The organism is Arthrobacter echini (genome assembly GCF_004803505.1).
Taxonomy (GTDB): domain Bacteria; phylum Actinomycetota; class Actinomycetes; order Actinomycetales; family Micrococcaceae; genus Arthrobacter_D; species Arthrobacter_D echini.
Map to the genome: position 1 here is coordinate 157,305 of NZ_SSWH01000002.1, position 210,566 is coordinate 367,870.

The 210,566-nt window shown below is 67.8% G+C and carries 190 protein-coding genes, 2 tRNA genes and 3 pseudogenes (2 of these 195 cut by a window edge); 81 read left to right on the plus strand and 114 right to left on the minus strand.

The features are described 5' to 3' along the window. A pseudogene (locus tag E8P82_RS15480) lies at positions 1 to 5 on the minus strand (PKD domain-containing protein) (its annotated part extends 205 nt beyond the left edge of the window); the annotation flags it as partial. Continuing rightward, positions 1 to 2,784, minus strand: the 5' portion of a protein-coding gene (locus E8P82_RS15240; RefSeq protein ID WP_136453040.1) for a LamG-like jellyroll fold domain-containing protein. The gene continues 99 nt to the left of window position 1, outside the view; the window shows 2,784 of its 2,883 coding nt (coding positions 1–2,784); the start codon lies at positions 2,782 to 2,784; its stop codon lies beyond the left edge, outside the window. The pseudogene E8P82_RS15480 and the gene E8P82_RS15240, both read right to left, overlap by 104 nt. A 2-nt stretch (positions 2,785 to 2,786) precedes the next feature. Continuing rightward, positions 2,787 to 3,296: a hypothetical protein gene (locus E8P82_RS03150; protein WP_136453041.1), complete on the minus strand. Its 510-nt coding sequence runs from the start codon at positions 3,294 to 3,296 to the stop codon at positions 2,787 to 2,789. A 311-nt stretch (positions 3,297 to 3,607) separates the two neighbouring features. Beyond that, positions 3,608 to 4,414: a CDP-alcohol phosphatidyltransferase family protein gene (locus tag E8P82_RS03155; RefSeq protein ID WP_246020918.1), complete on the minus strand. Its 807-nt coding sequence runs from the start codon at positions 4,412 to 4,414 to the stop codon at positions 3,608 to 3,610. Positions 4,415 to 4,446: 32 nt separating this feature from the next. After that, a complete protein-coding gene (locus E8P82_RS03160; protein WP_136453043.1) occupies positions 4,447 to 5,658 on the minus strand; it encodes a DUF1972 domain-containing protein in 1,212 nt (403 codons plus the stop codon). Next, positions 5,658 to 6,116, minus strand: a complete 459-nt coding sequence (locus E8P82_RS03165) for an FAD synthase family protein (protein ID WP_136453044.1) — start codon at positions 6,114 to 6,116, stop codon at positions 5,658 to 5,660. The genes E8P82_RS03160 and E8P82_RS03165 overlap by 1 nt, the downstream gene beginning before the upstream one ends. Positions 6,117 to 6,190: 74 nt before the next feature. Next, positions 6,191 to 7,678 carry a sugar transferase gene (locus tag E8P82_RS03170; RefSeq protein ID WP_136453045.1) on the minus strand — a complete coding sequence of 496 codons (1,488 nt, stop codon included), beginning with the start codon at positions 7,676 to 7,678 and terminating at the stop codon, positions 6,191 to 6,193. A gap of 324 nt (positions 7,679 to 8,002) precedes the next feature. Further along, entirely contained in the window at positions 8,003 to 10,684 is a 2,682-nt protein-coding gene (locus E8P82_RS03175; RefSeq protein ID WP_136453046.1) for a helix-turn-helix transcriptional regulator, read from the minus strand. Next, entirely contained in the window at positions 10,681 to 13,311 is a 2,631-nt protein-coding gene (locus E8P82_RS03180) for a LuxR family transcriptional regulator (protein ID WP_168796475.1), read from the minus strand. Before E8P82_RS03180 ends, E8P82_RS03175 begins: the two co-directional genes overlap by 4 nt. A 176-nt stretch (positions 13,312 to 13,487) precedes the next feature. Continuing rightward, the gene (pth, locus tag E8P82_RS03185) at positions 13,488 to 14,072 is read right to left on the minus strand and encodes an aminoacyl-tRNA hydrolase (RefSeq protein ID WP_136453048.1); all 585 of its coding nucleotides are present in this window, start codon (positions 14,070 to 14,072) and stop codon (positions 13,488 to 13,490) included. A 10-nt stretch (positions 14,073 to 14,082) separates the two neighbouring features. Continuing rightward, the gene (locus tag E8P82_RS03190) at positions 14,083 to 14,742 is read right to left on the minus strand and encodes a 50S ribosomal protein L25/general stress protein Ctc (RefSeq protein WP_136453049.1); all 660 of its coding nucleotides are present in this window, start codon (positions 14,740 to 14,742) and stop codon (positions 14,083 to 14,085) included. A gap of 513 nt (positions 14,743 to 15,255) precedes the next feature. Further along, positions 15,256 to 17,817 carry a LuxR family transcriptional regulator gene (locus E8P82_RS03195; RefSeq protein ID WP_136453050.1) on the minus strand — a complete coding sequence of 854 codons (2,562 nt, stop codon included), beginning with the start codon at positions 17,815 to 17,817 and terminating at the stop codon, positions 15,256 to 15,258. Next, positions 17,814 to 20,531 carry a helix-turn-helix transcriptional regulator gene (locus E8P82_RS03200; RefSeq protein ID WP_136453051.1) on the minus strand — a complete coding sequence of 906 codons (2,718 nt, stop codon included), beginning with the start codon at positions 20,529 to 20,531 and terminating at the stop codon, positions 17,814 to 17,816. The genes E8P82_RS03195 and E8P82_RS03200 overlap by 4 nt, the downstream gene beginning before the upstream one ends. Positions 20,532 to 20,704: 173 nt before the next feature. Next, complete coding sequence (locus E8P82_RS03205; RefSeq protein ID WP_136453052.1) at positions 20,705 to 21,685, minus strand: ribose-phosphate diphosphokinase; 981 nt, start codon at positions 21,683 to 21,685, stop codon at positions 20,705 to 20,707. Further along, a complete protein-coding gene (glmU, locus tag E8P82_RS03210) occupies positions 21,682 to 23,280 on the minus strand; it encodes a bifunctional UDP-N-acetylglucosamine diphosphorylase/glucosamine-1-phosphate N-acetyltransferase GlmU (RefSeq protein WP_136453053.1) in 1,599 nt (532 codons plus the stop codon). The genes E8P82_RS03205 and glmU overlap by 4 nt, the downstream gene beginning before the upstream one ends. Further along, positions 23,271 to 23,342, minus strand: a tRNA-Gln gene (locus E8P82_RS03215). The genes glmU and E8P82_RS03215 overlap by 10 nt, the downstream gene beginning before the upstream one ends. Before the next feature lie 183 nt (positions 23,343 to 23,525). Between E8P82_RS03215 and E8P82_RS03220 the strand changes: the two genes are divergently transcribed. After that, entirely contained in the window at positions 23,526 to 24,071 is a 546-nt protein-coding gene (locus E8P82_RS03220) for a hypothetical protein (RefSeq protein ID WP_136453054.1), read from the plus strand. Here E8P82_RS03220 and E8P82_RS03225 read toward each other — a convergent pair. The 9 genes from E8P82_RS03225 to E8P82_RS03270 all read right to left on the minus strand — a co-directional run bounded on the left by E8P82_RS03225 (position 24,018) and on the right by E8P82_RS03270 (position 38,668). After that, the gene (locus E8P82_RS03225) at positions 24,018 to 25,565 is read right to left on the minus strand and encodes a dynamin family protein (protein WP_136453055.1); all 1,548 of its coding nucleotides are present in this window, start codon (positions 25,563 to 25,565) and stop codon (positions 24,018 to 24,020) included. The two genes, E8P82_RS03220 and E8P82_RS03225, sit on opposite strands and share 54 nt — an antisense overlap. After that, a complete protein-coding gene (locus tag E8P82_RS03230) occupies positions 25,562 to 27,421 on the minus strand; it encodes a dynamin family protein (RefSeq protein ID WP_136453056.1) in 1,860 nt (619 codons plus the stop codon). Before E8P82_RS03230 ends, E8P82_RS03225 begins: the two co-directional genes overlap by 4 nt. A 107-nt stretch (positions 27,422 to 27,528) precedes the next feature. After that, positions 27,529 to 29,184: an IniB N-terminal domain-containing protein gene (locus E8P82_RS15380; RefSeq protein WP_211096785.1), complete on the minus strand. Its 1,656-nt coding sequence runs from the start codon at positions 29,182 to 29,184 to the stop codon at positions 27,529 to 27,531. Between the two features lie 172 nt (positions 29,185 to 29,356). Beyond that, on the minus strand, positions 29,357 to 31,498 hold the full coding sequence (locus E8P82_RS03245; RefSeq protein WP_136453058.1) for a helix-turn-helix domain-containing protein: 2,142 nt from the start codon (positions 31,496 to 31,498) through the stop codon (positions 29,357 to 29,359). Between the two features lie 3 nt (positions 31,499 to 31,501). Then, positions 31,502 to 33,628: an Hsp70 family protein gene (locus tag E8P82_RS03250; RefSeq protein ID WP_136453059.1), complete on the minus strand. Its 2,127-nt coding sequence runs from the start codon at positions 33,626 to 33,628 to the stop codon at positions 31,502 to 31,504. 187 nt (positions 33,629 to 33,815) lie between these two features. After that, positions 33,816 to 35,636, minus strand: a complete 1,821-nt coding sequence (locus E8P82_RS03255; protein WP_136453060.1) for an ABC-F family ATP-binding cassette domain-containing protein — start codon at positions 35,634 to 35,636, stop codon at positions 33,816 to 33,818. Between the two features lie 32 nt (positions 35,637 to 35,668). Beyond that, a complete protein-coding gene (locus tag E8P82_RS03260) occupies positions 35,669 to 36,640 on the minus strand; it encodes a 4-(cytidine 5'-diphospho)-2-C-methyl-D-erythritol kinase (RefSeq protein WP_136453061.1) in 972 nt (323 codons plus the stop codon). Positions 36,641 to 36,663: 23 nt separating this feature from the next. Continuing rightward, positions 36,664 to 37,623: a 16S rRNA (adenine(1518)-N(6)/adenine(1519)-N(6))-dimethyltransferase RsmA gene (gene rsmA, locus E8P82_RS03265; RefSeq protein WP_136453062.1), complete on the minus strand. Its 960-nt coding sequence runs from the start codon at positions 37,621 to 37,623 to the stop codon at positions 36,664 to 36,666. Between the two features lie 52 nt (positions 37,624 to 37,675). Beyond that, positions 37,676 to 38,668, minus strand: coding sequence for a TatD family hydrolase (locus tag E8P82_RS03270; RefSeq protein WP_136453063.1), 993 nt, complete (start codon positions 38,666 to 38,668; stop codon positions 37,676 to 37,678). Positions 38,669 to 38,831: 163 nt separating this feature from the next. On the opposite strand from E8P82_RS03270, the gene E8P82_RS03275 reads away from it, so the two are divergent. The 3 genes from E8P82_RS03275 (at position 38,832) to E8P82_RS03285 (ending at position 43,943) form a co-directional block, all read left to right on the plus strand. Continuing rightward, complete coding sequence (locus E8P82_RS03275; RefSeq protein ID WP_136453064.1) at positions 38,832 to 39,854, plus strand: AAA family ATPase; 1,023 nt, start codon at positions 38,832 to 38,834, stop codon at positions 39,852 to 39,854. A 79-nt stretch (positions 39,855 to 39,933) separates the two neighbouring features. Beyond that, complete coding sequence (locus E8P82_RS03280) at positions 39,934 to 41,514, plus strand: DUF58 domain-containing protein (RefSeq protein ID WP_136453065.1); 1,581 nt, start codon at positions 39,934 to 39,936, stop codon at positions 41,512 to 41,514. Continuing rightward, positions 41,511 to 43,943: a transglutaminase TgpA family protein gene (locus tag E8P82_RS03285; RefSeq protein WP_136453066.1), complete on the plus strand. Its 2,433-nt coding sequence runs from the start codon at positions 41,511 to 41,513 to the stop codon at positions 43,941 to 43,943. Before E8P82_RS03280 ends, E8P82_RS03285 begins: the two co-directional genes overlap by 4 nt. A 26-nt stretch (positions 43,944 to 43,969) precedes the next feature. On the opposite strand, the gene E8P82_RS03290 is transcribed toward E8P82_RS03285, so the two are convergent. Continuing rightward, the gene (locus E8P82_RS03290; RefSeq protein ID WP_136453067.1) at positions 43,970 to 45,451 is read right to left on the minus strand and encodes an NAD-dependent succinate-semialdehyde dehydrogenase; all 1,482 of its coding nucleotides are present in this window, start codon (positions 45,449 to 45,451) and stop codon (positions 43,970 to 43,972) included. A gap of 140 nt (positions 45,452 to 45,591) precedes the next feature. Further along, a complete protein-coding gene (gene rsmI, locus E8P82_RS03295; RefSeq protein WP_136453220.1) occupies positions 45,592 to 46,503 on the minus strand; it encodes a 16S rRNA (cytidine(1402)-2'-O)-methyltransferase in 912 nt (303 codons plus the stop codon). Between the two features lie 133 nt (positions 46,504 to 46,636). Between rsmI and E8P82_RS03300 the strand changes: the two genes are divergently transcribed. Beyond that, a complete protein-coding gene (locus E8P82_RS03300) occupies positions 46,637 to 48,268 on the plus strand; it encodes a dolichyl-phosphate-mannose--protein mannosyltransferase (RefSeq protein WP_425455980.1) in 1,632 nt (543 codons plus the stop codon). A gap of 14 nt (positions 48,269 to 48,282) precedes the next feature. On the opposite strand, the gene E8P82_RS03305 is transcribed toward E8P82_RS03300, so the two are convergent. Both E8P82_RS03305 and E8P82_RS03310 read right to left on the minus strand, forming a co-directional pair. Beyond that, the gene (locus tag E8P82_RS03305) at positions 48,283 to 49,161 is read right to left on the minus strand and encodes a TIGR01906 family membrane protein (RefSeq protein ID WP_136453069.1); all 879 of its coding nucleotides are present in this window, start codon (positions 49,159 to 49,161) and stop codon (positions 48,283 to 48,285) included. 117 nt (positions 49,162 to 49,278) lie between these two features. Continuing rightward, on the minus strand, positions 49,279 to 50,271 hold the full coding sequence (locus E8P82_RS03310) for a stage II sporulation protein M (RefSeq protein ID WP_136453070.1): 993 nt from the start codon (positions 50,269 to 50,271) through the stop codon (positions 49,279 to 49,281). Positions 50,272 to 50,441: 170 nt separating this feature from the next. On the opposite strand from E8P82_RS03310, the gene E8P82_RS03315 reads away from it, so the two are divergent. Continuing rightward, complete coding sequence (locus E8P82_RS03315; protein ID WP_136453071.1) at positions 50,442 to 51,242, plus strand: RDD family protein; 801 nt, start codon at positions 50,442 to 50,444, stop codon at positions 51,240 to 51,242. A 138-nt stretch (positions 51,243 to 51,380) separates the two neighbouring features. Here the strand turns inward: E8P82_RS03315 and E8P82_RS03320 are convergent, their stop codons facing one another. The 4 genes from E8P82_RS03320 to E8P82_RS03335 all read right to left on the minus strand — a co-directional run bounded on the left by E8P82_RS03320 (position 51,381) and on the right by E8P82_RS03335 (position 54,940). Continuing rightward, complete coding sequence (locus tag E8P82_RS03320) at positions 51,381 to 52,466, minus strand: L,D-transpeptidase (protein WP_246020920.1); 1,086 nt, start codon at positions 52,464 to 52,466, stop codon at positions 51,381 to 51,383. 308 nt (positions 52,467 to 52,774) lie between these two features. Continuing rightward, entirely contained in the window at positions 52,775 to 54,274 is a 1,500-nt protein-coding gene (ahcY, locus tag E8P82_RS03325) for an adenosylhomocysteinase (RefSeq protein WP_136453073.1), read from the minus strand. 42 nt (positions 54,275 to 54,316) lie between these two features. Then, positions 54,317 to 54,499: a Trm112 family protein gene (locus E8P82_RS03330; RefSeq protein ID WP_136453074.1), complete on the minus strand. Its 183-nt coding sequence runs from the start codon at positions 54,497 to 54,499 to the stop codon at positions 54,317 to 54,319. 60 nt (positions 54,500 to 54,559) lie between these two features. After that, positions 54,560 to 54,940 (minus strand): DUF3499 domain-containing protein, encoded by a 381-nt coding sequence (locus tag E8P82_RS03335; RefSeq protein ID WP_136453075.1) that lies wholly within the window; start codon positions 54,938 to 54,940, stop codon positions 54,560 to 54,562. Positions 54,941 to 55,053: 113 nt separating this feature from the next. On the opposite strand from E8P82_RS03335, the gene E8P82_RS03340 reads away from it, so the two are divergent. Continuing rightward, positions 55,054 to 55,548, plus strand: a complete 495-nt coding sequence (locus E8P82_RS03340) for a metallopeptidase family protein (protein ID WP_136453076.1) — start codon at positions 55,054 to 55,056, stop codon at positions 55,546 to 55,548. 78 nt (positions 55,549 to 55,626) lie between these two features. Here the strand turns inward: E8P82_RS03340 and E8P82_RS15385 are convergent, their stop codons facing one another. Continuing rightward, the gene (locus E8P82_RS15385) at positions 55,627 to 56,253 is read right to left on the minus strand and encodes a WhiB family transcriptional regulator (protein WP_136453077.1); all 627 of its coding nucleotides are present in this window, start codon (positions 56,251 to 56,253) and stop codon (positions 55,627 to 55,629) included. Positions 56,254 to 56,504: 251 nt separating this feature from the next. Here E8P82_RS15385 and E8P82_RS03350 point away from each other — a divergent pair, with 251 nt between their 5' ends. Continuing rightward, positions 56,505 to 57,287: a TIGR03089 family protein gene (locus E8P82_RS03350; protein ID WP_136453078.1), complete on the plus strand. Its 783-nt coding sequence runs from the start codon at positions 56,505 to 56,507 to the stop codon at positions 57,285 to 57,287. Here the strand turns inward: E8P82_RS03350 and E8P82_RS03355 are convergent. After that, positions 57,271 to 57,834, minus strand: coding sequence for a GtrA family protein (locus tag E8P82_RS03355; RefSeq protein WP_136453221.1), 564 nt, complete (start codon positions 57,832 to 57,834; stop codon positions 57,271 to 57,273). The genes E8P82_RS03350 and E8P82_RS03355 overlap by 17 nt on opposite strands. A 225-nt stretch (positions 57,835 to 58,059) precedes the next feature. Between E8P82_RS03355 and E8P82_RS03360 the strand changes: the two genes are divergently transcribed. Genes E8P82_RS03360 through manA form a run of 4 tightly spaced genes read left to right on the plus strand, consistent with a single transcriptional unit; the run spans position 58,060 to position 62,863 of the window. Further along, complete coding sequence (locus E8P82_RS03360; protein WP_136453079.1) at positions 58,060 to 59,235, plus strand: 5-(carboxyamino)imidazole ribonucleotide synthase; 1,176 nt, start codon at positions 58,060 to 58,062, stop codon at positions 59,233 to 59,235. After that, the gene (purE, locus tag E8P82_RS03365; RefSeq protein ID WP_136453080.1) at positions 59,232 to 59,780 is read left to right on the plus strand and encodes a 5-(carboxyamino)imidazole ribonucleotide mutase; all 549 of its coding nucleotides are present in this window, start codon (positions 59,232 to 59,234) and stop codon (positions 59,778 to 59,780) included. The genes E8P82_RS03360 and purE overlap by 4 nt, the downstream gene beginning before the upstream one ends. Continuing rightward, the gene (locus tag E8P82_RS03370) at positions 59,777 to 61,345 is read left to right on the plus strand and encodes an LCP family protein (protein WP_246020921.1); all 1,569 of its coding nucleotides are present in this window, start codon (positions 59,777 to 59,779) and stop codon (positions 61,343 to 61,345) included. Before purE ends, E8P82_RS03370 begins: the two co-directional genes overlap by 4 nt. Positions 61,346 to 61,405: 60 nt before the next feature. Then, positions 61,406 to 62,863 (plus strand): mannose-6-phosphate isomerase, class I, encoded by a 1,458-nt coding sequence (gene manA / locus E8P82_RS03375; RefSeq protein WP_136453081.1) that lies wholly within the window; start codon positions 61,406 to 61,408, stop codon positions 62,861 to 62,863. Here the strand turns inward: manA and E8P82_RS03380 are convergent. Both E8P82_RS03380 and glpX read right to left on the minus strand, forming a co-directional pair. Continuing rightward, positions 62,860 to 63,915, minus strand: coding sequence for a lipid II:glycine glycyltransferase FemX (locus tag E8P82_RS03380; protein WP_136453082.1), 1,056 nt, complete (start codon positions 63,913 to 63,915; stop codon positions 62,860 to 62,862). The genes manA and E8P82_RS03380 overlap by 4 nt on opposite strands. Before the next feature lie 63 nt (positions 63,916 to 63,978). After that, entirely contained in the window at positions 63,979 to 65,031 is a 1,053-nt protein-coding gene (gene glpX, locus E8P82_RS03385; protein WP_136453083.1) for a class II fructose-bisphosphatase, read from the minus strand. 146 nt (positions 65,032 to 65,177) lie between these two features. Between glpX and E8P82_RS03390 the strand changes: the two genes are divergently transcribed. Genes E8P82_RS03390 through E8P82_RS03400 form a run of 3 tightly spaced genes read left to right on the plus strand, consistent with a single transcriptional unit; the run spans position 65,178 to position 68,061 of the window. Next, the gene (locus E8P82_RS03390; RefSeq protein WP_246020922.1) at positions 65,178 to 65,912 is read left to right on the plus strand and encodes a DUF4245 domain-containing protein; all 735 of its coding nucleotides are present in this window, start codon (positions 65,178 to 65,180) and stop codon (positions 65,910 to 65,912) included. 42 nt (positions 65,913 to 65,954) lie between these two features. Continuing rightward, the gene (locus E8P82_RS03395) at positions 65,955 to 66,575 is read left to right on the plus strand and encodes a carbonic anhydrase (protein WP_136453084.1); all 621 of its coding nucleotides are present in this window, start codon (positions 65,955 to 65,957) and stop codon (positions 66,573 to 66,575) included. 16 nt (positions 66,576 to 66,591) lie between these two features. Then, the gene (locus E8P82_RS03400; RefSeq protein WP_136453085.1) at positions 66,592 to 68,061 is read left to right on the plus strand and encodes a class II fumarate hydratase; all 1,470 of its coding nucleotides are present in this window, start codon (positions 66,592 to 66,594) and stop codon (positions 68,059 to 68,061) included. A gap of 31 nt (positions 68,062 to 68,092) precedes the next feature. On the opposite strand, the gene E8P82_RS03405 is transcribed toward E8P82_RS03400, so the two are convergent. The 6 genes from E8P82_RS03405 to E8P82_RS03430 all read right to left on the minus strand — a co-directional run bounded on the left by E8P82_RS03405 (position 68,093) and on the right by E8P82_RS03430 (position 72,085). Beyond that, entirely contained in the window at positions 68,093 to 68,563 is a 471-nt protein-coding gene (locus E8P82_RS03405; RefSeq protein ID WP_136453086.1) for an NUDIX hydrolase, read from the minus strand. Between the two features lie 5 nt (positions 68,564 to 68,568). After that, the gene (locus E8P82_RS03410; protein WP_136453087.1) at positions 68,569 to 69,075 is read right to left on the minus strand and encodes a prepilin peptidase; all 507 of its coding nucleotides are present in this window, start codon (positions 69,073 to 69,075) and stop codon (positions 68,569 to 68,571) included. Between the two features lie 144 nt (positions 69,076 to 69,219). Continuing rightward, positions 69,220 to 69,687: a DUF4383 domain-containing protein gene (locus E8P82_RS03415; protein ID WP_136453088.1), complete on the minus strand. Its 468-nt coding sequence runs from the start codon at positions 69,685 to 69,687 to the stop codon at positions 69,220 to 69,222. Positions 69,688 to 69,832: 145 nt separating this feature from the next. Beyond that, positions 69,833 to 70,672 (minus strand): cytochrome c oxidase assembly protein, encoded by an 840-nt coding sequence (locus tag E8P82_RS03420; RefSeq protein WP_136453089.1) that lies wholly within the window; start codon positions 70,670 to 70,672, stop codon positions 69,833 to 69,835. After that, a complete protein-coding gene (locus E8P82_RS03425; RefSeq protein WP_211096786.1) occupies positions 70,669 to 71,241 on the minus strand; it encodes a DUF2243 domain-containing protein in 573 nt (190 codons plus the stop codon). The genes E8P82_RS03420 and E8P82_RS03425 overlap by 4 nt, the downstream gene beginning before the upstream one ends. Positions 71,242 to 71,317: 76 nt before the next feature. Continuing rightward, the gene (locus tag E8P82_RS03430) at positions 71,318 to 72,085 is read right to left on the minus strand and encodes an isoprenyl transferase (RefSeq protein ID WP_136453090.1); all 768 of its coding nucleotides are present in this window, start codon (positions 72,083 to 72,085) and stop codon (positions 71,318 to 71,320) included. A 209-nt stretch (positions 72,086 to 72,294) separates the two neighbouring features. On the opposite strand from E8P82_RS03430, the gene trhA reads away from it, so the two are divergent. Next, positions 72,295 to 73,080, plus strand: a complete 786-nt coding sequence (gene trhA / locus E8P82_RS03435) for a PAQR family membrane homeostasis protein TrhA (protein WP_136453091.1) — start codon at positions 72,295 to 72,297, stop codon at positions 73,078 to 73,080. Between the two features lie 90 nt (positions 73,081 to 73,170). Here trhA and E8P82_RS03440 read toward each other — a convergent pair whose 3' ends face one another. Both E8P82_RS03440 and mca read right to left on the minus strand, forming a co-directional pair. After that, the gene (locus E8P82_RS03440) at positions 73,171 to 73,503 is read right to left on the minus strand and encodes a hypothetical protein (RefSeq protein WP_136453092.1); all 333 of its coding nucleotides are present in this window, start codon (positions 73,501 to 73,503) and stop codon (positions 73,171 to 73,173) included. A gap of 88 nt (positions 73,504 to 73,591) precedes the next feature. Beyond that, positions 73,592 to 74,491, minus strand: coding sequence for a mycothiol conjugate amidase Mca (gene mca / locus E8P82_RS03445; protein WP_136453225.1), 900 nt, complete (start codon positions 74,489 to 74,491; stop codon positions 73,592 to 73,594). A gap of 91 nt (positions 74,492 to 74,582) precedes the next feature. Between mca and E8P82_RS03450 the strand changes: the two genes are divergently transcribed. Both E8P82_RS03450 and greA read left to right on the plus strand, forming a co-directional pair. Next, on the plus strand, positions 74,583 to 75,017 hold the full coding sequence (locus E8P82_RS03450; RefSeq protein WP_246020923.1) for a DUF4307 domain-containing protein: 435 nt from the start codon (positions 74,583 to 74,585) through the stop codon (positions 75,015 to 75,017). 190 nt (positions 75,018 to 75,207) lie between these two features. After that, positions 75,208 to 75,699, plus strand: a complete 492-nt coding sequence (gene greA / locus E8P82_RS03455; protein WP_136453093.1) for a transcription elongation factor GreA — start codon at positions 75,208 to 75,210, stop codon at positions 75,697 to 75,699. A gap of 26 nt (positions 75,700 to 75,725) precedes the next feature. Here greA and E8P82_RS03460 read toward each other — a convergent pair whose 3' ends face one another. The 3 genes from E8P82_RS03460 to E8P82_RS03470 form a co-directional block, all read right to left on the minus strand. After that, positions 75,726 to 76,322 carry a rhomboid family intramembrane serine protease gene (locus E8P82_RS03460; protein ID WP_136453094.1) on the minus strand — a complete coding sequence of 199 codons (597 nt, stop codon included), beginning with the start codon at positions 76,320 to 76,322 and terminating at the stop codon, positions 75,726 to 75,728. A gap of 3 nt (positions 76,323 to 76,325) precedes the next feature. Then, complete coding sequence (ilvA, locus tag E8P82_RS03465) at positions 76,326 to 77,561, minus strand: threonine ammonia-lyase (protein ID WP_136453227.1); 1,236 nt, start codon at positions 77,559 to 77,561, stop codon at positions 76,326 to 76,328. Positions 77,562 to 77,831: 270 nt separating this feature from the next. Further along, positions 77,832 to 78,749, minus strand: coding sequence for an aldose 1-epimerase family protein (locus E8P82_RS03470; RefSeq protein WP_136453095.1), 918 nt, complete (start codon positions 78,747 to 78,749; stop codon positions 77,832 to 77,834). A 74-nt stretch (positions 78,750 to 78,823) separates the two neighbouring features. Between E8P82_RS03470 and galT the strand changes: the two genes are divergently transcribed. Both galT and galK read left to right on the plus strand, forming a co-directional pair. Then, positions 78,824 to 79,993, plus strand: a complete 1,170-nt coding sequence (galT, locus tag E8P82_RS03475; RefSeq protein WP_136453096.1) for a galactose-1-phosphate uridylyltransferase — start codon at positions 78,824 to 78,826, stop codon at positions 79,991 to 79,993. Continuing rightward, a complete protein-coding gene (galK, locus tag E8P82_RS03480) occupies positions 79,990 to 81,144 on the plus strand; it encodes a galactokinase (RefSeq protein ID WP_136453097.1) in 1,155 nt (384 codons plus the stop codon). Before galT ends, galK begins: the two co-directional genes overlap by 4 nt. Before the next feature lie 119 nt (positions 81,145 to 81,263). Here galK and E8P82_RS03485 read toward each other — a convergent pair whose 3' ends face one another. Further along, positions 81,264 to 82,142 carry a Bax inhibitor-1/YccA family protein gene (locus E8P82_RS03485; RefSeq protein WP_136453098.1) on the minus strand — a complete coding sequence of 293 codons (879 nt, stop codon included), beginning with the start codon at positions 82,140 to 82,142 and terminating at the stop codon, positions 81,264 to 81,266. Between the two features lie 302 nt (positions 82,143 to 82,444). Between E8P82_RS03485 and E8P82_RS03490 the strand changes: the two genes are divergently transcribed. The 4 genes from E8P82_RS03490 to E8P82_RS03505 are packed head-to-tail and all read left to right on the plus strand — an operon-like array spanning position 82,445 to position 86,612. Further along, on the plus strand, positions 82,445 to 83,788 hold the full coding sequence (locus E8P82_RS03490; RefSeq protein ID WP_425455986.1) for a branched-chain amino acid ABC transporter permease: 1,344 nt from the start codon (positions 82,445 to 82,447) through the stop codon (positions 83,786 to 83,788). A gap of 9 nt (positions 83,789 to 83,797) precedes the next feature. Next, on the plus strand, positions 83,798 to 84,778 hold the full coding sequence (locus E8P82_RS03495; RefSeq protein WP_136453100.1) for a branched-chain amino acid ABC transporter permease: 981 nt from the start codon (positions 83,798 to 83,800) through the stop codon (positions 84,776 to 84,778). Then, positions 84,775 to 85,872 (plus strand): ABC transporter ATP-binding protein, encoded by a 1,098-nt coding sequence (locus tag E8P82_RS03500; RefSeq protein WP_136453101.1) that lies wholly within the window; start codon positions 84,775 to 84,777, stop codon positions 85,870 to 85,872. Before E8P82_RS03495 ends, E8P82_RS03500 begins: the two co-directional genes overlap by 4 nt. Then, the gene (locus E8P82_RS03505) at positions 85,869 to 86,612 is read left to right on the plus strand and encodes an ABC transporter ATP-binding protein (protein ID WP_136453102.1); all 744 of its coding nucleotides are present in this window, start codon (positions 85,869 to 85,871) and stop codon (positions 86,610 to 86,612) included. Before E8P82_RS03500 ends, E8P82_RS03505 begins: the two co-directional genes overlap by 4 nt. A 135-nt stretch (positions 86,613 to 86,747) precedes the next feature. On the opposite strand, the gene E8P82_RS03510 is transcribed toward E8P82_RS03505, so the two are convergent. The 18 genes from E8P82_RS03510 to E8P82_RS03595 all read right to left on the minus strand — a co-directional run bounded on the left by E8P82_RS03510 (position 86,748) and on the right by E8P82_RS03595 (position 107,773). Then, positions 86,748 to 88,181 carry an ABC transporter substrate-binding protein gene (locus E8P82_RS03510; RefSeq protein WP_136453103.1) on the minus strand — a complete coding sequence of 478 codons (1,434 nt, stop codon included), beginning with the start codon at positions 88,179 to 88,181 and terminating at the stop codon, positions 86,748 to 86,750. Between the two features lie 177 nt (positions 88,182 to 88,358). Beyond that, positions 88,359 to 88,431 (minus strand) — tRNA-Leu (locus E8P82_RS03515). A 152-nt stretch (positions 88,432 to 88,583) separates the two neighbouring features. Continuing rightward, on the minus strand, positions 88,584 to 89,987 hold the full coding sequence (locus tag E8P82_RS03520; RefSeq protein ID WP_136453104.1) for an NAD(P)/FAD-dependent oxidoreductase: 1,404 nt from the start codon (positions 89,985 to 89,987) through the stop codon (positions 88,584 to 88,586). Between the two features lie 72 nt (positions 89,988 to 90,059). Then, positions 90,060 to 91,472, minus strand: a complete 1,413-nt coding sequence (locus E8P82_RS03525) for a S8 family serine peptidase (RefSeq protein ID WP_136453105.1) — start codon at positions 91,470 to 91,472, stop codon at positions 90,060 to 90,062. A gap of 4 nt (positions 91,473 to 91,476) precedes the next feature. Next, entirely contained in the window at positions 91,477 to 92,424 is a 948-nt protein-coding gene (locus E8P82_RS03530) for a Ppx/GppA phosphatase family protein (RefSeq protein WP_136453228.1), read from the minus strand. Continuing rightward, positions 92,421 to 93,131 (minus strand): DUF501 domain-containing protein, encoded by a 711-nt coding sequence (locus tag E8P82_RS03535; protein WP_136453106.1) that lies wholly within the window; start codon positions 93,129 to 93,131, stop codon positions 92,421 to 92,423. The genes E8P82_RS03530 and E8P82_RS03535 overlap by 4 nt, the downstream gene beginning before the upstream one ends. A gap of 73 nt (positions 93,132 to 93,204) precedes the next feature. After that, positions 93,205 to 94,083, minus strand: a complete 879-nt coding sequence (locus E8P82_RS03540; protein ID WP_136453107.1) for an FtsB family cell division protein — start codon at positions 94,081 to 94,083, stop codon at positions 93,205 to 93,207. 178 nt (positions 94,084 to 94,261) lie between these two features. Continuing rightward, positions 94,262 to 95,542 (minus strand): phosphopyruvate hydratase, encoded by a 1,281-nt coding sequence (eno, locus tag E8P82_RS03545; protein ID WP_136453108.1) that lies wholly within the window; start codon positions 95,540 to 95,542, stop codon positions 94,262 to 94,264. Between the two features lie 143 nt (positions 95,543 to 95,685). Then, positions 95,686 to 96,480 (minus strand): MazG nucleotide pyrophosphohydrolase domain-containing protein, encoded by a 795-nt coding sequence (locus E8P82_RS03550; RefSeq protein ID WP_136453109.1) that lies wholly within the window; start codon positions 96,478 to 96,480, stop codon positions 95,686 to 95,688. Between the two features lie 13 nt (positions 96,481 to 96,493). Next, complete coding sequence (locus tag E8P82_RS03555) at positions 96,494 to 97,660, minus strand: adenosine deaminase (protein ID WP_136453110.1); 1,167 nt, start codon at positions 97,658 to 97,660, stop codon at positions 96,494 to 96,496. A gap of 16 nt (positions 97,661 to 97,676) precedes the next feature. Next, positions 97,677 to 98,963, minus strand: coding sequence for a thymidine phosphorylase (locus E8P82_RS03560; RefSeq protein WP_136453111.1), 1,287 nt, complete (start codon positions 98,961 to 98,963; stop codon positions 97,677 to 97,679). Positions 98,964 to 99,072: 109 nt separating this feature from the next. Continuing rightward, positions 99,073 to 99,489, minus strand: a complete 417-nt coding sequence (locus tag E8P82_RS03565) for a cytidine deaminase (protein WP_136453229.1) — start codon at positions 99,487 to 99,489, stop codon at positions 99,073 to 99,075. Between the two features lie 17 nt (positions 99,490 to 99,506). Then, positions 99,507 to 100,814 carry an ABC transporter permease gene (locus E8P82_RS03570; protein WP_136453112.1) on the minus strand — a complete coding sequence of 436 codons (1,308 nt, stop codon included), beginning with the start codon at positions 100,812 to 100,814 and terminating at the stop codon, positions 99,507 to 99,509. Beyond that, a complete protein-coding gene (locus E8P82_RS03575) occupies positions 100,811 to 102,235 on the minus strand; it encodes an ABC transporter permease (RefSeq protein ID WP_425455982.1) in 1,425 nt (474 codons plus the stop codon). The genes E8P82_RS03570 and E8P82_RS03575 overlap by 4 nt, the downstream gene beginning before the upstream one ends. Further along, positions 102,232 to 103,776: an ABC transporter ATP-binding protein gene (locus tag E8P82_RS03580; protein ID WP_136453113.1), complete on the minus strand. Its 1,545-nt coding sequence runs from the start codon at positions 103,774 to 103,776 to the stop codon at positions 102,232 to 102,234. The genes E8P82_RS03575 and E8P82_RS03580 overlap by 4 nt, the downstream gene beginning before the upstream one ends. A 173-nt stretch (positions 103,777 to 103,949) precedes the next feature. Further along, positions 103,950 to 105,059, minus strand: coding sequence for a BMP family lipoprotein (locus tag E8P82_RS03585; protein WP_246020925.1), 1,110 nt, complete (start codon positions 105,057 to 105,059; stop codon positions 103,950 to 103,952). A 281-nt stretch (positions 105,060 to 105,340) separates the two neighbouring features. Next, entirely contained in the window at positions 105,341 to 106,546 is a 1,206-nt protein-coding gene (locus E8P82_RS03590; protein ID WP_136453115.1) for an amidohydrolase, read from the minus strand. An 87-nt stretch (positions 106,547 to 106,633) separates the two neighbouring features. Beyond that, on the minus strand, positions 106,634 to 107,773 hold the full coding sequence (locus tag E8P82_RS03595; RefSeq protein WP_136453116.1) for a mannose-1-phosphate guanylyltransferase: 1,140 nt from the start codon (positions 107,771 to 107,773) through the stop codon (positions 106,634 to 106,636). Between the two features lie 225 nt (positions 107,774 to 107,998). Between E8P82_RS03595 and sdhC the strand changes: the two genes are divergently transcribed. The 4 genes from sdhC to E8P82_RS03615 all read left to right on the plus strand — a co-directional run bounded on the left by sdhC (position 107,999) and on the right by E8P82_RS03615 (position 111,511). Continuing rightward, positions 107,999 to 108,382 (plus strand): succinate dehydrogenase, cytochrome b556 subunit, encoded by a 384-nt coding sequence (gene sdhC, locus E8P82_RS03600; protein WP_136453117.1) that lies wholly within the window; start codon positions 107,999 to 108,001, stop codon positions 108,380 to 108,382. A 5-nt stretch (positions 108,383 to 108,387) separates the two neighbouring features. After that, positions 108,388 to 108,855 (plus strand): succinate dehydrogenase hydrophobic membrane anchor subunit, encoded by a 468-nt coding sequence (locus E8P82_RS03605; protein ID WP_136453118.1) that lies wholly within the window; start codon positions 108,388 to 108,390, stop codon positions 108,853 to 108,855. 89 nt (positions 108,856 to 108,944) lie between these two features. Then, on the plus strand, positions 108,945 to 110,723 hold the full coding sequence (gene sdhA / locus E8P82_RS03610) for a succinate dehydrogenase flavoprotein subunit (RefSeq protein WP_136453119.1): 1,779 nt from the start codon (positions 108,945 to 108,947) through the stop codon (positions 110,721 to 110,723). Then, complete coding sequence (locus tag E8P82_RS03615) at positions 110,723 to 111,511, plus strand: succinate dehydrogenase iron-sulfur subunit (protein WP_136453120.1); 789 nt, start codon at positions 110,723 to 110,725, stop codon at positions 111,509 to 111,511. Before sdhA ends, E8P82_RS03615 begins: the two co-directional genes overlap by 1 nt. A gap of 138 nt (positions 111,512 to 111,649) precedes the next feature. Here E8P82_RS03615 and E8P82_RS03620 read toward each other — a convergent pair whose 3' ends face one another. The 5 genes from E8P82_RS03620 to E8P82_RS03640 form a co-directional block, all read right to left on the minus strand. Then, positions 111,650 to 112,603: a YihY/virulence factor BrkB family protein gene (locus E8P82_RS03620; protein WP_136453121.1), complete on the minus strand. Its 954-nt coding sequence runs from the start codon at positions 112,601 to 112,603 to the stop codon at positions 111,650 to 111,652. Positions 112,604 to 112,697: 94 nt separating this feature from the next. Next, on the minus strand, positions 112,698 to 113,306 hold the full coding sequence (locus E8P82_RS03625; protein ID WP_136453122.1) for a 2'-5' RNA ligase family protein: 609 nt from the start codon (positions 113,304 to 113,306) through the stop codon (positions 112,698 to 112,700). Next, on the minus strand, positions 113,303 to 114,346 hold the full coding sequence (gene trpS, locus E8P82_RS03630; protein ID WP_136453123.1) for a tryptophan--tRNA ligase: 1,044 nt from the start codon (positions 114,344 to 114,346) through the stop codon (positions 113,303 to 113,305). Before trpS ends, E8P82_RS03625 begins: the two co-directional genes overlap by 4 nt. A gap of 17 nt (positions 114,347 to 114,363) precedes the next feature. Next, on the minus strand, positions 114,364 to 115,170 hold the full coding sequence (locus E8P82_RS03635; RefSeq protein ID WP_136453231.1) for an exodeoxyribonuclease III: 807 nt from the start codon (positions 115,168 to 115,170) through the stop codon (positions 114,364 to 114,366). Positions 115,171 to 115,242: 72 nt separating this feature from the next. Further along, positions 115,243 to 115,740 carry a hypothetical protein gene (locus E8P82_RS03640; RefSeq protein WP_136453124.1) on the minus strand — a complete coding sequence of 166 codons (498 nt, stop codon included), beginning with the start codon at positions 115,738 to 115,740 and terminating at the stop codon, positions 115,243 to 115,245. Between the two features lie 170 nt (positions 115,741 to 115,910). Here E8P82_RS03640 and E8P82_RS03645 point away from each other — a divergent pair, with 170 nt between their 5' ends. After that, entirely contained in the window at positions 115,911 to 116,684 is a 774-nt protein-coding gene (locus E8P82_RS03645; protein WP_136453125.1) for a hypothetical protein, read from the plus strand. A gap of 42 nt (positions 116,685 to 116,726) precedes the next feature. Then, positions 116,727 to 117,380 (plus strand): class F sortase, encoded by a 654-nt coding sequence (locus E8P82_RS03650; RefSeq protein WP_136453126.1) that lies wholly within the window; start codon positions 116,727 to 116,729, stop codon positions 117,378 to 117,380. Positions 117,381 to 117,389: 9 nt separating this feature from the next. Here E8P82_RS03650 and E8P82_RS03655 read toward each other — a convergent pair whose 3' ends face one another. From E8P82_RS03655 to glyA, 5 genes are all read right to left on the minus strand, one after another. Continuing rightward, positions 117,390 to 118,223, minus strand: coding sequence for an ABC transporter permease (locus E8P82_RS03655; RefSeq protein WP_136453127.1), 834 nt, complete (start codon positions 118,221 to 118,223; stop codon positions 117,390 to 117,392). Then, positions 118,220 to 119,098 carry an ABC transporter permease gene (locus tag E8P82_RS03660; RefSeq protein WP_246020926.1) on the minus strand — a complete coding sequence of 293 codons (879 nt, stop codon included), beginning with the start codon at positions 119,096 to 119,098 and terminating at the stop codon, positions 118,220 to 118,222. Before E8P82_RS03660 ends, E8P82_RS03655 begins: the two co-directional genes overlap by 4 nt. Beyond that, positions 119,091 to 120,026 carry an ABC transporter ATP-binding protein gene (locus E8P82_RS03665; RefSeq protein WP_136453128.1) on the minus strand — a complete coding sequence of 312 codons (936 nt, stop codon included), beginning with the start codon at positions 120,024 to 120,026 and terminating at the stop codon, positions 119,091 to 119,093. The genes E8P82_RS03660 and E8P82_RS03665 overlap by 8 nt, the downstream gene beginning before the upstream one ends. A 79-nt stretch (positions 120,027 to 120,105) precedes the next feature. Continuing rightward, positions 120,106 to 120,999, minus strand: a complete 894-nt coding sequence (locus E8P82_RS03670; RefSeq protein WP_136453129.1) for a bifunctional methylenetetrahydrofolate dehydrogenase/methenyltetrahydrofolate cyclohydrolase — start codon at positions 120,997 to 120,999, stop codon at positions 120,106 to 120,108. A 52-nt stretch (positions 121,000 to 121,051) separates the two neighbouring features. After that, positions 121,052 to 122,365 carry a serine hydroxymethyltransferase gene (gene glyA, locus E8P82_RS03675; RefSeq protein ID WP_136453130.1) on the minus strand — a complete coding sequence of 438 codons (1,314 nt, stop codon included), beginning with the start codon at positions 122,363 to 122,365 and terminating at the stop codon, positions 121,052 to 121,054. A 162-nt stretch (positions 122,366 to 122,527) separates the two neighbouring features. Between glyA and E8P82_RS03680 the strand changes: the two genes are divergently transcribed. Both E8P82_RS03680 and E8P82_RS03685 read left to right on the plus strand, forming a co-directional pair. Continuing rightward, positions 122,528 to 123,049 (plus strand): gamma carbonic anhydrase family protein, encoded by a 522-nt coding sequence (locus E8P82_RS03680; RefSeq protein WP_136453131.1) that lies wholly within the window; start codon positions 122,528 to 122,530, stop codon positions 123,047 to 123,049. Positions 123,050 to 123,120: 71 nt separating this feature from the next. Continuing rightward, positions 123,121 to 124,197 carry a Gfo/Idh/MocA family protein gene (locus E8P82_RS03685; RefSeq protein ID WP_136453132.1) on the plus strand — a complete coding sequence of 359 codons (1,077 nt, stop codon included), beginning with the start codon at positions 123,121 to 123,123 and terminating at the stop codon, positions 124,195 to 124,197. A 60-nt stretch (positions 124,198 to 124,257) separates the two neighbouring features. On the opposite strand, the gene E8P82_RS03690 is transcribed toward E8P82_RS03685, so the two are convergent. From E8P82_RS03690 to E8P82_RS03700, 3 genes are all read right to left on the minus strand, one after another. Continuing rightward, a complete protein-coding gene (locus E8P82_RS03690) occupies positions 124,258 to 126,480 on the minus strand; it encodes an NADP-dependent isocitrate dehydrogenase (RefSeq protein WP_136453233.1) in 2,223 nt (740 codons plus the stop codon). 121 nt (positions 126,481 to 126,601) lie between these two features. Beyond that, positions 126,602 to 128,215 (minus strand): bifunctional phosphoribosylaminoimidazolecarboxamide formyltransferase/IMP cyclohydrolase, encoded by a 1,614-nt coding sequence (gene purH, locus E8P82_RS03695; protein ID WP_136453133.1) that lies wholly within the window; start codon positions 128,213 to 128,215, stop codon positions 126,602 to 126,604. A 117-nt stretch (positions 128,216 to 128,332) separates the two neighbouring features. After that, a complete protein-coding gene (locus tag E8P82_RS03700) occupies positions 128,333 to 129,280 on the minus strand; it encodes a DUF559 domain-containing protein (RefSeq protein WP_136453134.1) in 948 nt (315 codons plus the stop codon). A 193-nt stretch (positions 129,281 to 129,473) separates the two neighbouring features. Here E8P82_RS03700 and E8P82_RS03705 point away from each other — a divergent pair, with 193 nt between their 5' ends. After that, entirely contained in the window at positions 129,474 to 130,826 is a 1,353-nt protein-coding gene (locus E8P82_RS03705) for an MFS transporter (RefSeq protein WP_136453135.1), read from the plus strand. Positions 130,827 to 130,860: 34 nt separating this feature from the next. Here E8P82_RS03705 and corA read toward each other — a convergent pair whose 3' ends face one another. Both corA and purN read right to left on the minus strand, forming a co-directional pair. Continuing rightward, positions 130,861 to 131,877 (minus strand): magnesium/cobalt transporter CorA, encoded by a 1,017-nt coding sequence (gene corA, locus E8P82_RS03710; RefSeq protein WP_136453136.1) that lies wholly within the window; start codon positions 131,875 to 131,877, stop codon positions 130,861 to 130,863. A 1-nt stretch (position 131,878) separates the two neighbouring features. Next, on the minus strand, positions 131,879 to 132,514 hold the full coding sequence (gene purN / locus E8P82_RS03715) for a phosphoribosylglycinamide formyltransferase (RefSeq protein WP_136453137.1): 636 nt from the start codon (positions 132,512 to 132,514) through the stop codon (positions 131,879 to 131,881). 56 nt (positions 132,515 to 132,570) lie between these two features. Between purN and E8P82_RS03720 the strand changes: the two genes are divergently transcribed. Further along, positions 132,571 to 133,008, plus strand: coding sequence for a hypothetical protein (locus tag E8P82_RS03720; protein WP_136453138.1), 438 nt, complete (start codon positions 132,571 to 132,573; stop codon positions 133,006 to 133,008). A gap of 27 nt (positions 133,009 to 133,035) precedes the next feature. On the opposite strand, the gene E8P82_RS03725 is transcribed toward E8P82_RS03720, so the two are convergent. After that, positions 133,036 to 134,298: a cell division protein PerM gene (locus tag E8P82_RS03725; RefSeq protein ID WP_425455983.1), complete on the minus strand. Its 1,263-nt coding sequence runs from the start codon at positions 134,296 to 134,298 to the stop codon at positions 133,036 to 133,038. Positions 134,299 to 134,398: 100 nt separating this feature from the next. After that, a complete protein-coding gene (locus E8P82_RS03730; protein WP_136453140.1) occupies positions 134,399 to 135,151 on the minus strand; it encodes a sulfite exporter TauE/SafE family protein in 753 nt (250 codons plus the stop codon). A 66-nt stretch (positions 135,152 to 135,217) separates the two neighbouring features. Here E8P82_RS03730 and E8P82_RS03735 point away from each other — a divergent pair, with 66 nt between their 5' ends. The 8 genes from E8P82_RS03735 (at position 135,218) to E8P82_RS03770 (ending at position 143,338) form a co-directional block, all read left to right on the plus strand. Further along, a complete protein-coding gene (locus E8P82_RS03735; RefSeq protein WP_136453141.1) occupies positions 135,218 to 135,859 on the plus strand; it encodes a DUF1684 domain-containing protein in 642 nt (213 codons plus the stop codon). Between the two features lie 178 nt (positions 135,860 to 136,037). Then, positions 136,038 to 137,666 (plus strand): stealth family protein, encoded by a 1,629-nt coding sequence (locus E8P82_RS03740; RefSeq protein ID WP_136453142.1) that lies wholly within the window; start codon positions 136,038 to 136,040, stop codon positions 137,664 to 137,666. 95 nt (positions 137,667 to 137,761) lie between these two features. Next, on the plus strand, positions 137,762 to 138,178 hold the full coding sequence (locus E8P82_RS03745; RefSeq protein WP_136453143.1) for a DoxX family membrane protein: 417 nt from the start codon (positions 137,762 to 137,764) through the stop codon (positions 138,176 to 138,178). Positions 138,179 to 138,273: 95 nt separating this feature from the next. After that, the gene (locus E8P82_RS03750) at positions 138,274 to 139,032 is read left to right on the plus strand and encodes an SOS response-associated peptidase (RefSeq protein WP_136453144.1); all 759 of its coding nucleotides are present in this window, start codon (positions 138,274 to 138,276) and stop codon (positions 139,030 to 139,032) included. Continuing rightward, entirely contained in the window at positions 139,029 to 140,444 is a 1,416-nt protein-coding gene (locus E8P82_RS03755) for a glucose-6-phosphate dehydrogenase (RefSeq protein ID WP_136453145.1), read from the plus strand. Before E8P82_RS03750 ends, E8P82_RS03755 begins: the two co-directional genes overlap by 4 nt. A 1-nt stretch (position 140,445) precedes the next feature. Further along, on the plus strand, positions 140,446 to 141,171 hold the full coding sequence (locus E8P82_RS03760; RefSeq protein WP_136453146.1) for a hypothetical protein: 726 nt from the start codon (positions 140,446 to 140,448) through the stop codon (positions 141,169 to 141,171). An 83-nt stretch (positions 141,172 to 141,254) separates the two neighbouring features. Continuing rightward, complete coding sequence (locus E8P82_RS03765; RefSeq protein ID WP_246020927.1) at positions 141,255 to 142,511, plus strand: phospholipase D-like domain-containing protein; 1,257 nt, start codon at positions 141,255 to 141,257, stop codon at positions 142,509 to 142,511. Between the two features lie 83 nt (positions 142,512 to 142,594). Continuing rightward, the gene (locus E8P82_RS03770; protein WP_136453147.1) at positions 142,595 to 143,338 is read left to right on the plus strand and encodes an MBL fold metallo-hydrolase; all 744 of its coding nucleotides are present in this window, start codon (positions 142,595 to 142,597) and stop codon (positions 143,336 to 143,338) included. Positions 143,339 to 143,349: 11 nt separating this feature from the next. Here E8P82_RS03770 and E8P82_RS03775 read toward each other — a convergent pair whose 3' ends face one another. The 6 genes from E8P82_RS03775 to E8P82_RS03800 are packed head-to-tail and all read right to left on the minus strand — an operon-like array spanning position 143,350 to position 151,068. Beyond that, entirely contained in the window at positions 143,350 to 144,096 is a 747-nt protein-coding gene (locus E8P82_RS03775) for a GntR family transcriptional regulator (RefSeq protein WP_136453148.1), read from the minus strand. Continuing rightward, the gene (locus E8P82_RS03780) at positions 144,086 to 145,759 is read right to left on the minus strand and encodes a dipeptide ABC transporter ATP-binding protein (RefSeq protein WP_136453149.1); all 1,674 of its coding nucleotides are present in this window, start codon (positions 145,757 to 145,759) and stop codon (positions 144,086 to 144,088) included. Before E8P82_RS03780 ends, E8P82_RS03775 begins: the two co-directional genes overlap by 11 nt. Beyond that, on the minus strand, positions 145,743 to 147,551 hold the full coding sequence (locus tag E8P82_RS03785; protein WP_136453150.1) for a gamma-glutamyltransferase family protein: 1,809 nt from the start codon (positions 147,549 to 147,551) through the stop codon (positions 145,743 to 145,745). Before E8P82_RS03785 ends, E8P82_RS03780 begins: the two co-directional genes overlap by 17 nt. Before the next feature lie 4 nt (positions 147,552 to 147,555). After that, positions 147,556 to 148,446, minus strand: coding sequence for an ABC transporter permease (locus tag E8P82_RS03790; RefSeq protein WP_136453151.1), 891 nt, complete (start codon positions 148,444 to 148,446; stop codon positions 147,556 to 147,558). Continuing rightward, entirely contained in the window at positions 148,446 to 149,399 is a 954-nt protein-coding gene (locus E8P82_RS03795) for an ABC transporter permease (RefSeq protein WP_136453152.1), read from the minus strand. Before E8P82_RS03795 ends, E8P82_RS03790 begins: the two co-directional genes overlap by 1 nt. 1 nt (position 149,400) lies before the next feature. Continuing rightward, positions 149,401 to 151,068 carry an ABC transporter substrate-binding protein gene (locus tag E8P82_RS03800; protein ID WP_136453153.1) on the minus strand — a complete coding sequence of 556 codons (1,668 nt, stop codon included), beginning with the start codon at positions 151,066 to 151,068 and terminating at the stop codon, positions 149,401 to 149,403. Positions 151,069 to 151,179: 111 nt separating this feature from the next. Between E8P82_RS03800 and E8P82_RS03805 the strand changes: the two genes are divergently transcribed. Further along, positions 151,180 to 151,917, plus strand: coding sequence for a YoaK family protein (locus E8P82_RS03805; protein ID WP_168796476.1), 738 nt, complete (start codon positions 151,180 to 151,182; stop codon positions 151,915 to 151,917). A 5-nt stretch (positions 151,918 to 151,922) separates the two neighbouring features. After that, positions 151,923 to 153,335 carry a CPBP family intramembrane glutamic endopeptidase gene (locus tag E8P82_RS03810; RefSeq protein WP_136453155.1) on the plus strand — a complete coding sequence of 471 codons (1,413 nt, stop codon included), beginning with the start codon at positions 151,923 to 151,925 and terminating at the stop codon, positions 153,333 to 153,335. Between the two features lie 17 nt (positions 153,336 to 153,352). On the opposite strand, the gene E8P82_RS03815 is transcribed toward E8P82_RS03810, so the two are convergent. Together E8P82_RS03815 and E8P82_RS03820 are read right to left on the minus strand one after the other, a co-directional pair. After that, complete coding sequence (locus E8P82_RS03815) at positions 153,353 to 153,946, minus strand: pentapeptide repeat-containing protein (RefSeq protein ID WP_281275770.1); 594 nt, start codon at positions 153,944 to 153,946, stop codon at positions 153,353 to 153,355. A gap of 127 nt (positions 153,947 to 154,073) precedes the next feature. After that, complete coding sequence (locus E8P82_RS03820) at positions 154,074 to 155,168, minus strand: S41 family peptidase (protein ID WP_168796478.1); 1,095 nt, start codon at positions 155,166 to 155,168, stop codon at positions 154,074 to 154,076. 411 nt (positions 155,169 to 155,579) lie between these two features. On the opposite strand from E8P82_RS03820, the gene E8P82_RS03825 reads away from it, so the two are divergent. Continuing rightward, a complete protein-coding gene (locus E8P82_RS03825) occupies positions 155,580 to 156,320 on the plus strand; it encodes a class I SAM-dependent methyltransferase (RefSeq protein ID WP_136453158.1) in 741 nt (246 codons plus the stop codon). A gap of 7 nt (positions 156,321 to 156,327) precedes the next feature. Here E8P82_RS03825 and E8P82_RS03830 read toward each other — a convergent pair whose 3' ends face one another. Both E8P82_RS03830 and E8P82_RS03835 read right to left on the minus strand, forming a co-directional pair. Then, entirely contained in the window at positions 156,328 to 157,878 is a 1,551-nt protein-coding gene (locus tag E8P82_RS03830) for a DUF6297 family protein (protein ID WP_136453159.1), read from the minus strand. Continuing rightward, positions 157,865 to 158,551, minus strand: a complete 687-nt coding sequence (locus E8P82_RS03835) for an ABC transporter ATP-binding protein (RefSeq protein WP_246020928.1) — start codon at positions 158,549 to 158,551, stop codon at positions 157,865 to 157,867. The genes E8P82_RS03830 and E8P82_RS03835 overlap by 14 nt, the downstream gene beginning before the upstream one ends. A 133-nt stretch (positions 158,552 to 158,684) precedes the next feature. On the opposite strand from E8P82_RS03835, the gene glsA reads away from it, so the two are divergent. Next, on the plus strand, positions 158,685 to 160,499 hold the full coding sequence (gene glsA / locus E8P82_RS03840) for a glutaminase A (RefSeq protein ID WP_136453160.1): 1,815 nt from the start codon (positions 158,685 to 158,687) through the stop codon (positions 160,497 to 160,499). A 19-nt stretch (positions 160,500 to 160,518) separates the two neighbouring features. Here the strand turns inward: glsA and E8P82_RS03845 are convergent, their stop codons facing one another. Further along, positions 160,519 to 161,022, minus strand: coding sequence for an SRPBCC family protein (locus E8P82_RS03845; protein WP_136453161.1), 504 nt, complete (start codon positions 161,020 to 161,022; stop codon positions 160,519 to 160,521). A 190-nt stretch (positions 161,023 to 161,212) separates the two neighbouring features. Here E8P82_RS03845 and E8P82_RS03850 point away from each other — a divergent pair, with 190 nt between their 5' ends. The 6 genes and pseudogenes from E8P82_RS03850 (at position 161,213) to E8P82_RS15550 (ending at position 165,440) form a co-directional block, all read left to right on the plus strand. Continuing rightward, entirely contained in the window at positions 161,213 to 162,061 is an 849-nt protein-coding gene (locus tag E8P82_RS03850; RefSeq protein WP_136453162.1) for an NAD-dependent epimerase/dehydratase family protein, read from the plus strand. A gap of 174 nt (positions 162,062 to 162,235) precedes the next feature. Further along, positions 162,236 to 162,853, plus strand: coding sequence for a TetR/AcrR family transcriptional regulator (locus E8P82_RS03855; RefSeq protein WP_136453163.1), 618 nt, complete (start codon positions 162,236 to 162,238; stop codon positions 162,851 to 162,853). Positions 162,854 to 162,915: 62 nt separating this feature from the next. Next, positions 162,916 to 163,821 carry an ABC transporter ATP-binding protein gene (locus tag E8P82_RS03860; protein ID WP_136453164.1) on the plus strand — a complete coding sequence of 302 codons (906 nt, stop codon included), beginning with the start codon at positions 162,916 to 162,918 and terminating at the stop codon, positions 163,819 to 163,821. A gap of 39 nt (positions 163,822 to 163,860) precedes the next feature. Continuing rightward, positions 163,861 to 164,706 carry an ABC transporter permease gene (locus E8P82_RS03865; RefSeq protein WP_136453165.1) on the plus strand — a complete coding sequence of 282 codons (846 nt, stop codon included), beginning with the start codon at positions 163,861 to 163,863 and terminating at the stop codon, positions 164,704 to 164,706. A 55-nt stretch (positions 164,707 to 164,761) separates the two neighbouring features. Continuing rightward, a pseudogene (locus E8P82_RS15545) lies at positions 164,762 to 165,079 on the plus strand (alpha/beta fold hydrolase); the annotation flags it as partial. A gap of 31 nt (positions 165,080 to 165,110) precedes the next feature. Next, positions 165,111 to 165,440: an alpha/beta fold hydrolase gene (locus E8P82_RS15550; protein WP_342773220.1), complete on the plus strand. Its 330-nt coding sequence runs from the start codon at positions 165,111 to 165,113 to the stop codon at positions 165,438 to 165,440. Positions 165,441 to 165,805: 365 nt separating this feature from the next. Here the strand turns inward: E8P82_RS15550 and E8P82_RS03880 are convergent, their stop codons facing one another. Next, a complete protein-coding gene (locus tag E8P82_RS03880) occupies positions 165,806 to 167,158 on the minus strand; it encodes an HNH endonuclease signature motif containing protein (RefSeq protein ID WP_168796479.1) in 1,353 nt (450 codons plus the stop codon). 90 nt (positions 167,159 to 167,248) lie between these two features. Here E8P82_RS03880 and E8P82_RS03885 point away from each other — a divergent pair, with 90 nt between their 5' ends. Both E8P82_RS03885 and E8P82_RS03890 read left to right on the plus strand, forming a co-directional pair. Continuing rightward, the gene (locus E8P82_RS03885; RefSeq protein ID WP_168796467.1) at positions 167,249 to 167,491 is read left to right on the plus strand and encodes an aromatic-ring hydroxylase C-terminal domain-containing protein; all 243 of its coding nucleotides are present in this window, start codon (positions 167,249 to 167,251) and stop codon (positions 167,489 to 167,491) included. Positions 167,492 to 167,616: 125 nt separating this feature from the next. Further along, the gene (locus E8P82_RS03890; RefSeq protein ID WP_136453168.1) at positions 167,617 to 168,003 is read left to right on the plus strand and encodes a YciI family protein; all 387 of its coding nucleotides are present in this window, start codon (positions 167,617 to 167,619) and stop codon (positions 168,001 to 168,003) included. 44 nt (positions 168,004 to 168,047) lie between these two features. Here the strand turns inward: E8P82_RS03890 and E8P82_RS03895 are convergent, their stop codons facing one another. From E8P82_RS03895 to E8P82_RS03915, 5 genes are all read right to left on the minus strand, one after another. Then, positions 168,048 to 168,839 carry an ABC transporter permease subunit gene (locus E8P82_RS03895; RefSeq protein ID WP_136453169.1) on the minus strand — a complete coding sequence of 264 codons (792 nt, stop codon included), beginning with the start codon at positions 168,837 to 168,839 and terminating at the stop codon, positions 168,048 to 168,050. Next, positions 168,839 to 169,759: an ABC transporter ATP-binding protein gene (locus E8P82_RS03900; RefSeq protein ID WP_136453170.1), complete on the minus strand. Its 921-nt coding sequence runs from the start codon at positions 169,757 to 169,759 to the stop codon at positions 168,839 to 168,841. Before E8P82_RS03900 ends, E8P82_RS03895 begins: the two co-directional genes overlap by 1 nt. A gap of 213 nt (positions 169,760 to 169,972) precedes the next feature. Then, the gene (locus tag E8P82_RS03905) at positions 169,973 to 170,947 is read right to left on the minus strand and encodes a D-2-hydroxyacid dehydrogenase (protein WP_136453171.1); all 975 of its coding nucleotides are present in this window, start codon (positions 170,945 to 170,947) and stop codon (positions 169,973 to 169,975) included. Then, complete coding sequence (locus tag E8P82_RS03910) at positions 170,944 to 172,167, minus strand: AI-2E family transporter (RefSeq protein WP_168796480.1); 1,224 nt, start codon at positions 172,165 to 172,167, stop codon at positions 170,944 to 170,946. Before E8P82_RS03910 ends, E8P82_RS03905 begins: the two co-directional genes overlap by 4 nt. A 93-nt stretch (positions 172,168 to 172,260) precedes the next feature. Further along, positions 172,261 to 174,291: a putative bifunctional diguanylate cyclase/phosphodiesterase gene (locus tag E8P82_RS03915; protein ID WP_136453173.1), complete on the minus strand. Its 2,031-nt coding sequence runs from the start codon at positions 174,289 to 174,291 to the stop codon at positions 172,261 to 172,263. A 368-nt stretch (positions 174,292 to 174,659) separates the two neighbouring features. On the opposite strand from E8P82_RS03915, the gene E8P82_RS03920 reads away from it, so the two are divergent. The 6 genes from E8P82_RS03920 (at position 174,660) to E8P82_RS03945 (ending at position 180,299) form a co-directional block, all read left to right on the plus strand. Next, on the plus strand, positions 174,660 to 175,967 hold the full coding sequence (locus E8P82_RS03920; protein WP_136453174.1) for an ABC transporter substrate-binding protein: 1,308 nt from the start codon (positions 174,660 to 174,662) through the stop codon (positions 175,965 to 175,967). Next, positions 175,967 to 176,932: a carbohydrate ABC transporter permease gene (locus E8P82_RS03925; RefSeq protein ID WP_136453175.1), complete on the plus strand. Its 966-nt coding sequence runs from the start codon at positions 175,967 to 175,969 to the stop codon at positions 176,930 to 176,932. The genes E8P82_RS03920 and E8P82_RS03925 overlap by 1 nt, the downstream gene beginning before the upstream one ends. A gap of 18 nt (positions 176,933 to 176,950) precedes the next feature. Then, positions 176,951 to 177,868, plus strand: a complete 918-nt coding sequence (locus E8P82_RS03930; RefSeq protein WP_246020931.1) for a carbohydrate ABC transporter permease — start codon at positions 176,951 to 176,953, stop codon at positions 177,866 to 177,868. A 386-nt stretch (positions 177,869 to 178,254) separates the two neighbouring features. Further along, positions 178,255 to 178,698 carry a hypothetical protein gene (locus E8P82_RS03935; protein ID WP_136453176.1) on the plus strand — a complete coding sequence of 148 codons (444 nt, stop codon included), beginning with the start codon at positions 178,255 to 178,257 and terminating at the stop codon, positions 178,696 to 178,698. 75 nt (positions 178,699 to 178,773) lie between these two features. Beyond that, complete coding sequence (locus E8P82_RS03940; RefSeq protein WP_136453177.1) at positions 178,774 to 179,517, plus strand: DUF429 domain-containing protein; 744 nt, start codon at positions 178,774 to 178,776, stop codon at positions 179,515 to 179,517. 104 nt (positions 179,518 to 179,621) lie between these two features. Beyond that, a complete protein-coding gene (locus tag E8P82_RS03945) occupies positions 179,622 to 180,299 on the plus strand; it encodes an NADPH-dependent F420 reductase (RefSeq protein ID WP_136453178.1) in 678 nt (225 codons plus the stop codon). 28 nt (positions 180,300 to 180,327) lie between these two features. On the opposite strand, the gene E8P82_RS03950 is transcribed toward E8P82_RS03945, so the two are convergent. Next, on the minus strand, positions 180,328 to 180,810 hold the full coding sequence (locus tag E8P82_RS03950; RefSeq protein WP_342773221.1) for a DnaJ family domain-containing protein: 483 nt from the start codon (positions 180,808 to 180,810) through the stop codon (positions 180,328 to 180,330). A 261-nt stretch (positions 180,811 to 181,071) separates the two neighbouring features. After that, entirely contained in the window at positions 181,072 to 182,748 is a 1,677-nt protein-coding gene (locus E8P82_RS03955; protein WP_425455987.1) for a glycoside hydrolase family 13 protein, read from the minus strand. Positions 182,749 to 182,973: 225 nt separating this feature from the next. Between E8P82_RS03955 and E8P82_RS03960 the strand changes: the two genes are divergently transcribed. Further along, positions 182,974 to 183,819, plus strand: coding sequence for an NAD(P)-dependent oxidoreductase (locus tag E8P82_RS03960; RefSeq protein ID WP_136453180.1), 846 nt, complete (start codon positions 182,974 to 182,976; stop codon positions 183,817 to 183,819). Positions 183,820 to 183,905: 86 nt separating this feature from the next. On the opposite strand, the gene E8P82_RS03965 is transcribed toward E8P82_RS03960, so the two are convergent. Continuing rightward, complete coding sequence (locus E8P82_RS03965) at positions 183,906 to 185,390, minus strand: CoA-acylating methylmalonate-semialdehyde dehydrogenase (RefSeq protein WP_136453181.1); 1,485 nt, start codon at positions 185,388 to 185,390, stop codon at positions 183,906 to 183,908. A 27-nt stretch (positions 185,391 to 185,417) separates the two neighbouring features. Next, on the minus strand, positions 185,418 to 186,308 hold the full coding sequence (gene mmsB / locus E8P82_RS03970; RefSeq protein WP_136453182.1) for a 3-hydroxyisobutyrate dehydrogenase: 891 nt from the start codon (positions 186,306 to 186,308) through the stop codon (positions 185,418 to 185,420). Between the two features lie 124 nt (positions 186,309 to 186,432). Here mmsB and E8P82_RS03975 point away from each other — a divergent pair, with 124 nt between their 5' ends. Next, positions 186,433 to 187,338 (plus strand): LysR family transcriptional regulator, encoded by a 906-nt coding sequence (locus E8P82_RS03975; protein ID WP_136453183.1) that lies wholly within the window; start codon positions 186,433 to 186,435, stop codon positions 187,336 to 187,338. 105 nt (positions 187,339 to 187,443) lie between these two features. Here E8P82_RS03975 and E8P82_RS03980 read toward each other — a convergent pair whose 3' ends face one another. Further along, positions 187,444 to 188,826 (minus strand): MFS transporter, encoded by a 1,383-nt coding sequence (locus E8P82_RS03980; protein ID WP_136453184.1) that lies wholly within the window; start codon positions 188,824 to 188,826, stop codon positions 187,444 to 187,446. A 184-nt stretch (positions 188,827 to 189,010) separates the two neighbouring features. Beyond that, positions 189,011 to 189,883 (minus strand): RCC1 domain-containing protein, encoded by an 873-nt coding sequence (locus E8P82_RS03985; RefSeq protein ID WP_136453185.1) that lies wholly within the window; start codon positions 189,881 to 189,883, stop codon positions 189,011 to 189,013. Positions 189,884 to 189,901: 18 nt separating this feature from the next. Here E8P82_RS03985 and E8P82_RS15490 point away from each other — a divergent pair. From E8P82_RS15490 to E8P82_RS04015, 8 genes and pseudogenes are all read left to right on the plus strand, one after another. Next, positions 189,902 to 190,162 (plus strand): annotated as a pseudogene (locus E8P82_RS15490) (NAD-dependent epimerase/dehydratase family protein); the annotation flags it as partial. Between the two features lie 40 nt (positions 190,163 to 190,202). Then, positions 190,203 to 190,337, plus strand: coding sequence for a hypothetical protein (locus E8P82_RS15390; RefSeq protein WP_281275767.1), 135 nt, complete (start codon positions 190,203 to 190,205; stop codon positions 190,335 to 190,337). Between the two features lie 24 nt (positions 190,338 to 190,361). Continuing rightward, positions 190,362 to 190,550, plus strand: a complete 189-nt coding sequence (locus E8P82_RS03990; protein WP_136453186.1) for a hypothetical protein — start codon at positions 190,362 to 190,364, stop codon at positions 190,548 to 190,550. An 88-nt stretch (positions 190,551 to 190,638) separates the two neighbouring features. After that, complete coding sequence (locus E8P82_RS03995) at positions 190,639 to 190,998, plus strand: TA system antitoxin ParD family protein (RefSeq protein WP_136453187.1); 360 nt, start codon at positions 190,639 to 190,641, stop codon at positions 190,996 to 190,998. Further along, positions 190,998 to 191,564 (plus strand): ATPase, encoded by a 567-nt coding sequence (locus E8P82_RS04000; RefSeq protein WP_136453188.1) that lies wholly within the window; start codon positions 190,998 to 191,000, stop codon positions 191,562 to 191,564. The genes E8P82_RS03995 and E8P82_RS04000 overlap by 1 nt, the downstream gene beginning before the upstream one ends. A gap of 122 nt (positions 191,565 to 191,686) precedes the next feature. Beyond that, a complete protein-coding gene (locus E8P82_RS04005) occupies positions 191,687 to 192,739 on the plus strand; it encodes an acyl-CoA dehydrogenase family protein (RefSeq protein ID WP_136453189.1) in 1,053 nt (350 codons plus the stop codon). Continuing rightward, a complete protein-coding gene (locus E8P82_RS04010; RefSeq protein WP_136453190.1) occupies positions 192,733 to 194,100 on the plus strand; it encodes a PIG-L family deacetylase in 1,368 nt (455 codons plus the stop codon). Before E8P82_RS04005 ends, E8P82_RS04010 begins: the two co-directional genes overlap by 7 nt. After that, a complete protein-coding gene (locus E8P82_RS04015; protein ID WP_136453191.1) occupies positions 194,097 to 194,783 on the plus strand; it encodes a glycosyltransferase family 2 protein in 687 nt (228 codons plus the stop codon). The genes E8P82_RS04010 and E8P82_RS04015 overlap by 4 nt, the downstream gene beginning before the upstream one ends. A 1-nt stretch (position 194,784) precedes the next feature. Here E8P82_RS04015 and E8P82_RS04020 read toward each other — a convergent pair whose 3' ends face one another. Genes E8P82_RS04020 through E8P82_RS04030 form a run of 3 tightly spaced genes read right to left on the minus strand, consistent with a single transcriptional unit; the run spans position 194,785 to position 196,475 of the window. Further along, positions 194,785 to 195,537, minus strand: coding sequence for a hypothetical protein (locus E8P82_RS04020; protein ID WP_246020932.1), 753 nt, complete (start codon positions 195,535 to 195,537; stop codon positions 194,785 to 194,787). Further along, positions 195,534 to 196,058, minus strand: a complete 525-nt coding sequence (locus E8P82_RS04025) for a DUF421 domain-containing protein (RefSeq protein ID WP_136453192.1) — start codon at positions 196,056 to 196,058, stop codon at positions 195,534 to 195,536. The genes E8P82_RS04020 and E8P82_RS04025 overlap by 4 nt, the downstream gene beginning before the upstream one ends. A gap of 3 nt (positions 196,059 to 196,061) precedes the next feature. Beyond that, positions 196,062 to 196,475, minus strand: a complete 414-nt coding sequence (locus tag E8P82_RS04030; RefSeq protein WP_136453193.1) for a four-helix bundle copper-binding protein — start codon at positions 196,473 to 196,475, stop codon at positions 196,062 to 196,064. A 198-nt stretch (positions 196,476 to 196,673) separates the two neighbouring features. Here E8P82_RS04030 and E8P82_RS04035 point away from each other — a divergent pair, with 198 nt between their 5' ends. From E8P82_RS04035 to E8P82_RS04050, 4 genes are all read left to right on the plus strand, one after another. After that, the gene (locus E8P82_RS04035; RefSeq protein ID WP_136453194.1) at positions 196,674 to 196,934 is read left to right on the plus strand and encodes a GlsB/YeaQ/YmgE family stress response membrane protein; all 261 of its coding nucleotides are present in this window, start codon (positions 196,674 to 196,676) and stop codon (positions 196,932 to 196,934) included. Positions 196,935 to 197,586: 652 nt separating this feature from the next. Next, positions 197,587 to 198,813 carry a LolA family protein gene (locus tag E8P82_RS04040; RefSeq protein WP_136453195.1) on the plus strand — a complete coding sequence of 409 codons (1,227 nt, stop codon included), beginning with the start codon at positions 197,587 to 197,589 and terminating at the stop codon, positions 198,811 to 198,813. A gap of 53 nt (positions 198,814 to 198,866) precedes the next feature. Then, a complete protein-coding gene (locus E8P82_RS04045; protein WP_136453196.1) occupies positions 198,867 to 199,808 on the plus strand; it encodes an ABC transporter ATP-binding protein in 942 nt (313 codons plus the stop codon). Beyond that, positions 199,798 to 200,661, plus strand: coding sequence for an ABC transporter permease (locus E8P82_RS04050; protein WP_246020933.1), 864 nt, complete (start codon positions 199,798 to 199,800; stop codon positions 200,659 to 200,661). The genes E8P82_RS04045 and E8P82_RS04050 overlap by 11 nt, the downstream gene beginning before the upstream one ends. 26 nt (positions 200,662 to 200,687) lie before the next feature. Here E8P82_RS04050 and E8P82_RS04055 read toward each other — a convergent pair whose 3' ends face one another. Both E8P82_RS04055 and E8P82_RS04060 read right to left on the minus strand, forming a co-directional pair. Next, on the minus strand, positions 200,688 to 201,017 hold the full coding sequence (locus E8P82_RS04055) for a hypothetical protein (protein WP_136453197.1): 330 nt from the start codon (positions 201,015 to 201,017) through the stop codon (positions 200,688 to 200,690). Positions 201,018 to 201,079: 62 nt separating this feature from the next. Next, a complete protein-coding gene (locus tag E8P82_RS04060; RefSeq protein WP_136453198.1) occupies positions 201,080 to 201,355 on the minus strand; it encodes a hypothetical protein in 276 nt (91 codons plus the stop codon). A gap of 368 nt (positions 201,356 to 201,723) precedes the next feature. Between E8P82_RS04060 and E8P82_RS04065 the strand changes: the two genes are divergently transcribed. Both E8P82_RS04065 and E8P82_RS04070 read left to right on the plus strand, forming a co-directional pair. Next, the gene (locus tag E8P82_RS04065; RefSeq protein ID WP_136453199.1) at positions 201,724 to 202,452 is read left to right on the plus strand and encodes a hypothetical protein; all 729 of its coding nucleotides are present in this window, start codon (positions 201,724 to 201,726) and stop codon (positions 202,450 to 202,452) included. Next, complete coding sequence (locus E8P82_RS04070; RefSeq protein WP_136453200.1) at positions 202,449 to 203,234, plus strand: hypothetical protein; 786 nt, start codon at positions 202,449 to 202,451, stop codon at positions 203,232 to 203,234. The genes E8P82_RS04065 and E8P82_RS04070 overlap by 4 nt, the downstream gene beginning before the upstream one ends. 37 nt (positions 203,235 to 203,271) lie before the next feature. Here E8P82_RS04070 and E8P82_RS04075 read toward each other — a convergent pair whose 3' ends face one another. Together E8P82_RS04075 and E8P82_RS04080 are read right to left on the minus strand one after the other, a co-directional pair. Then, complete coding sequence (locus E8P82_RS04075) at positions 203,272 to 204,681, minus strand: amidase (RefSeq protein ID WP_136453201.1); 1,410 nt, start codon at positions 204,679 to 204,681, stop codon at positions 203,272 to 203,274. Further along, a complete protein-coding gene (locus tag E8P82_RS04080) occupies positions 204,678 to 205,913 on the minus strand; it encodes an amidohydrolase (protein WP_136453202.1) in 1,236 nt (411 codons plus the stop codon). Before E8P82_RS04080 ends, E8P82_RS04075 begins: the two co-directional genes overlap by 4 nt. A gap of 203 nt (positions 205,914 to 206,116) precedes the next feature. Here E8P82_RS04080 and E8P82_RS04085 point away from each other — a divergent pair, with 203 nt between their 5' ends. From E8P82_RS04085 to E8P82_RS04105, 5 genes are all read left to right on the plus strand, one after another. Then, positions 206,117 to 206,440, plus strand: a complete 324-nt coding sequence (locus E8P82_RS04085; RefSeq protein ID WP_136453203.1) for a PadR family transcriptional regulator — start codon at positions 206,117 to 206,119, stop codon at positions 206,438 to 206,440. Next, positions 206,437 to 206,961: a DUF2812 domain-containing protein gene (locus E8P82_RS04090; RefSeq protein ID WP_136453204.1), complete on the plus strand. Its 525-nt coding sequence runs from the start codon at positions 206,437 to 206,439 to the stop codon at positions 206,959 to 206,961. The genes E8P82_RS04085 and E8P82_RS04090 overlap by 4 nt, the downstream gene beginning before the upstream one ends. A gap of 61 nt (positions 206,962 to 207,022) precedes the next feature. Further along, positions 207,023 to 207,622 carry an AAA family ATPase gene (locus E8P82_RS04095; protein WP_342773222.1) on the plus strand — a complete coding sequence of 200 codons (600 nt, stop codon included), beginning with the start codon at positions 207,023 to 207,025 and terminating at the stop codon, positions 207,620 to 207,622. A gap of 104 nt (positions 207,623 to 207,726) precedes the next feature. Further along, a complete protein-coding gene (locus tag E8P82_RS04100) occupies positions 207,727 to 208,761 on the plus strand; it encodes a LacI family DNA-binding transcriptional regulator (RefSeq protein WP_211096787.1) in 1,035 nt (344 codons plus the stop codon). Positions 208,762 to 208,808: 47 nt separating this feature from the next. Then, positions 208,809 to 210,446: an alpha-amylase family glycosyl hydrolase gene (locus E8P82_RS04105; RefSeq protein WP_136453205.1), complete on the plus strand. Its 1,638-nt coding sequence runs from the start codon at positions 208,809 to 208,811 to the stop codon at positions 210,444 to 210,446. The last annotated feature ends 120 nt before the right edge of the window (positions 210,447 to 210,566 follow it).

The following is a 210,566-nucleotide window of genomic DNA, read 5'->3' on the forward strand; positions in this document are numbered from 1 at the left end:
CGCATACGACTCGACCGTCCCGTCCGAGTCAGTCGAACCCGACCCGTCCACCGCGACACCCAACCCATCGACCACCGACACGAACCCAGCCACCGGCGGTACATTCGCAGGAGCCTGGACAACTGTCACATCCTTCGACGTACTGTGCGTCGCCCCCTTGTCATCCGTGACGGTCAACCGCACAGGATAAGTCCCGGCAGCAGCATACGTATGCGACGCCTTCACACCAGTCGCCGTCACCCCACCACCGAAGTCCCACGCATACGACTCGACCGTCCCGTCCGAGTCAGTCGAACCCGACCCGTCCACCGCGACACCCAACCCATCGACCACCGACACGAACCGAGCCGCCGGCGGTGCATTCAGAAGCACGCCCGTTGTTCCCGCATCGAAGTGGCGCTTCACCGCCTCGGCGCTGAGCGCCGATGGGTAGATGGCTACCTCGTCCACTGCCCCGGCGAGATACCTGCTTGTCGGCGCGGACGACCACCCACTCAGATTATCGCCTCCGATACGCCAGTACCCGTCGTAGGACTCGCCGGTTGTCGTGTCCGATCGAGTGGCCACGCGTACCCCGTCGACGTAGAGCTGCATGCCCTCGGACCCCAGTGTGGCCACGACGTGATGCCATCGTCCGTCGTTGTAGCTGGCGGCACTGTTGATCGTTCGGCGCACTCCTTTCGGGGCCACCCCGAAATACAGCCGGCCATTGTTGGCCATATAGACGTGACGGTCCACGTCGTCCGACAGCGTCTTAAGGGCGTTGCCGAACCCGATGACCTTGCCACCTTTGGTACTAGTCGTCCGGATCCACGCTTCCGCGCTGAAGACGTTAGGCCTCTTGACACGGGTCGGATCTGAGAGGATTCCGCTCGTCGTCCCGTTCAGTGTTACAGCGGTGTTCGACTCCGCGCTGATCGCTCCTGCCGTGCCGAACGTGACCCCAGCCGATGCCGCCAGGTCGTCAGCGCCAACCTCGTCGAATCCGGTTGGTCCGGTCGCCTCCCCGAGTCGCCAAGCATGCGCCGGTTCGTCGCGTCGGATGGTTTGCTGGTATGCACCGATCGGCGGCGTCTCGGACGCAACGGTCACCAGGACAGTGTCGGACCGGACCTCGTTACCAAGTGGATCAGTGGCGAAGATTCGATAGCCGTACTGACGCCCGGGCACGAGCCCTTCGTCGAGGAACGTCAAACCCGGCCGCTCCCAGAAGGTGGATTCCTGGTCCACGGTCTTGATCACGGCGTTGTCACGACGGACTTGATAGGTCAGGTTCTTGTTGTCCTGGTCCCAGTTGGCCTGCCAGCGTACCCGCACAGCGCCCGCCTCGGGAGATCTGACGGTCGGGTTGAAGTTCGCACCCGTGACCCGAGGACCACGCTTGTTGGGTGCAAGGTCCTTGACGGCGAACCGGACCAAGCCCTGCTGCGCGGTCCCGTTCACCGAAGGGAACTCGCCCCCGTAGGAGAGATACTGCGAATTCCCGGTGACGGACCACGGACCCTGGTTCTGGCCCGTGTACCGTCCGTCCAGAATGCTCGGGAACCAGTTCAGAAGAGTGGGCGAAGGATTTCCTTCGAAATTGGTGTATCCATGCGCCTCGTCTGAGATCTTGCCGGTGGCCGTCCTACTGAAGGCGATGGCCCTGTTGAAGTCCCAGGGTGCTTCCTGGGGGAAGCCACCGATATTTCCGCAGTAGTGCGCGTGTCCAGCAGCGTAGATCACGTCGCCCTGGGCATGCACCGAATACGTGTCGCCGTGACAGTCCTCGAGCCACTCGGTCGAGAGGTCGGACCATTTCACTGAGAAGATCCCTTCGAGTGTGCTGCTACGGCCGAAGGTGTAGCCGGACCCGTAGACGTTCGTGGAATCTGAGGACAGGCTTGTGATCGATCCGTTCGGTCCCCCGTTGCGGACGATGTCATTCACGGGCAAGGGCAGCTGCTGACCGGTCGCCACGTCGAGGGCAGCCAGTCCGTAGCCGGGTCGATTGGAACCGTTGAGCGTCGTGAAGGATCCTCCCACCACCATCTTCGTCCCGTCCGGCGACAGGACAAGATCATTCACCTGTCCGTCGCCGGCCGCCGGCGCCCAGTCGAGCAGCGCTCCGTCGCTCGCACTGAAGGCGGCAAGCCGCGATCGGACCACGGAACCGACGCCGGTGAACACACCGCCGAGATAGACCGTGTCGTTGGTCGCCACGATGGCCCGAACCGATGCATCCATCTTCGGGACGAAATTCGTGAGGAGGCGTCCGGTGGACGGGTCGAGAGCCGCGACGCGCCAGACCGAGGCTCCGTTCACAGAGGTGAATGAACCACCGACATAGATCCGGGAGCCGTCAGGCGATGATGTGATGGCTGTGGCTTGCCCGTTGAGATCCGGGGCGAAGGAGTCGATGAGGGTACCGGTGCGGATGTCATAGGCCAGGATGTTGTTGCGGGACACCGTGTTGACGCCGGCCGGCGCGCCGGCCGGACGGGCCGTCGTGAAACTGCCCGCGACGTACACCGTGTTGCCGAGGACGATCTGCTGCCAGACGACACCGTCGATCTGTACGGTGGGAAGCGCATCGGCGGAGACGGTCGTCGGACTGTCCGGGGCCGACGGATCCATCGGCGATGTATCGGCGACGGAAGCCGGAGCACCGACAAGAGCCACCGATATGCCGATGACGAGCGTGCACATGATGGCGGTGATCCTGCGCAACCCCGCCCCCGGGAGACGGCGGAGAATACCGATCGATGTCAGGGCCCGACCGGAACCCAGCTGGTAAGAGCTCATTGCTATCCTTCTTCGACTGGTGCTGGGCCGTGGAATGCCGCTATCGGGGACGAGGCCTCGATGCTGAGGAGAATCGTCGTTTGGGCGCGCTGATCGACTGGTACGGCGAAGACCATGGTGGCGCTCACCGACTCGTGCGGAGGGACTGAACCCTCGAACGGCTTCGCGCCCGACCCGGTGAGCTGGACCGCCGGCAGTTCGTCGGGCCCGTACTGGACAGTCACTACAGAGTTACCGAGGTCAACCGCACTGTCGGTAGCGTTCTGCACGGTCACGACGAAGCGCAGCGCGGGTCCCGCTATCTCACCGATACCGAATGCTTCAGCCTGTATCGCCTCCAGGGAGCTGACCGTTGCCGTGATCCCGTCGGTCACCTCGGCCGGCTCCTCCAGCTTCACAGCCTTGGATACAGGCTGCTCGATGGTCGCGAGCTCCGCGTCTCCATCGACCTGATGTGCCACCTCCTCGGGTTCCTCCGTGGCGGTCACCTCCTCATCCGGTCCGGCGGACATACCAGGGTCCTTCTGCGCACTCTCGCTCGGCGTCACGGGCTGCGCGGCGGCAGTGGGTGGTAGCCGTGGTCCGCCCGGCGACGTCGTCTCCGACCCAGGGGCTTCGTCAGGTTGGGCAGACGGCATCAGCAGGGAGGACGATGGGGACTGCGACGATCGGCTTGCACTCGGTTCCACCCCGTCCGGTGCTGATGACACGTAGGCGAAGCTGATGACCAGGATGGCGGCGACCACCAGAGTGAGTCCCACTGTCCACCAGCCCTTCCTCCGCGCAGGGGCGTGCTCCGGGGAGCGTGGACTGGGAGGTGTGGTCACGAGTGCTGCCCCCCTGTGACCGGTACCTGATCTGATCGGTCGTCAGTACCACCCCTGGTCGTACTGTTCGTGTCGAGTCGCCCCATGTCCCTGAACCACTTCGCGGATGCGAGGAGGAGATGTCCGAGGTTCGCAACGAATACGAGCGTGTAGAGGATGAAGAAGAAATCGGGAGCCCCAAGCAGCAGAAACAGGAGACATAGGAACCCGTAGTCGGTCGGGAGCAGCAGAAATGACTTGAGCTTGGATCCGGAGCCGCTCAGGAGCACCGTCCCCGTTTTGAGGGAATGGATTTCCTTCAGGTGATCGTTGAGGATCATCGAGAAGAATGACACTGCGGCGACGATGCAGAAGGCCAGGGGAACAAGCATCCATCCCGGGTGCGGCAGATCGAATCCGCGGTATGCGGCAACGAGAACGGCGAGATGGAGGCTTGAAACCTTGGCGCTGTCCACCACGTGATCCAACCACTCGCCGGCCAGTGATCCGCCACCGCGTAATCGCGCCACCTGCCCGTCCGCTGAATCGAAGGCGTAACCCACGGCAAGGCAGAGCCAGACGGCGACGCCGAGGGACCACGACAGATCTCCGAACGCGAGAAACCCTATCCCTGTGAAGGTGAAGGCCGCGCTGATGACACTGACGATATTGGGGTTCAGTCCGGCACTGTGGCAGACTGCAGCCAGATATCGGCCGGCACGGCGGTTGATGTAGATGGAGTAGGGCGGAGCGCCTGGCGCCGCGACCTTCTGGGCACTCGCCAGTGCCTTCACCGTGGTGCGGTAGCCGACAGCATTGGTCACGTCCCGTGACGCATGACCTCCCCCAATGACGTTCATCGCGCCGCCGCCGAGGTGGAGGGTGCCGCGATCGTCGGTGCCGTCACTGCGCGCCTCCGGCCAGGGCGTCGTCCGCGGTCGTGAAGTTCATAGCAGAGCGTTTCGTAGCGCAGCGCGACATCGTCCCAGTCGTAGCGTCCTGCTGCCTCCCTTGCCAGCAAACCTCTGGTCTCGCAATCCTGCCGGTCACGCTCCGCTGCCTCCACGAGGCGCACGACGTCCTCACTCTCGGCGAAGTAGCGGCCAGCGTCACCAAGCACTTCCGAGTTGAAATCGACGTCGAATGCATTCGTCGCTGCACCTGCTCCGATCGCACGGAGAAGCGAAGGGTTCGTTCCGCCGACCGAGTGTCCGTGCCAGTACACCAGTGCGTTAGCATAGAGCTGGTCGAGCAACTTTTGATCCCAGACTCCTCCGAGGAACCGAACCCGGTCGTCAGCGAGCGAGCGAATCTTCTCGATGTATGCGGGCGCGTAGGGCGCCGTACCGACGATCACCAGCGGCAAGCGGGCCGAGCTCCGTCGGTACCCGTCCACGATCAGATGGACGTGATTCTCCGGTTCGAGCCGGGCAACAACGAGGTGGTACTCGCTTGGCTCGAGGCCGATCTCCCTCACCTTCTCGCTCCCTGCGTCGTCGAGAATGGGCGCACCGTACGCCAGGTACTCCGTGGAGGCGTCGAAGCGCTCCCGATAGTAGGCCTGGATACCCTTTGCATCAGCGATCAATGCATCCGACCATCGGACCGCAAGCGCCTCCACGGACCTGTAGTACCTTTTCCCGATCTTGCCCCACTTCGCCCGCTTCCACTCGAGACCGTCGACATGAGTGGCAACGGGAATTCCTGCTGCTCGGATCACCGGGAGCCAGGGGGCATTCGCCGCATTGAAGACGATCGCTACATCGGTACGGTTCCACAGAAGATGGTTGACGGACAAACCAGTGTGGCTCAGTGTCTCGAGGGAGCGTCGTCGGATGGACGGCAGGTGGATCAGGCGCATCCCGAGATACTCGTCGGGGGAAGTCTCCGACGACGAACGGCAGTAGACGGTGACGTCGTGGCCGAGTGAAGCGAGTCGACTGCCGACCTCCTCTACGCAGGTCTCGAAACCGCCGTACTTCGCAGGCACACCGCGGGTGCCGATGAGTGCGATGCGCAATCCGGAGGAACCTACGGCGCCGGCTGGACGTATGCGCGATTCGGGCATCAGACTGTCCCGTTCATCATCGGATCGTGCGTCACACCGCGCCGCAGCGTGTCCAGGGCGAGACGGAGCGCTGTACTCGAGGTATGGACGGTGTACGGGAAGTAGACCACTTCGACGCCTACTCGGGTGAATACCCTTTCGAGTTCATCGCCCTTCGATGATCCCTTCCAGTCGTCGCCCTTGAAGAGCACATTGAAGCCCAGCTCCTCCCACATCTCGAGCTTCGTCGGCATGTCCTCGGGTACCGCCCGATCGACGAATTGCACGCTACTGACGATCTCCAGACGCTCCACGAGCGGTACCACCGGTAGCCGCCCCTTGCTCTCCAGCAACAACTCGTCCGCCACCACTCCCGCGATGAGGAAGTCACACTGGCTCTTGGCATGGCGCAACAGGTTGAGATGGCCGATGTGGAAGAGGTCGAATGCCCCTGCTGCGTAGCCGATCCGAATTCCCATCGGGCCTCCTGGTGTCTTGTTGCCTAGCTCGGACGTCCGGTCCAGCACCGCACGCTTGGAAAATGATGGCCTCATCAGTAGGCTCCGACGGGCTTGAACACGACCTTGATCGTGCGCCACAGAATCATCAGATCTCCCATCACGGACCAGTTCTCCACGTAGTACAGGTCCAGCCGCACGCTCTCGTCCCAATCCAGATCGGAGCGTCCGCTGACCTGCCACAGACCGGTGAGGCCGGGCTTGATGAGCAGGCGGCGATGCGTGTGCTGCTCGTATCCGGACACTTCGCTCAGCAGTGGTGGTCGAGGCCCCACCAGCGACATGTCGCCGCGCAGGACGTTCCAGAACTGGGGCAGCTCATCGAGAGAGTACTTGCGGAGGATATGGCCGAGACGTGTCACGCGGGGGTCGTCCCGCAGCTTGAACAGGACGCCGCTCGCCTGGTTCTGATCCTTGAGCAGTTCCAGCTCATCCTCTGCGCGCGTGACCATGGAGCGGAACTTGAACATCGTGAAACTGGTGAGGTCCTTGCCTGCGCGCTCCTGGGCGAACAATGCGGGTCCGGGACTGTCATGCCGTACCGCAACGGCCAGAAGAAGGAAGAGCGGCGAGAGGATGGCCAGGACGGTGGCGGAGACGACGACGTCCATGGCGCGCTTGAGCACGTGCCGTCCGCCGCTGAAGTGCGGGAGTTCCACGTGCATGAGCGGAAGTCCCTCGACCGGGCGCATCGTGATGCGAGGTCCGGCCACGTTGGTGAGCGAGGACGCCAGCACCAGTTCGGTGTTGGACGCCTCCAGGCGCCAGCCGAGCTGGCGGATGTATGCGCTCCCCTTGCGGAGGTGCCCCGCAACGATCACTGCGTCCGCGCCAATCTCCATGACGAACTCCTCGATCCTGCCGAGGCCACTGACAGCAGGTACGACGCGTTCTCCTGTGCGCAGTTCAGTGCCACCGGACTTTCCCTCGTACACGGCACCGACGACGTCGTAGGCCGCCCCTGACTTCTTCGCCAGTTGAGCTGCCACATAGCGGACATCGGCAGTGCGGCCCACTACCACCACGCGCGACAGATAGTGTCCGAGGCGGCTCTGCCGGATCAGCCATTGGCGCCAGAGCCAACGGCTGCCCAGGAGCAGGAGGGTTCCTGCGGGTAGGGCGAAGACGAGCAGACTGCGGTAGTACTGCAGATCGAGCAGCACCACGACGATCGCCGTTGCGGCAAAGGTGGACACGCTCGCCCTGACGACCTTGCGGTACTCGCCGGCCCCGGTACCGACCATCCGCGAGTCCCGCGTGCGGAACAGTGCCATGGCTGCCATCCAACCGACAGCAATGGCCCCACCCAGTCCGAGAACGTACGTTCTACGCTCAGTACTCGCGTGGAGCGTCACGAGGTTGACGGTCAGCAGCAGGATCCCGAGGATCAGCACGGAGTCGGTGCATGTCAGCGACCTCTGGTAGCGACGCCGCCACGCGGTACCGGATGCGACGACCTGCTGAGCTGCCGAAATCGCCGGGGCGGAGGAGGCAACAGAAGCGGTGGAGTGGGTCTGCGTCATCTCGTACTCGAGCCGCCGCAGGATCGTACGAGTGGCAGTACTGCGTCGGGCCGACGTCGATCTCCATCTTCCGGAAGGATGTTGTGGAGGGTTCTCGCTCGACCAACCCGGAGCTCGTTGCAGGACGAGCTGCCCATGGTCAAGACCCGCTTCTTCACAATCCCCCCGCGCTGTGGAAAAACCCTATACAGCGACCCTAGGAAGCATTCGTCGGCTGCACACGAGTACGGTCTACCCGTTCGACCTGAGGGATCTGTGCGGCAACTACCTGCCGACTACTCGGACCTACTACGCATCAGCTCCTGGACTACTTGCCCGACAGATTCATGGCTCACGCAGGTCCTCGCGACGGTTGACGCCGAACTTGGCGAAAATCCGGTAGAGATGGCCTTCCACGGTACGGACCGACACGCCTTTGGAATCCGCGATATCGCGATTCGAGTAGCCCTCTCTGACGAGATCAACGATGGAGCGCTCTGTGGGAGTCAGGCGGGGTGCCGTCGCCGAGGGATATGCCGAGACGAAGGGCGAAGGCACCGGTCCTTGCCGCTGTTCGCCCAGCATCACGAGACGCCGACGGGTCTCCTGTGCGCGTCTCCTCGAGCCCTGCTCATCGAGACTCTGGTGGGCGAGCGAAAGTGCTGCGAATTCGAGGGCGACGTTGCCGATACCTGCGGCCGCCGATGCCGCTCCCAGCATCGCATCGCCGTCCCTCGCCTTCGCCGCCCTGGCGAACTCCAGGAGTATCCGCGCATCGGCGCCCTCCACGTCGGGCAGCAATGCGACGAGCGGATCAAGAGCATTTGTGTTTCCGATGAGTACCAGGAGCTGGAGGGCAGTGCTCGCCAACGCCTTCATGTGGTCCCTCTCCGCCTGCGCTGCGAGAGTGAGTAGGTCGGCGCCCGTACGGGTCGTGTTCGGTAGCAGGTCCATCGTGGCGGTGGCGTAGATCGCACTCGCTGTCCGCACGGCCTGCGAGGTGCTCGACGGAGAGCGATCGAGCTCCCCGATGAGGGACAAGGCCGAATCGGTCTCGCCGACCAGCGCGCAGGCATAGGCGGCCATTGCTGTCACCAGAGGTACCGACTGAGTGTCACCGCATTCCTTCAGACCCTCACGGGCGAGGAGGAAGCGATCACGCGCTTCCCTGTTGCGGACGGACCGTAGTGCACGAGTACCGTCGACGAAGTCCGTCCACGCTCCGTAGTAGGTGGCGCTGAGCGGGTATGCGCGCAGGCATTCATCGAGCAGAGCGATCGCCTCGTCGAGGCGCCCACTGTTCGTCAGCAGGAGCACATGCCTCTCGACTGCGACCTCCCGGTAGGCGAGCAAGGACGCACCACCGGTCTCGATGTCCTTCAGGGACCGAAGCGTGTAGGTGCTCCCTTCGTCGGTTCGCCCTAGCGTGCCGAGCAGGTCTCCGAGCAGAACCATGCACGCGACTCGCGATTCCGCCGTCCCGTCAGGGTGCGAAAGGAGAGTGCGCAGGTCCTCCTCGAGCTCTTCGAGCTGTCCCTCGAGGAGTCGCACCCGGCACTCGAGGATCGCGCATCCCAGCCGGGCACGCACGTAATCCTCGGGGGTCCGGTCGGTTCTAGGCAGACTCTCGATGGCCGAGATGAGCGACTTCCAGTGCGCGACGTCGCGGCGGAGGTCCTCGTGGGATGACGCCGCCCTCACTCTGAGTTCGAAGGACACGAGAATGCCGTGCTTGGCCACGTGAAGATCGCGGCAGTCACGCAAGGCCTCGTCGACGAGGTCACGGGCGTGCACCGCGTTCTTCCTGCCGAAATGTGCACGAGCAGTTTCGACCAGTGCACGCCCACGCAGCGCGGAAGCCGATACCGCTCGTGCCGCCCGCAGTGCGAGGGTGTGATCGCGCAGACCGTTGGCGATGTCAGCTACACCGAGAAGCGTCCTGTCGTCGGTGGCGGCACCGCCGGCCAGTCTCCAGGAGAACCTCTGCACGGTGCGCTCGGGTGACTCCGGCGCGGGTGGAAGCGCCTCGATGAACGTCCGGCGAAGACTGATGGTGCGCGCTGTCGGTGCTTGGCTGGCCAGCACGTCTGCATACAGCGGTGGATTCACGCTCACCGTGCGATGGGGCTCCTGTCCTACCACGATGAGGCGTTCGTTCAGCAGGTGCGTGAGCACCTCACCGTCGACGTGCCGGGCCAGTACCTCGACCGTCGCCGGCTCCACCAGTGCCACGAACTCCAGCACGGCCTTCTCCATGTCGCTTCGGGAACGCAGACGTGCACCGACCAGATCGACGAGCTGCGGATGGAGCACCGGCGTATCGGAGTTCAGGCGCCACACCTGGGCGACCTGCGTCAAATACCCCTGCGCCTCCCCGTGTCCGAGGACCGTCCGCAGCAGCTTCGGGTTACCACCCGTCGCCACGGCCAGCGTGTGCGCGGTACCCGTGAGCACCGGTCCACCGAGTACTCGTTCGCAAAGCGCTCTCACCTCCTCCAGCTCGAGGGGTGCCAGGTTGAAGCGGGTCAGCAGATTATCGGTGCTGAGGCTCCGGAACTCGGTCGAGGCAGGCGACGAATCCCGCATGATGACGAGAACCCTCGCACGTCGCGCACTGATGAGCTGCGCGAGCAGAGTACTCGAGCTGCCGTCGAGGTCGTGTGCGTCGTCGACGACGATGAGCGGAGGATGCCGCTCACCACGCGTTGCTCGTCCTCGTGCCAGCTGCGCCATCACGGCGCGAAGCACTGCGACGGGTGAGTCGTCCTCGCCCGGCGAGAGGTTTCGAAGATACGGCGCGAACGCACCATAGGGGACGCTGCGCAGAGCGGAGTCTCCCCTGAGCGGAAGGACCGGCGCGCTCCAGTCGAGCTGCTCGAGAACTGCACGTGCCACGGCGGTCTTTCCCACCCCCGCTTCCCCGACGAGTAGTGCACCGAAGCCGCTCGTATCCCTGAGTGCGACGATGATCTCACTGACCAGGCCAGCTCTTCCGACAAGATCTTCGCCGAATGCTGGGGCGATCATTGCTGTCGCCTGAAGATGAGCGACAGCTGTTTTCGGCTGGAGAGTCCGAGCTTGGACATGATCTGGTGTACGTGACCCTCGACGGTACGCGGTGAGATGTGTTCCTGTTGCGCTATTTCCTTGTTCGGTACGCCCTGGGCTACTTTCCGGGCAATTGCGCGTTCCCTCTCGCTGAGCAGCTTTCGCCGCTGGTGCCGGCGCGCTGGGATAGCGGTCCTTCTCAGGATCTGCTCGGCCTGCACACGGATCATCGGATCGTCCGTCTCGACGAGGTGATCGATGCTCAGCGCCGCGAGATCACCGGCAAGATTGGCGTTCCCCAGCTCAAGGGCCTCGAGCGCCACCTGTTTCAGCGCACCGGGGTCACGCGAGGACAATGCCTTGGCCAATTCCTCCGTCAGCCGGGAGAACCGTCCCTCGTTCGCAACAGCTGCAGCAGTGAGACAATCCGCGGACTCGTAGCGTCCGAGCTGCACAGCCTGGCACAGGAAGAAGAGCTCAACGCCGCGCAAGCCCTTCTCGTTGAGGTGACGAGCGTGTTCCAGAAAGTCGATGGAGACGACGTCGGCGGTGCCCAACCACGCTTCGGTCAGGAGCCGGAAGTACAGCACCGCTTCGCGCAGGTACCAGGGGGAGCGCAGTCTGGTGACATCGACCGCACATAGGTACTGCCGGGCGTCGTCGGAGTCCCCGTTGAGAGCACTGACATAGGCCGCAGCAGCCTCCGCGAGGGGAAGGAACCCGTACCGATCCCGGACATGAAGCTGGCCGATGGCCGGCTTGAGCTTCACCAGTGCCTCTCCACTCCTTCCGAGGTAGGCGAGGATCAACCCCTCGGAGAGTTCGAGCGTCGACCTTTCAAGGCCCGGGACAACCTCGTCGCTCTTCTCGCTCACCAGCTCGAGGCACTCGTTCCAGGACCCGGCCATGAACAGCGAACCCAGGAAATGCCCGAAGGCCATCCCGTGGTCGGTCGGCTTCGACCGCACATCGTCCAGACGCTCGACAACGGCCTCAGCCGCCCTGATGGCCGCTTCCTGCTCTCCTATACTCGACTGCGCGAAAGCCAGGATGGTCCTGATCCGCAGACTCCCCGGGGTCTCGTTCGCCTGATGCGCCAGGACACCGGGAGCCCGTGCGCACACCGAATCGAACTCGCCCTCGAAGACATACGCTTCCAGGCGGGCCAGATCGAGCACGGCGCGCAGGTCCTCGTCAGCACCGCGATGACGCTGCACCTGCGCGCTCACCGCATCGAGCAGAGCGTCCGCCTCCTCCCGTCTGCCGGGTGTTCTCCTCCGAAGACGAGAGGCCAGGACGTTCGCGTCGACCCAGTCGCGCAGCGCTGTATCATCTGTCAATCCGGGCACCAGGAGATGCTCGACGGTATCGAGAGCGTCCGCCACTGCGCCCTCGCACCACAACTGACGAGCGCGTTCTATCCCTGCCCTGAGCGACCCTTGGCCTGTCGGCAGAGCGTCGAGGAACCGGGCTGCCATGACATCGAGACCACGGTCGTTCGCACATTGCGCGAGGCCTGCCAGTTCGGAGCTGTCCGGCACCTCGCCCCGGGAGAGGGACCATGCTGCCAGTGCCAGCGTCGCCTCCATGGGCACTCCCGGCGCACTCCGGAGCCGACCGAGCACCTCCAGCGCGTCGACTCCCGCAGCGGAGGTGTACTGACCACGGACGACGTCCGCGAGCACGCCGCAGGAGAGCCTGAGGAGAGGCTCATCGACTCCATCGGGCATCAGCATTCCCCGGGATTGCAGGGAGTCGAGCGAGGTGGACTGCACTGCCTGCATCAGCAGGGTCACGGGTAGGCTGCCGGCAACAGCAAGTACCTCGATCACCGTCCGATCATCGGGTGACATCGTGACAAGCTCGGGTATCTGTCGATCCTCCGTTGCCCAGACGACATGCTCGTGCGGCCCGTGACTCATCACCCAGACCCCGTGCTGCGGGAACAGTCGCCCGGAATCGACCGCCGCTTCTGTCGCCATCTGGAGGAACTTCGGGTTGCCACCGCTCGACGTCCACAATTCCTGGGCTGCAGCCCGGGAGACGGGCGCCTCGAGCGCAGCCGATACCATTTCGGTGGTGGCGTCAAGAGTCAGGGGCCGGAGATCGATCCGTTCCAGCACTTCGTCTTTCCATAGATCGAAGAATGCTTCTGGCGCACGGAGAAGGTCCTTACAGGTGATGAGCAGGTGCACCGCACCCATCCGTGCCAGCTGGACGATCACCGCGGCGGAGTCGCTGTCCACGTCCTCGACTTTGTCGACATGCATGAGGATGCGCCGGCCGGACGAATTTTCATCGAACATGCGCTGCAACGCGATGAGAATCAGGAGCGGGCTTCTCGTCGTAGCCTCATCGAGCTCGGCCAGCAGAACATTCAGCGCGGCATAGGCGACTGTGGAATACGCTGCCGCTCCACGAATATAAACATGGTCGAAATGCGCGGACAAGCTCGACACCGCCTGCTGTGCCACACGTGTCTTACCGGCCCCACCCGGGCCGACGAGCATAACGCCACCGACCGAGTCCGACCGAAATGCGGCCTCGATCGCGGTGAGTTCATCGCGCCGTCCGGAAAAGGGCCAGCGCAGGTCGACACTGCTCATCGACCACAGCCGTCGATCGATCGAACACGACGGAACGCCGTCTGACCCAGCATCGTCGGAACCGCGGAATTCTTCCCCATCGTCAACTACCATCCTGAGACGCTTGCGTTGTCCTGTCACTGTATCGCGCGTCTGCACGGACTTATCACTGATCGGCCGCGGGTCGGCCGCGTCCTCTATTTGCTCGGATGAAAGCGCTGCTGCGCCGGAAGAAGACCGTCGGAAATGAGAAGTTCCACTGCGTCTGCCGCATCGTCGAGCAGAAATGGAAGGTCCTTCTTCTCCGCAGCACCGAAATCCCTGAGGACGAAATCGGCAGGGTCCTGACGGCCCGGTGGTCGTCCTACTCCCACGCGCACGCGGTGATAGTCCTTCGTACCCAGGGCCTTGCTGATGTCCCGCAGGCCGTTATGGCCGCCTTCCCCTCCACCCAGTTTCAGCCTGACGGTATTGGCGGGTATGTCGATCTCGTCGTGTACGACTATGACATGATCCGGCGCGACATCGTGGAAGCGTGCCAGCGTCGCGACAGGTCCGCCGGAGAGGTTCATGTAGGTCAGTGGCTTCGCGAGGACGACCCGGGGTCCCCCGACACCCAGGCGTCCCTCGAGAGTGACCGCCTGGGCCTTCGAGGACGAGAAACGTCCCTGTACACGGCCTGCCAGCAGATCGAGAACCATCTGGCCTACGTTGTGCCGGTTGCCCGCGTAGCCGGGTCCGGGATTTCCCAGCCCGGCTACGAGCCAGGTGTCCGTGGACACAGGTGACTACCTACCGCTCGTCGGCGTCGGTGACGACAGCATCCCGATCGGCGTCGGGGGCTGTCGCGCCCTCGCTCACGGCCTCGGTGTCCACGTCGGTCTCTTCAGTTTCCTCGGCGTCGCCGAGATCCTGCACCACAGGAGCCATGAGGTTGACGATCAGCGTCTCCGGGTCGATGAGGAGCGTGACGCCGGAGGGCAGCTCGATGTCCGAGGCGAGGACGTGCTCGCCGATCTGGCGGCCCTCGATGCTGACGGTGAGGGTCTCAGGAAGATTCGTTGCATCGGCCTCGACCAGCACCGTGCTGGCCTCGAGGTTGGACACGACCTCTGGGGCCGGTTCACCCTCGACGTGGATGGCGACGTCCACCTCGACCTTCTCGCCGCGCCGAACGGTCAGCAGATCAAGGTGCTCCACGATCTGTTTGATGGGATCACGCTGGATGTCCTTGACCAGTGCGAGGTGGTCCTCTCCCTCGATGTCAAGAGTCAGCAGGGCGTTGGCGGTACGTACCGCCAGCGTGGTGGTCTTCGCTGGCAGCAGAACGTGGATCGGATCCGCTCCATGGCCGTAGACCACGCCGGGAATCATGTTTGCGCGGCGCGCCCGCCGCGCCGCCCCTTTACCGAATTCTGTGCGGACATTTGCAGGGAGTTTTTGCTCGGACATGGTTTCTCCTCGTGACATTGCGGCTCGGCCGGAAGGGCGCAAGCTCTGGGCATTGCCAGGCGGGAGCAGGTCCGCATGGTTCAGGAATCCGGAGGTACATCCGCACACCAGCCACCGTCGATCACGGAGTCCGGCCGGAAGAGTCTGATCCGGCCCGCTCCCTCGCCTAGGCACTGTATCCGATGATAGCGCAGGCAACCCTGCGCCTGCGCATCGCCATCGGCCTGCGTCGAACGGAGTGTCCCGCCAGCCGGAGCTCCTTGTACTTCTGGTTCGATCACAGTCGGACCCGGTTCCAGGGAAAGGCCACGATATACGAGGGTCGGCGGCGGCTGGGGACGAAGTTCCGGTCTCAGGAGAACTCCTACGCCGCCGACCCAGCATATGGGTCCAAGGAGTCGTCCGCGACGGACAACCCCTCGACGAGAACCACTGTAGGCAGGAGAACTGACCCCCTACACGAGTAGTCCGGACGCAACTTTCAGATCACGGTACTCGGATCCTGTTCTTCGACTACCTACCCGCATCACGTCCGCCGGGCGCAGGGAGCAGATCGTTCATGGTCCCGGGGAGATCCTCACGTCGCACGATCCCCAGTTTGGCGAAGGTTCGGTACAAATGCCCCTCGATGGTTCGTATGGAGACCACCAAATGCCGGGCGATCGCCCTGTTCGAATACCCATCGGCGGCCAGCAGTGCGATTTCCCGTTCGCGTGGTGTCAACGGCCGCGTGGTCGTCGGTTCGACCGGTTCCATGACCGGGCCTCCATCGATCAGCATTCGACGACGACGCACCATCAGGCCGAGCTCTCGTCTGTGGTCCTTGCTACTGCCGGCAGGGAGGAACGTCATCGCCTGCCGAGTCGCCTCAACGGCCAGCGAGTACTTCTGCAGTGACTCGGCGCGGTCCGCTGTCACCGCAAGAGCCTCCGCGTCCCCCGACGCCAAGCTGGCGGCATAGGTATGCAGCACACGTGCCTCGTCACCTTCCAGCGATGCCGTGACCGCAGCAAGCAGGGCCGGGGCACCTGGGTCGCCGAGACCGACGGCGAGCTCGAGAATCTCCTTCTCTGCGGTCAACCACCCATTTTCCCGGGCCATCCCCGCCTGGCCGAGCAGCTGGGACGTGGCGCCTGAGCCCTGGATGACCCGAGCCGCGGCGACAAGAGCATGTGCCAGCACGGAATTCTGCGCGCTGCCGCGATCCGTGATCGAGGAGAATTCCGCGAACCACTGTTCCACCTGGTCCGCCTCGCCCAGGGTTGCGGCTGCCCAGCTGCCGATGCCCAGGCCATAGACCAGCAGTCCGTCCTGGTCGGAACAGCGCAGAGAAACCAGTGCAGGACGAATTTTGGTCAGTCCGCTCCTGAACCGCCCTTTCCGTACGTCGACTGCCGCATCGAGCACCGCGATACTTCCGCTGCAGAATGCGTAGTCCGAGTCGGTCGCAGCCGTGTATTCGCCGAGAGCATCCTCCGCCGTGCCAAGGTCACCGCTGTGCACCACCACGCTCAGGTGGCGTAGGAACGCACCGCGGTACAGGTCGGACACTACCTCCGGGTGGTCGTCGATGAGTGCCAGAGCAGCTGATCCGTGACGACGTGCCTGGACACTCCTGCCGACGGCCCCGAGAGCTTCCGCGAGGAGAGCGTGCGCTGACGTGAGAAGTCGTAGGTCCTCCGATCCTTCGCCGACGATCTGTTCCAGTGACTCGATGGTCTCGCTGTACCGTCCGGCATGATTCGACCAAAGCGCTCGAAGGATCCGCAGCTCAGGAGTCTCCACAGGACGTCCGTGGACGCTTGCCCCTGCAGAAGACGCTGGTTCCGTCCGGCCGACCTCGTGGAGACAATACGGGTCGAACCGGGCCATGGCACTGAACCGGGTCGCATCCGCTGCACGGTCCGGGGCTCGGACGGCATCTGCCAGCCGCAGAGCGGAGCGATACTCGCCGGTCCTCGCAGCCGTAGCCGCAAGTTCCAGCAGACGCCGGTCGGGCACGGTCTCACCGCACTCGAGCTCCCAGAGAGCGCGACGGACCCGGCCGGGAGCGGGCAAGGTCCGGTCCTTTTGTGTTCCCGGGCCCAGCCGGCGAAGCAGGGTCCTTCTCCTCCCCATCGGAATGACGGTCCGGAAGATCGGATCAGGGAGGTCCCGCGTGCGGAACCCGATGAACCCCCTGCGGTTCACTCTTCTGAGGAGACCAGCCTGCAGCAAGGATGAAACTGCACTCTCGCTGCTCAGCCGGACCAGGTCGGTGAGGCTCACGACTTCTGCCAGTACGACGAGTTCGAATGCTGTGCGTTCCAGCGCGCCGAGCTGCAGCACGATGGACCGCGCAACCTGTTGCAGACTCGCTGGTGCGGCGGAGGCGGTGTCCTTCAGGACCCACACACCATCGATGACGACGAGGGATCCGCACCTGACGGCGTGGTCGACGAGCGCCGGCAGGAACAGCGGATTACCCGCTGATTCGCGACGGAACCACGAGCTCACGCCCCGGGCGAGATCGTCACCGAGGACCTGACCGCAGAGTGCCAGAACCTCGACATGAGTCAGTCTCAGCATGGCTTGCTGCTCGACCAGGCCGTCCTCGGCAAGTTGTGCCAGCTCGGTGCAGAGCGCTGTCACCGAGGGCGCGAAACCCGCGATTGCGATGTCGCCGCAGCTCGCCAGCTGTGTGAGGAGAATGGCGCTCTCCTGATCCAGAAAATGCATGTCGTCGATGATGAGCAGGACCGTGCGATGTCCGGGTCGGTTGCGGACGAAGGACCTCACGATGCGCAGAACGGCCAGCGGTGAGTTCAGGTGTCCGGGCGATGCCTCTGCCAGTAGAGGTGCAAGTGCTCCGAACGGGACGCTCCTCAGCGTCGGTGTCCCGACCAGGAGGAAGGACTCGAAGTTATCCCTGCAGGCAGCCCGAAGCCGTCGGGCCACGGTGGTCTTTCCCATGCCTGCGCTGCCGTAGACGAAGACGCCGCAGCCTGACCGGCGCCGCAGTGTATCGCTGATGTCGGCGAGCAGCTCGGTTCTGCTCTCATACTCATAAGCGCCGTGTCCGGTCGCGGACTTCACGGGTTGCCCGGTGGCAGCAGGAGCTCGTTGAGCTCCACCCGCGAGCTGACGCCGAGTTTCGCGTATGCCCGATACAGGTGCCCTTCCACCGTCCGCACAGAGAGGAAGACTTCTCGGGCAATGTCATGGTTCCTCCGGCCGGTGGCAGCGAGCGTGGCGATCTCCTTCTCGCGAGCGGTCAGCATCGACAGGCGGAGGTCGGCGTCGACCGCCGTCTGTGCGCGGGACGCCAGGTCCGGATCAGTACGACGCCGGCGGGGTCCGTTCTGCCCACGCGTCGCTCTGGTGGCGGCGCGGAGGTACCCTGGCTGGTGCTCACTGCTCGGAACAGCGGTGCGCATGACACCCAGGAGCGATTCCGGATCGGAGGACATGAGAGCCCGCACGTACAGCCACCGCACCCGCTCCCGCGATTCATGACTGCTGTCGGAGGAACGGACGAGAGCGGCGAGTGCCTCCCGCCGCCCGAGGCACGCGGCAGCGGCGAGGCTCGTCAAGGCCCACGCTCCGGCTCCCCGCGCACGATCGTCGGCCGCCCGAGCATGGAAGCCGGCCGCGGCCTGACTCCGGCTCCCGACGCGTGCAGCGAAACACGTACGGTAGAAAGATGCCGCCCGCCGCATCAGCCAGGAACTGCGCCGTTCGGCATCCGTCAGCGGAAGTCCGGCGGTGACCCGCTGCGCTGATCCCTCATCCGTACAGCAGAGGGTGAGCGCCGCCGCCGCGAGGTTCAGTATTCCGTGGGGGTCGGCGTCCCGCACCTGCTGCACCACCGTTCGAAGGGCGGTGCCCGCCTCCTCCCGGCGACCAGCCGCGAGGAGATCGAGTCCCGTCAACAACTGGGCGAGCGAACCGCGTTCGCTGGACCAGGGAATCGCTTGCGTGCGCTGGGGTGCAGCGGGCAGGGCCTCACCCTGTCCGCCCGTGAGCATGGACGCCAGCCGGACCCGCAGGAGCGCGGCGTCCGCGATGCGGTAGGAGATCCGTGGATCTGCCAGCTGCAGCGAGAGCGCGTGGGTCAACTCCGGGTTCGGATGTCCGGCGAGGATGTTCGCCTCGAGCAGGAGAGACTGCGCGGTGACCTGGAGGCCGCGCTCCTCGACGCTCAGCGCGTCGGGTGAATCGGTGCACACGAGGGAGGTTAGAGCGTCGAGGTTGTCCCGGAAGCGCCCCTCGAAAGCAGCGAGTTCTGCACGGGCAACCCGGATCCTGCGCTCGAACAGATCCACCTCGCTCACCGCACCAGGAGTGTCCGCCGCCCGACGCCATGCCGAGGTACGGGCAGCCAACTTCTGGAGCGTCTGCGCTGCCGACGGAATGGAGCTGACGCGCTGCAGCCTCGCCTGTTCGATTCCGCAAGCGACCAGCTTCTCGGGCTCGAGGTACTCCCTTCTTGCAGCGAGAAGGCCGGCGAAGGCGCTTGCCTCGTCGTAGTGCCCCTGCTGGAGGGCGGCGACCAGTCCCTGACAGCTGATGCATGAGCGCTTACCTGCGTTCCCGAGCGAGGCGATCAGCCGAATGACGCGACCGTAGTCACCGCTGCCGTCAAGGAGCTGGAGTGCGTGCGCCGTCTCCTCGATGGTCACCGCTCTACCCGCCTTCAGTCGCCATAGGACGTCACGAACCGGATCCCTGCGAAGATCGTCGAGCGCGCCACCCATGCGGGACAGCCTCGAGTACAGGTGTGCTGCGACGCTCGGAGACACTGCGTCGGTCAGTCCGGACGCCATGCGGGGAGTCGTGAGGCTGATGCGCGGCATCCGCCGTCCGTCCACCCTGAGCAATCCCGCGCTCTGGAGCTCATCGAGATCCGTCGGGTCCGCGATGAGCGCCACGTCGGTCCACGACGGCGAGCCCAGAAGCGCCACCAGGACGAGGATGTCCCGCTGATTCGCCGAAACCGACGGCCCGCCGGAGAGGAACGCGTCGACACCATGCAGGCACGGGGCCGGATGCTCCGCGTGAACCCAGACATCCTTCCTCCGCACGAGCGCGGATCGCTGCGTCAGATCTCTGATTCTTTCCAGAATGGAACGCGGGGTCGCGACGGCCACCTCGGCCACGGCTTCGGCGCCCTCCCTGCTGAGCGGGGCCCCGAGAACGACCTCTGCCAGGAGCCACACCTGCGAGAACGACAGTTCCGGCAGGTCGATCCGCTGCAGATCCCCGGAGCGCCACAGAGCCAGTAATGAGGGATTAACCTGTGCGGTATCCGTGACCGACAGTACGACGCGTGGTCCGTGAGTAAGTGCGACCTGACCGATCACGGCAATCGGCAGCTCATCCAGATGCTCCGCATCGTCGATCACCAGGACGGCCTCCCTGCTACCGGCAGCCTGGTGGACGAGTCGGAGGATCGCCTTGGCGATCAGGGCCGGATGCGTCAGCTCCGCCGGAAGCCCCGGCACGAGTGATCGAAGACAGTGGTACGGCACAGGTGCGAGCTCCGCTCGGCCATGCAGGACATACGCAGAAGTCAGGCGCCGTTGTACCTGCTGCAGGAAAGCGGACTTTCCGGACCCGGGAACTCCTGCCACCACGGTTCCCGCGGACCCGATCCGGACGAGGGCTTCGAGGACCAGCGCGATCTCCTCCTCGCGTCCCACGAAACACTCGGGCGCGGACGCCCGCCATGCTTGCCTCCCCGCAGCTTCTCGCGAGGACCGCACCGGTGGGCGGACGGCCGAACCGTCGACGAGATTCTGCGGGCACATGGAGGACCGACTTCCCTGGTGTGACGCTTCCTTGAGAAGAAGCGTAGGAAGTCGACCGGGGCGCAGCACGAGTGGACGCTACGGATACGTGACGGCACCATACTCGCATCGGGTGCCTGCGTGTGATACGCCGTACTCATTTTTTGCCGTAGGACTACCTGGGCCTTGGGCCCTTACGCTATGCCGTCGAAGAGACTCGTCACCGAGCCGTCGTCGAACACCTCCCGGATGGCGCGGGCGATGAGCGGGGCGATCGACAGGACGGTCAACTGCGGGAAGCGCTTCTCGGAGGGAATGGGCAAAGTATTCGTGACCACCACTTCCCGGGCCCCGGACTCGGCGAGCCGCCGGGCGGCGTGATCGGAGAAGACGGCGTGCGTTGCGGCGATGATCACGTCCTTGGCGCCGGCGTTCTTGAGCACCTGCACCGCGCCGGAGATGGTTCCCCCGGTATCGATCATGTCGTCGATGAGGACGCAGGTGCGCCCCTCGACCTGACCCACCACCTGCTTCGACACCGCCTGGTTGGGCATCGTGAGGTCCCTGCTCTTGTGCACGAAGGCCAGGGGTGCACCGCCGAGCCGCTCCGCCCACTGCTCCGCCACGCGCACGCGACCGGTGTCGGGCGAGACCACCGTGATGTTCTCGGCGTCGACCCTGGTGCGGATGTAGTCGGCCAGCAGCGGGATGGCCATCAGGTGATCGACGGGTCCGTCGAAGAAGCCCTGGATCTGCGAGGTGTGCAGATCCACGGACATGAGCCGGTTGGCTCCTGCCGTCTTGTACATGTCCGCCACGAGGCGGGCCGAGATGGGTTCGCGTCCGCGCCCCTTCTTGTCCTGCCGCGCATAGGGGTAGAAGGGCGAGACGACGGTGATGCGCTTGGCCGAGGCACGCTTGAGCGAGTCGACCATGATCAGCTGTTCCATCAGCCAGTTGTTGAGCGGCGCCGGATGCGCCTGGATGACGAAGACGTCGGTGCCCCGCACACTCTCGCCGGAGCGGACGTAAATCTCCCCGTTGGCGAAGTCGTAGGCCGAGACCGGGAGGAGTTCGGTACCGAGCCAGGATGCGATCTCCTCGGCCAGTTCGGGATGCGCGCGCCCGGAGGCCAGCACCAGTTTCTTCTCGCCGCGTGCCGTGATCTCGCTCATGCCTGTCCGCCTTCGTGTGGTTCTGCTGGGGAATCGGACCCCTTGCCGGCCGTCGCCGCTTCGGCCGCCGCGGTTCCGGGGCGGTGTGAGGCAGTCCAGTCCGGCATGGTGCGCTGCGGCATCACGCTCAGGCCCAGTGCTCCGGCGGGGACGTCCTTGCGGATGACGGCGCCGGCACCGGTGTAGGCGCCGTCGCCGATCGACACCGGCGCGACGAACACGGTGTTGGATCCGGTCCGCACGTGGGAGCCGATCGTGGTGCGGTGCTTGTTCACGCCGTCGTAGTTGGCCGTGATGTTCCCGCACCCGATATTGGTGTGCTCCCCGATCTCGGTGTCCCCCGCGTACCCGAGGTGGGAGAGCTTCGAGCCGCGGCCGACGACGACGTTCTTCGTCTCGTAGAAGGCACCGATCTTGCCCTCCTCCCCGAGGACGGTACCGGGTCGCAGGAACGTGAAGGGCCCGACGCTGGCACCTGCCCCGATGCGTGCCCCGCTGCCGTGGGTTCGCATCACCTGTGCTCCCTCTTCCACGACGACGTCGGTGAGTGTCGTGTCAGGGCCGATCACCGCGTCCCTGGCGATCGTGGTGCCACCGTGCAGCTGGGTGCCCGGGAGGATCGTCACGTCCTCGTCGAGTTCCACGGAGACGTCGATCCAGGTGCTCGCGGGGTCGGTGATGCTGACGCCGGCGCGCATCCAGCGTTCCAGGATGCGCCGGTTCAGTTCTGCCCCGAGGCCGGCCAGTTGCACCCGGTCGTTCGCCCCCTCCACCTGCCAGCGGTCCTTCACGAGGAGGCCCGCCACCCGGCCGCCGTCCTCGCGGGCGAGGCCGAGCACGTCGGTGAGGTAGAGCTCACCCTGCGCGTTGTCGGCGTCGATACGTCCCAGAGCAGACCGGAGCGCGGCCACGTCGAACGCGTAGATCCCCGAGTTGACCTCCGAGATGACCAGTTGGTCCTCGTCGGCGTCCTTGTGCTCCACGATCCCGGTCACCGTTCCGTCCGCTGCACGAATGATGCGACCATAGCCGCTCGGGTCCTCGAGCTCGGCGGTGAGCACCGTGGCGGCGTTGGCCTGCTGCTCGTGTGCGGTCACGAGAGCCCGCAGCGTGGCGGCCTCCAGCAACGGCACATCCCCGTAGGTGACGACGACCGTGCCCCGGGTAGCGGCGTCGCGCTCATCGAGCGCGGCAAGGGCCACCTGCACGGCTCGTCCTGTCCCGGGTACGTCGTCCTGGTCCACCAGGAGCGCCGACTCGTCGAGGGCCGTGATGTGCTCGGCGACGAGATCGCGTTCGTGCCGTACGACGACGACGAGGTCGCGTGGTGCGACGCCCCGCGCCGCTGCGAGCGCGTGTCCCACCATGGACTGCCCTCCGAGGAAGTGCAGGATCTTCGGGGTGCGCGACTTCATCCGGGTTCCTGCGCCTGCTGCCAGGACGATCACCGCTGCCGGCCCGTCCGCCGAATGATGCGGCCGTACTGTCTGGTCTGCGCTCTGGGGGCTCACGAGGTGGGAACTCCTACCTTTGGTCTGCTGGCCGATCCCGCATCCTGCGATGCAGGGTACCGGGGCTTGCGCCGTTCCGCCCATAGGATTCGAACCTATACTCCACAGCTCCAAAGGCTGGGGTGCTGCCATTACACCAGGGCGGACCGTGCTGCGGTGCGACCTCCTGGCGGGGTCACCTGCGCACGGTTATCCAGTTTGCCATGGAGTGTTCGTAGCAGCGACTTCCTCCCGGACCCGCAAGGGCTCCGGCAGGACGGTCGTTGCCGGCTCCTCCTCGGTGCGAGCAGATCGTTGAAGGACGGGGGCCGCCACGCTAGATTCTCACCATGCGTCCTCCACGCCCAGAGATGTCCGACACCACGCCGCCGCCCGTACTGCTCACCCGCAGCCCGACCGGAACCGTGCGACTCGCGGGGTGGCTCTGGTTCAGCAGCGTGGCGCTCGGGCTGGCCGCCGTCGTCCTTCGTGTCCTCGACCGCGAGGGCCAGCTCTCCTACCTGCAGGAGACTGCCGCCGAAGTGGATGCGACCATTCCCGCTGCGGATCTCGAGACGGTCGCTCTCATCGCCTTCTGGGGCACCGTCGGGGCACTTCTCATCGTGTTTCTCTCGGAGGCGATCCTGGTCCGGCCGTTCCGACTCGGTCTCGGCTGGACCCGCTGGGTGCTAACGGTGCTCCTGGTGGTGAATCTGGGCGCCACGCTCCTGGCGTCGGCGTTCCTCACGGACGACTCCGGCACTCTCCAACCGACACCCGTCCTCCTGTCCGTGCAGGCCCTCCTCGCTGTCGCGGCGCTGATCCTGTCCTTCCTCCCGACCTCAAGTCGCTGGTTCAGGGACGTTCGTACTGCTCCCGGCGTGGACCCGTCGTGATCCGGGACCTCCGGCGGCCTCGCGATCAGGCTGCCGATGGTCCCGGACGAGTTGCTCGCAGGAGCGTACGACCACCTGGCAGGCCTCGACGGCGGTTCGGTCGGTGAGTGGATTCTCCGCGACGAGGCGCCAGCGGCGCAGTTCGGCCAGCGCCGTGGAGCTGATGTCGTCCGGAGAGGCATCGTCGTCGAGCGCCAGACGCTGTGCGGCACTCACGCCCGAGCCTCCGACCAGGCGCTCGGCGTCCTGTGCGTACAGAGCAGACAGCGGAACGGCCCGCGAACGAAGTGCCGACAGCACTCTCAGCTCCCGGAGCTGGTGGGCGCCGGTCTCGATCCTCTCGATCGATCCCAACAGGCCCCGGCCCTGCGGCGACGGGTCGGCGCGCGCCAGCGCTCCTACACCGGTGAGGACCGCCCTGGCCCGGAGCTGATCGGACCGCGCCCTGAACTGACGCTCCACGAGCTGCAGGAGCTGATCGAGACCGCTGCGCCGCGCCAGCTCGTCGGCGAGTTCCGAGGAACTGTCGACTCCGCCGCGCAGCAGCGCGCACGCCAACCGGATCCCGAACACGCCGAAACGGTCGAGGAGGGAGGCGCGGAGGCCCTGATCGACCTGCAGTGCGGCGTCGGCGCGCACGAAGCGGTCCGCCGACAGCAGCATCTTCTCCCGCACGTCTCGCTCGAGCGCCGCGAGGACCGCAAGCGCCCGGAATTCCTCCTGCCGCAGGGTGCGGGCACTCTGTGCCAGCAGACCCGCGATCGGAACGACGTCGAGCGCGAGCGCCCGCAGGGAGGGATCCGATCGGTACCGGTCGGCGATCCCGGCTGCGGAGATCAACGAGTCGATCCTGCCCGCCCCCACCTCGTCGGCCCGCGACAGGACGGCGAGGGCGTTGACGGTCCCCGAGCTGCCGGTACTGTCGTCGCGGAAGGCCTCGAGGAAGCTCAGGTCGGAAGCGTGCAGATGACGCATCAGGTAGATCACGGCGTCGGCCTCCGACGCGTTGTCCCCGGGCGTCAGTAGACGCAGGCTGCGTTCGGAGACCCCCGAGGAGAGGGAGGCGATGCCGGGGGTGTCGATCAGCGTCAGCCGGCGGAGGCTCTCGGCGGGCCAGTCCACCACGAGTCGTTCCACGTCCTCGGGGCGGAGGCCACCGAGTTCGAACTCGAGCCGTCCGGCGATCCGCCGGACGGGCAGGAGCACCTGCTCCCCACCCGTGCGGTGCAGGGTGATCCTCGGTGTCGCCGACCAGCGGTACCAGGTGACGATCCGGGTGCACTCCCCCGCATCGGTCGGCGCGATCTCCTCGCCGATGATCGCGTTCAGCAGGGTGGACTTACCTGCCTTCATCATGCCCGCGATCGCCACCCTCAGCGGTTCACGCAGGCGATCGGCGAAGGCATCGAGCGCTGCGCACGCGGCCGGGTCGTTCGCATATGCCGAGCGCGCCCGGATCAGGAGCTCCTCCACCGCTGCCGACGTGCTGCTCATCCGGCAACCTCTACAGCCTCTGCTGCCGACTCCCCGGTGGTCGCCTCGACCGGGACCAGGGCTGCAGCCTGCTGACGCAGGGTGGACACGCGCGCGAGCATGCCTCTGAGCTCGCTGATCCGGTGGTCCCTGTCCTTCGCCCGGGACGACGAGGTGCGCTGTGCAGCAGCCACGGAGTCGGTCAGGGACCGGTGGTACTCCTCGGCGATCTCCGCGAAGTGATCGCGGGTCTCGCGCTGAACGAGCCGCAGGCGGTCCTTGAGCTGCTTGCCGACCTGGAAGACGACGTCGTCGATCTGGCGGCGCACCATCGTCTTGGCCTCTGCCTGACGGCGCTTGAGCCGCGCCTCCTTGTCCTCGCGGTAGGCCTTGCGTCCGAGGAGCAGTCCTGCACCTACCGACAGCGGATTGATCAGTGACATCCCGACGATGCCCGTCAGCAGGCCGAACATGAGCACGCCACCGTACGAGCCGCGCATCCCGATCAGGATCTTGCCGGGAAGACTCACCCTGCCGGGATCCAGATCCGGCACCTCCTCGACGGGGGTGAGGACGTCGTCGGTTCCGGAGACCTGAAGCAGCGGCAGCGGCACCTCGTCCCGTGCGAACAGCTCCGCGACCTCGCCGGCCAACCACTGCGACCGCTCGTTGGTCCAGACGAACGTATCCGACACCGCGGAGGCGACGCGCTGTTCCAGCCACTGTGCGAACTGGTCCCACACCTCTCCCGGATCCGCGGTGTCGATGGCCGTCTCCGCCTCGCGCTGGATCCTGCGCAGGCGGTCCCGGAGATCATGTTCCATGTCCGCGATGAGATCCGACATTCCATCGTTGAGGGTGACCTGCCAGCGCGCTGACCGCCGGCGCTGCTGGTCCGCCTCCGCCTTCGTCTCCTCGAGGTCGGCCAGGAGCGCCTCGACGCCCTCGGGATTCTCCAGGGCGCTGAGCTCGGAACTCAACGCGAGGTGGAGGTGTTCCGCCGTCGAGAGCAGATCCTGCGCCACCGATCGTCTCTGGAGCGCTGCGGCCTTCCCGGCGATCTCGCGCAGCAGGTAGGTCACGAGTTCGGTGAAGCCCGACTCCTGGTTCAGCTCGGCGTCGTTCGTCCGCCCGGCATGCAGGCGCAGATCGGAGGATACGGGGATCAGCGGGACCGTACCAGCCCCGGCTCGATCCAGGTGACCCCGGTCCAGCTCCAGGATCCTGCGCCACTGCGGATACAGATCGGTCTTGGAGAGGACGCAGGCCACCGTGGGCACGATGCGCTGGGCCTGCCTGAGGAAGCGGAGTTCGGGTTCCGTGTACTCCTGGGACGCATCCGAGACGAGCAGCATGGCGTCCGCCGTCGGAAGAGCGGTCAGCGTCGTCAGCACATGCGCCGAGTCCAGCCCGCCCACACCGGGCGAGTCGATGATGGACAGGCCACCGGCCAGGATCCTGCGGGGCAGCCCCACCTCCGCCGAGGCCACGCGCTGCACATTGCCCGGATTGTGCCGCTCCGAGACGTAGTGGGCGATGTCCGCGAGTGCCACCGGACGCTTCTCCAGAGGTGCGCTCTCCTCCCCCGCCGCGGCGCCGTCGATCGGGACCAGTACTGCGGCGGACGCCGGATCGCCCCACCGGACCACCGTGGGTACGGAGGTGGCGATGTCGTCGTCCACGGGACAGACCGGTGCGTTCACGAGAGCATTGATGAGCTTGCTCTTGCCCTGCTTGAACTCGCCCACGACGATCACCCGGACGTCCGGCTCGGCCAGGCGCCGGAGGGTCTGCTCGAGGCGCTGCTTCAGATCGTCCCGCTCTCCCACCGAGACGAGCTCGATGGCGTCCTCCACCATTCCGACCAGCTCCACCATCGTGCATCCCCTCGTTCACCGGATCCGGACAACGGTCCGACCCGACGAGGAGATGACTCCCCGTCGGGCCGGACCGGTTACCCGGTTATTATCGTGTGCTGTCCTGCCTAGTGACCAGGCTCCTCCACCGCGACATCGGTGTCGACGACGACGTCCAGGGAGTTGTCCTCGTTGAACGAGTCGTCGATCGAGGTGAACTCGTTCTCTGAGTTGTCGTTGAACGAGTCCACGACGGCCACCGCCGTGTTGTCCGAGTAGTCGTTCAGCGAATCGTTGACGTCGACGTCGGTGTTGATCGACTCGTCGTTGAACGAATCCACCACTGCCGTGTTGACGGAGGCATCGGTCGTGATCTCGTTGAACGAATCCACGACCGCCGTGTTGACGGACTCGTCGGTGGTGGTCGAGTTGTCGTTCAGCGAATCGGAGATGGCGACGTCGAGATCGACCGAGTTGTCCGTGTTCGTGGTGGTCGAGCTGTCGTTCAGCGAATCGTTGATCGAGTTGTCGGTGTTGACGGTGTTGCCGTTCAGCGAATCGGCGACCGAGTTGTCCGTGGTGGTGGTGGTCGAGTTGTCGTTCAGCGAATCGGAGATCGCCACGTCCAGATCGACCGAGTTGTCCGCGTTCGTCGAGTTGTCGTTCAGCGAATCATTGATCGAGTTGTCGGAGTCGTCGTTGAACGAGTCGTTGACCGAGTTGTCCGAATTGTCCGAATTGTCGTTCAGCGAGTCACTGATGTCCACGTCCACCGAGTTGTCGGAATTGTCCGAGTTGTCGTTGTACGAGTCCCTCGTCGAGTTGTCGTTGTTGGAGTCCACGGTATCGCCGACGACGACGCTGGCACCGCCGGCCGCCGAGACGTTGGTGGAGCTGTTCTGGGAGTGGTCGTCGGAATTGTCGACCGAGTTGTCGACGACGGCGTTGCCGTTGGCGGCAACCGCATGATCGCCGGAGGCGACGTAGGCGTCGTTGTCGAACATCTGGCTGACGTCACCGTTGGCCCAGATGTTCTGGTTGACGGAGCTGTCCACGATCGTGTCCCGATCGTCCACCGAGGAGGTGTAGGAGTAGTTGTTCACCACGTGCATGAGCTGCTGCACGGCGTGCCCGTGGTCGGTGTCCTCCCCACCTGTGGCCGGCGTCTCCGGGACCGGTGGTGGTGTGGAACCGCCACCATTGCCGCCCCCGCCGTTACCGCCTGTACCGGAGCCACCCGTCCCACCGGCGCCACCGTCTCCACCCGTCCCACCGTCTCCACCGTCTCCACCGTGTCCACCGGCACCGCCTGCTCCTGCTCCATTGTCGCCGCCGGTGCTCGGGGCTCCGTTCCCGCCGCCTGGGTGTCCGCCTGCTCCATTGTCGCCGCCGGTGCTCGGGGCTCCGTTCCCGCCGCCTGGGTGTCCGCCTGCTCCATTGTCGCCGCCGGTGCTCGGGGCTCCGTTCCCGCCGCCTGGGTTCCCACCGACGCTCGGAGCACCGCCGGTACCGGGCATGCCAGGCATGATGGGTGCGCCCGGCATCATCGGGGCCACATCACCGGAGGAGTTGCCACCGGTCAGGTAGGTGCGATCGAACGATGCGTTGACCGGCGCGTAGTCCAGGACCACCGGCATGACGGCGTCGACGTCGTCCATGCAGACGCCGTCGAGGCCCGCTGCGGCGAGGGTGCCTTCGGGGTCGGCGAGGAACGCGTCGGCCGCATCCGCGTCGCGGAAGAGATCCATCAGGAAGTCGAGGAGATCGTTGGCGAGAGTGGTCATGGGACAATCCTTTGCTCTATGTCACGGTGCTCGATGTCACGGTGCCGGTTGCACCCGGCGTCGTTGCCGGGGTTGATGCAAATCTAGGGTCGGGCGGCTGAAGGGGCATCGGGGCGCCGCCCCCTATCGCCGCCCCTGTCGTTAGGGGTTGATCGGTCCGTCGATTAGGGGATCAGGGGGCTGCGGGGATGCGCGCACCGGTGTCCGCGATGAGCGGGCGCAGACGTGCGAGCAGGTCGGAGCGGGTATCGGCGCCGAGACGGCGCCGGATCCGCGCCATGTGGTGCTCGACGGTCCGAGGCGAGATGAACACCGTCTCGCTGATCTCGCGGTAGGTGCGGCCCTGCACCACGAATGCGGCAATCTCTCGCTCCCGGTCGCTCAGGAACGCGCCCACCGTGTCCACTCCGGCATCTGCTCCCTCGTCCCGCGTGCTCGCGGGGATCCTGCCATCCCCGGTCTGCGGAGCATCAGCTCGGAGCGCCCGTTCACGGTGAGGGCGGGACCGACCGGTGCTGCGCGCGGACGCGGGCACCGGCTCCGGCGCTGCTGCAGGGGCCGTCCGCCGCGGGGCCGGCCGGAGGTCACGGGCACAGGCGAGCAGGCGGATCATGTCGCGTCGCTCGCCAGCCCGCGCCGAGGCGTGCCCGGCAAGTCTCGCGCCGTCCCAGGCATGCCCCACCTCGGCCAGTCCCCGGGCGGCGGTCTCGACCGCGTCCGGATCGATCCGCCCACCCAGGACCCGGACCCAGGCTCGTCCGGCTGCGGCGTAGGTTCCCGCCAGGGGGTGGTCCGCCGCCGCCCGGACGAGGGCGGCAGCGTGCGGTGCCAGCCGCGCGGGACGCTCCAGCAGGAGCTCTGCCTGGACGGCGCACCAGCGCAGCGGAACCGTCCAGAGCGCCGGTTCACCGATTCTCTCCAGCAGGGACCAGGCTTCGTCGACGAAGGGCTCGAGGAGCTCGGCCTTCCTCAGGCGTGCCCCGGCGATCATGAGTTCACCCAGCGGCAGCAGGGTGAACAGGTCGACGGTGACATGGAGCAGCGCCTCTCCGGCACGCTGCCACGCGTACACGAGCCCCGCCGTGTCGTCGGTCCTCCGAGCCATGCCCACCTGCAGTGCGCACAGGAGCACCTCGTCGCGCGGGACGAGGTCGCTGACGGACGCCCTGGCCCGGGCGATGAACTCGTGCGCGTCGTCGAACTGTTCCGCCAGCATCGCGGCCCAGGCGGCGATCAAACACAGCCGCGCACGCTCTCCGTCACCGCCCTGTCGCCCCTCGAGCGCTGGTGCTATGACTGATCGTGCGGTGGACGGCGCTCCGGCCATGATTGCTGCGAGGCCGGCGAGCGCGGCCGGGGTCTCCGGGCTCGGCAGGAGCCGGCCCGATGCCGTGAGGGTGTCCGAGGCACGCACGAGCAACGGGAGCGCCCGCCCGGGTGATTCGAGGGAAGCGAGCACACCGTCCGCGAGGAGCATGGCGGAGACCTCTGTGAGGGACGGGGACCGGGTCAGCTGCTGAGCTGTCCTGAGCTCCAGCGCGCCGTCCCGGTCCCCGGCTGCGACGAGGGCGACCACGCCCAGGGGGTCCGGGCTGCCCTGCTCCACACCCGCTGCCCATCGATGGACGGCGGCGGCACGGGACATCATGCCCCGCTGCGCCCACACACTGGCCGACACCCTGACGGCCCGGGAGAAGTCGGGCAAGCCCGACCCGTGCGCCTCATCGGCGGCTGACTCCTCACCCCCGGCGAAGTACTCATCGAGGATGCGGCATGCCACGTTGAGCTCTCCCGAGGACGCAGCCGCTTCGGCACGAGCTGCCGCGAGGCTCGCGGGGTCGGCGCCTGCGGCCACGGCCAGATCGAAGAGCTCGAGCGCCTCGGCGGGATCATCGGCCAGCGCCGCCACGGCCTCCTGCAGCAGCAGCGGAGGCAGTCGCGCATCCTGGAGGCCGTCCCGGGCAAGATCCTGGGCCAGGCCTCCCAGCGGCACCCCGTGATCCTCGTGGACCTCGATCAGCGTGCGCTGCAGACGACGTACCTGGAACGCGTCGGCCTCGTGCAGGACACTGGTGCGCACATCGGGATGGGGCCGGCCCGCCTGTGTCACCAGACCATCGGCCGTCGCCCTGGTGATGAGGGATTCGAACGATTCACCGGCGCTGTGCACCAGGGGCGGGACAGGTCCGAACGGCCGGAATCCGACACTCAGTGCCAGGACGGCCTCGCGCAGGGCGGGGTCGTCGATGCTGCGGACCGTGTCGGTTCCGGCTGCGGGTGACGGCGTCAGGGGGTCGGTGTGGTCCACCCGCATCGCTCAGCCCTCCGAGGGGACGGGTGTTCCGGCCGGCGTCGACTGTGGATCGGGTGGTTCCGGCTCGCCCGCGGGCTCCGCCCGGGCACCGTTGCCCTCCCCGGCCGCGGCGTCGCCGGATCCTGGTGCCGTCGTGGGATCGGTCGAACCTGCGCCGGGTGCAGGGGTAGGAGCCGGTGGTTCCGGGAGCGGCTCGACGGGGATCGATCCGGGGGCGGGCGACGGCGGAGCAGGCGTGGTCGGTTCCACGGGAACCGGGGCTGTCGGCTCCGTCGTCGGTTCCTGAGACGGTGCCACGACGGGAGGATCCGGTGAGGGGGACGGCACCGAGGGCGACGGCGCTACTGGTGTCGTACCCGGTGCGGGCGCACGGGGTGGCTTGCCCGGCACCGCGGACGGTGCGGGGGCGACCATCGATCCGTCGCCCGTGGAGCGCGCCGCGGGCGTGGGGTCCGTCGCAGCAGAACGCGCGGGCTCCGGTGTCGGGCCGATCGTCTCCGCGCCGCGCCTGGCGGGCTCCTCGTCCGTCGGCTCCTCGGTCGGTTCCTCGGTCGGTCCCTCGGTCGGTCCCTCCGAAGCACTGCGCTCGTCCTGATCGGCCCCAGCCGTCCGGGCACCGTCCCCGGATCCGGAGGGTTCTGCGGAGAGACCGCCGCTGAGAGTCTCCTGTACCCGGTCCAGCAGGGTGGGCCCCGGGCTCGACGCGAGCCCGTCCACCGAGGCCTCATCCGCCTCGGCGGTGACGCCGTCATCCGATGCGTCGGTCTGCTCCGGGACCGTCCCGGACCGGGCGGCGTCGGCCCGCTCACCGCCGGCAAGGGACGTCAGAGCGGACAGGGGTGTCGGCAAACCGGCGGCGGTGGCCGTGGCGACACCGAGCAGGGCCACCGCGCCGAGCACGAGAGCCGCGCGTGTACCCGTCCGGCGACCCGCTGACCTGCGCACCGGCCCGTGTTGCGGGACGAAGGGCCTGGCCGTGCCGTGCTCGGCTCCCGCAGCGTCCGTCCCCTGGTCCCCGGCCGGATCCGCCTCGGCACTGCTGCCCACCCGGTCCTCCTCGAGTGCCCCTGCCGCGAACGCTGCCCCGAGGGCGATCGAGGCTTTCGGGTCCGCATCGACCGCGAGTGGACGTTCGAATTCCTCCGACAGGAGCTGTGCCACGAACGGAATCCTGGACGAGCCACCGATCAGCAGGATCGCCGACACATCCTCGGGGTTTACCTGCGCCCGGTCCATCGCGGCACGGAGCACGTCGATCGTCTCGCGGATGTCCGGCTCGATCATCGCTTCGAACTCGGAACGGGTCAGCCGGACGAGGGCCTGCCCACCCGGAAGATACCCAGGGATTGTTGCATCCGCGTCCGCGGAAAGGGCCTCCTTGGCCTCCGAGCACTCCCTCCTGAGCCTGGTCAGTGCCTGCACGGTGCCGGGTGCCGAGGGATCGAGATCAGTGAGGCCTTCAGGTAGGGATCCGATCACGTGGGCGAACACCCGCTGATCGAAGTCGGCTCCGCCCAGTCGTTCCAGACCCGACGGCTCACCCAGGACGGTGAATGCATCAGCGGTCTTGGCCAGGACAGTGGCATCGAAGGTACCGCCACCGAGATCGTAGACGGCGAAGGTACTTCCCGGAGCTACCCGCTGCTGGGCGGCGTAGGCGAGAGCAGCAGCCTCCGGCTCGGTGATCACCAGGACCTCACCGATCCCGGAGCGTACCAGCGCGTCCTGGACGGAGGTGATCCTGTGTTCGCCCCACGCAGCGGGATGCGTCACCGTGATCGAGGCCGCGGGCTCACCCTCGCGCTGTTCGGCGAGATCGACCACGTGGCCCACGAGCATTGCGAACAGATCCTCGGCGAGCACTGAGTTCCCGCCCATCACGAGCGGAACGTCGTCACCGATCCGGCGCTTGAACTCACGCGCGAGGCACTCGGGCCGGAGCATCCCTCTTCGCTCCGCGGTCTCACCCACCACCGCGCTGCCGTCGTCGTCGATGAAGACCAGGGACGGCATGGACGTGGCACGCAGACCGAGGGGGAGGATCTGCGGCTCCTGCTGCGCTCCCTCGGTCCTGATGATGGCGGCGGCCGTATAGCTCGTTCCTACATCGACACTGACGTGATAGGACATCTTTCTCCCGGACGCGGTTTCCCCATGACCAACTCTTTCCAGCCAATACCGCGTCCTCCGGGCGGACAAGAGTAATCACCCGCAGCCATTACGTGATTCCACGTAGCGGATACTTGGGTAGTGCGTCGCGGCCGCACGATGCGGTATCGGGGGAGTCACGCCGAGGAGATCGTCCCGGGCCGGAGCCCTACTCCCCCACCACCTCCGCCGCCTCCATCCACTGGGCCTCGAGACCCTCGATCTCCGCCTGCAGTTCCTGCAGACGCCCGTTGATCTCGGCGATGTGGCCGAAGTCGGCGTCGGGTCTGGCACCGGCGTCGTTCATCTGCTGCTGCAGTTTCCCCTTCTGCGTATCGACCCTGGTGATCTGCCGCTCGATCCGCGCGAGATCCTTCCGGGCCTGACGGAGCTCCGCCTCGCTGGAGCTGCCGGTCGATCCACCGCTGACGGCGGGCGAGGCCGCGGCAGCGGTGGCTGTCAGCGGACCGGCAGCCGTGCGCAGTTCGAGGTACTGGTCGACGCCTCCGGGCAGGTCACGCAACCTGCCGTCGCCGAGCAGAGCCATCTGGGAGTCGGTGACGCGCTCCAGCAGGTAGCGGTCGTGGGAGACGACCACGAGGGTACCCGGCCAGCCGTCGAGTACGTCCTCGATGGCGGAGAGGGTGTCGGTGTCGAGGTCGTTGGTGGGCTCGTCGAGCATCAGGACGTTCGGCTCACCCACGAGCAGGCGTAACAGCTGCAGCCGACGTCGCTCACCTCCCGAGAGTTCACTCACGCGCGTCCACTGCTTCTCGTTCGTGAAGCCGAGCTGTTCCACGAGCTGGCCGGCCGAGACCTCCTTGCCGCCGACGGCGAACACGCGCTTCTCCGACTCGATGACCTCGATGACCCGGCTGTCCCTGACGTCGTCGAGCTCGCGGACCTCCTGGGAGAGCACGGCGGTCCGGACGGTCTTGCCCCTCTTGTACTTGCCCGAGGTGGGGCGCACATCACCGTTGAGCAGTCGCAGCAGGGTGGTCTTGCCCGAGCCGTTGACACCGACGAGGCCGAGGCGCTGCCCGGGGGCCAGACGCAGCGTGATCCTGTCGAAGAGCTCGCGCTCGCGTCCCTCGCCGTCGTTGATCGTCAGACTCACGTCCTCGAGATCGAGCACGTCCTTCCCGAGGCGGGACATGGCCATCCTGCTCAGGGCCAGTGAGTCCCGCGGTTCGGGGACATCGGCAATGAGCTCGTTGGCCGCCTCGATGCGGAACTTGGGCTTCGCCGTACGCGCCGGAGCGCCCCGGCGCAGCCAGGCGAGTTCCTTCTTGACGAGCTGCACGCGCTTGGACTCGACGACGGCGGCCATCCGGTCGCGCTCGGCACGGGCCAGCACGTAGGCGGCGTAACCGCCCTCGAAGTCGTCGACGACGCCGTCGTGGACCTCCCACGTGTGGTTGCACACCTCGTCGAGGAACCAGCGATCGTGCGTCACCACGAGCATGCCGCCCTCGTTCGCCCGCCAGCGCTGCCTGAGGTGACGCGCGAGCCAGGCCACGCCCTCGACGTCGAGGTGGTTGGTGGGCTCGTCCAGCATGATGACGTCGTCGTCCGCGATGAGCAGTTTCGCGAGCGCGACCCGCCGCTTCTGCCCGCCGGAGAGCGAGGATACCCGGGCATGCCAGTCCACCTCCGAGACGAGTCCGCCCATGACATCGCGGATCCTGGGATTGGAGGCCCACTCGTGATCCGCCTGGTCACCGACGATCGCGCGCCCGACGTCGAGATCGCCGTCGAGCACGTCCGACTGGTCGAGGTACCCGACCGAGACGTCGCGGCGCTTGGTGACCCGGCCTGAATCCGGGGTGGTCCGCTGCGCGAGCAGGCGCAGCAGGGTGGACTTCCCGTCGCCGTTGCGCCCGACGACGCCGATGCGGTCGCCCTCCTCGATACCGAGGGAGACCGAGTCGAGGATGGTGCGGGTGACGAAGGCGACGCTGAGATTTTCGGCGCCGATCAGATGTGCCAAGGAGATACTGCTTTCGGTCGGAACGGTGGAGCTCAGCCTGCGGCGTCCGGGACGAGCCGCGCTCCGTGCGCCGGGCCCTGGACCGGCAACGCCTGCAGCCCCTCGGCGTCCAGGACGGCTGCCAGTTCGACCGCCTGGCCGGAGCTCCGGGTGAGAAAAGCGATGGTGGGACCGGACCCGGAGACCATTCCGGCAAGTGCGCCCGCGTCCCTTCCCGTCTCAAGGATATCGCCCAATCCCGGCGCGAGCTCGAGTGCCGCCTGCTGGAGGTCGTTGTGCAGCAGGGGTGCCAGGCCGAGCGCGTCGCCTGCCCGCATCATGCCGAGGACCGCCGGGTCGATCTCTGGCCGGGGATCGACGTCGACGCCGTCGCGCAGCCGGATCTCGTCGAGTCTCCGGTAGACCTCGGGCGTGGAGAGCCCGTAGTCGGAGCTGACCAGCACCCAGTGCAGTGGTGTCTTCGAGATCGCCGGGGTGAGCACGTCCCCGACCCCGAGCCCGACGGCGGTCCCGCCGACGAGCGCGAAGGGCACGTCCGCTCCGAGGTCGACGGCGATCTTCGCGAGCTCGTCCCGCGAGAATCCGCTGCCCCAGAGCGCATCGCAGGCGAGCAGGGCAGCCGCGGCGTCCGCCGAGCCGCCGCCCATTCCGCCCGCGATGGGAACCCGCTTGGTGATGTCCAGGTGCACGCCGGTACGGCCCGGGCTGACCTCCGCGAGCAGCTCGGCGGCCCTGACCGCCAGATTCGTACGATCCAGCGGAATCGACTCGGGCGGCAGGTTGAGGGTCCCCTGCCCGTTGACGCTCACGCTGACGCCGTCGCCGCTGGTCTCGGACGCCGTGACCTCCTCGAAGAGTGACACGGCCAGGAACACGCTGGCTATGCCGTGGTAGCCGTCCTCACGTGGCGGTCCGACGCGCAGCGCCACGTTGATCTTCCCGGGGGCGCGGACCCGGACGGACCGTGCGCCGGAGCGCAGATCGACTGTTCTGCCCGGACCCATGCTTCCCAATCTAGCCCACCGGCTCAGTCGGTACGCTGACCGTCCACGGTCCCGACGGGTTCGTCGAGGTGCGCCTCGGCGATGCGCGCGAACGCACTGATGTCCAGCACTTCACCGCGCGCCGTCGGAGCCACTCCGGCCGAGCGCAGGGCCTGTTCGGCGAGCGCCGGCGTCCCGGCCCAGCCCGCGAGGGCTGCGCGCAGCGTCTTCCTGCGCTGGGCGAAGGCGGCGTCGACGACGGCGAAGACCTCCTCGCGGGAGGCGCGGGTCGCCGGGGGGTCGCGCCGCATGAAGCGGACCAGGCCGGAGGCGATCTTCGGCGCCGGCCAGAACACGTTCATACCGATGACCCCTGCCTTCGTCATGGTCGAGTACCAGGCGGCCTTCACCGAGGGGATGCCGTAGGTCCTCGAGCCCGGAGGAGCAGCGAGCCGGTCTGCGACCTCGTCCTGGACCATGACCAGTCCGTGCCGGAGCGAGGGGAACCGCTCGAGGAGATTGAGCACCACGGGGACGGCCACGTTGTACGGCAGATTGGCCACGAGGGCGGTCGGTTCGTGCGGCAGGGCGGTGACCCGCAGGGCGTCGGCGAGGACGACGTCGAGAGCGGCGACGCGCTGCGGCCGCCAGCGGAGGATGGTGTCCGGGAGTCGTTCCGCCAGGACGGGATCGATCTCGACGGCGACGACGCGCTCGGCGGCGTCGAGGAGGCCGAGGGTCAGCGATCCGAGTCCCGGGCCCACCTCGAGGACGGTCTCGCCCGGATCGAGGTGGGCGGCTGCGACGATCCGGCGGATGGTGTTGCCGTCGATCACGAAGTTCTGCCCGAGGGTCTTGGTGGGACGGATCTCGACCTCCGCCGCCAGTCTGCGGATGTCTGCTGCTCCCAGAAGGGGTGCGGGCTGTCCTGCAGCAGAGGGGGTTCTCACCCTGTCATCGTATCGGCCCGGCACCACAGCCCCCGGGGCCGGTTGGCGCGTCATCCATACGCTGTCATCTGTGCCCTGTCATCTGGGTCCTGTCATCTGGGTCCTGTCACCACGTCCCGTAGACCGCCTCCGTGTTCCGCGTCAAGCGGGCGCAGAGCGCATCGAGTTCCGTATCGAGGAGCTCCGCCATGGCCCTGACCGTGGCGGGCATCACGTAGGACGCGTTCGGGCGTCCGCGGTAGGGGTGGGGCGTGAGGAAGGGTGCGTCGGTCTCCACGAGTACGAGCGCGGGATCGGCGACCAGGAGTGCCTCACGAAGATTCGCCGCATTCCTGAACGTGAGTGTTCCGGCGAAGGACATGTACCAGCCCTGCTCGTTGCACCGGCGGGCGAGTGCGGCGTCGCCCGAGAAGCAGTGCAGTACCACCCGATCCGGTGCGCCGTCGGCCAGCAGGGTGGCGACGACGTCGTCGTGCGCGTCGCGATCGTGGATCTGCAGGGCCTTGCCCAGCCGTTTGGCGATGTCGAGGTGACTGCGGAAGGACAGCAGCTGACTTCCCCGGCCGTCCTCCCCGGTCCGGAAGTAGTCGAGCCCCGTCTCGCCGAGGGCTCGGACCCGCTCACCAGAGGCGAGCTCCTCGATCTCCCCCAGCGCGTCGTCGAGCGTGCCCGCCTCGGCCAGGAGGGGCGCTTCATTGGGGTGCAGGGCCACCGCTCCGAGGAGCCGGGCGTCCTGCTCGACGACGGCCGCCGTCAGACGCGATGACGCCAGGTCGGTTCCCACCTGCACGGCGCCGCCCACCCCCGCCGCCGCGGCGACGTCGAGAGCCTCCCCGACCGACACCTCCACCGCTCCGTCGCGGAAGTCGAAGTGCGTGTGATTGTCGATCACCGGCACGGGCAGGGGCTGCGGCAGCGGCGGGTACCCTCCCTTGCGCCGCGATCGACGGGTCGTGGACCCGGTCTCCGCCGGGTCGTCGGTGGACCCGGTCTCCGCCGGGTCGTCGGTGGGGCCGGACGACGGCTCGGGTTCCCGGTACGGCGCAGGTGTCTCACCGACGGTAAAGGGATGCGGGGACGGCTCGGCGCTGGCTGGCATGGTGCCAAGCCTAGTCAGCTCGAGGAACTTATCTCACGGCGGGCCGGTTGTAGCTAGTACTCTGTTGGATCATTCAGCGGTGGACCAGTCGACCCGCCCAGCAGCCGTCCATGAAGCGATGACTGCAGCGACTGCCCACCAGCCGCCTGCCCGGAAGGTACCCATGGACGCTCGACCCGCCGCCGTGACGGACCAGGAGCCGCAGCCGGCGCCCCCGACCGGCGCAACGGGACCCGACGACGCGTTCCACGACATCAGCACCCGCATCCTCGAGGCCGTCGAGACCGTGATCGACGGCAAACCCGACGCCGCGCGCCTGGCCCTCACGGTCCTGCTGGCACAGGGCCACCTGTTGCTCGAGGACGTGCCGGGGGTGGGCAAGACGATGCTCGCCAAGACCCTGGCACGAACCATCGACTGTACGGTCAATCGCATCCAGTTCACTCCGGATCTGCTGCCCTCGGACGTCACGGGTGTGTCCATCTTCGACCAGGACTCACGGCGCTTCGAGTTCAGGCCGGGGCCGGTGTTCGCGAACATCGTGATCGGCGACGAGATCAACCGCGCGTCGGCGAAGACCCAGTCCGCCCTGCTGGAATGCATGGAGGAGCACCAGGTGACCGTCGATGGCCGTACGCATGTTCTCGGAGATCCGTTCATGGTCGTGGCGACGCAGAACCCGATCGAGATGGAGGGCACCTACCCCCTCCCCGAAGCGCAGCGGGACCGCTTCATGGCGCGTATCTCGATGGGCTACCCGGATGCCCGGGCCGAGGCCGACATGCTCGAATCGCACCAGTCCGTGAATCCGCTCGAGGGTATCCGGGCCGTTGCCGGGGTTCCGGATGTCATCGACATGATGCGACAGGTGCGCAGTGTCCATGTCTCCGAGTCGGTGAAGCACTACACCGTGGCGATCGGCCGGGCCACTCGCGAGCATCCGCGACTGCGACTCGGGGCCAGTCCCCGCTCCCTGTTGCAGCTGCTCAGGGCGGCGAAGGCCTCGGCGGCACTGGAAGGCCGCGACTTCGTCCTCCCGGACGACATCGCCGCCATGTCCGACGCCGTGCTCGCACACCGCCTGCTGCTGGATCGCAAGGCCACCAGCGCCGGGGACACGGCGTCGGCCATCGTCGCCGAGGTGCTCTCGCGGGTTCCCGTGGCCAGGCAGACCCAGCGGCGCTGACGATCGTGACGACGCTCGACCCGACGGTGCCTGACGACGACTGCATGCCACCCGTGGACCAGGAACCGGAGGACACCTGATGGCACTTCCCGACAGGCTACCCTCGGGTATCCTCACCGCGCGGGGCTGGGGGTTCATCCTCTCCGGCGTCGTGGCGCTCCTGTTCGCCCAGACGCTCGGTCGCCGTGATCTGCTCTACGTCGGCATCCTGCTCCTGAGTCTTCCCGTCACCTCGGCGGTCGTCCTGCGGCTCGTCAAGCCGCGCTTCACCATCGCACGACATTTCCAGCCGGAGCCCATCGAGGTCGGGGGCACGACGACGGTGAGCCTGGAGCTGACCGCATCCACCGCGGGCGGGGCGAGTATCTCGATGGAGGAGCAGTTGCCTGCGCGGTTCGGGGACACGCCACGGTTCTCCTACCCCTCGGCGAATCCGATGCCCGACGGCGTCTCGCGCTACGAGTACCGGCTCCGGTGCGCCTCACGCGGTGTCTTCGCCATCGGCCCGGTCACGGCGGAGTTCATGGATCCCTTCGGCCTCGTGACCTCACGCCACGTCCTCGGCGGGACGGAGGACCTCGTGGTCACCCCCTCGGCCGTGGACCTCCTGGGGGCCGCACTGTCCGGTGTGCGGGGAGCTGACGGCCGTGTCTCGACACGGAGGCAGGCCAACCCGAGCGACGACGACGTCATGACCCGCGAGTACCGCCACGGCGATTCGATGCGGCGCGTGCACTGGCCGGCCACCGCCCGCCACAGCGAACTCATGGTGCGCCAGGAGGAATCGGTCACCACCGTCGAGGCCACCCTCCTGATGGATCAGCGGCACCACAGCTTCACCACGGGTTTCAGTGCGGCCTTCAGTGGAACAGCGGCCGGACCCGACGCCATGTCCACCTCGCCTGCCTTCGAGTGGGCCGTGACGGCGGTCATGTCCATCAGCGCGCACCTCCTCGAGCGCAGCTACGCCCTGCGCTTCCTGGACCAGCACGGCGCCCCGGCGCTCCTGCGCTCCGTCTCGGCCCCCTTCCCCACCGACGAGGAGCACCGGGGCGCCGGTGCCATCGCCGGGATCGCGGAGGGCCTGGCGGCCCTGGAGCTCGCGCCGGAGACGGGGCGCCGTGGTCATCGGGAGCCCTCGGGCAGCACTGCGGTGCGTCCCGGACGGTCCTCCGGGCGATCGCCGCGTCCGGCGCGAAGCACCAGGAGCAGTGACGGCACCATGACGGCGGACAGGGCTCCGGGGCCGCACACTGCCTTCGGGGACGAGCTGCTGGACGGACTCGCCGGCACGCGGCATCGGGGACCGCTCATCGCCGTCCTCGGCGTTCTCACGCAGGAGGAGGCACGGGCGCTGGCCTCCGCCGTCGACTACGGCTCGGCCTCCTACGCCATCATCGTCTCGGAGCGCCCTGCTGATGCGCGCCGTGAGCTCGAGATCCTGCGGAGCGCCGGCTGGCATGCGAGCGCGGTCTCTCCGGCAGCTGCCCTGCCGGCCGTCTGGGCCGGCCTCGAGCAGGATTCCGGCACTGCCTACTCCGGCACTGCCCACTCCAGCACTGCCCACTCCGGCACCACGCCGTCCGCCATGACCACCGGTGGTCCGGCGCCGGACGCTGTACGGCTCTCCTCCCAACCACCTCGGCAAGGCCCTGAATGACCTCCACGCTGTCCCGTCCCGCATCGGCTCCCTCCGCTCCCCCTGATAGCGGCGCCGAGACCCGCGCCCTGCGTCAGGCTGATCCCTGGCACTGGCTGGTGACGGGTGCGGTCCTGCTCACCGTCGTTGCGGCCGCGAGCAGTCTCAACGGCGTGGTGGAGCCGTGGACGTGGTTCCGGCCGGTCACCGGCACCCTCGTCCCGGTCCTGCTGGTCATGGCGCTCGTGCGGACGGTACGCCCGGGCAGGGTGCTGCCGACCCTCGTCGGCCTCGTCGCGCTCGTCGGGACCCTGAGCGCGCAGTTCCTCCCGCGGCAGAGCATCCTGGGCGTGGTTCCGGGACCCGGTAGCCGGCTCGAGGTCCGGCGACTGCTGGCCATGGCCGGCGAGACCGTGGTGTCGGAGGTCGCTCCCGTCCTGGCGGACCCGGGGATCCTGCTGGTCATCTGCGCGTCGCTCGGAGCAGTCGCCATCCTGGTCGATCTCCTCTCCACGTCGCTGCGCATGCCTGCGGCGAGCGGTCTGGCATTGATCGTCGTCATGATCCCGGCGGCCATCGTGAAACCCGCCGGCGTCGGGATGAGCGCATTCGTCGTCACGGTCCTCGCCTTCCTCCTGCTCCTCGCCGCGGCGCAGTGGCGCGAGAACCGGCTCGCCGGCGCCGGCGGGAGGCCGTCCTCCGGCTTCGTGGGCCGCAGCCTCATCATCACGGCGGCGGCGCTCGCCGTGACCGTGGCCCTGCCCCAGCTCATCCCCGGCTTCACCTCCGGGGCCTTCCCGCAGGGTTCGCGCCTGAACGTGTGGGGCACGGCCTCGGGCCTGAACCCGGTCGTGACGCTCGGGAACGATCTGCGCAACCCCTCCGGGTCCGGGCGCATCACCTACTCCACCAACTCGGACTCCCCCGTGTACCTGCGTGCCGTGACCCTCGAGGATTTCAGCGGCCGTCGATGGGAGCCCGACCAGCGCATCAACGACCGAGAGGAGGGGGTCGCCCGGATCGGAGCGGAGCGGGGGGCACCCGAAACCACCACCGGACAGACGATCTACACCCACATCCGGACGCAGAGCTACGCCAGCCCCTGGCTCCTGTCACCCTACGCGCCCGAGAGCGTCATCGATCTCGCGGGGAACTGGGCCTGGGATCCGGCGAATCTGTCCATCATGGCGACGGACGGTGGTTCCACGGCGGGCCAGGACTATCTCGTCCGGAGCCGCTCGGCGTCACTCACGAAGGAGGGGCTGGCAGATGTCCGGCCCTCTGCCGGCGCGGCTGTCCCGGAGGTGTTCTCCGGACTCCCCGCCGACACGCCGGAGATCGTCCTGACGACGACGGACGACGTCGCCGGTGACCTCGTCGATCCGTACGACAAAGCCCTGGCGATCCAGAGCTATCTGCGCGGCCCCGAGTTCACCTACTCGCTGGAGGCACCCGTGGAGGGCGGGTACGACGGCAGTGGCATGGGTGTGATGGCGGAGTTCCTCGAGCTGAAGGCGGGATACTGCGTGCACTACGCCGGGACCATGGCGGTCATGGCGCGTGCGGCCGGTATTCCCAGCCGAGTGGCCATCGGGTACACACCCGGCACGGCGACGGGTGACGTCGAGATCGGCCCGGGCGGCCTGGAGCTCGAGCAGTTCACCGTCGATTCCCGCAACGCCCATGCCTGGCCCGAGCTGTACTTCGAGGGCGTGGGCTGGGTCCGCTTCGAGCCCACGCCCTCACGTGGAGTGGTCCCGGCCTACGCGCAGCAGGCGTTCGTACCGGGTGGGACGAGCGCCGACGACTCCGATGCCCTGAATCCGCGCGGAGTCACGGACGCGGTGGAGCCGACGACGCCGCAGACCTCCGAGGCGACGGACCAGGACGGACCCGGCGGTACCGGGGAACCGGCCGTGGCCCCGGTCCTCGTCGCCGGGCTGCTCGTCGCGGCTCTCGCACTCGTGGTGCTGCTGCCCCTGGGACTGCGCACGCTCAGGACCGGTTCCAGGCGTCGCTCCGCGACAGCGACCGGTACACCCGTGCAGGAGGCTGCGACACTCGCCTGGGCAGAGACCAGCGACGCCGCCGCCGACCACGGGTACGCGCCGGAACCCACCGAGACCCCACGGAGCTTCGAGCGGCGACTGGCCCGGGACGCGGGGCTCGACGGTGGAGCCGCGGATTCTCTCTCACGGCTGCGTTCGGGGTACGAACACGCCGAATACGCAGAGCAGGCCGACCCGAGTGGTCCGGCACTGCATCCTGTGGACGGGCCCAAGCCCGGAAGCGTCCGGACCGTCGCACGCCAGCGCCCGGTCGCGCAGAGCTGGGGCGACGTCGACGCCGTCACCGCCGCCCTGCGACGCGGCAGCCCCCTGTCCGTCAGGATACGGGCGCGGCTCCTGCCGCGGTCACTGTGGACCCGCTCCGGGCGTACGCTCCGCTGACGGGCGGCGGCGTCAGCGGACGCCCGTCAGGAGGCCGAGGGATCGGCGATACCGACGTACTGCGTGTACAGGTACTCCTCGATGCCCTCAGCCCCACCCTCGCGGCCCAGACCGGACTGCTTGACACCACCGAAGGGCGCCGCCGCGTTCGAGATCACGCCGGCGTTGAGCCCCAGCATCCCGACCTCCAGCCGCTCACCGATCCGCAGGCCGCGGTTCAGGTCGCGAGTGAAGACGTAGGCCACCAGACCGTACTCGGTGTCATTGGCCAGTTCCACGGCCTCGTCCTCGGTGCTGAACGTGACGATCGGCGCGACCGGCCCGAAGATCTCCTCCTGCAGGATCCTCGAGGACCGGGCCACGCTCGTGAGCACCGTGGCCTGGTAGAAGTACCCGTCCCCGGGCACCGGCTCTCCACCGGTGACGGTCCGGGCGCCGTCGGCCACGGCGGAGGTCACCAGGTCGTGGACCTTGTCGCGGCTCTTGCCGTCGATCAGCGGGCCGAGCGTCGATTCCTCCTCGGTGCCGCGCGCCGTGGTCGTGGTCCCCATGCGCTCGGCGAGGGCGTCCGCGAAGCGATCGACCACCGATTCGTGGACGATGAAGCGATTCGCGGCAGTGCAGGCCTCGCCCATGTTCCGCAGCTTGGCGATCATGGCGCCGTCCACCGCCGCATCGATGTCCGCGTCCTCGAAGACGAGGAACGGGGCATTACCGCCGAGTTCCATGGAGGTCCGCAGGACGTTCGCCGATGCTGCCGCGAGGAGGCTGCGTCCTACGGGAGTGGACCCCGTGAAGGAGAGCTTCCGCAGCCGGGAGTCGTCGATCAGCGGACCCGTGACGCTGCCTGCGTTCGTGGTGGTGACGATGTTCAGGACTCCTGCCGGGAGGCCTGCCTCCTGCAGCACCGTGGCGAACAGGGCGGACGTCAGCGGAGTGAGGGCGGCCGGCTTGAGGACCATGGTGCAGCCGGCCGCGATGGCCGGTGCGATCTTCCGGGTGGCCATCGCCAGGGGGAAGTTCCACGGTGTGATGAGCAGGCTCGGCCCCACGGGCTTCTTGTGCACCAGCAGCCGCGACCTGCCGTCCGGTGCGAGAGAATACCGGCCGGAGGCGCGCACGGCTTCCTCCGAGAACCAGCGGAGGAACTCCGCGCCGTAGGTCACCTCGCCTCGCGCCTCGGCCAGCGGCTTGCCCATCTCGAGCGTCATCAGCAGCGCGAATTCGTCGGCGCGCGCCGTGACGAGGTCGAAGGCGCGGCGCAGGATCTCCCCCCGCTCGCGGGGAGCGGTGGCCGCCCAGGCCGCCTGCGCCTCGACGGCCGCGTCGAGTGCTGCCATGCCGTCCTCCGGAGTCGCATCGGCGATCGTGAGCAGCGTGCTGCCCGTTGCAGGATCCTGGACGTCGAAGGTGGCGCCCGAGGAGGACTGGCGCCACTGGCCGCCGATGAGCAGACCCGTGGGCACCTTCTCGAGCAGTGCGTTCTCCTGGTCGATGGTGACAGCCATAGCGAGCTCCTTCGCAAAGATTCCGGGCGTGCCCGACGGCACATTCCCGCTCACGCTAACCCTGCCCACGAGGGCTGTCCACTGGAAGCTGCACCACTACGCGCGATGTGCATTGGACTCCTGCACAGTCCCCGCGGCGGTCAGCGCGAGGCGATGACCGCCGCGTAGAGCTCGCGCTTGCTCACCCGAGCGGTGGCGGAGACCGCCGCGACCGCATCCTTCAGGCGCATGCCGTCCTCGAGCAGGGCGGTGACCTCGAGGACGTGATCCTCCGGTCGGGAGAGCGGCGCATCAGGAGCTCCGCCGACCACGACGGCGATCTCGCCACGCACCTCGCCGTCCTGGGCCCACTGCAGCAGTTCCACCAGCGATCCCCGGATCACCTGTTCGTGCACCTTCGTCAACTCGCGCGCCACCGCGGCCGGACGGTCCGAGCCGAATTCCTGCTGCAGTGAGCGCAGCATGGCCTCGAGCCGGTGGGGAGCCTCGAAGAACACCATGGTGCGACGCTCGGAGGTCAGTTCGGCGAGGCGCACCGCGCGCAGCCCCGCCTTGCGCGGCAGGAAGCCCTCGAAGCAGAATCGGTCGGTCGGCAGTGCGGACAGGGCCAGCGCGGCAAGGACCGCGGAGGCACCGGGCACGGTCGTGAGATCGAGTCCTTCCGCGACCGCCGCCTCGACGAGCCGGTAGCCCGGATCGGACACCGCCGGCATACCCGCGTCGGTGACCACCAGGACGGTGGCGCCCTCCCGCACCAGATCGAGGAGCTCCGGCGTCCGCTCGGCCTCGTTGTGTTCGTGATAGCTGATGATCCGGCCCGTGCGGCTCACGCCGAGTGCCTGGACAAGCCGGTGCAGACGCCGGGTGTCCTCGGCGGCGACGACGTCGGCGCTGTGCAGGAGACCGATGAGCCGTTCGGTCGCATCGCCCATGTTGCCGATCGGGGTCGCTGCCAGGACCACGCGACCCCGACCGCTGCCGTCGCCGGCAGTACCCCGATAGGCGGTGACCGCAGGCTGCAGGGAGTCAGGCTGCGGGTCTGCCGACTGCATGTCGACGTCGTCGTGCGTGTTCTGGCCGACGGCCCCGGGTGGCTGGTTCACCTCATCACCCTATCCCCGGCGCGTGCCGTCCGCGCCGGAACCATGACGCGCCGGTACCATGACGCGCCGGTACCATGACAATGTGAGCCACGCCGCCGTCCAGCCCCGACGCGACCCGGCGCAGCAGAGCGGATCCCGCGTGCTCGATCCACGTCGGGCCTTCACCGAGGCGGCACTGCGCATCCGGCTCCTCGGCCCGGTCTCCCACGCCGGCTGGCCGCGCTGGATCCTTCCGCTCCTGATGGCGGTCCTGGGCGGGGTGCTGCGCTTCGTCAGACTCGACGAGCCGGGCTCGCTCGTGTTCGACGAGACGTACTACGTCAAGGACGCCTATTCGCTGCTGCGCTCCGGGTACGAACGCGAGTGGCCGGAGGACGCCGACGAATCCTTCGCGGCAGGTGACCCCGACGTCCTGCTCGACTCCGCCGACTACGTGGTGCACCCGCCCGTCGGCAAATGGATGATCGCCTTCGGCATGGCCCTGTTCGGCTCCGACAACGCGTTCGGATGGCGTTTCTCCGCCGCACTGGTCGGCACGCTCTCGGTGCTCCTGATCGCTCTCGTGGCCCAGCGGATGTTCGGCTCGGCGATCCTCGGAGCCGCGGCCGGGCTGCTCCTGGCAGTCGACGGTCATCACCTCGTCGAGTCGCGCACCTCTCTGCTCGACATCTTCCTCAGCTTCTGGCTGCTCGCCGCCTTCGCCGCACTCCTCGTGGACCGGGACGACGGTCGACGGCGGCTCGCGCGCCGACTCGCGGCTCTCGCCGCCACGAGCGGGATCGGCGTTCCGCCTCGGCGGCAGCTGATGTACGGGCCCTTCCTGGGCCTGCGGTGGTGGCGACTGGTCGCGGGCATCTGTCTGGGTCTGGCACTGGGCACGAAGTGGTCCGCCCTGCCGTTCATCGCGGCCTTCGGCCTCCTGAGTGTCGCCTGGGACCTCAGTGCACGGCGGATCGCCGGCGTCCACCGCTGGATGCTCGGCGGAGTGGTCAGGGACGGCCTGCTGGCCTTCGTCAGCATCGTCCCGGTGGCGCTGGCGACCTATCTCGCGACCTGGACGGGCTGGTTCCGTTCGACCGACGCCTACGACCGCCAGTGGGCCCAACAGCATCCCTCCGCGCTGTGGGGCTGGCTGCCGGACGGCGTGCGCTCCCTCGCCGAGTACCACCGCAGTGCCTACAGCTTCCATCGCGGTCTCGGCTCGGACCACCCCTATGAGGCCGGCCCCCTGTCCTGGCTGGTGGTGGGGCGGCCCACGTCGTTCTACTACGAGAAGCCCCAGGGGTGCGGCGCGGAGGCGTGCTCGCAGGCGGTGACGGTCCTCGGCAATCCGCTGATCTGGTGGAGTGCCGCACTCTCGCTCCTCGTGCTGCTGTTCTCCTGGCTGGGGCGCCGCGACTGGCGGGCAGCGGCGATCCTCACCGGCGTCGCCGCGGGATACCTGCCGTGGTTCCTGTACCCGGAGCGCACCACGTTCTACTTCTACGCGGTGTCCTTCGAACCGTTCCTCATCCTGGCCCTCACCTACTGTCTCGGTCTCGTTCTCGGCGCCCCCGGGGCCGACGGCGCCCGGCGGACGTGGGGCGTCGTCCTGGTGGGCCTCTTCCTCGCCGCCGCCGTCGTGCTCTCGGCCTACTTCCTGCCGATCTGGACCGCCGAGATCATCCCCTACGAGCAGTGGCGGATGCGCATGTGGTTACCGAGCTGGATCTGAGGACGGCCAGGGCATCAGTTCCCGAGAGCCTCACGGAAGCGGCTCGAGTCCTGGTCCTGTGCAAGCAGGGAGCGCTCGCGCCGCGCCCTCGTGGGCCAGCTGAGCAGCAGGGTGAGGGCCGTCGCGACGAGCACCAGGAGCCCCACCGTGGTTGCCGAGTCCGACCAGAACTGCTCGGGGAACAGGCGGATGAGAGTGTCGTCGATGCGGAACGTCCACGTGCCGTCGGGGAAGAACACGGCGTGGACCTGCGTGAAGAACTGCTCCCAGGCCACGACGGCGAGCACCCCGAGGATCACTGCGCCTGCCAGGGTCAGCACCGCGCCCGCGAACAGTGCCCGGCGGACGCCTCCGCTGTAGCGGCGGCGGAGATGGACGCAAGCGAGGACGGCCAGGACCAGGAGCACCAGGCCGATGAAGAACCCGAGTCCGAGCACCTGCTTCACGTCCGTCATGTGATCGACCTCGGAGGCGAGGAACAGTGGCTCCCCGTCCTCGCCCACGAGTCCCCCGAGATACCGGGGAGGCGCGAAGTTCACGACGTAGTCCAGCGCATAGGAGCCGTACGTCATGCGGTCCTCGAGGGAGAAACCGAAGCGGTCCGCGGGGAAGCCCGGGCGATGATACTCGACCCACAGGAACGACGACGTCGCGACGAACCGCACAGCCGCTGCCACCACGACGACCGGGAAGAACAGGGCGACGACGACCTGGAGGAACCGCGCGAACCGGGGCTTCCTCCAGGTCGTCGCACGATCACGCAGCGCGGCGCGGCGCGCCGCGTCCCGGTCCAGGACCGGAGGGGTCACTGCACTCGCGCCCGCCGTCGGGCCGTGGACCACCGTCTGCCGGCCGTCGTCGTCGGTCGTGCGGATCCCGTCGGTGCGTGCCACTGCCCTGTCTCCTCCTGTACGTCACCGGTCGTGATGTCCGGCCCTGTCGAGAATACCCGGCGGCACCACCGGCGTGTTCCCCGTGATCCGCGGGCGTGACCTCACAGGGAAGTACACCTAGGCGGTGATGACGCCCGCGCCCCGGTCCGCGGCGTCGAGATCCCCGCTGTGACCTGCGAGCACCGCTCGCCGGCCGAGGATCAGGGTGTACGCCCAGTAGGCGGCGAGGACGAGGAAGCCGATGGTCAGGCGCAGCCAGGGAGGCAGCGGACTGGGTGTTACGAAGCCCTCCACGAGCCCGGAGACGAGCAGGACCACGACGAGCCCGAGCGCGACGGTGATCAGTGCCCGGCCCTCCTGCGCCAGCGCCTCGGAGCGCAGGCGCCGTCCCGGGGCGACCCAGGCCCAGAAGATCCGCAGCCCGGCAGCCGTCGCGACGAAGATCGCCGTCAGTTCCATGAAGCCGTGCGGGAGGATGTAGAGGAAGAAGACGTCGAGCCTGTCGTAGGACGCCATCATGCCCGCTGCCAGGCCGATGCCCTGTGCGTTCTGGTACAGGATGTAGAGGGGCCAGAAGCCCGTGACGCCGAAGGCGACGGCCTGCACCGCGATCCAGGCGTTGTTGGTCCAGACCAGACCGGCGAAGGACGCCGCCGGATTCTCGGAGTAGTAGCCGACGAAGTCCTGCTCCACGTACTGACGCAGGTCCTCGTCGGATCCGAGTGCCTGGATGACCCCGGGGGTGCCGAGCACCCAGCGTGCGTACAGTCCGGCGACGACGACGAACACCACCGCAATCGCGACGGTGAGCCACCGCACCCGGTAGAGGGCTGCCGGCAGGGAGATCACGAAGAACCGGGCGAGGTCCTCCAGGGCATTGCCTCGGGCCCCGGTGAAGCGGGTCCTGGCCCTGGACAGGCGCATGGACAGCGCACCGGAGAGCGCACTCTCGGGGTCGAGCGACCGGATGATGGACAGGTGCGTGGACACGCGCTGGTACAGCACGAGCAGTTCGTCCGACTCGGCACCGTCGAGACGGCGCTGTCGGACCAGGTGATCGAGGCGCTCCCAGTCGCCGCGGTGCACCTCGATGAATGCGTCCACGTCCATGCGCCCAACCCTATAGTCATGACAGGCCCGCACGGAGCTGGTCGGGGCAGACCGCGGTACACCTGCTCGCGGCGGTGATCCGGCCGTGATACGACGACGATAGGCTGGGTCCAGCTGGGGTGCTCGCGTGGACGCCCCAGGACATCACGTACACGAGGCACGGGGGTCGGATGAGTTCGGTCGTCACGGGTGAGGCCGTCGTCCTCGAACTCCGACCGGCGGGATTCGCGGCGCGTGGACTGAGCGTCATGATCGACATCGTGGCGCAGGGGATCCTCGCCGTCCTGCTGATCCTGCTGATCGGGAACGTGTTCGGCGGCGTCTTCGACACAGCCCTCACGACGGCGCTCCTGCTCGTCGTCGTCGTGCTGCTGGTGGTCGTGCTGCCGGTGACCGTGGAGACGCTCACGCGGGGAAAGTCCCTGGGCCGGCTGGTGATGGGGCTGCGGATCGTGCGCGACGACGGCGGTGCCGTCCGCTTCCGTCAGGCCTTCATCCGCGCGATGGTGGCGGTGCTGGAGATCTACCTCCTCGTCGGATCGCTCGCGTTCCTGGTGTCCCTGTTCAACGAGAAGTCCAAGCGGCTGGGTGATCTGCTCGCCGGCACCTATGCGATGAGGGAGCGGCTGGTCTCGACTCCCCGGGCTCTGGTCCTCATGCCGCCGGGCCTGCAGCCGTGGGCGCAGGTCGCCGACATCGGACGCCTGCCGGATCCGCTGGCCCGCCGCATGTCGCAGTTCCTGGCTCAGGCGCCACGGCTGACCGTGCAGGCGCGCCGGTCGATCTCCCGGGATCTCGCTGCGGAGGCCGCCCACCACGTGTCCCCGCCGCCTCCCGGGCACGCACCACCGGAGGAGTTCCTGCGGGCGGTGATCTCCTCGCGCCGCGATCGCGACTACACGGCGATGCTGCGCCAGCGTGAGCGGACCGAAGCGACGGCGAGAAGGATCCACCGGCTGCCCTTCACCTAGCCGGCCCGATCAGCCCCGGCGTCGAGATGGCAGACGTTACCGGCCAGGGTCCCGGATCACGGTCGTTCCTGCGCTTTCGGCACCGTTCGTGAGCCGCCGCGTAGCTGCAGCGCCCTGAGGATCCGGGCCTCCTCGCAGCTAGGGCTGGTTGACCCATTCGTCCCAGGGGACGTTCCAGTCGCCGAAGCCGTCGTCCACGTACATGGGCCCGTAGTCCGTGTTGAGGATCTCCACCACGTCCCCGGCAGCGAAGGTGTCGTAGAAGTACTCGGCGCCCTCGGGGGACATACCGATGCAGCCGTGGGAGACATTTTCGGTGCCCAAGGCGTCTTGCGCATCGGACAGCGCCTCGTGGACGAACGCCCCATCCCTGCTCAATCGACTCGCATGATTGACGACGGTCGGCGGATAGTAGTGCGGGTCACCCGGATGGAGCCCGATCGACTCCGCCGTGAACTGAGTGCTCTCGTACTTCTCCATCACCACCATGTAGCCCTCGGTCGAGGGCCACTCGTCCGTTCCCAGCGTCACGGGGAAGGTCCGGTCCAGTCTGCCGTCGAGATAGACCTCCATGGTCTTGGTGGCGTTGTCCACCACGGCCAGGCGCGTGTTGTGCGTCTTCACGGTCATCGTCGTGTCACCGTTGCCGATCATCCCGTTGCCGAAGTCGACGCCGAAGAGATCCATGCTCACCGTGATCGTGCTGTTCGGCTCCCAGAAGGTCTCGGGCCGGTACCGCACCACCGTGTCCGAGACCTTGCCCGTCCTGTCCGGCAACCAGTAGAACGCTCCCTCCTGGCCGCTGGTGCTCGTGATGGTGATGGCCTTCTCGACTGCATCGCGATTCGTCACCGGCTCGCTGAACGTGAACTGCAGGGGCTGCCCGGTGCCGACCGTGCTGCCGTCCAGCGGGAACATCGCGGCGTCGGCCTCGTTGGCGGGTTCCACGGTGGTGAAGGTCGACTCCGCATGCTGCACCTGCCCGGCGGAATCGAGCACGCTGTAGCTGACCGAGTACTGGGTGTTGAAGGCGAGCCGCTCGGTCGCGGTCCAGGTGGCCTGATCGTCGGAGACGGAACCGGCCACGGGTGAGCCGCCAGCGCTCGGTCGGACGTCGACGGTGCCGAGCATGGCACCGTCGACCGTCACCGTCGCGGGCGTTGCAGGATTGACACCGTACGCCCCGTCCGTCGGCGTGAGCTCCACCGTGTACGCGTCAGCCACCCGGGATGCCGCCGGTCCGGAGGTTGCGTCCGACGCCGGTGACTGCGATGGGGACGATGGTGCGGATGACGACGAAGCCGAGGGTGCGGAGGACGACGTCATCCCGCTGCCCGACGGCTCGGCGCCGTCAGGTCCCGTGCACCCCCCGATGAGGACCATCGCAGCACAGACCGCTGCGATCCTCCAGCCACTGCGCCGTACGGTTCGCACACCTGTTTCCTGCGTCATCGGCCCACCCCCCCTTGCATGTTTCGGCACATCATACGCCGCACTTCCCCATCAGAGGCGGCCCCCCGAGCATGCCGCACCTAGTAGCGGTACTGGTCCGACTTGTACGGCCCGGCCACATCGATGTCGAGGTACTCGGCCTGAGCCTTGGTCAGCTCCGTGAGCTCGACGCCGAGAGCGTCCAGGTGCAGGCGTGCCACCTTCTCGTCCAGGATCTTCGGCAGGACGTAGACCTCGTTCCCGTACTCGCGGTTCCCTTCCGCGTCCTCCTGCCCGGACTTCGTGTAGAGCTCGATCTGGGCGATGGTCTGGTTCGCGAACGAGTTGCTCATCACGAACGAGGGGTGACCGGTCGCGTTGCCCAGATTCAGCAGGCGTCCCTCGGAGAGCATGATCACGGAGTGCTCCTCCACGCCCTCGGCCCCGTCCGCCGGGATGACCCACTCGTGGACCTGCGGCTTGATCTCGATCCTCTCGATTCCCGGGATCCGTGCGAGCCCTGCGAGGTCGATCTCGTTGTCGAAGTGGCCGATGTTGCCGACGATCGCCTGGTGCTTCATCCGGGCCATGTGGGCTGCCAGGATCACGTCCTTGTTGCCGGTGGTCGTGATGAAGATGTCTCCCTGTGCCAGGACGCTCTCGAGAGCGGCGACCTGATAGCCGTCCATGACTGCCTGCAGGGCACAGATCGGGTCGATCTCGGTGACGACGACCCGGGCACCCTGCCCGCGGAGCGCCTCCGCGGCCCCCTTGCCGACGTCGCCGTACCCGCACACGACGGCGACCTTCCCGCCGATCAGCACGTCCGTTGCCCGGTTCAGGCCGTCGGGGAGGGAGTGGCGGATGCCGTACTTGTTGTCGAACTTGGACTTCGTGACGGAGTCGTTCACGTTGATCGCGGGGAACAGGAGCTTGCCCTGTGCCGCGAGCTGGTAGAGCCGATGGACGCCCGTGGTGGTCTCCTCGGTGACGCCCTTGATGCCCGCAGCGATGTCCGTCCACTTCCGCGGCTCGGACTCCAGGGTGGAGCGGAGGGTGTCGAGGAAGATCGCGTACTCGTGCGAGTAGTCGGCGTCGCCCTCCTGCGGGGCGGCCGGCACCGCACCGAGCGCCTCGAACTCCGCTCCCTTGTGGACGAGCATCGTGGCATCGCCGCCGTCGTCGAGGATCATGTTCGGCCCGGCTCCGTCGGTCCGGCCGGGCCAGGTGAGGATCTGCGTGGCCGTCCACCAGTAGTCCTCGAGGCTCTCGTTCTTCCACGCGAACACGGGAACGCCGGCGGGTTCCTCCACCGAGCCGGAACCGACGACGACGGCGGCGGCGGCCTCGTCCTGGGTGGAGAAGATGTTGCACGAGGCCCAGCGCACCTCCGCACCGAGCGAGGTCAGGGTCTCGATGAGCACCGCGGTCTGCACGGTCATGTGCAGTGAACCCGCGATACGGGCCCCTGCGAGCGGTTGTGAATCGGCGAATTCGGCGCGCAGTGCCATGAGGCCGGGCATCTCGTGCTCGGCGAGACGGATCTGGTGGCGTCCCGCCTCCGCGAGGGAAAGATCGGCGACTCTGTACTCGATCGTCATGGTCTGCTGTTCCTCACTGGTTCCTCCGGGTGGTTCTGGGTCTCAGGGGCGGTCGACGGTGGCATCGGCGCGAAGAAGCACCGGAATGCCGTCCTCGATCCGGTAGCTCAGGGGGCCGTCCGGGCCCGGTGTGGACGAGCGCAGGACATCGCCGTCCTGAACAAGCGTCGACCCGGTGACGGGGCAGCGCAGCACATCGAGCAGGTGGTCATGGAGAGTTGGCATGGGACGCTTTCGCCGTATCGATCAGGGGGAGGGTGGCTGATGCCAGTCTATCGTGGACCGTCAGGGCTCGCGGAGGATCCTCAGGTGCCTGGGCGCCGCTCCCGCGACGCCGGCCGGGACTTCCATGGGCGTCCTGGCGTCACGTCGGCCGGGCGTGGTCGGCTCGGGCTCGGCGGCGGCCTCCCGGACGGCCTCGACCAGGGCCACGAGATCATCCGGGTGGTGGTCGGGCGCGGCGTCGGGCAGCGCCAGGCGGAGAATCTCCCAGCCGCGGGGCACTGTCAGGCCCTCGGCGTGCGGGGAACACAGATCGTAGGTGTGCGGCTCGGCATAGGTCGCGAGCGGACCGACGACGGCGGTGGAATCCGCATAGACGTAGGTCAGCGTGGCTACCGCGCGCCGCTGGCAGGTCGATCTCGAGCATTGACGGAGTGGTCCCACGATGGGCAAGCCTACCGGGCATGGACGACGATCGCCGTCCGGTGCGGGCGAGAGGAGTACGCCCGGAGAGTACGCCGGGTGCGACACGCAGGTTCAAGGCTTAGAGTCGTCCCATGGAGGATGCTGCGACATTTTCGGTCGAGCTGACCGATCCGACGCGCGGGGCAGGGCATCCGGCGCGTTCCTTCTTCGAGCGACGCCGGAACCGCAGGGGACGCGGGCTGCGCGGGGAACTGCTTCCACAGCATCTGCCCGGATCCCGCTCGAGGTCCGAGCGGTTCGACGACTGGGTCCTGGATTCCGTGCAGCGACTCGAGAGACTGTGGGGCGAGCGCATCCAGGACCTGCAGATCGTGGTGCAGGAGATCCCTGACGATCTCGAGAACAGGACGGCCGAGACCATCAACGGCCTGCTGGGCTCGTCCACTCCCGCCCGTCCCGGACGGCCCGCGGTGATCACGCTCTACAGGCATCCGATCCTCATGGCCGCACGGAACGTCCTGCCACTGAACGAACTCGTCCACGACGTCGTGGTGGAGCAGACAGCCGAACTCATGGGCCTCGAACCGGAGGCGGTGGATCCGGCCTACGGCCGATCGCAGGCCTGAGCCCGGTCACCGAGGCACCGTACCGGCGGGCGCCGGAAGTACTCGGATCCCACAGAGTACTCGGATCCCACAGCTCGGTCAGCCGACGCCCCTGCGCAACCTGCGACGCTCACGCTCGGACAGACCGCCCCAGATGCCGAACCGCTCGTCCTTGTCCAGGGCGTACTCGAGGCACTCGGACCTCACCCTGCACGAGCCGCACACCTTCTTCGCATCGCGGGTGGAGCCGCCCTTCTCGGGGAAGAACGCCTCGGGATCCGTCTGCGCGCACAGTGCATCGGTCTGCCAGGACAGCTCGCCGTCGTCGTCGACACTGCCCGGCGTCATCGGCAGGACGAGAGCTACCGCCGGGGCTGCGGGTACCGGGAACAACGAGGTTCCGGAGCCGTACGGGGCATCGGATCCGGCCGGATCGGAGGCCCTCCGCCCGGCTGACGGAAGCGCGACGGCGCTGCTCGGGCGTTCGACGATCTCGGACATTGCGGCGTCGGCCAACAATGCATCCGGGAACGCCGACAGCGCGCCGTGCGCGGCGAGGAACGCCGTTGCCTGGTCCTCGAGCGCCGACAGCGAAGGCTGAGGACAGGACTCCACCGGACCGGCAGGATCGAAGAACCAGTCCGAGGGGTCCGACCCCGAGCCGTAGTGAACCGCTGCCTCCATCTCGATCCCGGATCGTTCCTGCGTGCGTTCTGCCTGCCCCATATCAGCCTTCCCGGTGGTGCCGTTCCAGCATCAACAGGGTCGACGATCGCTTCCCGCTGCTGGAACAAATCCGATGCCTAATTACACGGGCGTAAGTCTTCCTTCGTCAAGCGGAAGAAGGATCTTATAGAGTCGGAGCGGAAACAACCACGGGCGCCACGCCGGAGCGACTACCTGTTTTTCTCGTCGTCTCCCGATCATCCACCTCGGCGCTACGCCGCAGCCCCACCTCCGAGCCGGAAGATGCACCCATGCCGCAGTCACCAGCAGCACTCCTGGCGAGGATGCGCTCGAGCAGCCCCGCCTCCCCCCGCCTCATCTGGCACGGTAACGAGGGCCGGATCGAGCTCTCCGGTCGCGTCTTCGACAACTGGGTCGCCAAGAGCTCCAATCTCCTCGTGGAGGAGCTCGACGCGGTGGAGGGCACCGAGGTGGCATTCGACCTCCCGGTGCACTGGAAGACCCTCGCCCTCGCCTTCGCCTGCTGGCGGATCGGTGCGGTCGTCGTCCTGGCGGACGGTCACGATCCCGATGCGCGTGAGGAGCTCTCCCCCGACGCGGTCCCCGAGGGCGAGCTCGTCCTGTCCGCGACGGCCCTCGAGGGCATCGAGCCTCCGCGTGTCCTGGTGTGTGTGGCCCTCGGGTCGCTGGCCCCCGCATGGGAGGGGTCGCTGCCCACCGGAGCAGTCGACTTCGCGGCGGAGGTGCGCTCCCAGGATGATGTGTTCCCCGACCCGGTGGGCGGCGGCGTTGCAGGCTCCGCCCCTCTCGTGCGCGTGGGACGCAGGACACTGGATGCCCGGGATCTGGTGCGGGAGCTCACCTCGCCCTCACCGGTCACCGGCAGCGCGGGCTCGGCCCCCGGCCGGACACCGACCCTGCTCCTAGAACCGGGATCCACGGTGCTCAGAGCGCTGGCAGCCGCTTACACCCTCTGGGAGGGGAACCAGGACGGCGCGCTCGTCCTGGTGGAGGAGGGCGTTGCGGTCTCGGAGGGCATGGTGCTCGGCGAGCGCATCACTGATCGGCTGTAGAACGCCCCGCACGGGCCTCGTCCGGCATCCGGGCAGCCGTTCCGCCCTCCGGCACAGGGCCCTGCGCCGAGGGGCGGCCGTGCACGAGCTCCCGGTCGTGACCGAACCCGGGTTCCGCGTCGAGCTCGACGTTGAAGACCCAGAAGCGATAGGCCACGAACCGGACGAGTGTCGCGAGCACCGTACCGAGAATCCCCACGAGGAACAGCGGCTGCGGCTCGGTGACGCCGAACCCGTACTTCGCGACGGCGACGCATCCTGCGGCGATGCCCATCCCGATGACATTGATGAGCACGAACATGCCCAGTTCGCGGGCCGCGTTGGGCTGGCGGCGGTGACGGAAGGTCCAGTACCGGTTGGCGACCCAGGCGAAGACGGTCGCAACACCGGCCGAGACGAAACGCGCCTTGACCTCGCTGCCACTCATGGGCCCGTGGATCAGGTACCAGTAGAGACCGTTGTCGATGACGAATGCGATGCCTCCCACCGCGCCGAACTTCGCCGCCTCACGCCACAGGAGCGAGGCCAGGCCCCTGATCCGGTCCATGGGTGCTGCCACTGCTCTACCTCCGTGGGTGGGGATGAACGCCGGGCAGCAAGGGAACCTGTCCCCGGTCGCAGGAGAGTCCGTCGGTGGCCCGCGGAACGGGCCGCCGGGCAGAGCTCTCCGCGGCGTGATCGGTCCCATTTTACGGCCCTTCCCGCTGTCCCTGCGGCAGGGATCGCGCCCGGCCCGCAGGGGAGCTGTCACTGTGGCCGGTAATCTGTGGTGATGACATTTCCAGTGGTAGGTGTGATCGGCGGTGGGCAACTCGCCCGGATGATGGCAGGCCCCGCCGTCGAACTGGGCATCGAGCTCCGCGTCCTCGCCGAGGGCCCGGACGTCTCGGCGGTCGCGGCCGTGGCACATTCGAGCATCGGGGACTACCGCGACCTTCAGACGCTGCGCGACTTCGCCGCCGGGGTCGACGTCGTGACGTTCGACCACGAACACGTACCGGGTGAGCTGCTCGAGCAGTTGGCAGCCGACGGAGTCTCCATCCAGCCATCTCCCTCGGCGCTGCTGCATGCCCAGGACAAGCTCGTCATGAGGCGTGCCGTCGAGGATCTCGGACTGCCGAATCCCCGCTGGCGGGCCGTGCGGGACGCCGCCGGGATCGAGGCCTTCGCCGTCGAGGCAGGCTGGCCCGTGGTCCTGAAGACTCCCCGCGGCGGGTACGACGGCAAGGGAGTCCTCGTACTGCAGGATGCCGCCGGGGTCGCGGAGGCTGCCGCCTGGTTCACCGGCGGGGACCTGCTCGTGGAGCAGTTCGTCCCCTTCAGCCGCGAGCTCTCCGTCCTGGTGGCCAGGCGCCCCTCGGGTGAGTCGCTCGCCTGGCCCGTCGTGGAGTCGATCCAGGTCGACAGCGTGTGCGACGAGGTGATCGCACCCGCCCCGGGGCTACCCGCGGCGATCGCCGACGCCGTGACGGCGGCCGGGCTGCGGATCGCCGAGCGTCTCGGCGTCACCGGCGTCATGGCGGTCGAGCTGTTCGAGACCCCGGGGACGGGCGTGGGATACCTCGTCAACGAGCTCGCCATGCGCCCGCACAATTCCGGCCACTGGACCATGGACGGCTCGCTGACCGGTCAGTTCGAACAGCACCTGCGTGCGGTGCTCGATCTCCCGCTCGGCGCCACGGATCCGGTGCGCCAGTACGCTGTGATGAAAAACATCCTCGGAGGTCCGAACACCGATATCTACGCCGCCTACCCGCCCGGTATGTCCTCAGGACCATCCGCTAAGGTGCACTTCTACGGCAAGGACGTCCGTCCTGGCCGCAAGATCGGCCACGTCAACGCACTTGCCGCGCAGGGAGAACCGCTCGAGGCCGTGCGTGCACGGGCCGCGGGGGTTGCCGGGACACTTCGCGACGGTACCGGGATGCCCTCCACCGACCACGCATGATCGAAGGGAACACAGTGACCGACGCGCAGGTAGGGCTCGTGATGGGATCGGACTCCGACTGGCCCGTCATGGAAGCCGCAGCAGCAGCGCTGGCCGAGTTCGCCGTCCCCTACGAGGCCGACGTCCTCTCCGCCCACCGGATGCCGAGCGACATGATCGAGTACGGCCGGAGCGCCCACGCGCGTGGAGTGCGGGTCATCATCGCCGGCGCCGGTGGCGCAGCTCATCTGCCGGGAATGCTGGCATCGGTGACCCCACTGCCGGTGATCGGAGTCCCGGTTCCACTGCGTCATCTCGACGGGATGGACTCCCTGCTCTCGATGGTGCAGATGCCGGCCGGTGTACCCGTGGCAACGGTGTCGATCGGAGGGGCGCGCAATGCCGGACTCCTCGCCGTGCGCATCCTCGCCGCCGGGACCGACGAGCAGGCACGGACGCTGCAGCGACAGCTCGGTGATTTCGCACAGGCGCTCCGGGAGACGGCCGAGCACAAGGGTGCAGCGCTGCGATCCCGGATCGCCGGGTCGACGGCAGCAGACTCGTGAGCCTCACCCGCACCCGGACCGCCGTCGGCAGCAGCACCTCCCTGACCGATCCCGTTCGTTTTCCACGCTCCGCTCCCCCGAAGGTCCGTACCAGGCGTGCTTTCGTCCTCCTGCTCATGACGCTCCTGCTGCCGGGTTCGGCGCAGATCGTCGCCGGCGACCGCGGGTTGGGCCGGCGCGCACTGCGCGTCACCTTCGCCTGCTGGGCGCTCGTCCTGCTGTCCCTGGTGCTCGCGCTGGCCGACAGGTCGCTGCTGGTCGGCATCGTCACGCATCGCTGGTGGTCACTGGCCATCATCGTCGCGCTGCTCGGGATCGCACTCGGCTGGGCCCTGCTGTTCGTGAACACGCTGCGCCTGATCCGCCTACCGTTGCTCGATCGCGCGGTCCGTCCTGCCGTCGCGGCCACCATGGCGCTTCTCATGGTGCTCACCAGCGGATCCCTCGCTTACGGCGCCTATGTCCTCGGTGTCGGGCGCTCGACCGTCGGTTCCATCTTCTCCTCGGGACCGGCGTTCGAGCCTGTGGACGGGCGCTACAACTTCCTGCTCATGGGCGGCGATGCCGGTGAGGACCGCACCGGACGCCGACCGGACAGCATCTCGGTGATCAGCGTCGACGCCGGGACCGGCTCCACCGTGACCTTCAGTATCCCGAGGAACTTCCAGAACGCGCCGTTCCCCGACGGCTCTCCGCTCCAACAGGTCTTCCCGGACGGCTACTCGTGCGGGGACGAGTGCATCATCAACAGCCTCTACACCGAGGTGACCCAGAACTACGCCGAGCTGTATCCCGATGCCGCTGATCCGGGAGCGGCAGCCATGATGGACGCGGCGAGCGGTGTGCTCGGCATCGACGTCCAGGCCTATGTGCTGGTGGACATGAGCGGATTCGAACAGCTCATCAATGCGATGGGAGGTGTCACCATCGACGTCGGGGGCTGGGTCCCGATCACTGCCGCGGAGATTCCCGGCACCGACCCCGTCCGGCACTATCCGCCCGACGGCTGGATAGCGCCGGGCGTCCAGAGACTGGATGGGTACCACGCTCTCTGGTATGCCAGAAGCCGCGAGTTCGTCACGGACTACCACCGCATCTCCCGGCAGCAGTGCGTGCAGCAGGCGATGATCGCCCAGCTGGATCCGGCGACCCTCATCACGCGGTTCCAGTCCATCGCCGCTGCCGGTACGCAGATCGTCGAGACGGACATCGCGCAGGATCAGCTGGCGGGCTTCGTCGATCTGGCCCTCAAGGCCCAGGGTCAGTCGACCCGCCGACTGACCATCGGCGCACCGGATTTCGGTACCGTGGAGGAGAACTTCGCCACCTACCCGGATCTGGATCGCGTGCACTCGCGCGTGCGGACCATGCTCGCGGAGGATGTCGCGGACGCCGGGGCGATCCGCCCTCTCGAGCTGGAGCGCGCAGGAGTCGTCGGGATGCTGCCTGCGCAGGACACCGGCAGCGGCATCACCGAGCAGTACCTGCAGGAGCTCGCCACCATCGGGGACGACGCCACGCTGAGCGAACTCCTCGACGACAACGGCGAGTGCTCGCCGGCCTGAACCGCGCGTACCCGCCGTCCTTCCATCTTGTCCACTGCCCCCTCCCGAAGGACTCCGACGATGCATCTGCTGGACAGCACGCTCCGCCCCTACGCCTGGGGATCCCGGCATGCCATTGCCGATCTGCTGGGCAGGGAACCCTCCGGTGAGCCCGAGGCCGAGCTCTGGATCGGCGCCCATCCGGACTCCCCCTCGCGCATCGCGGACCGGCACGGTGACGGGCCGGGTCTCGACGAGATCATCGGTGAGGATCCGAAGGGACTCCTCGGCGAGGCGACGGCAGAGCGGTTCGGTGACCGGCTGCCCTTCCTGCTGAAGGTGCTCGCGGCCGACTCCGCGCTGTCCCTGCAGGTCCATCCCAGCGCGGAGCAGGCCGCGGCGGGCTTCGACGCCGAGGAGTCCGACGGCGTGCCCCGTTCCGCTGCGCACCGCACCTACCGCGACCGCAACCCCAAGCCCGAGATGCTCTATCCCCTCTCGGACTTCGAGGCACTCTGCGGGTTCAGGCCGCTGTCCGACGCCGTTGCCACCTTCGCCTTCCTCGCCACGGCCGTCGAACCCGGATCGCCGGCGCACGATCTCCTCGACTCCGTGGCGGCACGGCTCGTCGCAGGAGGCGAGGAGGCCTTGCGCGCGGTCTTCACGCAGTTGCTGCACGCAGCCCCCGGCATCGTGAAGGAGGTCGCGGACGCCGTCGGGCAGATCGATCGCCGCGAGGAATCGGCCGGTGCTGCCGCTCCCGGACCGGTGTCCGCGGCAGTACCCCGGAGGACCGACGACGCCGTCGTGCTCGATCTGGCGACCGTCAGGGAGCTCTCCGCCCAGTACCCGGAAGACCCGGGCGTCCTCGTGGCACTGCTGCTGAACCGCGTCTCGCTCCGACCGGGAGAAGCGATCTACCTGCCCGCGGGGAACGTCCACGCCTATCTGAGCGGGCTGGGCATCGAGGTGATGGCCTCCTCGGACAACGTGCTGCGCGGAGGCCTGACGTCCAAGCACGTGGCTCCCGACGAACTGCTCGAGACGGTGGTCTTCGAAGCCACGGCTCCGCCGACGCTGCTGCCCGAGTACACCCTGTTCGACCAGGAGCTGTACCGTCCTCCGTTCGACGAGTTCCAGCTCCAGCGCATCGTCCTCGCTGATTCCACAGCAGGACCCGGACATGCCAGGCCTGGCGGGAGCGGTGCGGGGCGGGCCGGTGGCGTGACTCCTCCTGCCGGGACCACGCATGCCGATGCCGCACCCGCCCATGTCCCGGTGGTCCAGAACGGACCGGTGGTGGTCCTGGCCGTGAGCGGTCCGATCCTGCTCGACACCCCGCGTTCCACCCTGTCCGTCCCGCGGGGCGCGAGCGCCTTCGTGGGGGCCGCCGAAGCGCCCCTGATCGTCCGCCCGGCGGCCGACGAGCACGGCGCTACCGCCGGTCCCGTGCTCGCCTTCGCGGTGACCGTCGGCACAGCCGGGCCCTCCGACGCCGGTGTCGGTGCGCGCGACGTCGACGGGGACGAGTCCCGCTAGCTGTTCCCGCCGCGAACCCTGCCGCGCAGTTCATGGAGTACGGGCTGTATGCGCGCTGCCTGCCGGCGCGCCTGCTGCATACCGCGCCTGGCCAGGGGCAGCAGGCGGTCGAACAGCGGGTAGTAGCGCGAGAGCGGCAGGTCCCAGGTGCCAGCGAGCTGGTTCTCGTGCTCCGCCCAGCCCATCTTGAAGCGGGAGACGCCGTCGTTGAGCAGACCGTTGAAGTCGTAGCGGGCAACGCCGCGCGCCTTCATCTCCCGGATGGCGAACCACTTCAGCGCGTAGTTGGCGCGCAGTCTCTCCCCCTCCTCCGTCATGCCGCCGTAGAGCTCGAAGGAGGTCACCCGACTCGTGGAGAGCCACAAAAAGGCGACGACGTCGTGGCCCCGGAACGCCGCGTAGACCGGCGAGGCGTCGCCGAGGTTGTCGAAGATGTCGAGGTAGTAGGAGTCCTCGTGGATGCCGAAGCCGGCCCGCTGCGCCGTCAGCCGGTAGACGTCGAGGCACGCACCGAGTTCACCGCGCTCGACCCGGCGGATGTCCAGGTCCTCCCGGCCCGACTTCCGGATGTACTGCCGGTGCTTCTTGGACATGCCGCCCAGCAGGTCGTCCTCCGAGCGGCGCAGATCGAGGATGAGCGTGCGCGGGATCAGGATCGTGTTCCCACTCGCCCTGAAGCCGCTGCCGGGCAGGGCCCTGGCCTCGGCGCTCGTCGCATCCCAGTCCGGTTCGATGCTCAGTGCCACGGAGCGGTGCGTGGATCGGACGTACTCCGCGACGGCGTGCAACACCTCTGCCGCCCTGCCCTGTCGCACCTGCGGTCCCCTCGGGAGGTACGCGAGGCTGCGCAGGGGCACGGGCAGGGCCCTGAGCACGAGCTGGGCCGCGCCGATCACCACGTCGTCCTCCATCACGAGGAGACGGTCGGCGCTCCAGCCGTGGGCCGCCTTCGTCTGCCCCCAGCCCCACAGCTGCTGGGGATGGCCCTCCAGCTCGTTGACGGTTGCGTCCCAGAGGGCGCGGTCGAGGCACGGCGACACGGAAAGACTCATCGAACCAGCCTATCGGTGCGCGGCGTCCGGACCGGCCGACGGCGGGCGGACTGTCCTGACCGACTACTGGTTCACGCGGGCGTAGCTCTCCCACTTGTGGGCCTGGTGCTCGCCGTCGACCACCCGGATGGTGCCGGACTTCGAGCGCATCACCATGGACTGCGTGAGCACCTTGTCCTTGCTGTAGCGCACGCCGCGCAGCATGTCGCCGTCGGTGATGCCCGTCGCCGCGAAGTAGCAGTTGTCGCTCGTGACGAGGTCGTCGGTGGACAGGACGCGATCGAGATCGTGGCCGGCGTCGATGGCCTTCTGCTTCTCCTCGTCGCTGGTGGGCCAGAGCCTGCCCTGGATGACACCGCCGAGCGACTTGATGGCACACGCGGTCACGATGCCCTCCGGGGTCCCGCCGATGCCCATCAGGGCGTCGACGTCGGTTCCCTCACGGGCTGCAGCGATGGCCCCGGCGACGTCGCCGTCCATGATGAACTTCGTCCGCGCGCCGGCCTCACGGATCTCCTCCACGAGCGGCTTGTGCCGGTCGCGGTCCAGGATCATGACATTGAGCTGGCTGACTTTCTTGTTGTTCGCCTTTGCGATCAGGTGCAGATTCTGCTTGACCGGCAGGCGCAGGTCCACCATGTCGGCGGCTTCCGGGCCCGTGACCAGCTTCTCCATGTAGAACACCGCGGAGGGGTCGAACATGGAACCCCGCTCGGCAACGGCGAGCACCGCGAGCGCGTTGTTGATCCCCAGCGCCGTCAGGCGCGTCCCGTCGATGGGATCGACGGCGACGTCGCACTCCGGACCACTGCCGTCGCCCACGCGCTCCCCGTTGAAGAGCATGGGAGCCTCGTCCTTCTCACCCTCCCCGATGACCACGACGCCGTTGAAGTGGACGGTCTGCAGCAGCGAGCGCATGGCGTCCACCGCAGCACCGTCGGCCAGGTTCTTGTCCCCGAAACCCACCCAGTGACCGCCCGCGATGGCTGCGGCCTCCGTGACGCGGACCAGCTCGAGGGCCAGATTGCGGTCCGGCTCGTCGTCGCCGACGGCCAGGGCCGGTGAGAGCGTCGAGTACTGGGCATTCGTTGCATTCGTGGCCACGTCAATCCTCATCGTCGAAGGTGGGCAGGCGGTGCGGCTGGTGCCTGTTCCGTAGCTGTCATCATAGGCGCGTCCGTGCCCCGGCGTCCGGCACGTACGATCCACGCGCCGATCCGGGACGGTTAGGTCACGCGCTCCGCATCAGCGAAAATGGACTCGTGACCGATCGAGATGACGAGCCGGGCGATCCCGGGACCGCTGCGCGCCCAGCGGAGGGATCCGCCGGCGAGCAGCGGCCTGCACCGGGACGGGCGTCGGAAGCGGAACGCGACGCCGAGCTGAACGACGACGCACCCCCCATCAGTCTCACGGCGAGTCAGTCCAGACGCGCAGGTTCGACAGCCCGTGGAATGCTCATCGCGACCGGCGCGACCATCGCCGTCGTTCTTCCGGTGTACTTCCTCAATCCCCCGCACACGCCCGAGACGTATCAGCGCGACATCGACGTGGCGACGGTCGCCCGTCAGGCAGCAGGGGACGCCGGGTATCTTCCCGCGGCGCCCGAGCTGGACGACTGGTCCTCCAACTACGCGCGCTGGGTGACCGGCCGCAGCGACGGCGTCGACTTCTGGGAGGTCGGCTTCCTGACCTCCGATGCCGGATTCATCCAGCTCACCCAGACCGACGACGCGAATCCCACCTGGGTCGCCCAGCGGATCGGTGACGCGCAGGTCTCCGGAGCGCGGACCATCGGCGGTCTCGAGTGGGAGCTGCTCGACGCCCCGGACGGCGACACAGTCCTGAGAACCGATGTCGACGGATCCACGGTGATCCTCAACGGCGAGGCGGAGCTCCCGGAGTTCGACAGCCTGGGCGCTGCGACGATCGAGGACATCCGCCAGAACGAGGCCGAGGAAGCCGACCGCGTGTCCTCCGCCGACGCGGACGGCTGACGCCTCCCGCCCGACGCGCTCACCGCAGTACAGTGGCGACTTATGACCCATGAACTGACCCCCGCCGCCGCCTGGCTCAGGCTGCAGGAGGGCAATGCGCGATTCGTCAATGCCGATGCCTCCCATCCCAATCAGGACGCCTCCCGGCGGGCCTCGCTCGTCAACACGCAGCACCCGTTCGCGGTCATCTTCGGCTGCTCGGACTCCCGGCTGGCGGCGGAGATCATCTTCGATCTCGGTCTCGGCGACGTCTTCGTGGTGCGCACGGCGGGCCAGGTGATCGACGACGCCGTCCTCGGCTCCCTCGAGTACAGCGTCGAGATCCTCGGCGTGCCGCTGATCGTGGTCCTCGGGCACGACAGCTGCGGCGCCGTGACCGCGACCATCGACACCGTCGAGACGGGCACCATGCCCGCCGGGTTCATCCGCGATCTCGTGGAGCGGATCACGCCCTCGGTCCTCACGGCCCGGAGAGCGGGGGTCACCGATGTGAACGCCACGGTGATCGAGCACACCCGGCAGACCACCGAGCGCCTCGTGGACAGTTCGCGGATCATCTCGAACGCAGTGGACGCCGGGACGGTTGCCGTCGTCGGTGTCTCCTACCGCCTCGACGAGGGAAAGGCCGTCCTGGTCTCCGGATTTGGCTCCGTGGAGACCTGAGCGCGAGAATGACCGCATGACTGACTCAGCTGCGTCCGGGCCCGACTCCACCACCGATTCCCCGAGCGGCACGGAGAGTGCCGGATACCGGATCGAACACGACACCATGGGTGAGGTCCGGGTCCCCGTCGACGCGCTGTACAGCGCCCAGACGCAGCGGGCCGTCGAGAACTTCCCGATCTCCGGCACCACGCTCGAACGCGCCCACATCGAGGCACTCGCGCGGATCAAGAAGGCAGCCGCGACGGCGAACGCCGAACTCGGGGTGCTCGACGCCGAGCGCGCCCGGGCCATCGAATCAGCGGCCGAGGACGTCGCAGCAGGACGCTACGACGGCGACTTCCCGATCGACATCTACCAGACCGGCTCGGGGACGTCCTCGAACATGAACACCAACGAGGTCATCGCGACCCTGGCCTCCCGTGCCCTCGAGGCCTCCGGCAGCTCTACGACCGTCCATCCCAACGACCACGTCAACGCCTCGCAGTCCTCGAACGACGTCTTCCCCACCTCCGTGCACGTCGCTGCCACCTCCGCCCTCGTGAAGGACCTCGTCCCGGCCCTGACTCATCTCGCCGAGGCGCTCGAGCGCAAGGCGACGGAGTTCAGCGACGTCGTCAAGTCCGGCCGCACCCACCTGATGGACGCAACCCCGGTCACGCTCGGCCAGGAGTTCGGCGGATACGCGGCTCAGGTCCGCTACGGCATCGAGCGTATCCACGCCTCGCTCCCCCGTGTCGCGGAGGTCCCTCTCGGCGGAACCGCGGTCGGCACCGGTATCAACACCCCGGCCGGCTTCTCGGCCCGCGTGATCGAACTCCTGGCCGAGGACACGGGACTGCCCCTCACCGAGGCCCGCGATCACTTCGAGGCGCAGGCCAATCGCGACGGGCTGGTGGAGATCTCGGGAATGCTGCGCACCATCGCGGTCTCGCTCACCAAGATCCACAACGATCTGCGCTGGCTCGGCTCCGGACCGAACACGGGCCTCGGGGAGATCGCGCTGCCCGATCTCCAGCCCGGGTCGTCCATCATGCCCGGCAAGGTGAACCCGGTCGTCGCCGAGGCCGTCATCATGGTGTGCGCGCAGGTGGTCGGCAACGACGCCACCGTCGCGTGGTCGGGAACCAATGGCGCATTCGAGCTCAACGTCGGCATCCCCGTGATCGCCCGCAACGTGCTCGAGTCCATCCGTCTGCTGAGCAACTCCACGCGGGTCTCCGCCGATCGCATGATCGACGGCATCACCGCGAACGTGGAGCGCGCCCGCTTCCTCGCCGAGGCCTCCCCCTCCATCGTGACGCCGCTGAACAAGCACATCGGCTACGAGAACGCGGCGAAGATCGCGAAGAAGGCGGTCGCGGAGGGACTCACGGTGCGTGAGGCAGTCGTCGCCCTGGGTTTCGTGGAGCGCGGCGAGCTCACTGAGGAGCAGCTGGACTCGGCCCTCGACGTCCTCTCGATGACGCGTCCTCCGCAGGCCTGAGCGTCGGCGGGGCCACGAACCCGGGCAGGACTCAGGAGACGAAGCGCGTCACGCCGTCGAAGCTGCCGGCACCGAGGACGAGTGCGCGGTGGCGCGCGTTCAGCTCCGGCAGCTGATCGAGGGGGAACCAGCGGACGTCGAGGGACTCGTCGTCGTTCACCCGGGCCGTCCCACTCACCCAACGGCAGCGGAAGTCCAGGTTCAGGAACGTGCACACGTCCCCGTTGGGGAAGGTGATCGGACCGACCACGCCGGTGTCCAGCAGGTACTCGACCTCCACGACGACGCCGGTCTCCTCCTCGCACTCCCGCTTGAGGGCGACGGCGGGTTCCTCACCGGGTTCGACCATCCCGGTGATGATCGTCCACCTGCCGTCGTCCGCGCGACGGCCGAGGAGAACGCGGCCGGCGTCGTCGAGGACCACTCCGCCCACTCCTGGCAGCCAGAGCGGGTCGTGGCCGATCCTGCTGCGCAGGGCGAGGACGAAGTCCGGTGTGGGCATGCCCTTCACGGTAGTACAGCGAGCGCGAGCGCAGCGCCGGCGATCAGGAACGGACCGAAGGCGATGGCGGAGCCCGGACCCGCCCTGCGGGCGAGAATGAGTGCGGCGCTCCAGAGCCCGCCCAGGACGAAGCCGAACGCGGGCCCCCACCAGAGCGCCGACCACCCGGCGAAGCCGAGGTAGAGCCCGAGCAGCCCGGCGAGCTTCACGTCTCCGAAGCCCAGGCCGCGGCGGTTCAGCAGGTGCAGTGCGGCGAAGCCCGTCCAGAGGATCGCACCACCGGCGAGCATGGCGATGACCCGGTGCCACTGGCCGGCACTGATCGCCGCTGCGCCGAGCAGGAGGACGGCCACGGGGTAGCTCGGCAGCACGATCCGGTCCGGCAGACGGTGGGTCCGCCAGTCGATGACGCTGAGCCGTACACCGATGAGGAGGAAACCGAGCAGCGCGACCCCGAGGAGCACCAGGGCAACGGGGTCCTGCCCCCGGTACTCAGCCAGCGCCGCGATCACGGGTCCACGCTACGTGATGCCCGAGGGCGCCACCACGGCGTCGCAGGCTCTGTGGATGCTCTGCTCCAGGGCATGGAAGAGGCCCCGGGACGAGATGTCCCGGGGCCTCAGCCGAACCGGATCGGATCGGATCTCGCTCGAGCGTCAGACGCGGGTCGTGGTGGTGTCGACCCGATCGCGTCGCCGGGGCAGCACGAGCGCCAGGAGGATCATGCCGACGCCGAGACCCAGGTGCAGCCAGTTGTCGGCGTTGTTGAGCGGTACGAAGTTGCTCGCCGCCATCGGGTCGACGATCAGACCGTAGATCCACAGCACGAGATAGATGATTCCTCCGACGAGGAGGTAGGAACGGGCCGCGCCTGCCGTGCGGGCGAGCGCCACGCCGGCAACGCCGAAGAGCAGGTGCACGATATTGTGCAGCACCGAGACCTGGAAGAGGTTCAGCAGCAATGCACCCGACTCGTGGCCCGCGAACTGCATTTCGTCGTAGTTGGTGGTGGCGCCGGGGATGAAGCCCAGAACACCGACGAGCAGGAACACGACACCGACGACCAGCGCCCCTGTCTGTACCGGCGTCCGGACATTGGATCGGGATGTGTTCGCGGTGGTCATGATGAATAGTCCTCCCATAGTGATGCCGTGCGGTCTCGTGAACCGGTTCCGGCCTGATCTCCATCAGCGTTTCATGCGAGCATCGACTATTGCACGCGCGAGGCGGACCGTCCAGCACATTCGGCGGTATTCGTCCATATTGTTGTCATTGTTGTCGTTCGGTGATCTGGGTCGCCCCTGCAACCCGACGTCGTCGCGCAGCGTTCCTGCCGGGCCGCCAGGAGCTGACCATGGCGAACGCCAGGAGCAGTTCGGCGATGTCGCCGCCGTAGTACATCAGGTCGGCACCGGCACGCAGATCCGCGCCCGGCGCAGGCACCTGGACCGGAGTTCCCGCATAGAGCAGCTGGGCCAGGACGGCGTGCCCTGCGATGGCGATGCCGAGGACCACCAGCCGCGACGGTACCGAGGGGCGGTGCGGCGCCGGATCGGGACCGGCGATGGCATGGGCGAACAGGTAGCCGGCGGCCAGGAAGTGGAGGTGCACCAGGTGATGCAGTACCTGGTGCTCGGTGATGAGCACATACAGTCCGGTGAAGTACAGCAGGTACAGGCCGCCGAGATTCAGGAGCAGTGCCGTGACCGGATGGGCCAGGAAGCCGAGGGCGACGGAGCCGAGCACGCGGCCGATCCTCCGACCCTGGCGGGTGGGAAGCGAGCGCAGGAGCAGGGTCACCGGGGCCCCGAGGACCAGAGCCAGCGGGGCGTACATGCCGATCAGCAGATGCTGGTACATGTGCGCGGCGAAGCTGCCCGGAGGGAAGGCGGAGACCTGCGGCACGAGGGCCACGATCAGCAGCCCGATCCCCGCCAGAAAGCTGCCCGTACGCCAGCGGCTCCATCCTCGTCCGTCATGCCTCCTGTGCCGTGCGGCCAGCACGTAGGTGCCTGCAAGAGCCACCAGGAGCACGACCGCGAGGACGACCGGGAGAGTTACCCCCCACCCGCCGGTGGCAGCATGACCGGCCCCGTGAGCGGCGATCATCGTCCGGACGCACGCTCCGGCCGGTCGGCGCTGTCGAGGGACCGACCCGAGCGCTGCACCAGCCAGCCGACGAGGATCAGTACGGCCCCGAGGACGAGGAAGGCAATGTCTGCTGCGCCCTGGTACTCACCGCTGATCACGTGGTGGATGCCCAGGATGTGGTGGTCGATGACGCCCTCGACGACGTTGAACACTCCCCAACCGACCAGGATCCAGCCCCAGAGCACGCGTGATGCCCATAGTCGGCCACGCGAGTGCGTCACGCGGGAGTAGAGGATCCCCAGTCCGGCCAGTACGGCGAGCCAGGTGATCGTGTGGAAGACCCCGTCCCACAGCGTGTTCATCTCCAGTCCGTGCACAGTGGTCACCGGGTAGTCACCGATATCGATATTGGCGCTTCCCGAACTGCTGAGCATGTGGTGCCACTGCAGGATCTGATGCAGGAGGATCCCGTCGACGAAGCCGCCGAGACCCACCCCGAGCAGGATGCCGGGGAGGGCGATGCGCCCGCGCATCCGTGCCTCACCCGTTCCGCCGACATTGCCCGAGGTCTCCGCTACGCTGCTCATCTGCCGCACGCTACTCTTCCGGTGGGTCATCAACCCTGTGATGAAGCCCACAGTACGCCGATTCCTCCGGCGGTCCTCAGGAGCCGAAGCGCCGCTGGCGCCGGCCGAAGTCACGCAGGGCGCGCAGGAAGTCGACGCGCCGGAAGTCGGGCCACAGCGCTTCGCAGAAGTAGAACTCGCTGTACGCGCTCTGCCACATGAGGAAACCGGACAGTCGCTGCTCACCCGAGGTGCGGATGACGAGGTCGGGATCCTGCTGACCTCGTGTGTAGAGGAACGAGGAGATGTGCTGATCGGTGAGCTCGTCCGCGAGGGCATCGAGGGACATGCCCCTGCCTGCCGCGTCGTGCATCAGCTCCTTGACGGCGTCGACGATCTCCCGCCGCCCCCCGTAGCCCACCGCCACGTTCACGTGGAGGCCGTCGATCTTCTCCGTCGAGACCGAGAGCGCCTCGAGCTTGCTGCTCAGATCCTCCGGCAGCAGGTCCAGGGCACCCACGGGTTGCACGCGCACACGATTGCTCTCACCCAGCCGGTCCAGGGTGTCCGCGATGATCGCCAGGAGCTGATCGATCTCCTCCTGGGGTCGGCCCATGTTGTCGGTGGAGAGCATGTAGAGCGTGACGACGTCCACCCCGAGTTCCTCGCACCAGCCCAGGAACTCGTGGATCTTGTCGGCGCCGGCGCGGTGGCCGTGACTCGTGGGCGCACCGGCCAGCTTGGCCCAGCGTCGATTGCCGTCGACCATCACACCGATATGGTGCGGGATCCGCTCGGGTACCAGCTGACGCTGGAGTCTGCGTTCGTAGAAGCTGTAGCCGACCGCAGGGAAATTCCACGTCACGCGCGTGTACCCTCCCCTGATCGCTGCTCCGCCTGTTCCCGGCCGAGCGGAGCAGCCGGTGGACTGCTGCGCGGCCGGGACCGGGACCGGCCATACCTTTCATACCGTACCGGCAGTCGGCCGTCGGGACGCTGAACCAGACCCTCTGCTGCGTCGCGGCATGCTCGCTGTCCGGGCTCGCCCGGAGCCCGCTGAGCTAGAATCGAGGCATGACACCGCGTCGCCCGGCTCCTGCTCCGCGCTCTCCGGACTCCGACCGACACGATGCTCGGCAGGGTGCTCGACATGGTGCTCGACAGGAGGAGACGGCCTTCGGGAATGTGGTCGACACCGTTGCCGGCCCGCTCGCCGATGCGCTCGCGACCAAGCCGGTGTGGCGTGGCTGGATCCACGCAGCCGCCACGCCGCTGGCGATCGCCGCGGGCGTGGTACTGGTCGTGCTGGCACCGACGCCGGGACTCAGGGTTGCATCGAGCATCTATGCTCTCACGGGTGTGCTCCTCTTCGGCATCAGCGCCGTCTACCACCGGGGCACCTGGGGTCCGCGCTCGAAGGCGGTCCTCAAGCGGCTCGACCACACGAACATCATGCTCGTCATCGCCGGGTCCTACACGCCGCTGGCCTGGGCGCTCCTCGAGCGGAGCAAGGCCGAGACCCTGCTGTGGGTCATCTGGAGCGGTGCAGTCGCCGGGGTCCTGTTCCGCAACTTCTGGGTCGATGCGCCGCGATGGCTCTACGTACCCATCTACGTGGCCCTCGGCCTCGGCTCGCTGTTCTACCTGCCGGAGTTCTTCGCGGCGAATGTCCCGGCGGCGATCCTCATCTGCGTGGGAGGCGTCCTCTACATCACGGGTGCCGTGTTCTACGGGATCAAGGCGCCGAATTTCTCACTGCGCGTCTTCGGTTTCCACGAACTGTTCCACGCCCTCACCGTGGTGGCGTTCGCGGCCCATTTCATCGCGATCATGCTGGCCGTCCTGAACCCTGTGCGTTGAACCCTGTGCCGGGCTGATCCACGGATACGTGCCGGCCTCGGTGACCGCTCAGCACCTACCGGCCGTGTACTGCGATCCTCGTGGTGGTCCTCACCTGGTGTCCGGACCGTGCTTCCCGCCGCTTGCGGGGTGACCACCGGAGGACCGGCGCCTGTCGCCCGGAACCTGGCCCGGCACCGTCGGGCTTCCGCCTCCCGGCGTCGTCGCCTGCTGGTGTGCCCGCGCCTGCTCCACCTCGCCGGCATAGCGGACACGCCTGATGCGCTTGACCATGTCCCGGATCAGGAAGATGACCAGCACGACGACGAACAGCGTCGCGAGGAAGCCCTCGATGCCCGGCGTCACCGACGCCGGGTCGATATCCGGCCGCAGTGTCGCCTCGTCGGAGGGCGTCGTCGCAGCCACGATCAGCTCAAGGAACACTCTGGCACCACTTTCCAAGCTCGCAACAGTTCACCCTGGACCGTCCTGGGTGATTCTACGCCGGACAGAAGGAGTGCGGAGCCGCACCTCAGGGTGTGATCCCGGCGAAGAGATCGTTCTCGGGCAGTGTCGACTCCACACGGCTCTCGATGAGCGAGTAGTCCTCGTAGGGCCAGACCTGACGCTGCATGTCGATGGAGACGGCGAAGAAGAAGCCCTCGGGGTCGACCTGGGTGCGGTGGGCGAGGAGCGCGCGCTCACGGTGCTCGAAGAAGTTGCCGCACTCGATCTGCGTCGTCGTCGGATGGGTGGGGGCGGGAGGCTGGTGGCCCTCCGCGTCCGCCTCGAGCCACTGCGCCAGGCGTTCGGCGTAGGGTGACTCCAGTCCGGCCGCCTCGAGCTCGTCGTGGAGCGCCTGGAAACGCTCCGGATTGAAGGCGCGGTCGTAGTAGAGCTTGGACACGGACCATGCCTCGCCCGTCCCCGGATAGCGCCCTGGATCCGACGCCGCCCGGAACGCCTCGACCGCGACGCGATGCGCCATGATGTGGTCCGGGTGCGGGTAGCCTCCGTTCTCGTCGTAGCTGATGATCACGTGGGGCCTGAACTCGCGGATGAGCTTCACGAGGGGCGCAGCGGCGCGCTCGAGGGGCTGCAGCGCGAAGCAGCCGAACGGTAGGTCCGGCAGCGGATCCCCCTCGGGCAGACCCGAGTCGGCGAATCCGATCCAGCGGTGCCGGACGCCGAGCTCGGCGACCGCGTGCGCCATCTCCAGCCGGCGCAGACCCGGGAGATCTCGTCCACCGTGCGGATCGTCCTCCATCTTGGCGTTGAGGATGTCACCGCGCTCACCACCGGTGCAGGTCGCCACCATCACCTCGGCTCCGGACGCCGCGTAGCCGGCCATGGTGGCCGCACCCTTGCTCGACTCGTCGTCCGGGTGGGCGTGGACCGTGAGGAGGCGGTAGCCCTCACGGGACGCCGGCATGTGATCATGGGTTGGCACTGCGTGCTCCTGGCTCTGCTGGGGTGGATGGCGGGGGGAGGATGCCGTAGCTGCTGGGCAGTAAAATGGGAATGTGAGTTCCGCCCATACGCCATCTTCCAGAGTAGCCAATCGCTACGGCACACCAAAGCCGGCGCGACGACCCCTCCGCGCACGCCTGCTCACCATCGCCGCGCTGCTCGCGGCGGTCGTGGCCGCCGGCGCCGTCGCCCTCACCACCGGCAGCGCGCCCGTGGACGCCAAGGACGTCGGCTTCTCCCTCGACGCCGACGGCCGGGTGAGTGTCGATTTCGAGGTGACGAAGGACCGCTCCGCGTCGGCGCAGTGCGCCGTGCAGGCGCTCAGCGAGAACTACGGGGTGGTCGGCTGGAAGATCGTGACCATCGGTGCGAACGGTCCGGAGGACGGCGCGAACAACGGCAGGACGACAGCGCAGCGCACGCAGATGCGCACCGATTCACCGGCTGTATCGGGTGGCGTCAACGCCTGCTGGATCGTCGAGGACTGAGTCCCTCCGCACGGGCTTCTTGGGTTATGGCTCCTGCCCCTCTAGAATGGAGCGAGACGTTCCACCCCGCTTCACCGGCCGACCAGCCACCAGAAGCGGGGTGTTTGTTTGGTGGTGGCCCCCCGTCACCACCCGAGCATCCCTGAACCGCACCGCACCCGGCGGAAGGCCGTACCGAAGGAGTTAGCCCATGACCACCAATGACGCCTCTGTCGCCTGGCTCACGCAGGAAGCCTACGATCGGCTCAAGAGCGAGCTCGATCACCTCTCCGGGCCGGGCCGCGCGGAGATCGTCGCCCGCATCGAACAGGCCCGTTCGGAGGGGGACCTCAAGGAGAACGGCGGATACCACGCTGCCAAGGAGGAACAGGGCAAGGCCGAGGGCCGGATCCGTCAGCTCACGGAACTGCTCAGGGACGCCCATGTGGGCGAAGCCCCGGCCGACGACGGCGTCGTCGAGCCCGGCATGATGGTCTCCGCGAGGATCGCGGGCGAGGTCGAGGACTTCCTCCTCGGTAGCCGCGAGGTGGCCGGGGGCACGGATATCGTGGTCTACAGCGAGAGGTCCCCCCTGGGAGCGGCGATCCAGGGAACGAAGGCCGGTGACTCCGTCACCTACACTGCGCCGAACGGCAAGCAGATCACCGTCGACATCATCTCGGCGACGCCCTACGTCGGCTGATCCGTCGGGTTCAGCTCTCCCAGCCGCTAGGAACCCGGCTCGGGGCGGTCCGGCCGCAGTGCGCCGGACCGCCGCCTGAGCATCGACGCTGCCGCGACACCGCCGAGCGCGCCGAAGAGGTGTGCCTGCCAGGAGACGTTCGAGCCGACCGTGGGAAGGACTCCCCAGAGGATCGACCCGTAGACGAGGAAGAGGACGACGGCGAGGAGGATCTGCTTCCAGTCACGGTTGTAGAAACCCCGCGTGACGAGATAGGCGAACAGGCCGAAGACAACGCCCGAGGCGCCGATGGTCAGTCCCCCACCGAAGAGCCAGGTGCCCAGGCCCGAGGCGAACCAGCTGATCCCGACCGCGACGACGAAGCGTCGGACCCCCTCCAGGAACGCGAGGAACCCCAGGACCAGCAGTGGAAGAGTATTGCTGACCAGATGGTCCACCCCACCGTGCAGGAGCGGCGCGAAGACGATGCCGTCGAGCCCGTCGACGCGCCGTGGGGCTATGCCGAGGGTCCGCACGAGCAGATTGCCGAGCAGTACGTTCAGGAGGAACACCGCCCACATCGATCCGACCAGACCGAGCACCGTCAGCAGACCGGCCTGCGCCCTGCGCGCCAGTGGCCTCATCGTTCAGCCCCGGATGACCATCGGCTGGAAGCCCTCGGCGCGCAGATTGCCGAGGACCTCCTCGCAGTGCTCCTCGCCCTTGGTCTCCATGTTGATGGTGATCGCGACGTCGCCCATGCTGATCGACCCGCCCACGCGCGTGTGGTCGACGCCGGTCACATTGGCGTCCGATTCCGCGATGATGCGGGAGATCGTGGCCAGGGAGCCCGGTCTGTCGTCGAGCAGCATGCGCACCACCAGGTAGCGCCCCGCAGCGGCGAGACCGCGCTGGATGACCTTCAGCATCAGCATCGGGTCGATGTTCCCGCCGGAGAGCACCACCACGGTTTTCCCGGGATCGGCGCCGCCCGCCGTCAGCTTCCCGTCGAGCAGCGCCGCCACCCCGACCGCGCCCGCGGGCTCGACGACCAGCTTGGAGCGTTCCATGAGGAAGATCAGTGCACGCGCGAGCGAGTCCTCGCTCACGGTCATGACGTCGTCGACGAGTTCGCGGATGATGGAGAACGGCAACTGGCCGGGGCTCCCCACGGCGATCCCGTCCGCGATCGTCGAGACCCTGGTCAGGGGCACGAGGGCATCGGCCGCCAGGGACGGCGGGTAGGCCGCGGCGTTCTCGGCCTGCACCCCGATGATCCGGATGGTGCGCCCGAGCTCCCTCGCGCGTGCCTTCACGGCGACGGCGACCCCGGCCAGCAGACCCCCTCCGCCGACCCCCATGAGGATGGTGTCGACGTCGGGCACCTGCTCCAGGATCTCCAGACCGATGGTTCCCTGGCCTGCGACGACGTCCGTGTCGTCGAAGGGGTGCACGAAGATGGATCCCTTGGCATCGGCATACCTCTTCGCCTCGGCGAGTGCCTCGTCCACGGTGTGGCCGTGCAGGATCACCTCGGCTCCGTGTCCGCGCGTCGCGGCGAGTTTGGGCAGGGCGACGCCGAGCGGCATGTAGATGCGCGCGGAGATGCCGAGCTTCGCCGCGGCGACGGCGACGCCCTGGGCGTGATTGCCCGCCGATGCCGCGACGACGCCGCGGGAACGCTCCGCCTCGGTCAGTTGCGCCATCCGGTTGTAGGCCCCGCGGACCTTGAACGAGCCGGCGCGCTGGAGGTTCTCGCACTTCAGGGACACGACGGAGCCGGTCAGCCGGCCCAGGGCACGGGACTGCTCGACGGGCGTCAGGGCGATGACGCCCTGCAGGGTCCGCTGGGCGGCCTCGACGTCGGCCAGCGTGACCGGCAGCGCGGGCTCCGGGTCGCGGCCCGCTGTGCTCCCGGCCGGGGGTGCTGATGGGGAGGTGAGGGTCTGCTCGATCACTGGGGCATCTCTTCCTGGAGTGCTGGCGCCGAGGCTGCGGCGTGAGGTCCTGGGGTGCCGGCCGGTGGCGCGGAACGCCCGCCCACCGGCCCGGTGATCCCGGGCCCTCGCGCGGCGCGCTGCAGCACGCTGTTCCGTGGTGCTCCAGGCAGGCGCTGCATGGACCAATCCTTCCACAGAAGAAGACCTCACCAGCTACCGGAGGGCCGGCAGTATGCCCCATCCGGCCGAGAAGGATGCTCCCGGGTCGAGCCAGCGCAGGCCCTCCCCCGAGTTGAGTGCATCGGCCGGCGCCGTCATCGGCTCGATCGCCACGGCCTTGGCGACACCGGGATAGCTGGTGCTGACGTAGACATGGGCGTAGGAGAACGACGCATCTGCCCAGAGGGTCACTCTCCGCCCGTCGGGCGCCGAGAGCACATGCTCGAAGCGGCCGTCGACAGGATCCAGGCCGGTGAACGCGGTGTCGAACGCGATGTCGCCGATCCGCCGGCCCGAACGAAGGTCGTGCTGTCCGGAGACCTCCGCTGTTCCTGTCGGAATCGCGGACTCGTCGGTGAGGAACATCCGCCCCGCGCGGACGGTGATGGTGAGCTCCTGGGTGGGCACGTCGGAGATCTTGAGATAGGGATGGGCGCCGAGGGCGAAGGGTGCGGGCGCCGCCGAGAGATTGGTGAGCTCCTGGGTGACACGGAGCTGATCCGCTGTGAGCTCGTAGGTCACCCGATGGAGCAGGTGGAAGGGATATCCGTGCTGGGGGAAGATCTCCGCCTGGAGGACCACGTGGGAGTCCCCGACGTCGAGGCTCTGGTAGCCGGTGTTGCGCAGGAGCCCGTGGATCGCGTTGCCCCTGGACGGTTCGGTGATGTCGAGTTGCTGTTGAGTACCGTTCAGGGACCACCGGCCGTGCGCCACCCGGTTGGGCCAGGGCGCCAGCATGATGCCGGCGCCGCCTGCGGGGATGTCGTCGTCCCCCCACGTCTCGGTGAGGGCCACACCGTCCTGCTCGTAGGATCTCAGTGCCGCCGCCAGGCTCGCGACGACGACGGTCGAGGATCCGGCCCTGAGCGTGTAGTTGGTTCCGCTGGCCAGTGCTGGGGTCTCCGGGATCATCCAGTGATGCTACAGCCGTACGGGTCCGTCATGATCGGCCGACGGGCACAGTCCCGGTGATAGTTTCTTGGTCCATGACCTACATCACCCCCACCAGGCTGTCCGACGGACGAGAGCTGATCTACTTCGATGAGCGCGAGGCGAACGCCGATCTGCACCGGGAGCCGGGTGTCGTGCATGACGACCGCGCGCTTCCGCCGCGCGGGCCGGCCGGGACCACGCGTTTCGATGCCCTGACCGGTGAGTGGATCGCCGTCGCGGCACACCGCCAGGGTAGAACCCACCTGCCGCCCGCCGAGCACTGTCCGCTGTGCCCGACGACGGAGGTCAACCACTCGGAGGTCCCCGCCCCCGACTACGAGGTCGTGGTGTTCGAGAATCGGTTCCCGTCCTTCGGTCCCGAGCTGGGCGAGCTCCCCCCGGCGCCGGGGTGGGGCACGACGTCGACGGCGTACGGTCGGTGCGAGGTCGTCGCGTTCGATTCCGAACACGATGGTTCCTTCGGGTCGCTGGGTTTCGAGCGGGCCAGGACCGTCGTCGAAGCCTGGGCGCATCGCACCGAGGCGCTCTCGGCGATGCCGGGGATCAGGCAGGTCTTCTGTTTCGAGAACCGTGGTGCGGAGATCGGCGTCACCCTGCTGCATCCGCACGGCCAGATCTACGCCTACCCCTTCATCCCTCCGAGGGCCGCGACACTTGCCTCACGAGCGGCCGAGTTCTTCGAGGCCTCCGGTGGGACGCGCACACTCATGGGTGAGGCCCTGGCCTCGGAACGGGAGTCCGGGGACCGCATGATCATCGAGGGTCGGCACTTCAGTGCCTTCGTTCCCTTCGCAGCCCGCTGGCCGCTCGAGGTGCATCTGGTGCCGCACCGCCAGGTTGCCGACTTCACCGGCCTGTCCGGTGCCGAGCGCGATGAGCTCACGGCGGTGTACCTCGATGTCCTGGCCCGCGTCGACAACCTCTACCCGACGCCGACCCCGTACATCGCGGCATGGCAGCAGGCGCCTCTGGACGCGACCGTGCGCCCCGCGAGCTGTTTCCACCTGCAGCTCACGTCACCGCGCCGTGCTGCCGACAAGCTGAAGTTCCTTGCCGGGTCGGAGGCGGCCATGGGCGCCTTCATCAACGACACCACACCGGAGAAGGTCGCCGCAGCTCTGCGGGAGGCGACACCGGACCCCGCACCATCCGCTGCTGCTCCTGCCTCTGCTGCCGCTGGATCCCGGGAAGGGAGGGCATGATCAGCGCGCCCCGCTGTCTCGCGGAAGTCTTCGACGACCGCTTCGGTCGTGAACCCGATGGGCTGTGGTCGGCGCCGGGCCGCGTCAATCTCGTGGGTGAGCACACGGACTACAACGACGGCCTCGTCCTGCCGTTCGCCATCGGGCAGTCCACGACCGCGGCCGCAGCGGTCCGGACGGACCGGTTCGTGCGGGTCGCCTCCACCCTGGCGCCGGGTGAGGACCCGGTGACGGTGGATCTCGATTCCCTCGAGGAGGGCACGGTGCAGGGCTGGGCGGCCTATCCGCTCGGGGTGCTCTGGGCCATGGAGCACTCGGGACATCGCTGCCCCGGCATGGACATCCTCGTCGACTCCGGCGTCCCGGTGGGCGCCGGCCTGTCCTCCTCGGCGGCTCTGGAATGCTCGGTCGCCCTCGCCGTCAACGACCTCGCCGGCGCCGGGGTGTCGCGGCGGGAACTCGCGGTGATCGGGCAGCTCGCCGAGAACCGGATGGTCGGCGCTCCGACCGGCATCATGGACCAGTCGGCCTCCCTCCTCGGCGAAGCCGGGCACGCTGTCTTCCTCGACTGCCGCTCCGGGGACTCGCGGCTCGTCCGCCTCGATCTCGAGGGCGCGGGCCTCGCCCTGCTGGTCATCGATACGCGTGTCACCCATGCGCACGCCACGGGTGGATACGCCGAGCGTCGCCGCTCCTGCGAGCTCGGGGCCGAACTGCTGGCCGTGCCCGCCCTGCGCGATCTCTCCGTCGGGGATCTGGCCGAGGCAGCGGGGCTGCTCGACGAGCAGACCTTCCGCAGGGTGCGTCACGTGGTGACCGAGAACGCTCGCGTCCTCGACGCCGTGGACGTCCTCGACGCGGGGCCGGCCGGTCTCGGCCCGCTGCTGGTCGCCAGTCACGCCTCCATGCGGGACGACTTCGAGATCTCCTCGAGAGAACTCGACCTCGCCGTCGACACGGCGCTCGATGCCGGGTCGCTCGGGGCACGCATGACCGGCGGGGGCTTCGGTGGCTCTGCGCTGGCGCTCATCCGGGCCGCCGACAGCGCACACATCGGCGCCGCCGTCGAGAAGGCGTTCGCCGCCGCGGGCCTGAGGCGGCCTGGGATCTTCGGCGTCCTTCCCGGAGCGGGCGCCGCCAGAGTTGCCTGAGGCACAGACGCAGAAGAACCCGCACCCCTGAGAGGGTGCGGGTCCTCCTGAGGCGAGGCCCTCCGTGGGGCGTACCGACCGTCAGCCGGTCCAGCCGGCGAGAACCGGCCGGGCGGGGCTCACTCGCTGCCGCGGATGATCGCGATGAGGCGGAGGATCTCGACGTACAGCCAGATCAGGGTGACGGTGAGACCGAAGGCCGCGGTCCAGGAGTACCTCTGCGGGGCACCGTGCCGGACGCCCTCGCTGATCGAGGTGAAGTCGACGATGAGGGAGAACGCGGCGAGACCGATGGCGAGCAGTCCGATCACGAGACCGAACGGGATCCCCTCGGCGAAGCCGAGCATCCCCTCGGTTCCCGGGATCCCGGTGCTGCGAAGGCCGAACATCCCCTCGGTCACGCCGAAGATCATGAGGCCCAGATTGACCAGTGAGAACACCGCGTAGCTGATGATGGCGATCATGAAGAACTTCATCGCCTTCGGGGTGGCGCGCACCTTGCCGCTCTTGAACAGCGCCAGCGTCACACCGAACACCACGAGGGTTCCGAGAACCGCCTGCACCGCGATCCCCGGGAACCGCGCTTCGAGCACCGTCGTGATTCCGCCGACGAAGAGGCCCTCCAGAGCCGCGTAGGCGAGGATCAGCGCCGGTGAGGGCTCGCGCTTGAAAGCATTGACGAGACCGAGGACGAAGCCTCCGAGCGCTCCGACCACCATGAGGGGCAGCGCGAGTCCCGGCAGCACGAACGCCGGAACCGCTGCACCCAGGAGGACCACGCCGATACACAGCAGCGTCTTCACGATCACGTCGTCGAAGGTCATGCGACCCATCTGGGCCGGTCCCGCCGATGGCTGGTTGTACAGATGCTCCAGCTGCTGCCGGCTCGCGGTCGAGTCCCCCGCGTACGTCACCGTGCCCGTTCCCGCCGGCTGATTGCCCCGGGTAGCGGATCGGAACGTCTTCCCGTTGAAAACCGGATTACCGCCAAGTGCCATGTTCTTCTGTCCTCCATATGGGCCCGCGTGTCCGGGCAACCCTACCAACATCAACGATTCCGGGCGTCGTTTGTTCCCTCCGCGGGGTGCCCCGCGAGGATGACGAAGGGGAGGATGACAAGACCGGCAGGGCCGGAGCACGGGATCGTTACCGAATCGCTATCTCCTGCGGAACCTTTTGCGTACCGCTGAACCTACCCGCGAGTAGCATGATCTCGACGTCGGTGACACGCGTCACAGTTGCCCTCCCGTCGGTCCTCCGCCGGGTCTGTCCCACCGCGGAGGTTCCCATCTTGCTCACCCTGACGACGCCTGCACGGATCAGGAGGTCGCTGCTGCTGGCTCTCGGCGTCGTGCTGCTCGTGCTGCTCGGGACCCCGGCGTCCCATGCATCAGCCGAACCGCCCGCGCCGGGAACGCACCTCGGGTCGCTCCGTGTGCAGGGGACCACCGGTGACCAGGAGCAGGAGTTCGACAACAGCATCGGCGGGGTGCTCCGCGGTGCCGCCGGACCCCTCGCAGGTGTCACCGTCACGGTCACCGGCAACGGCTTCGAGGGCGAGACGACCTCGGGGGCGAACGGTGCCTGGCGGATCGGCGTGCCGGAGCAGGGCACCTACGAGGTCGGCATCGACGAGGACACCCTCCCCGAGGGCAGGGTACTGGCGGAAGGTCAGGAGAATCCGCGGGAGGTGAGTTTCGCCAACACCTCCAGCGCGACCACGCTGTTCCTGTTCGGCGACGGCATCACCACGCAGCAGACCCCGTTCCTGGAGACACTCGCCGAACGCGCCCTGGCCGGTTTCAGCTTCGGCCTCCTGCTCGCGCTCAGTGCCGTCGGCCTGTCCCTCATCTTCGGGACCACCGGACTCACCAACTTCGCCCACGGGGAGATGGTGACGTTCGGCGCCGTCGTCGCCTTCGGTCTCGCGGCGACCGGTCTGCCCATCGCGGTCGCGATCGTGCTCGCGGTCGTCGCAGGTGGTCTCCTCGGGTACGTGCAGGATGCCGGATTGTGGAAGCCGCTGCGGCGACGCGGAACCGGTCTCGTACCCATGATGATCGTCAGCATCGGCCTGGCTCTCGCCCTGCGCTACATCATCCAGCTGTTCTTCGGCGGCGCAACCCAGCAATTGCCCGGGTCGCAGAGCGAGATCATCGACGTCGGCTCCGTGTCGATCTCCCGCAACAACCTGACGTCCCTGGCAGTGAGCCTGGTCATCATCCTCGTCGTCGCCTTCCTGCTCCTGCGAACGCGGGTCGGCAAGGCCACGCGGGCCGTGGCCGACAATCCGGCCCTGGCTGCCGCGTCCGGTATCGACGTCGATCGCGTCATCCGCATCGTGTGGGTCGTGGGGGGAATGCTCGCCGCACTCGGCGGCATCCTGTGGGCGTACTACCGCCCGGGCGTCTCCTACAACATGGGCCAGCAGATCCTGCTGCTCATCTTCGCCGGCGTCACCCTCGGCGGACTGGGCACCGTCTTCGGCGCACTCATCGGCTCCATCATCGTCGGGCTCTTCGTGGAGATCTCCACGATCTGGCTCGAGGCGGACCTCAAGTACGTGGGGGCGCTGCTGATTCTGATTCTCGTGCTCCTCTTCCGGCCGCAGGGTATCCTCGGCCGCAGCGAGCGCATAGGTTAGGGACTCCTCATGGACTTCGGAAACATCCTCGTCAACGCCTTCGGTGAGCTGATCAGTCCCACCACTGCGGCGTACGCGCTGGCTGCCCTGGGTCTGGCCGTGCACTTCGGCTACTCGGGACTGCTGAACTTCGGCCAGGCCGGCTTCATGGCGGTCGGAGCGTACGGCTACGCGATCGCTACCCTGACCTTCGATGCCCCGCTCCCGCTCGCGGTCCTCGTGGCGATCCTCGCGTCGGTCCTCTTCGCCATCCTCCTGGGCATACCGACGCTCAGACTGCGGGCAGACTATCTCGCGATCGTGACCATCGCCGCCGCCGAGATCATCCGCTACATCGTCACGACCAACGGGCTGACGGACATCACCGGGTCCGCCAACGGTCTTGCCGCCTTCGAGGGCGGCTTCTTCGGGCTCAATCCCTTCCCGGTGGGGACCTACGACGTCGGCCCCCTCGCCCTGAACGAGCGGGACCTGTGGATCAGGGTGGTCGGCTGGACCGTGGTGATCCTGGCCTGCCTGACGGTCTGGCTCCTGATGCGCAGCCCCTGGGGCCGGGTGCTCAAGGGCATCCGAGAGGACGAGAACGCCGTGCGCTCGCTCGGCAAGAACGTGTATGCCTACAAGATGCAGGCGCTCGTGATCGGCGGGATCCTCGGGTCCCTGGCCGGCATCATCTTCACGCTGCCCCGCGGAGCCGTCCAGCCGGCCAACTACGCGACGGAGCTGACCTTCTTCCTCTACACCTGCCTCCTGCTGGGGGGCATGGCGACGGTGCTCGGGCCGGTGATCGGCGCGATGATCTTCTGGGTGGTGCTCTCGCTGACCCAGGGCCTGCTGTACGGTGCCATCGAGATCGGAGCCATCACGTTCCTGTCGAACGCGCAGGCGGGCCAGCTGCGCTACATCCTCGTGGGTGTGGCACTGATGCTGCTCATGGTCTTCAGGCCGCAGGGCGTCCTGGGCAACAAGAAGGAGCTGGCATTCGCATGAGCGCAGAACACACAGGTCACACCCCGGACCCGCTCGACCGGAACTCCCGTGGAGGCCGGACCGCCGGGAGTGCAGCTGCCGCGGCCGGGTCCCACGCCGTGGACCCCGGAGTGGTCCCGGCGGCGCCGATCGCCACCGACGGGACGGGCCCGGGCTGCCGGAAGCGTGATCCCATCGTCGTGGCGGACAACGTGACGCGGAGTTTCGGCGGCGTCAACGCCGTCGACGTGGAGCACCTGGAGATTCCCCGCCACATGATCACGGCGCTGATCGGGCCCAACGGTGCCGGGAAGACCACCCTGTTCAATCTGCTGACCGGTTTCGACACACCCGACAGCGGCGACTGGGAGTTCGACGGCGCGCCGCTGGCCAAGGTCGCCTCGCACAGGGTGGCGCGCATGGGAATGGTCCGCACGTTCCAGCTCACCAAGGTCATGGGCAAGCTCACGGTCATGGAGAACATGCGGCTGGGTGCAACGGACCAGCCGGGTGAGAGCCTGGCCCGCGCGCTGTTCAAGGGCGTATGGGGCCGGCGGGAGAAGGAGATCACCGCGCAGGCCGAGGTGCTGCTCGCGAAGTTCAAGCTGGACACCAAGCGCGACGACTACGCGGCGTCACTCTCAGGGGGTCAGCGCAAGCTCCTCGAGATGGCGCGGGCGCTGATGGTACGACCTCGACTCGTGATGCTCGACGAGCCGATGGCCGGCGTCAACCCGGCCCTCACGCAGTCACTGCTCGACCACATCAGGAGTCTGAAGGACGAGGGCATGACGGTACTGTTCGTCGAGCACGACATGCACATGGTCCGCCACATCGCGGACTGGGTGGTCGTCATGGCGGAGGGGAAGGTCGTCGCCGAAGGGCCTCCGGCAATCGTCATGAAGGACCAGGCCGTCATCGACGCCTACCTGGGCGCCCACCACGACGTCGACCTGGGCGACAGCACGGGCGTCGACCATCTCGCGGAGGAGCTCGCCGGCGACGACGCCTCGGTCGTCGGCACCGATGAGGAAGGGATCCTCGGGACCGGCGGCGCGGAGGCCGGCGGAGCACACACGGCGGAGTCTGCGCAGACGGACGAGGAGACGAGATGAGAGAAGATTTCGACGGCGATTCGGTCGTGAAGGTCACCGAGCTGGTCGCGGGATACCTGCCCGGTGTCAATATTCTCAACGGCTGCAGCATCGAGGCACGCCGCGGTGAACTCATCGGGATCATCGGGCCCAACGGGGCCGGCAAGTCGACGCTCCTGAAGGCCATGTTCGGTCTCGTGAAGGTCCACTCCGGCACCGTGATGGTGCGCGGGAAGAACCTGACCGGCCTGAAGGCGAACAAGCTCGTCAGTCAGGGCGTGGGCTTCGTACCGCAGACCAACAACGTCTTCGGCACCCTGACCATCGAGGAGAATCTCGAGATGGGCATGTACCAGCGGCCCAGGGACTACAGGGAGCGCTTCGAGTTCGTCACGGGTCTCTTCCCCGAGCTCGGCAAGCGGAAGGCGCAGCGAGCGGGTTCGCTCTCGGGCGGCGAACGGCAGATGGTCGCCATGGGCCGGGCGCTCATGATGGATCCCGCTGTGCTGCTGCTCGACGAGCCCTCTGCCGGGCTCTCCCCGGTCAGGCAGGACGAGACGTTCCTGCGGGTGCACGAGATCAACCGCGCCGGCGTGTCCGTGATCATGGTCGAGCAGAATGCACGGCGCTGTCTGCAGATCTGCGACCGCGCCTACGTGCTCGACCAGGGCAAGGACGCCTACACCGGAACCGGCCGGGAACTGCTGAAGGACCCGAAGGTCATTCAGCTCTATCTCGGCACGCTCGCCGACACCGCCTGAGCATCTCGCCTCCCCGGTTCCGGCTGTCCCCGCAGGTATGCCCTGCAGAACAGCCCCGGCACGCCTTCCGAGGAAGGGTTGCCGGGGCTGATCGGTCCGGCCTAGGAGCCGGTCTCTCCGACGAGCTGTTCTACCTCAGAGCTGTCCGATCTCCGAGCGGTAGGGCTGGGGCACGTTGTCGCCGTCGTACCGGTAGATCCCGATGGCGGCCTCCGTGGGATCACCGTTCTCGTCGAAGGCCACCGGGCCGGAGATGCCGTCGTAGTCGATGTCCTCCCCGTCACGCAGCAGGGTGACGCAGCCGGCGAAGTCGAAGCACTTGGTGCCGTCCTTCGACACGGCCTCCAGTTCTCCGGCAAGATCCGCGCCCTCCACGCTTCCGGCCGCTTCGGCGGCGAGTGCGATGAGATTCACCGCATCGTAGGCCTCACCGGCGTACGCGAGACTGGTCAGATCCGGGTCGACGGTCGCCAGGGCGTCCTGGAAGGCGGTTCCGGCGAAGGGACCCGGGATGGTGCCCTGGGCGCCCTCGAGTGTTCCCGGATCGAGGTCCTCGCTGTAGTCGGAGGTGTTGCCGTCCACCATGAACAGCGTGCTCGGGTCGATGCCGCTGGCGATGAGCAGCGGGACGATGCTCGTGGCCTCGTCGAAGCTGATCAGGACCACCGCGTCCGGTGCGGCTGCGGCGATCGCGTCCACCTGGCTCGAGAACTGCGAGTCACCCGTGTTGAACATCTCGTTGGCGACCACCTGCCCGCCCGCGGCTTCCACGGTCTCCTGGATATTGCTCTGGAGACCGGTCCCGTAGGAGTCGTTCAGCGTGATCATGCCGACCGTCTGGGCTCCGCAGGTGGTGATGTAGGTGCCGAGGGTACGGCCCTGGAGCACGTCCGAGGGAGCTGTACGCCAGTAGAGCCCGTCGTCGTCCCAGTCCGTGAACTCGGGCGAGGTGTTGGCGGGTGAGAACATCACCACGCCGGCGCCCGTGATCTGGTTGATGACGGTCTTGGAGACACCCGACGAGGCAGCCCCGACGATCGCGTTGACGTCCTGCGACAGCAGATCGGTCACGGACTGGGTGGCGATATCCGTCGTCGTGTCACCGGAGTCGCGCTGGGTGATGGAGACGTCCTGTCCCAGGACACCGCCGGCCTCGTTGATCTCGTTGACCGCGAGTTGGCTGCCGGCGATCTCGGGCGGGCCGAGGAACGCCAGTGTTCCGGTGGTGGGCAGGAGGGAACCGAGCCGGAGCGGCTCGGGGCTCGTGGTCTCGCTCGCCGGCACGGCAGCGGGATCACCCCTCTCCCCCTGCTCCTGTCCTTCCGCACCCTCCGACTCCGGGCAGGCCAGCGACGCCATTGCCGCTGCGCTGCTGGTCTCGGCAGGGCCGGCCTCGGTACTGGTCGTCGTACTGCTGTCGGTGCTCTCGCTCCCGGTATCCGTATCATCGGAATCACCTGCGCAACCGGAGGCGAAGAGGGCTATGCCCAGTCCGAGTGCGGCGATCCTCACCGCACTCGGAGTGCGTTCCCCGATGCCGAACAGCGCGCGGTTGCGTGGTGCAGTCATGAATCAGTCTCCTCGACCAGAAGGCCTGTGGCCTGTGACACGTGGTGCCAGGTCTTCCTGGCCTGTAGAAAAGCTAATTCATATCGAGAGCCGACATAAGGGAATCAGGTCACAACATTGTAACGCTCGTCACATCCGGGCTTCGACGGTCTTGACAGGTGTCGTAGGAGGCATGTGTGCCCCAGCAGGGACTCGAACCCTGACTGAACAGATTTTAAGTCTGCTGCCTCTGCCGTTGGGCTACTGGGGCCGACACCGGATCAGCGTATCGCCGTGAGCGGTGCGGGAACAGGACCGACATGCGAGAACGACGGCGACCCCAGAGGGGACCGCCGTCGTTCTCGTTCATCAGGGCCCCGGTCCAGCAGAGCTCGATCCGTCACCACGCAGGGCGCTCGTCCCTCAGGCGGAAGCCTTGCCTGCCCCGACCTTGTCCTTCTTCTTCGGCGGCGTGGCGGCCTCGCGGAACTGGAAGGTGGGCTCCTGCAGGTAGGTCAGCGGCACCAGGTCGCGCCCGAACAGGAAACCCATGCTCCAGTCGGCGAGCACGCGTGCCTTGCGCTCGTACATCGGCATGGACAGACCGTGGTACCCGCGGTGGGCGAGCCACGCCGGCAGACCCTTGAGTCCGAATCCCAGGATGTTCGCGACACCCTTGTACTGCCCGAGACCGGCAACGGCCCCGAGGTTGTGATGCCGGTACTCCTTGACCTCTCCCTCACCGAAGGCAGCGGCGAGGACGTTCGCGGCGAGCAGCTTGGCCTGCCGGACGGCGTGCTGGGCGTTGGGAACGCAGAATCCGCCCACTCCACCGCCCGTGAGATCGGGAATGGCCGCGATGTCCCCTGCGGTCCAGGCATGGGCGATGGGCCCGTCGTCGCCCGAGATCTGCAGTTCCGCGGTGGCGCGCAGCCGCCCGCGATCGTCGATGGGGAAGTCGGTGGACCGGTTCACCGGGTTCGCCTGCACGCCGGCGGTCCAGATCAGCGTGTCGGTCTCGAACTCGTCGGCCGGCGTCTTGTCCGGCATGTTGATGAGCTTGAGCCTGCCGCCCGTGGCGCTGTCCAGGGACGTGTTGAGCAGGAGCTCGATGTCGCGGTCGGCCAGGTGCTTCTCCACCCACTTGGCCTGGTCCTCCGTGAGCTCGGGCATGATCCGGCCCATGGCCTCGATGACGACGAAGCGCAGGTCGGAACGGCTGAGCCGTGGGTTGGCCTTGACGGCGTCACGCGCCGCGTCCTCGAGCTCCGTCATCGTCTCGATGCCTGCGTAGCCACCCCCGACGAGCACGAAGGTGAGGGCGCGATCCCGTTCGGGGCCCTTCTCCATGGTCGACGCGGTTTCGATACGCTCGAGCAGCCCGTCACGGACGGCGACCGCTTCCTCGATGGACTTCATGCCGATGCCCTCGTCCTTGAGGCCGTCGATCGGGAAGGTGCGCGTGATCGAACCGGCAGTCATCACGATCTCGGTGTAGGCGAGATCGAAGGCCTCACCGCCGTCCATCGGTTCGATCGATGCAGTGCGGGCGGCGTGGTCCACCGACGTCACCTTGCCGCTGATCAGCTCCGTCTTCCGCAGGTGCCGGCGGTGCGAGACGATCGCATGGCGTGGCTCGATACTTCCTGCGGCGACCTCGGGGAGGAACGGCTGGTAGGTCATGTAGGGCACGGGGTCCACGAGTGTGACGATCCCGCCGTGGTCCCTGACCTTCCTCTGCAGTCGGTGCGCCACGTACAGGCCTGCGTACCCACCACCTACGACGAGAATGCGCGGACGGTCGGAGAAATGTTGAGTCTTTGCCATGCGTCGATGCTACCGGAGTTTGTGAACATCTTCACTGGCTCCGCACCATTCCCGGAACCTCTTCGCCCCCGGTCATCGAGGAGTGTCGGCCGTGCCAGGACCGGGCTCCGGGGTCCCGGCCGATGTGGTCCGGCGGCGAACCCGCAGGACATGCACTGTCCCTGTCACCAGCGCCAGGAGCAGTACTCCACCCGACCCGAGGACGACGACGGCACCGAGTGCACGTGAGGACCCGAAGGGCTCGGTGGCTGTCGGTGCAGGCGGAGGCGTGACCGTCGCGGTGGGTGGTGGAGCCTGCTCAGGTTGGATGGGTGCGGGCGGATCGGGGTGGTCCGCCCGCCGGTACAGGTGGATCCACTCGGCCATGCTGCCCAACCGGTTCTCGGCGGGTACCTCCAGGTCCTCCTCGACGGCCGCAGCGGCGTCCAGTACGCCGTAGCCGTAGAGGGTGTCGAAGCCCGGTGGACCTGCATCCCTCGCGGTGTCCAGGATCCGGTTGACGACCTCCGCGGCCGAGAGCCCCGGATGCCTGGCTCGGACCAGCGCGGCGACACCTGCGACCAGCGGAGCCGATCCCGATGTCCCGGACCAGTCGGCGTACAACCCGCCGGGCATGCCACCGACGAGATTCTCCGACGGAGCAGCGACGCCGATGCTGATCCCCTCCGACGACGCCCCCGCGCTGGCCGTGCCGGAGCGGTCCAGACCGGCGACGGCGAGGACGCCGGGGATGGTCGCGGGAGCACCGACCTGGCTCAGCCCCCCGGCCCTGTTCCCCGCCGCGGCCACGATCACGACGTCGTTCTCCTCCGCGTGCAGGAACGCCTCGTCCCAGCTCTCGGGCCACTCGGTGCTGGTGCTGCCGATGGAGATGTTGATGACGTCCGCCCCGTGGTCCACGGCCCAGGTCACGGCCTCCGGTATCTGCTCCTCGACCGGGATGCCCGCGGGATTCGGGCCGCTGGTCGGTCCGTCGACCCAGACCGAGACGGCCAGCAGATCCGCTTCCGGCGCCACGCCCACCACACCGTCCGGGCCTCGCCCGTACTGGCCGTAGGCCCCGGGACCCTGCTCCGTCACACCGGGCCGACCCGGTTCCGGATCGGGCGCCGGTAGCGCCCCCGGCGCCTGGCCCGCGGTGTGTCCGCGCCCTGCCAGGAGGGTGCTCACGAGCGTGCCGTGACTCGGCACCTCGCCGATACCGAGTTCACCCGCAGGACCGCCGGCGCCCGAGACATCCGTTCCACCGACCACGGCGCCCGTGAGATCCTGCTGGCTCCCGTCGACACCGCTGTCGATCACCGCGACGGTCACGCCCTCGCCCCGGGTACTGGCCCACGCCTCCGTGATGCCGTACTCCCCGAGCCAGTACTGGTCGCCGCGCACATCGTCCGCCGCCGCCGGCAGGGCCGTGGGGAGCAGGAGCGCGAGGCTTCCCGTGAGGACGCCTGCCGTACGCAGGGCCAGGAGCGCTCGGGAACGCATCAGCTCACCCGTGCCGCTCCGCGATGCTCAGGGCCATGCCGTCGAGGATGTCGTGCTCGCTGGTGACGGCGGTCCGGACGCGGCCCTCCGTGGCGGCTCCCACACGCTCGACGATGCAGGCCCAGATCAGGGCGCCTGCCCCGATCACGTCCACGCGTCCCGGATGCATGTAGGGAAGGGCAGCGCGGTCCTCGCGGGACAGGTGCAGGAGGTCCGATGCCGCCGCCGAGATCTCCTCGAGGGTCAGTTCGGCACCATGGATCCGTTCGGGCTGGTACTCGGGCAGCCGCAGGGCGTGGGCGGTCACCGTGGTCACGCTCCCCGCCACTCCGATGATCCTGGTGACCCGATCGAGGGGAACCTGCTCCGCTGCCTCGTCCATGAAGCGTCCCACCTCGGACCGCATCGCGGCGATCTCGTCCGGCATCGGGGGATCTGCCCGCAGGAAGCGCTCCGTGAAGCGCACGCACCCCATGTTCGTGCTCCGGGAGCCGATCAGCCCTGCCGCTGTTCCTGCGACGAACTCCGTGCTGCCGCCGCCGAGGTCCACCACGAGGACCGTGTCCTCGCCCGTGGCCGCGAGGACACTGGAGGCTCCCTCGAAGGACAGCCGCGCCTCCTCGTCGCCGGTGACGACCTCCGGTTCGACGCCGAGGCGCCCACGGATCCCGTCGACGAAGTCCTTCCGGTTCCGCGCGTCCCGCGATGCCGAGGTCGCCACGAATCTCACCGGGGGACTCCCGTGCTCCTCGATCAGTGCCGCGTACTCCTCGGCCGCGGCGAAGGTGCGCTCCAGCGCTGCCTCGGACAGACGCCCGGTCGCGTCCACGCCCTCACCGAGTCGGACCACCCGCATGGTACGCACGACGTCGGTGAGGGCGTCGTCCTCGACATCGGCGATCAGGAGACGGATGGAATTGGTGCCGCAGTCGATGGCAGCCGTGCGCATCAGATCTCCTCCGGGGTGGCAGGACCACCGGAGCGGAGTGCGCCGCGCCGTCGGGCCTCGCGCTTGGCGTCCAGCTGGTCCGGGCTCAGCCCCTGGGTGCGCGTATGGCGGCTGAGATCGGCTTCCGGCGCCTGACCGGTGGTGTCCCAGGCGCCCTGGCAGTAGCAGCGGTCCCGCCTCCACCACGGTCCGATCCGCTCGAGCGCCTCGTCCCCGAGCGGGTTGACGCCGGCACCGGCGGTCAAGGAATGGCCCGCCAGGACGTGCAGACACTTGACACGGGACGGCATCCCGCCGGCGGAGACGCGGTCGATCTCCTCGACCGGGCCCGTGCCGGACCGCTCGCCCACGGCCGCGCGGGAACGGAGGTACGCCTCGTGGGCGCCGCGGTAACGCTCGGCGAGCCCGGGGTCCGTCCTCAGGCGTTCGGTCATCTCGGTCATGACGCCCTCGGCCTCGAGTCGTGAGACGGCGGAGGTGATGACCGGGTGACTGAGGTAGTAGGTCGTGGGGAAGGGGATCCCGTTCGACAGGCGCGGCGCCGTCACCGCCACCAGCGGATTCCCACAGACGCAGCGGGCGCCGATCCCGACGACGTCACGGACCGGGCGCCCGAGCTGCCTGCTGAGCACCTCGAGATCGGCCCCGCTGGGCGCCACGAGATCGGCGGCGCTGCTCCGCTGCCCGTTCTGCTGATCGTTCTGGGTCACGCAATTCCTTCCGGGGGCGCCGCACGCGGCGCCCGAATGCCTCGGGCCGTTGTGCCCCTGCCGAGTCGTCTGCTCAGTCCGTCGCTGCGCGGGTGATGGAGTTCCACAGGGAGTCCACCCACGGGAGATCGTCCGGTTCGGCGGGTGATCCCTCACCGGTACTGTCCTCGATCCCCGTGCCACCCTTGACGAGGTAGCGTGTCTCCCCCGGCATCACGAGGAAGATGCGCTCGCGGGCCTGCTGCCGGACGAAGGCCGGGTCGTCCCAGCGGTCGAGCTCGGACTGGTTCGCGGCTCTCTCCTGCTCCTGCACCGCGATCTCCGCGCGGAGCGTGTCCACCTCGGCCTGCTGCTGCACGTAGCGGCTCACGGTCGGGGCCAGGAGGACGATCACGGCGATCAGGACGACGGCGAGCGCCAGCAGTCGCCCCGAGAAGGTTCTCGCCGGGATCGGCGTCGCCTCCTCCGCGGGCCGGATGGGCGACTCGACACGCCTGGAGCCGAGCCTGCCACGCTGGATGGTGCCGGCGAGCTGCTCCCGCTCGGCGGCGCGTTTCTCCGGGGCGGAAGCCGGCCGGGAGCCCCGCGGACGGGCGGCCGGTATCCCGTGCACCGGCGTCGTGTGCTCCGAACGCCGCGCCGTCCGGCCCCCGATCGCCGAACTGCTGCGCGGGTCCTTCGTCGCGGAAGGACCCGCGCCACGCGGAGCCGGGGCACGTGTGGCGAACCTCGTGTGCGAGTGCACGTCCGTCGCTGATACCGGGTCCGTTCCGTGCACCGATGATGGGCGCACCGCACCGGTGAACGACGTCGGAGCAGCAGCCGGACGTGCCGCTGACGAGCCCGGGTTGCTGCCGGGGGCGAACTGGTCCTCGCCCGTGTTGCGCGTCGGCTGCTCCGGCCGGGGCGAAGAGCGGCCGGCTCGTGGCACATTGGGGCGGCGGGCACTCATGGAACTCCTCTTGGTTCATCCGTCACAGCAGACCTCTCACCGCATATCCTTCGCAGCGCAGGTGTCACAGCACAATCAGTCCCAGCGCACTGATCACAGCACAGTGGGTTTTCGTCCGCGACCCGTTCAGCGAGGATATCCGCGCTGCGCATCACCGACCGCACACTGGCTGGATCTGCTAGGCCGTGAACCGCGGGAAGGCGTCTCGTCCGGCGTAGCGTGCCGCGTCGTCGAGCTCCTCCTCGATGCGCAGGAGCTGGTTGTACTTCGCCACGCGCTCGCTGCGGGCCGGTGCTCCAGTCTTGATCTGCCCGGCGTTGGTCGCCACGCAGATGTCCGCGATGGTCGTGTCCTCGGTCTCCCCGGAGCGGTGGGAGGTGATCGTGGTGTAGCCGGCGCGCTGGGCGAGGGAGATGGCGTCGAGCGTCTCGGTCAGCGTGCCGATCTGGTTCACCTTCACCAGCAGGGAGTTCGCGGTCCCGCTCGAGATGCCCTTGGTCAGGCGTGTCGGGTTGGTGACGAAGAGGTCGTCGCCGACGATCTGCACCTGGTCACCGATCGCGTCGGTGAGGTGCTTCCAGCCCTCCCAGTCGTCCTCGTCGAGCGGATCCTCGATCGACACGAGCGGGTAGTCACGCACCAGCTCCTCGTAGTACGCGCTCATCTGCTCGGTGGTTCGCGATGAACCCTCGAACTGATAGGTGCCGTTCTCGAAGAACTCGGAGGCTGCGACGTCCAGGGCGAAGGCGATGTCCCTGCCGGGGGTGTACCCGGCCCGTTCGACGGCGGTGGTGATGAGATCCAGGGCATCCCGGTTCGAGGGAAGATTCGGGGCGAAGCCGCCCTCGTCCCCCAGACCCGTCGCCAGTGACTTCTCCTTGAGCACCGCCTTGAGCTCGTGGTAGACCTCCACGCCCCAGCGCAGCCCTTCGGAGTAGGACTGCGCGCCGAGAGGCACGATCATGAACTCCTGGATGTCGACGTCCGAGTCGGCGTGCGAGCCACCGTTGAGGATGTTCATCAGCGGCACGGGCAGAACATGGGCGTTGGGCCCGCCGAGGTAGCGGTAGAGCGGCAGGGCCGAGGACTCGGCGGCAGCGCGCGCGATCGCCAGCGACACGCCCAGGATGGCGTTGGCCCCCAGATTCGACTTGTTCTCCGACCCGTCCAGATCGATCATCGCCTGGTCGATGGCGCGCTGGTCCGCGGCGTCGAAGCCGAGGAGTGCGGGCTGGATCTGTTCGGTCACGGCTTCGACCGCCTGGAGCACCCCCTTGCCGAGATAGCGGCTCTTCTCGCCGTCGCGTCGCTCGTTGGCCTCGAACCGTCCGGTGGATGCACCGGAGGGGACGGCCGCGCGGCCGAAGGTGTCGTCGTCGAGCAGGACCTCCACCTCGACGGTGGGATTCCCGCGGGAATCGAGAATCTCCCTGGCATGGATGGCGTCGATGATGGCCATGAATGTGCTCCTCTTCGGTGGCGAACGGGTGGTCAGGTGGTGACATCGTTGTCAGGGCTGCTCGGCTCGTCTGTCCAGCCTAGTTCACGACGGCGCCCGGAACCGCAGCGCGGCGCGCGGTCGTGGCTGCCGGCCCAGGGCGGTCATCCGTCGTCGGCGGCGACCTGCCGCACACTGTCCCGCTGGTACTCCAGGACGGCCCGCCGGAGGGCGCGCTCCGGATCCACTCCGGAGCGCAGTGCCTCGCGGATCACCCCCAGCAGCTCCCGGCCCACCGCCTCCTCGGTGTACACCACCTCGTCGGTATGCATGGGCTCGTCGGGCTGCGCGCCCACTTCCGACTGCTCCGCTGAGCCGGTCCTTCCGGGATCACTCGTCCTACCGGGATCACCGGCGCGCCTGAGCGTCTTGGCCGCGAAGGCCACCGCGGGCAGGTGGTGCGGGATGCCGTCGAACGGGGAGGTCCGCCGGGGTCGCTCCTGCTTCTTGACGTCCTGCCAGGTGGTGGCGATCTGGTCCACCGATGCGGGGAACGTCCGGCGCAGACTGCCGTCGGAGGAGAACACGTGGGGATTCCTCCGTACCAGTTTCGCGGTCAGCGATCGGGCCACCTCGGCCAGGCCGAAGTTCCCCTGCTCGGCCTGCAGCTGTGCGTGCAGCACCACCTGGAAGAGGACGTCGCCGAGTTCGCCGCGCAGCTCCTCGCGGAGGTGCTCCGCGGGCTCGGCCGCGCGCTCGGCCCGCTCGACGTCGTCGATCGCCTCGTACAGCTCGTACGTCTCCTCCACCAAATACTCGAGCAGTACGGCGTGGTCCAGCGCAGCGGTCCACGGGCAGTGGCGGCGCAGTAACCGGATCACCTCGAGGAGACGCTCCACGGCCGCTCCAGCCGCGCCGGCCCGGGCGCTCTCACCGTGCGGGAGAACGGGGTCCGTCATGCTGCCGCCATGCTCAGGACGCCTCTGCCGCAACCCCGGCTGCCGCGGCGTCGAACCTGCTGGTGACATGCCCCACCAGGGCTTCGCGGTCCTCGAGGGGCAGGAATGCGGCATCGACGGCGTTGAGGGTGAGCTCGAGCAGATCGCCGAGGTCGTACCCGAAGGTGTCCACGAGCAGTTCGAACTCGCCCGTGAGCGTGACACCGCTCATCAACCGGTTGTCGGGATTGACGGTCACCTTGAACCCGAGCTGATAGAGCAGATCGAACGGGTGGGCGTCGATACCGGATCCGAAGGCCGCGATCGCGCCGGTCTGCAGGTTCGAGGACGGGCACAGCTCCAGCGGGATACCGCGATCGCGCACCCATGAGGCCAGCCGTCCGAGATCGGCGATGCCGATCTCCTGAGCCTCGGTCTGCTCCTCCTGGGCGGACTCCTCGATCTCGATGTCCTCCGCGATCCGCACGCCGTGCCCGAGGCGCAGTGCCCGCCCGGCCACGAGTGCGTCCTGGATGCTCTCCAGTCCCGCAGCCTCACCGGCGTGGATGGTCACCGGGAACTGCTCAGCGGCCAGGAAGGTGAAGGCATCCGCGAAACGGGAGGGGAGGAAGCCGTTCTCGGCTCCGGCGATGTCGAAGCCCACCGCACCCCTGTCGCGATGGCGCAGCGCCAGTTCGGCGATCTCCTGACCGCGGTCGGCGTGCCGCATCGCCGTGATGAGCTGACCCACCTGGATGATGCGACCTGCGGCGATCGCTGCGGCGGCCCCCGCCTCCAGACCCTCCTGGACCGCCTCGACCGCGTCGTCGAGACTCAGGCCCTGCCGGGTGTGCTGCTCGGGCGCCCAGCGCACCTCGCCGTAGACCACGCCGTCGAGTGCGAGATCCTCGACGAACTCCCGGGCCACCCTGATGAGGCCCTCGCGCGTCTGCATCACGGCGATCGTGTGGTCGAAGGTCTCGAGATAGCGCTCGAGGGAGCCCGAATCGGCCGACTCCCGGAACCAGGCACGCAGTGACTCCTGGTCGCCGGCCGGAAGATCATGACCGATCTCCGCTGCGAGTTCGAGGATGGTGGCCGGTCTCAGTCCGCCGTCGAGGTGGTCGTGGAGGGAGATCTTCGGCAGGGTCCGGATGTCGATGGCGGCGTCGGAAGCGGCCTCGTGCTGGGTCTGGGTCACGCCTCCAACCCTACGCCTACGCGATGCGGTCGATGATGAGCTGCTGTGCCGGGCGTGAGCCCTCGGGGGCGATCACGACGGCGTCGGCCAGCGCCTCCCGCGCTCGGTCGAACTTCTCCGGGGTGTCGGTGAGCAGCGTCAGGAGGGGCTCACCGGCCCGGACGAACGCTCCGGGCTTCGCGTGCATCCGCACACCGGCCCCGGCCTGCACCCGGTCCTCCTTCCGCGCACGTCCGGCCCCCAGGCGCCAGGCCGCGACGCCCACGGACAGGGCGTCGAGTTCCACGAGGACGCCGTCGGCCGGTGCGAGGATCACCTCGGACTCCCGCGCCACCGGAAGGGCTGCGCGCGGGTCACCGCCCTGGGCCTCGATCATCGCGTTCCAGACGTCCATGGCGCGGCCGTCCCGCAGGGCGGCAGCCGGATCGGCGTCGTGCACGCCCGCGGCGGTGAGCATCTCCTCCGCGAGGCGCACGGTGAGTTCGACGACGTCGGCCGGACCCCCGCCGGCGAGGACCTCGACGGACTCCTCCACCTCGATGGCGTTACCGGCGGTGAGACCGAGCGGGGTGCTCATGCCGGTCAGGAGCGCCACGGTGTTGACACCGGCGTCCTTCCCGAGGGCCACCATGGTCTCCGCGAGCTCACGCGCCTGGTCCACGTCCTTCATGAACGCGCCGCTGCCCACCTTGACGTCGAGCACGAGCGAACCGGTCCCCTCTGCGATCTTCTTGCTCATGATCGAGGAGGCGATCAGCGGGATGGCCTCCACCGTGCCGGTGACGTCCCGCAGTGCGTAGAGCTTCTTGTCGGCCGGTGCCAGGCCGGTACCGGCGGCGCAGATCACCGCACCCACCTCGGCGAGCTGGCGCAGCATGTCCTCGTTGCTCAGGTACGCTTGCCAGCCCGGGATCGACTCCAGCTTGTCCAGTGTGCCTCCCGTGTGGCCGAGTCCCCGGCCGGAGAGCTGCGGCACGGCGACGCCGAACACGGCCACGAGCGGGGCGAGCGGCAGGGTGATCTTGTCGCCGACGCCTCCGGTGGAGTGCTTGTCGCTCGTGGGACGATCCAGGGTGGAGAAGTCCATGCGTTCCCCGGAGGCGATCATCGCGGCGGTCCAGCGCGAGATCTCCGCCCGGTCCATCCCGTTGAGCAGGATCGCCATGTTCAGGGCGGCCATCTGCTCGTCGGCGATCTCGCCGCGCGTGTAGGCGTCGATGGTCCAGTCGATCTGTTCGGGCGAGAGGGTTCCGCGATCGCGTTTGGTGCGGATGATGTCGACGGCGTCGAAGGCTTCGGTCATGGGAGATCCCTCACGTAGTGGGTTGTCGATGGGTCTTCAGTGCGTCGGTGGTCCGTCGGTGGTCGGTCGGTGGTCAGGGGCGTCGAGGGGATCCGGAGGAGCGCCCGGCTCATGCGAGGTGCTGGGGACCGAAGGCGTCGGGGAGCACCTCGTCCATGGTGCGGACACCACTGACGGTCATGAGCACCATGTCGGGTGCGCGGAACTCGTACAGCAGTTGCCGGCAGCGTCCGCACGGCATGAGGGTGTTGCCCTCGCCATCCACGCAGCTGAAGGCCCTGATGCGTCCGCCCCCGCTCATGGCGAGCGCACTGACGAGGGCGCACTCGGCGCAGAGCGTGAGTCCGTAGGAGGCGTTCTCCACGTTGCAGCCGGAGACGATCCGGCCGTCGTCGAGCAGTGCCGCAGCGCCCACCGGGAACTTAGAGTACGGCACGTAGGCGTGGGTCATCGCCTCCCTCGCCGTGGCGGCCAGGGCCTCCCACAAGGTGTCCTGGATGTCCTGCTCGCCGTGCGTCTCAGGCATCGTCATGAGCGTTTTTCCTAACCCTTGATGTAGGGGATGCCGCTGGCCCCCGGCGCCCGCGAACGGCCCACCAGACCGGCGACGGCGAAGACGGTCACGACATACGGCAGCATGCGCAGGAACTGGTCGGGCACCGGTGTGCCGAGCAGGCTCAGGACGTTGGACAGATTCGTGGCGAAGCCGAAGAGCAGGGCCGCGAAGAACGCGCCGATCGGGTTCCAGCGGCCGAAGATCAGGGCGGCGAGGGCGATGTACCCCTGGCCTGCCGTCATGTCCCGGCCGAAGCCGGAGACGGCCACGAGCGTGAAGAAGGCTCCGCCGATCCCGGCGACGACGCCGGCGAGGAGCACGTTCATGAACCGCATCCGGTTGACGTTCACACCGAGCGTGTCGGCGGCCTTGGGGTGCTCGCCGACCGCGCGGGTCCGCAGGCCCCAGCGCGAGTGGTAGAGCGCCACGTAGACGACGGCGACCGCGATGTACATCAGGTAGCCCACGATGGTCTGTTCGAACAGGATGGGACCGATCACCGGGATGTCGGCGAGGATGGGGATCCTGATCACCGGCAGGCGCGGGGGCGAGTTCCACCGCTGGGAGTCCTCGCTGAGCACCGCGGAGAAGAGGAAGCCGGTGAGCCCGGACACCAGCACGTTCAGCACGACGCCGACGATCACCTGGTTCACCAGGTAGCGGATGCTGAAGATCGCCAGGACGAGCGAGACGAGCACGCCGGCCACGGCCGCCGCGAGGAGCCCGATGAAGGCGCTGCCCGAGAGCGAGCCGGCGACGGCGGCGGCGAACGCGCCGAACAGGAGCTGACCCTCGATGGCGATGTTGACGACGCCGGAGCGTTCACAGAGCACGCCCGAGAGCGAACCGAAGATCAGCGGGACCGCCAGGGTGACGGATCCTGCGAGGAGTCCGTAGAGGGCGACGTTCGGCGTGCGTGCGCTGCCCACCACCCAGGTGAGGAAGGCGACGAGGAACAGGAGGGCGAAGACAGCGATCAGCCAGGTGGGCGTCCTCACCGCTGCACGGGTCAGCAGGACGGCGATGGCGGCCAGGGCGAGCATCGCGAGCGCGCAGCTCCACCCCACGATCGGCGCCGACACCACGATGGAGGGTAGAACGATCGCATCGCTCGACTGCGAGAGCCGGAAGGTGACGCTGTTCCCGGGCGCTCCGAGGGCGAACACGACGAGGCTCACCAGTGCCACGACGGAGAGGATGATCGGGTTCTTCCAGCTGCGCACGCTCGCCGTGCCGGTGCCGCCGATCCCGGTGCCCGGGGTGCCTGCCGTGGTTGCTGTGGTTGCTGTGCTCATGCTGCGGCTCCGGTCGAGGCTGGCGTGCGGGTCGGGGTGCCCTTGTTCTTCTTCCCACGCTTCCCGGTGCTCTCGGCCCCGGGCACCGGGAGACGGAAGAGCGCGCGGACGAGCGGAGGAGCCGCGATGAACAGGACGATCAGCGACTGCACCACGAGGACGATGTCGATGCTCGTCCCGGTGGAGGCCTGCATGGTGACTCCCCCGGCCCGGAACGCGCCGAACAGGACGCCGGCCGCGAAGGTACCCCAGGGCGAGGAGCGCCCGAGCAGCGCGACGGTGATCGCGTCGAACCCGAAGCTCGCCGCGACACCCGAGGTCAGGACCTGCTCTGTGCCGGACACCTGGGCCACACCCGCCAGACCGGCGAGGGCTCCCGCGATGGCCATCGCGAGGATGTAGCCCCTGCTCACACTGATGCCGGCGGTACGCGCCGCGCTCGCATTGGCACCGACGGCCCGGAGTTCGAAGCCCACCGTGGAGCGGTTCAGGAGCCACCACACGAAGACCGTCGCCACCACCGCGACCACGAACCCCCAGTGCAGGCGGAATGCGGAACCCAGCAGCAGCGGGTACACGGCCGTGGAATCGAGCTGCGGGCTGATGGGATTCGTGGATCCCGGCCGCTGGAACGCGGGAGTGCTCAGGAAGTACAGCACCAGATTCGTGGCGATGTAGTTGAACATGATGGTGAGAATGACCTCGTGGGCGCCGGTTCGCGCCTTGAGGACTCCCACCAGCCCGGCCCACACGGCACCGCCGACCATGCCCGCGAGAACGACGAGCAGCAGGTGCACCCCCGCCGGCAGGTGGAGGGTGAAGCCCACCCAGGCGGCGAACGTCGCGCCGATGAGGATCTGACCCTGCGCACCGATGTTGAACAGTCCTGCCCGGAAGGCCAGCGCAACGCCGAGCCCCGCGCAGATCAGCGGTGTCGCCACCGTGAGCGTCTGCGTCAGCGGGTAGATCACGCTCGTGAAGGAGGTGCCCCTGACGTTGATCACGGAACCCTGGAACAGGGCGACGTACGCGTTGGACGCAGCGGACCACGCCGCCGACAGCGTGTCCAGCGGGCGGGTGAAGAAGTACGACGACGCCCGGGCGACCTCGGGATCGGTCACTGCGATCAGGATGCCGCCCAGGATCAGGGACAGCACCACGGACAAGAAGGCGACCAGCGCACTGCCCGTCATGACCCGGTACAGGAGCGAGCGCTCCTGTGGGTCCGATTCCGGATCGGTTTCCGGCTCGGGAACGGGCGCCGTGGCCTCGGCGGCGGGAGGCGGGAGCTCTCCGTCGGCGGTCTCCGTGGCCTCCTGCACGCGCCGCTCGTCCTGCTCCGAGTTCTCCCTGGCCGCCCGGCGGCTCGACGCGGAATTACCGGAAGCCGGTGCTGGTGGGTTCTCGTCCTGCGGGCTCACAGGTTTCCTCCTTGGACGTCGTGTACCTGGGCCAGCGCTTCGTCGGCGGACATACCGGCCATCATGAGCCCGAGGACATCACGCGAGACCGTGCCGGGCATGATGCCCATGAGGCGCCCGCGGTAGAGCACGGCGATGCGGTCGGCGAGCTCCAGCACCTCGTCGAGCTCCGTGGAGACGATGACGACCGGCGTCCCGCCGTCGCGCTCGGCGATGATGCGCCGGTGCAGGAACTCGATGGATCCGACGTCGACCCCGCGCGTGGGCTGCGAGGCGATGAACAGCTTGAGGGGGCGCGAGAGCTCGCGCGCCATCACGACCTTCTGCTGATTGCCGCCCGAGAGCGTTCCGGCCGGGGACGACGCCGACTGCGTGCGGACGTCGAACTCCGCGATCTTCTCGTCGGCGTTCTGTGCGACAGCAGCGGGCGACATGGACAGGCCTCTGGCGAAGGGGGCGGCGTCGTAGCGATTGAGGACGAGATTCTCGGCGACGGAGAAGGTGCCGACGAGTCCTTCGACGCTGCGGTCCTCCGGAACGAATCCGACGCCCGCCGAGATGATCTCCTTCACGCTGCGGCCCACGAGTTCGGTGCCTCCGAGGGTGATCGAGCCGCTCACATGGTCCTGCAAGCCGAGGATCGCCTCGGTGAGCTCCGTCTGGCCGTTGCCCTGGACGCCGGCGACGGCGAGGATCTCGCCGTCGGCGACGTCGAAGCTCAGACCGTCCACCACGCGCTGGCCGTTGGCGGCCTGCACCACGAGGTCGCGGACCCGGAAGCTCACCTCACCGGGCACGGCCGGCGCCTTGTCGAGGCTCAGGCTGACCGACCTGCCCACCATGAGGGAGGCGAGCTCCGTGGTCGAGGCACTGGGGTCGGCCGTGGCCACGACCTTGCCGCGGCGGATCACGGTGATCACGTGGGAGACGGCCTTCACCTCGCGCAGCTTGTGGGAGATGAAGACGATCGACTTCCCGTCCTTCGTGAGCTGACCCATGATCCCGAGGAGTTCGTCGGTCTCCTTCGGAGTCAGTACAGCCGTCGGTTCGTCGAGGATCAGCACCTCGGCGTCGCGCACCAGTGCCTTGATGATCTCCACGCGCTGCTGCACGCCCACCGGGAGGTCCTCGACCACCGCGTCGGGGTCGACGGCGAACCCGTACTGGTCGGAGATCTCCCGGATGCGCTCGCGCGTGCGGGAGAGATTGAGCAGACCCGCCCCCCGCGTGGTCTCGTTGCCGAGGGCTACGTTCTCGGCAACGGTGAAGACCGGGACGAGCATGAAGTGCTGGTGCACCATGCCGATCCCCGCTGCCATGGCCTCACCGGGACCCTTGAAGCTCACGCGCTCGTCGTCGACGCGGATCTCGCCCTCCGTCGGGTCGTACAGCCCGTAGAGGACGTTCATGAGCGTGGACTTCCCGGCGCCGTTCTCCCCGAGCAGACTGTGGACCTGCCCCGGCTCCACGACCAGATCGATGTGATCGTTGGCCACGAACGTCCCGAAGCGCTTCGTGATGCCGATCAGTTCGAGCTTCACACCTCAACCAGCCTGTTCTGTCGTACTTCTGTTGTCTTGGGACCGCCGCTGCCCTGGGGCTTCCCGGGTCTGCGCCGGTGTGGTGTCGACGATCCCGGGCGGAGCGACGCAGAACCGCCCTCGTCCTCGCGTGGTCCTTGCGGGGACGAGGGCGGTTCTGCGCCGGTGACGGACTACTGGGGGCTGGCAGCCGAATCCACGGTGATGTCACCGGAGATGATCTGCGCCTCCAGGTCGTCGAGCGTGGTCTGCAGCTCGGCCGGCACATTGGCCTCCTGGTCGTGGAACGGCGCAAGCGCGACACCGCCGTTCTCCAGGGTGCCCACGTACGGGCTGTTGTCGAACTCGCCGTCGACGTCGTTGGTGATGACCTCCTCGACGGCGTCGCCCATGAGCTTCATGACGGAGGTGAGGATGAACTCCTGACCCTTGCCCGCGGTCTCGTAGCCGTCCGAATCCACCCAGACAGCCTTCACGTCCTCGCCTGCCGCGTTGGCCTCGATCACGGCATCGAGCGTGCCGGAGCCCACCGGGCCCGCGACGGGCATGATGATGTCCGCGCCCTCGTTGATGAAGTTCTGGGTGTTGGTCTTGCCCGCGGCTGCATCCTCGAAGTTCCCGATGAAGGTGCCGTTCTGGCTGTCCTGATCCCACCCGAGGAGCTCGACGTCGCCGTCGTTCTCCTCGTTGTAGTAGTCGACGCCCTCGGCGAAGCCGTCCATGAAGATGGTCACGGTCGGGATGTTGACCCCGCCGTAGGTGGCCACCGTGCCCGTCTCGGTCGTCGCGGCGGCGGCGTACCCGGCCAGGAAGGCGGCTTCGGCCGTGTCGTAGATGATCGGCTTGACGTTCGGCAGGTCGATCGAATTGTCGTCGATGATTGCGAAGTTCGTCTCGGTGTTCGCCTCAGCGGTGTCCCTCGTGGTGTCGGCGAGTAGGAACCCGACCGTGATGATCAGGTTGCAGCCGTCCGCGACCATCGCGTCCACGTTGGGTCCGAAGTCGGTCTGTGCCTGCGACTCGGCCTCGTTGGTCTGGATGCCCAGATCGCTCTGGGCCATCTGCAGACCCTCGTAGCTGGACTGGTTGAACGAGCGATCGTCGAATCCGCCCGAGTCCGAGACGATGCAGCCGAGGTAGTCGGGGTTCGCCCCGGCCTCGGACCCGCCGGAGGCGTCCTCGGCGGGCGGCGCGCCGCAGCCGGACAGGACGAGGGCCGATGCGCCGAGGACGGCGGCCGACAGGCCGGTTCCACGTGAGAACCTGCTCAGTGAGTTCTTCAAAATGCCTCCAGGAAGAGAAGTACGCCACGGGGACGAATACCAGTGAGTGTCCATCACGGGTCGCATGGGATCCGAGGCTCTGTTGTCACTGACATGGGGTGTCATTGCATTGTCGTGGCGCCGCGACAGCGTCGATGCAGCACGTATGCCAACATCCTAAGGCTATGGTGACGTGGAGCACGACACCGGGAGCTTCGCGTGGCGCGCCGATCGTTCGGAGTTCCTCGGGCAGGACGATCTCAGGTTCCCAGTGCCCGTTGCCTCTCAGTGCCCGTTGCCTCTCAATGCCCATTGCCCAGTAGCGCCTGCAACGCCGCTGCCGCCATGACCCGGATGCCGCACTCGATCGAGCGCTCGTCCGGCGCGTAGTCGCCGCGGTGCAGATCGAACGTCTCCCCTCCGGGAGTGCGCGTCCCGAGCCGCATCATGGCGCCGGGCACCTGCTGTGTCATCCAGGCGAAGTCCTCACCGCCCATCGACTGCGGCGTCAGCACCACGGCCTTCGCACCCAGCTCGGCGCGCGCAGCGGCCTCGAGCAGGCCGATCTCCGCCTCCTGGTTCACCACCGGGGGTACACCGCGGATGTGCTCGAGCTTGACCTCGACGCCGAAGGGTGCCGCGATCTCACGCACGGTGCGGTCGAGCAGCTCACCGGCGGACTCCCAGGCCTCACCGTCCAGGCACCGTAGGGTGCCGGACATGAAGCCCTGGGCGGGGATGGCGTTGGGGGCGGAACCGGCGTGGATCTGCCCCCACACCATCGAGACGGCGCTGCGCACGTCGATCCGCCGGGACAGCACCGCCGGGACGTTCACGGCGATGGTGGCCAGGGCGAAGACCAGGTCCTCGGTCAGATGCGGCCGGGAGGTGTGGCCACCGTGGCCCGTCAGCTCCACCCGGATGGTGTCGGACGCCGAGGTGATGGCGCCGATGCGTGTGCCGACGAGTCCGACGTCGATCCGCGGGTCGCAGTGCAGTGCCAGGATCCGCGGGAGACCGACCAGGACGCCCTGCGCGATCACGTCGAGGGCGCCGCCGGGCATCATCTCCTCGGCGGGCTGGAAGATGATCCGCACCGTCCCCGGGAGCGGTTCGGTCGCGTCGAGTTCGGCGAGCACGCGCGCGACGCCGAGCATCACCGTCGTGTGGATGTCGTGGCCGCACGCATGGGTCACACCCGGCGTCCGGGAGGAGTAGTCCAGGCCCGTCTCCTCGCCGATCGGCAGCGCGTCGATGTCCGCGCGCAGCCCGAGGACCATGGGGCCGCGGCCGATATCGACGACGACGCCGGTTCCGGCCAGACGCTGCGGAGCCAGCCCTGCCCCCTGGAGCTGTTCCACGATGAGCTCAGTGGTCCGCTTCTCCGCGAAGGACAGCTCCGGGTGGCGGTGGAGTTCGCGCCGGATCTCCGTCAGTCCGCCGAGGTGCGGCTCGAGGGCCGGCCCCACGCGCGAGATCGAGGCGCTGCGGGCGTTGTACGTTTCCACGTGATCAGCCTACCGACCGGTGCCGCGCGCAGATGCACCCGGGCCGCCCACCGTCGAGGGGAAGTCCGTGAAGTGCAGCTTTCCCGCTTACAGGACGTCGGTGTCGCCGCTGGCCCGCAGCCGTTCGACGGCCTTCTTGACCTCCTGCGCGTGCTCCTTGGTCGTCACGAGCAGCGCGTCGGGAGTGTCCACGATGACGACGTCGTCGATCCCGATCAGCGCGATGACGCGCTTGGTGTCCGAGACCACGATGCCGGAGGCGTTCTCCGAGAACACCCGGGCGCCCTCGCCCATCACCTTCAGCTCGCTGTTCTCCTCCGCCGGGTTGAGGCGGCCGATGGCGGCGAAGTCCCCGACGTCGTCCCAGCTGAAGCCACCGGGGATCATGGCGACGTCGCCCGCTGCCGCCGCGGGTTCGGCCACCGCGTAGTCGATCGCGATCTTCGGAAGGGTCGGCCAGATGCGGCGGGCCACCTGGACCCGCTGCGGGGTGTCCCAGGAGGCGGCGATCTCCAGCAGGCCGGCATGCAGTTCGGGCTCGTTCGCCGCGAGATGCCTGAGCATGAGCTCCACCGGTGCCACGAACATCCCGGCGTTCCACGAGTAGTTGCCGCTGTCGATATAGCCGTCGGCCACGGCCTGCGACGGCTTCTCGACGAACTCGATGACGGCTCGCGCCGTCGGCGCGCCTGCCACGGTCAGCGGGTCTCCGGCACGGATGTAGCCGAAGCCCGTGGAGGGGTGCGTCGGTTCGATCCCGATGGTGACGATATATCCCTCCGCCGCCGTGTGGATGGCCTCGCGGACGGCGTCCTGGAACAGCTCCGCGGGCGCGATCACCTGATCCGCGGCGAACGAGCCCATGATGATGCCCGGATCCCGCCGGTGCAGGATCGCTGCGGCGAGCCCGATCGCGGCAGCCGAATCCTTCGGTTCCGACTCGAGCACGAGGTCCGTGTCCTCGATCTCGGGGAGCTGCGCGAGTACCGCGCGCCGATGCACCACTCCCGTCACCACCATGATCCGGCCCTGCGTCAGTGGCAGGAGCCGGTCGTACGTGGCGCGGATCAGAGTGCTCCCCGAACCGGTGAGGTCGTGCAGGAACTTCGGGGCCGCCGCACGCGAGAGCGGCCACAGCCGCGTGCCGGTGCCACCTGCCGGGATGACGCCGTGGAAGCGACCCAGCACACTGTCGGAAGTCCGGGCCGATGCCCTCTCGGTACTCATCCTTTCCACGGTAACCGACGCATCCGGAGCAGGACGCCGCTGCACTCGCCCGCCCATGGCAGCGGGCACCGCGTCCGGTGTCTACAAGGTCACAGGTCAGGCGCACCTTCCTTGAGCACCGAATGTCACCGGCCTAGATTATTGTTGTCCACAGAGTGCTGTCGCACCGGCGTGATCCCTGCGTTCAATGCGCTAACGCCCTCGCGATGCAGGGAGGTCATTTCGATGTCGAAGACACTGGTACCAGCAGGCACCCTCTACCGTGGCCGGGAAGGTCAGTGGTCCTGGGTGGCGCACCGCATCACGGGGGTGGTCATCTTCTTCTTCCTCCTCGTGCACGTGCTCGACACCTCCCTGGTGCGCGTCTCGCCCGAGGCGTACGACGCCGTGATCGCCTCCTACAAGAACCCCATCATGGGCCTGGGCGAGCTGGGGCTCGTCGCAGCCATCGTCTTCCACGCCTTCAACGGGATCCGCGTCATCCTCGTGGACTTCTGGAAGAAGGGTCCGCGCTACCACCGCCAGATGCTCTGGAGCGTCGTGGGCCTCTGGGCAGTCGTCATGATCGCCTTCTCGATCCGCCATCTCATGCACGTCTTCGGAGGTTAGGAACCATGGCCACCCCCACTATCGAGAGCCCGCGCTCCGGCCGCGTCGCGCCGGGCTATTCACGCTCATCGACCTCTCGCGGCAACTTCGAGATGATCGCGTGGCTGTTCATGCGCCTGTCCGGCGCCCTCCTCGTCGTCCTGATCTTCACCCACCTCTGGGTCAACCTCATCAGCGGCGACGGCATCAGCGGCGTCGACTTCGGTTTCGTGGCCGGGAAGTGGGCCAGCACCCTCTGGCGCATCTGGGATCTGACCATGCTGTGGCTGGCCATGCTGCACGGCACGAACGGCATCCGCGTGATCATCAACGACTACGCGGAGAAGAGCAGCACCCGCATGTGGCTCAAGGGAGTGCTCTATACCGCGACCGCCGTCATCGTGGTCCTGGGGACTCTCGTCATCTTCACCTTCGATCCCTGCCCGGTGATCGACGGTGTAGCGTCCACCGCCAGCTACTGCCCCGCCGTCTAGACCCGGAACACGCCCCCCCGGCACACGTAGTACCCGCGCCTGGCGCCCGCACCTCAGACACAACGGTTTCAACAGAAAGAGCGACCAGTATGCAGGTCCACAAGTACGACGTCGTCATCGTCGGCGCCGGTGGTGCAGGAATGCGCGCCGCCATCGAAGCGGGCCAGCGCGCCCACACAGCCGTCCTGACGAAGCTCTATCCCACGAGATCGCACACGGGCGCTGCCCAGGGCGGTATGTGTGCAGCCCTCGCGAACGTCGAGGAGGACAACTGGGAGTGGCACACGTTCGACACGGTCAAGGGCGGGGACTACCTCGTGGACCAGGATGCCGCCGAGGTCATGGCGAAGGAGGCCATCGACGCCGTCCTCGACCTCGAGAAGATGGGACTGCCGTTCAACAGGACACCCGAGGGACGCATCGACCAGCGCAGGTTCGGCGGTCATACGCGTGACCATGGCAAGGCTCCGGTCCGCCGGTCCTGCTACGCCGCGGACCGCACCGGTCACATGATCCTGCAGACGCTCTACCAGAACTGCGTCAAGCACAACGTCGAGTTCTACAACGAGTACTACGTGCTCGATCTGCTGATGGTGGACCAGGAGGTCACGGTCGACGGTGAGACGCGCCTCGAGAAGCGGGTCGCCGGCGTCGTGTCCTACGACCTCGCGTCGGGAGAACTGCATGTCTTCCAGGCCAAGTCGGTCGTCATCGCCTCCGGAGGCGTGGGAAAGGTCTACAAGACCACGTCCAATGCGCACACCCTGACCGGCGACGGCATGGGCATCGCGTTCCGGCGGGGTATCCCGCTCGAGGACATGGAGTTCTTCCAGTTCCATCCCACCGGCCTGGCCGGTCTCGGGATCCTGCTCTCGGAGGCGGCGCGCGGCGAGGGTGCCATCCTGCGCAACTCGGACGGCGAACGGTTCATGGAACGCTACGCGCCGACCATCAAGGATCTGGCCCCGCGCGACATCGTGGCCCGCTCCATGGCCAACGAGGTACGCGAGGGGCGCGGCGCCGGTCCGAACAAGGATTACGTCCTGCTCGATCTGACGCACCTCGAACCCGCACACATCGACGCGAAACTCCCCGACATCACGGAGTTCGCCCGCACCTATCTCGGGGTGGAGCCCTACACCGAGCCCGTCCCGGTCTTCCCCACCGCGCACTATGCGATGGGCGGGATTCCGACCAACATCTCGGCGGAGGTGCTCTCGGACAACGAGACGGTGGTTCCCGGGCTCTATGCGGCCGGCGAGGTGGCCTGCGTCTCGGTGCACGGTTCCAATCGCCTCGGGACCAATTCGCTCCTGGACATCAACGTGTTCGGCAAGCGTGCCGGTCTCGCGGCGGCCGAGTACGCGCTGACGGCGGACTTCGTGGAGATTCCCGAGAACCCCACGGCGGAGACCGAGGCACTGCTCGATCGTGCGCGCAGCTCCGAGGGTGGCGAGCGGGTTGCCGCCATTCGCAAGGAACTCCAGGACATCATGGACGCCAACGTCCAGGTGTTCCGCACGGAGCAGACTCTTCTGGAAGCGCTGAGCGTCATCGACGGCCTGGAGGAGCGCTACACGCGCATCACGGTCCAGGACAAGGGGAAGAGGTTCAACCTCGATCTGCTCGAAGCCGTGGAACTCGGCTTCCTGCTCGACATGGCGAAGGTCATGACGGCGGCTGCGCTGCACCGGCAGGAGTCCCGTGGAGGCCACTTCCGCGAGGACTTCCCCGAGCGCGACGACGAGAACTTCATGACCCACTCCATGGCCTACAAGGACCCCAGCGCCACACGGACCAGCGGTGTCCGTCTCGAAACCAAACCTGTGATCTTCACCCGATACGAGCCGATGGAGCGTAAGTACTGATGAGTGCAGAAACCATGGAGAAGGAGCCGGCGTCGAAGGTCGAGCTCGCGCCCGGCGTCGGCGGTGGCGGGGAGATCCCGACCTTCGATGTCACGCTCAAGGTCCGCCGCTACAACCCGGAGATCTCGGACGAGGCGCACTGGGACGAGTGGAAGCTGACCATGTACGGCACGGACCGCGTGCTCGATGCCCTCCACAAGGTCAAGTGGGAGCACGACGGTTCGGTGTCCTTCCGCCGGTCCTGCGCGCACGGGGTCTGCGGGTCGGACGCCATGCGCATCAACGGCCGCAACCGGCTAGCCTGCAAGACCCTGCTGAAGGACCTCGACACGTCCAAGCCCATTCTCGTGGAGCCCATCAAGGGCCTGCCGGTGGAGAAGGACCTGATCGTGGACATGGAACCGTTCTTCCAGTCCTATCGGGAGATCATGCCGTTCCTGATCAGCAAGGGACACTCGCCCACGAAGGAGCGCCTGCAGTCCGCCGAGGAACGTGAGCGGTACGACGACACCACGAAGTGCATCCTCTGCGCTGCCTGCACCTCCTCGTGCCCGGTCTTCTGGACCGACGGTCAGTACTTCGGGCCGGCGGCGATCGTGAATGCGCACCGGTTCATCTTCGATTCACGCGATGACGCCGGCGACATGCGCCTGGAGATCCTCAACGACAAGGAAGGGGTCTGGCGCTGCCGCACCACCTTCAACTGCACCGAGGCGTGTCCGCGCGGCATCCAGGTCACCAAGGCCATCTCCGAGGTCAAGCAGGCGATCCTGACCCGCAAGATCTGAGCGAACAGATCCCACGCACGACGGATGTGCGTCCAGTTCCACTCGTCGAAGGGCGGTCCGTTCAGCGGGCCGCCCTTCGACGTGTCGGCAGGCAGCTGCTGCATCGGCAGGCAGCAGCGGTGATGGCCACCGGCCGTCTCAGCTACGGACCCGCCGGCGGCTCCGCTGCCTGAGGGTGCCGGCTTTCGCGTGGTGCTCCCGCTGGGCGTCCACCTCGGCGTCGGCCGTCGCGATGGCGCACCACGCGGTGGCCAGCAGGTACACCTGGCTGAGCAGGAAGAACCAGACGAAGAGCGCGAGGATCACGGCGAAGGAGAACAGGAGCGGGTTGTTGCCGAAACTGCCGAGGATCTGCGCCGAGAAGGTTCTCAGCACTGTGCTGCCGAGGCCGGCGATGATCGCCCCGCGACGCAGGACAGCCCTGGGCATCTCGATGGCCGACGCCGACCTGAGCAGGATCGCCGCCATGAGCGTGTCCAGCAGGATCATCAGCAGGAAGCCCGCGCCCTGCGTCAGGACCTGGGTGACCGCTCCCAGGTCGAGGACCACGAGCAGGGCGTCCAGCGTGTTGTTCGCAATGACGCCGAGTGCGGTCGTGACCAGCATCACGGCGCCCAGGAGGGCGAGTGTGCCCAGATCCTTGATCCTGAGCAGCACCGGGTTCATGGCCACCGGCCCCAGCGCGAAGAGCCCGCGCATGGCCTGCCTCATCCCTCCGATCCAGCCCAGGGAGGTCACGAGCATCACGGCAGTGAATACGACGATCGCCCAGCCCAGGCCACTCGTCGCGTCGAACAGGGTCTGCGGTCTGAGCAGCCCTCCCTCCCCCCGGCCCCTGTCGATCAGGCCGGGAACGGACTGGTCGAGGGCGTCCACCGTGATGGTCCGTAGGGCCTCGTTGCCCGCGATCACGATACCCACCGTCGCGAAGCCGACCACGAGCAGGGCTGCGATGGCGAAGAAGAGCCGATAGGCGAGCCCTGCCGCCATCAACGGACCGCGGCGTTCGACGTACAGCAGCAGTACCCGAACAGGTTCGAGGGTGAAGAAGCGAAAGAGCCCGACGTTCAGCCGGGCGAGAAGGAGTGCCATGCCGGGAGTATCGGAGCGCCGGAGACGACCGAGCCTGATCTGCGCGTCTATGACCCTGCGCTGGAGATCGGGCAGATTGGCAGGGGACGGCTGATCAATCGGCGACGGCTTGGGAGCGGTCAGTGTCCTCGCCAAAGTTCAGCTCCTCCCTGAGCTTCCACAGTCCCGACGGAACGTGTTCATAGAGTCCCATGGACTGCACCCGGAAGGAGGCCTCGAAGGTTGCCAGCGTCCTCTCGGCCTCGTCCATGCCGGCGTCGGACACGTCGTGCGCCACGGTCACGTGGGGGAAGAAGTCGAAGGCCAGGTCACGTTCCAGCGGTCCGCTCTGAAGCCTGGTATGGAGATCGGCGCACTCGCCGGCTCCGCGGACGAGCCGGAGGAACACCACCGGAGAGACCGGCCTGAAGGAACCGGTACCGTGCAGGCGTACCTCGAAGGGCTGCTGCTCACGTGCCACCTGACGGACGTGGTCGATGGTGGCACCCCAGTCCGATGCAGGTGTTGTGGTGATGAGGGTGATGTGTGGCGGGACGAGGGCTGCCATCGGATCGCCGAACGACGCCCGGAGCGTCTCGAGCGTTCCGGCCAGGGGCTCCGGGACGGGGATCGTGATCCCGACACAGGTTGCTGTATCGCCCGGATCAGCCGGACGGGACGCCTCCGTCACCGATCCGCCATGGCGCGGACTGGTGGGACTCATCGGACCTGTGCCGCGGGAAGGAATCCGACACGTTCATAGACGTCGGCGAGCGTCGGTGCAGCAAGATTCCGCGCCTTCGCAGCACCCTGTGCCAGAAGCCGGTCGAGCTCGGCAGGATCGGCCAGGAGCTCCTCGGTACGCCGGCGGACCGGGGTGAGTGCCTCGACGACCACCTCGGCGAGATCCACTTTCAGATGTCCGTACAGTCGACCCTCGTACGCGGTCTCCAGTTCGGCGATACTCCTCCCCGACAGGGCCGAGTACACGGTGAGCAGATTGGAGATTCCCGGCTTGCCCTCCCGGTCGAAGCGGATCTCCGCTCCCGTATCCGTGACCGCGGATCTGATGCGCTTGGCGGTGACCGCCGGATCGTCGAGGACATTCACGAGTCCGGCGGGCGACGACGCCGACTTCGACATCTTCGCCGTCGGATTCTGCAGATCGTAGATCTTGGCCGACTCCTTCTGGATGAAGGGGCGGGGAAGGACGAACGTCTCACCGAACCGCGTGTTGAACCGCTGTGCGAGGTCCCGGCTCAGCTCGACGTGCTGGCGCTGGTCCTCACCGACGGGGACCCCGTCCGGCTGATAGAGCAGGATGTCCGCGGCCTGCAGGATCGGGTAGGTGAACAGGCCCACGCTCGCGGAATCGGTTCCCTGTCTGGCGGCCTTGTCCTTGAACTGCGTCATGCGGGACGCCTCACCGAAGCCCGTGAGGCAGTTCAGGACCCAGGCGAGCTGGGCGTGTTCCGGTACCTGGGACTGCACGAAGAGGGTGGCCCTGTCCGGGTCCACGCCACCTGCGATGTACTGCGCCGCCGTGATCCGGGTGCGGTGGGCGAGCTCCCGCGGATCCTGCGGAACCGTGATGGCGTGCAGGTCCGGGATGAAGAAGACCGCGTCATAGGTCTCCTGGAGGCGGACCCACTGCACGAGTGCACCGACGTAGTTCCCGAGGTGCAGGGACCCGGCAGAGGGCTGCATTCCCGAGAGGATGCGCTGGCGGCGCTGCATCGAAGGCTCAGGTGTGGATTCAGTCATGGATATGGTCCTGGATGCTAGATCTGATAGTCGACGACGAGCGGTGCGTGGTCCGAGAACCGCGTGTCCCACCCGGTCGCCCTGTCGACGTCGGCGCTCACCGCGCGTGCCGCGAGGTCCGTCGTGGCGAGCTGGTAGTCGATACGCCACCCTGTGTCGTTGTCGAACGCCTTGCCGCGCCAGGACCACCAGGTGTACGGCCCGTCGACGTCACCGGCGAGTGAACGCGCGACGTCCACGAACCCGGACTCGTCCGAGAGGTAACGGTCGAAATAGGCGCGCTCCTCCGGGAGGAATCCGGCCTTCTTCACATTGGACTTCCAGTTCCTGATGTCGCGCGTCGTATGACCCACGTTCAGATCACCCGTCACGACGGCGTACCCGCCCCGTTCCCGGAGCTGGGCCAGGCGTGCGCCGAGGGCGTCGAGGAAGCGGTACTTGTCATCCTGCTTCGGGGTGCCCACTTCACCGGAGTGGACGTAGGCGCTGACGACCGTCAAGGAGGTTCCGTGATGATCGAAGTCGGCTTCGACCCAGCGCCCGGCGGTGTCGAAGTAGCTGTCGCCCACGCCGGTGCGCAGCGTCGTCGGTTCCTGCCGGGAGGCGATCAGGACTCCTGCGCGGCCCCTGGCTTCGGCCTCGGCGTGATGGATGTGCCGGTCCTGGCCCAGTAGGGACCGGACGACGTCGTCGGGCGCGCGCACCTCCTGCAGGCACAGGATGTCGACGTCGCGCTGCTCGAGCCACTGCTCCATACCTCGCCTGTAGGCGGCGCGGATGCCGTTGACGTTCACCGAGGCGATGCGCAGCGGTTTCCCTTGGATCTCTGATGCCGGAGTCACCCGCTCAACCCTACTCCCGGGACCGATTCCCGGTCCTTCGTGAGCCACCGCTGATCAGTCGACAACGGTGCCCTCCACGGGTCCCTCGCCGGAGTTCTTCATCATGGAACGGGCGTTGTGCGAGGTGATCTCGATGGTCTCGAGCGCACGCTCCACCATGCCCTCGTCCTTCCCGAGATACTCCCGGACCACGCCCACCTGCACCTGCACGATCTTGAAGCTGTGCTCGAGCTTCAGGTCCCGTGCGCGGTCCGCGGCCATCGGAGTCTGCCCGTCCGTCCCGCTCGTGCCGGTCCCGCCGAAGCCGGTGGCGCCCTGCAGCCGGGCCGCGGCCTTGCGTGCTGCGGAACGAAGAGTGAACACGACGAAGCTGAACACCAGGAGCCAGCCGAGGGAGATGATCACCACCAGCCAGCCGATGACGTCGTTCTGGTTCGCCGCGAAGACCACGGCGACCAGGAAGACCACCACCATGACGGCGACCCCGGCGCTGCCCATGCGCATGCTCATGCCCCGGCCAGCCGGCCGCCCGTTGCTTCCTAGTGACTGCATCTGCCCATTCTCCCGCATGCCTCCTCCTGCTCCGCCTGCTTCCACCGCGGGCGAACTGTCAGTGTTCTCCAACTTTTCTCCCAGTGTTCCCAATCCGTGACGGTCCTCACCCCGAACTACCTCCGTGCGTGCCCCACGGTGCGCCGCATTCGCACTACGGAGGACAAATCATGAACAAGAAAATGCGTTTCCTCGCAGTACCAGCCCTGGCACTCGGCGCCGTCGCCATGGCCGGTTCGCCCGCCCTGGCAGCAGATGGCACCTACTCCTCGACGCTGGGTCAGCTCAACGGGACCACCGGCACCGGCACGGTCACCGTCGACGTCGCCGGTGACCAGGCCACGGTCAACCTGCAGGTCTCGGGCCTGGCGGAGACCTTCATGGATGGACCCTACCCTCACGTCCAGCACGTCCACGGCAACGCCATGGGCACCTGTCCGGTCCCGGCCGATGACGCCGACGGCAACGGCATCATCAGCACCACCGAGGCTGCCGGCCGCTACGGCGACATCCTCACCACGCTGAGCACGTCCGGCGACACGACTCCGGCCGCAGCCCTGAATCTCGAGCTCGGCGGCCAGGGTGGCTCGTACACCATCGAGCGCACCATCACCATCGACGAGGCCCAGCAGAAGTCGCTGGAGGAGGGCACCTCGGTCGTCGTCGTGCACGGTCTGGATCCGGCAACCGCCGGTGTGTCCGAGGACGTCTTCAACTCGCCCAGCGACCTGGATCCCGAGCTTCCCCTGGGAGCCACCTCGCCCGCGCTGTGTGGCACGCTCGTGATGGACCAGATGGCAGCCATGCCCGAGGGTGGAGCCGACACCGGTGTGGCCACCGAGTCCTCCTCCACGGGCATGATCGCCCTCGGCGGTGGCCTCGTCCTGGCGGCAGCAGCAGGCGGAACCTACGCGGTGCGTCGTCGTGCGGCACACAACGCATAGTCCGGATGTCCCGCACTGCTCGGTGAAGTAGAATCTCTCACCATGATCAGTGGAACACACGGCCATCGCTGGGGCCTCACGGCTCCGGCGGTGGCTGCCCTCTTTCTCCTCGCCGGCTGTGGCTACACCGCCGAACCGGTCGCCAAACCGGTCCTTCCGGGTACCAGCGTCACCGCCCCGTCGGCTGTCCCTTCTCCGCCCGCCGCCGGCGATCCTTCCCCGGAGCCCCTTCCTGCCGTCCTGCCGGCATCGACCCCGGTGACTCTGGACATCCCCGCGATCGATACCCGGTCCGAGCTGCTCAGCCTGGGTCTGCGCGAGAACCAGACGCTGGATGTCCCACCGGGTGAACCGGGATCGCCCGCGAGCTGGTACAACCTCTCCCCCACTCCCGGGGAGCGTGGCCCGGCGGTCATGCTCGGCCACGTCAACGCCACCGACGGAGGCGAGGGGGTCTTCGCGGGCCTGCGCGAGCTCAAGGCCGGGGACCTCATCAACGTGATCCGCGAGGACGGCAGCACGGCTGTCTTCGAGTTCCAGCACGGTGAGCAGTACCTGAAGAACGACTTCCCGACGCAGACCGTCTACGGGAACACCGACGGCTCGGAGCTGCGCCTCATCACCTGCGACGGCTACAACCCGGAGACCGGCGCGTACGACGACAACTACGTGGTGTACGCCACCCTGGTGATCTGACGCGGACACCTACTTGAGGAACAGCTTCCGCAGGCGCAGGGTGGTCAGGAGCATCCCGACGGCGATCATCAGCAGGAAGTAGCCGAGGTGGACCAGGGTGGCCGGGCTGAACGAGGCCACACTGATCTGCCTCAGCAGCTCGACGCCGTGCCAGAGGGGCAGCGCCTGGATGAACCACTGGATGCCCTGTGGGTAGACGCTCAGCGGGTAGAACGTCGCCGAGAAGAGGAACATCGGCAGCAGCACGAAGTTGACCCATTCCATCTGCTGGAACGTCTTCATGAAGCTCGTGATCCCCATGCCGAAGGACGCGAAACCGAACGCGATGATCACCGAGACCGGGACCATCAGCAGGGCCACGGGCGTGGTGAGCAGACCCATGAGCGCCATGACCGTCGTGAATCCCGCCGCGTACAGCGCACCGCGGAGCAGGGCGAGGAAGATCTCCCCGATCGCCACGTCCAGTGGTCCCAGGGAGGTGTACAGCATCCCCTGGTAGAGCTTGGCGAAGTTCATCTTGAAGAAGACGTTCCAGGTGCTGTCATACACCGCGCCGTTCATCGCCGAGACGGCGAGCAGCGCCGGGGCGATGTAGGCGGCGTAGCTGATGGGTTGGCCGTTGGGTCCCTCGACGTCTCCGACCAGGGCGCCCAGTCCGATCCCCATGGAGAGCAGATAGAGCACGGGTTCGAAGAAGCCCGAGACGAGGACCAGACCGTTGCTGCTCCGGGTCGCGAGGAGCCCGCGGGCGATGACTGCCCGGGCATTGCGGGAGTACAGGGCTGCGAGCGGCCGCGTCGATCCCTCCAGCGCGTAGTCCTGCCGCGAGAGCTGTGAGCTCATTTTCCCAGCCTCCGCGCGAAGACGGACCGGGCCAGGTGCAGGCCGACGACGGCGAGGACCACGAGGAACACCACGTGGACGACCGCGAGCCAGACCGGTAGCTCGTACCCGTAGGTGAGGGCCCGGCCCAGTTCCGTGCCGTGCCAGAGCGGTGAGATCCAGCCGATCCAGCGCAGGAACACCGGAAGGGTCTCCAGCGGGAAGAAGGTGCCGGAGAACAGGAACAGGGGTGTGACGATGAAGCGCATCACGAGCGCGAACTGGCCCCTGTCCTCCTCGAGGCCGGCGGCGAATGCCAGCAGCGGAAGGCCGAAGGCGAGTCCGGTGAGCACCGCGACAGGAATGGCGAGCACGCCCGACGGTGAGTCGGAAGCACCGAACGCGGCGACGATCACGAAGTAGATGGTGGTTGTCGCCATCAGCCGGATCGCAATGGCCAGGACGTGGCCGTTGACGATCTGGTCGGTGTTCAGCGGCGACGCATGTGGCCCGTAGTAGACCCTGCGCCACTTGAAGCCGTCCATCACCGGGTACGTGAACTCGGTGGCCGCCGTCATGATCGCCGCCGATGCCAGCAGCGCCGGTGCGATGAACGCGAGATAGCTGACCCCGCCGAAGGCATCGTCGGTGTTCCGGTCCACGAGTGTCGCCAGCCCCACGCCCAGCGCGAAGAGATAGATCACGGGCGTGCCGACACTGGAGGCGAGCAGGGTCCAGCGGTAGCTCTTCATGGAGCGCAGGACATGCTCCGCGTAGTACCAGGAACCGAATCTGCGGGCACGGGACGCCGAGATCTCGGGTGGGTGTGCGTGGAGACGGTAGGGCTGTTGCACCACGACGTCGTCGGACGCCACGGAGGGCGTTGGCTCAGTCAATGAGACTCCTTCCGGTCAGCCGCAGGAAGACGTCCTCGAGGGAGGACCGACGCACCAGCGAGGTGACGGGTTTCAGTCCGCGGGAGATGACCTGTTCGAGCGCCTCCTCGCCGTCCCTGGCGTAGATCAGGACGCGGTCGGGCAGCGGCTCGAGCCGTTCGCCGATGCCCTGCAGTTCGGCGGCGACCGTGGTGTTGCGCTCGGACCCGAACCGCAGTTCGAGCACCTCACGCGTGGAGTGGTCCCGGATGAGCTGGGCGGGTGAGCCCTCCGCCATGATCCGGCCCTTGTCGACGACGACGAGACGGTCGCAGAGCTGCTCGGCCTCGTCCATGTAGTGCGTGGTGAGGATCAGCGTCACCCCGGATTCCTTGAGCCGGAACAGGCGGTCCCACAGGACGTGGCGGGCCTGCGGATCCAGGCCCGTGGTCGGCTCGTCGAGCAGGAGGATCTTCGGTTCGTTGATGAGTGATCGGGCGATGGTCAGGCGACGCTTCATGCCGCCGGAGAGGGCGTCCACCTTCGCGCCGGACTTCTCCGTGAGCTGGGCGAACTCGAGGAGTTCGTCGGCCTTCGGTCTGAGATAGCTCATCGGCAGACCGAAGTACCGACCGTAGACGAGCAGATTGTCACGCACGCGCAGTTCCTCGTCGAGATTGTCCTGCTGCGGGACGACGCCGAGGTGTGCCCGGACCTCGGGACCGTGCTCCTCGGGGTCCAGGCCCATGATGGTCAGCTCGCCCGAGGTCCGCTGCGACACACCCCCGATCATGCGCATGGTGGTCGACTTGCCGGCGCCGTTCGGTCCGAGCAGTCCGAAGGATTCTCCTGCGGGCACGTCGAAGGAGATGCCGTCGACGGCGTGGAAGTCACCGTAGTGCTTGCTGAGCCTGTGGGCGGAGATGACGGGCGGGTCGGAGAGAGGCACTCGTTCAGCGTAGGCGAGATGTGCCGGTGATCGTGGAGGAGCTGACCACGTGATGCTTCGGTGTCCTGCTCAGGGACACTCAGCCCCTGCTCGACTGCCGTTCTGCGGCGTCCACCACATTCGCCAGCAGCATGGCGCGGGTCATGGGTCCCACTCCCCCGGGATTCGGGGAGAGCCAGGCCGCCACCTCGGCAGCTGCAGGATCGACGTCGCCCGTCAGCCGGGCCTTCCCCGTCTGAGGATCCTCGACCCTGCTCACTCCGACGTCGAGGACGATCACCCCGGGCTTGAGGTGCTCCGCGCCGATCATGTGGGCGCTGCCCGCCGCGGCGACGACGACGTCCGCCCGCTGGAGGTGCGCCGCCAGATCAGTGGTCCCGGTGTGGGCCAGGGTGACTGTCGCGTTGATCTGTCTGCGGGTCAGCAGCAGGCCCAGCGACCGTCCCACCGTGACGCCGCGGCCGACCACGAGCACGTCGAGACCCGCGAGCGCGATGCCGTGGCGTTCGAGGAGTTCCACGATCCCGTGCGGCGTGCACGGCAGGGGTGACTCCATCCCGCGGTCCACGTTGAGGACGAGCCGGCCCAGATTCGTGGGGTGCAGGCCGTCGGCGTCCTTGGCGGGAGCGATGCGCTCGAGGATCGTGTGCGTGTCGATGTGCGCGGGGAGGGGGAGCTGGACGATGTAGCCGGTGGTGGCGTCGTCGTCGTTCAGTTCGTCGAGAACGGCCTCGAGCTCCTCCTGGCTGATGGTGCCGGGCAGATCGCGCCGCACGGAGGTGATGCCCACCTCTGCGCAATCGCGGTGCTTGCCCTCCACGTACGAACGGCTGCCCGGATCGTCGCCCACCAGCACCGTGCCGAGCCCCGGTCTCACTCCGCGCTCATGCAGCGCAGCGACGCGCTCGGTGAGCTCCGCCTTGATCTGCGCGGCGGTGGCTTTTCCGTCCAGGATGCGAGCTGTGGTGCTCATGCGGATCGTCCTCGTTCGGTTGCTCGAGCAGGTGGTGACGCCGGGATACGACCTACCATTCCTCCTGGCCGGGGTAGAGCGGGAAGTCGGCGGTGAGCGCGGTGACCCGCGCGCGGAGGGCGTCGACGTCGGGCGCCGGCTTGAGTGCCGCTGCGATGATCTCCCCTACCTCCGTGAACTCGGCGGCACCGAAACCGCGGGTGGCCAGCGCCGGGGTGCCGATGCGCAGACCCGAGGTGACCATCGGGGGCCGCGGATCGAACGGCACTGCGTTGCGGTTGACGGTGATGCCCACCGAGTGAAGGACGTCCTCGGCCTGCTGGCCGTCGAGGCTCGAGTTGCGCAGGTCCACGAGCACGAGGTGGACGTCCGTGCCGCCCGTGAGGACCGAGACGCCGTGCTCCGCGACGTCCGGGCCGGTGAGCCGTTCGGCGATGATACGGGCACCTTCCAGGACACGCTCCTGGCGCTCCCTGAACTCCGCGGATCCGGCGATCCTGAACGCGGTGGCCTTGCCCGCGATCACGTGCATGAGCGGACCGCCCTGCTGGCCGGGGAAGACACTCGAGTTCAGCTTCTTGGCCCACTCCTGCTTCGCGAGGATCACGCCGGAGCGCGGTCCGGCGAGCGTCTTGTGGACGGTCGAGGTGACGACGTCGGAGTGAGGGACCGGATTCGGGTGGACGCCCGCGGCGACGAGACCGGCGAAGTGTGCCATGTCGGTCCAGAGCAGTGCACCGACCTCGTCGGCGATGGAGCGGAAGGCAGCGAAATCGAGCTGGCGCGGATAGGCGGACCACCCCGCGATCAGCACGTCCGGCCTCTCGGCGAGCGCCTGCTCGCGGACGCGGTCCATGTCGAGCCGGTGGGTGTCCTCCTCGACGCCGTAGGCGGCCACGGCATACAGCTTGCCGGAGAAGTTGAGCTTCATCCCGTGGGTGAGGTGACCGCCGTGGGCGAGCGAGAGGCCCATGATCTTATCGCCGGGCTTGATCATCGCCGACAGCGCCGCTGCGTTGGCCTGCGCTCCGGAGTGGGGCTGGACGTTGGCGAACTCGGCGCCGAACAGGGCCTTGACGCGATCGATCGCCAGATTCTCGGCGACGTCGACGTACTCGCATCCGCCGTAGTACCGGCGCCCGGGATAGCCCTCGGCATACTTGTTGGTGAGCACGCTGCCCTGGGCCTCGAGAACGGCCCGCGGAGCGAAGTTCTCGGAGGCGATCATCTCGAGGGTGTCGCGCTGACGACCGAGCTCGTCCCTGAGCACCGCCGCGATCTCCGGATCCACCTCGGACAGGGGTGCATTGGTGACGGTGTCCGCAGCAGCTGGAGTGGTGGAGCCGGTCGTGGGTGACATGGTCATCGATTGATCCTTCTCTGGGTCGCGCATCGGTCACAGTGGTCTGTAGCGTCGCGCCTGTGGGTCGCGCGTCGAAGTCGCTCCCATGCTATCCGGACGCCCACGACCGCGCCTACTCTCCCGGCTGCTCTCCCGGCCACGCAGACGCTCATCTAGGCTGAGTCCATGGCTCACCTCATCACCTTCAAGGGCAGGACCCCCACCATCGGTGGCTCCGTCTTCACCGCGCCCACCGCAGCTCTGATCGGCGACGTGACGGTCGGTGAGTTCGCGAGCGTGTTCTACGGCGCCAGCGTCCGCGGCGACACGGCCGCCATCCATGTCGGGGAGGGCACGAATCTGCAGGACAACGTGGTGGTCCACGCCGACCCCGGCTTTCCCACGCACATCGGCCGGCGTGTCAGCGTGGGCCACAGCGCCGTGGTACACGGCTGCACCGTCGAGGACGACTGCCTCATCGGCATGAGCGCGACCGTCATGAACGGTGCGGTGATCGGCTCGGGATCCCTCGTGGCCGCAGGCGCCGTCGTGCTCGAGGGCACCGTCGTGCCGCCCCGGTCCCTCGTGGCAGGCGTTCCTGCCAAGGTCCGCCGGGAGTTGACGGACGAGGAGGTCCAGGACGTCAGGGCCAATGCGGAGCACTACAGAGCACTCGGGCAAGAGCATCGCGCTGCGTTGACTTCTTGACGGCACGGGGCGGTTCGAACGATTCGTCCGTCCGCATGGACGCCGTACGGCGCAGCGGCAAGGATGGTGCCATGGACCCCCAGAACCGCATCGCCACGCCTCCCTGCGCAGTACCGGGAGCCCCGAGCCCCGTCGCTGCGACCGGCCGGCCCCTGAGATGGGGCGTCGCCGCCACCGGCGGCATCGCTGCGAAAGTCACAGGCGATCTCGCCCTGCTCGAGGACGCCGTCCTCCACGCCGTCAGCTCCCGGAGCGCCGACAGAGCGGCTGTCTTCGCGGAGCGCTTCGGCTTCACGGCCGGGTACGGGGACGACGGCGGTACCGCGGGCTACCAGCGGCTCATGGACGATCCGGACGTGGACGTCGTCTACGTCGCCACCCCGCACGGCCAGCATTTCGAGGTGTCCCGGGCTGCGTTGGACGCCGGCAAGCACGTTCTGGTCGAGAAGTCCTTCACCATCAATGCCGCCGAGGCGCTCGAGCTGGCGCAGCTCGCGGCGGAGCGCGGTCTGTTCCTCATGGAGGCGGTGTGGACGCGGTTCCTGCCCAGTATCAACCGCGCCTGGGATCTGATCCACTCCGGGGTGCTGGGCGAGATCCGCTGGGTGCAGGCCGACCTGGGCTTCACGGCTCCCGATGATCGCACGAGCCGCCTGTGGGATCCGGCCGCCGGTGGCGGAGCCCTGCTGGATCTCACGGTGTATCCGCTGACGTGGGCCCTGGGATCCCTCGGCTTCCCCGCCTCGGTCTCGGCCGTCGGAGTACTCAGCAGCGACGGCGTCGACGAGCAGAATGCGCTGATGCTGCGCTACGACAGCGGCGCCTACGCCCAGCTGTCGTCGTCGTTCATCGCATCCTGCCCCGCGCAGGCGACCGTGAGCGGGTCGAAGGGCTGGCTGAAGACCGGTGGGAAGCTCCACGATCCCACCGAACTCACGATCGCCGTGGATGGGGAGGAGCCCCGCGTGGAGCGGTTCGAGCAGGTCGGCGCCGCGTACACCTACGAGCTCCGCGAGGTCACCCGCTGCATCCAGGAGGGCCTCCGGGAGAGTCCTACCATGCCGCTCGACGACACCCTGGCCACGCTCCGCCTGTTCGACGACGTGCGGGCGCAGCTCGGGGTGCGGTACGCCAACGACGACGCCTGACGACCACGCGAACGCACCCGGCCGGTCCAGCGCGCTGTACCGGCCGGGTGGAACGGACGCCTAGCGCGTGAGGATCGCGAGCACCTCGGAGAGCTTGTCCGACGGGCGCATCACCTGCGTGACCTTCTCGACGTCGGGGTGGTAGTACCCGCCGATGTCCACGGGTGAGCCCTGCACGGCGAGCAGTTCGTCCGTGATGGTGTCCTCGTTGCCCGTGAGGGCCTCGGCCACGCGCGCGAAGCTCTCCGCGAGCTCCGTGTCCTGGTCCTGCCGCGCGAGTTCCTCGGCCCAGTAGCGGGCCAGGAAGTAGTGGCTGCCCCGGTTGTCGATCTCGCCGACCTTCCGGCTGGGCGACTTGTTCTCGAGCAGGAAGGTGCCGGTCGCCCGGTCCAGGGTGTCGGCGAGGATCTGCGCACGCTTGTTCCCGGTGGTGGTGGCCAGGTGCTCGAAGCTGACCGCGAGGGCCAGGAACTCGCCCAGGCTGTCCCAGCGGAGGTGGTTCTCCCTGATGAGCTGCTGCACGTGCTTCGGGGCTGATCCGCCGGCTCCCGTCTCGAAGAGTCCGCCGCCGTTCATCAGCGGGACCACCGAGAGCATCTTGGCGCTGGTGCCGAGTTCGAGGATCGGGAACAGATCGGTCAGGTAGTCGCGGAGCACGTTACCCGTGACGGAGATGGTGTCCTCTCCCCGCCGGAGGCGCTCGAGTGTGAAGGCCGTGGCGTCCTCGGGCGTCATGATCTCGAGGGTGACGTCGTCGGTGGTGTGCTCCGCCAGGTATTCCCTGACCTTGGTGATCAGATTCGCGTCGTGTGCCCGGTGCTCGTCGAGCCAGAACACCGCCGGGGTTGCCGAGGCGCGGGCGCGCGTGACGGCGAGCTTCACCCAGTCGAGGATCGCGGCGTCCTTGGTCTGGCAGGCCCGCCAGATGTCACCCGGGGAGACATCGTGCTCGATCAGCACTGTGCCGTCGGCGTCGACCACCTGCACCTTGCCCGCTGCCTGGATCTCGAAGGTCTTGTCGTGGCTGCCGTACTCCTCGGCGGCCTGCGCCATGAGCCCCACGTTGGGTACGGTGCCCATGGTGGTGGGATCGAAGGCCCCGTTGGCACGGCAGTCGTCGATGACCACCTGGTACACACCGGCGTAGCTGCTGTCGGGGATGACGGCGAGCGTATCGGCCTCCTCACCGTCGGGACCCCACATGTGACCGGAGCTGCGGATCATGGCGGGCATGGACGCGTCGACGATCACGTCGCTGGGCACGTGCAGATTCGTGATCCCCCGATCGGAATCGACCATCGCGATGCTCGGGCCGTCGGCCATGCCCTGGTCGATGGCCTTCTGGACGCCCTCACGGACGTCGTCGGGCAGCGTGTCGAGACCGCCGAGGATCGAGGCCAGGCCGTTGTTCGGGCTCAGGCCCGCGGCCGCGAGCTGCTCGCCGTAGGTCTCGAAGAGCTCCGGCAAAAAGGCCCGGACCACATGACCGAAGATGATGGGGTCGGAGACCTTCATCATGGTCGCCTTCAGGTGTGCCGAGAACAGTACGCCCTCCTCCTTGGCGCGTGCGACCTGCGCCTTCAGGAAGTCGTTGAGCGAGCCTGCGCGCATGACCGTGCCGTCGACGACCTCGCCCTCGAGCACGGGGAACGCACTCTTCAGCTCGGTCACGGCGCCGTTGGCGCCGAGGTGGCGGATACTGATGGCCCCGTCGGCGGCGATGACGACGGACTGCTCGTTGGAGCGGAAGTCGTCGCTCGTCATGTGCGCCACGTTGGTCTTCGACTCCGGCGACCAGGCACCCATGCTGTGCGGATTCTGGCGCGCGTAGTTCTTCACGGATGCGGGGGCGCGACGGTCCGAGTTGCCCTCACGGAGCACGGGATTGACGGCGCTGCCCTTGACCTTGTCGTAGCGCGCCCGGATCTCCTTCTCGGCGTCCGTGCCCGGGTGATCCGGGTAGTCCGGCAGCGCGTAACCCTGGCTCTGGAGCTCGGCGATCGCGGCCTTGAGCTGCGGGATCGACGCGCTGATGTTCGGCAGCTTGATGATGTTGGCTTCCGGCGTCTTCGCCAGGGCACCGAGTTCGGCGAGTGCGTCGGCTTGTCGCTGGTCCTCGGGCAGGTGGTCGCTGAAGAGCGCGATGATGCGGCCGGAGAGCGAGATGTCCCGCACTTCGACCTCCACACCCGCGGTCGAGGCGAATGCCTCGATGATCGGCAGGAACGAGTAGGTGGCCAGCATCGGCGCTTCGTCGGTGTGGGTGTAGATGATGGTGGACATGGGGGACATCTCCTGCGGTGCGTTGCGGTCGGGTGGGGTGGACACGTTGGCTCCAACCTATCGTGTCGCAGGTCCCGGCCCGCCGACCGACCGGCCGTGTGCCGGCGCCGGTGCCCGGTGGTCAGTGGTAGAAGTGGCGCGCACCCGTCAGGTACATGGTCACTCCCGCAGCATCGGCGGCGTCGATCACTTCCTGGTCACGGACGGATCCGCCGGGCTGGACGACGGCGCGGACACCGGCGTCGAGCAGGAGCTGGAGTCCGTCGGCGAAGGGGAAGAAGGCATCCGAGGCCGCAACGGCGCCCCGTGCCCGTTCTGTGTCGGCGAGCGTGTTCGCGCGTTCGACGGCGAGGCGGCAGGAATCCACCCGGTTCACCTGACCCATGCCGACGCCCACCGAGGCGCCGTCGCGCGCCAGGAGGATCGCATTGGACTTCACGGCCCGACAGGCCCTCCAGGCGAAGACGAGATCGGCGAGCACGGCGGGCTCGGCGGGCTCGCCCGCGGCCAGGGTCCATGCGGCGGGATCGTCGCCGTCGGCCTGGAGCGCATCGGCGGCCTGCATGAGCACTCCCCCGGACACCTGCCGGAACTCCACGGCATTCCGGCCGTAGCCCTCCGGAAGGGTCAGGAGCCGGATGTTCTTCTTCCGGCTCAGGATCTGCACGGCGTCGGCGGAGAACGACGGCGCGATCACGACCTCCGTGAAGATCTCCTGCACCGTCTCGGCCATGCCGGCGGTGACCTCGCGGTTCGCGGCGATCACACCGCCGAAGGCCGAGACCGGATCGCAGGCGTGCGCCTTGGCGTGGGCGTCCGCGATGGCATCGGGGGCGTCGGCCGAGCCGACGGCGACACCGCACGGATTGGCGTGCTTGACGACGGCGACGGCGGGCTCGTCGAAGTCGAACGCTGCGCGCAGGGCCGCATCGGCGTCCACGACGTTGTTGTAACTCAGGGCCTTGCCGTGGAGCTGGTCCGCCTGGGCGATGCCCGGCGTCGCCCCCTGCTCCACGTAGAGCGCCGCCTGCTGGTGCGGGTTCTCGCCGTACCGCAGCACCTCGGAGCGCTCCAGCGCCAGACCCGCATAGCCCGGCCAGCTCACCTCCCCGTCCGCACCTGCGTCTGTGTCGAAGTGCTGAGCGGTCCACGCGGCGACGGCGGTGTCGTAGGCGGCCGTGTGCGCGAAGGCGCGTGCGGCCAGTCGGCGTCGGGCTGCCAGCTCGAAGCCACCCTCGGTTACCGCCGTGACCACGTCCCCGTAGCCGGCCGGGTCCACGACGACGGCGACCGACGGATGGTTCTTCGCGGCGGAGCGGACCATCGCGGGACCACCGATGTCGATCTGCTCGACGACGGCGTCGGGCTCCGCGCCGGAGCGCACCGTCTCGACGAACGGGTACAGATTCACGACGACGAGATCGAACGCCTCGATGCCGAGCTCGGTGAGCTGCTCCACGTGCTCGGGGCGCCGACGATCGGCCAGGATGCCCGCGTGGACGCTCGGATGCAGGGTCTTCACGCGCCCGTCGAGCGTCTCCTGGAACCCGGTCACCTCGGAGACCTCGGTCACGGGCACACCCGCGGCGGCGATGCGTTGCGCCGTCGACCCGGTGGAGACGATCGAGACGCCTGCGCGGTGCAGGCCCTGCGCGAGCTCCTCCAGGCCGGTCTTGTCGAACACCGAGATCAGCGCTCGGCGGATGGGGACACGATCGGGCTGGTCAGGACTCACGCGGGTCTCCGTCGATAGGGCGTCGTTGGGCTCGGTCGAGTCTATCGGGACGTCGAGATCGCAGACGTTACCGTCCCAGGTCCCGGGTCGTGGTCATTTCTGCGGTTTCGACGCCGCTCACGAGGCGCCGCATGACTCCAGCGCTCTCCGGATCCTGGCAACCGCATCCTGGCGCCGCGAGCCAAGATGGATCTTCGTGAAGCGCAGGACTGTCCACCCCAGCCGCTGGAGCCGTTCGTCGCGCTCGATGTCGTGGGCCCATTGATGGGCGTCCCTCAGGTGATGCTCGCCCTCGTACTCGAGGGCGATCCTGCGAGCCCTGTACTGCAGATCCGGTCGGGAGACCCTGCGCCCTTGGTCGTCGAGGATCCACTCGTTCACCTCGGGCTCGGGCAGTCCCGCGCCGACGATGAGCAGGCGGAGCCGGCTCTCGGCCGCGGAATCGACCCCCGTGCGGAGCAGGGGCAGGGCCTTCCGGGCCAGCGCGATACCCCGGGCACCGGAGCGTGAGGCAAGCGTCGTCGTGAGCTCCGGCAGCCCCGTCAGCGGATTCGGCAGTGCTGTCGCCGCCGGAAGTCGTGGTGCATCAGGACGCCGCAGCAGCGCATCCCCTGCGGCAACCAGCTCCGTCAGGGACAGCTGCGCTGCGAGGTCGCACCAGGTGCGTGCCGGAGAGGTGAGCGGCACGCCGTAGACGGTGACGGCGTCCACGTCCCGCAGCCGGGAGACGTGCCCGATGACTCCGCTCCTCCTGGGCTGAGCCGCTCCGGAAGGACGCGTGAGATGGATCGGCGCGTCCTGGGACCGGCGAGGCAGGGGCAGACCCCAGAGCAGTGCGGCTGTCGTGTGGCTCGCGACAGTCCCCGGGGAGAGTCCGCCCAGGCAGGCGACGACGTCGGACAGGTCCGCCCCCGATCCGGCGAACGACCGCACACTCCTCGACTCACGCGTGAACGCGGTGCGACGCAGCACGTGAGGAGGCAGCCCGAGCCTGCGAGCCGTTCCGACACTGAAGCACCGCGTCAGGTGGAGCCGCAGGAGGGCCTCGGCGTAGGGATCGACCATGCACCCATCGTGGATGTTGCGGACCCGGACGAGGAGTTGTCCACAGCTCTCGGACCGCCGGGTCGTCGAGATCGCAGAAATGACCGGTCGTCGCCCGAGCCGCTGTCATTTCTGCTGTCTCGGCGCAACGAAAGGAAGTACGGGACCGTCGCGGTACAGTTCTCGCTGTAAACGGCCCCTCCCCGAAGGCATCATGAGCATCAATACGCAGCTACCCACAGGCGACCAGGTGGTCCAGGACCTCCCCTGGCGCTGGAAGGTCCAGGGGAAGATCTTCCTCATCGGCGGTCTGGGCTTCATGTTCGACGCCTGGGACGTGACCCTCAATGCCTATCTGATCCCCCTGCTGATCGCGGACTGGGGCATCTCGCCCGGCCAGGCAGGATGGATCGCGACGTCGAACCTGATCGGCATGGCGGTGGGGGCCTTCGTGTGGGGCTCCGTGGCGGATCTGATCGGCCGCAAGAGCGCCTTCACGCTCACCCTCCTGGTCTTCTCCGTCTTCACCGTGTGCGGGGCGTTCTCCCCGGACATCCTCTGGTTCTGCGTCTTCCGGTTCCTGGCGGGCTTCGGGCTCGGCGGCTGCATCCCCGTGGACTACGCCCTCGTGGGCGAATTCACCCCGCGGCGCCAGCGCGGGCGCGTCCTCACCGCCATGGACGGGTGGTGGCCCATCGGCGCCTTCCTCTGCGGTGTGGTGACGACGGCGGTCATCTCCACCACCGGCGACTGGCGGTACGCGATGCTCGTCATGGTCCTGCCCGCACTCCTGGTGTTCTGGGTGCGCCGGGGCGTCCCGGAATCCCCGCTCTTCCTCGTGCAGCGCGGACGCGGCGACGAGGCGCGAGCCGTCATCGACGATCTCGTGGAGCGCACCGGCGGCGAGCAGCGGTCCTGGCGCCTTCCCGATCCGGAGAAGATCCCGAAGCTCTCGCTGGGCAGCATCTCGGGCCAGCTCACCGGCCTCTGGCGGTACAACTGGCGCATCACGCTGACCGCGTGGAGCCTGTTCCTGACCATCCTGCTCGTCTACTACGGGGCGCTGACCTGGATGCCGCGCATTCTCATCGCCTCCGGCTACGCGCAGTCGGTGGCCTTCATCGCCACCACGTTCATGACCGGCGTCGGCTTCCTCGGCGTCATCGCCGCAGCCCTCCTCGTGGAGCGCGTGGGCCGCAAGTGGCTCCTGGCCGTCACCGGACCGGGTTCCGCCCTCCTGCTGGTCGTCTTCGCCCTGACCCTGGACCTGCCGGCCGTCGCGACGGCCTGGCTGCTGGCCTTCGGCTTCGTGGTGCAGGTGGCCATCCCCGTGCTCTACACCTACGTCTTGGAGCTGTACCCCACCGAGCTGCGTGGCAGCGGTTTCGGGTGGGCGTCGACCATCTCGCGGATCGGAGCAGGGCTGGTGCCGCTGATCTTCGGCACCCTGCTGTGGCCCTACCTCGGCCTGCCGCTCACCTTCGCCCTCATCGGCTCCCTCGTGGTCCTCGCCGTGCTCTTCATGGCCTTCAACGCTCCCGAGACGCGGCGCGAGAGGCTCAGCTGAACAGGTTCAGCCCGAGCTCCGACGGACGGGTCTGCTAGAGCCAGCGGTTGCGCTTGAACGCCCAGTACAGCCCGGCACCGAGGGCGAGCATGAGCACGACGGCGAACGGATAGCCCAGGCGCCAGTGCAGCTCGGGCATCAGGTCGAAGTTCATCCCGTAGATGGAGGCGATCAGGGTCGGTGCGAAGAGGATGGCCGCCCAGGACGAGATGCGCTTGACCTGCTCGCCCTGCGCCAGCGAGGTCTCCGTGAGCCGCGTCATCTCCTCGTTCTGCCGCTGCGCCACGAGGGTGGAGTGCACGGTGAGGGCATTCTGCAGCAGCGTGCGGAAGGTGTTGACGCGTTCGACGACGCGGATCACGTGGTCCTGCACGTCGCGCAGGTTCCGCGCGAGCTCGTCATCCACCCGGTACTTCCCGGCGCCGTCGAGCAGTGCGTCCAGCATGTCCTGGAGCGGCTGGGTGGCGCGCTGGAACTCGATGACCTCGCGGTGGAGCTGGTAGATCCGGCGCGAGACGTCCGGTGCTCCCCCGAAGAGGTCGTTCTCGATCTCGTCGACGTCGTTCTCGAGTCCCAGCACCACGGGCCGGTACTCGTCCACGACCTGATCGAGCAGTGCATAGAGGACCGCGTGCGGACCGGCCGCGAGCAGCTCGGGATCGGCCTCCATCCTGCGTCGGACCACCCCGAGATCCGGCGACTCGGCGTGGCGGATGGTCACCACGAAGTCCTGTCCGATGAAGATGTGCAGCTCACCGAACTCCACCTTCTCCTCGGCGTCGAGGTAGCGGGCGGGCCGCAGGACGATGAAGAGGGTGTCGCCGTAGCGCTCCAGTTTGGCCCGCTGGTGACCGTTGGCGGCATCCTCGACGGCGAGCGGATGCAGCCCGAACTCGGCCTCGACGGCGTCGAGCTCGTCGCCGTCCGGGCGGTAGAGGCCGATCCACGCCATCCCGCCGCTTTCCCGCATCAGCTCGAAGGTGCGGTCGAGATTCTCCGGGGCTATGCGCTTCTTCCCGTCCACGTAGACGGCATTCGTGATCAGGGGCATCTCAGGCGCCCTGGCCCGGACCGGCAGGTCTGCGCTCGGGAAGACGGTCGGGAGCGCGGTCGCCGGCACTCTCCGTGCTCCGGGCGAGGTCAGCGAGCGTGGCGATCAGGAGCCTGCGCTCCTCGATCTTGATGCGCTCGTGCAGGCTCTGTTCGGTGTCACCGGGCAGAACGGCGACCGGCGCCTGCGCGAGGATGGGCCCGGTGTCGATCCCGGCGTCGGCGATCATGATGGTGCACCCCGTGACCTTGACACCGTGGGCCAGCGCGTCGCGGACGCCATGGGCGCCGGGGAAGCTCGGCAGCAGCGCCGGATGCGTGTTCAGGTACCGCTGCGGGAACCGGTCGAGGAACTGCTGGTCCACGATCCGCATGAAGCCCGAGGACACCACGTAGTCCGGGGCGTAGGCCGCGACGGCGTCCGTGAGCGCCCGGTTCCACGCGGAGCGCTCCGGGTACCGGCGGAAGTCCACCTCGAAGGTGGGGATCCCGGCGTCGTCCGCCCGCCGGACACCCCCGGTACCGGGGCGGTCCGCTCCGACGGCGGCGAGGGTGACGGGGAGGGAACCGTCGGCGATCGCGTCCATCACGCCCTGGAGGTTCGATCCGCTGCCGGAGACGAGGACCACGATGCGCATGGCTCAACCTTAGGGTCTTCGCTCACCTAGGGTTGAACCATGCCGATGGAGACCAGATGACGCAGCAGGGCACAGGGCGGGGCGGGCCGGTCAGGGCCGCGGAGCCGCAGCAGGGCCCGCCGGACGACGCCGCCGCGCGCGGGAAATCAGCACGAAGCTGGCTGCGCCTGTTCGTGCTGGCGCTGCTCGCGGGCGTGCTGATGAGCGCTCTCGCGCTGCCGTGGAAGGTGCTCGCCCTCGTCGTGTCGGTGTTCGCCCTGGCCGCCGGTGTCGTCGGACTCGTGAAGGCGATCGGCGCGAGGCTCCCCCGCCTCGTGGTGATCGCAACCTCGCTGGGCCTTGCCGCGGCCCTCTTCCTCAGCGTGAGTACGGCTGTTTCGGTGCTGCTCTGGCCGGTCACGCGTGCCTACGAGGACTGCGTGTCCCGAGCGCTGACGCTGCAGGCCCGGAGCGACTGCGAGGACGCCCTGCGGAGGTTCGACACAGCCGGGTGACGGCGCCCGCCGAGGCCGGACGTGCGCTCAGCGGCGTCCGGCATCGCGTTCGAGCAGGGGTCCGACGGCGTGGCCGAGCACGGCGCCCAGCGCCACCTCCAGCGCGAGCCACATGCCGAGCGCCAGCGGGTCCGGACCGAGTTCCGTGAACCGCCCGAGCCCCAGTGATGCACGGGAGACGAGGGCCGCGAGGACGCCACCGGCCCCTGCTGCGAGGCCGATGAGGACGGCGAGCGCCAGCGTCGACGCAGGCGCGGTCAGCCATCGCCGACGCGACTGCAGGGCGAGCCACTCGTCCAGGTGGTTCTCCCCCTCGCGGAAGAACCACCATCCTGCAAGCACTCCGGCGAGGACCGGGATAGCCACTGCCGCGTACCCGTAGTCCAGGGTTCCCGCCGGCAGCGCCCCGAGCACCGGGATTGCGGGCAGGGGGCCCACGCTGCTCGCGAGCGGCGTGATGGAACTGCCGGCACCGAGGGCTAATCCGGCGCCGGTGGACCAGGACAGCGCCCAGAGCGCGAGATTCGGCAGGAAGCCCAGTTGGAGCACGGTGAGTACGAGTGCGGCGGTTGGTCCGCCGTCGATCCTTTCGTAGATCGCCGCGACGCCTGCCCAGTTCAGGCCGATCGCCACGGCGAGCAGTACGGCCGAGAGCCCTGCTGCCGCCAGGACCGCGAGGAAGCCGGAGCGCAGGATCGCCCAGATGTAGGCACCGATCCAGCGCGCCTGCTGACTGGACCGGCCGGCTGCGGCTACGAGGTCGATCCCCAGGAGCGGGCTCCATGCCCCTGCTTCACGGCGGGCACCGGCTACGAGGCCCGCCGCTACGCCGAGTGCGGGAATCAGTGCTCCGGCCAGCAGGGAAGCCGCGGCTTCCGGTGTCCTCGAGAGGAACGCGACGCCGGCGCCGATCGCCGCGTAGGCGAGAAGTGCTCCGAGCAGGCCCTGCCACAGGCGGGCCGCATACGAGGCCCGCGCCGTGTAGGAGGCCCGCGCCAGACGGCGTCCGGCACGCCGGGCGAGCAGTAGCGGCACCAGGATCAGACCGAGCGGGATCGCGTGCAGCACACCCGACGCGGCACCACCGGCACTGTCGGCGGGAAACTGCAGAACCAGAGGTACCCCGTGCAGCACGAGCCATCCCTGACCGGCCAGCCTGGCCGCGGACTCGGCCGTGCGCTCGGCGAAGCCTCCGGTGAGCCAGACGAGCGCGATCGGGAGGACCACGATCAGCGCCGAGATCAGCGCAGCCTGCCCGAGTTCCAGTGCGCCCTGCAGCCACAGGGGCATGGGAAGAGTACGGTCTCTGGTGGGGAGTTTCATCCCCTCCATGGTGCCATCGGCGCAGCACCAACCGGGCATCACACGCCGGCCCCGCGACGGCGCCTGCTCACCCGAGAATGTCGATGACTCCCTTGACCACCGCGAGGCCTGCTCCGATGAAGGCGATCACGATCACGAACAGTCGCGCCTGGTCGTCGCGCACGAAGCGGCCCAGTTTTTCGCCGAGGAAGATGCCCACCATGATGACCAGCCCGATCGCCGCCCACATCCATGGAGTCAGCATGGGCGCCTGCGACGGGTCGAGCAGCAGTTTCGTGACGAGCGTGACCGTGCCGATGCAAACGAAGAACGGCTGCAGGGTCGCGGCGAAGGGACGCTGCGGCCAGCGCGAGAGGACGGCGTAGGCGCTCACGGCGGGGCCGCCGACACCGGCCATCGAGTTGGTGAGTCCGGCGGCGAAACCTGCCAGTGCTTTGGGCGCGTTGCCGCGCACCACCACCTCGGAGCGCTGGAGCACCAGCGAGAGGGTCAGCGCCACCAGGACGATCCCCCCGACCGTCACGGACAGCGGGGCGGAGGGCACGACGACGGCGAGGAAGGAACCCGGGACGGACCCGGCCAGCGAGGGCACCACCAACCAGCGGAACATGCTCCAGTCGACGTCCTTCCACACCCGGCCCACGATGATGGACGAGGAGACGACGGCGCAGGCATTGACGAGGAGGATCCCCTCGTGGGGTCCGAGGATGATCACGAGGAACGGGGAGATCAGCAGCGCGAAGCCGAGACCGGCGATACGCTGCGCGATGGCCCCCAGCAGGATGGAGGCCAGCACGATGAAGAAGATGCCCAGAGCCACCAGTTCACAGTACGCCGGGGGACGGCATCGATCGTCGGTGCACGCGACGGCGGTAGCCTGTCCCGTATGACAGCGACCACCGCACTGGCCACGGCTGACTGGCGCCGCCGCGTCTTCGGTCTGTACGACGACGTCCGCGACCGCGCCGTCTCCCACTCCCCGGAGGCAGCCCACGCCCTGTGGCAGGAAGGGCGGGACGACCTGTTCGGCAATCACTCCGCCTCCGCCCTGTCGAAGGACGCCAGGGGCACGTTCCACGGCCTCACCGTCGCACCCTACGACCCCGCTTTCCGCTTCGAGCCGCTCGTGGAGGCCGGCGGCGCCGGTGAGGTGATGGACGTCGCGACCGGTACCGACGGCGTCGTGCACTTCCGCCGGCTCGGCTCGGTCAGCCTTCCTGGCCTCGGAACACTGGCCCTCTGGCAGCTCGCCTCCTACGGCGGTGGCCTCTTCCTACCGCTGCACGATCGCACCGCAGGAGTACCGGGAGGCTCCTACGGCGGCGGGCGCTACGTGCTCGACACGATCAAGGGCGCGCACCTGGGTGAGGGGCGGACCCCGGGCAGCCTCGTGGTGGATCTGAACTTCGCCTACAACCCGTCCTGTGCCTACGACGAGGAGTGGGCCTGTCCCCTGCCCGGCCCCGCCAACAGACTCGCGAGCGAGGTTCCCGTCGGGGAGCTGTACCGCGACTACACCCGGGGCTGACAAGACCCCGGGGCTGCGGAACGGCAGCCCCGGTCGTCCACGCAGTGACCACGAGCCCGGCGGACACCGCGATGAACCGGGGCAGCACGGAAGAATCGATGCGTCGAAATGCTGGACTGACCGAGTCCGGAACGGTATGGTGCCCTCTCGCACCGACGTGGCCCGGTCAGGCCCTATCATGGGAATCACGCACCCACTTCAGGAGGTTCCGATCACAGACACGGCTGCCCAACACGACATCTACTTCGGAGCACCCGAGCCGGAGAATGAAGCCGAGGTCCTCGCCTCGGCGTCTCGCGCGGCGGTCGCCCGTTTCGAAGGCCGCTCGGACATCACGACGGTCAAGCGCCGCTTCACGCTGATCAACCAGGACCGCACCCCGCAGCAGGCCATGGTGGAGGACCTCCTGTTCATCCGAGCCGCCCTCGACAGGGCCGGCATCGACTTCGTACTGGTGCGGGGGAACGATCAGCGTCCGGTGATCGCCGTCGACCTCGACAACCGCGAGGAACTCCGTGCGGCGCTGGTCGAGGCGTGCCGCGATGAACCCTTCTACTCCCGTACGGTCGACACGAAGCGCCGCACCACGCTCCTGGTCAGCGACGGCCACCTCTCGAACAGCAGCAAGGCGCGCATCTTCCGGCTGTTCCGCCCGCGCATCGAACCACTCGGCGGACTCGCCTACGGTCCCTCGGCCGGCGTGCAGATCGAGTTGTGGGCCCTCGGTGAAACCACGATCGAGCTGCCCGTGGAGAATTCCCTGACCAGGCGCACCCTGCCCGCGGCAGAGGTGGTGCGCGGCGAGGTGGAACGGCACGGCCTGACCTGGCCCACGATCGACAACATGTTCGCCGATCACGCCACGGACATCGACTTCGACATAGACCTCGTCTTCACCTGGGTGGACGGCAGCAGTCCCGAGTACCGGGCGGCGCGTGCGGCCCGCATGCAGGGAGTGGTGGTGGGCGACGGCGACGACCACGAAGCCCGGTTCCGCCACATCGACGAGCTCAAGTACGCCCTGCGATCGGTGTACATGTTCGCGCCGTGGGTGCGCCGCATCTTCATCGCCACCGATTCGGCTCGGCCCGCCTGGCTCGCCGAGCACCCCTCCGTGACCTTCGTGCGCTCGGAGGAGCACTTCAGGGATCCCTCCGTCCTGCCCACCTACAACTCGCAGGCCGTCGAGGCGCAGCTGCAGCACATCCCGGGCCTGTCCGAACACTTCCTCTACTCCAACGACGACATGTTCTTCGGCCGGCCCGTGGCACCGGATCTGTTCTTCTCCCCGGGTGGTGTCACGAAGTTCATCGAGGCGGATGTCCGCATCGGTCTCGGGGAGAACGACGCCGAGCGCAGCGGCTTCGAGAACGCAGCTCGTGTGAACCGACGCCTGCTGCACGAGCGGTTCGGACGCATCACCACACGGCATCTCGAGCACGCCGTCACACCCCTGCGCAAGAGCGTCCTGCTCGAGATGGAGGCGGAGTTCTCCGCCGAGTTCGCGGCGACGGCGGCTTCGCGCTTCCGCGCGAAGGACAACATCTCGGTGACCAATTCGCTCTACCACTACTACGCGCTCCTCACCGGCAGAGCCGTCACGCAGGAGATGGCACGCGTGAAATACGTCGACACCACGGTGCGTTCAGGTCTGAAGAGCCTGACCAAGATGCTGGACAAACGGAACCAGGATCTCTTCTGCCTCAACGACGGAAGCTATCCGGAGGTCCCCGCCGACGAGCGGGCCCGACTGGTGACGGAGTTCCTCGAGAAGTACTTCCCGGTCAAGGCTCCCTGGGAGACCTGAGCCGAGTCCCCGTATGTCAGCACGACTGGCGGGGGCAGGAGCGTGCGTCGTAGGCTCGCAGACGGACCATCACCAGCACAGTGAAAGGCAACATCATGAGTTTTCGTCCCAGTCACATCCCGCTCCGGCTGATCACCGGCGCCTTCATCCTGAATTCGGGTCTGGGGAAGACCGCCCTCGACGAAGGAACTGCAGGCTTCATGCAGTCGATGGCGTCGAAGGGCTTTCCCCAGGCGAGCCAGCTCGAGCCGGCCCAGTTCGGCAAGATCCTCGCGGCCTCGGAGATCGCCGTCGGATCGGCACTGCTCGCCCCGTTCATCCCGAGCAAGCTCGCCGGTCTGGGCCTGCTCGCCTTCTCGGCAGGGCTCATGACGATGTACTTCAGAACTCCGGAGATGACGGAGGACGACGGCATCAGGCCCACGCAGGACGGGATCACCCTGGCGAAGGACAGCTGGATGGTCGCCATCGCCCTCGCCCTGATCATCGACGGCAAGAAGAAGCGGAAGTAGACTCGTTCGTTCCCTGCGCCCGCGGGCGCAGGGAACGAACGCTATCCGGGAAGTATCCGGAAAATACCCGAGGAAGAGGACAGGGAACCTGCCGTATGTGCGGACGCTTCGTCATCGCCGGTAGCAAGGCGGATCTCGTCGACGCCTTCGAGGTGGAGATGAGCGTCCAGGACGAGGTGGAAGCATCGTGGAACGTGGCACCCACCGACACGGTGCAGCTCGTTCTCGAACGGCTCGACGCCGCCACCGGTGAGCTCACACGGTGGCTCGAGCCCGCGCGCTGGGGCCTGATCCCCTCTTGGTCGAAGACCGCCTCCATCGGCGCCCGGATGATCAATGCGCGCAGCGAGACCGTCCTCGAGAAGCCGTCCTTCCGTTCCGCCGCCCTCCGGCGCCGCGCCGTCATCCCCGCCGACGGCTACTACGAGTGGCGCAGGAACGCCGACGGTTCGAAGACGCCGATCTACCTGCACGGCACCGACGCGGCGCCGCTGGCCTTCGCCGGGTTGTACGAGTTCTGGCGGGATCCGGCGACGGCGACGCAGGCGGCCCCGGACGGTTCCTGGCTGGTGAGCTGCACCATCATCACGCGTGCCGCCTCCGACGCCCTGGGCGAGATCCACGACCGCACGCCCGTCATCGTACCGCCGGAGCTGCGCGGCGACTGGCTCGATCCGCGGCGGGATTCGCGACACGGGGTGCAGGAACTGCTCGACGCCATCCCGGACCCCCGGCTGGTGCCACGCCTCGTGGGGAACCGCGTGGGCTCCGTCCGGAACAACGGACCGGAGCTCATCGAGCCATTACCGGACGAGGACCACGACCCCCGAACTCCCGAGGAGACCGCACCATGACGAACCCATCAGACACCCAGGCCGGGACCGGATCCGATCAGGACCGGCGCCAGACGCTCGTGATCATGGGCGCCAGGGGCGACCTGACCTCCCGGTTGCTCCTGCCGGGACTGGGTGGCCTGATCGCCGAGTCATCGTTGCGCGACCTCGTTCTGATCGGCACCGGACGAGGATCCTGGAGTCAGGACGAATGGCAGTCCGTGGTCTCCGACTCGTTCGCCGCGGGCAAGGCGGAGGGCGACGCCGTCGACGCAGTGGTCCGAAGCGCCAGGTACGTCAGGGCCGACGTCACCGACGAGGACGATCTTCGGAGTCTGCTCTCTGCCGGAGAGGGCCGGATCACCCTGTACTTCGCCCTCCCGTCCGCCGCGGCGGTCAAGGCGTGTGAGGTCCTGGCCCGGATCGGTGTGCCGGAGGGAACCCGACTGGTACTGGAGAAGCCGTTCGGTGTCGACGCCGGCAGCGCACGGGATCTCAACGAGCTGCTCCACGGGCTCGTGCCGGAGGACCACGTGCATCGTGTGGACCACTTCCTCGGCATGTCCACCGTGCTGAACATCCTGGGGATACGCTTCGCCAACCGCGTGGTGGAGCCCCTGCTCACCTCCGAGCATGTCGCCGCCGTCGACATCCTGTTCGAGGAGACGCTCGGGCTGGAGGGCCGTGCCGCGTTCTACGATGCAACCGGTGCGCTGCGCGACATGATCCAGAGCCACCTGCTGCAGGTCATGACCCTCGTCGCGATGCTCCCCCCGGCCACCCTCGATCCCCCCGATCTCGGGGACGCTAAGGCCCAGGTACTCCGGGCTACCCGGGTCTGGGACGACGACCCGGAGCGCTACAGCCGCCGGGCACGCTACACCGCCGGGGACGTAGGAGGGAAGAGCCTGCCCTCCTACGCCGATGAGGACGGGATCGATCCCGCACAGCAGACGGAGACGCTCGCCGAAGTGGTCTTCGCCGTGGACACGTGGAGGTGGTCGGGTGTTCCGTTCCGCGTCCGGTCGGGCAAGGCGATCGGCTCGCCGCGACAGGAGGTGACCGTCACCTTCAGGGATCCCCAGCACGTCCCGGCCGGCCTCGGCGGGGAACGCGAGCCGAACCGACTGACCATCGGACTGGGACCGCGGACAGTGGGGCTCGACATCAACATCAACGGTGCCGGCGACCCGTTCAGCACCTCACCTGTCACCCTGGACACCGACTTCGGGGCCGGGGAGCTGCTGGAGTACGGAGAGGTCCTGAAGTCGGTGCTGAACGACGAGACGTCGCTGTCGGTGCGCGATGACATGTCGGTGGAGTCCTGGCGGATCGTCCAGCCCGTGCTCGATGCCTGGAGCGAGGGCAGAGTGCCCCTGGACGAGTACCGCGCCGGTACTGCCGGACCGGAGTCCTGGGGACTGCTGCCCTGATATGAAGGTCAGCTGGACCCAGGCCATCGGTTCCGCGCTGGGCGCCGTGTCCTCAGCGCTCCTGCTCTCCACCCTCGGCGTCGCCGGGACCTTGATCGGCGCAGCCCTGGGAAGTCTCGTCATCACGATCGGCGGGGCGCTGTACTCCAGGTCCCTGCAGATGACCCGGGATCGGGTTCTCCGGACCGCGGAGCGCGCCCGGTCGAGCCGCGGCGGCCCCTCGGGTGGCCCGGACGATCTGTCCCGGGAGACCGACGCGCCGGCGTCGCCCGCTGCGGCGGAGGACGCCCCTACGGCCATGCCCCGGGAGCAGGGAATCCGCACGCTCCCGTGGAAGCGCATCCTCGGGGCCGGTACGGCGATCTTCGTCGTCGCGATGACGTTGATCCTGGCTTTCGAACTGACCACCGGCCGCCCGGTGTCCTCCTACACCGGCGGCAGCACGACCGAGAGCGGAACGTCCATTCCGGGTTTCGACGGTCTCACCGGCCCCGGGACGGGCGAGCAGGAGGAATCACCCCAGGATCCGCAGGACGTCACTCCCCTGGACCCCCAGCAGGAGGGATCACTCCGGGACGACACGGATGAGGGCTCCGTCACACCGGGAGTACCGGGCCCGCAGCAGGATGAGGCCCCGCAGGATCCCGGACCGCAGGACGACGCTCCGCAGCAGGAAGCGCCGGGGGAGGTCCCGCCGGCTCCGCAGCAGCAGGACGATCCCGAGTAGCCCGCACGATGCTGTCGGGGAGTCCTCGCGCCGCGGCGATCGCGCGCTGAACCGGAGCGCCACGAGGCGATACGCTGAAGCGCATGGGCTGGATGAAGCGTCGGACGATCCTGGGTTTTGCGCGCGTCACGATCAGGCGTGCAGCGTTGGCCCTGGTCTCGGCCCAGGGAGTGGTCATCGTCGGCGTCGTCGCCGTGGACGCCTACCAGAAACGGCAACGCACCAAGCGGGAGGGGTTCCCCCAGCCGGGCACGTTCGGGACGACGATCGGCGACACACGCACCACCGTGTACACCTACGGCGAGGATCTCTTCGACGCGATGATCGAGGCGATCGACCGGGCCGAGCACCAGGTCCTGCTCGAGACCTACATCTGGAAGGGCGACGCCGTCGGGACCCGCTTCAGGGACGCCGTGAACCGCGCAGCCGAGCGCGGGGTGAAGGTCTTCGTCATCTACGACGGTTTCGCGAATCTCGTGGTGAACCCGTTCTTCTACTCCTGGCATCCCGAGGTCAACGCCTACCGCTTCCCCGTCCTGCGCCCCTCGATCCTCTTCACCAATATCCGCGGTACCGGCCTGGATCACCGCAAGCTGTTGGTGGTCGACGACGAGGTCGGCTTCATCGGCGGCTACAACATCGGGTCCCTCTACGCGACCAGATGGCGCGACACGCACCTCGAGGTTCATGGTCCTACGGTCTGGGACCTGCGGGAAGCGTTCGTCAACTTCTGGAACCTGCGGGCCAAGCCGGGCAGAGCCGAACTACCCGATCTCAGCGCCACCTTCTGGGAGCCGCGCATCCGCGCCGTCAACAACGTCCCGGCCAACCTCGTGTTCCCCATCCGCGGCGTGTACCTCGATGCGATCAACCGCGCGCAACGGCACATCTTCATGACCACGGCCTACTTCATCCCGGACCGGCAGATCCTCGACGCCCTGCTGCGCGCGAGTCGCCGGGGAGTGGACGTACGCGTACTCCTGCCCGAGGACTCCAACCATGTGATCTCCGACTGGCTCTCGCGGGGCTTCTACTCCTCGCTGATCGGTGCCGGGGTGCAGATCCTGCTCTACCAGAACTCCATGATCCACGCGAAGACAGCGACGGTCGACGGCCAGTGGAGCACTGTCGGGACCGCCAACATCGACCGCCTGAGCCTGACCGGCAACTACGAGATCAACCTCGAGATCTTCGACCGGGACCTCGCGGCCATCATGGAGAGAATCTTCGACGTCGATTCCTCGAACAGCCGCGTACTGACGAAGGAGGAATGGGACCGCCGCCATTTCGTGGCGCGGGTCAGCGAGTTCATCCTCGCTCCGCTGCGCCCCTTCCTGTAGCCGGCGACGCGGCGGCGTCGGGTACGGTGGAGCCGACCACGGCGATACCGAAGGGCCGCACCATTGACGAGCGAGGCAGAGACATGATCAGGACCGATATCGCGCCCGGGATCCATTACCTCGAGCATGCGAGGACCAATTCCTACCTGGTCGAGGACGGCGCGGAGGTGCTCCTGGTGGACACCGGGCTGCCCCGGTCGAGAACCGTGCTGCTGGAGGCTCTCGGCCGCATCGGCCGGTCCATGACGGACATCCGGGCCGTCGTCCTCACCCACGGGCACTTCGACCACGTGGGCACCGCCGAGCAGCTGCGGACGCGGTACGACATCCCCGTGTACTGCCATCCGGGCGATGCCCACCTCGCGGCACACCCCTACAGCTACGAGCGGGAGCGCTCACCGCTGCTCTACCCCCTGCGCTACCCGCGCGCCATCCCCGGTCTCGTGAGGATGGTGGGTGCCGGTGCCGCCGCCGTCAAAGGTGTCCGCAAGACCCTGCCGCTCACGCGCGAGGTGGCCGCCGGCCTGCCCGGTTCTCCGCTGCTCGTGGCGACTCCCGGCCACACCGAGGGTCACTGCAGTCTCCACTTCCCCGATCGGGACGCCGTCATCAGCGGGGACGCGCTCGTCACGCTCGATCCCTACACGGGTCGCCCCGGACCGCAGGTGGTCGCAGCGGCCGCCACGGCGGACACCGCCATCGCGCTGCGCTCACTCGAGGCGCTCCGCTCCACTGCCGCGAGAGCGGTGCTGCCGGGCCACGGGTTCCCCTGGCGGGCCGGTGTCGACTCCGCGGTCGCACGGGCCCTCGAGGTAGGTGGCCACTAGGACCGGCGGGATCATCCTCGCTCCCCGGCGTCCCTTCCTGCGCTCCGCCGGGCCGAGCCGGGAGGCGGGGTCGTTCCGGAACCGGCGAAGCGCTCCAGGTATCCCCGGCGGGACGAGTCCACGTGTCCGGCCATCAGGCGCTCGGCGTCGGTCCCGTTGCCCGCGTCGATCGCCGCGATGATCGACCGGTGCTCCCCCCAGGACTGCTTGCCACGGTTGTCGACGTCGACGGCGTAGAGCCACTCGATCTTGCCGGAGATCTGACGGAGCAGCGCGGTCAAGGACGTGCTGCCACTGAGTTCCGCGACGCCGAGGTGGAAGCGGATGTTCAGTTCGGGCAGCTCCCTCAGGGCATCGGATGCCACGGCGCGGTCGCCGTCGTCGAGAATGTCCGTCAGGGCGCGGCGGGCGGAGAACCACCGATCATTCGGCGCATCGGCGGCGAACTGCTCGGCGGCCCGGCCGGCAGCACGCCGGGCGATGGTGGACTCGATGACCCCGCGTACGGCGAACAGGTCCGCGGCGTCGTCCAGCGGGATCTCGGCGATCGTGGAGCCCGCATAGGGTCTCGACTCGACGAACCCCTCGGCTTCCAGTGCGCGCAGCGCTTCCCGTACCGGCACCCGCGAGACCCCGTACTTGGCCGCCAGGGCCGCCTCGGTGACCCGGGTTCCCGGCGTCAACGCGCCGAGGATGATGTCCCTGCGGAGGGCATCGAGGACACGCTGGGACGCCGCGGCGTCCTGCTCACGCCGCAAAGGCCGCACCTGGGATGGCTCCGAGGAGCTCCCGCGTGTACTCCGCCCGCGGATGGTCGAAGACGTCGTTCACGGATCCATTCTCCACGACGACACCGGATCGCATGACCACGACGGCATGGGCGATCTGCCGCACCACCGACAGATCGTGCGTGATGAAGAGGTAGGTCAGACCGAGCCTGTCCTGCAGATCGGCCAGGAGCGTCAGGATCTGGTCCTGCACCAGTACGTCGAGCGCGGACACGGCCTCGTCGCAGATGAGGAGCTCGGGTTCCAGGGCGAGTGCGCGGGCGATCGCGACGCGTTGCCGCTGGCCGCCCGAGAGTTCGTTCGGCCGACGCTGGGCCACGGAGCGGGGCAGCGCCACCTGATCGAGGAGTTCGGCCACGCGCTCCTGTCTGCTGCCGCGATCGCCGACGCCGAAGATGCGCAGCGGCTCGTCGATCAGGCGTTCGATGCTGTAGGTGGGATCGAGTGAACCGTACGGATCCTGGAAGACGGGCTGTACCTTGCGACGGAGTGCCCGGCGCTGGGCGCCCCGCGTATCGGTGAGGGACTCGCCGTCGATCAGGGCCTGCCCGGACGACGCCGTCTCCAGACCGAGGACGATGCGCGCCACCGTCGTCTTGCCCGACCCGGACTCCCCCACCACGGCGGTCGTCGTTCCCCGCTCCACCTCGAAGGAGACGTCGTCCACCGCGCGGATGGTGCTGCCACGCCGGCCGCGCAGCGCGAACTCCTTCACGAGATTCTCCACCACGAGGATCGACCGGGATCGCTCCGGGCCGGCCGACGCAGGAGCGCCGGCGGTGGGATCGACGAGGGGAGCGGCATCGAGAGCTGTGGCGACGGAGGGTGCTGCGGCGACGAGCTGCCTGGTGTACTCCTGCTGCGGGTCCAGCAGGATCTGCCGGGGCGTGCCGATCTCGACGATCCGGCCCTCCGACATGACGATGATCCGGTCGGTGCGGTCCGCGGCGAGCCCGAGATCGTGGGTGATGAACAGCAGGGAGGTGCCGCGTGCGTCGACCAGTGACTGCAGGTGGTTGAGGATCTGCCGCTGCACCGTGACGTCGAGCGCCGACGTCGGTTCGTCGGCGATGAGGAGCTCGGGTTTCCCGGCGAGCGCGATCGCGATGAGGACACGCTGCCGCATGCCGCCCGAGAACTCGTGCGGGTACTGGCCGTAGCGGCGCTCGGCACCGGGGATACCGGCCTCGGCCAGGAGCGCCACGGCCTGGCTGCGGATCTGCGCGCGATCCGGCTTCCCCTCGGTCGTCCGATTGGCCACGAGGGCATCGGCGACCTGCGCGCCGATTCTCATGGCGGGGTTCAGATTGGACATCGGGTCTTGAGGGACGAGCCCGATCCGCTCCCCGCGGATGGTCCGCATGACGGGTTCGGAAGCGGTGGCGAGGTCCTCGACCTCGCCCCTCGTCGTTCCGCCGCCCAGCACGATCGATCCGTGCGTGATCCGTCCGCTGCCGGGCAGCAGCCGCAGGATCGCACCGATGGCGGTCGACTTCCCGGAGCCCGACTGACCCACGATGGCCACGCGCTCCCCGCGCCGCATCGAGAAGCCGATCCGGTGCAGGACCGGGGTCCCGCCGAAACCGACCTCGAGATCGGTCACCTCGAGGATGTTCTCAGCGTCCTGCAGCATAGCCCTGCGCTCCTCGTGGATTGGCGGCGGCGGAGAGCACGCCGGTCCGTGGGTCCCTGACGACCGAGGAGAGCCGGCCGAGCGACCAGTCCCCCGCCCGGGTGATCACGTGCCCCCTCCGCTCGAGATCACTGATGACGTCCTCGCCCAGCCGGTCCTCGACGACGGCACCGCCGGGCTCCCAGGTGCGCGGCCAGAACGACCCCGGGACGGACGTGGTGTGGAGGGCGGGGGCGTCGATGGCCTCCTGCGGCGTGTACCCGCCGACGATGGTCCGCAGCAGGTAGAGCAGCTGCCACTGGTCCTGCTGGTCACCGCCGGGTGAGCCCAGCGCGACCACGGGCTCCCCGTCCTTCAGGACGAGAGTGGGCGTGAGCGTGGTGCGGGGCCGCTTCCCCGGCTGCAGGGTGGAGGGCGCACCGTCCTCGAGCCAGGTCATCTGCAGGCGGGAGCCGAGGCAGAAACCCAGCTCCGGGATGGTCGGCGAGGACTGCAACCAGCCGCCGCTCGGCGTCGCCGAGACCATGTTGCCGGCGGAGTCGACGACGTCGAGGTGGCACGTGTCCCCGCGCGTCTCACCGGTCCGTGAGACTGTCGGCTCGCCCACACCGGCGAACCCACTGCCGTCCGCGAGCGCGGGAGGCGTGTAGCCGGTGCGCAGGGGCGGGACGAAGGGCTCGTGCCCGGGCACGGTCCCCGGGCGGAACTCCAGCGACGCCGTATCCCCGATCAGGGCGCGCCGCTCGGCGGCGTACTCGGGAGAGAGGAGGTACTCCAGGGGTACGTCGTCGTCCCCGTAGTAGGCCTCGCGGTCCGCGAGGGCGAGCTTCTGCGCTTCGAGGATGGTGTGCGCCCCGAGTGCCGTGGACGGATCGAGGTGCTCGTCGTCGAACCCGTCGAGGATGGCCAGGGTCTGCAGCAGGGCCGGTCCCTGGCCCCAGGACCCGGTCTTGGCGATGGTGTGGCCGCGGAACTCGAGGGTGACGGCCTCCTCGTAGCCTGCCTCGAAGCCGGCGAAGTCCTGGATCGTCATGACCCCTGCGTGATCGAGTCCGGAGGAGTGGCGGTGGGGTGTCCTGATGAACTCCGCGGTGGCCGTCGCGACCAGTCCGGTGCGCCACTCATGCCGCGCGGCGTCGATCCGCTCACTGCGCGTCCCGCCGTCCGTCGCAGCGCTCACGAGGGAGTCGAGCACGCGCGCGTACGCCTCGTTCCGGATGATGTCGCCCTCGCGCGGAGGGACGCCGTCGGGCATCCAGAGCGCCGCGGACGTGGGCCAGTGCTCCGTGAAGAGATCGGCGACGGTGGCGATGGTCGCCCCGACGCGCCCGAGGACGGGATGGCCTTCACGAGCGTAGCCAATGGCGAAGGCCAGGACGTCGCCGAGTTCCCAGGTTCCGTGATCGCGCAGCAGGAGCAGCCAGGCGTCGACGGCGGCGGGCACCGCCGCGGCGAGGGCACCGGCGCCGGGGACGAGCTCGAGGCCCTCCTCGAGATAGTGCTCGCGCGTGGCCGCGGCCGGTGCCGGGCCCTGGCCCATGAGGACGATCGGCCGCCCCGGCTCCTCGGCCGTCGCGAAGACGCCGGTCATGTCGCCGCCGGGGCCGTTGAGGTGGGGTTCGACGACGTGCAGCACGAAGGCGCCGGCGACGGCGGCGTCGATCGCATTGCCGCCGCGTTCCAGGACGGCCTGGGCGGAGGCAGTGGCGAGCCAGTGGGTGGAGGCACTCATACCGAAGGTGCCCCGCAGGGTGGGTCTGGTGGTGAACGGATCGGGCGGTGTGTACGTCATCGGGTCACTTCCGGGTGGTGTTCGTCGGGTCGAAGGCGTCGCGTAGGGCGTCGCCGAACAGATTGAAGGCCAGGCAGATCGCGGCGATCGCCAGACCCGGGAAGATCGCTGCGCTGGGGGCGCGGAAGATGTACTGCTGGGCGTCGGAGAGCATGATCCCCAGACTCGGTGTGGGCGGCTGGATACCGAGCCCGAGGAAGGACAGCAGCGCCTCGCCGATCACCGCGACGGGCATGATGACCGTCGCCTGCACGATGATGGCCGACGTCGCGTTCGGCAGGACGTGCCGCAGCATGATCCAGACGGGCGAGGCGTCCATGGTGCGGGCGCCGAGCACGAAGTCGCTCTCCTTGATCCGCAGTGTCTCGCCGCGGACCACGCGGATCATGGTGGGGATCTGCGCGATACCCAGGGCGATCGCGGCGTTGCTCAGGCTCGGCCCGCTGATCGCTGCCAGACCGACGGCGATGATGAGGAACGGGAAGGCCAGGGTGACGTCGGTGAGGCGGGAGATGACGGCGTCGAAGCCTCGGGAGTAGCCGGCCAGGAGACCGAGCGGGGTGCCGATGACCACGGCCAGGAGCACCGAGAGCACCCCGACCTGCAGCGAGGTCTGGATGCCGAACAACAACCGCGAGAGCACATCGCGCCCCAGGTCGTCCGTGCCGAGCGGGAAGCCCTCGGTGAGCGGCCGCTGGAACGGGGTGTCGAAGTGCACCTCGGTGGGCGGGTAGGGCGCCAGGACGGGGGCCAGGAGTGCTGCCAGCACGACGACGAGGAGCATGATGCCGCCGGCGATGCCCAGTGGATTGTGCCGGAGGGAGGACAGGATGCGGCCGCGGCCGGAGCCCAGTCCGGTGCCGCCCTCCACGGGGGCCAGTGTCTCGACGGCCATCAGGCAGCTCCTCCGACGCGGATCTTCGGGTTGATCACCGAGTACAGGATGTCCACGGCGAGATTGATCAGGATGTAGCTGACGGTGATGATCAGCACCACCGCCTGGATGACCGGATAGTCACGCGTGAAGACGGCGTCGAGCGTGAGTTTGCCGAAGCCCGGCAGCGCGAAGATCCTCTCCGTGACCACCGCACCCGAGATGAGGCCGCCGAGCTGGAGGCCGACGATCGTCACCACGACGATGAGCGAGTTCCGCAGACCGTAGCGCACCAGGACGCGGCCCCGTCCGAGGCCCTTCGCCCGGGCGGTCCGGACGTAGTCCGTGGTCATGGTCTCGATCATGGACGCGCGGGTCTGCCGCATGATCACGGCGGCCAGGCCCGTCCCCAGGATCAGGGCCGGCAGGGTGAGGTAGTAGAGACCGCGGAGCGGGTCCGAGAGGACGTCCACGTAGCCCGACGCCGGGAACCATCCCAGCGTCACCGCGAGGTAGAGGATCGCGAGGATGCCGAGCCAGAAGTTCGGCACCGACAGTCCGATCAGGGCCAGGGCGTTGGCCACCCACTCGGGCCAGCGTCCCCGGAAGCGCTCGGCGACGACGCCCAGCAGGATCCCGACGACGATCGCCACGACGATCGCGTAGGCCGAGAGCCAGAGTGTCACCGGCAGGGTCGTCGCGATGAGCTCCGTGACGGGTGTACCGGTCCGCGTCGATTCGCCGAAGTCCCCCTGGAACATGTTACGGACGAAGGCGACGTACTGCGTGAGAAGCGGCTGGTCGAGACCGAGATCGGCGCGGACGGCGGCGAGCTGCTCCGGAGTGGCTTCCTCCCCCGCCATGGCCAGCGCCGGATCGCCGGGGAGCTGACGCACCCCGATGAAGACCACGAGGGAGGCGAGGACCAGGGTGAGCACCGACTGCCAGAGCCGGGTGAGGACGTAGCGGCCCATGTCAGTTCTCCTTCTCGACGAACGCGGCACCGCTGAGGTGCACCACGCCGTCCGTGAAGGTCTCCACACCGGTGACGTCGGTGCTGTAGGCCGTCAGATTGCGTTGTCGGTAGAGGTAGATGATCGGATTGTCCTCCTGGAGGAGGGCGACGGCCTCGCCGTAGATCTTCGCGCGCTCGTCGACGTCGTTGATCCGTGCGGCACTGGCGAGGAGTTCGTCCATGACGGGGCTGCTGTAGCCCGAGTAGTTGTTGCCGCCGCCGGTCGAGAGGAAGTTGGCCATGTTGCCGTGCGGGTCCACACGCCCGGACCAGCCGAGCTGCAGTGCCTCGAAGTCGCCGCGGGACTGCACGTCCAGCAGCGTGGAGTACTCCACCGGCACCACGCTCAGCTCGAAGCCGCCGTCGCTCACGGCCGCCTGCAGGGCCTGCGCGTAGCGCAGCGTGTCCGGGGTGTTGGTGACCTGCATCTCGATGGGATAGGGCACCTGCACCCCGGCGTCCTCGAGCAGTTGCCTCGCGCCCTCGGGATCGTAGGGCGGGCACGCGGCGCTGAGGTCGGTGGCGAAGGGACTGTCCGGGGAGATGGGCGAGCACGCCGACTCGAACCAGCTGTTGAAGACCGTGTTCACGAGGGCATCGCGGTCCACCGACATGGACAGGGCCATGCGGACGGCCTTCTCCTGCGCGAGCGGCGTGTCGATGGTGCCGGGAGGTTCTCCCACACCCTCGGTGTTGCCGACGTTCACCGTGAGGGCCTGGTACCCCAGGGACCCGACCTGCAGCACGCCGACGCCGTCCTCCTTCAGGAGCGCGTCGACGTCCTGCGGTGAGATGGTGTCGGCGACCTGCACGTCCCCCGAGCGCAGATTCGCGGCCCTGATGTTGGCGTCCGTGATGATCCGGTACGTGATGGTGTCGAGGTGGACGCTCTCGGGGTCGTAGTAGAGCGGGTCCCGCTCCACCGAGATGGAGGTCTGCGGGACACGGTCGACGAACTTGAACGGGCCCACACAGACGGGGCTGTCGCCGAAGTCCGCGCCCTTCTCCTCGATGGCCTCGGGCGAGAGCATCATGCCGGCGCGATCGGCCAGGGCCGCGGTGAGCGGGGCGAACGGCTTCTCGTAGCTGATCTCGACCGTATAGGGAGCGACCGCCCGGATGTCGGTGATCGGTCCGAGTTCCCCCTTGCGGGTGGAGCCCTCGAAGGTCAGATGCCGGTCGAGGGTCGCGCGGACCGCTTCGGCGTCGAACGGCACACCGTCGGCGAACGTTGCATCGGTGCGCAGTGGAATGGTCACGGTCAGGCCGTCCGCCGAGACCTCCGGCAGCGCCGTCGCCAGCTGCGGGACGATCTCGCCCTCGGCGTCGATGTCGTACAGCTTCTGGCACATGGTCTGCATGACGTAACGCGTGTAGAGGGACGACGACGTCGTCGGATCGAGTCGGTCCGGCTCTGCCGAGAGCGCCATGACGAGATCCCCACCCTCCCGGACTGCGACAGCGCCGGCCTCCGCGGATGTCACGTCCTCACGGTCCTCGGCGGCGGGTAGCGGCTGGATGGGCTGGCAGGCGGTCAGTGCTGTGATGGCGACGGCGGCCGCTGCGAGGAGACCGGCGGCCGTGCCGGACGTCCTGCGGATGACTGCACTACGGGTGGGCTGCTGCATGGGTTCCTCACAGACGGGCGGGTGGGAACTGCTTCTGTCCTGTTCTGGTGAGATTGAATACAATCGCAGAATAGACTGTAGGCTTCGTATACAAAGAGATCAAGCCTTTTTATGAAGGAAATCACTGTGCAGAAGAATCGGGTAGCAACGGACCGCCTCCATCTCTGGCTCATGCTCGCCCTGACCTTCTCCACGGGCGTGATCGACGCGGTGGGCTATCTGGGCCTGGACCGCGTCTTCACGGGCAACATGACCGGCAATGTGGTGCTCCTCGGCATGGCCTTCGTGGGTGGGGCCGATCTGCCGATCCTGCGGCCGGCGCTTGCACTGGTCTTCTTCATGGTCGGCGCGGCTCTGGCCGGGCGCGTCCTGCGCAAGGGACCCGAGGGATGGTCCGCCCACACCTCGCGTTCCCTCCTGACGGTGACCCTGGGCCTGGCCGCGGTCGCGGTCTACACCGGACTCGTGGATGTTCGTGCCGAGGAGCTCCTGGGCAGCATCACGACGTCGGGCCTTGCGACCATGATGGGTGTGCAGGCCGCGACCGCGAAACGCCTGAAGGTCGCCGAGATCACCACCGTCGTCGTCACCTCCACCATCACTGGGCTCGCCTCCGATTCCCGGCTGGCCGGGGGCACGAGCCCGTTCTGGGCGCGGCGGTCCTCCGCGATCGCGCTGATCCTCGCGGGCGCCGTCGTCGGGGCGCTGACCGTGAAGGTGGAGCTCTGGCTGGGTATCGCCGTCTCCGCGCTGCTGTCCGCCGTCGTCACCGTCGCCGGGCATGTGCGGTACCGGCAGGACCGACGCGCAGCAGCCTCAGAGAACGTGAAGAAATCCGCACTACGGTAGGAGTCATGGAACAGGTCGATCGTCAGTACGAGTACCACCGCCTTGCCCGCTCCTGGCCGCGGTACCGATGGTGGAAGCCGCTCGTCACGGCACTTCTCGGCGTCGTGATCTACGTTGTCTTCACCATCGTGCTGCTCATCGTCGCCGCGATCATCGCCTTCGCGACCAACACGGACATCGAGCAGTACGCGAGTGCCGATCTGGCCATCGACCTCAGCGATCCGGTGATCTTCGCGTTCACCCTCGTCTCGCTGATCCTCATGATCCCGTCCCTCGTCCTGGCTGTGCTGATCATGGGGCCGCGGCCCATCGGACTGCTCTCCTCCGTGGCCGGCCGGATCCGGTGGCGTTGGCTCGCCGTCTGCGCCGCCGTCGCCCTCGCCGTGTTCCTTGCGAGCCTCCTGGTGTCCGCCGCGATCGGCTTCTTCTTCCCCGACGAGTCCTTCGCGGTGCCCGGGACCCAGAACGGGTCGGTCCTGCTGGTCATGCTCGCGCTGTCGATCGTGGCCGTACCGTTCCAGGCCGCGGCGGAGGAGTACGTGTTCCGCGGCTTCCTCATGCAGACGATCGGCGGCTGGCTCCGCCATCCTGCCTTCGCGATCCTGCTGCCCGTCCCCCTCTTCGTCGTGGCCCATGGCTACGATCCGCTGGGCCAGATCGACGTGGCGATCTTCGCCATCGTCGCCGGCTGGATCACCTGGCGCACGGGTGGACTGGAGGCCGCCATCGCGGTCCACGCGATCAACAACATGACCATCTTCGTGCTCGGCGCGTTCGGCCTCGCTGACGTCAACTCCTCCGAGGGAACAGTGGGGGGTCTGGTCCTCTCCGTGGCGACTCTGGGTGCGACCGCCGCCGTCATCGTCCGGCTCGCGGATCGGCGCGGGATCTCCCGCACTCGCTCCGTTCCCCCGCCGCCGGTCCTGCCGATCTCCCAGCCTGCATGGGCCGGGGCACTTCCCGGTGGGTCCATGCCGCCGGTCGGCCGGCCGGTGGCCCCTGTGCAGCCGTCGGCCCCGGCCCTGTCCTGGAACCCCGAGCAGTACGATCCGGCGCGGTACGACTCCGTGCAGCACGGCCCCGGTCCTACTGGCGGGCCGGCTCCGGCTCCGGCTGAGCAAAAGCCGAAGGGCGCAGTCATTTCCACACCGCGACCGGTCGAGACCGATCCTGGGAGGGCTCCTGCCCCTGAATCCGGCATTGCCCCTGACTCTCCCAGCGCCCCTGAATCCGGCACCGCCCCTGCTCGCAGCACTGGTCCTGCTGATCGGGCGACCGAACCCGACGCGGAAGGTCATCCGACCGGTCCTGCGCATCCCCCCGGCCCCGGGTACCCCCCGGGTACGCCGTATCCCGGCGGGCCGGGGTATCCCGCCGCCGAAGTGGACAAGTCAGATAGGAAGCGCCCTGCAGATTGACGGTGTCCTGACGCCGCTCAACCCTCGATCCGGAGACCCATGCGCTCCGCGAGATACGGCGCGAGCACCTGCAATTGGTACTCGTCCACGGTGGCGCCGCGCAGGCCGTCGAGCCCGTTGATGCTGCGGAAGCTGCTGGTGCGCAGATCCACGTCCGCCAGCTGCGCGCCGTCGAGCGTCAGCGTTCCCACCGTGCAGTCCCGCAGCGCGACGCGTGTAGCCTTCGCCCCGGTGAGATCGAGCTCTCCGATGATGCAGCCGGTCAGGAGCACGTCGGTCACCCGGGAGCTGCGGAGATTCACGTAGTCGAGTTTGCCGCCGTCGAGATGGACGCGGTCGAACCGGCTGTCATAGAGCTCCGCCGAGCCCCAGCGCGTGCTGTGCAGGAAGGTCTCGCGCCAGCTGCTGCGCGATGCGCGGAGGACCGGAGCGAAGAGATCCTCGAAGGCGCACTCGATGAAGCGGGCACCGCGCAGCTCCGTATCGTTCATGGAGACGCCCTCCAGCACGCATTCCTGCAGGGTGATTCCTGCCAGCTCCTGCCCGTCGAGGGCTAGCCGTTCGTAGTGCTCCCCCTCCCGATTATCGCCGTCGAGCAGGTGGGGTTCCATTATCACGGCAACGTTCTGAGGCGGCTGCAGGGACAGCCGAGGCGCCTGGGTGGCGCCGCGTGGTCGCGGGGGCATCTTTTCGCTCCGATCATCGGGGGCTGCACCCGGCGGGGTGGCGGCGTGTCCATCAAACCACTCGACGACGTCGGGTGGCCGCGCCGGCGTCGTGAAGGGTGTGGAAGTCCGCAGCGATTTCGCGAAGGGGTCTCACCGCGGGGAGGGGGATGTCGGGTCGGATACCCACGAAGTCGATGCTCGTTCCCCAGTCGTTCTCCTGTGCCGGCAGATGGATCTCCATGCCGCTCGTGGGGAGGAAGTACGGCGCCAGATTGCCGTAGTCGATGGCTCCGTAGCTCGGCGAACCCACGATGACAGCGCCGACGAGGTTCCGTAGGAGCAGGGCCGCTGATTCGGCGGAGGAACCGGTCCCGCCGTCGATGACGATGATCATGCTTCCTGCCCATGGCTCTGAGCCACCGGACGTCGAGCCGCTTTGTACGGAGCCCGTCAGGAAGGATGCTGTCTGCTCGGGACCGCGTCTGATCTCGATGCTGTCGTTCTGCTTCGGTCGTAGGTGCTCCGCCTCGAAGCTCTCCGGTACCCGATGATGGTTGAGCCTCAACCAGGTCGCGTAGTTCCAGAAGGCGGTGGAAGAACCGGAGGACGAGAGGGTCATCCCGAGTTCGGTCCAGGCCGGGCCTGCTGGCTCCGCGATGAACGGTGAGAACCAGTCCGTGATGTAGGAGTCATCTCCTCCACCATTGCCACGCAGGTCCACGACGATGTACTGATGAGCGAAGTCCTCGGCGGAACGCGCCACTCCGGCTAGGAGCACGGTGTCGACGTCGTCCGAGCCGTCCAGTGTCCGGATGCGGACGGTGCGGATGCCGTCGATCGTCGCAGTCTCCCAGGCGGCGCCGGCGTCCTCTCCGAGTGAAGTCTTCGCCGTTCGGTGCTGTGCTCCGTGACGCACGTGCAGGTGGGCATCACCCAGGGCCGTGCCGAGCTCCGTCCCCAGCGTCCCGGCGCATCCGGCCGCGTCGTCGATGTAGTGCCGATGGTCGGCGGGGGCACCGGGTCCCTCGGCCTGATGATCAGCGTGATGCTGCAGCGTCGGGTCCTCGGGATCGAACATCCACGGCACTCCCGAGCTCTCGACCGGAAGATAGCCACGGCCCCGACCAGTGTCACGCAGCCGGTCCTCCATCGTTGATGCGCCCATGGACATGACTCTGGCATACCCAGACCTACCCGAGGGGCAGCTCACCGAGCACGACCTGATCGAAACATGACCGGCGAATGCGAACTGGCCTGGGTTGCCGAAGCCCTGAGACATGTGCTCTGCGGCGCATGGTCCCGACGCAGCGACCTGGAGAACGGGCTTGTCCACTCAGCGGATGATCAGTACGTGATCATCCTGCACAGGTCCACATGGTCGATTCGGGGAGCTTCGTCGAGAGGTGCCACTCCAGCGGCTCCCACACACGACGTCGAACACCACAGCGCGGGTTCCGGCAGGAACAGTGATCCCTGACATGGTTCAGTCCCTCGTTGTGCTCAGCGTACGCAGGTCAGTCACCGACCGTTGCGGACTCACTACACTGAATCGCGTGCTGCTCAGGACACATCGCGCGTGAGCGCCTCAGACTTCTATACCGGGATCGTCCCCGAAATCTACACCGCGCTGCGGGGCACCACCTTCGACGCCGCCCGCTACGTCGAGTTCGTCGGACAGGCGGGGCAACCAGCGCTCGAGCTCGGGTGCGGCGACGACGGGCCGTTCTTCGAGCTCCTTCGGCGCGGTGTCGACGTCGACGGCGTCGACTCGTCGCAGGACATGCTCGATCGCTGCCACGCACGCGCCGATGCGGAAGGTCTGCAGGTGCGCACCTACTGCCAGCCGATGCAGGAGCTGGCCTTGCCCCGCACCTACCGGGCGATCTATCTGGTCGGACCGACGTTCACCCTGCTTCCCGACGACGACGCCGCGTACCGGACCCTGCAAGGCATCGCCGCTCATCTTCATCCGGACGGGCGGGCCATGGTGCCGCTCTGGATCCCGGAGCCTACCCCGGCCGAGGAGTTCGGTCGCGTGCGCGAAGCAAGGACCGCCGACGGGGCGCTGGCCCGCTACACGATCGAGTCCGAGGAGTACGACAGCAGCACTCTCCGAACGCGCCGGACCCACACGCGCTACGAGCTGCAGAGGGACGATCAGATGGAACGGGTGGACCGCGTGTGGACCATCCACTGGCACGATCCCGACCAGTTCGTGGATCTCGCCCGGTCCGCAGGGCTTGTCGTCGCCCGCATGGACCCGCTCGAGGACCGGGAGTTCACCGGATACCTCCGGAGGACCGGGACAACAGGCTAGGAGTTCTTCAGCGGGCGGATGCCTGTACGAGGACGGCAACCGCGCTCGCGATGACCTGCGCAATGAGGAGCCAGGGGTGAACAGCTCCGAGGTAGAGGGCGAGCAGGATCGGGATCATCGCCACGACGGTGATGTCCGTGCCACTCAGGAGTGATGCCGCCTGACCCTGGGGTACGGGTCCGAACGGCGTCTCCACGGGCGGCGTGCTCCAGTCCGTCGGCGGACGCGTCGCAGCCCGCACTGCTCCTGCTCCCATACCAGGGCCTGCGATGACGCCCAGCAGGACGAGGGACGCGGGTCCGGCGCCCAGCCCGACGAGCACGGCGACCAGTGCACCCATCCACAGCACCATGGCCAGGGCGGGCATGAGTATTCTGCTGCACCGGACCAGGAACGGGCTGATGGGCAGAAGCGTGTCGAGCTCGGCGACGACCGCGATGCGCCGGGCAACTGTCCCGGTCCCCGCGCTCACGCTGCAGCCGGCAACGAGGACGACGCCGAGCACGACGACCACGGGAAGAGCCGGCGTGAGCAGGGCCAGGCCCAGGCAGATGCCCCACCACGTCAGCGCGGCGATGGGCAGGGGCTGCAGACGGAGAAACGCCACGACGTCCGCGCGCACGAGCGCCGCGACGGCCGAATGGGTGGGGCGTGCGTAGTACCGACGTCCGCGCCGGCTGGCACTGTGGCGTGGCGGTGATGTGAGGGCACGCCGCAGCTCATTGGTGTCGACGAAGAAGATGGAGGCCGCGGCGTGTCCGGAGACAGCGCCGCCTCGCTGGAGCTCGACGCCGGGCACGTCACCGACGCGGGGTATCACCTGGGCGAGGAGAACTGCGGCCGTGATGAGCACCAGCACAAGGGGCCAGGCAGTGGCCGTCAGGAAGGGCAGGAGGGCCACGGGGACGAGCCCGAGGACGATCCAGGTCCGCGGTGTGGGTGAAGCCGAGGGCCGTAGTTGCAGGATCGCCGCACCGGCCACGGCGAGGACGGCCCCGACGCCGAAGACCAGCGCCGAACTCGCGTGCACCGTCGGTGAGCGGTCGGGCGACGTCAGGACACTGAAGGGAACGTAGGCCAGGAAGGCGATGCCACCCGAGGCCATGAGCCGCCTGCGGAAGGCCGGTAGGACCATGCGCCCACGCCCGATCGGCAGGGGCAGCCACCAAGCTCCTTCGGCCCTGGTCACCGTAACGGGCCCCAGACGGCGGGCCAGCGACATGATGCCGACCAGGGCCAGACAGGTCAGGACCAGCCAGACGACATCGGCGGGCACCACCTGCCAGCGTGCCGCCACCAGATCCGTGTCGCCGAGACTCCGTCCTGCCAGCTCATCGCGAAGGGTGAGGACGAACGAGACGGCGATCATCAGGACGACCCCGAGGGCGAGCGCGTTCGAGTAGACGTCGACGAACACATCGCGCGCCGAGGTATGAGCCCTGTGGTACTGCCGGGAGGCGGACCGCGTGAAGTCGACGATCTCCCGGGTCAGGAGCTGCGAAGGCCCATCGGAGGACGACGACCCCGAGGAGCGGCGAGCTGACTCAGGAACCCGCAATGAACTGCGCTCCCCGCTCGGTGTCGACCTGCTCCACGACCTCGTCGATCACCAGGCAGGCCGTTGCTGCCTGTACGAGCAGTCGGGGGTCGTGCGTGACCAGGACGACGGCGGTCCCGGCGTCGGCCCGCTGCCGGATGCGTTCTGCCAGCCCCTCGCGCATCACCGGGTCCAGACGCTGTTCCGGCTCATCGAGGATCAGCAGGGACGACGGGCGGATGAAGGCGGCGGCAAGCAGCAGGCGCCTGCGCTGTCCCGACGACACCACGTCGGGTACGACGCCTGCCTTGTCCTCAAGACCGAAGAACCCCAGCTCCGCATCGACTGCTTCCTCCGGAGAGCCGAGCGAATGGCCCCGCGCCACCAGCAGCAGATGCTCCCGGATCGTCAGGGAAGGAAAGAACACGTCCTCGTCGAACAATACCGCGACCTGACGCCGGAACCCGGCAGAATCGGGCATCACCGGCAGGCCCAGCACACGCAGCTCCCCTGCCAGTGGCTCCTGCCGCCCGGCTACCGTACGTGCCACGGTGGACTTCCCGGCACCGTTGAATCCCACCACCGCCAGGACCTCGCCCGGCATCATCCGGAAGGAGACCTCCCCGCACACCGGACGTCCCGCGTACCCCACGAGAAGCCGATCGGCCTCGAGCGCTTCCCCCACAGCTGCCATCCTCCAACCCTAGATGTTCTGTGTCATGACGCGGGAGACATGCCCGTTCGGCAGCGCTGAGCCCAGCAGCGCTGAGCCGCACGCGGCAGAGGAACGGCAGGAGCGCGCCGTCCAGCACCCTACGCTGGAGAGCATGGAATCTCCGATCGAGAACTACCTGAGAATCATCCATGAGGAGATCTCCGACCTACGGGACGGCAAGCCCTACAGCACCATCCCGGCGATGGCCTCGGTCAACCCCGACAATTTCGGTATCTGCCTCACCACCGTGGACGGCTACATGTACGAGGTCGGGGACACGCGTGAGGAGTTCACGATCCAGTCGATCTCCAAGCCCTTCACCTACGGACTGGCCCTGTCCGATCTCGGGATGGACGCCGTCGACGCCAAGGTCGACGTCGAACCCTCCGGGGATGCCTTCAACGAGATCTCGCTCGCCCCGGGCACGGGGCGTCCCTCGAACGCGATGATCAACGCCGGTGCCCTGACGGCGACCTCGCTGATCCGCTCCCGCGGAGGTAACACCCGGTTCAAGCGCATCGCGAACCTGTACTCGCAGTTCGCCGGCAGGCAGCTCGGCGTCGACGAGGAGATCTACCGGTCCGAGCTCGACCACGGCCACCGGAACCGGGCACTGGCCTATCTCCTGCGCTCCTTCGAGATCATCGAGAACGACCCGACGCCCGTGGTCGAGGACTACTTCAGGCAGTGCTCGGTCATGGTCAACTGCATGGACCTGTCGGTGATGGCAGCGACGCTCGCCAACTCGGGCCGCAACCCGATGACGGGTGTCCAGGTCATGGATCTCCTCCCGGTCGAGCGCGTCCTCTCCGTCATGACCACGTGCGGCATGTACGACGACGCCGGTGCCTGGCTCACCTCGGTGGGTATGCCGGCCAAGAGCGGCGTGGGCGGCGGGACCATCGCCGTCCTGCCCGGCCAGGTGGGCCTGGCCGTCTACTCCCCTCCCCTCGACGACCACGGCAACAGCGTTCGCGGCGTTGCGACGAGCCAGCGACTGTCCAGGGACATGGAGCTGCATTTCGTCCGTGCAGCCCGTGCCGGACGCTCGGCCATCCGTGCCAGCTACGACATCACGGCCGCACCGTCGGGTATCCGGCGCGCGGACGAGGCCGTCGAGGTCCTGCGCGAGGAGGGGCACCGGGCCATGGTCATCGAACTCAACGGAGATCTCCTGTTCGCCGGCACGGAATCCATGGTGCGGGAACTGAGCAGTCTGGCCGAGGACGTCGCCTACGTGATCCTGGACCTGCGCCGCGTGGACGAGGTCGCCGACGTCTCCCTCCGTCTGCTCGGCGAGGCCCGGGAGAATCTCCTCGACTCGGGCTGCGAGCTCGTCCTGATCGACCGCGAGAACACCCTCGCCGAGACGTTCAGGGACGTGGAACGCCCGGTGCCCACGTTCGACACGCGCACCGCGGCCGTCGAGTGGTGCGAGAACGAGCTCATCGCCCGGTACGGAGAACATCTGGTCCTGCCGACCGAGGTCGAGGTGGGCCAGTGCGTGGCGCTGAGCCCTCTCAAGCCCGCGCACCTCGCCGCCCTGACCCATCGCATGGAGGAGCGCATCTACGAGAAGGGCCAGGTGGTCCGTCGTGTCGGACAGTCCTTCGGCGGCGTGTTCTTCATTCTCGCCGGGAAGATCCTCACGTCGGCGCCCGGCCCCACCGGCGAGCGCCTGAGGCTGAGCACTCTCAGTGCCGGTATGACGTTCGGCGAGCTGGCCCTCGGCAGTGACGATCGCCAGGAGACCACCGTCAAGGCGCTGGAACGCACGCGCGTCGACGTCCTGACCGCGCAGACCATCGAGGAGATCGAGGAGGAGGATCCCCGGCTCGCCGCGGAACTCTGGAAAGCGCTGACCCGCGACGCCTACTCCCGGGTGGACCTCTATCTGCGCGAGACCGCGGTGCGCATGCGCGACTAGATGCGCCGCCCCGGCCAGGTCAACGCACGACGTCGGCTTCGGCGACCACCTTCAGCTTCCGGAGGGTGCGGCGGATGTTGCCGCGCTGGAAGTCCGCGAAGGTCCTGCCTCCGGTGACGGCGGAGTCGAAGACCCGGGCGACGACGTCGGGCCAGGGCCTGTCGTCGGTCCACGTCTCGGTGACGAGGGTCCCGCCGTCGTGGTCCTCGAAGGTGTACTGCCAGGAGGCGATCCGCGCAGGAAGCCGTCGCTTCGGCCCGCCGATCTCATGCACGCGGAAGGCGAAGACCCGGCCCGGCTCCGCACGGGTGACGGTGCAGAGCGTGCTCCAGCTGACCCGGCCGCGCGTATTCGAACCGATGAACTCGTCCCCCACCTCGGCTGCGCCCTCGCGCCGGCGCGTAGCCCCCTTGTTCTCGGGGCTCCACTCACCCATTCTCGTGACATCGCCGATCATCCCGTACAGCTCCGACGGTGATCGGTCGATCACCACGCTGTCCGCTACGGATCTCGTGCGTCCCATGCATTCCCCCTGGTGTCCCTCATGCGCTGTACCCGGATGCGTCCGGCTCGGTCGCGGGCCAGTCTACGGGCGGGAGCCCTCCGAGGTGAGCACGGGTGGGAGACCGGTTCGATCGATCCAGTCGGTACGACACCTAGACTGACCTCGGCACGGCCAGGGCGACCGCAGCCGACAGAGGACGGAACACGTGATGACGGTACTGATAGCGGGCTGTGGCGATCTGGGGACCGAGGTGGGGCTGCGGATGGCGGCCCGGGGTGAACGCGTGATCGGCTGGCGGCGCTCCCCTCACCACCTGCCCGCCGGGATCGAACCTGTCACCGCCGACCTCACGCAGCAGCTGCCGGCGATCCCGCAGGACACCGACGTCGTCGTCATCGCCACCGCCGCCGGTGAGCGCACGGAGGAGGCCTACCGCAGCGCCTATGTGGACGCGACGGCCAATGTCCTCGATGCTCTCGAGCGGGACGGCGTCCGGCCGCGGCGTGTCCTCTTCGTCTCCTCGACAGCAGTGTACGGGGACTTCGACGGCGCCTGGGTCACCGAGGAATCGCCTGCGGAGAGCGCGAGTCCCACAGCCCGTCAGGTCAGAACGGCCGAGCGGGTCCTCCTGGAGCGGCTCCCCGCCCAGGGGCTCGTCCTCCGCCTCGCGGGGATCTACGGGCCCGGACGCACACGGCTGATCGACCAGGTCACCGACGGAACGGCAGTGCTCCCGACCGAGATGCAGTGGACCAATCGCATTCATCGTGACGATGCGGCTGCGGCCATCGTGCATCTCGTGACGTCGGTGGATTCCCCGGAGCAGATCTATCTCGGCGCGGACGAGGAGCCGGTGGATCTCGGCGAGGTGCTGCAGTTCATCGCGCGCGAGGTGGGTGTGCCCGACCCGCGGCGCGGTGAGACGTCGGCGACCCGTGGTGGCGCGCGCCGCGTGGACAGCAGCCTCCTGCGGTCCACGGGTTTCTCCTTCACCTACCCGACCTATCGTCAGGGATACCGGGCCGTCCTCGCCGGGAAAGGTGTCAGGCACCGGTAGAAGGCGCGACGACGGCACGCCTACGGGCGCGCCGCGGCCGCCCCGACCTCAAAGGGGACCGGACGCAGATGCTCGCATCCCCGGCTGTGCAGTGCCGGCAGGACCATCGTCAGCTGTCGTAGCGTTCGTGGCGTACCCCTTCCCTGAACTATCCGCGCGTACTAACATCTGACCATGCGGTCAGACGAGATGGATCGGCCCCGGACCTTCACCGAAGAGGCACGCCGCGCGCAGATCATGCGTTGCGCCATCGAGGCCCTGGCGGAGCTGGGGTTCTCCGGCAGTTCACTGGCGGAGATCGCACGAAGAGCAGGTGTGAGCAAGGGCGTGGTGTCCTACTACTTCGCGGGGAAGGACGAGCTTCTCGGGCAGGTGCTGTTCGACGTGTACGCCAGGGCGGGCGCGGCCATTGCGGAGCGGATCGGCCATGCGAATGATCCGGCGGTCGTCATCCGGGGCTACCTGGAGGCCAATCTGTCCTTCCTCGCGGAGAATCTGGCGGACATCCGCGCTGTCGTCGAGATCGCCGCCAATGCGCGCAGCCCCGACGGCTCGCTGAGATTCGCCGTCCCCGGAGAGGATCCTGTCCTTGCGCATCTGCAGTCGCTGCTCCAGGCGGGCAAGGACACAGGGCGCTTCGGTGAGGTCGACTCCCGCTCGATGGCGGTGCTCATCCGAGGCGCCATCGATACCGCCTCCGGTCGGCTCGTCGGTGACCCGGCTTTCGATCTGGAGGCCTATACCCGGCAACTGGTCGACGTCGTCGACCTGGCACTGCGGCCGGCCACCTGAGGAAACAGACCGTCGGGATCCTGATCGAGGAACACCGGGCTACGACGTGGAAGGACGAACCCATGGCTGGAGCCGCCGTGATCGAGATCGATCACCTGCACAAGACCTACGGACGGACCGTCGCCGTCGATGACGTGTCCCTGCGCGTCGAGGAGGGAGAGATCTTCGGCATCCTGGGGCCCAACGGCGCGGGGAAGACCACGACGGTGGAGGCCATGGTGGGCCTGACACCCGTCGACGCCGGCCGGATCCGAGTGCTCGGGCTCGACCCGCACCGCGAAACCGCCCGGGTGCGTGAACTCGTCGGGATACAGCTCCAGCAGGTCCGCCTCCCGACCAGATTGCGCGTGAGCGAGGCACTCGAGCTGTACGCCTCCTTCTACGCCGGCCCCGCCGATACCGACGACCTGATGGACCTGCTGGGTCTGACCGAACAGCGGCGGACCGCCTTCGCGGAGCTCTCCGGCGGCCAGCAGCAACGGCTCTCGATCGCGCTGGCGCTGGTGGGCAACCCCCGGATCGCAGTCCTCGACGAGCTGACCACGGGCCTGGATCCGCAGGCCCGCCGGAATACCTGGGAGCTGATCGAGCAGATCCGGCGTCGCGGCGTCACCATCGTGCTGGTCACGCACTACATGGACGAGGCCGAACACCTCTGTGACCACCTCGCCGTCATCAACCACGGCAGGGTGCAGGCCACCGGCCGGCCACGCGAGCTGGTCTCCGGTGACAGCGCCACCACCTATGTGATCGACCTCTCCGACACCGCTGCACAGGCGGACGCCCCGCACGTCGCTGCCGCGCTCGGCACACACGTCCGGACGGGACCCGGACGTCTCGAGGTCACCGGCGGACCGCGCGAGCTCACCGCCGCGCTGACGGCGCTGGTCGACGCCGGCGTCGTACCTGCCCGAATCCGTACGCGCAGTCTCGACGACGTCTTCGTCGACCTGACCCGCGACCTATGACACCCCTGATTCCACACCGTCACGAAAGAGGCGTCCGCGATGACGCAGGAGAACCATCACGACCTCACCGGGCACCCCGACGAGCGTCATCGGGGTACCCGACCACAGCCGGAGATCGCGTCCCGTCACCGCCGTGCGACGGTGGAATTGCTGCGCAGCGAGGCGCGCCTGTATCTGCGCGACGGCCCGGCGGCCACCTTCGCGCTACTCATCCCGGCCCTCGTCCTGGTCGGCACTGGGCTGGTCATCCCCGGCATGCGCACCACCGTCAGCGCTCCCGGCACGGCGTGGGACGGGCTGCCCATGATCCAGACGTTCACGCCGTCGGTGCTGACCATGGCCCTGGCCACACCCGCCCTGTCGACGCTGCCGGTGGTCATCGCCACCTACCGTGAACGCGGGGTCCTCCGCCGGCTCTCCACGACCCCCGCCAGGCCCGCGTCCCTGTTGATCGTCCAGGTGGCCATCAACGTGGGTGCGTTCCTGGTCGCGGCGGTCCTGGCCCTCTCCATCGCGGCGATGGTCTTCGGTTCCCCCGCGCCCCGCCAGCTCGCCGTCGCCGGCTTCGCCCTCGTCCTCGGTGCCGTCGCGGTCTTCGGGCTGGGCCTGCTCGTGGCGGCCCGCGTCCGTACCGGCACCGCCGCCTCCGGTGTCGGGATGCTGCTGTACTTCCCGCTGCTGTTCCTGGCAGGCATGTGGACCCCCGGTCCCCTCATGCCCGAGTGGGCGCAGACGATCGCCACCTGGACGCCGGCGGGGGCCGTCAGCCAGGCCCTGAACTCCGCCTGGTTCGCCACCGAGGTCCCCGCGCTGCAACTCGTCGTGCTCGCCGGCTGGACCATGGTGCTCTACCCGATCGCGGCCCGGATCTTCCGGTGGACCTGACCTCGTACCGGGAACCGCCCGGAAATCGCAGTGACATCAGCTGTCAGGAGGAGACATGGCCACGTTCGTACTCATTCCAGGGGGTGGCGGAGCCGCCTGGTACTGGCACCTTGTCGTCCCGGAGCTGGAGATCGCCGGACACGAGGCCATTGCTGTCGACATCCCGGAAGACGATCCATCCCTGGGCCTGCCTGAATACGCTCAGGCCGTCGACCTCGCTGTCGGCGAGCGGACGGACGTCGTACTCGCAGCCCACTCGATGGGCGCATTCACGGCACCGGTCGTCGCCACGCGCAGACCCGTCCGGCTCGTGGCGTTGATCAACGCCATGGTGCCCGTGCCAGGGGAGACGCCGGGTCGATGGTGGGAGAACACTGGTCAGCCTGCCGCCCTGCAAGCCGCCGATGAACGGGCTGGACGCCGTGGCGGCTTTTCCGAAGCGACTCATTTCCTGCACGACGTGCACGAGGAGATCCTGGCAGGCGCCCCGGACGAGCGGGGCCCGGCAGAGACCCCCTTCGGGCAGGCCTGTGACTTCCCGAAGGTGGGAGGGCATCCCGGTGCGGAGCCTCATCGGCACCGGTGACCGGTTCTTCCCTCCGGAGTTCCAGCACCACCTCGCTCGCGAAAGGCTGGGCATCATCCCCGACGAGCTCCCCGGCAGACACCTCATCGCGCTGGCCAACCCGCGGGGTGTAGCGCAATGGCTCCTGACCATTGCTGCGCGGGCCTGAGACAAAACGCTGTTGTCGAATCAGGGGCTGGCTGTGTCTCGACGCATCGACCGCACTCGGCTGCAGGGAAGACGCTGCTGTCAAGGAAGCCACTGCTGTCAAGGAAGCCACTGCTCAAAGGCGGCATCAGCGAATCGGGTCCGGGTCGTCGGTCGTGTCGCCGGCCAGCACTGCAAGATCCTGGCGGAGCCCGGAGTCCGCCTGGGTACGAGCCAGGCGTCGGTTCAGCTCGGTGCTGGCGATCGGCGCGCGGCGGGGGCTCCATTTCTCTCGCGGTGGATGCGGCCGTCGCTGTACCACGTGTAGAGGCCGATTATCACACCGCCCGGAAGGAGGAGTGGCTGTGCGAGCAGGCGTCGGTGGTGCTAGCTGCGCCAGACCGGTGAGGTTCCGACGTCCGCGGTGGCGCCTGTGGGCGGACTCGTGCCGTTCAACAGGAACCGATGATGCAGTCTCGGGGCACGCAGCGGGTCGATCTGGCGCGGCGGAACGAACCACGGCAACCCTGTTCCGGGGTCGATCAGGACCTGCCACTGCACCTGCTCCGACTTGTTCGGATCCGGTTCCACGAGTCGATGATGGTACGGGCACAGCAGAACCCCGTTCGCCACGCAGGTGGTCCCGCCGGCCCACCACGGCCGCGTGTGGTGACCCTCGCACGCGGCAGGTGGGGCATCGCAGCCGGGGAACACGCATCCCTGATCGCGCAACACCAGGGCGGCCCGGATGGGCCTGGTGAAGAACCGGTGCGTCCGACCGACGTCCAGCACCTCCGAGGCCCCGCCCAGCACGGTGGGGGTGATGTGCGCGTCGCACGACAGGCGCCTGGCCTCCCCCGCGGACAGCGGCTCCCCGCAGGCCAGCACGGTGCCCGCCCTCATCCCTTGGACCAGTGCATCCAGCCCGAGGGTCACCAGTACCTGCGGCCGGTCCCCACCCACGGCGGGGAGCTCCCCGGAGGCGGCGACGATGCTGCACCACCGCACCAGGGCGTCGGCCCTCCGTGCCTGCCGGTCGGGAAGCTCACCCGCCAACCGATAGGAGGCCGCCGACGGCGTCAGAGCAGTCAGCTGCGTGAGGAACAACTCTCCGTCGGCAATCGGCAGCTGGCCGCGGATCAGCATTGACCCGTGATGATCCGGCACCACCACCAGAGCGCGCCGCGCGTGGGCGATCCGGGCGTCGCGCTCGATGCGGCCGGCCTCCAGAGCCTCTGCCCGCTCCGGGTCGATCACCTCGGCCATCCGCTCGGCGACGACGCGCAGCTCGTCGGGATCCAGTCGATCAGCGAAAGCAATCAGTTCGGCCTGGCATTCCTCCAGCTGCAGTCGAGTCAATACCACCGGCAGGTGCTTCAGCCCTGCGACGATCGCGCGGGCCTGCGATTCCGACACCACGCCGTCGCGCCATGCCTGCGCAATCAGGGGGAACCGATCCGACAGATCACAGGCCAGCCGCACGTCCCGGCGCGAGGAGGAACGCGACACTCGATTCGTGGAATGGAGCCGCTCGGCCACGCTCAGCCCCGGCTCACCGCTCAGCTGCGCCTCGAGCAGCAGGTTCATCCGGACGCCCTGAAGACGGTCACACAACCTGTCGATACGGGACACGACCTCCAACGCTCTGGAAGCGTTCCCCCTCACCGTCACCGCCAGAGCCGCGACCTCATCCAGAACAGCGCCCAGCTGTTCCGAGCCCGCCTCCGCGATGTCCTTCATGGCAACAATTCTCGCAGTCGCCACGGACAGAAATCGAACACTTGAACTAATTGTGGATAGCGCGGCAAGCATTACTCTTCTGTCACCAACATGCTCAACCACTTCTCGCAGGGACAGTCGCAGGAGCATGCCGACGTCGTGCTGATGCCCAACCATTCACAGCTGGACGGGGACAACTGCAACAGATACCGGATCAGGGCTGAATGTCGATGGTGCCGGGACGCCCCGGCGGTGCTGCTGCGACCGGGCGGGCACGTCGTGTGGGTCGGCATCGACCAGTCCGATCTCCTCACCCACCTGCCCCGGTGGTTCGGAGCCGCAGCCCGGTTGTGAACGGGAGTCCGGGAATAGTGTCGTATCGGGGCGTCGCCGTTCGTGGAACAGGTGTGAGGCCCCGTTCCGGGGTCCGCAGCCGAGGAACCACGCCAGGGACCTCGCAACGACGAGAGGGGAAGACGGTGCCGACCTATCTGATCGCGTTCAACGACGAATGGGTGCCCGACCAGACGCCCGACGAGCTGCACAGCAAGAGCGGGGCGTCGCACGCCCTCCTCGAGGAGATGAGGACGGCCGGCGTCTTCGTCTTCGCGGACGGGGGCATCGACGCCTCGACCGCGCTCTGCAGCGTAGTGAACAAGGACGGCCGGCCCGTGTTCACCGACGGGCCGTATCCCGAGACCAGGGAACACCTCGGCGGGTTCACCGTCGTGGAGGTGCCCGACGACGACGCCGCGCGCTACTGGGCAGGTCGCCTGGCCGTGGCCCTCGACTGGCCGCAGGAGGTCCACCGGTTCCCCGCCGATCTCTCGGAGATCCTCGACCGTCAGGCGCAGGAGAGTGAGTGACATGGCCCGCTACCTGCTGTCCGTGTTCGGGCTACGACATCGGGTCAGGAGCGGAGGTCGCGGCGCGCGAAGGCCAGCAGTGCTGTCGCGACGAACACGGCGGCCAGTGCAGCCAGTAGACCGAGCCCGCCGCCGTCCCACCCCTGGGCCAGGGGCCGCTCGCCGTACGCCCACGAGAACGGTGAGATGTCCGACATCCACGCGTTCTCCTCCGACTGGGCACCGAGGGCGTTGAGCAGGAACGCGACCACACCCACCCCCGCACCGATGCCGAGGGCAGCGACCCGGGAGCCGAACACCGCTCCGCCCATCAGCGCCGCCATGGCGATGGTGAAGGTGAGCAGGACCCAGGCAGCGACCACGGCGACGATGTGACTCCCCTCGAGCCCGAGGTCGAACGGCCCGCTCATGGCAGCCAGCGCCAGTCCGAGGACGACGCCGAGCACGGTCAGGCGCGTGAGGATCGCCAGCGTCCGCTCCGTCACCAGCTGGAGCCGCGAGACCGGGTGGGCGAGCGTGAGTTCGAGCATGCCGGACTCCTCGTCCCCCGCGACGGCCCTGGTTCCCCACGCGACCGCGGCCGCAGTGCCGAGGAAGAACCCGAGCAGGCCGAAGAACGTCGACTGGGCGTAGCCGGCACCCGTGGCGATCTGGTCATAGCCGATGGCCTTGACCATCCCCTCGGGGAGCTGGTCGACCAGCTCCGTCATCCCGGAGGCGGCTCCTCCCAGGGACGGATAGAAGGACAGGTACATGGCCATCACGGCGACGAGGGCGACAGCCCAGATCAGCAGATTTCTCGCTCCGGCACGAAGGAACTGGATCAGAATGGGCATCACGGCACGTCCTTTCCCGAATACATGGCCAGCACCGATTCCTCGAGGTCCGGTTCGGCGAGCACCAGATCGGCCACGGTGAACCGGGCCAGGGCCTTCACCAGATCGTCCGCGTGCCCCTGGACGAGTCCGGAGACGAGCACGTCCTCGCCCTCCACAGAGACGTCCAGGCCGGCGGCGACGTCGGCCATGCGACGATCGACGGTCGCTGCATCGGCGTCGGACAGGCGCGCACGCAAGTGCCGTACCGCCGTCGTGTGCAGCCCTTCGATCGACGCCTCGCGCACGATACTCCCGGACCGCAGGACGACGGCGAGATCGGCCGCCTGCTCCACCTCGGACAGCACGTGGGAGGAGAGGAAGACCGTGGCACCGCCGTCGCGCGCCTCGGACACCAGCTCGAGGAACGTCTGCTGGACGAGGGGATCCAGACCGGAGGTGGGCTCGTCGAGGATGAGCAGCTCGGGCCGATGCATGAAGGCCTGGACGAGACCCAGCTTCTGCTTGTTGCCCTTGCTGAGCTTTCGCGCCGGGCGGTCCAGCGGGATATCGAGGCGCTCGGCCATCGCTTCGGCGCGTCGGTGGACCTGCGTGCGATCACCCGGTGAGATCGACGTCCAGAACTTCAGGTGCGCTCGTCCGGAGAGGCCCGGTTCGACATGGAACTCGCCGGGCAGGTAGCCGATCCGTCCCCGAAGGTCCTTGCCGCCGGCCCGGGGCTCCATCCCGAGTACGGTGATCGACCCCGAGGTGGGACGCAGCACGTCCACCAGCAACCGCATGAGTGTCGTCTTACCCGCGCCGTTGGGTCCGATGACACCGAACACGGTCCCCTGGGGGATCGTGAGGTCCAGCGAATCCAGTGCCAGGACCGATCCGTAGCGCTTGGTCAGTCCGGTGGTGACGACGACGTCCGTCATCACTCCTCCTCGTTCTGGTCCCGCGTTGCCGTGGTCGTGTCCGCCGTAGCCGCCACGTCATCGTGGTGTTGCATGGTCAGTACCCTATTCGAACGTCCGGTGCGTCGACAGGAATCGGCTGGTCCGGCGCTCCCCTGAGAATCGTCATCGACGCCACATCCGCGAACCAACTGCCCCCAGCCGCCAGAAGCGGAGTACGGCAGGAGGCGCCGGTCAGTGGCGGGTCGACGGGACGTATCCGAGGGCCTTGTCGACGACGCCGGGCAGCGGCTCGCCGGCCGACCAGAGCAGGAAGTTCCGCTCGAACTGCGCTGCGAGATCGTCCCGCCACGAATCCGCGTTGCTCGCCATGTGAGGTGTGACGAGGACCGAGGGCAGCGACCACAGGGGGTTGTCCGGGGGCAGGGGTTCGACGGCGAACGTGTCGAGGACGGCCCCGGCCAGCGTGCCGTCCCGCAACCGGGACACGAGCGCTCGCTCGTCGAGCAGCCTGCCGCGGCCCACGTTGATGAGCACGGCCGCATCCGGCAGCGCCCCGATGACCCGGGCGTCGACCAGATTCTCCGTGGCCGGCGTCAATGGGGCGACGAGCACCAGCCAGTCCACGTCGCCGGCCAGCCGGGCCAGGTCCGCTGCGGCGTGGACGCGGCCGAAGTCGTCGTCGTGCTCCGCAGCGACCCGCCCCACGCCCTCCACCCGGACACCGACGGCGCGCAGGAGCCGCGCCGTGTGCCGCCCGATACTGCCCGTGCCCACCACGAGGGCGCGGGTGCCGGCGATGTTGCGGCCCTCACGCCAGACCCAGGTCGCCTCCCGCTGCTGGTCCCGCAGCGGCCCGAAGCCCTTGGCCGCGTGGAGCATCGCCGCGAGCACGTACTCGGCCATGGGCGCATCGAACACGCCGTGCGCATTGGTGACGACGACGTCGGAGGCCACCAGTTCGGGGAAGAGGAGCCTGTCCACACCGGCGGCGGCGCAGTGCAGCCACCGCAGGGATCCGGCGGCGTGCCAGGCCGCCGGCAGCGCGCCGGAGAAGAAGTCCCACAGATAGAGCACGTCCGCTCCATCGAGAGCCTGCACCAGACCCTCCTGCTGCACCACGCGGACCTCGGCGAGCTCCCGGACACGCTCCAGCCGCCGCACCGGATGTGTCCCCTCGAGTACCACGACGACAGGGCGCGGTCTCACGCCGGCGCTCCGGCTGCGGCTGTTCCGTCGAAGTCGTCCTCCGGAGATTCGATGGCGGGGTTCTTCTCGATGGACTGCTCCCGCAGATACTGCAGCACCACGATCACCACCGCCGTCGTCGGCACCGCCAGGAAGGCGCCCACGATCCCGAACAGCGTGCCTCCGGCCGTGACGGACGCGAGGACGACGGCGGGGTGGATCTCCAGGGTCCTCCCGACCAGCAGCGGCTGGATGAAGTTGCTCTCGAGCTGCTGGACCAGCACCACGAGCCCCAACACGATCAGCGCGCTCACCCAGCCGTAGGCGAGGAACGCCACGGCCGTTGCCAGCAGTCCCGAGACGACGGCGCCGACCACGGGGATGAAGGCCGAGAAGAAGACGAGGACGGCGAGCGGTACGGCGAGCGGGATGTCCAGCAGCACCAGCCCGAGACCGATGAACACCGCGTCCACCAGCGCGACGGTCGCCTGGGCGACGATGTAGGAGGAGAGCGCCTTCCAGGTCCCGTTGGCGATCATCGCTGCGTGGCGGTACGCGGTGGAATTGGTCCAGCGCGAGGCCCACGGCATGAAACGGTCGCCGTCCTTGAGGAAGAAGAACGTGAAGACGAGCGTGAGCAGCACCACGATGGTGCCCGAGGTCAGTTCGCTCAACCCGGTGGTGATACCGCTGACGATATTGCCCACGTTGGACTGCAACTGGTTCAGTGCCGTGTCCACCACTCGGTCGAGATTCGCCGAATCGAGATCCAGGGGAAGGCCGCTGACGAGCTCCACCATGTCCCGGACATTCCGCTGCGCCAGGATGGTGAGCTCGGTGATACCGCTCGCGATCGTGGGGAGCGTCAGCGCACCGATCCCGAGGACGACCCCGATGAAACCCAGCAGCGTCAGAAGCGATGCGAGCACCCTGGGAAGGATCATGCGCAGCACCCGGTTCACCGGCCACAGCACCGACGCGAGGAGGAGCGCGAAAAGAGTGGGCAGCACGACCGACCAGAGTGCTCCCGTGACGTACCAGAGGATCACGAGCCCTGCGAGGACGACGATGCTGCGGGCCGTCCAGGAAGCGCTGACCTTCAGTCCGTCGGCGACGGCGTGCGGCCGGAAGCGGCGGGCGGTGGAGGATCCGTGCCGGGCGCCCTCGGGAGCTGGAGCAGGGTCTGCCGGTGCGGGAGCCGTCTGGAGGTGATCCGGAGCATCGGATTCTGCGCGTGTCACGTGGCTATCCTGCCCTAATCGGCGACGTCCGGTGCGGGCAACACGACCCGACGTCCGAGGAATGTGCCTTTACGGACGTCGGTCACCTGCACGTCACGGGGAACCGCTCTGCCCTGTCATCCTTGTGTCGGAGGGTGCGGCGCTGCACACCTGCTGCACGAACCAGTCGACCATGAGCCTGCCCGCGCTCAGATGCACCGCACGCCCGTCGTGCTGCTGTGCATGCCAGCGCTCGACGCCGGCCGGCGAGCCCATTGCGGAGAGGAAGTGGCTGAGCGGACACGCCTGCAGAGCACGAGCGTGCGGTGAACCCAACCGAGCGAACTGCCAGTGGTACGCCAGCGCCCCGAGGTGGGTCCGAAACCGGTCGGGGCTGAGTGATTCGTTGAACCGCGACGCGAAGGCCGGGACCTCGTCGCCCGGCAGTGGTGGGCTGAAGTAGTAGCCCTGGCCGAGGGCTGCGCCGAGGATGGTGACGGCTTCGGCCACACCTCGCTCCTCGATGCCCTCGATCACCACCGTCTTCCCGACGTCGCGTCCCAACTGGATCAGCGCGGCGATCATGCTCAGCACATCGGTGGGTCGCGAGTGGATCCCGGCGAGCAGCTCCTGATCCAGCTTGATGGAGTTGAAGGGCAGGGACGAGAGCCGGTTGAGGCTGCTGTACCCGGCGCCGAGGTCGTCCATGGCCAAGCCGATCCCCAGCCGGACAATCTTCAGCAGGACCTCCCGCTGCACCTCGGAATCGAGATTCCCGGATTCGAGCAGTTCGAGGGTCAGTCGCTGCGGCTCCACCCCGTGATGCGCGAGGCGTTCGCTCAGGAATCCGAGCAGCCCCGGGTGCTTGAGGACGGTCGGCGGCAGATTGACGGAGAGCTCGGCCCTCACCCCGGCACTGCTCCACCGGCTGAACTGCTCCAGTGCCTGGTCGAGGACGAGCCGGAAAAGGCGTACCAGGTCGGTCTCGTCGAAGTGCGGCAGGAACTCCGCGGGAGCCATGAGGTGCTCCCCGGGCAGGTCGAGCCGGGCGAGGGCCTCGAAGAGATGCACGGTGCCTTCACGCAGATTGACGACCGGTTGCAGGTGCACCACCACACCGGTGTCGAGCGCCCGACGGCACGCCCGGCCGAAAGCCTCGGGCGGCTCCTGGACCGTGTCGTACCCGGACCTGGTGCCGCTCACCTCATCAGCTGCACCGGCGCCGATCTCCCACCACTGCGTGCGGTCCGCCTTGCGTTGTTTCACCGCGTAGAGTGCCTCGTCCGCGGCCCTGAGGACGCCGGCGGCGTCGGACCTGCCGTCCTCGACGAGCGCCACTCCCATGCTCATACTGATCAGGACGGCCTCGCCGTCGATCATGAAGGGCGAGCCGACGACGTCGGTCAGCGGCTCGAGGAGGCGCTTCAGCTCCCGCTTCGGGTCCGCCCGCGGGATGTCGTGGAGGATGAGGGCGAACTCGTCCCCGCCCATCCGGCCGAGGAAGTCCTCGTCCCGGAGCCTGCCCTGGAATCGCGAAGCCCACTCCCGCAACAGCAGGTCACCCGCTGCGTGCCCGTACGTGTTGTTCACGGCACGGAAGTCGTCGAGATCGATGACCCCGACAGCCGCCACAGTCCCGGCAGAGCAACCCGCCCTCACGACCTGCCCCACACGCTGGTCCGTCCCGACGCGGTTCGGCAGGCCTGTCACCTGGTCATGCAGTGCCTGGAAGCGCAACTGCTCGAGCAGCGCCATCCTCGTATTGATGTCCCGCTGCGTACTGACGAAATGTGTGAGCTGGCCGTCCTCCGAGTACAGCGGAGTGATCCGCAACGCATTCCAGAAGGCGGAGCCGTCCTTGCGGTAGTTGAGGATCTCCCCCTCGAAGGCGTTGCCGGACGCCAGCGCGTCCCTCATGGCCGCCGTCGTCTCCGGATCCGTCCCCGGTCCCTGGAGCATCCTGCAGTTGGTACCCAGGACCTCCTCGCGGGAGTATCCGGTGATGGAGACGAAGGACTCCGAGACGTAGAGCACCCGCTGCTGTGCGTCCGTGATCAGGGAGATCTCCGAGGTCGCCTTCAGCGCCCTGATGAACAGCTCTCCGGGCACACCGCTACCGCCCCGTGGCCAGTCGGCCCGCTGCATGTGCTGCCTCCTCGTCCGAGCCGTGCACCGCAGCGGCCTCGAGGTCGGCGATGACACTCTCCTGACATGGATGGTAGTCCTCCATCGGCGCCAGCGGACGGCCGGACCGCTCTTGCGCTCCGTCCCTCCCACTGCAGCACCCCGGACGGGGGGAACGACAGCTCGTACCCATCATCCGTACCCGAAGAGCGGGAACGAGCGGACTGCTTCCGTCCCTCCCAGCCCGGCAACCCCAACAGTGGGAGCACGTGCGACACGGTCAGCACGATTCCGACTCCCGCCCGAGATCTGCCGGCGTCGAAAATCGTCCTCCTGGAGGGGTCCGGGCTGTTGTACGTTGTGATCAACCTCACCCGAAAGGCATGAAAATGACTATTTCCAGACGGCAGATCCTCGGCGGAGCCGGCCTTCTCGCTGCAACTGCCGCGCTGAACGGGTGTGCGGGATTCTCGGGCGGCGGCAACAATGACGGCGGCGATGGCGGGGAGAACACCCTGAGCTTCACCACCTGGGGCAGCCCGGCGGAGGAAGAAGGATTCCGTCGGGGCATCGAGGCGTTCGAAGCAGCCAATTCAGGTGTCCGCGTCGAGCTCGATCTCGTGCCCTACGAGCAGATCTTCACGAACATCGATGCACAGCTGCAGGCCAATACAGCTCCCGATCTGTTCCGTGTCGACTACGGCACCATCGGCGCCTACAGCAGCCAGGATCAGCTGCTCGATCTCAGCAGCTACTTCGATGCCGCCGCGGGCGAGGAGTTCCTCCCCGCGATGTGGCAGGCCATCCAGTTCGACGGCAAGCCCTTCGGTGTGCCCCACCAGACCGACACCTCGGCCATCGTCTACCGCACGGACCTCCTCGGGGACGCCGGGATCACCGACATTCCCGACAGCCTCGACTCCGCCTGGACGTGGGACGAGTTCCGGGCGGTCGCGGAGCAGCTGCGGGCCTCGCTGCCCGATGAGCTCTACCCCTTCGTCTACAACTGGCAGCTCGGTGGCTCCCCTCGGTGGCTGAGCTGGCTCTTCCAGGCCGGCGGCAGACTGTTCAACGAGGATCTCTCGGGGTCGGCCATCGAGTCCGACGCCGGGACGAAAGCTCTCGCATTCACGCAGGCATTCTTCACGGACGATCTCGTGCCCCCGAACAGCTCGGTCAAGTCCTCGACCTATGCGGACGACGCCTTCTCCGCAGGCACCACTGCGATGGCGTTCGTGGGCAACTTCGTGCTCCCGAGTCTCGACGCCGACATCACCGACTTCGAGTGGAGCGCGACCTATCTGCCGCAGGACGAACGCGGCGCCTCCGACCTCGGCGGGAACGCTCTCGTGGCCACCAAGAACGCCCGTAACCCGGAGCTCGCGGCAGAATTCCTCCGGTTCATGACCCAACCGGAGCAGATGTCCGACTTCTGCGCGCGGGCCATGGAACTGCCCACACTGAAGAGCCTGGTCGGCACGGATCTCGACTACCAGACGCGCCCGGACATCGCCGGCATCTTCGTGGACCAGGCCACCACGCTTCAGCCCTCCGACGTCGAGCAGCTCACCTCCCCTGCGATGGCGAGCATCAATCCCGCACTCAGCGATCAGCTCGAGGCCGCCTTCACCCAGGGTCAGCCCGTGGAGGAGACCCTGGCCAACATCGCCGCCGCGGTCGACCAGGCAACCGGCTGATGGCTGCAGACACCTCGACCCGCGAGGAGACCGCCAGGGATGTGACACCGTCGCTACCGGCCACCACCTATACCACCAGGGCGGGACGGACCTCCCGGACTGGTCGGTCCACGCTCGCTTCCTACGGGTTCCTCGGCCCCAATCTGATCCTGCTGGGAGTCTTTCTCTTCCTGCCGCTCGGGTGGGCGCTGTTGATCAGCTTCCAGGAGTCGAGTGGATTCGGCGCCACCGGCTGGGTGGGTCTCGACAACTACCAGCGGCTGGTCAGCGATCCGACCTTCTGGCAGTCGTCCCTCAACACCGCCGTCTTCACTCTCATCACGGTCCCGCTGAGTCTTGCCCTCGGCCTCGGTCTCGCGGTCCTCATGAACTCCGTTCTGCCCGGCCGCAAGCTGTTCCGCACGCTCATCTACCTGCCGATGGTCATCTCGGGTGTGGCAACCGCACTCATGGGTGTCCTGCTGTTCGACGAATCCACCGGCATCATCAACAAACTGCTGAGGGAGAGCGGCTTCCCGGGGCTGCCCTGGCAGTCGCAGGGCACAGCTGCCTTCGTCTCGATCATCCTGGTGACGCTGTGGATCCGCGTCGGCTTCAACATGGTGATCTACCTGGCCGGATTGCAGGGCATCTCCCCGGAGCTCTACGAGGCCGCGAAGCTCGACGGCGCGACATCATGGCAGCAGTTCCGGTTCCTCACCGTGCCCCTCGTGGGCCCGTCCACGTTCTTCCTGCTGATCATGGACGTGATCTATTCCTTCCAGGTCTTCGACACCATCTTCGTGATGACGGCCGGAGGTCCCGGTCGGTCGACCTCCGTCCTCGTGACCTACGCCTATGAGAACGGATTCGTCACGCGGGACCAGAGCTATGCCGCAGCGATCGGCATCGTCATCTTCCTGATCACGCTGATCTTCACCGCGATCCAGTGGCGCGGCAATCGTTCCCGCGACACTGCCGGATAGCACCAGGACAGGATTCCCATGGCTCCCTCGCATTCCGTCGACGCTCCCGATATGTCGATCCCGACCGCCGACGACGGTACTCCTGACGCTTTCGTCGAGCGTGAACGGCAGGTCCCTCGCGCCCAGCGCGTGTCCGCCGTCGTCCGCCTCGTCGTGGCGATCGTCGTCGGGCTCATCATGATGTTCCCGCTGTACTGGATGGTCACGCTCGCCTTCTCGCCGAGAACCGACGTCTTCAGCAGGGACCTCTATCTCTGGCCCTCCGAATGGACCCTCGAGAACTTCCGCACCATCTTCGACGGTTTCCCGACTCTCACCTGGTTCGGCAACTCCGTGATCATCACGGTGATCGTCACCTTCTTGACGGTCCTGGTGAACCTGCTGGCCGGATACGCGTTCGCGAAGCTGGATTTCAGGGGTAAGGGTGCCATCTTCCTCCTGGTCCTGAGCACCATGATGATCCCCGTGCAGGTGCTCATGGTGGCCCAGTTCCGCCTCGTCGCCGAACTCGGGATATACGGCACGTTCTGGGCGGTGATCTTCCCGTCCGCGGCGTCCGCATTCGGTATCTTCCTGGCGCGTCAGTTCATGATCGCCATCCCCGACGAACTGATCGAGGCGGCGAAGGTGGACGGTGCGGGCACCATCCGGATCTTCCTGCAGATCGTCCTTCCGCTGTGCAAGCCGCTCATCGCGGTGCTCGTGCTCCTGACGGTGATGTACCAGTGGAACGACTTCGCGTGGCCGCTGATCGCGTTGAAGGACAGCGAACTCTTCACGCTGCCCATCGGTCTGCTGTATCTGCGGGGCCAGTACGGTGCCGACTACGGGGCGATCATGGCGCTGGCGCTCATCTCGATCACGCCGATCATCATCCTGTTCCTCGCCTTCCAGAAGTACTTCGTGCAGGGCCTTGCCCGGAGCGGTATCAGGTAGGCCCGCTCGTCGTCGCGCTGATCGCCGCACCAGTGCAGGGCGCGCACGCTCTCCATCCCACGCGAACACCCCGGGCAGTGGGAACGACCGAAGCGCCGCAGCGAAGCACCCCGTCCATCCCACGCGAACGGCCCGGGCAGTGGGAACGAGCAACCATTCCCACTCCTCGGCTCCATGCAGTGGGAACGACCGAAGCGCCGCAGCGAAGCACCCCGTCCATCCCACGCGAACGGCCCGGGCAGTGGGACGGACCGGAGCGCACCGCCAGCCGTAGCACTCGCTCGCAGGTACCCGACGTTCCGCGACGCCCCAGATGGAGCCCACGACGTCGCCGCGCTTCGCTAGGGTTGTGCCGTTGTCCCACGACCTGCCCCTCGAGGAGTTCCATGCGTCGCCTTCCGTTCTGCGGCCTGGTTGCCGGGGCCTGTGCCCTGGTGCTCGGCCTGAGCGGCTGCGCGGGAGGACCGGTGATCGACGTCCTGGACGAGGAGCAGACGGATCAGGACGTCCTGACCATCCAGACCGACCTGGACGGCATCGACCTCGCGAGTACGCGATTCCTGGCCGAGCGCGACGGCGTGGAATACTTCGCAGCCCGGCCGGAGGCCGACAGCGGAGCAGCAGGGAGCGTTTGCCTGCTCGTGCAGGAGGGAATCGGTGTGGGGCTCGAGTGCGGACCCCTCGAAGCCGGCACGGCAGGTCCGACCATCCGCGACAGCCGGGTCACCGCAGTCCTTCTCCCGGACCAGATCGACCGGAACGATCTGGCGGACCAGGGCTTCGAACTGCTGCATCCCAATCTGGCGATCCGCCCTGCGGACGCCGAATAGGGCTGCCCCTGCCGGCAAGCTGCTACCGAGCACAAGCTTCAATGACCAGGGCTGCACCGATGCCTATAATCGGGGGTGCTCACAGCCGGAGTGGACCTCGCCGCCGAATCGACGGGAACTGCCCTCGCCGTGCTGGACTGGTCGGGAGCCGAAGTGAACGCGCAGGTCCACCTCGGTACGTCCGACGCCGAAATTGCCGCCACTGCCCCGAAGGTCGCCACACTGGGCATCGACTGCGCGTTCGGCTGGCCCGACGACTTCGTCGCGTTCATCACACGCCACGCCCGCGGTGACCGCGTCGACAGCACGGTCGACGCGGGCATGGCGTGGCGCCGCAGGCTCGCCTACCGTGCCACCGATCGCGCCACCCGCGACATCACCGGCCGCTGGCCCCTGAGCGTGGCCACCGATCGGCTCGGGCTGACCGCCATGCACTGCGCCGTCCTGCTCGACGCCGTCTCGGACGCCCTCGGCGCACCGGTGGACCGCTCCGGTGCCGGCACCGCCGTCGAGGTGTATCCCTCCGCGACCCTTCGCGGCTGGCAGTTCGACACCCGTGGATACAAGAACGACGCCGACGTGCGCCGGACACTCGTCGCGCGACTTCTCGAACGTGCCCCCTGGCTCGCTCTCGATGAGGAGACGCTGGCGCTCGTCGTGGCCTCCGACGACGCGTTCGATGCTGTCGTCGCCGCGCTCGCTGCCCGGGCGCATGCCCTCGGTCTGAGCCATCCTGTCCCCCACGGGTATCACGAGCAGGCACGCCGTGAAGGATGGATCGCGCTACCCGTGGGACCGTTGGAGGATCTTGCTCCCTGACCGTGCCGTTCAGAAACGCAACCCGGGACTCGGGTATGACGTCGGCTCATCCACTCTGTCGGGCGTCCATGGAATAACGACGATCCGACGCGGTTGTGCAGGACATGAGTGAAAACACGACACACACTACGCGCAGCACCATCGGTTTCATCGGCAGCGGCAACATCGGCTCGCAGCTAGCCCGCCTCTCCGTCGCACGGGACTACCGGGTGATCATGAGCAATTCCCGCGGGCCCGAGACGCTGCAGGACCTCGTCGAGGAGCTCGGTGACAAGGCCCGCGCGGGGACCACGGAGGACGCCGCGACAAACGGTGACATCGTCGTGGTCACCATCCCGCTCAAGAACATCGACTCCGTTCCGGTGCAGCCGCTGGCCGGGAAACTGGTCATCGACACCTGCAACTACTACCCGCAGCGCGACGGCCAGATCCCGGAGCTCGACGACGAGAGCACGACGACGAGCGAGCTGGTGCAGAAGCACCTGCCGGGTTCCTCCGTGGTGAAGGTGTTCAACAACATCCAGTTCTCCCAGCTGACCACGGACGGCACACCCGCCGGCACGCCCGGGCGCCGGGCCCTGCCGATCGCCGGCGATGACTCCGACGCCAAGCAGGCCGTCGTCGAACTGCTCGACGAGTTCGGCTTCGACGCCGTCGACGCGGGACCACTCGCCGAGGGCTGGCGTTTCCAGCGTGACACGGCCGCCTATGGAGCAGTACTCGACGCCGAGGGAATGCGCGAAGCGCTCGCGGCGGCCGAGCGCTATGCGGAGATGAGCTGAGCCGTGAGCTGAGGCCGGGCCGCAGCGGTTAGCTGCGCCGGCGCAGCACGCGCCGTAACAGGCGGAACCTCGGCGGGGCCGGGGGCATAGCGTCCGCGGCACGTCGGCGCGCTGCCTCCCGGCGCTGCCGCCAGTCCTCCACCTCTGCGTCGACGTCACGCAGCTTGGTGATCACGGGAGGTCCACCGAGGAGCTGCCGGCGTGCGTCGATCACCCGGTAATTGAAGTCCTCGAGGATCGCGCGCACCTGCGCCTCGGTGTACTGCCGGTCGAGCCGGCCCTCGAGTTCGGCGTCCTCGGCACGGAGCAGGTAAGCCTTGGGACCGAGGCCGGTGATGTTCTCCCGCTGGATCAGGCCCTTGACCCACCAATCGGGATCGTGTGCCTCTCCCAGTCCCGGTATCGGTTTGCCCGCCAGGGCCAGCGTGTCGAAATCCCCCCGGGCCACGGCACGGTCCACGATCAGCCGGGCGCGCTCGGCGCCGTCCTCGCCCGGACGCAAGGGTGCCATCTCACCCTCGGCCGGGCGTTCATCGTTCTGGCGTTGCAGCTCGGCCAGCACATCGGCCGCATCTGTCGCACCATCCCGCGCCGCACGGTATTGTGCTGCCTTCCGCAATCTTTCCTGTTGCTCCCCTGACCTGCTGATGGTGCTCGCCTCCGCATCGCTCGTGCCGATGCGTCAAGTATTCCGATCTCCCCGAACGGCATGCAACCGATTCCCCTGCCGGAGAACGCAGTCAGCGAACGACGTGATCTGCGGGAATGCTCACTACCGGAGCCACACCGTGGTGTCGGTGGGCAGCTTGCGGTCCTGGAGCGGTGAACTGCTCAGGAGCACAGTCCCCTCGGGCAGCTGCACCGGCGCCGGCCCGAAATTGGTGACGCTGTGCCATCCTCCGGGTCGCGTGAAGTGCAGGACGTCAGCGGACGGCTCGTCGATCCACTCCAGGGTCTCCTCGCCCTGCAGCGCACGACGCAGTTCGAGCGCCCGGCGGTAGAAGCTGAGCGTGGAGGACGGGTCATCCTCCTGCACCTGGACGGCGTACTCACCGAACCAGGCGGGCTGCGGCAGATGCGCTCCGTCGTCGCCGAAGCCGAAGGACCCGCCGTCGGCGGTCCACGGCAGCGGCACGCGGCAGCCGTCGCGGCCCACCTCCACGCCGGGGTTCCGGAAGAAGGCGGGGTCCTGCCGCGCGTCGTCGGGGATGTCGGCGACCTCGTGCAGTCCGAGCTCCTCGCCCTGGTATAGATAGGCCGAGCCCGGCAGCGCGAGCATCAGCTGCGTGGCCGCGCGGGCCCTGCGCTCGCCGACCTCACGGTCCAGTACCGACTCGTCCCCACCTCCGAGCAACCACGCCGACCCGTCCTGGGCTGCACCGTTCGCATCGTCCGCCCCGGGCAGGCCGTAGCGTGTCGCGTGGCGGACGACGTCGTGATTGGAGAACACCCAGGTCGACGACGCACCGGAGTTCGCGGCCTCACGGAGATTCGCGGTGATGATGTCGCGGAACTGATCGGCGTTCCAGGCGGCACGCAGGAGGTCGAAGTTGAAGGCCTGCCCGAGTCCTTCGGGACTGGCGTAGCGGGCTCGGCGGTCGGCGTGGACCCACGCCTCCGCCACGGCGGTGCGCGGTGGCGTGTACTCGTCGAACACGGAGCGCCATTCCGCGAATACCTCGTGGACCTCGTCGCGGTCCCAGAAGGGGTGGGCACCCTCGGCGTTCTCCCCCTCGGTGTGGAGCTCGTTCCTGGAGGGCAGCGGCTCCGACATGTCCTTCGTCAGTGCGTGGGCCACATCCACCCGGAAACCGTCGACGCCGCGGTCGGACCAGAAGCGCAGGGTCCGCAGGAAGTCGTCGCGGATCTCGCGGTTGTCCCAGTTCAGATCCGGCTGCTCCCTGGCGAAGAGATGCAGGTACCACTGGCCGTCCCGGGTCTGCTCCCAGGCAGACCCGCCGAAGACCGATTCCCAGTCCGACGGCGGCTCCGCGCCGCCCGGGCCCGTGCCGTCGCGGAAGATGTATCGCTCGCGAGCCGCCGAGCCCCTCGGTGCTGCCAGGGCTTCCTGGAACCACGCATGACGGTTCGACGTGTGATTCGGGACGATGTCGACGATGCACTTGATGCCCGCTCCATGCAGCGCGCCGACCATCTCGTCGAAGTCCTCGAGGGTACCCAGGCGTGGATCGACGTCGCGGTAGTCGTCGACGTCGTACCCGCCGTCCGCGAGCGCGGACGGGTAGAAGGGGCTCAGCCAGACGGCGTCCACACCGAGCGCCTTCAGATACGGGATCCGCGAGGTGACACCCCTGAGGTCGCCGATGCCGTCACCGTCGGAGTCGGCGAAACTCCGCGGATAGATCTGGTAGACGGCCGCCTGGCGCCACCAATCAGGATCCTGCATCCGGGCTGCGCTGGGGTCTGCAACGGTATCGGACGGACCAATGGAGGGCACGAGGCGGTTCCTCTCGGGAGACGTGTGGGTTACGACCGTGCTGAGAGCCTTCTGCACTGCGCCGACTCTCTTCTTTACGGGAGGGAGCAGAGCGATGTCAATGCACGGTAGTGCGGAGTGCGCCTTCTGACCGGTGGGCTCCGGTATGGAGACGCCTGAGGTCACGAGCTAGCCTAGGAATTGTGCTGTGAAGATCCCGACCATCCTGGAGGACCCATGAAGATCGCACTGCTCGGCGTCGGACGTATGGGGTACGAACTCGGTTCACACCTGCTCTCCGCAGGACACGAGGTGACGGCATGGAACAGGACGGCCGACGCCGTGAAGCCGTTGCGCGAGGCCGGTGCAACGCAGGCGGAGTCCCCCGAGGACGCCGTTCGTGGCGCCGAGGTGGTCATGAGCGTGCTCTTCGGCCCGGACACCGTCAGGGACGTGGTCCTCTCGGGTCTGGAGATCCCCTCGGAGGCGGTGTGGCTGGACGTCACCACGGTCTCACCCGCGGATGCCCGGGACTTCGCCGACCAGGCAGCAGCCAACGGGATCCGCTACGTCCACGGACCCGTCATCGGCAGTCTCGCCCCGGCCCGCGCCGGTGAGCTGGGTGTTCTGCTCGGCGGCGCTGCAGGGGACCTCGACGTCGTCGAACCCCTGGCCGCGCTGTGGGCCGACGAGAAGCGGCTGCGCCGCGTGGAGACGCCCGCCGATGCAGCGACGGGGAAGCTGCTGGCGAATCTCGCGCTGGGCGTCACGCTGCAGGGCGTGGTCGAGGCACTGCGGCTCGGGAAGGCCAACGGGCTCGACGCCGCCGCCGTGATGGAACAACTCCAGGGAACGGCGCTGTCGGTGATGGTGGACATGAAGGGCGACGTGATCACCGGTGGCACGTTCGGGGACACCCAGTTCTCGGCAGATCTGCTCGCGAAGGACCTCCGGCTCATGCTGCGGTCCACCGAGGATCCGTTGCCTGCGGTGACCGCCGTCCTGGAATCCCTGACGACGGCACAGCGCGACGGCGATGGCGGCGACGACATGTCCGTCATCGCCGAGCCCGAAGTGGACTGACCCGGAACCACGGCGATCACGACGAGTCCGGGCGTGACGACGAGCGTCGTCCGGGGACCGCCGTGCAGCTGCCCCCGGACGCACCGTCAGTCGACCTGCGGGAAGCCGAGGTCGATCTTCGAGGTCGACGGATCGGGCCACCTGGTAGTCACGATCTTGCCGCGCGTGTAGAACTTGATGCTCTCCGGCCCGTACATGTGCGTGTCACCGAAGAGTGAGTCCTTCCAGCCGCCGAACGAGTAGGTACCCACAGGTACGGGGATCGGCACGTTGACCCCGATCATCCCGGCCTCGGCCTCGAACTCGAACTGGCGAGCCGCACCGCCGTCGCGCGTGAAGATCGCAGCGCCGTTGCCGTAGGGGTTCTCGTTGACCATCCGCACGGCGTCCGCGTAGGTCTCCACCCGCGCCACGGAGAGTACGGGGCCGAAGATCTCGTCGTCGTACACCTTCATGCCCGGTGCCACGTTGTCCACGAGGGAGACGCCGATGAAGAAGCCGTCGGAGTCGAACTGCTGTTCGGTGCCGTCCACCACCACGGTGGCTCCCTCCGCGGCGGCGTTCTTCACATAGGACGCCACGCGATCGCGGTGCTCGGCGGAGATGAGCGGACCCATCTCGGAGCTCGCGTCCGTTCCGGCACCGATCTGCAGGGAGCCCATCCGCGACCTGATGGCGTCCACGAGGTCGTCGGCGATGTCACCGACCGCGACGACGACGCTGACCGCCATGCACCGCTCCCCGGCGGAGCCGTAGGCGGCGGAGATCGCGGCGTCGGCGGCCATCTCGAGATCCGCGTCGGGCAGCACCACCATGTGGTTCTTCGCCCCACCGAGAGCCTGTACGCGCTTGCCGCTGGCCGCAGCCCTCGAGTAGATGCTCCTCGCGATCGGCGTGGAGCCCACGAAGCTCACGGCCTTGACGTCAGGATGATCGAGGATGTGCTCCACGGCCTCCTTGTCCCCCTGGACCACGTTCAGGACGCCGTCGGGCAGTCCCGCCTCGGAGAAGATCTCGGCGATGAACAGGGACGACGACGGATCCTTCTCGCTCGGCTTGAGCAGCACGGTGTTGCCGCAGGCGATGGCGCTGCCGATCATCCACAGCGGCACCATGGCGGGGAAGTTGAACGGCGTGATGCACGCGACCACACCCACGGGCTGCCGAATGGAGTGGACGTCGACGCCGGTGGACGCCTGTTCCGTCCGCTCACCCTTGAGCATGTGGGACAGACCCGTGGCGAACTCGATGTTCTCGAGCCCGCGGGAGATCTCGCCCTCGGCGTCGGAGAGCACCTTGCCGTGCTCGCTCGTCAGGATCGCCGCGAGCTCGGACTTCCGCTCCATGAGGAGCTGGCGGACCCTGTAGAAGACGGCGGACCGCTTGGCGAGACTGGCCGAGCGCCAGGCCGGGAGCGCCTGCGCTGCTGCCGCCACGGCCTCGTCCACCCGTGCCGGCGACGCGAAGGCCACCTCTTTCTCCTGCTCGCCGGTCGCCGGGTTGTAGACCGGACCGTAACGCTCGGCGTCGTAGATGCGTTTGCCGTCGATGAAATGGGGAATCTGCTGCATGGTGGTCCTTTCGGGGAGAAACGGGTGCTAGAGGGAACCGTCGACGAGCTTGATGATCATGGAGCAGTCCTTGCCGCCCTGATCGTCGTCGAGGAGTCGCTGGAAGAGTTGCTGGACATGCTCGCCGATCTCGAGCGGAGTGTTGGTGTCGCGCGCCGCGGCAATGGCGAGGCCGATGTCCTTGTTCGCCAGTTCCGCGGTGAAGGTCGGCGCGAAATCGTTGTTCGACGCCGCCGTGTCCACGACGCCGGGGACCGGGTACCAGGTGCGCAGCGCCCAGCTGTCTCCTGAGGACACCGAGGCGATGTCCCAGAACACCTGCTTGTCGAGGCCCAGCCTGTCCGCCAGTACAGCGCCCTCGGCCGTAGCGGCGAGATTGATGAACAGCATCAGGTTGTTGCAGATCTTTGCTGCCTGGCCCGTCGTGGCACCGCCCGTCGGAATGATGTTCTTCGCCATGGGCTCGATCAGCGCCGTGGCATCCTTCACCGCGCCCTCCTCGCCGCCGATCATGAAGGTCAGGGTGCCGGCCTTCGCGCCGCTGATACCGCCCGAGACCGGTGCGTCGACGAACCGGAAGCCCTTGTCCGCAGCCGCTTCATGGAGAGCGGCTGCCGATTCGATGTCGATGGTGGAGGAATCGACCAGCAGCGTGGTGGTTGCTGCGTGCGCGAGGACGCCGTCGTCCCCGAGATAGACGGCCCTGGCGTGCTCACCCTTGGGCAGCATGGTGAACACCGCGTCGACGCCGTTGACGGCATCGGCGATCGAGGAGACCCCGATCAGTCCCCCGGCCTCTGCTGCCGACACCGCCGCGGGATCGACGTCGAAGCCCCGCACCGTATGCCCTGCCGCGACGAGATTCGCGGTCATGGGACCGCCCATGTTCCCGAGTCCGATCCAACCGATTGTGGCCATGGCCAAGCTCCTTTGCTCGTGGATATGTCGCCAGTCCAACCTTCTCCCGCTGCTAGAGTGCGATCAAGGGAACAATTCGAAGACACGGTGCGCATTAATGCACAGCAGGTCCCAGGAGGTCCTGATGGTCGATTTCAGACGTCTGCCCAGCCCCGACGATCTCCTGATCCTCCTCACGGTTGCCCGACTCGGCAGGTTCAACGCCGTCGCCGAGGCGCTCGGCACCACGCACACCACCATCTCGCGCCGCATCCTCGCACTGGACAAGCAGCTCGGCGGACGGACCCTGGAGCGGACGCCGCAGGGCTGGGAACTGACGGCGCTGGGTGTGGATGCCGTTGCGGCGGCGGAGGCGATCGAGCTCAGTCTCGGTGAGCTGGACGGGCGCCTGTCGAACAGCGATGCCCTGACCGGACTGCTGCGGATCAGCGCCCCGGACGGCTTCGGAGCCCGCTTCGTCATGCCCGCCCTGGTGCAGATCCAGCGGGAGAACCCGAGGCTCGACGTCGAGTTGCTCAGCGGTACCCGCAAGGCCAGCCAGAACCGCTCCGGCGTGGATCTGGAGATCGTGGTGGGCCGCATCGAGTCCGTCAATGCCGAGCCGATCTTCCTCACCAACTACTTCCTGCGCCTCTACGCCAGCGCTGCGTACGCGGATCGGCGGGGTCTGCCCGGGCGCCTCGAGGATATCCGCCACCACAGCTTCGTCTCCTACGTCGAGTCCGCCCTGCAGGTCCAGGAGCTCGGTCACCGCTCATCGCAGCTGCCCATGCCCATCACGTCCTTCCAGGCCACGAGCATCTTCGCGCAGGTGGACGCCGTCCATGCCGGTGCGGGGATCGGCCTGCTGCCGAGCTTCATGGTCCCTGCCTCGAGCGGTCTGGTCCCGGTGCTCCGGGATGACTTCCACCGCCAGCTGCCCATCTGGGCCATCGCCCGTCCGGAATCGCTGCGCTCCACCGCGGTACAGGGTGTCGTTGCCGCCATCCGGCAGCAGATCACGGACCGGGCGGGCGAGCTGAGCGCCTGACGAAGCCCCGGCTCGCACGCCCGGAGTGCCGCAGGGACAGGGGCGACGACGGCGCTGACCTGCCGCCGCCGTCGCCCTCTCGTCGCGGGTGTGGTGTGGACGCCCCTACTTCTTCCTGCCGGCGAGGATGTCAGCAGTACCGCGGGCGTCGGCCTCGTCGACGTCGAGCAGGGAGATGCCCCGGGTCTCGCGGAGCGCGAGCACGGCGACGATCGTCACGCAGCACGCGACCAGCAGATAGATCGCCACCGGCGTCGAGGACCCGTAGTCCCGCAGGAGCGCGGTGGCGATGATCGGGGCGAGCGATCCGGCCACGATCGAGGTGACCTGGTACCCGAGGGAGACACCCGAGTAGCGCATGCGGGTGGGGAACATCTCGGCCATGATGGCGGGTTGCCCCGCGTACATCAGCGCATGGAACATCAGGCCGATGCTCACCGCCAGCAGGATGATCAGATCGTTGCCCGTGTCCATCATGGGGAAGGCGAAGAATCCCCAGGTGGCGCCGAGGACGGCCCCGGCGAGGTAGACCGGCTTGCGGCCGAGCCTGTCCGAGAAGCGCCCCACGATCGGCACGGCGCAGAAGTGCAGGGCGTGGGCCACGAGCAGCAGCAGCAGGATCCGAGTGCGGTCCTCGCCGACCTCGGTGCTCAGGTACGTGATGCTGAAGGTGACCACGAGGTAGTACAGGATGTTCTCGGCGAAGCGCAGGCCCATGGCGGTGAACACTCCGCGCGGGTAGCGCTTGAAGACCTCGACGACGCCGTAGCCCTTGGCGCCTTCGACGACCTCCTTCTGCGCCTCGAGGAAGATCGGCGCGTCGCTGACCTTGGTGCGGATGTAGTACCCGATGATCACGATCACGGCGGAGAGCCAGAAGGCCACGCGCCAGCCCCAGCCGAGGAAGGCCGCTTCGTCGAGGAGCGCTGACAGGCCGAAGAGGACACCGGTGGCGAGCAGGTTGCCCATGGGGACGGCGGACTGGGGCCAGCTGGCCCAGAAGCCGCGACTCCTGTTGGGGCTGTGCTCGGCGACCAGCAGAACGGCGCCGCCCCACTCACCGCCGACGGCAAAACCCTGGATGAAGCGCAGCACCACGAGCAGGCTCGGCGCCCAGTAGCCCACCAGATCGAAGGTGGGCAGGCATCCCATGAGGAATGTGGAGGCACCGACGAGGATGATGCTGACCTGCAGCAATTGCTTGCGTCCGTACTTGTCACCGAAGTGCCCGAAGACGATCCCGCCGATGGGCCGGGCGACGAACCCGACGGCGTAGGTCAGGAAGCCCGCGATGATCGCGTCGAGCTCCGACTCTGCGTTGGGGAAGAAGACACTCGCGAAGACGAGCGTGGCGGCCGCCGCGTAGAGGAAGAATTCGTACCACTCGACGACGGTTCCCGCCATCGACGCCGCGACGACCTTCTTCAACCCTGATTGCTCGACGTCGGGCTCTTCCCGCCGCGCCGTTGGGTGCTGCGCTGAACTCATCCTGGCATCTCCTTCGATGTCGTCGATGTCTCCGGAAGTGTGGTCCGGCGTCCGCCCGCCATGCCTGGTGTGTGACCGAGCGCACATCGGGATGATGTCGAGTATGGCGTCAGCGTGCCGTGCGATCAACGCTCATTACCGCAGAGCGAGTGTGCGTTTACGCACTACGGTGAACCTTCCGGGGTCACAGGATGCTACCGACCTGCGGTGGCTCGACGCGCCACGCGTCGACGTCGCACTGTCCGTCCTCGTTGCTGCCGGCAGCCAGGACGGATCCGTCGACGCGGACCCCGAGCGTGTGGGTGGATCCGGCGGCGACGGCGACGACGTCGCGCCAGGACGAGACGTCGCACTGCCCCCGACTGTTGTCACCTGCGGCGAGCACCCGGCCGCCCGCGGCGACCGCGACCGTGTGATGGCTCCCGGCCGCGATGGCAACGACGTCGCGCCAAGCGCTTGCGGCCCGCCCGCTCGCCACGCGGGCTCCGGCCACGAGCACGCGCCCGTCCTGTGTGAGGGCGACAGTGTGCAGAGCGCCGGCGTCGATCGCCCGGAGACCGCGCCAGTCTGCTACCTCGCATTGCCCGTGACGATTGTTTCCCACCGCCATGGCGGTGCCGTCCGCGCGGAGTCCCACCGAATGCCAGTCGCCCGCCGCGACCGCTACCAGATCTGTCCACGTGCCGACGTCGCAGGCTCCCTCGGCTCGTCGGCCTGCCGCTCGTGCTGTGCCGTCCTCCAGGACCGCGAGGGTCCTCCGCCACCCGGCGGCGACGCCGACGACATTTCTCCAGCCGTCGACGTCGCACTGGCCGTCGTTGTTCCAGCCGCCCGCCACGACGGTTCCGTCTGCGCGGAGACCCACGGTGTGCGAGCGGCCCGTGTTCGGCGCGGTGTGCACGTTCCCGGCGGCCACAGCGACGATGCCGCTCCAGTCGTCGAGGCGGCACTCCTGTGCTGCCGGATCGCCCGCGGTCAGCACCGCGCCATCCGGTGCCACACCGACGGAGTGGCGTCGGCCGGCAGCGACGACAGCGCCGATCCGGTTGGGGGTCATCTGCGAATTATCCCAGGAATGGTGCAGTACCGGTTGGATTCTGGAAGTCTTCCGGTCACGAGGATCCTTGTGCTCGGGGGAACGGCGTGGCTCGGCCACGCGATCGCAACACGAGCTGTGGCAGCAGGCCATGAGGTCACCTGTCTGGCCCGCGGGGACGCGGTGCCGGCGGGGGTCACGCTCATCCGTGCTGATCGGAACGACGACGCAGCTCTGACTCCCGTCGCCACCGGGCTCTGGGACGCGGTCGTCGACGTCGCCCGGGAGCCTGTGCACGTCCGGCGGGCCGTGCGGGATCTTCAACGCCGTCGGAGACCCTGTGCCCTTTCGGGAGTACCTCAGGACCGTCCGCTCCGTGGCCGGGCACGAGGGCCCCGTGGTCAGCGTGCCCGAGCAGTGGTTGCTGGAGCAGGGCGTGCAGCAGTGGTCCGGTCAACGGTCCCTGCCCCTGTGACTGGTCGACCGCAGCTGGTACGGCATGAACGCCCGCTCCAACCGGCGAGCCGTGGCGGCAGGACTGGCCCTGCGTCCCCTGCGGGAGACGCTCACCGACATCCTGGAGCAGGAACCGGCCCTGACGTCGACGGGCACACGCAGCGCGGGTCTTACGGACCAGGAGGAACTGACTCTGCTCGAGACACTCCGCACCGAAGCCTTGTCCTTCTGACTGCTGCCCCTGGCGTTCCTCGGGATCCGTGTGGAATGGCCTCACCAGTTGCCGAGAAAGCAATGTAGCACGGTGCTACCATCAAGTCATGGCCAGAACCACACCACCGACCCGACTACCCGCGGACGTCTACGAGTCCGCCGTCGCCGCGGCAGGTGTCACCTCCCGCACAGTGCCACAGCAAATTGCGCACTGGGCGCGCATCGGCCGTGAGTTGGAGATGTCGCCGCGGGTGAACCACCGCGAGATCATTCGGGTCCTTGCAGGCACGGGCTCCTACGACACGCTCGGCGAGCAGGAGCAGGCCATCGTCCGCGAGGAGTGGACTGCTCGCCAGTCGACGCTGCGGGGCACGCTGAACTACGCGGACGAGTTCACAGCCAATGGCGAGTCCTACTCGGAGATCGACGAGAACGGCAACGTCGTGGTGTATCCGGCCCGCAGCTGATGCCACTGCTGCATCTCCTCGTCGGACCCGATGGGGCCGGGAAGTCCAGCTACGTTCGCGATGTCGTCGAGCCGGTGACGCATCTGCCCGTCATCAACGCCGACGAGATCGCCGCGTCGCTATGGCCCGGCGCCCAGGTCGAGCACGCGTACGAGGCCGCGCAGATCGCCGAGACCCAGCGTCGCGAGAAACTCGCCGCACAGGAGTCATTCATCTCCGAGACGGTGTTCTCGCACCCGAGCAAGGTCGATCTCGTCTCCGACGCCGTGGCAGCCGGCTATCTCGTGCACCTGCACGTCATCATGGTGCCCGTCGAGCTGACCGTGCAGCGCGTCCTCGATCGCGTGCGACGCGGTGGCCATGAGGTGCCTGAGCAGAAGATTCGCGACCGCTACGAGCGGCTGTGGGATCACGTCAGCCTCGCGATTCGGATCGCCGACATGACCGAGGTGTTCGACAACAGCAATGCTCGGACGCCGTTCCGCCTGTGCACGACGTATCGGCACGGGGCAGTGATCGGCTCTCCGCACTGGCCCGTCTGGACCCCGGACGTGATGCGAGGGTGACCAGGACCGTGTGCCGCGGAACGGGCGCTGCGGTCGATCGAAACGGTGCGCCAACGCGTCGGGAACCACCAGTAGACTGCGAGCATGCTGGCCGTTGATGCTCCGACCGTCGAGACGCTCCCGTGACGCTGCAGGGGGAGAAGCTCGACCGGGAAGGATCCCTGCAGGCCCTGACGGATCGCGCCGAAGCAGCCCGGAGTTCCATATCTGATGCGCTCGCCCTGGCAGCCGACCTCGGACCCGTGGCGCCCCTGCCCGGGTCCGGCAGAACCGCCGATGCCTGGCGGCTCCTGACCACCCTTGCCGCAGTCGATCTCTCCGTGGCCCGGGCCGTCGAACCGCACCTGGACGCCCTCGCGATCCTCGCCCAGGCCGGACTCGCCGACCGGATCGAGGACGACGGCACGCACACCGGGACCTGGGGTGTCTTCGCCGCGGAAGGGCCGGGCGTCGCCGTCGTCGCATCGCCCGGTCCGGACGGCTGGCGACTGACCGGCACGAAGCCCTGGTGCTCCCTCGCCGATCACCTCCACCGCGCGATCGTCACGGCGCACGTGGGCGACGGCGAGCGCCGCGCCTTCGCCGTCGACCTCCGTTCCGACGCAGTCACCATCGATCCGCCCGATGCCTGGGTGAGCCGTGGCCTGCCATCCATCACGAGCTGCTCCGTCCACTTCGACGCTGCCACGGCGATCCCCGTGGGTGGGACGAACTGGTACCTGCACCGGGACGGATTCGCCTGGGGAGGCATCGGCGTGGCGGCGTGCTGGTTCGGTGGGGCCCTCGGTGTCGCCCGGACGATGCTCACCTCAGCCGGACGCCGCGCGCCCGACCAGATAGGGCTCCTGCACCTGGGCCGGGTCGATGCCGCACTCCACGAGGCCCGAACGGTTCTGGCAGAGGCAGCCGACGCCGTCGACTCCGGCCGGGCCTCCGGACAGGACGGCGCACTGCTCGCTGCCCGGGTGCGCTCCACGGTCTTCCGCTGCGCCGAACTCGTGCTCGAGGCCGCCGCCCACGGGCTCGGACCCGCACCGCTCGCCTTCGACGAGGCCCACGCCGCACGGGTGGCCGATCTGACCCTGTACCTGCGCCAGCACCATGCGGAGCGGGACGATGCCGCGCTCGGGGGCAGAGTCCTCGCCCGCGCCGCCGAGGGGGACGTGGAATGGTGAGCTTCACGCACGACGACGAGAGCACGCCCGAGACCCACTGGAGAGCCTGGGAGCAGGACCGCCCAGGAAAGGACCTCCAGATCGAGGAACTCTTCGACGGACGCCTGCCCGCCCGGTTCCTCCTGCTCGCGGCCCACCCTGACGACGAGACGCTGGGAGCGGGAGGCCTGCTCGCCCGGCTGGCACGCGAGGGCGTCCGGTGCGACGTCGTCGTCCTCACCGACGGCGAGGCCTCCCACCCGTCCTCCCCCACCTACTCCCCGGCACAGCTGGCCGGGCTGAGGCGCACCGAAGTGGCCAACGCCGTCCAGGTCCTGGCGCCGGCAGCGGCGCTCACCTTCGAGGGCCTGCCCGATGGCGGAGTCACCGAGGAGGACGTCGCGGCGGTCCTCCGCCGGCTGCTGCTCCAGGGCGAGGCGCCCCGGACGCTGGTCGCCGCGCCCTGGCGCCATGACGGCCACACCGACCACGACGCCGTCGGGCGCGCGGCGGCAGAGGTGTGCAGGGAGCACCAGAGCCCCCTACTCGAGTACCCGATCTGGCTCTGGCACTGGGGCGCCGCCGAGGAGCAGGCGGACCAGCTCGCGGAATTGCACCTGCTCCAGCTCGGCACGGATGACCACACACGGAAGACCTCCGCCCTCGCCTCCCACGTCTCGCAGGTGACGCCGCTGTCCGCGGCTCCCGGCGACGAGGTGTTGCTGTCGGCGGACTTCCTGGCGCACTTCGACCGCAACTACGAGGCCTTCTTCGTCTCGGAGGGATCCTCGACCTTCGAGCGGCTCCATCAGGACAAGGCGGACCCGTGGGAGGTGGCGGAGCGCTTCTACGAGCAGCGCAAGCGCGCTCTCACCATCGCGAGCCTCCCCAGGGACCGCTTCTGCCGCACGCTGGAGATCGGCTGCTCCGTGGGGTCACTGACGAAGGAACTCGCGGCCGTCTCGGACAACGTACTGGCCCTCGACACCAGCGAGACCGCCGTCCGCCGGACCGCGGAGGTGCTCAGCACCAACGACGCCGCGGAGGCCAGACTCGCCACGGTGCCCCGGGACTGGCCCCGGGAGGACGGCCCGTTCGATCTCGTGGTGCTTTCCGAGACGGGGTACTTCCTCTCCTCGGACCAGCTCGACGAGGTGATCTCCCTGATCCTGGCCTCCCTGGACGACGACGGCGTACTCGTCCTGTGCCACTGGAACCATCCGATCGAGGGCTGGGAGCTCGACGGCGTCGACGTCCACGAGCGCGTCCGTCAGGTCGGGAGCCTCACCACGCTCGCGCTGCACACGGAGGAGGACTTCCTGCTGGAGGTCTTCGTCCCGCCGCCCGGCGACTCGGTGGCGAGGCGTGAGGGTCTGCTGTGACTCCGGGCCAGCTCGCCGTCGTCGTTCCCGCCCGCGACGAGGAGGAGTGGCTGCCTGCCTGCCTCGCTGCCCTCGACACCGCGCGCAAGCACCTCCTGACCACCGTGCCCGGCATCCCCGTGAGTGTCACCGTAGTACTGGATCGGTGCTCCGACGGCTCGGCGCGTGCGACACGGAGCGTACCGGGCGTGTCGGCGCTGGCAGGGGACTTCGGTTCGGTGGGCGCTGCACGCGACGCCGGGGTCCGCTTCGCCCTGGCACGCTCGCACGCTCTACCGGGCCGCACCTGGCTCGCCAACACCGACGCGGATACGCTCGTTCCCCGGAACTGGCTGGTACGGCAGCACCAGCTCGCGGGCCACTACGATCTCGTGCTCGGCACCGTTCGCCCCACGCTGACGGCCGACAACGCCGAGCGGTGGCGGCTGTGGTCCAGCGCCTACGTGCCCGACGACGGCCACCCCCATGTCCACGGCGCCAATCTCGGGATCAGGGGCAGTACCTACAGGGAACTCGGTGGCTTCGCTCCCCTCGCAGCGGACGAGGACGTCGATCTGGTGCGGCGCGCGAAGATCGGCGGTGTGCGATGGATCGCCTCGGGAGAGCTTCAGGTGACGACGTCGTCGCGCACCGTCGGTCGCGTCGAGGCCGGCTTCTCGACCTATCTGCGCATGCTCGGGTGAGTCAGCAGGCATCCGGGGACCTGCCGGGATCAGCGGTCTGCCGACCGGCTGCGAGCGCATCCGCAGCGACGGGGCCGGGTCGGGCAGGGTCCGCCCCGCGGAGGAAGAATGCCCCGAGCGAGCCTGCGAGGGTGGCGAAGACGGCGACGGAGTAGACCGCCAGCAGGACCTGGAGAATACGTGCGAACGTCGTCGAGGACGTCAGCCCGGCGCCCGTGATCGTCGCCATCGCTGATTCGAAGAGTGAGTCGGCGTAGGAGTCGTACACGCCGGTGGCGTAGAGCAGTTGGCTGGAGGCGAGGATCACCACGGCCGTGACCGCGATGAGCCACCCGATACGGCTCGAGAGCAGGCGTCCTGCCGATCGGGAACCACGCACCCCGGCCGAGATGATGCCGCCGAAACGGGCCAGACGGGCGAAGCGGATGAAGCGAAGCGCCTGCAGGGCGCGGAAGAACCGCAGGAAGGGCACCAGCAGGAAGACCACCTGCCACCAGTTCCTCTTCCAGAAGGCGCCACTGAACCGGGCCACATAGGCCCTGAGCAGGAACTCGGCCACGAAGACGGCCCAGAACACCCAGCCGAGCACTGTGAAGGTGGTCGTCACACCGGGGGACGTCGCCAGCAGTTGTCCGAGGACGACGAAGAGGAAGATGATCCCGAGAATGCCCATCGGCTTGTCGAGCCGGGCGGCGAGAACTTCCGCCTTCCATTCGCCCGACTCCACCGTCGACGTCGTGCCCTCCTCGATCACGACGAAGGGCTGGGATATCCGACGACCCCGCGCAGCGCTGCTGCGCTACCGAGCGAGTTGTTCGGGATGACACTGAGCTTGCCGTTGGTCTCGAGTACGACGGCGCCGACGCTGGACAGATCGCCCGCGCCGGAGACCCTGACGGCCTGGAAGACCTCCGATTCCGTGAGCCTGTTCCGCTGTAGCTCCTCCGTCTGCAACTCTCCGTCGACCACGAGCGCCGTGGGTCGGGCCGTGATCGTCTTCCGCGCCGCGGGCCAGCGAGCGGAGATCCACGCGACGAGGAACTGGAGACCGGCCAGTAGCAGGAGTGCGGCCAGTCCCTCGGTGTAGGAGACGTCAGAACTGAGCAGGATGGTCGCCAGGGTAGAACCGAGGGCCACCGTGATGACGAAGTCGAAGGCGTTCAACTGGCCCAGGGTCCGCTTGCCCGATACCCGCAGGAGGCCGACGAGGGTCACGTAGGAGACTGCACCTACGATCAGGACGCGAAGAATATCGGCCCAGGAGTCGAACCACACAGGCTACTCCTGACCCATCGAGGCCAGAAGTGCTGCACAGGCCCGCTCGCAGCGCCTGCAGGCCTCGGCGCAGATGCGGCAGTGCTCGTGCATCTGCGCATGCTGGTCGCACTCGTCGCCGCAGGCCTTGCACGCAGCCCGGCAGGCCTCGAGGACGGCCCTGCTGACGTCGGAATTGTAACTCGTCTGACGGGAGAGCACGCGGCCGGTGGCATCACAGACGTCCGCGCAATCGAGGTTGGTGCGGATGCAGGCGCGCAGCTCGGCCACCATGTCCTCGGCAAGACAGGCATCGGCGCAGGCCGTGCAGGTCTGGGTGCACTCGAAACAGGCATCGATGCATTCGGCCAGCAGATTGCGATCGAACCCGCTACGCTGCTGCGGGTAGGTATCGAGCATGGCTCCGGCGTTCGTCATGATGATCTCCTCCAGATCGGACGTATCCGTTCGGACACATGATCGACAGTACGCTGAGCACTTCGTGGGCTGCCACTGCCGGCATATACGGCGATCCTCTGTCGTTGACCTGTTCAGCGGCGACTCACAGAGGTGCAGGTACCCCTTCTCGTCCCTCATTCCTCCCGCCCCGGCGGGTTCACCACAAGGAGATCAACCATGATCGGTTTCATCGTCGCCGGACTCATCATCGGCGCGCTCGCACGCCTCATCAAGCCCGGGAAGCAGAACCTCGGCCTCCTCGCCACGCTGCTGCTCGGCCTGGTGGGCTCCATCATCGGCGGCCTGATCGCGAATCTGTTGGGCACCGGTGGCATTTTCGAACTCAACGTCGTCGGATTCATCGTGGCCGTCATCGCGGCGGTCCTGCTGATCGGCGTCGCCGAGGGCATCGCCGGCCGCCGCAAGGTCACCCGGTAAGTCCTACCGGATCACTGCACGAGGGGCGGCTCCCGGTCGCCCCTTTCGCGTACTCGACCGCATGCGGCCCGCGGGGCCTGTCCGATGGCAGGACACCGCACGGCCCGCGGGTGGAGCAGCCGCGTCGTTCCCACCGGCAGGGCTCGAGCAGTGGGATAGAACGACCCTTACCGCCGGCAGGGCAAGAGCAGTGGGAGGGAGCACCCCTTCCCACCGGCAGAGCCCGAGCAGTGGGATAGAACGACCCTTACCGCCGGCAGGGCATGAGCAGTGGGAGAGAGCGCCCACACCGAGCGTGGTTCCCACCAGCGGGGCTCGAGTACTGGAAGAGAGCGCCCGCACCGCGTCGTTCCCAGTGCAAGAGCTCGAGCAGTGGGATAGAACGCCCCATCCCGCCGGGAAAGCCCGAGCAGTGGGAGGGAGCACCCGCACCGAGCGTGGTTCCCACCAGCGGGGCTCGAGCAGTGGGAGGGAGCACCCCGCACCGAGCGTCGTTCGACTGCACCCGACGCCGCAGGACCAGCTCGATCGCAGGAGGCGGCACGCCCTCGGCTCCCCGCTCGTTCAGCAGATACCAGTACCCAGAGAAGTGTCAGGGCACCGGTGTAGCGTTAATCGACACAGGGCACAGATGCGTTCGAAAGGCTCACTCATGAACAAGAACTGGCGCTGGCTTCCCGCCGGCATCGTCCCCGCCGTCATCGTGGCAGCTTCCGTGAGCGGCACCGCCGTCGCCGAGGCACAACCACAACTTCCGGCGAAGACCGCCCAGGAACTGCTCGAGTTCGTGGCCACCGGCTCCGATGAGGCCTATTCCGGCACGGTGGAGCAGGAGTCGAATCTCGGCCTCCCTGATATCGGCATGGCGACGCCGCCGGGTGGAACCTCGAGTTCCGATCCCACCTCCATGGCGCTGGAACTGCTGACCGGTGAGCACACGGCCCGTGTCTTCGTCGACGGACCGGACAGGGCACGCGTCCAGGTGCTGGACGAGCTCGCCGAGCGCGATGTCATCGTGAACGAGAACGAGATCTGGTCCTACGACTCGAGAGCGAACGAAGCCAGGCACGTCGTGCTACCTGACAAGGATGCGGTCAAGGCCGAGCTGGAGACGAAGCTGCAGGAGAATGCCGCGAAGCACCCCGAACTGCAGGACCTTCCGCGTACCCCGGCCGAGCTTGCGGAGACGTTCCTCGCGAAGATCGACCCCGATACCGCGGTCACGGTCAGCGGGACCAGCCGGGTCGCTGACAGGAGCGCCTACGAGTTGCTCCTTACTCCGGAGGACCCGTCCACCCTGATCGGATCGATCTCCGTGAGCGTCGATTCGGAGACGGGCGTTCCGCTCGGTGTCGCCGTCCAGGCGAAGGGCCAGGAGGATGCAGCGTTCGAGGCCGGTTTCAGTGACGTCGACTTCGCCGCACCCGATGCGGGTCTCTTCGAGTTCACCCCTCCTGCCGGTGCCACCGTGACGGAAGCGCCCACTGCGGACGAGCTCGAGACCGAACTCAAGGCGAAGACCGAGGGCAAGACCGGAGAGAATACCCAGTCGCTGCCTGCCGGATCCCCCGAGAAACCCACCGTCGTCGGCGAGGGCTGGAGTACCATCGTGGAACTGCCCATCGGCAGCGCGGGCCTGATGGGCCTGAAGCCGGGGTCCGACCCTGACGCGGGAATGGGCGAGATCATGGAGATCGAGCCCGGGATGGACCCGGAGGACATCGCTGGAGCGCAGGCCATGCTCGATCAGGCCCTGACCGAGGTGGACGGCGGACGCGCGCTCCAGACCGCGCTCGCCTCGGTCCTGATCACCGACGACGGACGTGTCCTCGTCGGTGCCGTCGGGATCGACCAGCTCATCGCCGCCTCCCAGCAGTGACGATCAGGCCACCCGAGGAGTCCGCACTGCCCGTGCGGACTCCACGGGTGAATATGGCAAGTCTCGCGATCCAAACGCACGGACTCACGAAGGTCTTCGGCAAGCAGGCTGTTGTCGGTGGCATCGATCTCGCCGTGCCCAGCGGCACGGTGTTCGGATTCCTCGGGCCCAATGGGTCGGGGAAGACCACCACCATCCGCATGCTCCTCGGTCTGGCTGCCGCCTCGAGCGGGGAGATCAATCTGCTCGACGGCGTCATGCCCCGTGATGCGCGCGCCGTGCTTCCCCGGGTCGGCGCCCTGGTCGAAGGGCCGGCGATCTACCCGTTCCTCTCCGGACGTGCCAATCTTCAGCGCTTCGATGCGGCAGACCGTCACACCTCCCCCAGCACGCGTAATGCGCGGGTGGATGCGGCGCTCGAGCGCGTGGGCCTGGGGCATGCGGCGACCAAACGGGCGCATGCCTACTCGCTCGGAATGAAGCAGCGCCTCGGAATCGCCAATGCGCTCCTGGCCCCGCGGGAACTGCTGATCCTCGACGAACCCACGAACGGCCTCGACCCGCAGGGCACCCGCGAGGTCCGCAATCTCATCAAGTCCCTGTCCGACGACGGCACCACCATCTTCGTCTCGAGTCACCTGCTCGCCGAGGTGGAGCAGATGTGCTCCATGGTCGCCGTGATGAGCGCCGGACGCCTCGTGGCGCAGGGCACCCTGGACGAACTCCGCAGCGAGGGAATCGCCAGGGTGCGTGTCACCACTCCCGACCACGTCGAGGCCCGCCGCGTGCTCGCCGGTCTCGGGCTCGACACCGAAACACACGGGCGCGACGACGTCGTCACGGCTGAACTCTCCGTGCCGGGGCTCCTTCCGGAGACCGTCAATGCTGCGCTGGTCCGTGCGGATGTGCGCGTGCGGGGATTCGAGACCAGCGGTGCGTCCCTCGAGGACCGTTTCGTCGCACTGACCGGAGAGGGGTTCGACGTTGCCGGCTGAATCCACAGTTGTCCGTCCACCACGGTCCGGGGGAGCCCTCGGTCTGACCCTCGTGCTCTCCGAGATCACCGTCCTGTTCCGCAGGCTGCGGACCTGGGCGATGATCGGCGCATTGGCCCTGATCCCTGTCCTGATCGCCGTCGTGGTTCGGGTATCCTCCGACGGATCGGGCAGCGGGCGCGGTCCGGCATTCCTGAACAGCATCACCCAGAACGGCCTGTTCGTCTCCCTCACCGCCCTGACCGTGGCGATCCCGCTCTTCCTGCCGCTGACCATCGGCGTCGTCGCCGGCGACACCATCGCCGGCGAAGCGAATCTGGGCACACTGCGGTACCTGCTCGTCGCACCGGCCGGCCGCATCCGGCTCCTGCTCGTGAAGTATGCCGGAGCCGCGCTGTTCTGCTTCGTTGCAACGCTTACCGTCGTGGTGACGGGCGGCATCATCGGTGCGTTGCTCTTTCCGGTGGGGCCCGTCACACTCCTGTCCGGCGATACCGTCGGCATTGCCGGCTACTTCGTGCGCCTGTTGCTCCTGGCCCTGTACGTGACGGTCTCCCTGCTGGGGTTGAGCGCCATCGGGCTGTTCATCTCGACGCTGACCACCATCCCCGTCGGCGCCATGGCTGCCACCGCTGCGCTGGCCGCCGTCGCACAGATCCTCGGAGCCCTACCGCAGCTCGAGTGGCTGCACCCGTGGCTGTTCACCAACTACTGGCTGGGCTTCGCGGATCTGCTGCGCGAGCCGATCGTGTGGACCTCCTTCGCCGACAACGCGCTGCTGCAGGCCGGCTACATCGCCGTCTTCGGTACCCTGGCATACGGCCGCTTCAGTACCAAGGACATCCTGAGCTGATCAAGGAAGTCGTACCGGGCCAGGGCTCATTGCGTACGGGATCGGAGGTCCGCGAGGTCGTGTCGCTCGCTCGCTGCGGTCCTATCACGCGCGATTGCACTTCGGATGACCAGCGATGTCACGGCGAGCATGGCTGCAAGGGTCACGGACAGTCCCACCAGGACTATCAGAACCATCGAAACGATGACCGCCCCTGGCGCTGTATCCCATGCGGCTGACAGGGGTATCAGCCCGAGCTCGCTCCCGGCACCGAAGTTCCTGTCGACGAACGGCCCGACGACGGCCAGGACGACCGCAGCGATCGCGAATATGAGGCTGAATCGGGCTGCCGATTTCGCCAGTGCTTGTGCGGTCATGGATCTCCTCGAGGTCGTCATAGGGCGGCACGGTCGGCGCGGCGGCCGGCAAATTGAGCGTCCTAGTGATGGCCTGCCTCGGTGGTGCCGAACATGAGCGTGCGACGCTGCACGTCGTAGTACACGGTCTCCGCACTGGAAAGGAGATCCTGCAGATTGTCCGCGTCATCGGCGTCGATGGTGAGGACCTCTTCCCACGCACCCTGGTCGAGCACGAGCTGGAGGGTCCATATGCCCGGCTGTCCCGGCTCTCCCGCGACCCAGCTGAACTGGTAGTGGCTGAGTTGACGGACCTTGATGGTGTCGTCGGTGATCGGCTGGCTCGGATTCTGTGCCATGACTGAACTCCTCCTCGAGATGACCCCGTACCGACCCGATCGGCGACGCCGCCGTGAGAACGGGATGCGCCTTCGTCATGCCAGTCCGGGAACGGATGCCCCTAGCTTAGGTTCGGTCCGTCACACAGCGCTAGATGCCACAGGCATTGAACTTCCCGATGAACAACTACCTGAGCATTTGGGGAAGCCTGACGATGACACACGGCTTGATCTGCTCGGGCCGACCGCATGACAACGAAACGCAGGAGCCAACACCGGGCCATCGAATCTACCGAAGTCTTCAATGTTGGGTTGAAGTCGTGTCTGTCCTGGTTTTGGCGCTGCCTTGGATGCATCCTGCGAGTACAGTCCGATCACCAGGAACCACGATGTTGGAGGATGAGATGAAAGCCACTCCCGCCATTCTGCTTGTTGCAGCCGCCCTGACGTTGAGTGCATGTTCCACGGCAGACGAACCATCTGAAGCCAATGGAAGCGCGGCAGCGAGCCCAGCACCAACATCATCGCTCATGCCGAGCGAACCCGTGGTGCCGTCCACTTCGCCCTCGAGTTCTTCCGCACCACCGGCATCGACCAGCTCACCCGACTCGTCAGCTCCTTCACCCTCTCCTTCACCGGAGGGCGAAGGAGAGGAATTACCGGAGAGCGAGGACCAGGAGTCGGGCGCACCCACTGTCCCAACAGGTAAGGCCGGAGCGACACTCGGCCTGGCGGACTTCTTCGAGCCATCCAGCGATTGGGAGGAGAACCGATACGAGGTTGCTGGGGAGGCCAACGTCTCCGGAATCTCAGCCGAGGTGAGCGGCCACGACGAATCACAAGCTGAGCGCCTCGAGTTGCGCCTTGCCAACAACTTCGACCGCCTGGACTTCACGGTCGGTCAGGCCAACGACTCCAGTTCCTCGGACCAGACCATGGTTGTGCAGGTACTGGGAAACAATAAACAACTCGATGTCCAGCAGGTACCGTTCAATGCCCAGCAGCCCATCAGCGTCGATGTGAGCGGAGTCAACGCCGTAGTGATCAATTTCTACCTTGAGGACTCCAGCACCTATGGAAGTGTGAACGCTGTTCTGTCCGACATCACCGCAGAATGAAGCGGGAGTACAGGTCGGAGCAGCACGTAGGAAATCTGATTGCGATTGTCGGCATAGTTGTCGCTCTTCTTGTGGGAATTGCCACGATCTATGTGGCCTTCTATTTGAGCGGGAACAACACGACGGATTCCGCCACGGCCGCGCCCAGCGCTTCCTCCGTTCCCGGAGAAGTCTCGGCTACGCGTTCTACGCAAGCTGATACTGGCTCGAGCGGACTCGAGACCGGAGACTGCCTCTCGTCGAACGGCGAACAGCTCCCCTGCGACGTTTCGCATGAGCGGGAAGTATTCGCGGCAGCACCGGACTGCACGCAGGAAGGTCTCATCGCCTACCTGGGTGGAGCGTTGCACCGGGATGTGCTTCGGAGCGACATCTCGATCGGAGAGGAAGCGGGTGCCACGTGTGTCGTCGAGTTACCCTCGGACGTGACGACGTCTCGCACGCTCCACAATATTCTTGCCGATGAACAGAGTTCTGAAAGGACTCCGTGGCTCCGGCGGTGCTTCGATGATCGTAGCGAGCAGGACGTGGACTGCGGTCAGAACCATACGGGAGAATATGTCTGGGAGGCCGACCGGGCTTCGCTCGAACCGGTCAGTTGTTCAGCGCAGGCGAGTGAGTACATCGGTAGACCTGTTGAGCCGCTCTTTCGCACGCTCGATGTGGAAGACCTCTCGTCGAGCGAGCTGGCGCTGTGCCGCGTGTCTGTCAAAGGGGAGAATAGTCTCGAAGGGTCTCTGAGAGAACTTGCTTCCGACCAGCTTCAGCTGGCCCCTCGCTGAGCCATCGGGCTCCGGGAAAACTCCGAATCCGCTGAACCTACAGATCCGGTCCACGCTTCGCCCAGCCCGTGGCCTGCTCGAACGCGTACGCCACCTGCAGCAGCTCCACATCGGAGCCGTGCGGCATGGCCAGCTGCAGCCCCACCGGCAGTCCGTCGTCGCTGAAACCGGCCGGAACGGATACCGCCGGCAGTCCGGTCGCGGAGATCAGGCACGCCGAGCGCATCCAGTCCAGATAGGTCTCGAACTCCACACCGTTCACCGACGTCGGATACCGCTGCGCCGCATCGAAGGGCAGCACCTGCGTGGCCGGGGACGCGAAGACGTCGTACTCACCGAAGTAGCGCCGCACCCGCGTCTCCAGCCGGGTCCGGGCCAGGGCGGCGTCGACCAGATCCTGGGCAGTGAGCTGCAGCCCCTGCTCCACGTTCCAGCGCACCTCGGGTTTGATCACCTCCCCGTACCTGCGAACGAGCTCACCGAACGCGAGGACGAAGTCGAACGCCCGCGTGGTGGTGAAGACCTGGTCCGCGTCGCGGAGATCGGGAGCTGCCTCCTCGACGATCGCACCGAGATCCGTGAAGACCTGCAGCTGACCCTCGAGGACCCGCAACACCTCACGGTCCACGGGGACTCCGAGCCCGAAGTCGGCCGACCACCCGATGCGCAGCCCTGTCAGATCCCGCTCGAGGGATGACCCGAAGGATCCTGTCACCGGGTAGGCGTAGGGGACGCGCGCGTCGCACCCCGCGATCGCCCTCATACCCAGCGCGATGTCCTCCACGTCGCGTGCCATCAGTCCGGTGCGGGCGAGCCAGGACCACGCGTTGCGTGTCGGCACGGCGGGGACGACGCCGAGGGACGGCCGATAGCCGACGACGTTGCAGAACGACGCCGGGATGCGCAGCGATCCGCCCATGTCACTGCCGTCGCCCAGGGGCTGGATGCGTGCCGCGATGGCCGCCGCCGCTCCCCCGCTGCTCCCGCCGGCGCTGCGTGAGGTGTCGAACGGATTGACGGTGGTCCCGAAGACGTCGTTGAAGGTGTGCGACCCCGCGGCGAACTCCGGCACGTTGGTCTTGCCCGTGGTCACGACGCCGGCGTCCCTGAGCCGGGCGATGATCAGGTCGTCGAACGTAGGCACGAAATCCCTGAACACCGTGGACCCCTGCGTGGTGCGCATTCCCCGGGTGTTGTGGGTGTCCTTGTGAGTCATGGGCAGCCCGTGGAGCGGCGGGAGAACCGCGCCCGACGCCGTCAGGGCGTCGGCTGCCGCAGCGAGCGCCGTCGCACCCTCCCGGTCCCGAGTGACGACGGCGTTGATGCGCCCGTCGACGGCGTCGAGCTGGTCGAAGTGGGCGTCGAGCGCCTCCCGCGCCGAGACGTCCCGACGCCGGATGGCGCTGGTGAGCTCGACGGCGGACAGCTCGTGGAGCTCACCTCTCACGCGCCGTTGCCCACCCTGGACAGCAGTGCCGCCATGGCCGCCCGGACGCCGGTGGTCAACGTGGGTTCGATGGCCGGCGCGAAGTACGGCGAGTGGTTGCCCGGCACCGGGGCGTCGCCGTCGAGCAGTTCCTTGGGATGCGCGCCGAAGAACCAGTAGACGCTCGGGACGCCGATCGCCTCCGCGAGGAGACCGAAGTCCTCGCTGCCCATCACGGGCGGGGACTCGATGACGGCGTCGTCCCCGAGGACCTCGCCGAGCACCTTCATGAGCTCCGTGGTGGTGTCCGGATCGTTGTAGCACTTCGGGAAGCTGGAGATCTCCTCGATACCCGGTTCCGGCGCACCCGACGCGGCGGCCTCGGCGCTGATGATGCGGCGCAGCGATCCCAGAACCAGCTCGCGCACCTCCGGGTCGAACGTGCGCACATTGAGCGTGAACTCCGCCGACGCCGGGATGATGTTCTCCTTGAGCCCGCCGTGGAACGTGCCGATGGTGACGACGGCGGACTTCATGGGGTGCACCTCACGGGAGACGACGGTCTGCAGCCGTACCACCATGTGCGCGCCGAGGACGATCGGGTCGATGGAGAGCTCCGGCTGCGAGCCGTGGGACTGCTTGCCGTGAACGGTCACCTTCCAGGAGTCCGCCATGGCCATGGCGGTGCCCTTGCTGATGTCGACGGTGCCGGTGCGCCCCGGCCAGACGTGCTGGCCGTAGATGACCGACGGCTTCGGCGCCCTGTCCCACAGGCCGTCCGCCACCATGGCCTTCGCCCCGGCCGCGATCTCCTCCCCTGGCTGGAAGATGAAGACCACCGTGCCGGACCAGGCGTTCAGGTTCTCAGTGAGCAGCTGGGCCACGGTGAGCCCCACGGTCATGTGGGTGTCGTGCCCGCATCCGTGCATGACCGGCACCTCGGTGCCATCGGGAAGCGTCCCGGCCGCGGTGCTGGCGTAGTCCAGACCGGTGTCCTCGGCGATGGGCAGACCGTCGGTGTCGGCGCGGTAACCCACCACCGGCCCGTCGCCGTTCCGCAGGATCCCGACGACGCCGGTCCCTCCGCTCCGGAACGTCTCGAGCCCGAGCCCGTCGAGCTTCTCCTGGATGAACGCTGCGGTCCGTGTCTCCTGCATGGAGAGTTCGGGATTGGCGTGGAGATACCGGTACAGCTCGTGCATGGCGTCCGTGTGCGCCTCGGAGAGTTCGAGGACGGCGGTGTCGATGGTCATGGTGTCCTTTCGGGGACTGGAACGGAGATGCAGGCGGTCTCGGCCGCTCAGCGCATCGCGGTCAGGACCAGCCTAGTGAGGGGAGCTCCGAGATGTACGGCGGTCGGCGAGGTGATCTTCGCTCTCGCCATCCGCAGACGTCCATGCTTGAATATCAATCGTGGATATATCATTCAATGATGCTTGGGCGGGAAGGTACGAGTATGGCACGTAGCTCCGGTTTTGAGAGCGGTGATCTGGCCGATGCTGCTCTCCACGTTCTGCTCGCCCTCGTCCAGCCACGTCATGGCTACGCCGTGATGCAGTTCCTCGACCAGGAGAGCAGAGGAACCATCGCGCTCGGTCCGGCCTCGCTCTACACGACGCTCAAGAAACTTGTCGGGGCAGGACTCATCGAAGAACTTGACGGTGACGATTCCCGCCGCGTCTATCAGCTCAACACGAAGGGCCGCGAGGTCCTTGTCAGCAACATCGAACGGCGTCGCCAGCTACTGGCCATGGCCGACCACATCATGGAGGAATCATGAGCACCACCAGCAGGATGGGTAACGGCCTGGCCATCAGCCCCGAGAAGGATCTGGCCATGTTCGCCGACATGGCCAGCAAGGGGAAGCACCTGGACGGTGTCGCGATGCTGGGACACGGGTGGAGGTTCACCGACGGAGCGCCCGAGGACGCCGTCTTCGACCTTGCCTACGAGGGCAGCGCGTCGTCGGACTACTTCGACATCTTCCAGGCGGCCGGCTGGACACCGGTGCTCTCACTCGGGGACACACACATCTTCAAGGCAGCACCGGGCACGCCGCCTATCCACGTCGGCACCGACTCACGGCGCGAAGAACTCGCCCGGAATCGAGATCGCTACCTTCGCTACAGCGCTACGACTGTGGTGGCCTTCGTGCTCGTCATTCTGGGTATCGGTATGACGTCGTGGAATGCAGGGTTGGAAGTGGTTCTGGTAGTGGTGTTCTACGTGCCTGTCGTCTACACCGTCTTTCCGCTGGTCGGCTATTGGCGCCGCTTGAACACGCTGGATCGGTCGCGCTGACCGCCCCCGACGGCATACACCTCTGTCGAAGACCCACGACGGCGGCTGTCACACTGGGCGCATGGCCTTCGAACGCTTCCCCATCCGAAGACTGATCGAACACCCCTCCCACGGCCTCGACCGCCGCACGTGGCCGGCGACCCTGGCGCCCGTAGCCACGATCCTCGATCGCGGACTGGATCTCGGCCCTGCTACCGTCCTCGCCGATCACCTCCAGGTGATCCGGAATGCCGGTAGCACCCGTCGCGGATACTTCCTGAGGGCAGAGACCATGCACGGATTCTTCACCTACCTCGAGGCGAACCCGAGCACTACCAGGCGTGACGCTCCCTTCCACGAGATGTCAACGGTGAATCGTTCCTGGAACTCGTCGTCGATCGCTTTCGCGGACCGGGGCTGTGGGTCCTCGGACGAACCGGAGTCCGCACTGTCCTTCTCCGGATGCCTGGCCTTGCTCGGCGTACTGAAGGAGATTGTGGCATCAGGAGGATCTCAGGTGATCCTCTCGACGCACTCACCACTCCTGGCAGCCCTGCCACAGGCCCAGATCTTCGAAGTGGGTAGCTGGGGGCTGCGTGAGCGGCGTTGGAAGGATCTCGAGCTGGTCGACAGCTGGCAAGCGTTCCTCACCTCGCCCGAGCGCTACCTCAGACATCTCTGAGCGCAGCGCCGTCGAAACCTGTGAAGGACGGGCCGAAGCCGTCCGGAGGCGAAGCACGCAAACCTTTGCGCAGCAACGCACAGCCGGGCTCTAAACTTGGCCTGATGCATCAGGACTCCGATATGCCGCCCGCCCGGTCACGCCCGGTCACCCTGGCGACGGTGGCGCGTCATGCCCAGGTCCACGTCTCCACGGCCTCCCGGGCCCTCAGTGAAGCCCCCTCCGGCGTCGGCCCCGATACCGTGCGGCGCGTCCGCGAACTGGCAGCGGTCCTCGGCTACCGCCGCGACGTGGGTGCAGCAGGGTTACGGACGGGCAACTCGCGACTCATCGGCGTCCTGGTCCCCCGCCTCACGGATCTGGTCCTCGCCTCGATCTACGAGAGCATCGATGCTGCGGCGAGCGCGGCCGGCTACGGGACCGTCGTCGCCAATACCCTCGACGATCCTGAGCACCGCCGGGTCCGACTCGACGCGCTGCTCTCCCGCAGGATCGACGCTGTGATCATCGGCGACTCCCACAGCGGGGACTCCGCCGGTCTGGAACTCCGGGACCGGGGTGTGCCCTATGTGCTCGTCATGCGGACGCTGGAGGGGCATCCCTCGGTGTCGACCGACGACTATCATGGCGGCCGGCTCGCGGCCGAGCACCTCCTGGACCTCGGACATCACCGGGTGGGCGTGATCTGCGGAGATCAGCTCGCGAGTACCGGACGCGAGCGGACCCTGGGCTTCCGTCGGACGTTCGAGGCGGCGGGGTATCCGATTCCGGATGCCTACTCGATCGACTCGGGCTTCAGCACTCCGTCGGGGGCGGAGGCAGGCACGGAGCTGATGCGCCTGGCGGAGCCACCCACAGCTATCTTCGCGGTGCATGATCTCCTGGCCCTCGGTGCCATGGGCGCCATCCGGGATGCCGGCCGCCAGGTGGGGGAGGATGTGGCGCTCATCGGGTACAACGATCTCGATCTCGCCGCGACGCTGCCCGTCCCGCTGACGTCCATCCGCTCCGATCTGGCCGCCATGGGATCGCAGAGCGTCGATGCACTGCTCAGGGCACTGAACGGCGAAGTACCCCGGAGCGTTCTGCTGCCGCCGGAGCTCGTGATTCGCGCAACGACGCCGCGCCCGTCGGCGTAGGGCGTGGTGCACTGAACCCGACGATCCCAGCGAGGAACTCGAGGAGGATGACCGACGTGGAGCCGGACGACCGCTGGTGGCGGGACGCGGTGATCTACCAGGTCTATCCGCGCTCCTTCGCGGACGGTGACGGCGACGGCGTCGGGGACCTCACGGGTCTGCTCGGCCGCCTGCCGTATATTGCCTCGCTCGGTGTGGACGGGATCTGGCTGACGCCGTTCCAGCCGTCCCCGCAGGTGGACCAGGGCTACGACGTGAGCGACTACTGTGGCGTCGACCCTCTTTTCGGCACCATGGCCCAGTTCGACGAGCTGCTGGAGACCGCGCACCACCTGGGTCTGCGGGTCATCCTCGATGTGGTCCCGAACCACTGCTCGTCGGAGCATCCGCTGTTCCGGGCCGCCGTCGCCGCCGATCCCGGAACACCCGAACGCGCCATGTTCCACATCGAGGACGGGCGCAGTGACGGGCACGAGAACGGGCGCGGTGACGGGCCACCGAACAACTGGCAGAGCGTCTTCGGCGGCAGCGCCTGGAGCCGGATTCATCCCGGCTCGGCGACGGACCGGCAGTGGTACCTGCACCTCTTCTCCCCCGACCAGCCCGACTGGAACTGGCGGAACCCGGCCGTGGGCGACTACTTCGAGGACGTACTGCGCTTCTGGTTCGACCTGGGCGTGGACGGGCTGCGCATCGACGTCGCGCACGCGCTGTTCAAGGCGGAGGGACTGCCCGACGTCGTGGGCACGAACGACGTGGTCGACGGTCTGCGCTCCAACCCCCAGGTGTCCGATCAGGAGGAGGTCCACGACGTCTACCGGCGCTGGCGGCGCGTCGCCGATTCCTACTCCCCCACCCGCGTCCTCATCGGCGAGGTGAATCTCGACCCCGATCGTGCCGCCCGGTACACCCGCACCGACGAGATGCACCAGGCCTTCGCCTTCGCCTTCGCGAAACTGGGGTGGGATGCCGCGGCGTGGGCCGCGACCGGCACGGAGCTCGACGCCGCCCGCCGCGCCCACGGGGCGCCGCCCACCTGGGCCCTGGAGAACCATGACCTCGTCCGTACCGTGACCCGCTTCGGCAACGGTGAAGACGACGGCGAAGACGGTGCTGCACGCGGCGTCCTGCGTGCCCGCGCCGGGCTGCTCGCCCTCCTCGGGCTTCCCGGCGGCGCGTACCTCTACCAGGGCCAGGAGCTGAACCTGCCCGAGGTCGACGTGCCCGTCGAGGCCCGGATGGACCCGATGTGGGCCCGCAGCGGCGTGTCCCGGGACGGTGCCCGGGTACCGCTGCCGTGGACGGTCGCGTCGGGTGGCTCGTTCGGCTTCTCGCCTACGGACGACGTGACCGGTTGGCTGCCCACCCCACCGGACTGGGGCTCACGATCGGTCGAGGCGCAGGAACGGGACGAGGGCTCGGCGCTGCACCTCGTCAGGACCGCCCTGGACCTCCGCCGGCGACTGAGGGAAACCGGGGTGATCTCGCCCGACGACGGCGGGAGCTGGAGCGTCCACGACGGCGCACTGCTCGTCTGCGAGCGCGGAGAACGACTCCTGGTCGCCGTCGCGATGGGAGACGGGCCCGTCCGTCTGCCGGAGGGCGACGTCGTCCTCGCGTCCTCGCCCCTGACCGCCGAAGGCTCACTCCCACCCGACGCCGCCGCCTGGGTGGTGCGGAGCTAGGACCAATGCCGTGTAGTTAGGCGGTGGGTGGGGTTGTCAAGGACTTGGGTCGGGGAGGATGTTGATGCTGATGGTGGTCTGGTAGGTGGGGCCGCGGAGCCGGTTCTTGCCGGTGTTGGG

Coding starts and splice junctions, on each gene's coding strand:
- E8P82_RS03150 (WP_136453041.1), bottom strand. CDS start 3,296: ATGTCCGCCGGACCGGATGAGGAGGTGACCGCCACGGAGGAACCCGAG.
- E8P82_RS03160 (WP_136453043.1), bottom strand. CDS start 5,658: ATGCCCGAATCGCGCATACGTCCAGCCGGCGCCGTAGGTTCCTCCGGA.
- E8P82_RS03165 (WP_136453044.1), bottom strand. CDS start 6,116: ATGGGAATTCGGATCGGCTACGCAGCAGGGGCATTCGACCTCTTCCAC.
- E8P82_RS03170 (WP_136453045.1), bottom strand. CDS start 7,678: ATGACGCAGACCCACTCCACCGCTTCTGTTGCCTCCTCCGCCCCGGCG.
- E8P82_RS03175 (WP_136453046.1), bottom strand. CDS start 10,684: ATGATCGCCCCAGCATTCGGCGAAGATCTTGTCGGAAGAGCTGGCCTG.
- E8P82_RS03180 (WP_168796475.1), bottom strand. CDS start 13,311: ATGAGCAGTGTCGACCTGCGCTGGCCCTTTTCCGGACGGCGCGATGAA.
- E8P82_RS03190 (WP_136453049.1), bottom strand. CDS start 14,742: ATGTCCGAGCAAAAACTCCCTGCAAATGTCCGCACAGAATTCGGTAAA.
- E8P82_RS03200 (WP_136453051.1), bottom strand. CDS start 20,531: ATGTGCCCGCAGAATCTCGTCGACGGTTCGGCCGTCCGCCCACCGGTG.
- E8P82_RS03205 (WP_136453052.1), bottom strand. CDS start 21,685: ATGAGCGAGATCACGGCACGCGGCGAGAAGAAACTGGTGCTGGCCTCC.
- glmU (WP_136453053.1), bottom strand. CDS start 23,280: ATGGGCGGAACGGCGCAAGCCCCGGTACCCTGCATCGCAGGATGCGGG.
- E8P82_RS03220 (WP_136453054.1), top strand. CDS start 23,526: ATGCGTCCTCCACGCCCAGAGATGTCCGACACCACGCCGCCGCCCGTA.
- E8P82_RS03225 (WP_136453055.1), bottom strand. CDS start 25,565: ATGAGCAGCACGTCGGCAGCGGTGGAGGAGCTCCTGATCCGGGCGCGC.
- E8P82_RS03230 (WP_136453056.1), bottom strand. CDS start 27,421: ATGGTGGAGCTGGTCGGAATGGTGGAGGACGCCATCGAGCTCGTCTCG.
- E8P82_RS15380 (WP_211096785.1), bottom strand. CDS start 29,184: ATGACCACTCTCGCCAACGATCTCCTCGACTTCCTGATGGATCTCTTC.
- E8P82_RS03245 (WP_136453058.1), bottom strand. CDS start 31,498: ATGCGGGTGGACCACACCGACCCCCTGACGCCGTCACCCGCAGCCGGA.
- E8P82_RS03250 (WP_136453059.1), bottom strand. CDS start 33,628: ATGTCCTATCACGTCAGTGTCGATGTAGGAACGAGCTATACGGCCGCC.
- E8P82_RS03260 (WP_136453061.1), bottom strand. CDS start 36,640: ATGGGTCCGGGCAGAACAGTCGATCTGCGCTCCGGCGCACGGTCCGTC.
- rsmA (WP_136453062.1), bottom strand. CDS start 37,623: ATGACGCGCCAACCGGCCCCGGGGGCTGTGGTGCCGGGCCGATACGAT.
- E8P82_RS03270 (WP_136453063.1), bottom strand. CDS start 38,668: ATGCCAGCCAGCGCCGAGCCGTCCCCGCATCCCTTTACCGTCGGTGAG.
- E8P82_RS03275 (WP_136453064.1), top strand. CDS start 38,832: ATGGACGCTCGACCCGCCGCCGTGACGGACCAGGAGCCGCAGCCGGCG.
- E8P82_RS03280 (WP_136453065.1), top strand. CDS start 39,934: ATGGCACTTCCCGACAGGCTACCCTCGGGTATCCTCACCGCGCGGGGC.
- E8P82_RS03285 (WP_136453066.1), top strand. CDS start 41,511: ATGACCTCCACGCTGTCCCGTCCCGCATCGGCTCCCTCCGCTCCCCCT.
- E8P82_RS03290 (WP_136453067.1), bottom strand. CDS start 45,451: ATGGCTGTCACCATCGACCAGGAGAACGCACTGCTCGAGAAGGTGCCC.
- rsmI (WP_136453220.1), bottom strand. CDS start 46,503: ATGCAGTCGGCAGACCCGCAGCCTGACTCCCTGCAGCCTGCGGTCACC.
- E8P82_RS03310 (WP_136453070.1), bottom strand. CDS start 50,271: ATGGACGTGGACGCATTCATCGAGGTGCACCGCGGCGACTGGGAGCGC.
- E8P82_RS03315 (WP_136453071.1), top strand. CDS start 50,442: ATGAGTTCGGTCGTCACGGGTGAGGCCGTCGTCCTCGAACTCCGACCG.
- ahcY (WP_136453073.1), bottom strand. CDS start 54,274: ATGACGATCGAGTACAGAGTCGCCGATCTTTCCCTCGCGGAGGCGGGA.
- E8P82_RS03330 (WP_136453074.1), bottom strand. CDS start 54,499: ATGCCAACTCTCCATGACCACCTGCTCGATGTGCTGCGCTGCCCCGTC.
- E8P82_RS03340 (WP_136453076.1), top strand. CDS start 55,054: ATGGAGGATGCTGCGACATTTTCGGTCGAGCTGACCGATCCGACGCGC.
- E8P82_RS15385 (WP_136453077.1), bottom strand. CDS start 56,253: ATGGGGCAGGCAGAACGCACGCAGGAACGATCCGGGATCGAGATGGAG.
- E8P82_RS03350 (WP_136453078.1), top strand. CDS start 56,505: ATGCCGCAGTCACCAGCAGCACTCCTGGCGAGGATGCGCTCGAGCAGC.
- E8P82_RS03355 (WP_136453221.1), bottom strand. CDS start 57,834: ATGGACCGGATCAGGGGCCTGGCCTCGCTCCTGTGGCGTGAGGCGGCG.
- E8P82_RS03360 (WP_136453079.1), top strand. CDS start 58,060: ATGACATTTCCAGTGGTAGGTGTGATCGGCGGTGGGCAACTCGCCCGG.
- purE (WP_136453080.1), top strand. CDS start 59,232: ATGATCGAAGGGAACACAGTGACCGACGCGCAGGTAGGGCTCGTGATG.
- manA (WP_136453081.1), top strand. CDS start 61,406: ATGCATCTGCTGGACAGCACGCTCCGCCCCTACGCCTGGGGATCCCGG.
- E8P82_RS03380 (WP_136453082.1), bottom strand. CDS start 63,915: ATGAGTCTTTCCGTGTCGCCGTGCCTCGACCGCGCCCTCTGGGACGCA.
- glpX (WP_136453083.1), bottom strand. CDS start 65,031: ATGAGGATTGACGTGGCCACGAATGCAACGAATGCCCAGTACTCGACG.
- E8P82_RS03395 (WP_136453084.1), top strand. CDS start 65,955: ATGACCCATGAACTGACCCCCGCCGCCGCCTGGCTCAGGCTGCAGGAG.
- E8P82_RS03400 (WP_136453085.1), top strand. CDS start 66,592: ATGACTGACTCAGCTGCGTCCGGGCCCGACTCCACCACCGATTCCCCG.
- E8P82_RS03405 (WP_136453086.1), bottom strand. CDS start 68,563: ATGCCCACACCGGACTTCGTCCTCGCCCTGCGCAGCAGGATCGGCCAC.
- E8P82_RS03415 (WP_136453088.1), bottom strand. CDS start 69,687: ATGACCACCGCGAACACATCCCGATCCAATGTCCGGACGCCGGTACAG.
- E8P82_RS03420 (WP_136453089.1), bottom strand. CDS start 70,672: ATGATCGCCGCTCACGGGGCCGGTCATGCTGCCACCGGCGGGTGGGGG.
- E8P82_RS03425 (WP_211096786.1), bottom strand. CDS start 71,241: ATGAGCAGCGTAGCGGAGACCTCGGGCAATGTCGGCGGAACGGGTGAG.
- trhA (WP_136453091.1), top strand. CDS start 72,295: ATGACACCGCGTCGCCCGGCTCCTGCTCCGCGCTCTCCGGACTCCGAC.
- mca (WP_136453225.1), bottom strand. CDS start 74,491: ATGCCGGCGTCCCGTGAGGGCTACCGCCTCCTCACGGTCCACGCCCAC.
- greA (WP_136453093.1), top strand. CDS start 75,208: ATGACCACCAATGACGCCTCTGTCGCCTGGCTCACGCAGGAAGCCTAC.
- E8P82_RS03460 (WP_136453094.1), bottom strand. CDS start 76,322: ATGAGGCCACTGGCGCGCAGGGCGCAGGCCGGTCTGCTGACGGTGCTC.
- E8P82_RS03470 (WP_136453095.1), bottom strand. CDS start 78,749: ATGATCCCGGAGACCCCAGCACTGGCCAGCGGAACCAACTACACGCTC.
- galT (WP_136453096.1), top strand. CDS start 78,824: ATGACCTACATCACCCCCACCAGGCTGTCCGACGGACGAGAGCTGATC.
- galK (WP_136453097.1), top strand. CDS start 79,990: ATGATCAGCGCGCCCCGCTGTCTCGCGGAAGTCTTCGACGACCGCTTC.
- E8P82_RS03485 (WP_136453098.1), bottom strand. CDS start 82,142: ATGGCACTTGGCGGTAATCCGGTTTTCAACGGGAAGACGTTCCGATCC.
- E8P82_RS03495 (WP_136453100.1), top strand. CDS start 83,798: ATGGACTTCGGAAACATCCTCGTCAACGCCTTCGGTGAGCTGATCAGT.
- E8P82_RS03500 (WP_136453101.1), top strand. CDS start 84,775: ATGAGCGCAGAACACACAGGTCACACCCCGGACCCGCTCGACCGGAAC.
- E8P82_RS03505 (WP_136453102.1), top strand. CDS start 85,869: ATGAGAGAAGATTTCGACGGCGATTCGGTCGTGAAGGTCACCGAGCTG.
- E8P82_RS03510 (WP_136453103.1), bottom strand. CDS start 88,181: ATGACTGCACCACGCAACCGCGCGCTGTTCGGCATCGGGGAACGCACT.
- E8P82_RS03520 (WP_136453104.1), bottom strand. CDS start 89,987: ATGGCAAAGACTCAACATTTCTCCGACCGTCCGCGCATTCTCGTCGTA.
- E8P82_RS03525 (WP_136453105.1), bottom strand. CDS start 91,472: ATGCGTTCCCGAGCGCTCCTGGCCCTGCGTACGGCAGGCGTCCTCACG.
- E8P82_RS03540 (WP_136453107.1), bottom strand. CDS start 94,083: ATGAGTGCCCGCCGCCCCAATGTGCCACGAGCCGGCCGCTCTTCGCCC.
- eno (WP_136453108.1), bottom strand. CDS start 95,542: ATGGCCATCATCGACGCCATCCATGCCAGGGAGATTCTCGATTCCCGC.
- E8P82_RS03550 (WP_136453109.1), bottom strand. CDS start 96,480: ATGACGGACCCCGTTCTCCCGCACGGTGAGAGCGCCCGGGCCGGCGCG.
- E8P82_RS03560 (WP_136453111.1), bottom strand. CDS start 98,963: ATGACCGAAGCCTTCGACGCCGTCGACATCATCCGCACCAAACGCGAT.
- E8P82_RS03565 (WP_136453229.1), bottom strand. CDS start 99,489: ATGCCTGAGACGCACGGCGAGCAGGACATCCAGGACACCTTGTGGGAG.
- E8P82_RS03570 (WP_136453112.1), bottom strand. CDS start 100,814: ATGAGCACAGCAACCACAGCAACCACGGCAGGCACCCCGGGCACCGGG.
- E8P82_RS03595 (WP_136453116.1), bottom strand. CDS start 107,773: ATGAGTACCGAGAGGGCATCGGCCCGGACTTCCGACAGTGTGCTGGGT.
- sdhC (WP_136453117.1), top strand. CDS start 107,999: ATGTCGAAGACACTGGTACCAGCAGGCACCCTCTACCGTGGCCGGGAA.
- E8P82_RS03605 (WP_136453118.1), top strand. CDS start 108,388: ATGGCCACCCCCACTATCGAGAGCCCGCGCTCCGGCCGCGTCGCGCCG.
- sdhA (WP_136453119.1), top strand. CDS start 108,945: ATGCAGGTCCACAAGTACGACGTCGTCATCGTCGGCGCCGGTGGTGCA.
- E8P82_RS03615 (WP_136453120.1), top strand. CDS start 110,723: ATGAGTGCAGAAACCATGGAGAAGGAGCCGGCGTCGAAGGTCGAGCTC.
- E8P82_RS03620 (WP_136453121.1), bottom strand. CDS start 112,603: ATGGCACTCCTTCTCGCCCGGCTGAACGTCGGGCTCTTTCGCTTCTTC.
- E8P82_RS03625 (WP_136453122.1), bottom strand. CDS start 113,306: ATGAGTCCCACCAGTCCGCGCCATGGCGGATCGGTGACGGAGGCGTCC.
- trpS (WP_136453123.1), bottom strand. CDS start 114,346: ATGACTGAATCCACACCTGAGCCTTCGATGCAGCGCCGCCAGCGCATC.
- E8P82_RS03640 (WP_136453124.1), bottom strand. CDS start 115,740: ATGCAGTCACTAGGAAGCAACGGGCGGCCGGCTGGCCGGGGCATGAGC.
- E8P82_RS03645 (WP_136453125.1), top strand. CDS start 115,911: ATGAACAAGAAAATGCGTTTCCTCGCAGTACCAGCCCTGGCACTCGGC.
- E8P82_RS03650 (WP_136453126.1), top strand. CDS start 116,727: ATGATCAGTGGAACACACGGCCATCGCTGGGGCCTCACGGCTCCGGCG.
- E8P82_RS03655 (WP_136453127.1), bottom strand. CDS start 118,223: ATGAGCTCACAGCTCTCGCGGCAGGACTACGCGCTGGAGGGATCGACG.
- E8P82_RS03670 (WP_136453129.1), bottom strand. CDS start 120,999: ATGAGCACCACAGCTCGCATCCTGGACGGAAAAGCCACCGCCGCGCAG.
- glyA (WP_136453130.1), bottom strand. CDS start 122,365: ATGACCATGTCACCCACGACCGGCTCCACCACTCCAGCTGCTGCGGAC.
- E8P82_RS03680 (WP_136453131.1), top strand. CDS start 122,528: ATGGCTCACCTCATCACCTTCAAGGGCAGGACCCCCACCATCGGTGGC.
- E8P82_RS03685 (WP_136453132.1), top strand. CDS start 123,121: ATGGACCCCCAGAACCGCATCGCCACGCCTCCCTGCGCAGTACCGGGA.
- E8P82_RS03690 (WP_136453233.1), bottom strand. CDS start 126,480: ATGTCCACCATCATCTACACCCACACCGACGAAGCGCCGATGCTGGCC.
- E8P82_RS03700 (WP_136453134.1), bottom strand. CDS start 129,280: ATGGTCGATCCCTACGCCGAGGCCCTCCTGCGGCTCCACCTGACGCGG.
- E8P82_RS03705 (WP_136453135.1), top strand. CDS start 129,474: ATGAGCATCAATACGCAGCTACCCACAGGCGACCAGGTGGTCCAGGAC.
- corA (WP_136453136.1), bottom strand. CDS start 131,877: ATGCCCCTGATCACGAATGCCGTCTACGTGGACGGGAAGAAGCGCATA.
- purN (WP_136453137.1), bottom strand. CDS start 132,514: ATGCGCATCGTGGTCCTCGTCTCCGGCAGCGGATCGAACCTCCAGGGC.
- E8P82_RS03720 (WP_136453138.1), top strand. CDS start 132,571: ATGACGCAGCAGGGCACAGGGCGGGGCGGGCCGGTCAGGGCCGCGGAG.
- E8P82_RS03725 (WP_425455983.1), bottom strand. CDS start 134,298: ATGCCCCTGTGGCTGCAGGGCGCACTGGAACTCGGGCAGGCTGCGCTG.
- E8P82_RS03735 (WP_136453141.1), top strand. CDS start 135,218: ATGACAGCGACCACCGCACTGGCCACGGCTGACTGGCGCCGCCGCGTC.
- E8P82_RS03740 (WP_136453142.1), top strand. CDS start 136,038: ATGGGAATCACGCACCCACTTCAGGAGGTTCCGATCACAGACACGGCT.
- E8P82_RS03745 (WP_136453143.1), top strand. CDS start 137,762: ATGAGTTTTCGTCCCAGTCACATCCCGCTCCGGCTGATCACCGGCGCC.
- E8P82_RS03750 (WP_136453144.1), top strand. CDS start 138,274: ATGTGCGGACGCTTCGTCATCGCCGGTAGCAAGGCGGATCTCGTCGAC.
- E8P82_RS03755 (WP_136453145.1), top strand. CDS start 139,029: ATGACGAACCCATCAGACACCCAGGCCGGGACCGGATCCGATCAGGAC.
- E8P82_RS03760 (WP_136453146.1), top strand. CDS start 140,446: ATGAAGGTCAGCTGGACCCAGGCCATCGGTTCCGCGCTGGGCGCCGTG.
- E8P82_RS03765 (WP_246020927.1), top strand. CDS start 141,255: ATGGGCTGGATGAAGCGTCGGACGATCCTGGGTTTTGCGCGCGTCACG.
- E8P82_RS03770 (WP_136453147.1), top strand. CDS start 142,595: ATGATCAGGACCGATATCGCGCCCGGGATCCATTACCTCGAGCATGCG.
- E8P82_RS03780 (WP_136453149.1), bottom strand. CDS start 145,759: ATGCTGCAGGACGCTGAGAACATCCTCGAGGTGACCGATCTCGAGGTC.
- E8P82_RS03785 (WP_136453150.1), bottom strand. CDS start 147,551: ATGACGTACACACCGCCCGATCCGTTCACCACCAGACCCACCCTGCGG.
- E8P82_RS03790 (WP_136453151.1), bottom strand. CDS start 148,446: ATGGCCGTCGAGACACTGGCCCCCGTGGAGGGCGGCACCGGACTGGGC.
- E8P82_RS03795 (WP_136453152.1), bottom strand. CDS start 149,399: ATGGGCCGCTACGTCCTCACCCGGCTCTGGCAGTCGGTGCTCACCCTG.
- E8P82_RS03800 (WP_136453153.1), bottom strand. CDS start 151,068: ATGCAGCAGCCCACCCGTAGTGCAGTCATCCGCAGGACGTCCGGCACG.
- E8P82_RS03805 (WP_168796476.1), top strand. CDS start 151,180: ATGAAGGAAATCACTGTGCAGAAGAATCGGGTAGCAACGGACCGCCTC.
- E8P82_RS03810 (WP_136453155.1), top strand. CDS start 151,923: ATGGAACAGGTCGATCGTCAGTACGAGTACCACCGCCTTGCCCGCTCC.
- E8P82_RS03815 (WP_281275770.1), bottom strand. CDS start 153,946: ATGGAACCCCACCTGCTCGACGGCGATAATCGGGAGGGGGAGCACTAC.
- E8P82_RS03820 (WP_168796478.1), bottom strand. CDS start 155,168: ATGGGCGCATCAACGATGGAGGACCGGCTGCGTGACACTGGTCGGGGC.
- E8P82_RS03835 (WP_246020928.1), bottom strand. CDS start 158,551: ATGGCAGCTGTGGGGGAAGCGCTCGAGGCCGATCGGCTTCTCGTGGGG.
- glsA (WP_136453160.1), top strand. CDS start 158,685: ATGGAATCTCCGATCGAGAACTACCTGAGAATCATCCATGAGGAGATC.
- E8P82_RS03845 (WP_136453161.1), bottom strand. CDS start 161,022: ATGGGACGCACGAGATCCGTAGCGGACAGCGTGGTGATCGACCGATCA.
- E8P82_RS03850 (WP_136453162.1), top strand. CDS start 161,213: ATGACGGTACTGATAGCGGGCTGTGGCGATCTGGGGACCGAGGTGGGG.
- E8P82_RS03855 (WP_136453163.1), top strand. CDS start 162,236: ATGCGGTCAGACGAGATGGATCGGCCCCGGACCTTCACCGAAGAGGCA.
- E8P82_RS03860 (WP_136453164.1), top strand. CDS start 162,916: ATGGCTGGAGCCGCCGTGATCGAGATCGATCACCTGCACAAGACCTAC.
- E8P82_RS03865 (WP_136453165.1), top strand. CDS start 163,861: ATGACGCAGGAGAACCATCACGACCTCACCGGGCACCCCGACGAGCGT.
- E8P82_RS15550 (WP_342773220.1), top strand. CDS start 165,111: ATGAACGGGCTGGACGCCGTGGCGGCTTTTCCGAAGCGACTCATTTCC.
- E8P82_RS03880 (WP_168796479.1), bottom strand. CDS start 167,158: ATGAAGGACATCGCGGAGGCGGGCTCGGAACAGCTGGGCGCTGTTCTG.
- E8P82_RS03885 (WP_168796467.1), top strand. CDS start 167,249: ATGCTCAACCACTTCTCGCAGGGACAGTCGCAGGAGCATGCCGACGTC.
- E8P82_RS03895 (WP_136453169.1), bottom strand. CDS start 168,839: ATGCCCATTCTGATCCAGTTCCTTCGTGCCGGAGCGAGAAATCTGCTG.
- E8P82_RS03900 (WP_136453170.1), bottom strand. CDS start 169,759: ATGACGGACGTCGTCGTCACCACCGGACTGACCAAGCGCTACGGATCG.
- E8P82_RS03915 (WP_136453173.1), bottom strand. CDS start 174,291: ATGCAGCGGGCCGACTGGCCACGGGGCGGTAGCGGTGTGCCCGGAGAG.
- E8P82_RS03920 (WP_136453174.1), top strand. CDS start 174,660: ATGACTATTTCCAGACGGCAGATCCTCGGCGGAGCCGGCCTTCTCGCT.
- E8P82_RS03925 (WP_136453175.1), top strand. CDS start 175,967: ATGGCTGCAGACACCTCGACCCGCGAGGAGACCGCCAGGGATGTGACA.
- E8P82_RS03930 (WP_246020931.1), top strand. CDS start 176,951: ATGGCTCCCTCGCATTCCGTCGACGCTCCCGATATGTCGATCCCGACC.
- E8P82_RS03935 (WP_136453176.1), top strand. CDS start 178,255: ATGCGTCGCCTTCCGTTCTGCGGCCTGGTTGCCGGGGCCTGTGCCCTG.
- E8P82_RS03945 (WP_136453178.1), top strand. CDS start 179,622: ATGAGTGAAAACACGACACACACTACGCGCAGCACCATCGGTTTCATC.
- E8P82_RS03950 (WP_342773221.1), bottom strand. CDS start 180,810: ATGGCACCCTTGCGTCCGGGCGAGGACGGCGCCGAGCGCGCCCGGCTG.
- E8P82_RS03960 (WP_136453180.1), top strand. CDS start 182,974: ATGAAGATCGCACTGCTCGGCGTCGGACGTATGGGGTACGAACTCGGT.
- E8P82_RS03965 (WP_136453181.1), bottom strand. CDS start 185,390: ATGCAGCAGATTCCCCATTTCATCGACGGCAAACGCATCTACGACGCC.
- mmsB (WP_136453182.1), bottom strand. CDS start 186,308: ATGGCCACAATCGGTTGGATCGGACTCGGGAACATGGGCGGTCCCATG.
- E8P82_RS03975 (WP_136453183.1), top strand. CDS start 186,433: ATGGTCGATTTCAGACGTCTGCCCAGCCCCGACGATCTCCTGATCCTC.
- E8P82_RS03980 (WP_136453184.1), bottom strand. CDS start 188,826: ATGAGTTCAGCGCAGCACCCAACGGCGCGGCGGGAAGAGCCCGACGTC.
- E8P82_RS03985 (WP_136453185.1), bottom strand. CDS start 189,883: ATGACCCCCAACCGGATCGGCGCTGTCGTCGCTGCCGGCCGACGCCAC.
- E8P82_RS03990 (WP_136453186.1), top strand. CDS start 190,362: ATGAACGCCCGCTCCAACCGGCGAGCCGTGGCGGCAGGACTGGCCCTG.
- E8P82_RS03995 (WP_136453187.1), top strand. CDS start 190,639: ATGGCCAGAACCACACCACCGACCCGACTACCCGCGGACGTCTACGAG.
- E8P82_RS04000 (WP_136453188.1), top strand. CDS start 190,998: ATGCCACTGCTGCATCTCCTCGTCGGACCCGATGGGGCCGGGAAGTCC.
- E8P82_RS04010 (WP_136453190.1), top strand. CDS start 192,733: ATGGTGAGCTTCACGCACGACGACGAGAGCACGCCCGAGACCCACTGG.
- E8P82_RS04030 (WP_136453193.1), bottom strand. CDS start 196,475: ATGACGAACGCCGGAGCCATGCTCGATACCTACCCGCAGCAGCGTAGC.
- E8P82_RS04035 (WP_136453194.1), top strand. CDS start 196,674: ATGATCGGTTTCATCGTCGCCGGACTCATCATCGGCGCGCTCGCACGC.
- E8P82_RS04040 (WP_136453195.1), top strand. CDS start 197,587: ATGAACAAGAACTGGCGCTGGCTTCCCGCCGGCATCGTCCCCGCCGTC.
- E8P82_RS04045 (WP_136453196.1), top strand. CDS start 198,867: ATGGCAAGTCTCGCGATCCAAACGCACGGACTCACGAAGGTCTTCGGC.
- E8P82_RS04055 (WP_136453197.1), bottom strand. CDS start 201,017: ATGACCGCACAAGCACTGGCGAAATCGGCAGCCCGATTCAGCCTCATA.
- E8P82_RS04060 (WP_136453198.1), bottom strand. CDS start 201,355: ATGGCACAGAATCCGAGCCAGCCGATCACCGACGACACCATCAAGGTC.
- E8P82_RS04065 (WP_136453199.1), top strand. CDS start 201,724: ATGTTGGAGGATGAGATGAAAGCCACTCCCGCCATTCTGCTTGTTGCA.
- E8P82_RS04070 (WP_136453200.1), top strand. CDS start 202,449: ATGAAGCGGGAGTACAGGTCGGAGCAGCACGTAGGAAATCTGATTGCG.
- E8P82_RS04080 (WP_136453202.1), bottom strand. CDS start 205,913: ATGACCATCGACACCGCCGTCCTCGAACTCTCCGAGGCGCACACGGAC.
- E8P82_RS04085 (WP_136453203.1), top strand. CDS start 206,117: ATGGCACGTAGCTCCGGTTTTGAGAGCGGTGATCTGGCCGATGCTGCT.
- E8P82_RS04090 (WP_136453204.1), top strand. CDS start 206,437: ATGAGCACCACCAGCAGGATGGGTAACGGCCTGGCCATCAGCCCCGAG.
- E8P82_RS04095 (WP_342773222.1), top strand. CDS start 207,023: ATGGCCTTCGAACGCTTCCCCATCCGAAGACTGATCGAACACCCCTCC.
- E8P82_RS04100 (WP_211096787.1), top strand. CDS start 207,727: ATGCATCAGGACTCCGATATGCCGCCCGCCCGGTCACGCCCGGTCACC.
- E8P82_RS04105 (WP_136453205.1), top strand. CDS start 208,809: ATGACCGACGTGGAGCCGGACGACCGCTGGTGGCGGGACGCGGTGATC.